This is a genomic window from Kosakonia sp. YIM B13588 (assembly GCF_042788165.1).
GTDB lineage: Bacteria > Pseudomonadota > Gammaproteobacteria > Enterobacterales > Enterobacteriaceae > Kosakonia > Kosakonia sacchari.
Genome location: NZ_JBHZPO010000001.1, coordinates 975,921 through 1,182,517 on the forward strand (window position 1 = coordinate 975,921; position 206,597 = coordinate 1,182,517).

Here is a 206,597-nt window from a genome sequence, read left to right on the forward strand (position 1 = left end):
TGATTATCAAGAAACGCCACGAACAGATCGTGAATACGCGACATTGACTCGGCCAGCGGGTCATTTGACGGCGGCGCACCGGCCATCATGTTTTCCAGTGAGGCAGCAAGGTCGTTGCTCATCAGGTCGGAAATGTCATTACTGTAGCGGTCGAAGAACGTCTGCATAATCTGGTACTTCTCTTCAAGATATTCCGCGACGTCTCCTGTCGTGGTGTTCTCGTCTTCATAGGGGATATCAATAACACCCAGATGAAAGGTGATCATGAAAGCCCCCACAGGCTGCCGAACTGCTGCGCAATCATCAGATAGCGACGGCCCCACGGGTCTTGCAGCATCTGTAGATCAGCCAGTGACAGGTCTTTGAAAAAGTCCGGCACCAGTCTTTGCGCGCTCGTCGCGTTATCTCCTGCGCCGGTGATGACACCCGCTTTGAAATCGTTAAGCCCGAACTTGCTGCGGAAGTCAGCAAACACCTGCTCAGTTCCGTAATTAACCAGGAACGAGGCCGCAAGGTTATATACGGCGACGGAATACAGGTTCGGCATGACGCACGCGATATCAGGGTTAACCCAATCAATCGCGCCGCCATACGCCAGAGAGATAGATGGCGAGTCGTCGGGAACCTGCGCGGCGGTCACGCCCATGTCAGTTCGAACGAATTCAATAAATCCCGACAGGCTTGGCATCATTTTTTCTTGCTCCCGGCTTTCTCGGTGACAATAGTTTCGTTAACCGTCGGGTTGTCTTCGCTGTCTTCGCGGCCTTTCGCCTGCTCTGCGCTGACCTCCATCTCGCCGGAATAGCCGGTACCGCTGTCACGCAGCGCGCTATCCAGAGCTGCTACGGATGCCTGGCGGCGGCCATGGGCGCCACGCGTCAGATGAATGTCGTTATCGCGAATCGCTTTTTCGATTACCGCTGCTGACACAGGCTTGTTCAGGCTGTAGCAAAGGCCGACAAACGCCTGGCTCTGGTCGATTTTCGTCGAGTCAACAAGCCCGTAAACCTGGTGATGTTGCACCACTGCATCAACTTCTTCAGTTGAGCCATCCAGCACCATCATCTGATCGCCGTGGTTAATCGGAATCTGAATAAGGCGACCGGTCTCAATCTTGCGGTAGGAAAAGATCTGGCGCTGCTTCGTGGTGTTAGCGATATAGAGTTTCATTGGTTACCCTCGTAAAAAAGCCCCCGCTGAGTTTCCCCGGCAGAGGCTTAACTACTTCAAGATTGGATCAGGCGCTGTACGCCATGGACAGAACGGTAATTGCTTCCGGACGAACTGCCCAGCCTGCGGTAGAACGCATTTCTGACAGAACATCAATGGCACCACCGGCAATTGGCGTCGGGATTTCACGCGGCGCGGCCATGTCGGTAAACATCAGTGCGTTCGCGGAAAGAGACGGAGTCAACTTGGCGAATTCGTTGGTGTTCACAGTCGAGTTGACCATTGGAACTTCGACCTCAGGGATGGTGATCACCACAGCGTCTGTACCGCCAGCGCCAGCGCCGATCAGAGTGTCGTCATACACCCAGTCAACCTGGACGTTTGCGCCTTTAAGCACTTCTTTCACTGTGCCACTGACGGTGTCAGTACCACCACCAGGGCGCTGGTAAGAAGTCAGTTGGACGATCTGCTGAATCTCCATGGCGCCGAGGACGCGCTGCGGCCCCAGGATAACGACGCGCTGCTGGCGGCCCAGCTGCATAGTGCGGGTCAGCGCTGCCTGTACGTGACCAAGCAGATATACCGCCATCTGACCGTGGTCGTAGGTCAGCACGGTGGTGTTGCCGTTGCTGTCAGGAGGCAGGGACTCGGTAGTCGCGCCAGCGGTGTTCAGCAGGCCTTCGCCGCCAGCAGGGTTCATGCCGTACAGCAGAGCAGAACGCAGCTGCTGGAAAATGCCCTGACGCATACCAAGGCGCTGAGCTTCCGGCAGTGCAAAGTTCCAGTTACCTGCAGCGGCCATGTCATGGTGATCGTAGATACCACGACAGCGGAAAAGGTAGGTTGGGGTGGAAATCATCTTCGCATCAAGCGCCACGCTCGGCAGCTGGTTACCGTTACCGGACTGGCTGGAAGTGGTCTGGGTGCGAATATCCAGGCGGCGCATGTAGACGTACTGGTCGCCCACGCCGAGACGGACTTGCGGGTTACCGCTGGCGATGGTTTCAAACGCACCTGATGCCTGCTGGTAACCAATAATCATCTCCGGCGCGATGTACGACGGATTGACAATGGTGAAGCTGGGGGTAATTGCAGCCATTTAATTCAGCTCCCGATTAAAGTAAGACCAGCGCGCAGCTGTCGGTGTTATTCCATGTCAGGAAACCCGTCGCGCTGTCATAGCTAACAGTCTTGGAGTTGCCTGATTCGATGGCGAGCACTTTTACCGGCAGCGTGATGTCGGAAAGCGTAACTGCTCCGATGGTGCCCTGCGTAGTTGCAGCGCCGCCTGGTGCAGTTGCCGGGGCGTATGTGAAGGTCGTTGAGTTCGGTACGGACAGCACAACCACAGTGCCGTTATATGCCGCAGGAACGACACCGCTGATTTTAACGTACTGACCAGCGGTAAGACCGTGTGCTGATGCCGTGGTTGCCGTTGCCACACCGGAGGCATAACTCACAGCAGTTGTCGCAATATCAGAACCAGAGAAACCTGCCGCCGCCGCAGTGGTGATCTGATTGTTCACGAAATCCCACGCCAGTGCTGTTTTCACTGAAGCGCCAGCGGTGCCCAGCGCAACAACCTGTGCAGAGGCTTTCAGCGGCACGCGCATGTTAGAGCCCAGACGGTAGTACGAAACGCTCATGCCTGATGCGTACAGTGGAACCGGTGACTGCGGAGTGGTCAGGCCGTTGTGAGCCTGATTGAAGACGGTGAAGCCTTCCAGTTCAGCAACAGACACAGCACGACGGATGTAAGACCCGCGCGGGCTCGAACTGGTGCCAGGCAGAAGCTCAGCAACCGGCAGACCGCCCCACAGTGGTTTGGTTTCGGTTGCGGCCACGGTTCCAGCCGCCAGATTAAAGCGGTTGGCCGGGTCATCGAGCGCCACGCCCTGGATATAACCGTCAGATTGCACACCGAAGGAGCCCAGCGCATTCGTGGTTGCCATCGGGTTAAGAGATAAAGTTGCCATGCTTGAGAGCTCCCGTTAAGCCTGGTTGTTGAAACTGGTGACCTGACGCTTGCCGGACTGGAACGGAGCCCAGGTGGCAGCAGGATCGCCTTCGAAGGTGCTGATCTGGCGACCGGTCGCATCAGCGCGTTTAATTTCACGCAGCATACCGGGGCCAACAGACAGGCTTGCCGATTTCTGCGCGTCGGCGTAGATAGTCTTTTCAGCCACGCTCAGCAGAGCTGAGTCAGCAATGGAAGACAGGTCAACGGATTTGAAATCAGGCGAATGTTCCTGCAACTGGATCATCAGGCGACGGCGGTACGCCAGCGGCTTCTCACCAGAAAGCGGGGCCGGAGCTCGCTTGCCAAAAGCTGAGAACACGCTATCGGCTTTAACCTGGGCGTCTGCAACTTCGTTGCGCTCAGCGTCGGAAAGCTCGGTAGGAATACGAGATTTCAGCTCTGCAATCTCACGTCGCAGATCTGAATCAGCTTTCTCTTTTGCCATTTTTCCTTCGTTCTCTGCGTCAGCTTTGGCCTTTTCGTCGGCGTCTGCTTTTTCCTTCGCTGCTTTTTCTTCCGCGTCGGCTTTAGCTTTCGCCTCTTCGGCCTCTTTTTCTTCAGCGTCAGCCTTTTCTTTCTTGGCTGCTTCTTCGGCGTCAGCTTTCGCTTTGGCGTCTTTCGCCTCTTCGTCGGCTTTAGCCATGCGCGCGTCAATAGCTTTATTGATTAGCGCTACGATTTTTTCCTCGTCCATCTTTTCAGCCTCTTCAGGTATGGAATCAGATTTAACACCAGTAGGGTCAAGGAGCTTGTCCCATACGCCCTGTTCACAGACAGCAACGTGGTCGAGCAATACCGGGGAACCTTCCACCAATAGAGGCTGACCATCGACTTTGATGATTGCGTCAGGCACTTCGCTAAACGATACGGTTGGTGATGTGCTTAACTGCTTCGTCGCCATAATTTCGGCGGCCTCGGCGTCGTACACGCGGGCAATTGCCCACACCTCACCGTTATCTGCCACCCAACTTTTTGTCAGGGTGCCTATAACTCGCTTCGCGAATTCATCGCTATCGAGCTTGTTTTTCTCAGGGTGTAACCAGATGAGCGGTACGCCTGCCACACGCTGGAGAAACTCGGGGGTCAAATAGTCATCCGGGTTACGGAAGGCCATTTGTTGATCTGCGGATCGCCATGTGACACCCGTTCCGGTCACACGTATGGCGTACATCCACATGTTGATAAAGAATTGCGGGCTGCTTAGTGTTCCGTCAGCGATAAGCGCTGCAACCTGTGTTTCATTTAACGGCTGCTGTGCCAATACTTCCGCAAAGGGTGGGTGTAACGGTTTCGGTAGTTCATCAATGTGAAACCAGCCAAATGACAGTGTTTCGTCAGTTAATTGAGCATCAAATTGCTGATCTACATCCGCTCGGTACGTGAGGTAATCGGAGGCAATGCTATACGGAGTTAGTGGGCCATCGTATTGATACCCTGTTTCCTCCAGCACTTCTCGACGTGCGGCATCAATTGCAAGCTCTCCCGGCTCCAGCTTCCCTCCCGGCGGGCACCATGTGCCGTCGTCAGAGCGCTGGATCAGGAAAACCTTCTTCCCGTTTCGGAACATGATGCCGCTAGCAAAAATAGCCACGTTTCAATGCTCCTATGTTTTTTTCATTGACTCCAAAAACTTGCTGCCCTTCTGGGTGAGCATGTGTTCAGGAATGCTGCGGAGGTTGTACAGATACGTCACATAACACCGGCAGAAAACCTCTTCGCCAGGCTGGGTAATTTCATCCAGGTACCCGGAAGAATCGACCTTCACGTAACCGTTTTTTTGCGCCCAGTTACCACGAATGAGATAGACAACCTTATCGCGCTCCTTGTGATCTTCCCTGTAGTCGTAACCTGCCTGCCGCCAGTGGCTATGCCACTCTGCTGCTATGGCGTTATTACTGGCCGCTATAATGTTGTCGATGTTTGCGATGAGCTTATGGTTCTGGTCAATCATCACCCGCCGCGCTTCAAAATCAATTTGCAGGGCGCTCTTCTGAATGTGGTCGCAGTTGTAATTAACCCCGCTGCGAGAAGATGGAGAAAGGCCACCACCGACATAATCCTGCACCGGTATGCTGGAAGCCCATCCGCTAAATCGCTGGACCGTTTTGTTTATTGCACCTGTTCGATTCAACTTAATTAAGTCAGCGCTGGCCAGGATGCGCCTATCAAGTTCGCTTCTTAGCTTCGGCTCCATGTAGTTCAGAGTAAATCGAGACAACCCTGGATGCCGATCCAGTGCCTTAGCCCTGTTAACTTGCATCTCATAGGTTGATCGAAGCCTGTCTGAAACTTTGGATATGTAGTCATCATGGGTTTCACTTTCGGCAGCCTGGCGGATAATGCTCTGCCAGCGCTCAAGCTCCTCCCTTGAGGTGTAGCCATTGCGCAAAAAGAACTTAACGGCCTCCCTTACTGTCCTTGAGAACTTACTCATATAGCCATCCCGCTACCCAACTCTTCAGCTTTTGGCGGCTCCGGTGGAGGGTTGTCTTTCAGTAAGTCGTAATCCAGATCAAGCCGTTGAGGGAATAGGTTCTCGTTGGCATTGGCATTTTCACACGCCCACTCGATAAGCGTCGCACGGTTCTCCGGGTCTGCCGTTAGCTGTGGCAACACCACTTCCAGCATGCTGACGATCGCCTTAAAGCGCGTTTCATCGACCTTCACCTTCTCGCTTTCCGGCTCTTTCAGAGAGGACGGCCAGCGATATTCGAAGTTGTTAATCCACGTGGAGAAATACAGGCTGTATGTATTTTCGAGCTCCGGCACGTCAGAACGCAGAGACTGAAAGAACTCAATGCTCCACGCCCGGTACTGGCACACGCGAATAAAGAATGCATAAAGCGAATCAAGCCATTCACGGATGTTGTCGATATAGACGGCAACCGAGCGAGCGTCTTCCGTGCCTTCACCGAAGCCTTGAGAGAACGTCTCAGAGTTAAGAAGAATGGCGGGCATGTCCGCCGCCGCTGCGATGTTTTCAAGGATATGGTTACGCGCTGAATCAAGCGGCTTTTCAAGGTTGCTCAGGTCGATTGAGCTGATATCGTCCTGCGGTCCAATCTGAAGAACCTCGCCCGTTTTCCCTCTCTTAAGCATCATGCGTTTGATGCCACCAAGGGCTTGCATAACCTTGTTTACTACCGCGCCAGCCCCGGCAATTTTTGTTACCAGCAGGCCACCTTTCACCGCCACCATGTCATCAGTGCGCATGGTCTGAATGAAAGATTTCAGCGGGAAGAGAGCGCGCTGGTAAACGCTGCGCCCGGTAAATCCGAAAGCCGCAGGGTTATATGCCAGATAAATCGGGTCCTCGTTTTGCACGACGACACAGCGCGATTTGTGGTACGGATTACCAGCCACGCGGATGCCGTCGACTTTCTGGAAGTCCTGCGCGTTCGGGTCCTGATTCAGCACGATGCTACCGGCCGTGTTCAGCGGATCGAGAATGTTAAAGCTGACGTTGTGCTTATAAAGCGTCCGGTAGTCCAGTGACTGGCTTGGCTCCTGGTTATCAACCAGCATTGCCACCGCCGAAACACCGTAGATACGGGCAATGCGTGCAGCGTTGGCGATATGCTGATTTGCGCCAAGCGCTCGCCATTCACGCTCGAACGCATCACGCAGGCGCTGTTCAAGCCCGTATGACTGAGCTACATGCACGGTGCGCGGCTCATTCATCGCCATCTTAATCGGACGATCCACCATTTTCCCGCCCAGCGGGTGATACAGGTAAATCGTTTTGCAGGTCTGATAGCCAGCCGTCATGCCTGGCTGAATATCTTCGCTTTCTAAAAGTGCGACAAGCTCCGTCGAGCAACTGCCGATTTCGAAATCATCTTCGTTCATTGGTTTTCTCGTCAGAGTGCGTCGCCGCTGCCGAACGCGATGATCAGCCCGTAGGTGTAGCAGTCGAGCAGGTCATCAGCGCGCTTGTGAGCTTTTTTATCGGCAAGGTGGAATCGGGAAACCTGCTTGTGCAGGTGATTGGCGGTTTCGCCTTTGAATACTGCCGTTTTCTGGTATGCGTAACGGGAGATTCTCGCCAGTTCGCGATAGTGATAACCGGATGCCATAATGGCGCGTTCGTCTTTCCCTTTGCTGGTCAGGGCGGATTCAATTTTGTTGACCGGCCAGCCAAGACTTTCGCCTTTCTGCAGGAGAATGCTGCCCATGCTGGCGTCTTCAATAAACACGCCGATGCTGCCGTTTACGGCCACACACTGCGCTGATAATTCATTGAGGCGCTCAAACACAGACGGCATCCATGTTTCCAGCAGTGCGCCGTCAATCTGCACCACGTCCCAGTCAACAATCGTCAGGCGAACATGCCCGGCGCGGGTATTGACTGCGTAATACACAACGGCGGTACCGTCGTGCTCAGTCCCCCCCTTGACAGCAGTGTCCATGACCGCAAATACGGCCTCGCACATCTCCGGGTATTCAACGGGCTGATCCTGATTCTCACCTTCGAACCATTTCCGCACGTCGAACAGTGATGCAGCCGACCAGTCGACGAACTCTGCCAGAAACTCCTGGCGGAACACGCGCGGGTCGTTGTTCGCCTTTTCCTTCTCGAGTTCTTCCGGGGGGACGAACGGGTTTGATGAGGTTGGGGCATGGTGCTCAATGAAGCCCAGCGACTTGTTATTGCAAATGGCATAAAAGAAGTTTTCCTCGTCCACGCCGTCTGGTGTGGAGAAGACGTAAGCGCGGCCTTTTGTGGTAAGCAGCGTGGGCTTAATCGACTTGGGCCATATCTCATGGAGCATTTCCGGTGACTTGGTAAATGCTGCCTCGTCGATCAGGATAATTTCGTATTCACGCCCACGGCCAGCCAGTTTGTTGTCGTTGGTGACCCAGAAATCAATCTTGCCGCCGTTCTTCAGCAGCAGGCGTTTCTCCTGACGGCTGAAGCTCTTTTTCAGGGGAAGAAGGATTTCTTCAAGCTTGTCGTAAATCTCCTGGTACTGCCGGTATTCGGCGGTAAAGATGCCGACACGACCACCGAGCGCAATATCCATTCCAGGACGCTTAAACTGTGCCGTCGCATAGGTCACCGCCGCACTGGACAGCATGAAGGTTTTACCCCATCGGCGACCGCAGCGAACAGCATGAAGCTGATCATCCCAGGAGTCAGACCAGACCTTTAATTGCCCGTCGTGCAGTGTGGGCAGGTAAATGTCAGCCATGATTTATCTTCCCGGTATTGGCAGGGCGTTGTGAACGACAATCGCGTTATCCCGATCCCCGTCCTTCATCACGCCAATTTCCATCTCAACTTTTTCTGTTGCCGCCTCGCGATACGCTGCGTCGATTTGCATCTTCAGGATGTTTCCCTTCGTGTACTCCAGGGACTCAATCCTCGCGGTATTGCGATGCATTGCCTTTTGCGCAGATGAGATCAGGTCATGAAGGTCTTTAGCCGTATCGTTGTCGGCGGTTTCAAGCTCTGTCTGCCAGCGCCCAATGTTTTCCGCCGCCGTCAGGTTCGCCGCTCGCAGCCAGAAAAGCTCATCGTCCAGCGTTAGCAACTGGGCATCTTCGGTGATGGCGTCAGAGAGAAGCATCCGGCGACCGTAGCCGCCATGTTTGAGCGCGTGCTGATTGCCTGGCTGAAAAGGTTTTATTGGCGGCGCGTGTCGTGAACCGCGAATAGGTTTCGTTCCTGGAGATATTTCAGAACTACCAGCGGGAGTGGCACTCTTCTCACGCCTCCCGGTTTTACTGACCTTATCTTTCCTCTTCTGCGAATTCGCACTTTTTTTCGCAGTTTCATTCTGCGAATTCGCACGGTAATTCGTAACTTTGATATAGCGCTTTGCGCTGGCGTAATTCAGTCCCTGCGCTTCACACCAGTCTTTGGGGGAAATACCGGATTTAGCATGCTCGGCGAGGAACTGGTGTTGCAGTGCTCCCCAGTCCGGTTTTGCCATGTTTCATTACCTGCGATTGACATTATCGAAGCCACTCGGCAAGCAGCTTCTGTAATGGCAATAAAAACCGCTATTGCGAGGCTCTGTTTTTCTCTATGGCCTGAATTGCCCTCAAATGCCCGTTGCATTCATCAATGGAGTCGAGCAGCCTGAAGTTGAGATCGACACTTTCACCAAATGTCATTTTTTCCGGTATTTGAGGTACCATGCATTCAGTTAGCAGACTTGCCGGAATTGGCAGCAGGGGTTGTTTTACCGGCTCGTACACTGTCTGCCGCTTCGCGCAGCCTGTCAGTAACGACATCAGGAACAGGCTCGCGAGCGCAAGGATCGTTTTTAAGCGCATCGATAGCCTCTTTCTGTAGTTGCTGGATTTTCATTTCTGCTGCTGCCCGGCGACGTGTCTCGTTGGCAACGATGTCATTCATCGCTTTAAACTGCTGGGTGAGATTGTCGACGGATTTAACCAGCATGTCGTTTTTGCTGGATAACTGAGCGGTCTGCTCAGTCAGGGTGGCGTTATCCTTCACAAGGCTCTGGTAATTACTGCTAACCCGGACGCCGAGGAAAATTACAGTGACCACGCCAGCTATGATGACAATCTCAGAAGCTGACGGGGCTTTGATATCAAACATCAGAACACTCCCGGAGCAGATGGGGGAACACCAGGATTCAGCGGGCCAACACCATCATCAGTTTTCTGTGGCTTTTGACCCCACATGCAGACTTCCCGCTCTATCTCGCGGCGGTTGACCAGACCTTTCCACTTCTTACCGCCAGCCATTACCCAACGTTTCATTTCGTTGCAAGCGGCGGCATTATCGCCCTTATTGATCAGACGGAGCATGGTGGATTTTTTGAACGCACCCACACCAACGTTATAGGCGAATGAGTAAAGTGCGGCGCGCATGGTTTCCGGGATGTCGGCGTTAATGACCGGGTCAACCTGTCTCGCTACTGACTGTAGATCAGCATTCAGCAGATCTTTGCACTGGCGCTCTGTATAGGTTTTACCCATCACAATGTCGCTGCCGGTGTGTCCATAGCAAACCGTGGGAACGCCTACCACATCAAGGTAAGGTTCAAGCCTGATCCCTTCCAGACCGTCATCACCATTTGGACCGGTAATCATGGCTGCTGAAATAGCCAGAGAACCACCACCAATGGCGGCAATGACTTTATTGCGAAACTCGGGAGACATCGCCATGTCATTGCTCCTGCGGTTGTATACCAGCGATGTCAATCGCCTTTGGGGGATTCTTGCCTGGATCATCTTTCGCATACGCTTTGCTGATAATCTCGGTTCGCTTCCTTTCTTCTTCGATAATCGCCTGATTGCGGCGGTTATTGGATCGGTAGGTCAACCATGTGAACAGGGCAGTAACAACGGCACCGACAGCAAATAGCACGTCCTGTAACGTCAGCATGGTGAAAAATCCCGTCGTGGCAGACCAGAAATACGACCAAAAGCCGTTGTTTGTGTTCATACGTTGCATGCTCTCACCTCGCTTTAATGGCGGGTGCTGTGCGTAAATAAAAGGGTCAGGTTCTCGGCCTGCATTTAACAACGAAGCCATCTGGAGTTGATTGGCCGGAACCTGAAATAAAAAAGCCAGCGTTTAAGCTGGCAATATGAGGGTGTGGCAATGTCGGCATCATGGCCGAAGATACCCTGGCTGGGTTCTGGTGCCGGGCAAAGGAATCGAACCTCTGACGCGCAGCTTACAAGGCTGACGTTCTGCCACTGAACTAGACCGGCGAATTTGGCGGGACAGGAAGGATTCGAACCTTCGACCATTCGGTTAACAGCCGAACGCACAACCGCTGTGCTTCTGACCCAGAAACGACAAAGCCCCGGCGGGGTGCCGAGGCTTTTAGTCTTTGCCGCCGTTTACAATTTAGGCAGCATATCAAAGTAGACTCAAATATGACTCACTTTATCTACTTTTGCAATAGTTGGCTGCGAAAAAACTGCTTTTTGTTGCGAACGTGAACTGACTATCGAAATTATCGCCTCACGATCAAGAGCGAAAAACACGCCGCGCATAGCCCGCCAGTAATCGCGGTAATTATTCCCCCAGTTCTTATCGGTGATGCCCATGAATTGCGCCAGTTCGGTTTGCAGGTACACATCTCGCTTAGCGACCTGCTTTTTCACATCTTGCGCAGCCAGCCAGATAAGCGCTTTGAGTTTTTCTTTGGTCTTCCCTGCTATGCGCCGACCTTTAATTGTCTCGCAGAACTGGAGCCACCCATGCTGAACAATGGCGGCCTGCAAAGTGAAATCAGTATCGTGCAGGTAGTTCCATTTCACCCAGGCGCTTTCTGCATCTTCCAACCTGGCTATAGCGCGCCGCCAGCTTGCCGTGGAAAACTCCACAGGGATTACCTGCGGGATAGAGGTGCCCTTGGCATGCGATTGCTTACCCGGCACCGGAGGATTTCGCAGCAGGATTTTTTTGCCCGTCACCTCATCAACCACGAATTGCCGTTTGCGCGGGTACCGCTCGTTCGTGTACTGGAGCTGCTCAACCAGAGCGACTAATTGCCCCTTGGTTCGACCGCTAAAATCAGCCGTAGCCAGCGCGATTTCTTCACGGACATATTGCAGGTATTGTTCGTTCATGCGGCGGCCTCTGTTTGTTGTTTATGCTGTGTGGTTTTAACTGGCTTGCTGTGGCGATATATGGCGGGCATGTTCGCCCGCGCTACGCTTTCAATCTGGTACCGGATGAAGGGATCGTCGTTCACGCTGCCTCCCGTTTTTTGAGCAAAGCCCGACGCAAGGCGCTGTAATGCCGCCTGATGGATTCAAGCTCTTCCAGGGTGAAACGGTGTGGCTTGTTGTTGTTCTCCAGCGCCTCGACGCGCTCAGAGCCGATTTTCTCTACCAAAGCGATCCGGTACGGGATTGCATTGCTGGAAAGCTCGTCATTACAGCGATGGCATTGTTTGTGGATATTGTCTTCGCTGTAGCGAAGATGAGAGGCTGCGCCCCGCGATCTGAAGTGCCCTGCTTCCCACTGAACGGTGACATACGTCCCGCAGCTTATGCATGGCAGATCATGGTCACGCTCTCGAATGTAGTCATTGACCACTCGCTGGGTCAGATCTTCCCAGTGCTTGAGGGGCTTAACTGCCGCCTTGCGCTTGCGCCATGCTGCCCGCTCCTTTTTCGCTTTTTCCTGGCGCTGTTTCTCTTTTTTCTTCTCCAGCTCAAGAAGCGCGAATTCCGCCCCATGCTCAGGGCAGCACCAGCGGTGGTTCTCAAACTGGGGAGTGAATTTCACGCGGCATATTTTGCAACGGCGCTGAGTAGGCTTATGCATGCTGCCTCCTTGCCGCCAGGCGCAGCCATTTCTGATCGACCAGGTTAGCCGTGTACCCTTTCAGGGTCGGGATTTCGGATGGCTTTAACTCTGGTTTGCGTTTCCGGCGCGCAGGCATGCGGAATATGCCGCGCTCAATGACTTTGGCGAGAGGGCTATGCATCATGCCTCCTGCATATCGCGCAGTTGCTGGTATTCGCAGCTTTGCGGGATTGTCAGGTGGCAACCGATGTTCATCGCCCAGCCTTCGACTTTGCAGAGGAAGATATACATCTCGCCGGTTTCGAGATCGGAGGTGTGGCGTAGGGATTGAACGGTGGTCACTTCTCCGGTGATCACATCAACTCGGTCTTTGCTTTCATAGCCGAGATAGGTGTGCTTCATCGCGTCTTTCACCCATTCAGAGGTGGCGAAGGTCTTGCCGCGTGCGATGAGGTATTCGCTGATTTCGGTGTACCACATGTGGCTCAGCGCGTTTTGAGACAGGCTGCGCTTCTCGCGCCACGGCTTAACCTGAAGGCGGAAGCATTGCCCGTCATCAAGCAGTGGCTGAATCTGCTGCCCTATGGCGGCGAAGTTGCCACGGTGGAGTTTGATGCCGTCTGCTGGCAGGTTCATACGGCCCCCTTAACGGAAACCGCAGAATGCAGAAAATCGCAGGTGCATTTCTGCATCTGTGACAAGGTGAAGAGTTCAGATTGTGGTCGCATTTAATGTCCCCATCAAATGCGCAAAGGTGCTGCCGGGGCTCAATCCGACGGCATTGATATTATGGGTGGTTGATTTTTGAAAATCAATTATTCAAAGGTGACCTTTAATTTGAACAGGTAAAGATAATGATCAACGTTTTCGAGCAATCTGGCTTTACCTTTTACATTTCCAGCTGCATCTTCCGCACAGTTTATTGCTGCTGTTAATTTCTCATCAACATAGTCACTGAGTTGGTGGCGCAACTGAGAATGAATGTATTTCGCTTTCTCTAAAGGGATTTTAGCATTTTTTTTAGTAGTGGCATTTGCCGCAGCCAGAATCGCCCTCTGGATATCATCGAATTGTTGCTGTGTAATTTTATTGGTAGGTTGCATTATTTTTTCTCGTTCTGTGCAGACATCTCAATATAACGTGGGTCTGAAGACTTAGGTAGGGTAAGACTTAGTTCACGATAATGGCGCAAACGTTCAAGAAAGTAATCACGCAAATGCTCGGGCTGATCACGCATCACCACCTCGGCGATTACCGGCATGTTAAGCCGCTCTTTGTAAGCGACTCCGCTAGCTGCCAGATCAACGTTAACCTTATCGCGTTCTTCCTGGCTTTTTGCTGCAATGTTCCACTCAGACATAAAAAATCCCCTCGATATTTTGAGGGGAATTATACATCATCGCTGCTGTTTGAGTTTGCTCACCATGGCAGCCACCCAAGCTCATTGAGCGCGCCAGCGGCCAGCAGCATGAACATCACGGCGTCGAATTGGTTAGGCATCGCGCACCGCCTTAGGTCTGTAAACCTGTATCACCAGACCACTTTCAGTTTTTGCGGTCAGTGTATGACCTGGCTCAAGACTGGCAATGTTGAACGCTTTATAAAAAGAATCCATCGCCAGCGCCTTGTCGTCCTTTCGATTCCACCAACGGCAGCCTTTCCGTATCGCAATGCCGACAATCCATTGACCTGATTTGAACGCCATGTAAACCCAGATGAGCGATAACTGCGCCAGCATTATCCAGTCGATGACGCCGTAGTTTTTGAATGCATCCACCTCACACCTCCTGCTCAGGCGCTGCCGGTACTGCGGCGAGCATGTGCGCCCAAACTAAACGTCTCGTCTGACGCATTGCACAATCAGCATCATCCCAGGCATGGTGCTGGCATCCTGATTTGTGTAGCATCATCGCTTCAGTCGGCTCAACCGGAACAAGCTTCCACCCATCAGGCACCGTAGCCGCCGTTACAGGTTCGGCTTGCATGGCGGCGCGGTGAGATTCCAGAAGATGCCCAGCTCGCATCATCATCTTTCTATGCTTGTAAGGCGCAGGCTCATCGACAGTCATCTCGTAAGCAATCATTGCATTGACCATTTCCTGCAATGCGCTACGCCACTCGTCAACCACCGGCGCGCTGTCCATTCCCGCCAGCAGCATGCGTGCCATAATTGCAAACTCACTGCCCTGATTAACAGTCGTGTCGCTTACGATTTCTTCCAGTCGCTCCCGGCTCAGTTGTGCTGTCATACGGCCTCCTGCTGCTGATATTTTTCGAACCAGAACACAACTGGCGCGTTAGTTGGTTTAACTAGGCCGAATGATTCGGCCGTGCGGTAACTTCTTGATGCCCGTCGAGTCACGTCAACCTGGGTAGCGATGCGACTACGGAAGTCTTCAACGGTGCTGCACATTTTGAACAGGTTGCAGGGTATGCATGCTGGAACCATATTGCTGATGGTGTCATTTTCTGGCCTGTCCATTGCGTAGCCGTTACTGATATTTCTTCGCACTGCTTCAACGTGATCGGCATGCCATTTATCACCCAGCTCGCAGCCACAATAGGCGCAGCATCCACCAAATTTCATGCGTAGCTCGGCGCGTTGCTTTTTAGTGAGTGCCATACCTACTCCCCCACTTCCAGTTTGATGCCAGCTGCGGCAAGAGCTTCACTGATGGCCTGTTCATGCCGTACAGCCGAGAAGTTATAACCGCAATCGAAGTTGTCACGGCAGTGTTCGGCACCCCACAGGTCATAGCAATCGTCCATGCCGTCATCAGGCCACTTAACGCTCACCGTCCGCGCTTCCAGTTCGGCGATGCGCTGTTGCAGACTTCCGATATTCAGCAGCAAATCCTGGTTTTGTGCGTCACGCTCGTCGACGTACTTTTCCAGCATTTCGATCCGCTTCTTGTCGGCGTCACGCTCTGCCAGCAGGGCGAGGATATTTTCAGGATTAGCGACCGAAATAAAAATTGCGTCGCGCTTCTCAACAGCCCGCGCAAGCACTTGCTCTTTTGTAAATGAGAATGGGCCAACGCAAATGCCATTGAATTCAGTTGATGTTCTACGCCAGCTACCCTTGGTGGCGCTCTCAGCTGCTTCTCGCAACTCAAGCGCCATCTCGTCGTTGTTAGTCATGCTGCACCGCCTTTCACAAAAATTACCCAATGAGTTTTGTCGGCTTTGCCTGTGCGCTGCCAGATAGCTGGCTTCTCATCAGTCAGGGCCAGAATCTGGCTAACTGGTATCTGCGTTTCGTTCCATTTGAAAACGAGGACACCGTGTGGCCGCAGCACGCGGAACGCCTCTTTAAAACCGGCACGCAGGTCGTCGCGCCATGTGTCTTTGTTCAGGCGCCCGTATTTTTTACCCATCCAGGCGTTATCACCGACTCGCTCAAGGTGTGGCGGATCGAACACAACAACAGGGAAAGAATCGGCAGCGAACGGCAGCGCGCGGAAGTCGGCAATTACATCCGGGCTGATAACGAGGCTGCGCCCGTCGCAAAGCGTGTGCTGCTCAGCGCGGATATCGCTGAAAACAGCGCGGTCGTCCTGTTTATCGAACCAGAACATGCGACTGCCGCAGCACATATCGAGAATTGAAAGTTCGCTCATGACTGCGCTCCTTCTCCTGCGTTGCCTTTCACCGCCTTTAGGTTGGCTGAAAATGTCGGCGCCGATTCCATTTCAACTGCACAGGTGCCACAGCTTTTGCCATCAATAAATATTTCGATATCAAGCGGCCATTCAGATTCCCATCCATCATGCTCAGACCAATAGTCATCGGCTGCCACCCGTGCCAGGCGCTCAACCTCCCATTCATCTGGGTTACTTGAGACAACCAGCGAACCAAGTGAATAAGCATCTTCAGGAAACTCGACACCGGTATCGCAAACTGTGTATTGAACATGTCTCACGATTGCACCCCCTTCACCTGCTCAGACTGGCGGGCGATAGCTGCGGCTTCGGGTGATGGTGCTGACTGGCATAAAGCCGGCGGCGTAATACCATTAACCTGATCACCTTCTGTCACAAGGCGAATCAGCATTGCCAGCAGCTGGATAATCTCGCCTTCAACGTCCTGCCACGTCATTCGGTTTTCTGCGTAGTGCACATCAGCCTGCACAACCTCACCGGCTTCCTCTGCGACTTTAAGCAGCACGTAATTTGGTTGCGGGAATTTACGCATTGCTTTGTCTGCTGATGCGCGGGCTTTAGTTACCAACCCGCCAAAATAATCATCTGCCACCCCTTCTGCGCGCAGGGAGGCGAGGATGCCGTCGGTGGCGGGGGTATCGATTCCATCAAACTCATCAAAAACAACATCTAGCACCGCATTTTGTGCCTGCATGTCTGATACGGCCATATATCCGTGACCACCGCCGATAAGGCTGCTACGGATATCTTCCAGGGATTTCCGGAATAACTTCAGTGTCGTATTCTCAGCCACCACAGCATCGCGTTCAGCAGCCAACTGCTTAACCTGCGCCTCTAACTCTTCGTATGTTGGTTTGCTCATGTCCGTGAACTCCCGAAAATTTTGTGAATGTAATAGCCCTGCCAGTTACGGCGGCACTCTTCGAAAACAGTGTTGGTACCGGAACGACTCACAGGTTTATCTTCATCATCCTGAAGAGCCGGCACATAGAAGTGAGTGCGCCACACCCGGCGATCGAGAACGATCTCACCGTTCTGTCGCATCTTGTGCGAAGCGCCGTTAATGACTGAACGCTTGAGCCCATACGCATCTGCTACCAACTCGCAAGTGAAAAATCCGTATTGCTCCATGTACCGCTCAATTGCTTCTCTGCCTGTCATCAGAATCCACCTTTCTTATTTGCTGGCTTCTCATCCCGGCTGCGCGCGGTCATGCGGGCCGCATTCTGATCGCAGTCATAAATCGCGCCATTGATTTGATTGCAGTAAACGGTGCCGGTATTGCCGTGGCGGTTCAGTTTCAGGATCAGTTCTGTCTCCCCCGCAGGCACTGATTCGTCGAAAGCTCCTTCGCGGTGTACGCCGACCCAATAATCGCAGTCCTGTTCTATCTGCCCGGTATCGCGTGAATCGCTCGGTAACGGTCGTTTATTGCTTCGGTCTTCCAGCTTCCTGTTAAGCTGAGTAAGCAGCACTACGACGCAGCTAAGCTCTTTAGCGAGGTTCTTCAGTCCCTTGGTGATCATCCCGTAGGCCAGGTCGTTACGATCAGCTTTCTCGGCGGTCATTAGCGTCAGGTAGTCGACCAGTACCATTCCAACCACCCCGCGCTCGCGTTTGATACGGCGGCACTCCGTTATGATTTGCGCCAGTGAGAGACCGGGAGTGTCGTCGATGTAGAGCATGTCGATTTCACGGAGGCGATTGGCTGTGTCGATAGCGCGCTTGAAGTCGCTGTCATAGTCGCCCTGATAGGTATCGTCGGCGTCATCTGTTGCTGGCATGTAGAAAATGCTGGGGTTAACGCCGGATTTCTGCCCTACCAGCTTCTCCAGAATCTGATCGCCGGGCATTTCCAGGCTGAACAGCAACGCTGGCTTTTTCTCGCGGATCGCACAGTTGAGAGCCATCTGACCGTAAAGCGTGGTTTTACCCATCTTCGGGCGAGCGCCGATGACGAACAGGGAACCTTTGACGAGGCCTTTTGGCGCCAGCATCCGATCCAGTGACGGAATGCCTGAGCTGAGTCCGCGCTGCTCGCCTGACGGGTCGAAGCGTTTTTCCAGATCTGATACCCAACTATCCATAACGTCAGCGAAGGAGCGAAGCCCACGGCGGCTGCCAGTTTTTGAGTGATCAGCAAGCTGGGTGAAAATTGCCTGAATGGCCTCATACTTCTGCGTTACGTTCATGCCGTTGCGGGCATAGAGCAATTCAGTAGCTTCGGTCATGCGCTGAATGCCGTAGCGCTCCATTGCAGCTTCACGAACAGACATGGCATAGGCCACAATGTTTGCTGCGCTCGGTGTGTTCTTGGCGATTTCAGACAGGTAAGCGAAGCCGCCGATCTGCGCTGTCAGCCCTTTGCTTTCCAGAACGTCGAAAAGAGTCAGGCCATCTACCGGTTTGCTGTCGCGGAACATCTCGCGCATTTCAGCAAACAGCACCTGGTGAGCGCGGAGGTAGAACGATTCCGGCTTCAGGATGGAAAGCACCTTCTGCACGCGCTCGCTGCTGTCGTCGTCCAGCAGGAGACCACCGATTACGCTCTGCTCTGCTTCGAGGTTGTGAGGTACGGTCATGATTTCAGAGATCATCACAGGCCCCCTCGCGCGTCTTCACGTAAACGTCAACGTTCAGGAAGTATTCGAGAGCCTTGCGGCGCCATGTGCGACCGGTGCGATTGTCAGGGCGGTTTTCCAGCATCCAGCGGCAGTTGGTAGCGATGTAGTTCAGATATGCTTCCCAGTCAGTCAGGGTGAATCCTGCGCCGCCGAGATGGCGGTTTGCAGCTCCGGCTTTTTTCCAGAAGGTGCGGATAAGATTGCGACGCTTGTCAGTCAGAACCCGTATGCCCTGAGCTTCAGGCAGTACACGGTGATAAACCTCAACCACCTGCTCGCAGCTGATTGACGATTTTTTCTGTGCAGGAATAAATTCTGCTGATGCACTCTCTCTTACGTTAGTAAGAGAGTTATTAATAACTTCTTTATCTGTGGTAATTTGCTGGTAATCTTCTGGTACACTCTTGGCTACAGGCTTCGCCACATCTGGCTTTGCGATGGTAATCTTCTGGTAATCTTCTGGTACAGAATTTGACTGATAATCGTCATATTTCACGATGGTAAAAACAGAGAATTTACCGTGTGAAATCCAACTCACCATGCCCAGCTTCTGAAACTTTCTGAGCAGGTACTGAACACGATCTGCTTTCAGTCCGGTCTCAAATGCCAGGGCATTTCGACCACTGAGCAACTGCCCACGGTTAACCAGCATTTCGCCGATATCAGTGAGAACTGACTCAGGAGCGTGCTTGGCTTTAAGGATGAGATGCACCCACAGGTGTGATGCCTCCGCGTCCTTGTAGAACGGGACGTCCATGATTTTACGGTGCAGCAAGGCAAACCCCTTACCGCTGCTTTGTTGCGGTTTCTGGAGCCTTCTGGCCTCTCTGGCTTCGGCTAAGTTAGATACGTTACCCACGGCCAGCCTCCTTGCGTTTGATTTCTTCCAGGATGGCGCGCATCTTCTCTGCCACAATCGGATTAACCGATCGGATAAAGCGGTCGCGGGTAATGTTTTTATGTACAGCGGTATGGCAATGGTGTGATTTTTTTGCCATTATTCCTCCTGCAACTACTGTGGTTTTTGCACCTGAAAGTCGGCACTGTTCGCGCAGTCCGGCTTTCGCCTTTTTAATTCCCATCACGCTTCAAAATCCCCCTTCGTTTCTTCCCTGAGTGACATCAGGATCGCCAGCAAAAGCGACATGTTCGGAAGCAAGTTTTCCCGCCAGCGAGTCACCGTCGATTTGTTGACGCCAGCTACGTTTGCGATTTTGGTAGTACCCAGTTCTGCAATCTGGCTGTGTAACCAGCTCTCTATCCTCCGGGCCTCCAGTTTGTTGCGTGTTGTTAAGGTTTCCATTTGCGATACTTCCTCGGGTGGTAAAGGTTATGGCCGCCGGTCAGGCGGCTGTGTTGTCGATAGGACCAGGAAACAGCGTTGGAAGGTCAGGCCGGATTTGATGCGCCTTAATCTCCCCGCCCGTGGCGTTGACGATGCTGTTCACATGCTCCGGAGATACTTTCGCTTTGTTGTGCAGCCACTTGTAAACCGCCTGCTGCGAAACCTCGCAGGCTTCGCCAAGTTTCTTTTGAGAACCAACGATGCTAATGGCGGTTTTAATGGTTGGGTTCATAACAACCTCCGTAGTGAATATGGAAGGAGAATAAAACTATGGTTGTATTTAGTCAACAACCATTTTCGTTTGATGGAATAAAACCACGGTTGTACATTGCGGATATGAAAACGACATTAGCTGAACGATTAAAAGAAGCCCGGAAAATGCGAGGCCTTACGCAAAAGGCTCTCGGCGATTTGATTGGGGTAAGCCAAGCCGCTATACAGAAGATCGAAACGGGTAAAGCAAATCAGACAACCAAACTCGTTGAACTGGCTAATGCCCTCAAGGTGAAACCAGAATGGTTAAGCTCCGGAGAGGGTTCGATTCTCCTTCCGGGGCAGAACGAGGCCATTCCTCCCGCTAATGAATGGGGTAGCGTTGAGCCATGGGATAATACAACCCCGCTGCCCGATGATGAGGTAGAAGTGCCATTTCTAAAGGATATTGAGCTGGCCTGTGGCGACGGAACATTTCCGCGCGATGATTACAATGGCTTTAAACTTCGCTTCTCTAAGTCCACCCTTCGCAGGGTAGGAGCGCATCGTGAAAGCGTTCTTTGCTTCCCGGCACATGGCAATAGTATGGAGCCTGTCATACCGGAAGGAACGACTGTTGCCATTAACACCGATGACAAGAAAATCGTTGATGGCAAAATTTATGCAATCAGCCAGGATGGATGGAACCGGTTAAAAATTCTTTATCGAATCGGACCTAATAAATTAAGTATTCGCAGTTTTAATCAACTTGAGCACCCTGACGAAGAGGCAGATCTGGATAGCGTTCAGGTAATTGGCAGGATGTTTTGGACCTCTACCATCTGGTAAATAAGGAATGTTATGAGCAAAAAATATAATGAAGCAGAACTACTTAGCGTTACAGCTGAGCAGTTTATGAATTTACTTGATCCGCTGGTAAAGCAGCATGCAAATGGTTTGTTTTGCAATTCATGTGGAAATAACTCTTTTACACACCCATCTCTGGTAAGAGCTTCGCTAACAAGCAACAGTTCGGCTGCAATTGATTATTACACTATTACCTGCAACCGCTGCGGAGAAGTGAAGTTTTATAACGCGCAGCTTATCGCCGGTTCAATCATCAAGTAACAACAAACATTGAAAAAAAACCTCGCTCCGGCGGGGTTTTTTATTGTCCGAATTCCCCCGCTTTAAACTTTTTGATAAATAAATTCCTTTTCATTACAACCAAATAAAACAAATACAACCTTAAATACAACTATTGTTGTTGACTGAAAAACAACTATGGTTTTAAATGAGCCCATCGAAACGAAACATCGTCTCGGTCAGTCGAACGGCGCGACAGTAAACCATGCGTCGGACCATAGGCGGGCTCAGGAAGAGCGGCAATTATGGAAAAGCGTTTACCAGCAGCTCTTTGCGAGGGGCTGACGGTAAATCAAACAGAGAGGTGTTTATGGCAGAAACAAAAGAGGTTCTTTTGGCAGCCGCTGAGGTTGCAGAAAAAGTTGAAGAAATTATCGTCGCCTACGGATTGTCAGGTCAGGAAGGCGCTGTCATTGAAGCATTAAAGGCGGCATACGAAAACAGCCGCCCTTCAGGATTCACAATTACCTAGCACCGACTTTTTGAGCAATTTGCTCAACCAGGTGAACTTCCTTTGCATTTATTGCGCTAATTGCACATCCGCATGATGCGCATTGAACAAAGTAAATAACATGCCCACTCCCCTTTACTTGAGTGCCGGTGGCTAGTTCAAAGCTTGAACCATCGCATTTTGGACATCTAGTTGTCATTGCCATTTGATATTTCCTTATTTTCTCTGTGGAAATACCAGTCTACGATTTTCCTTTGTCTGTGGAAAGCAAGGAAACCACGCGCCGGGCGTGGATAAATATCCCGGCAATCCTAAGTCGCCAAGCGCGGCTTTTTTCATACCTCAGTCGCTTCAACGAGGCGGCTTAGTTATGACAAACACAGGCGCCCATCCAGCGCCTTTTTTTTGCGCAAAGGTTAATAGCTCCGCTGGCCAAATGGCAGCGTTATCAAAAAAAGGTAAAGCAATGGAAAACTCAAACAGCAATAAAGTACTGGTTTTGCGCACCTGCGCTGCTGATATGTCCGCATATGGTGGCTTCGTCTGGCCTAAATCTGGCTTCGTAGAAGCTCCGGACTGGAAGCCGCAAGCTGAATGCGGAAATGGTCTTCATGGCTTGCTGTGGGGTCAGGGTTCGGCTGGTTATTTAAGTGATGCGGCAGATGCTAACTGGATGGTTTGCGAAGTTGAGAAAGATACGATTGTAGATTTGGAAGATAAGGTCAAATTTCCAAATTGCGAAGTCGTGTTCTGCGGCGAAAAAGAAGGTGCCATAGGTTACCTGATGGAAAACGGCGGTCGTGGATATGCGATCGTTTACAGCACCCTGACCGGTGGCGATGACAGCACCCTGACCGGTGGCGATGGCAGCACCCTGACCGGTGGCAATCGCAGCACCCTGACCGGTGGCGATGACAGCACCCTGACCGGTGGCTATGGCAGCACCCTGACCGGTGGCTATGGCAGCACCCTGACCGGTGGCGATGACAGCACCCTGACCGGTGGCAATCGCAGCACCCTGACCGGTGGCTATGGCAGCACCCTGACCGGTGGCGATGACAGCACCCTGACCGGTGGCAATCGCAGCACCCTGACCGGTGGCAATCGCAGCACCCTGACCGGTGGCAATCGCAGCACCCTGACCGGTGGCTATGGCAGCACCCTGACCGGTGGCTATGGCAGCACCCTGACCGGTGGCGAAAATGCAACGCTGATCGTGAAACGCTGGAACGGTAAACGATACAAAATGCACATCGCTTACGTGGGAGAGGATGGAATCAAAGAAGGTGTGAAGTATCGCTTGAACGACGATGACGAGTTTGTCGAGGTTGAAGATGAATAACCCCATCGTCACTCACAAAGGCAAGCAGTACACAGTACGCAAGCTTGCTGATGGTCATCACTGGCGCCTGTCGGAGGTTGACCGCCCACGCAACAGCTTTCCCCTGAATCGCGAACAGATGATATTGGCCGGATTTCTTCACATCGTGGAGGAAGCCCATGTTTAACCACTACGGCACCACCCCACTGATCCGCCAGTGTCTAAAGCCTGGCATGCTGGCGATGGTTGACGGTCGCACCTACCGCATTTCTGCGGTCATTCAGGAGCGTCGCTGGGTTTACCTGCACACTGACGCCGAAATCCTCCGGCTTAGCGACTGCGTTATCGACGTTCTGCTCGACGGCCGCGGCGAACCGCTGATCCACTGATTACCCATTTTCAAGCTATCTGGCTGGCCTCACGCAGCCGGCAGCGCACAACCATTTTTCAGGAGATGCCATGAGCGAAGTAACGGATTTAGTCGTCATCAAAAAGCATAACGCGATGGCAGTGTTTACCACAAAGGAGCAGCTCGACCCGCTGATTGAAGCGATCGAGAAAGAGGCGCGCAGTCTGGTGCCGGATGTTTCCACCAAAAAAGGGCGTGATGCCATCGCATCAATGGCGCATAAGGTGGCCCGGTCAAAAACCTATATCGACAACGCTGGCAAAGACCTCGTTGCTGAACTCAAGGCTCTGCCGAAGCAGATCGACGAAAGCCGCCGCATTGTTCGAGAGCGTCTCGACGCGCTGAAGGATGAGGTGCGCAAACCTCTGACCGACTGGGAAGCGGAACAGGAGCGCAAAAAGGCGGAAGAGGAAGCAAGGATTAAGGCCGAGGAAGATCGCAAACAGTTCGAAGCAGACCACGAAATGGCTCTGCTGATGAATAAGGATTTTGACCGTGAGCGGGAAGAACAACGCCGCCAGGCAGAACAGGCTCAACGTGAACGCGACGAGCAGTTGAAACGTGAAGCGGCAGAACAAGCGCGCCGTGATGCCGAAGCGAAACACCGCGCAGAACTTGAAGCGGCAGCGCGCCGGGAAGCTGAAGAGAAAGCCCGCGCCGAAGCTGCTGAACGGAAGCGCATTGAAGAGGTGCAACGCATACAGCGTGAAGCTGAAGCAGAACGTCAGCGTGCAGAGCAAGAAAAGCAGGAAGCTATTGCAGCCGAGCGCCGCCGCCAGCAAGAAGTAGAAGATGCCCGCCTGACTGAACAGAAACGTATCGCAGATGAAACAGCGAAACGCGAAGCCGACGTTAAGCATCGCAAAACTGTCGGTACCGAAATCGTTAACGCCCTTCTGGCGAATACCTCCATCACCCGCGAACAGGCCATCGAAGTGCTGACGGCGCTGAAAGATGGCCTGGTGCCACGCGCAAAAATTCATTACTGAGGTGAAACATGATCCCAGTTGATTTAGCTAAGACACCTGAACTAAGCCGCATTAAGCGCAAGTATCACGTTATTGAGGCTTTGTACTGGCGTAAGGATGGAAACAAAAGCATGAAGCGCCATTGCATGAGCATGGCTCGCAGTGAGCGCATCAATAAATGTGATTTTCTCGGCGATGAATTGCCGTTCTGAGGTGATAGATGGAATTAGATAGATTGGATGACCCGTTCACCACTGATGATATTGAATGGCGCATACAGCAGGCAGGAAAAAACAATAACGGCATTTGGGCCAAAGTTCTGGCATACGTTACAAACCGGGCGATCATGAAGCGCCTGGATGATGTGTGCGGCAAGGCTGGATGGCGGAATGAATACCGAGACATCCCAAACAATGGTGGTGTTGAGTGCGGAATATCCATAAAGGTTGATGGAGAGTGGATCACCAAATGGGATGCAGCTGAACAAACGCAGGTTGAGGCAGTAAAAGGCGGCCGATCTGGTGCTATGAAGCGCGCCGCTGTTCAGTGGGGCATAGGTCGCTACCTTTACAATCTGGAGGAAGGATTTGCAACCGTCTCGCCAGATCGTAAGCCTGGGTTTATCTATGCCCGGTCAAAAGATGTTGGTGCCTTCTACTGGCTCCCTCCTTCCCTGCCTTCCTGGGCGCTGCCAAAGTCAGAAGAACCAAACGCTACCAATCAGAGTAATAAACATGCGGGCTTAAGCACAGAAGAAGCGGACGCCATCCTTTCCGAGTTCAGCAACTACGCAAGCAGTGAGAACAATGCTGAAGCCCTTACGGAGAAATATAAGTCCACGTGGGAGAAGTTGGCTGGATTTGATGACCACCAATCCAGATGTGTAGACGTTACCAGCATCCGCAGAAAAGAGCTTAAACAGTCCCAGCCTGAATAACCCACCGGAGCCATTATGATGACACCCGAGCAGATCCTTGCTGCTTTACGGCGGGATAGTCGTACGCATATCACTTCGATGTGGAGATGGATGAATGACACATCTGGCGTCGCGTCTGGCTCCGCTATAACCAATCACACACTCAACGAGTTCGAACCTTATTACGCCGGGTGGGCTAAAGCGCTTGAGTTCACTCAAACCATCATCCACCCGAATTCAATCGAGCAATTAAAGAACTACCTCGATAAAGAGCCGTGGGGTACGCAGCGGCTTGGTGGCTGTATTTACAGACTAAAAAGCGGATGCGATATCAGGCCAACTACCGGAGGTGGTCATGCGATCTGAACGCTGGCAGTCATTCGAAAACCTGTTCCTCCATGACGTCTGCGAAAAGATGCCGCTTTCAGAGATAGCCAGGAAGCTTGATCGCTCAGAGGCGGCAATAACCCGGCAGGCATCCCGCATCGGCGCGCGACTCCCATCAAGGATGATGGGCAGACCGTGGACAAAAGCAGAACTCTTCCTGTTCGGTCGCTTCAGTGTTGAAGAAATAGCAACTGCGACTGGACGCTCCATCCACTCAGTTCGCAGTAAGCGAAACGCTCTTTGCAGAGCATCCGGAGGTTCAATTATGCCTGTATGGTCTCCCGAAGAACTGGCGCTACTGTGGCGTCACAACAACGCCAAAGTAGCAGAGCTAACCGGTCGCAGCATTGAGGAAGTAGCAGCGCGCCGGTTGCAGGCCAACTACGAGCGCAACAACTGGCATGAATTCGACCCGGAGCGTGACTGATGAGATACGGATCCGTTTGCAGTGGCATTGAAGCCGCCACCGTTGCATGGGAGCCATTGGGCTGGAAAGCTGCGTGGTTCGCAGAGATAGAAAAATTCCCGGCTGCGGTGCTGGCTGCGCGCTGGCCTGATGTAGCGAACCTGGGCGACATGACCAAAATCGCCGCGGCGGTTCGCGCAGGAACAGTTGAAGCACCGGAAATTCTTGTTGGCGGAACGCCATGCCAGGCATTCAGCATTGCAGGTTTACGCAACGGGCTCGACGACGCGCGCGGGCAATTAACCCTTTCCTATGTGGAGCTGGCAGATGCCATCGATGACAAGCGCCGCGAAGCCGGTGAAGAAGAAGCCATTATCGTCTGGGAAAACGTCCCCGGCGTGCTCAGCAGCAAAGACAACGCCTTCGGCTGCTTTCTTGCTGGGCTTGCCGGAGAAGATAGCGAACTCATCTCGACAGGGGGAAAATGGTCGAACGCTGGTTGTGTGTTTGGACCATCGCGCATTGTCGCCTGGCGAGTGCTCGACGCTCAATTTTTCGGAGTGGCCCAACGACGCAAGCGTGTGTTCGTTGTCGCAAGTGCTCGAAGTGGATTCGATCCCGCAAAAGTACTTTTTGAGTTCGAAGGCGTGCGCCGGGATACTCCGCCGTGCAGAGAACCGCAATCGGCAGTTGCCGCCCTTACTGCGCGAGGCGTTGGAACGTGTGGCGCGGATGACAACCAGGCACAAGCCGGGCATCTGATTGCATTTGGCGGCGGAAATACCAGCGGAAATATCGATGTTGCCGCATGCCTCACTGCGAAAGGCCAACGTACCGACTTTGATGTCGAAACATTCGCGGTGCATGGAACGCAGGATCCTGATGTTAATAGCGAACTGGCTCATACATTAGGGCGCAATCATGGACAGGAAAATGCCTGCATCGCCTTCAGCTATAAGGATCATGGCGCTGATGCCACAGTTGATTTATCGCCAACCATCCGCGCCGGCAACCACGAGGCAAGCCACGCTAACAGCGGCCAGCCTCCGGAAGTCGCAAATGCATTATCTGTTCGCCGGCTAACACCGCGCGAATGTGAACGCCTTCAGGGATTCCCTGACGATCACACACTCATTGCGTGGCGCGGCAAAGATGCTACCGATTGCCCGGATGGCCCACGTTATAAAGCAATAGGGAACAGCATGGCGGTACCAGTCATGCGCTGGATTGGCGAACGCATTGCTTCCGCTATCCCGAAAGAGGAATCGGCTCCGCGAACATGGCAGCGCCCGTTTCTCAAATGGGCTGGCGGTAAATTCTCTCTGCTTTCGGAATTGGATCGGCATATCCCGGCTGGCAACCGTCTGATTGAGCCATTTGTCGGCGGGGGATCAGTGTTTCTCAACTCTGATAAGCATGAACAATTTCTTCTGGCAGATGTTAATCCGGACCTGATCAACCTGTACACCATGCTCGACGTCGACCATATCCGCGTCCTGTCGTTTGCGCAGGAATTGTTTAAGCGTGCAGCAAATGAAGATGCCTACATGGAACTCCGGGAAGAGTTTAACAGCCAGCGTCTCAGCGCACCCGAGAGAGCTGCTGCATTTCTGTACCTGAACCGACACTGCTTTAACGGGTTGATTCGCTATAACCGCAGCAATCAGCTCAACGTTGGTTACGGGAGTTATGCGTCGCCCCACTTCCCAGCCGAAGAGGTAAAGGCATTCAAATCCCGTTCTCATAAATGCGTGTTCATGGCTGCCAGTTACAGGCAGACGCTATCACTGGCCGGTGCTGATGATGTCGTTTACTGCGATCCGCCTTACGAACCGCTGCCCGGAACTGATGGCTTCACCAGTTATGCAGCAGGCGGTTTTTCATGGGCTGATCAGGTTGCTCTTGCTGAATGCTGCGTAGCAGCCCATCAACGCGGAGCGAAAGTGGTGATCAGTAATTCATCGGCACCGAAGGTCATTGAGCTTTACGAACAGCAAGGTATGAAAATTCATCACATCAGAGCGCGGCGTTCAATGTCCAGTAAGTCAGGTACCCGCGAAGCCGCTTCCGACATCATAGCCACCCTGGGAGTTTAACCATGACACCCGAAGAGAAAGAAAACATCCTTCGCGCGCAGGGCCGTAAATGCGTGGACGAAATCCGCCAGGCAATGAAAGCCCGGCCTAAGCCGAAATGGAATGACGCGGTGCCGCCGATCCTCAAAAAGCACCACAAAAAAATAGAGCCTATGGGCGTCAGCCTTGTGGCATTCGTTATCAGCATAGGCCGGATGACCGGCTGGTATGGAGTGGAATCGTGAAAGAGCAAATCAAACCATGCCCGTTTTGTGGCAGCAAAGAATGTGAGGCGTTTTCTCAGGATGAAGATGACTGCCCATTTCAGTCAGCAATTGTTCGCTGTTTCAACTGCGATGCGCAATCAGCACAAATGGTAGGACAAAACAAAATAAGCCGCGCTATTGCAGCATGGAATAAACGACCGGAAGGCGGTGCATGATGAAAGATTTATTGCTTATCACCTTCTGCGTGGCAGTTGGATTTCAAGCTTTTGTCGCTGCCATGTCTTTTGTCTTATGGCAAAACGCATACCGAGTTATGGGGCATGGCTACATCATTCGGCTCACTATTTTTATGGTGGCCTTGTCCTGGATCATCTACTTCATTCCACGGGGTGCATGATGCCTTCAGAAATCATCGACCAGGCCAACGAGCTTGTAGAGCAGAACATCAACAATGCCATTCAGGCGCACCGTATCAACCGTAACGCGGTATCTGCGGAGCATTGCGAAGAGTGCGGCGAGGATATCCCGCAGGCGCGGCGTGTTGCCGTTCCCGGCTGCCAGACGTGCGCTGAGTGCCAGGGCATTATCGAACTGAAGAATAAGCAGAGGGGATTGTGATGCGAATAGAAGAATTACCAAAACTTCCAAAGCTGTATCGCGTCATTGAAGTAGACCTTGACGTTTTACGCAATGGGATCGGAAGTGGCGGCGGAGTGATATTCGATATTGATCGGTTGGTCAAACGGAAGGTGCGCCGCGTTCTGCATGCGGGTGGATGGAAGTGGCAATTGGTTCGCGAATATCACGGATGGCAAGCGCAGTACGACTACTGTTTTGAGCAGGACCGCGAATGCCTTGAACACCTTAACTACGACCTTGGCTTATTGAAATGACGCAACTTACAGGCGATTCACTGAGTCGCCTGTTGGGTGCTGAGCACCGATAAGACCTATCTATCATCCCTTGATGTTTGCCGCCTGCGGGCGGCTTCTTTTTGCCTGGAGTAAACCATGAGTGAAGTGATCCAACTGGTACCGAATAAATGGGTATCGGAAGAAGTGCTGATGGCGATTACTGGCCTGACCAAAAACGCTATCAAGTCCGCGCGAGAAAAGTCGTGGATGGAAGGACGTGAGTACCGTCATTACTCTGGTGACTGCCAGCCCAAGGACAACTCCCCTATCCTCTACAACCGCCATGAAGTCGATAACTGGGTAGAACGTCAGCGCCCGGCGATCCCTCGTCAAAAATCTGCTTAAATAGCCCCTCTTTCATAACAGAGGAAGAAGCATGTCAAAATATCCGACCGGGGTAGAAAACCACGGGGGCAAGCTACGCCTGTGGTTTATTTACCAGGGGAACCGAGTTCGTGAAAACCTGGGCGTCCCAGATACACCAAAGAACAGAAAAATGGCCGGCGAGTTACGGACATCTATCTGCTATGCAATCAAGACTGGGGCATTCAACTATGCCGAACAGTTTCCGCAGTCACCAAACCTTGGACGCTTCGGGCATCTTCGCCCCGGCGTCACAGTTGGCGAACTGGCGGAACGGTGGCTTGAGCTAAAAAGGATGGAGATCACCCTTAACTCTTTCAGGCGTTATGTTTCATACATTAAAATTTGTGTGGAAATCATCGGCCAGGAACGGATGGTAACCAGCATAAGCAATGAAGCTGTCCTGCAGGTTAGAAGGGAATTGCTTACTGGTTTTCAGATATGCGGAAAGTATCAGAAAAACAGATCTGCAAAGAAAGGCAGGACGGTACGCACGGTGAATGTTTATCTTAATTGCCTTGGCGGGATGTTTAAGTTCGCAAAGCAGAATGGCTATATCGAGCGAAACCCTTTCGACGGAATTGAACCGTTAAGAAAGAGTAAGGCAGAGCCTGATCCTCTTACCCGCGATGAATATCACCGCCTTCTTAATGCCTGTCCCTCAGAGCAGATCATGAATTTGTGGATACTCGCGATCAACACCGGGTTGCGTCACGGTGAAATATGCGCGCTGGCATGGGAAGATATCGACATGAAGAAAGGGACTATCACTGTCAGTCGTAACATAGCCATAAAGGGGCACTTCACACCGCCGAAAACGGAATGCGGCAACAGGGAGATTATTCTTACAGAAGCAGCCATGCAGGCGCTGAAAAGCCAGATGGCATATACGAGAATGGGAAAACAGCATCATATAGATGTGCATTTGAGGGAGTTTGGCAGGACAAGAACCGATGTCTGCACGTTTGTTTTTGTTCCGCGTCTTACAGCAAGGAACGGTAAAGGTGGCGAGTGGTATGCGCCTGGATCATTTGGCGCGACATGGAACGAACTTCTCAGGCGTTCTGGCATCAGGCATCGCCGGGCGTATGAGTCACGACATACATACGCTTGCTGGGCATTAAGCGCTGGTGCAAATCCAAACTTCATTGCTACGCAGATGGGGCATACATCAGCGCAGATGGTTTACAACGTTTATGGAAAATGGATGACCGACAATAACAGCAATCAAATGGATATTCTGAACGCTAACTTTGGAGGTTTTGCCCCACAGATGCCCCAGGCACAAAATCAGTAGTCAAAATTTCCTTTCATATCAACGCTTCACTCTGCCCACTCTGGTTTGTTAAGAATATGCTCCTGCCAGTCGCGAACTTCTGATTCTTTCACCGCAATGTGGCGTACCGAAATACGCTCCGCATGCATGGCGGCTTTTGAGCCTGTGCGCAGCGGGTGCCACAGTGGCAATGCTTTTCCTTCCGCCAGCAGACGATAAGCACAGCTTGGCGGCAGCCATTCAAACGTGGGGAGATTTTCACGGGTCAGCTTGATGCAGTCCGGCTCATACTCGAAGCGGCGTTCATAGTTGCGGCACTGGCAGGTTTTAATGTTTAGCTGACGGCAGGCAACGTTGGTGAAATAGATTTCATCAGTGTCTTCATCCATCAACTTATGCAGGCAACACTGTCCGCAGCCGTCACACAGCGACTCCCACTCCGCGTCCGTCATTTGGTCGAGGGCTTTGCTTTGCCAGAAAGGAGTGTCGCTCATGATGAAATCCGCCGTTGAAATCCAGGGTGCACCTTATAACCAGTCTGGCATGCGGATGCAAGTTTTGCCGCCAGGAAAGGCGGCAAATTGCTTTAAAGTACGCGGGTCGTTAACGCAAGCCCGTCAAAACTGACTTCCAGCTCATCGCCACTGTTCAACGGCCCTACCCCTTCTGGCGTGCCGGTCAGAATGACATCGCCGGCTTTTAAGGTGAAGAAGCGGCTCATATAAGCAATCAGCGGAATAATTTTATGGATCATATCCGCCGTAGTGCCCTGCTGGCGCATTTCGCCGTTGATTTTCAGCCCAAGCGTGGTGTTTTGCGGATCGCTCTGGAATTCCGCCGCCGGGATAAACCCAGAGATCGGGCAGGAATTATCAAACCCTTTCGCTTTTTCCCATGGCTGCCCGGCTTTTTTCATTTTGCCTTGCAGATCGCGCAGCGTCAGATCGAGCGCGACACCATAACCGGCAATGGCTTTTTTCACATGCTCTTCCGTCGCCTGACGCAGCGTTGCGCCAATCAGCACCGCCAGCTCAACTTCATGGTGAACCGAACCAAAATCCTGCGGCAGCGCCAGCGGCTGGCGAATATCACACAGTGCAGTTTCAGGTTTGATAAACAGTACCGGCTCTTCCGGGGTAGCGCTCCCCATCTCTTTAATATGTTTCGCATAGTTGCTGCCAACGCAAACCACTTTACTCACCGGGAAATCCAGCAGAGCGCCCTGCCAGTTATGATGTTGATACATGGTGTACGACCTCCGGTAACACATTGAACATGAGCGAAAAATGACTATCCGCGCCACCCGACGGTTTGTCAAATGCCAATATGTTACGGCGATACAATAGCCATAAATAAGAAACGGCGGAGCGTTTCGCCGTTATTGCAGCAGGATTATTCTTTACCCTGGTCGGCGAGATGCTGCTTCAATAAATTTTCTTGCGGCGGAGGAAGTTGCAAATAATAGCCCTGCGAAATTAACGCCTCTTTTACTTTTTCTAAATCTGCACCGACTAATTTTTTACGGCCATCAAGCGGCAAAATCATTGCCAGTTGCGGCTGACCGAAACTTTGCATTAATGCTTCCGGCACGCGGGAAAAATCGTCTCTTTTTTCGACGTACAGATAAGTCTGATCGCGTCGGGCACTTCGGTAGATCACACAAAACATACTTTTACTCGGAATTATCGGGAGGTTACTTGCCTGAAAATAATAGTGACTATAACATGCCTGATAGTCTTCGGAATATCACTCAAGATGCGGGTGATAATAGCAAAATGAGTAAGGTCAGGATGTCAAATACGCCCATCGAGCTAAAAGGCAGTAGTTTTACCTTATCAGTGGTTCATTTGCATGATGCAAAACCCGAGGTTATTCGTCAGGCGTTAGAAGACAAAATCGCTCAGGCTCCCGCTTTTTTGCTGCACGCTCCTATCGTTGTCAATGTTTCCGCGCTGGAAGGCGCTGTTAACTGGCCCGCGCTGTTGCAGGCTATCACCACAACGGATTTACATGTGGTTGGCATCAGCGGTTGCAAAGATCCAGAACTGAAGGCTGAAGTTGAACGTGCCGGTCTTCCGCTGCTGACGGAAGGAAAAGAGAAAGCACCGCGTAAAGAGCGCGCGCCTGAACCGACGCCGGTTGCGGCGCCGGTCACAAAAACACGCTTAATTGACGCGCCGGTGCGTTCCGGGCAGCGCATTTATGCGCCAAATTGTGATTTGATTGTCACCAGCCACGTTAGCGCAGGCGCGGAGCTTATCGCCGATGGCAACATTCATGTCTATGGCATGATGCGCGGTCGGGCGCTGGCCGGTGCCAGTGGCGATAAAGACGCCCAAATATTCTGTTCTCATCTCACGCCGGAGCTGGTCTCCATTGCGGGGGAATACTGGCTGAGCGATCAAATCCCGGCCGAATTTTATGGCAAAGCGGCGCGTTTGCAGTTGGCCAACGACGCTTTGACAATTCAACCCTTAAATTAAGCCCTTTTAACAAGGAACTCCTATGGCACGCATTATTGTTGTTACTTCGGGTAAAGGGGGCGTTGGCAAGACCACCTCCAGCGCGGCCATCGCTACTGGTTTAGCCCAGAAGGGCAAAAAGACCGTCGTTATCGACTTCGATATCGGCCTGCGTAATCTCGACCTGATTATGGGCTGCGAGCGCCGCGTGGTTTATGATTTCGTTAACGTTATTCAGGGCGATGCCACACTCAACCAGGCGTTAATCAAAGATAAACGCACTGAGAACCTCTACATTCTCCCGGCATCGCAAACACGTGATAAAGACGCTCTGACTCGCGAAGGCGTCGATAAAGTGCTGGAAGACCTGAAGAAAATGGACTTCGATTTTATCGTCTGCGACTCCCCGGCAGGCATTGAGACAGGCGCATTGATGGCGCTCTACTTCGCTGATGAAGCGATTATTACCACCAACCCGGAAGTCTCTTCCGTGCGCGACTCCGACCGAATTCTCGGTATTCTGGCGTCGAAATCCCGCCGCGCGGAAAATGGCGAAGAGCCGATTAAAGAGCATCTGCTGCTCACCCGTTATAACCCGGGTCGCGTAAACCGTGGTGACATGCTCAGCATGGAAGATGTGCTGGAAATCCTGCGTATCAAGCTGATTGGCGTGATCCCGGAAGATCAATCGGTGTTACGCGCGTCGAACCAGGGTGAGCCGGTTATTTTGGATACCAATGCTGACGCCGGCAAAGCTTATGCCGATGCCGTGGAGCGTCTGCTGGGAGAAGATCGTCCTTTCCGCTTCATTGAAGAAGAGAAGAAAGGTTTCCTCAAACGCCTGTTCGGAGGATAAGTTATGGCATTACTCGACTTTTTTCTCTCCAGAAAAAAGAACACCGCTAGCATTGCGAAAGAGCGTCTGCAGATTATTGTTGCAGAACGCCGCCGCAGCGATGCTGAACCGCATTATTTACCGCAACTGAAGCGGGACATTCTGGAAGTGATCTGCAAATATGTGCAAATCGATCCGGAAATGGTGTCGGTGCAACTGGAGCAAAAAGGGGATGATATTTCCATTCTGGAACTCAACGTCACCCTACCGGAAACCGAAGAGACAAAATAGATTCCCTCCCATGCAGGGATAAAAAAAGGCAGAATATTTTCTGCCTTTTTTATTTTATTTCCGCAAATAAGCTGTATTTATTTACAGTATTTAACGCGGGTATTCCGCAAGTAATATTTTCAGCTGATCGGCCATCAATTCCCCGCGCCAGCCGCTAATTAATTCCGGTGACGAATTTTGCGGTTTCAATTTCCAGTGCCAGTTGAGTAATTGATTAATCTGCCGACGTGATGCCAGCAGCTCAGCGCTAATGCCCTGACTTTCGCTGATGGTCTGCACCAGTGCTTTGATAGCTTTAAACGCTTTACGATAACCCGGCATATCCATCAGGTTAAGCAGCGGCTCTGGCAGCGCCTCTTCCGGCAAGGCCTGCGCCTGCGCAACCAGCGCCAGCAGCGTTTTGCCATGGAAGCGGATTTCGCTCCCGGAAAGACCAATACTGTCCAGCTCGCCCATACTGCCAGGCATGTAACGCGCCACTGCCCACAGGTTCTCTTCACGCACCACAAAGTTGACGGCTAAATCGCGCTCACGCGCTTTGCGCAGGCGCCAGTCAGCAAGCAAACGCAGGCAGGCAAGCTGGCGCGTACGCAATTGCCACGCGTTGGTAATTTCGCGCCACGCCTCTTCCGGGGCTAACACTTCCTGGCGGCGTTGCATCATCAGACGACACTCATCCAGTGCAGCATCCAGCCTTCCAGCCTGATCGGTTTCCGCCAGCAATTTTCCGGCGATAGGCAGCAGATACCACACATCGGCGGCGGCGTAATCGCACTGACGCTCGGTCAGCGGACGTGCCAGCCAGTCAGTGCGGGATTCGCTCTTATCAATCACCAGCCCGGTAAACTCTTCTACCATCGCAGCAAAGCCCCACGACAGCGGGCGGCCGCAGAACGCGGCGAGGATCTGGGTGTCAATCATCGGCTGTGGCTGTACGCCAAACGCATTGAGGAACACTTCCAGATCTTCACTTCCCGCATGCAAATATTTGGTCACGGCGGTGTTGATGAGCAAATCGCGAAACGGCGTCCAGTCGGTGATGGCCAGCGGATCAATCAGCGCCACATGTTCACCGTCATACAGCTGGATCAACCCCAGTTGCGGATAATAGGTGCGGGTGCGGACAAATTCGGTGTCCAGGGCAATCGCTGGAAATGCGCGGGCGGCTTCACATAACGCTGCCAGCGCATCGTTCGTCGTTATCATCTGGTAATTCACGTCATCTTCTCTTTAGTTGCGCCCATAAAAAACGCCGGCTTAACCGGCGTTAGGGGGACTCACGCATAGCTCAGGCGTTATTGTCCACTTTGCCACGCGCTTCGTCACGCAATTCTCGCCTTAAAATCTTGCCAACGTTCGATTTTGGCAGTTCATTGCGAAATTCAACCAGCTTCGGCACTTTATATCCGGTCAGTTGACGGCGACAGAAAGCGATCAGCGCATCTTCGTTCAGCGAGGCGTCTTTTTTCACCACGAAAATCTTCACCGCTTCGCCGCTGTTTTCTGATGGTACGCCAACAGCCGCCACTTCCTGCACGCCGGCATGTTGCATCACCACATCCTCGATTTCATTCGGATAGACATTAAAACCGGAAACCAGAATCATATCTTTTTTGCGATCAACAATGCGCAGGAAGCCTTCGTCATCCATTACCGCAATATCGCCAGTGTGCAGCCAGCCGTCACGCAGGATCTCATCCGTGGCGTCCGGGCGTTGCCAGTATCCCAGCATCACCTGCGGCCCTTTCACGCACAGTTCACCCGGTTCGCCCGGCGAGACTTCATTGTTGTCGTCATCGACCAGTTTGGCTTCCGTTGAGGGAACCGGCAGGCCGATGCTACCGCTGTGGTAGTCAATATCGTGCGGATTCACACTGACCAGCGGCGCACATTCGGTCAGACCGTAACCTTCCAGCAGATACTGCCCGGTTAATTTCACCCACCGATCGGCAACCGCCTGCTGAACAGGCATCCCGCCGCCTGCGGAAAGGTGTAGCGAGGAGAAGTCCAGTTTGCGGAAATCTTCATTATTCAGCAACGCGTTGAACAGCGTGTTCACGCCGGTCATGGCCGTAAACGGATATTTGCCAAGTTCTTTCACCAGCCCCGGAATATCGCGCGGGTTGGTGATCAACAAGTTTTGCCCGCCGAGCTCAATAAACAGCAGGCAGTTCATGGTCAGGGCGAAAATGTGGTACAGCGGCAACGCGGTCACCACCAGCTCTTTCCCGCGATGCAGCAGCGGCCCGTAAGTCGCGTTCACCTGTTCAAGGTTTGCCAGCATATTGCGGTGCGTCAGCATGGCCCCTTTCGCCACGCCGGTTGTGCCGCCGGTGTATTGCAGGAAGGCGAGATCTTCGGCAACCACTTCAGGTTTGATGTACTGCATGCGGTAGCCGGCTTGCAGCGCCCGGCGAAAGGAGATCGCGTCCGGCAGATGATACTTCGGTACCAGCCGTTTCACATATTTCACAACGAAGTTGACCAGCGTCCCTTTCGCCGGGGAAAGCTGGTCGCCCATGCGCGTCAAAATGACATGTCGCACCTGTGTTTTATCAACGACCTTTTCCAGCGTATGGGCGAAATTCGACACAATAACAATCGCGGCAGCACCGCTGTCATTAAGCTGGTGTTCCAGTTCACGCGGGGTATAAAGCGGGTTGACGTTCACCACGATCATCCCGGCGCGCAAGATACCAAACAGCGCCACCGGGTATTGCAGAAGATTCGGCATCATCAGCGCAACGCGGTCGCCTTTTTGCAGCCCCAGCCCCTGCTGTAAGTAAGCCGCAAACGCCCGGCTGCGCTCTTCAAGTTTACGGAACGTCATTACCTCGCCCATGTTGATAAACGCAGGCTGATCGGCATAACGCGCCGTGGAGTGTTCAAATAATTCAACCAGGGATTGATAACGGTCAGGATTGATCTCCGCCGGAACATCGGCGGGATACCGGTTTAGCCAAACCTTCTTCAATGCATCACCTCTAAAATGAGTATTCTTGGTCATCACAACCCCAGTTAATAAACAAGCCGTTAACATAATATTAACTCAGCGTACCAGTTTATTAATTAAGCGGATTGAAGGTTGCGAAGCGCGTCACTAATTATTTTTCTTATACAAAGCCCAATATAAAAAACAGCGGCTTAGCCGCTGTTTCGTTTTCCTGATAAAACAAGAAATTACTCTGTTACGACCGTCTCGACTCGCGCAGGTTCAGGCGGGAACCAGCCCCATCCACCGTACCCGCCGTGCCACGCGCGTGGATGCGGTCCCGGCCCCCAGTACCACGGGTCGATAGGCTGCGGCGGCAACATTACCTGCTGGGTTAATCGCCAGCGTTTGTAACCATTTGCCTGCATGACCATAAATTTATACGGCGCGTTGCCAATTTTGCCGTCTGCCGTGCCGGTTATCGGGCCAACCACGGTCACCAGTTGATTGCGGAAATCAACCGGGTCGAGAAAACCATTCACGTCGGCAAAGATACGCCCAACGGATGGTTCGCCTAAAATCGGACGCGCGCCGCTGTCGAGCGGTACGGCAGCGATCTCAAGCCGGGTTTTCCCCTGCTGATTCTGGATATCAACCACTTTACCGCCAAAGCGGGCTTCCTGGCCGACATACAGCGACGGCGCACTCATCACCCGCACTAAATCATCCTGCGGCGTGGGACTGGTTCCTTTAATCGCGTCAGGCACTGAAACACAACCGCTTAATACCGCGATTGCCAGCCCCGCCAGCAATCCGCGCACAACCTTTTTTTGACCCGCCATGATGCGACTCCTTACCCCAGTGGATACTACTGAGATTCATTCCCGGCCAGGAAGTTTCTTCCATGCCACTTCGTTACGCAAATAAACCGGCTCGGCATGCTCGACGGCGACGGTTTTCTGCGCCGCCAGCAGTTGACGAGCAATGGGCAGCATATCTTCTGCGGCGGGCAATAAGATCTCGCCATCACGCAGAGTTGCCCTACTGTTGTTGCCCATCTCTGGCCATGCGGGCCAGCCAGTACCGACCATCGCCCATTCGCCATCCAACTGCTGCAAACGTTCAGTTACGGCTTGCGGTTTTAATACCGCTTCCGTCTCTTCGCCGTGCCAGACGCCATTTTCATCGCGCTGATACTCTGCCCAATAGACTTCGCCCATTCGTGCGTCAATCGCTGCCAGCACGCGGGTCGCGCCCGTTTTGCGCCACGCGCCCTGCGCCATTGTCGCCAGCGTTGACACGCCAATCATCGGCAGGTCAGCGCCGAGCGCCAGCCCCTGCGCAATGCCAATGCCGATGCGCACACCGGTAAAACTTCCCGGGCCACGACCAAAAGCCAGTGCATCCAGCTGCGTCAGTTTAAGTTCAGCATCGCCAAGCACATCCCTGACCAGTGGCAGAATGCGTTGCGTGTGTTCACGTGGGCAAAGTTCGAAGTGAGCGAAGGTCGTTCCATCGTTCCATAAGGCGACAGAACAAGCTTCTGTGGCAGTATCAATAGCCAGAATGCGCATGGGTATAGCGGTCCATGAAAAACAAAATGGCGCGCATCTTACCACAGTCCGCAGAAAATTACTCCGCTGGGGGAGAGGCGAGAAATTCAACCGCGCGGCGAATATCACGAGTTCGCGGAGCAGGCGGCAGGCTGGCAAGAAACACAGCGCCGTACGGACGCATCACCAGACGGTTATCGCAAATGACCAGCACGCCGCGATCGTCAATATCACGAATCAAGCGCCCGACGCCCTGTTTCAGTGTAATAACCGCATCCGGCAATTGAACTTCATCAAACGGATCGCCTCCGCGCAGGCGGCAATCTTCCATCCGCGCTTTTAACAACGGATCTTCCGGGGATGTAAACGGCAGCTTATCAATAATAACCAGCGATAATGTATCGCCGCGCACGTCTACCCCTTCCCAGAAACTGCTGGTTGCCACCAGTAACGCATTACCGGCATTCACAAATTGCTGCAACAGTTGCCCTTTGCTGGTTTCTCCCTGCAGCAATACAGGCAGGCTCATGGTGGCGCGAAATTGCTCGGCGAGATCACGCATCATGGCGTGCGAGGTGCACAGCATAAAGCAGCGGCCATTGTTGGCTTCGATCATTGGTCTAAGCATCGCCGCCAGCTGACGTGCAGCGCCTGGCTGATTGGTCTGCGGAAGATTGCGCGGGACGCACAGCAAGGCCTGGCGTTCATAATCAAAGGGGCTTGGCAGCAACAGCGATTGCGCCCCTTCAATACCAAGCCGCGCGGTAAAATGGTGCAGATCGTCATTCACCGAAAGCGTTGCGGAGGTGAAAATCCAACTGCCCTTTTTCTGCGCCATCACCTCGGTAAACTTATCCGCTACGGTCAGCGGCGTTAACGCCAGCGTGAAGTTACGTGACGTGCATTCATACCAGTAGCTAAAGCCTGGCTGATTGATCTCTTTGAGCCGTTTCAGCCTCGCACGATATGTCGTTGCGCGTTCGAAAGCGGCATCCAACAGTGCGGAGCGGCCCAGCGACAGCTTCGCCACGTCGTAACAGAGTTCCAGTGCATCATCGAGCAGCAACAACGCACGTTGAATATGCGCATCCGCCAGCAGCTCGCGCAGGTTACCGCGATAACCCGGCTCACCTAACTGCAAGCGAAAATCCTGCGTGCTCTGCGCCAGACGATCGGCGCACTTCTGTAACTGCGCGGTATCTTTCAGTTCGGTGCGATAGGCAATGGTGAAATCTTTTGCGAGATCAAGAAGCTGACGGCTGGAGAGCGACTGACCAAAATACTGGCTGGCGATATCGGGAAGCTGATGCGCTTCGTCAAAGATCATCACTTCGGCTTCCGGGATCAGCTCACCGAAACCGCTCTCTTTCACCACCATATCGGCAAGAAACAGATGATGGTTGACCACCACCACGTCGGCATCCATCGCTTTTTTGCGCGCCTTGACCACGAAACAGTCTTTGTACATCGGGCAGTCGCTACCCAGACAGTTATCGTTGGTGCTGGTCACCAGCGGCCACGCCTGCGAATCCTCCGCCACACTGACGCAGGTACTGATGTCACCATCGGTGGTTTGGTTCGACCAGGAGCGCAGCAAAATAACATCACTTAAGGTTTGTACCGGCAGATCGCCGCCCGCCAGCGCTTGCTGTTCCAGACGTTCAATACAGAGGTAGTTGGAGCGCCCTTTCAGCAGCGCGGTACGTCCGGTGAATTCCAGCGCTTTGGCGACGGTGGGTAAATCGCGGCTGTAAAGCTGATCCTGCAAGGCTTTCGAACCGGTGGAGATAATCACTTTTTTCCCGGCGCGCAGCGCAGGCGCAAGGTAGGCGTAGGTTTTACCGGTACCGGTGCCCGCTTCCACCACCAGCGGCTGCGTGTTCTCAATCGCGTGTGTGACGGCTTGCGCCATCTGGCGCTGCGGTTCACGCGGTTTGAATCCCGCAATGGCTTTGGCTAATTGGCCGTCTGTTGCAAAATCGTCCGTCACACTACCCCCTGGTTAAATCGCCAGTGATTATGTCAGGGTGAGCGGATTTACGCCAGCCGGGTTTTTATGGCACTCTTGCCCGCGAATTCATGGCAAATAAGAAGGAACAGTTAATGACAATTGTGCGTATTGATGCGGCAGACCGCTGGTCTGATGTGGTTATCCATAACCAGACGCTTTACTACACTGGCGTGCCGGAAAACCTCGATGCCGATGCGTTTGAACAGACGGCCAATACGCTGGCGCAAATTGATGCGGTTCTGCTCAAACAAGGTAGCGATAAAACGCGCATTCTTGATGCCACCATTTTTCTGGCCGATGGCGACGACTTCGCCGCCATGAATAAAGCGTGGGATGGCTGGGTTGTTGCTGGCCATGCACCGGTGCGCTGCACCGTGCAGGCAAAGCTGATGAATCCGCGTTATAAAGTGGAAATCAAAATCATCGCCGCGGTGTAATTACTCGTCATCTTCATCTTCAAAGCGCGCCACAATCCGTTCGCCGGTATGGCTGGCGCGTAACTCTTCAGCAACCTGCGCAATCGCCTGCCCGCTGCTCATGCCACCGGACATTAATTCCTGGATACGCTCTACCGCTTTTTGCTGCTGCTCGTGGCTAAGAGAAGGTAAACCTGCAAACATTGTCAACTCCTGCTAAATTGTTGGCGCTAATTATTCCATGCGTCGGCGCGCTTCACCAGCGCAGACGCACATGAGTCAGGATCAATGAAGACGTTATCCCCCGCCGTTATTTCGCTGCCGTGGCGCCAGGACGCCGCCGAACACTACTTTGCCCCACTCAGCCACCAGCCCTGGGCCATGTTGTTGCATTCTGGCCATGCGAAACATCCGCACAATCGTTTTGATATTCTGGTGGCCGATCCGCTGGAGACGCTAACGACGCGCGGCGAGACTACTACCCTTAATGGTAGCGAGATATCTCAGGAAGATCCGCTACACCTGTTGCAACACCGTCTGGATGCTTACCCGTTTCGATGCGAACCTCATGCCGATCTGCCGTTTCAGGGCGGTGCGCTGGGGCTATTTGGCTATGATTTAGGCCGCCGCTTCGAAAAACTGCCCGCGATTGCCATGCAGGACATTAACATCGCGGATATGGCGGTCGGAATTTATGACTGGGCGCTGATTGTCGACCACCAGTTGCAGCGTGTGACGTTGCTCAGCCATAGCGATGTTAACGCCAGGCTGGCATGGCTACAGGCGCAAAGCGAACCGCAGCGCCAGCCGTTTCGGCTGACATCCGCCTGGCAGGCCAATATGACGCGTGGCGAATATGGCGAAAAATTCCGCCAGGTTCAGGCATGGTTACACAGCGGCGACTGCTACCAGGTCAACCTGGCGCAGCGTTTTGCTGCGAACTATTGCGGGGATGAGTGGCTGGCGTTTACCCAACTTAACCGTGAAAACCGCGCGCCGTTCAGCGCTTTTTTGCGCCTTGAACACGGCGCGATCCTGAGCCTGTCGCCGGAGCGTTTTATTCGCCTTGAACGCGACAATATCGAAACGCGCCCGATTAAAGGCACGTTGCCAAGGCTTGCCGACCCGCAGGCAGATGCGCAGCAGGCACAGAAACTCGCCACCTCAGCGAAAGACCAGGCCGAAAACCTGATGATTGTTGATTTGATGCGTAACGATATCGGTCGCGTGGCGACACCGGGTTCGGTGCGCGTGCCGGAACTTTTCGTCGTCGAACCTTTTCCTGCCGTGCACCATTTGGTCAGCACCGTAACGGCAAAATTGCCAGCCGGGCGACATGCCAGCGATCTGCTGCGCGCCGCGTTTCCGGGCGGCTCGATCACCGGCGCACCGAAAGTGCGGGCGATGGAAATTATCGATGAACTTGAACCGCAGCGGCGCAACGCCTGGTGCGGCTCGATTGGCTATCTCAGTTTCTGCGGGAACATGGATACCAGCATCACCATTCGCACCCTCAGCGCCTGTGCGGGGAAAATTTACTGTTCCGCAGGCGGCGGCATCGTAGCCGACAGCCAGGAAGAGGCGGAGTATCAGGAAACTTTTGATAAAGTTAACCGTATCCTGCGGCAACTGGAGAGATGATTCGTGGAGCAACCGGCTTTAACTCTGGATGATTTTTTATCGCGCTTTCAGCTTTTACGCCCACAACTCAACCCGGCGGTGGCGAATACACGTCAGGCGGCGGTGCTGGTGCCAGTGGTGCGCCGTGAGCAGCCCGGCTTATTACTGACGCAACGCTCGCCGCTGCTTCGCAAGCACGCGGGTCAGGTGGCCTTCCCCGGTGGCGCGGTTGACAGTACGGATGCCTCGCTAATCGCTGCAGCGCTGCGTGAGGCGCAGGAAGAAGTCGCCATTCCGCCCGAGGTCGTTGAAGTGATTGGCGTTTTACCGCCAGTTGATAGCGTGACTGGTTTTCAGGTTACGCCGGTAGTGGGCATTATCCCGCCGGATTTACCCTATCACGCCAGTGAAGATGAAGTGGCAGCGGTGTTTGAAATGCCGCTGGCCGAAGCACTGCGTCTTGGTCGCTATCATCCGCTGGATATCCACCGCCACGGCAATGCGCATCGGGTGTGGTTATCCTGGTATCAGCATTATTTTGTCTGGGGCATGACGGCGGGAATTATTCGCTCGCTGGCGCTGCAAATTGGGCGCAGACCTTGACTATACTTTACACATAGCACTTTTGTGACAGCGTACGCGCTATTAGTAAAATCAAGGTAAGCCATTAGTTTAATTCATGTGAATAGTTAAGCTGATGATAGCCTTCCCTTTTACACTATGCGCAGTTATTACATCGTTACTGGAAACGCCGGTAACCCTGTCAGGAGCGTTAATGTGATTAGTCTATTCGACATGTTTAAGGTGGGGATTGGTCCCTCATCTTCCCACACTGTAGGCCCGATGAAGGCCGGTAAGCAGTTCGTCGATGACCTGGTCGAAAAAGGATTGCTGGATAACGTCACCCGTGTGGTGGTTGATGTGTACGGCTCGCTCTCCCTTACCGGGAAAGGCCACCATACCGATATCGCCATTATTATGGGGCTGGCGGGCAATGAGCCGGCCACAGTCGATATCGATGCAATCCCGGGTTTTATCCGTGATGTAGAAAATCGCGGTCGTCTGCTGCTGGCGCAGGGACGTCATGAAGTCGATTTCCCGAAAGATGACGGGATGCGTTTTCACAGCGATAACCTGTCGCTACATGAGAACGGCATGCGCATCACTGCGCTGAATGGCGAAAACGCTATTTACAGCAAAACCTACTATTCCATCGGCGGGGGTTTTATCGTCGATGAAGAGCATTTTGGTAAAGAGACCACCAGCGCGGTCAATGTCCCTTATCCGTTCAATTCCGCAACTCAGATGCTTGAGTATTGCAAAGAAACCGGTTTGTCGCTTTCTGGCATGGTGATGCAGAACGAACTGGCATTGCACTCGAAAAAAGAGATTGAAGAGTATTTCGGTAATGTCTGGTCAACCATGCGCGCCTGTATCGATCGCGGCATGAATACAGAAGGCGTGCTGCCGGGGCCGTTGCGTGTTCCGCGCCGCGCTTCCGCACTGCGTCGTATGTTGGTTTCCAGTGATAAGCTCTCCAGCGATCCGATGAATGTTATCGACTGGGTGAATATGTTTGCGCTAGCGGTTAACGAAGAAAACGCCGCCGGTGGCCGCGTGGTAACTGCGCCAACTAACGGTGCCTGCGGTATCGTTCCGGCTGTACTGGCCTATTACGACCACTTTATCGAGTCTGTCAGCCCGGATATTTATATCCGCTATTTCCTCGCCGCTGGCGCCATCGGCGCATTGTACAAAATGAACGCTTCCATTTCTGGCGCCGAAGTTGGCTGCCAGGGCGAAGTGGGCGTTGCCTGTTCTATGGCTGCTGCGGGCCTGGCAGAACTGCTGGGCGCCAGCCCGGAACAGGTCTGCGTGGCGGCGGAAATTGGCATGGAACACAACCTGGGCCTGACCTGCGACCCGGTGGCTGGTCAAGTGCAGGTACCGTGCATTGAGCGTAACGCGATTGCTTCGGTAAAAGCGATTAACGCCTCGCGCATGGCCATGCGCCGTACCAGCGCGCCGCGCGTCTCGCTCGATAAAGTCATCGAAACAATGTATGAGACCGGCAAAGATATGAACGCCAAATACCGCGAAACATCGCGTGGCGGGCTTGCCATCAAAGTACAGTGTGATTAATTCTTGCTTATCAACGCCGTTCAGCCGAACGGCGTTTTTTTTAACCTTTGCTGCAGTTGAGTGATCTTTCACCGATTTATCGTCGCTTCGGTAATTCCCCACTACACTTTGAGTGTTCTGGCATGGAAATCAGGCCAGGGATTTTACAGGCGGCAGCAGCATGCAGACGGCTCAGCGGATCATCAAAAGTTACCGACGACGGCGCGCCATTGTTTGCGTGCTGGTTGGCGCTGTCGCACTATTTTTAACCCTCACGTTTCGCTTTATTTCGGAGCGTAATTTAAATCATCAGCGCATCTACGCCTTTACCAACCACGCGGTTAAAACCCTTGAACGATTGATGCTGCCGCTGGAAGCGGGTCGCAGTGTGCTGGTGCCGCTGGTTGGCATCCCCTGCAGCGATATTCACCTGCAGCTTCGCAAGCTGGCAGCAAGCCTGCAAACCGTGCGATCTATCGGCCTGATTCAAAACGGAACGCTCTACTGTTCAAGTATTTTTGGCCAGCGTGATGTTGCCATTCACCAGCTTCAACCCTCTCTGCCTTCACGTTCGCAAAAACTGGTGCTCACCACCGATCAGTCACTGTTAAAAGATCGCCCTATTTTGATCCTGTGGTATCCCACCAGTGAAGACGGGCAAAGTGGCGTGATGGAGGCGGTAAATATTGAGCTGCTGAGTAATTTAATGCTGGAGCCGCAAGCACCATTAATTACCAGCGTCAGCCTCAGCGTAGGCGGCAAACATCTGGTCGAAGGCAAAGGTGTGCTGGATAACTTACCGCCGCTGGAAAACGAAAAGCGTTACCAACGTACTTCTGCCCATTTTCCTTTTACCATCAGCGTTACCGGGCCGGGTTCTACGCGACTGGCGCTGTGGCATTTGCCCTCGCAGTTGCCTCTGGCGCTAATGATGAGTTTATTGACCGGTTTTATTGCCTGGTTTGCCACCGCCAACCGCATGAGCTTTTCCCGCGAGATAAACCTCGGGCTTGCCGGACATGAGTTTGAGCTGTTTTGCCAGCCATTGCTCCATGCACACAACATGCAGTGTGCGGGCGTCGAAATTTTGTTGCGCTGGCACAACCCACGCCAGGGGTGGATTTCGCCGGAGATATTTATCCCGATTGCCGAAGAGCAGCATCTGATTGCCCCGCTGACACGTTATGTGCTGGCTGAGACCCAGCGTCAACTCGCGCTCTTTCCTGCTGATCCTCACTTTCATATCGGCATCAACGCTGCACCAAGCCATTTGCGCCACGGTGAATTGTTAAAAGATCTCGTCCAGCTCTGGTTTAATAAAAATCCCGCCCAGCAGTTAACCATTGAACTCACCGAGCGCGATGCGTTGCTGGATGTCGAATCCCGTATGCTGCGTGAACTTCATCGCCATGGCGCAAAGATAGCCATTGATGATTTCGGTACGGGTAATAGCTCGCTTTCGTGGCTCGAGAAATTACATCCGGACATCCTGAAAATTGATAAGTCTTATACTGCGGCTATCGGTACGGATGCGGTGAATTCGACGGTGACCGATATGATTATCGCACTCGGCCAACGGCTGAATATCGAGCTGGTCGCGGAAGGTGTGGAGACAACGCAACAAGCGCTGTATTTACGCCAACAGGGTGTGCATATGTTGCAGGGGTTTCTTTTTGCAGCACCGATGCCAGTGAAGGATTTTCCGGCCTGGCTGGCGGGGAATATCTCCCCGCCGCCGGAGCGGCATAACGGCCATGTCGCGCCGTTAATGCCGGGATAACGATTACTCTTCTTCGTCGTGAGCAGGTTGCTCTTTAACAATACGGACCAGATCTACACGGTAATCGTTGGCTTCAATCACGGTGATATGCAACGGTGCCATTTCGAAGGTTTCGCCCACTGGCGGGATTTGCCCTCGCGCGGCAATCACCAGGCCGGCTACGGTGGCAATGTCTTCATCGATGAAGTTGTCCAGACCCAGCGTGTGTTGCAGCGCATGCAGGTCCGTGGTGCCTTTGACCAGCCAGCCGTCACCATCGGCAATAATTTCTGGCGTTTCATCCGCATCCGGGAATTCACCAGCGATTGCTTCCAGCACGTCCAGCGGCGTTACAAGCCCTTGCACGACACCAAACTCATTGGTAACGATAACGAAACTCCCGCGTGCCCGGCGCAATACGGCCAGCAGCTTAATCGGATCCAGGGTTTCCGGCACAACAATCGCTGGCGTTGCCGCAGCGATGGCGGCGACATCTACGCCCTCTTCCAGCGCGACCAGTATCTCTTTCGCACGCACAATGCCGATGACTTCATCCAGCTCGCCACGGCAAACCGGGAACAGGCTGTGCGGCGAGGACAACAGCTGTTGGCGGATTTGTTCAACGCCGAGATTTGCATCCACCCAACTGATATCACCCCGCGGCGTCATAATGCTGCGAAGCGAGCGTGAGGCCAGCGTTAATACGCCGTTAATCATATAACGCTCTTCTTCCGCAAACGCCCCTTCCGGCACCGATACGGAGGCCTGGCTATCCGCTTCAATTTGCGGGTTCGACTGGCGGCGGCCGCCCATCAAACGCACGATGGCATCAGCCGTACGGGCGCGCAGCGGCAGATGCGACTGATGACGAATAAAGTTCCGGCGCGCAATCTGGTTAAAGAACTCAATGATGATGGAGAAACCAATCGCCGCGTACAGGTAACCTTTCGGAATATGGAAGCCAAAACCTTCGGCCACCAGGCTCAAACCAATCATCAGCAGGAAGCTCAGACAGAGCACGACCACCGTGGGATGTTGGTTCACAAAACGTGTCAGCGGTTTTGACGCCAGCAACATCACCGCCATGGCAATAACGACAGCCGCCATCATTACCGGCAGATGATTGACCATGCCGACTGCGGTAATGACCGCATCGAGTGAGAACACCGCGTCAAGAATAACGATCTGCACGACGACCACCCAGAAGCTGGCGTAGCCTTTGCCGTGCCCGCTTTCATGTTCGCGGTTTTCCAGCCGTTCATGCAGTTCCGTCGTCGCCTTGAATAACAGGAACACACCGCCGAATAACATAATCAGATCGCGCCCGGAGAAGGTGAAATCCCAGACGGAAAAAAGCGGTTGTGTCAGCGTGACCATCCACGAGATCAGCGACAACAGCCCCAGTCGCATCACCAACGCGAGCGACAGGCCAATGAGACGCGCTTTATCACGCTGTTTCGGCGGCAGTTTGTCGGCAAGAATGGCAATAAACACCAGGTTGTCGATACCGAGAACAATTTCCAGAACAACCAGCGTCAATAATCCCGCCCAAATCGAGGGATCCATTAAGAATTCCATGACAGGCTCCTGAGAAGAGATGCGTTATTCAGTGTGCGGAAATGCACAAATATGACATTGAACATCGTTGGGAAATGGCGGAAAACGCCGGGCTGCGTGGCACGAGAAGGCCAAAAAGTGAACTGACGTCGGTGACGATCCATACGGTGGGCTGCTGCCCTATACTCCTGACTAATTAAACGGAGGATAAACATATCAGAGAGACTTTGAAATTTGCAAAGATTTACCGGAATTTGCAATTTGTGTGGATATTTTGCGCTTCGAAATTTCACGAAGAGGAAACCTAAATTACGGATCTTCATCACATAAATTATTTTTTCACTATCTAAAATAATTCCCGAAAGTCAAAGGTGTTCTCTTTAACCCTTATCTGAATCGATTCGGTTTACCGTTACCGGGACAGATTCACAATACATCAATTAATGGTGTGTTAACGACAAGAAGAAGGAGGTAGCAAGTGACCATTGCTATTGTTATAGGCACACATGGTTGGGCTGCGGAACAGTTGCTCAAAACCGCCGAGATGCTGCTGGGCGAGCAGGAGAACGTCGGTTGGATTGATTTTGTTCCCGGTGAAAATGCGGAAACGTTGATCGAAAAGTACAACGCACAGCTGGCGAAGCTGGATACCGGCAAAGGGGTGCTGTTTCTCGTCGATACATGGGGCGGCAGCCCGTTTAACGCTGCCAGCCGCATTGTCGTCGATAAAGAGCATTATGAAGTTATTGCTGGCGTCAATATTCCGATGCTGGTGGAAACACTGATGGCCCGGGATGACAACCCGACGTTTGACGAACTGGTGGCACTGGCGGTGGAGACCGGACGTGAAGGTGTGAAAGCGCTGAAAGCACAGCCGGTGGCAAAACCCACACCTGCTCCTGTGGCACCGAAAGCGGCAGCACCTACCAAACCAATGGGACCTAATGATTATATGGTTATCGGCCTTGCCCGTATCGATGACCGTCTGATCCATGGCCAGGTGGCTACCCGTTGGACAAAAGAGACTAACGTTACGCGTATTATCGTCGTGAGTGACGAAGTGGCAGCAGATAATGTCCGTAAAACTCTGCTGACTCAGGTTGCACCTCCCGGTGTGACGGCACATGTCGTTGATGTCGCCAAAATGGTGCGTGTGTATAACAACCCTAAATACGCGGGCGAGCGCGTGATGCTGCTGTTCACCAATCCAACTGATGTGCTACGCGTCGTTGAAGAGGGGGTAAAAATCACCACCGTCAACATTGGCGGTATGGCTTATCGTCAGGGTAAAACCCAGGTGAATAACGCGGTTTCGGTGGACGAGAAAGATATTGCCGCATTCAAGAAATTGAACGAACGCAATATTGAGCTGGAAGTCCGCAAAGTTTCAAACGATCCGAAACTGAAAATGATGGATTTAATCAGCAAAGTGGCGAAATAACCGCGGCGGCCTGATTGACTCAGTTTTCACACTTACGTCTGATTTAGCTATAGGAGAAGTACAATGGAGATTACCACTCTTCAGATTGTGCTGGTGTTCGTCGTCGCGTGTATTGCCGGTATGGAGTCGATACTCGATGAATTCCAGTTCCACCGTCCGTTGGTGGCATGTACGCTGGTGGGCATCGTTCTGGGTGATATGAAAACCGGTATCATTATCGGCGGTACGCTGGAAATGATTGCTCTGGGCTGGATGAACATCGGTGCGGCGGTCGCACCCGATGCGGCGCTGGCGTCGATTATCTCGACCATTCTGGTCATTGGCGGTCATCAGAGCATCGGTGCCGGTATTGCGCTGGCCATTCCTCTGGCGGCGGCAGGCCAGGTTCTGACCATTATTGTTCGTACCATTACCGTCGGCTTCCAGCATGCTGCGGATAAGGCAGCCGAAACTGGCAACCTGACGGCGCTTTCCTGGATCCACGTCTCTTCCCTGTTCCTGCAAGCTATGCGTATCGCCATTCCAGCGGTAATTGTCGCTATCTCTGTCGGTACCAGTGAAGTACAGAACATGCTGAGCGCCATTCCTGAAGTGGTAACCAGTGGTCTGAATATCGCCGGTGGTATGATCGTGGTTGTAGGTTATGCGATGGTCATCAATATGATGCGCGCAGGCTATCTGATGCCGTTCTTCTACCTCGGCTTCGTGACGGCGGCATTCACCAATTTCAACCTCGTATCGCTGGGTGTTATCGGTGCAGTTATGGCGATTCTCTACATTCAGCTCAGCCCGAAATATAACCGTTCAGCAGGCGGTGCTGCTCCGGCTGCGGGTTCCAACGATCTTGATAACGAACTGGATTAACAGGTGAACGACATGGTTGATATGACAAAAACTCCGACTGAGAAAAAACTCACCCAGAGTGACATTCGTGGCGTGTTCCTGCGTTCTAACCTGTTCCAGGGGTCATGGAACTTCGAACGTATGCAGGCATTGGGCTTCTGCTTCTCGATGGTGCCGGCGATTAAACGTTTGTACCCGGAAAACAACGAAGCGCGCCGTCAGGCCATTAAACGTCATCTGGAGTTCTTTAACACCCATCCATACGTTGCAGCGCCGGTACTGGGCGTTACGCTGGCGATGGAAGAGCAGCGAGCAAACGGCGCAGAGATTGACGATGGTGCGATTAACGGCATCAAAGTTGGTCTGATGGGGCCGCTGGCAGGCGTCGGCGACCCGATTTTCTGGGGTACAGTGCGTCCTGTATTTGCAGCGCTCGGTGCAGGTATTGCCATGAGCGGTAGCCTGCTCGGGCCATTGCTGTTCTTCTTCTTATTCAATATCGTCCGCCTGGCGACACGTTATTACGGCGTGGCGTACGGCTACCGTAAAGGTATCGACATTGTTAAAGATATGGGCGGTGGTTTCCTGCAAAAACTGACCGAGGGGGCGTCAATTCTCGGCCTGTTTGTTATGGGGGCCCTGGTTAACAAGTGGACGCATGTGAACATTCCACTTGTGGTATCTGAAATTACCGATCAGACCGGTAAAACCAACGTCACGACAGTGCAAACCATTCTCGATCAGTTAATGCCGGGCCTGGTGCCGCTGCTGCTTACTTTCGCCTGCATGTGGTTGCTGCGTAAGAAAGTTAACCCGCTGTGGATCATCGTTGGCTTCTTCGTTATCGGGATTGTAGGTTACGCCATTGGTCTTCTGGGTCTTTAATGTGTGATGTGATAACCGGGGGCTTGCCCCCGGTTTTTTTATGTAAGGAGAAACAATGACGATTACGGATATCGTATTGGTACTGTTTATCGCCGCCCTGCTGGCTTTCGCCATCTATGATGAGTTCATCATGCCGCGCCGCATGGGTACTACGCTGCTGGCGGTTCCCCTGTTACGCAGAAGCCGTACCGATGGGGCTATTTTTGTCGGCTTACTGGCGATCCTCATCTATAACAACACCGCCAATGGCGGTTCACCGTTAACCACGTGGTTATTATTTGCACTGGCTTTGTTGGGCATTTATCTATTCTGGATCCGCGCCCCCAAAATCATCTTTAAAATGCGTGGTTTTTTCTTTGCTAATGCGTGGATTGAATATAGCCGTATAAAAGAGATGAATTTATCGGAAGATGGTGTGTTAGTAATGCAATTAGAACAGCGACGTTTGCTTATTCGCGTACGAAATATCGACGACCTGGAGAAGATATCTGCTGTTTTACTTAAAAGTCAGTAAGTTAGGATTTTATAACGCGGAACTTGCTCCGCGTAAATAATCAGCAGACTTATAGCCATTGCTATATAGATGGGCTGATGTACTTATATTTATTAACGTAATTTTCACCGATAAATCTAAATGCTAATCGTTATCGATAAGTAAACAACATTATATATTGCTGTTGTTGTTTTATATTCTCAAAATATGTTAAGGTGCGTCCGTCGTTGGGGAGTAGCCGATTTCCATTCCTTTGGAAATGTACGTGTCAACATACTCGTTGCAAAACGTGGCACGTACGGACTGAAGCCATCAGTCAGGCGAGACCATTGGCACATCAACTGCTGTTTACTGGGGGCAGAGATGTGTTATATGGAACTCCCGGTCAGGACGCTCACATGAATTTATCCGCCACTCTTCTCCTCGCTTTTGGCATGTCGATGGATGCTTTCGCTGCTTCTATCGGTAAGGGCGCCACCTTACATAAACCAAAATTTTCTGAAGCATTGCGCACCGGTCTTATCTTTGGCGTGATTGAAACCCTGACGCCGTTGATTGGCTGGGGGCTGGGTTTGCTGGCCACGAAATTTGTCCTGGAATGGAATCACTGGATAGCCTTTGTGCTGCTGGTATTTCTTGGTGGCAGGATGGTGCTTGAGGGAATACGCGGCGATGACAACAGTGAAGCGGAAACACCGCATCGCCATGGGTTCTGGTTGCTGGTGACCACCGCAATTGCTACCAGCCTCGACGCGATGGCCGTTGGCGTTGGCCTCGCTTTCCTGCAAGTCAATATTCTCGCAACTGCGCTGGCGATTGGTTGTGCCACGCTGATTATGTCGACAACAGGGATGATGATTGGCCGTTTTATTGGCCCGCTTCTTGGAAAGCGAGCCGAAATTCTCGGTGGAATTGTGCTGATTGGTATTGGCGCGCAGATCTTGTGGAGCCACTTTGCCGCTTAGCTTTCCCGCTGTAAGCAGTGAATTGTAAAATCAGTCTGGCAGTGGAATTGCTCCATTGCCGCTAACTTTTCCCACACTTCCGGTTTTGCCCGCCAGGCAAAAGGCGTCATTTGCAATAACGCAACGGCTTGCTGGCCCGTCAATGTCATCTCATAAGAGAGAGATTGCTGTTCCAGCAGTCTGAACCCTGCGATTTCGCCGCTATTTTCCGCATGCAGATGCACCTCATCATAAATAAGCCCCTTTAATTCCATCAGGTGTCGCGGTCCTGGCGATGCGGTGATGACAATACCTTCTGGTTTCATTACGCGCGCCAGTTCTTGCGCTTTGCAGGGTGCATAGATACGCACCAGACCGTCAATGCAGCCATCTTCAAAAGGTAAGCGATGGCTGGATGCAACACAGAACATGATCGCCGAATAGCGCTTCGCCGCCGCACGGATAGCCGCTTTTGAAACATCCAGTCCTAGCATTTGTGCACCATGTTGCTGTGCAATCGCGGCGAATGCCTGGGTGTAATACCCTTCCCCACAGCCAATATCCAGCACCGCATCGGCCAACGGCGGTAGCCGCGCATGCAAAATGTCACTAATTGCATCACGCAATGGCTGATAATGCCCCGCATCGAGAAAAGCGCGGCGCGCTTGCATCATCTCCGCACTGTCGCCAGGATCTATTGAGCGTTTATGCTGAACGGGCAAGAGATTGACATAACCCTCTTTCGCAATATCAAACTGATGCCGCTGCGCGCAAAAGAAGGATTTATCTCGACGGTGCAAAGGTGCGTGGCAGAGCGGACAACTGAAAGCCATAAAAACTCCGGGGCGTTCTTAAAGGGCGAAAGTGTACCGCCATTTGTTATGCCGTGGAAATTAAAAAGCCCCGCACTATGGCGAGGCTTTATGTCTGACATTGATGCGCAACATGCGCTTCAAGCTCAGGGGTGTCGAAATCAGATAGCAGTTACGTTAACTGCAGCCGGGCCTTTCTGGCCGTCCTGAATTTCAAACTCAACGTTCTGGCCTTCGGCCAGAGTTTTGAAGCCGTTACCCTGGATTGCAGAGAAGTGTACGAATACATCTTTGCTGCCATCAGCCGGAGTAATGAAACCAAAACCTTTAGACTCGTTGAACCACTTAACTTGACCTTTAATCTTTGCCATTTGCAAAATTCCTTAATGTATATACTTCGCCCGCAGGCATTGACTGAGAAAACTGAGACATTACTGCTTGAGGCACTAATATAAGGTTCGGCAGAGAAGCTGTATTCAACGAAACGTGTTTACTCAGGACTTCTTTACTGAAAATGCCACACATAAACAGAACTGTACCTCGATTGACCCAAAACGTGTTATCACATAATACGTAAATTATGGCAAGCCATTTTTAAACATGTCTGGATCCGTCGCACAAATTCTATCGTCATCAAGACTTGTTGTGCACGATTATGCATAACATTGAACGCTATAACAGCCGCTCTGAACACCAAAAGCAATACCCAAAGAAGCGAATTTATCACTATAGCTCAATAAGTTCCGTTGCTCCACGGCAGTTACCTCCTCGCTATGCATATAGCGTATATCGTAAGAACTTTTTGCGCATACTTATGCTTTTTTCATAGTCTAGGAAGATTCTTAAACAAATATATGCGTCGGAGAAACTATTACCTCAAACCGCTATGGATATTTCTTGTGCAAATAAGCAAAGTTGTGCACCAAAATAATGAAATTATGATGACACTGCCTCATAAAAAGGCAAAGAAAACGTTTCGATAAAAATAAAACAACATGATTATAAAAGAACTCATCTTTTTGGCAGGAGGTCTGAATTAACTAAGGGGCAAATACTGGCCAATTTTTAAGATCCGAAAGTTATCATTCTCTGCAGCCGTTTCGCTTAGCGCCCCCTGTAACTCTTTTACAGGTTCATCAAGCGATTCGTCCGCCAGCTCAAAAACGCCCCAATGAATGGGAACAGCAAGTGGTGCTCCGAGCTGTTGCCACAACGCAACAGCGCTTTGCGGATCCATATGGTTCATCGCCATAAACCAGCGTGGCGCATAAGCGCCAATTGGCAACGCGATAGTATCCAGTTGACCTAACCGTTGAGGAATGGTGAGTAATTCTGGCGTGTAACCTGTATCACCGGCAAACCAAAAACGCTGTGTTGATGATTCAATAACCCAGCCGCACCACAATGAGCGATTGCGATCCCATAATGTGCGCATGCTCCAATGTTGTGCAGGCACCGCGGTGTAGGTCATTCCCTGAAAGGTAAAACTTTGCCACCAGTCTAACTCAGTAACATACTGCGCACCGCGGCGGCGAAGCCAATTGCCCACCCTCAAAGGTACAAAGAAATGCACATCCGGAAAGCGACGCAGCAGCGCACGCACCGTCCAAGCATCGAGGTGATCGTAGTGGTTGTGAGAAATAAGAATTGCGTCCAGTTGCGGAATGTCGGCAATCGCGAGCGCTGGCGGTGTCCGACGTTGTGGCCCAGCAAAACTTACAGGCGAAGCACGACGAGAAAAGACGGGATCTGTGAGCAGATATTGGCTCTGCAGGCGCAAGAGCATACTGGCATGGCCTAACCACCAGAGGCCATCATCCTCACCAACAATATCGGCTTTTTGCCACCACTGTTCGATAAATGCTGGGTAACCGCTGGATGGTGGTCTGGGAAGCCCGGCGGCTTTGCGCTCTTTTCGCCAGCGCTTAACATCTCCGGGTTGATGGGCGGCAGATGCCGTGTTGTTAAAACCTTCCGGCGTGTGGTGCGAGATTGCAGGATCATACCAGGGGTTTTTCCACACCATCTCGCACTCCCAGGCAAACTAGCGCTCGGCGACCAGGCGAATGAAATCATCATCACCTTTTTCTTGCGCTTTTACCGGCTCAACCGCTTCGTCCTTTTCAGGTTCATTTGACTCGCACAACCGGCGCAGCAAAGCATTTTGTCGTTTTTGCTGATCCAGCAGAGCTTCGAGTAACTCGATTTGTTCATTTGTACGTGAACTGGCGCGATTGATAAAGAACCACAAAACCAGACCGACAAGGAGAACCACCAAAGAAAGGACTATGGACGCAAGGTTGATCGCGCCTGAATTTAATACTTCGTTCATTTCACCACCTCTATATAGACGCGGCATTCTACCACTGACGTCAAGGAAGGAAATCTCTCACTGAAAAAATGCCATTACCAGGGGATGAATTTATTGATGACGCAGATGCCGCTGAAGAATTGTACATCTTGATCACACATTACGTTAAGCATTTGAGTCCAGAGTAGCAGGCAGACCACCAATACGGCAGCCAGAATCAGCCATCTATATTTTCTCACTCCACTCTCCGATACGTTGCAAGGTGTAACCAGGTTATCATGGCTTCCTTAAACCGCGACTAACTGTATCTCCTTTCGGTATTTTTAGGAATGCTGGACTTGTTTCACCAGGTAAATACCGTAGCCTTGTGATACAGTCTACCGATATGCAAGGAGCAAATATGCGTACACTCATACGAAGCGTTATCCTTCTGGCGCTGCTGTGGATTGGGCTCTTGCTGAGCGGTTACGGGGTACTGATTAACAGTACGGAAAACGCGGCTGGGCTGGGTTTGCAATGTAAATATGCTACTGCACGAGGCACCAGCACCGCACAATATGTGCATTCCAGTAATGGTTTTTTTGGTCTGGCAAACTGCCCGCTGTTGCGTAAAAGCGATACCGTAGTCGATAATGGCTAACCGTTAGCACAAGAAAAAGCCGCCTTTTCAGGCGGCTTTTTTGTCTTCATTCAGAACGGATAGTCGTTATAACCCATCTGTTCGGAAATTTTCCGCGCGGCATTGTGCAACATTTCAACGTACTCATGCAGACGTTCTTCTGAAAAGCGCAATGTCGGGAAAGAAATACTTAAACCAGCAATCACAACACCGAAACGGTCAAACACCGGTACGCCAATACAGCGTAAGCCCTCTTCCTGCTCTTCGTTGTCTTCGCCATAACCCTGCTGACGCACAATATCCAGCATCGGCAACAGATCTTCGGTACTGGTGATAGTACGCTCAGTGCTGCGCTTATACTCAACACCTTCAAGAATCTGCTTCACTTCTTCACGATCGCGCCATGCCAGCAGGACTTTACCAATCGCGGTACTGTAAAGCGGGTTACGACGACCAATACGCGAATACATACGCAGATTGTACATTGAATCAATTTTATGGATGTAGACGATGCTATCTTCATCCAGCGCGCCCAGGTGGATGGTCTCTTTCGTCAGACGAGAAAGCTCACGCATTTGGATATCCGCGCTGCGGATCAAATCAACGTTTTGCAATGCGCGCGCGCCAAGCTCAAAAAGCTTCAGCGTCAGGGAGTATTTTTCAGACTCCCCTTCCTGCGCGACATAACCTAGCGATTTCATGGTTTGCAAAAAGCGATAAACGGTGCTTTTCGACATCATCACACGCTGCGAAAGCTCGGTGATGCCGATTTCACGCTCTTCTCCGAGCGCCTGCAGAATGCCAAATACCTTCAATACAGAAGAGACAGAATCTGGCTGCTTGTCCAAATCTGCGATTGCCATTAATCACCTCATCGCCTGTGTTTTATAAAATTCAGAATCGGTTTTTATTATAAATTCGTCATCCGGTCACCGCAATGCGCGTTTGTCAACTTCGTTACAAATCTGCGACATAAAACCGGAATGCTAATGATAGAATCATTATACAAATAACTTTGTGACATTAGCCCTGAAATTTCCATGGATAAATCTTCCCTTGATGGTCTTCCCATTCCGCAGCGTTACGGCGCAATTCTGACAATTATCATTGGCATCGCCATGGCCGTGCTGGACGGCGCAATTGCTAACGTTGCGCTACCGACCATAGCAAGGGATCTGGATGCTTCCGCTGCCAGTTCAATCTGGATTGTTAATGCCTATCAAATTGCAATTGTCGTTTCACTACTGACCCTTTCATTCCTTGGCGATATGTTTGGTTATCGCCGGGTTTATCAATGCGGCCTGGTGCTTTTTACACTTACCTCGTTGCTTTGCGCGCTTTCCGACTCCTTATTGACCTTAACTTTGGCGCGCGTTGCGCAGGGCTTTGGCGGTGCAGCGCTAATGAGCGTTAATACTGCACTCATTCGGCTGATTTATCCCCATCGAAGCCTGGGGCGCGGCATGGGCATTAACTCATTCGTTGTCGCCGTCTCGTCCGCAGCAGGACCGACCATTGCAGCGGCCATTCTTTCTGTTGCCTCGTGGCAATGGTTATTCCTGATAAATATGCCTCTGGGTATTCTCGCCTTGCTGTTGGCGATAAAATTTTTGCCGCCCAATGCGACACGCAGTGCAAAACCCAAATTCGACCTGCCCAGCGCGGTGATGAATGCACTGACATTTGGTCTGCTAATCACAGCCCTTAGCAGCTTCGCTCAGGGGCAATCCACGACGTTAGTGTTGGTGGAATTGGTCGCATTGTTGCTGATTGGCTCTCTTTTTGTTCGCCGGCAGTTGAAATTACCCGTGCCTTTATTACCTGTAGATTTGCTGCGGATCCCGCTTTTCTCGCTGTCGATTGGTACCTCGGTGTGTTCATTTTGCGCGCAGATGCTGGCACTGGTTTCCCTGCCCTTCTTTTTGCAGACGGTACTTGGGCGCAGTGAAGTGCAAACGGGTTTGCTGTTAACGCCCTGGCCGCTGGCGACAATGGTAATGGCTCCGCTGGCAGGCTATCTAATTGAGCGCGTTCATGCCGGGCTTCTGGGTGGGTTGGGAATGGTCATGATGGCGGGCGGGTTATTTGCGCTAGCGCTGCTTCCATCAGCACCGGCAGATATCGATATCATCTGGCGAATGGCGTTATGCGGTGCAGGTTTCGGTCTGTTTCAGTCACCCAACAACCACACGATTATCACTGCCGCACCACGCCAGCGCAGCGGCGGTGCCAGTGGCATGCTGGGTACGGCGCGTCTGCTGGGACAAAGCTCCGGTGCTGCACTGGTAGCGTTGATGTTTAATCTTTTTGAAACGCACGGGACGCATACCTCGTTGCTGCTGGCAGGAACGCTCGCCACGGTTGCCGCCATAATCAGCAGCTTACGGATCACACAGCCGCGCGCCAGTGAGTAAAAAATCGCTTGGTATAGCAAGCCATAGAATGGTGCCGCAGGAATTACCCCTGCACGTTCTGTTGGCTTTAAATCCAGAGGCAGTATGGCAACACCAAAACCTGTTGCTTACCACGTCTACAGAACGTGGTTTTCAATTGGCAATAAAAAACGCGTCATTCGACGCGTTTTTTGATTCCAGATGAGCTGTTATTTCATATATTCGCCAGAACGCAATGCTTCAATACGTTTGTCCAGCGGCGGGTGAGTCATGAACAATTCGCTCAGCGATTTTGACTTACCATTGATACAGAAAGCCATCATGCTGCTTGCTTCCTGTGGTTCATAGCTGGTTTTCAAACGCTGGAGCGCAGCAATCATCTTCTCACGACCCACCAATTTTGCAGACCCGGCATCGGCATGGAATTCGCGGTAACGCGAGAACCACATGGTGATAATGCTCGCCAGAATACCAAACACCAGCTCCAGCACAGTTGCAACAGCGAAGTAGATCAGCGGGTTACCGTTAGTTTCTTCGCCATCATCGCGGTTGCCACTGAGGAAACCTGACGCAATCTGCGCAATGATACGTGAAATGAAGATAACAAAGGTGTTCACGATACCCTGAATCAGCGTCATGGTGACCATGTCGCCATTCGCAATGTGGCTAATTTCATGGGCGATAACGGCTTCGGCCTCATCACGGCTCATGTTTTGCAGCAGGCCGGTGCTGACAGCAACCAGCGAAGCATCACGGCGCGCACCGGTTGCGAAAGCATTAATATCCGGAGCATGGTAAATAGCTACCTGCGGCATCGCGATACCCGCCTGGCGGGACTGCTGAGCAACGGTGTCCATCAGCCAGCGCTCCATATCGTTACGTGGCTGTTCAATCACTTCACCACCAACAGATTTCAGCGCCATCCATTTCGACATCAACAGCGAAATGAACGAACCGCCAAAACCAAACAGCAGCGCCATAATTAACAAGCCCTGAACGCTGCTCGACTGAATGCCCGTCAGGCTAAGTACCAGGCCGAACACCAACATGACGGCCAGGTTAGTCAACAGGAAGAGCGCGATTCGCATCATAATTTTCTTTTAACCTCGACTTAACAAAACGCACTATGCGATTACCCACATCGTATGGGCATAGCGGGTATTTTCAAGCATCAGAGCGGCGTAAGTCACGAGAAAAACACAACTTTACATTTTGTAGTATGTTGCTTACGCCAGAGAAGAGTTGTTAATAAATATCCTCCGGCATAGCCGGAGGTTTTTCAGATGCGCCTGTAAGGCTCTGTTACCAGCCGCGCCCTAACAGGCGCATACGATCTGACATTTGCATCAAACTTCCTTACTTACGGCCCGTAAACGGGCTGCCCGGATAAGGGATCGACAACTGCTCACCCATTTTATCCTCTTCAAGCTGGTGCTTTATGTATTCCTGTATCTTCGCTGTATTCTTCCCTACCGTATCCACGTAGTATCCCCGACACCAGAACTCCCTGTTCCTGTGTTTGAATTTCAGATCTCCAGACTGCCCATAAAGCATCAGACTGCTTTTCCCTTTCAGATATCCCATAAAGCCGGATACGCTCATTTTGGGCGGGATTTCCACAAGCATATGGATATGATCCACACAGCATTCAGCTTCCAGGATCCGTACGTTTTTCCACTCACACAGCTTTCTTAAAATGCTGCCTATCGCCAGACGTTTCTCTCCGTAGAACGCCTGTCTTCGGTATTTCGGCGCAAAAACTATGTGATATTTACAGTTCCATCGGGTGTGCGCTAAGCTCTTTTCGTCCCCCATCGGGACCTCCTTTTGATTTCTTGTTGAACTCTTGCAGTTGCCAGACCGCAAGGTGTTTTAACAAATCAAAAGGGGTTTTAATAACTGGCTTAAAGCTGAAAGCTTTCCGGAACCCCCAGCCTAGCTGGGGGTTTTCTATAGACAAAAAAACAGGCACAATTTCTTGTGCCTGTTTTATTTTACTTCGCGGGAGCGGGTTGTTCCGCTGGTTGATCTTTTTCCAGATGCGCGAGATCCAGGGCAATATGAACCGTTTCATCGAGATACGGATCGGGCTCCTGATAATCCTTTGGCAAATCATCCAGTTTTTTCAGTAGCGGCTTGCCTTCGCGTTTGAAGCGATCGTTGAGACGAGAGAGACGAATGGCATCATCTTCTGCATTCTCTTTCTCACGCTGCGCCAGGTTAAGAGAAACGATATTACGTTTATCTTTCAACGCATCGAAACGCGCAATGTCCTTCATGATGTACTGGAACTCAGGATCTTTAGCGATCCGTTCCTCATGATCTTTGAGCAACTCCGCGCCAAACGGTTTTAAATCGCCAGACTTCACGAACGTAGCCGCGTTGATGCTGTCCCACGGCAATGCGTTGTCTTCAAATTTTTCACCCGTTTCAGTAACCTGCGTTCCCGTCGGCATAATAATGTCCGGCGTTACGCCTTTGCGCTGCGTGCTCCCACCGTTAACACGATAGAATTTCTGGATGGTGTACTGTACCGATCCCAGCGCGGGCCACTCAGGACGAAGCATCTGATCGTAAATACGGTTGAGCGAGCGATATTGCTGAACAGTGCCTTTACCGAACGTCGGTTCGCCAACGATCAGCGCACGACCATAGTCCTGCATCGCTGCGGCAAAGATTTCTGATGCAGAGGCGCTAAAGCGGTCAACCAGCACCACCAGCGGGCCTTTATAATAGACCACGCCATCGGTATCGCTGTCTTCACGCACTTTACCGTTGTTATCACGTACCTGTACCACCGGGCCGGACGGAATAAACAGACCGGAGAGCGATACCGCTTCCGTCAGCGCGCCGCCGCCGTTAGTACGCAGGTCGATAACCACGCTGCTAACGTTTTGTTTTTCAAGTTTTTGCAACTGGACTTTGACATCGTCAGTCAGACCAACGTAGAAGCCAGGGATGTCGAGAACGCCAACTTTTTCTTTACCCACGCTCTTCACTGACATTTTCACAGCGCGGTCTTCAAGGCGAATCCGTTCACGCGTCAGTGTAACAATGCGCGTTTTGGTGCCCTTACCCGCCGGCAGGATTTCGAGGCGCACTTTACTGCCTTTTGGTCCTTTAATCAGCGCAACCACATCGTCAAGACGCCAGCCGATAACATCGACCATGTTCTGCCCGGTTTGCCCTACGCCAACGATACGATCGCCAACGCTGATGGCTTTGCTTTTCGCTGCCGGGCCACCCGCGACCATAGAGTTGATCACGGTATAATCGTCATCTCCCTGCAACACCGCGCCAATCCCCTCAAGAGACAGGCTCATCTCGGTATTAAATTGTTCGGTATTACGCGGAGAGAGGTAGTTGGTGTGCGGGTCGATTTCACGCGCAAAAGAGGTCATGGCTAACGAAAATACGTCTTCGCTATTGGTTTGCGCTAAACGACGAATCGCAAACTTATAGCGACGCGTCAGCGTTTCGCGGATCTCTTTCTCGTCTTTCCCGGTCAGCTTCAGACTAAGCTCATCATACTTAACTTTGCTGTCCCAGAGCGCGTTCAGTTCCGCTTCATCTTTCGGCCATGGCGCTTTGCTACGGTCGAGATTAAAGGTGTCATTACCGGAAAAATCCATCGGACGCTCAAGCACTTTCAGCGCGTACTGGTAGCGCTCAAAACGACGCTTCTGCGCAAGGTTGTACAAGTCGTAAAATACGTCCAGTTTACCAGTGCGTAGCTCGTCGCCAATCAGGCCTTTTTTCCGGGAGAACTGTTCGACATCACTCGCCAACAGCACATTGTGGCTATAGTCGAGCAGATTGAGATAGCGATTGAAAATCTTCGCCGAAAAAGCGGCGTCTAAATCAAACTGACGGTAGTGAGAGCGGGTAAAACGCGAGGTTACGCGTTCGCTCACCGTCGCGTGCTGTGTCTCTTCCTTTAATACCGGAATTTGATCGGCACGGGTAATATCTTCCACAGCCAGAGCGTGACCTGTTACGAATAACAGACCAGCCAATGCTGTGCGCTTAAACAAAGTGTTCATGCCAGGCCAGGCCTCCGTTTCAGAACATTAAATGTTCTGCGCGTACAATCATCGACATACCCGAGCTAAGCTGTACGCGAACGCCATCTTTCGTGATTTCCAGCACCGTGGCGTCCATCGCATTGTTCCCTGCTTTCACCTTCAGGTTTTGACCAACGCTTAGTACAGATAAATCTGAAACTGGCGTATGGCGCTCTTCCTGCTGAGGTGCACGCTGGGTTTTCGCAACAGGTTTGTCAGTACGAGGTTTGCGTTCAGCACCCTCTTTACGACGCGGAGCCGGGCGGGCTTTACGCTCACGGCGCGGCGCCTCTTCTTGACCTGCGGCAGCAGCGGCTTCTCGTTTTTTAGCTTGCTGTTCAGCACGTTGTGCCTGAACGCGCGCTTTGGCTTCTTCAAGCTGTTTGCGGGCATGTTCTACGTGTTGCTCATCCAGCACGCCACAAGCGTTGCCATCGAGATCCACACGCGCCGCGCCAGCTTTGATACCGTACAGGTAACGCCAGCTTGAAGTATAAAGACGTAAAGCGGAACGAAGTTGGGTTTTGCTGAGATTCATCTCACCCTCAACACGCTCGACGAGATCCTGAAAAATACCGATTTTCAGGGGGCGTGCTTCGCCTTCAGCACTGAAACAGTGAGGGAAACGTTCGGCCAAAAAAGCGATAACTTCTTTACTGCTATTCAACTTAGGTTGATTTTCCATGAAATTTCCTGATTACAACGGACGTTGCCAACAAGCGCAGGCATGAACAGGCGTCATTATAATGACGCTATCGGTAAATGCTACGTTATCCGTTGATTATCCTGCGACGGTTGCAAAGATTTTTTGATAATCGGTCGCCGCAAGAACGTTTTCAAGATGCGAAACCAGCTCGCGCAGCCCTTGTTCATCCTCGGCGGTGAAGCGAGAATAGACGACGCTGTCGATATCCAGCACGCCAATCATCTGATTATTTACCGTTACCGGCAGTACGATTTCAGAATTACTTGCCGCATCGCAGGCGATATGTCCATCAAACTGATGCACATCTTCTACACGCTGTACGCGGTTTTGCGCGACTGCAGCGCCACAAACCCCACGCCCAACCGGAATGCGCACACAGGCAATTTTGCCCTGGAACGGCCCTAATACCAGCGTATCCGCTTCCAGAAGATAAAACCCCGCCCAGTTCACCCCATCAAGGCGTTCAAACAACAGCGCGCTGGTATTCGCGAGCGTCGCTAAAAAACTGGTTTCACCTGCCATTAACGCCTGAAAATCGCGGTTTAAGTCCGCGTAAAATTCTGTTTTGTTCATTGTCCAACCATTTTGGTGTCTTACTTCGAAAAACTGCTTAGCCTATTAAAATAAGCATTAAATGCGTTGATGCTCAAGATGTTCCATTCATGAGTTAAGATAGATCCATCTAAACATTTTCTGATACCCGTAATGGCACTAAAGATACAACAAATTACGCCGGGGAAAAAAATCGCCGTTCATCGCGTGGGCGAAGCGCTGCCACGCGCACATTACCAGCGCTGTCCCCAGTGCGATACGCTTTTTGCGTTACCGGTTATGAAATCGCACCAAAGCGCATTTTGTCCTGGTTGTGATGCCAAAGTTCGTGACGGACGGGACTGGTCCTTAACGCGCCTCGGTGCGATGGCGGTGACCATGATCCTCTTGATGCCCTTCGCCTGGGGTGAGCCGCTGCTGCATCTCTATTTGCTCGGTGTGCGCATTGACGCCAATTTGTTGCAAGGCATCTGGCAAATGACCGCGCAAGGCTCGCCCATTACCGGCGCGATGGTGCTGTTTTGCACCGTTGGCGCGCCGCTGGTGCTGGTTACGGCTATCGCCTATTTATGGCTTGGCAACATCCTCGGCATGAATCTGCGCCCCGTGTTGTTAATGCTGGAAAAACTGAAAGAGTGGGTGATGCTGGATATCTATCTGGTTGGCGTTGGCGTTGCCTCTATAAAAGTGCAGGACTACGCCTACCTACAGCCAGGTATCGGGTTATTTGCGTTTGGTGCGCTCGTGATTTTAAGCGTAATGACGCTCATCCATTTGAACGTTGAACAGCTGTGGGAGCGCTTTTATCCGCAACGTCCGGCGAAACGCCCCGATGCCAAATTGCAGGTCTGTCTGGGCTGCCATTTTACCGGTTTTCCCGACGTTCGCGGTCGCTGTCCACGCTGCCACATTCCGTTAACGCATCGCCGTAAACAGAGTTTGCAGAAATGTTGGGCGTCACTTATCGCCTCGTTGATCTTTCTGTTCCCGGCGAATCTGCTGCCGATCTCCGTTATTTACGTCAACGGCACACGACAAGAAGATACGATTATGTCGGGGATTATTTCGCTGGCGCACAGCAATGTTGCCGTGGCAGGTGTGGTGTTTATCGCCAGTATTCTGGTGCCGTTTACCAAAGTGATCGTGCTGTTTACACTGCTTCTTAGCATCCATTTCAAATTTGAACAGGGGTTACGCACTCGTATTTTACTTTTGCGCTTTGTGACCTGGATTGGGCGTTGGTCGATGCTCGATCTGTTTGTCATTTCACTAATGATGTCACTGATTAACCGCGACCAACTCCTCGCTTTTACTATGGGACCCGCTGCGTTTTATTTCGGTGCGGCGGTAATTTTGACTATTCTTGCTGTGGAATGGCTGGACAGCCGCTTACTTTGGGATGCACATGAGTCAGGAAACCCCCGCTTCGCCGACTGAAGCGCGTATTAAAACAAAACGGCGCATTTCGCCTTTCTGGTTGCTCCCGGTCATCGCCCTGCTCATTGCGGGCTGGCTTATCTGGAGCAGTTATGAAGATCGTGGCAACACCATCACGATTGATTTTATGTCCGCCGATGGCATTGTTGCAGGGCGCACCCCTGTTCGCTATCAGGGCGTTGAAGTTGGCACGGTGCAGGACATTCGCCTGAGTGAAGATCTGAAAAAAATCGAAGTCCGCGCCAGCATCAAATCCAATATGAAAGATGCACTGCGCAGTGAAACGCAGTTCTGGCTGGTTACACCGAAAGCGTCGCTGGCGGGCGTTTCAGGGCTCGATGCGCTGGTGGGCGGTAACTATATTGGCATGATGCCAGGCAAAGGCGAACCGCAGGAGCACTTCACCGCGCTGGATACGCAACCGAAATATCGCCTGAACAACGGCGAATTAATGATCCACCTGCATGCTCCGGACTTAGGCGCGCTTAACAGCGGCTCGCTGGTCTATTTCCGTAAAATCCCGGTCGGTCGGGTGTACGACTATTCGATCAACACCAATAAACAGGGCGTGACCATTGATGTGCTGATTGAACGCCGTTTTACCAACCTGGTGAAAAAAGGCAGTCGTTTCTGGAACGTTTCCGGTGTGAAAGCCGATGTCGGCTTGAGCGGTGCCAAAGTCGAACTTGAAAGCCTGGCCGCACTGGTCAACGGTGCCATCGCGTTCGACTCCCCCGAAGCCTCGCAACCCGCCGCCCAGGACGACGAATATGGCTTATACGAAGACCTGGCGCATAGCCAGCGCGGCGTGCTGGTGAAACTTGATTTGCCTGGCGGTCAGGGATTAAAAGCCGGTTCCACACCGCTGATGTATCAAGGGCTGGAAGTGGGTCAACTGACTAAAATCGATCTCAACCCTGGCGGCGCTGTCAGCGGCGAGTTAACGGTTGATCCGAGTGTGGTGAACCTGTTGCGCGATAACACGCGCATCGAAATGCACAATCCAAAAATCTCCCTGAGTAATACCAATCTCAGTTCCCTGCTGACCGGTAGCACGCTGGAACTGGTGCCGGGTGAAGGTCAACCGCGTAATCAGTTTGTTGTCCTGCCGGCAGATAAAAACCTGTTGCAGGAACCCGGCGTTGTAACCCTGACGCTCACCGCACCGGAAAGTTATGGTATTGACGCCGGGCAACCGCTGGTGCTCCACGGTGTACAGGTCGGCCAGGTGCTGGAGCGCAACCTGACGAACCAGGGCGTTACGTTTGCCGTCGCGATTGATCCGCAGTATCGCGATTTAGTGCACGGCGACAGTAAGTTCGTCGTCAACAGTCGTGTTGATGTCAAAGTGGGGCTGGATGGCGTTGAGTTCCTCGCCGCCAGTGCTAACGAGTGGCTCAGCGGCGGCATCCGCATTCTGCCAGGCGCCAAAGGCGAGATGAAAAACAGCTACCCTCTGTTCGCCAATCTTGATAAGGCCCTCGAAAATAGCCTGAGCGACCTGCCAACCACCACGCTGACGCTGACCGCAGACACACTGCCAGACGTGCAGGCCGGTTCGGTGGTGCTGTACCGCAAGTTTGAAGTCGGTGAAGTGATTACCGTGCGGCCGCGCGCCAATGCTTTTGATATTGAGCTGCATATCAAACCGGAATACCGCAACTTGCTGACCAGCAATAGCGTTTTCTGGGCTGAAGGCGGCGCGAAAGTACAACTGAACGGTAGCGGTCTCACCGTGCAGGCCGCCCCGCTCTCACGCGCCATAAAAGGGGCTATCAGTTTCGATAACCTTAGCGGCGCCAGTGCACGCGTTCGCAAAGGCGATAAACGTGTGCTTTACGCTTCGGAAACCGCGGCTCGCGCGGTCGGCGGGCAGATTACGTTACATGCATTTGACGCCGGAAAACTGGCGGCGGGCATGCCTATTCGTTATCTGGGAATTGATATTGGGCAGATTCAGGACCTGCAACTGATTACCGATAAGAACGAAGTCCAGGCCAGCGCGGTACTGTATCCGGAATATGTTCAGACCTTTGCGCGCGCCGGGTCTCGCTTCTCGGTGATCACCCCGCAAATCTCCGCTGCGGGTGTCGAACATCTCGATACCTTGTTGCAGCCCTATATCAATGTGGAGCCTGGCCGCGGCGACGCGCGGCGCGACTTCGAGATTTCAGAAGCCACCATTACGGATTCCCGCTACCTCGATGGTCTTAATATCGTTGTCGAAGCGCCGGAAGCGGGTTCGATCAACATCGGTACCCCGGTATTGTTCCGCGGAATCGAAGTTGGCACCGTGACCGGCATGATGCTGGGAACGCTCTCCGATCGCGTGATGATCGGCATGCGGATCAGTAAGCGCTATCAGCACCTGGTACGGAATAATTCGGTGTTCTGGCTCGCTTCCGGCTACTCACTGGACTTTGGTCTGGTCGGCGGCGTGGTGAAAACAGGGACTTTCAACCAGTTTATTCGCGGGGGTATCGCCTTCGCTACACCGCCGGAAACACCGCTGGCACCGAAAGCGCAACCGGGTAAACACTTCCTGCTGCTCGAAAGCGAACCCAAAGAGTGGCGCCAGTGGGGCACCGCCCTGCCGCGTTAAGCCTGCAGGCTCCGGCGTGCTTGCGCCGGAGCCTTTATGTTACACTGCGCGCCTGTTTTTACTCCTGTGGTACGCCCCGTGGCTCAAAACGCTGTCTATCTTCCGGATGAATTTCTGGCGCAAATGCGCCAGGCCATGCCGGAACATCTATCATTCGATGAGTTTATCGCTGCCTGTCAACGCCCGCTGCGGCGCAGTATTCGCGTCAATACGCTGAAAATTTCCGTTGCCGACTTTCTGCAACTGGTCGCGCCTTATGGCTGGCAATTAACGCCAGTACCATGGTGTGCGGAAGGTTTCTGGATCGAGCGCGATGATGAAGACGCATTGCCACTGGGCAGCACCGCAGAGCACCTGAGCGGCCTGTTTTATATTCAGGAAGCCAGTTCCATGTTGCCCGTCGCGGCGCTGTTTGCCGACGGGGAAATGCCGCAGCGGGTGATGGATGTCGCTGCAGCGCCCGGTTCTAAAACCACGCAGATTGCAGCACGGATGGGCAACATTGGCGCGATCCTCGCGAACGAGTTTTCCGCCAGCCGCGTAAAGGTATTGCATGCCAACATCAGCCGCAACGGCATCAGCAACGTGGCGCTAACCCATTTTGACGGGCGCGTATTCGGCCCGGCATTGCCAGAAATGTTCGACGCTATTTTGCTTGATGCGCCCTGCTCGGGCGAAGGCGTGGTGCGTAAAGACGCTGACGCATTAAAAAACTGGTCTGTCGCCAGTAACCTTGAGATTGCTGCTACCCAGCGCGAACTGATCGACAGTGCATTCCACGCCTTAAAACCCGGTGGAACCCTGGTCTATTCAACCTGCACGCTTAATCGTGAAGAAAACGAAGCGATTTGCCACTGGCTACAGGGGCAATACCCGGATGCCGTGGAATTTCTGCCACTTGGTGAACTGTTCCCGCAGGCAAGCCAGGCGCTGACCGCAGAAGGTTTTCTGCATGTGTTCCCACAGATTTACGACTGTGAAGGTTTTTTTGTTGCCCGCCTGCGTAAAACCACCGCGATAGCGCCGATGCCCGCGCCGACTTACAAAGTTGGTAACTTCCCTTTTACCCCGCTCAAACCCAAAGACGCAGCCCAGGTAGTAACAGCTGCTGCACAAGTTGGCCTTCACTGGAGCGACGAGCTGCATTTATGGCAGCGAGATAAAGAGATTTGGCTGTTCCCGGCACAGATCGAGCCATTGATCGGTAAAGTCCGTTTTTCGCGTATCGGTATTCGTCTTGCTGAGACGTATAACAAAGGGTATCGCTGGCAACATGAAGCCGTTATTGCTCTCGCCGGTCTTAATAATCCGCTGGCGTTTGCGCTGACGCTCGCCGAGGCGGAAGAGTGGTATCGCGGGCGCGATATTTACCCGCAAAATCCCCCCACTCGTGATGAAGTGATTGTCACCTTCCAGGGCCAGCCGCTGGGGCTTGCCAAAAAAATTGGTTCGCGTCTGAAAAACAGTTATCCCCGTGAACTGGTACGTGATGGGCGTTTATTCGCCGGTAATGCGTGACAGTGCGCTAAAAAAACGCATTTTTTGACTGGCGACTTGCTCGGTGTTGTACCAGGCTGAAATGTGGGTGATCTTACTGGTCATACCACATTTTTTGACGATCAACGGAGAGCATTATGACGAAAACCAGCGTGCGTATTGGCGCATTTGAAATCGATGATGCCGAGTTGCAGGGTGATAATCAGGGCGAGCGAACGTTACGCATTCCCTGCAGTTCTGACCCGGATTTATGTATGCAGCTTGATGCCTGGGACGCGGACACCAGCATTCCCGCGATCCTGAATGGCGAACACTCGGTGCTTTATCGCGAACATTACGATCAGAAATCTGATACCTGGGTTATGCGTCTTGCCTGACCCAAAGGGAACCCGTCCACAAGACGGGTTATTTACCTGCCTGATTTCCCCTGCCCTCATTCATCCCCTACACTTATCGTTACGTTGTACAGCGCCGAGGATGGAATGTTCGCTCTGGTTTTATTTGTTTGCTACCTGGACGGTGGATGCGATGACATCGTAGTTGATGTCTATAACACGGAACAGCAGTGCCTCATCGCAATGAACGATCAGCGAATGCGCCACGGCGGCTGTTTTCCTGTAGAAGAGTTTATCGATGGTTTCTGGCACCCTGCTAACGAGTTCAGCGATTTCTGATCACTGAACCTGTACCAGCGTCAGTTCGCCGCCAAAAACGGCACCGGTATCGATATAGTGCTGGTTGTGCCCATCAAAACGCTGCTTAAGCGGGGTATGGCCGAACCAGAAATGATCGGCACCCGCGATGCGATTTCCTTTACCTGCCAGCAGCTGGTTAAGCCTGTCGCGACGCCAGAGCACGGATTCGCTATCCACCTCCTGCTCCCACAGATACTCCTGTGCCGGGTAGTCTGCATGGGCAATCACATTCACCTCTCCCTTGCAGCGCAATTCCAAAATGTATGGTAATTCAGCGCAAGTTCGCAGTGCTTCGAGCGCCTGTTGCTGCTGTGCTTCGTCAAGTGCGCTAAACCAGCTGCCGCCATTAAGTTGCCACATTGCCATCTCACCGTAACGCAGCGCGTCGATAGCCATCTGCTCATGATTACCACGCACGGTTCGAAACCAGGGTTTCTTAAGTAATTCAAGACATTGCAGACTCTGCGGGCCGCGATCGATTAAATCCCCGACGCAGATGAGTAAATCCTGATAAGGGTCAAATTGACGTTCCCGTAAGGCTTGCATTAAGCGCTGGTGGCAGCCGTGAAGATCGCCAACAATCCAAATATGCCGCCAGTGAATGCCGTCAATACGCTGATACATATTCAATCCCCCTGTTACACCAGTATAGGAAAATCCTGCACGAAGCGAAGATAATCGGTTTTGCCTCTATTTCTAAATAGAACTTAAACAGAACGGAAATAAAGCTGGCAGCAAGGTTAATTTGTATTTCCCTGGCCTCTAAACTAAGCGCTGAACTTTTAGAGGTCTTTCTCCGTGTCAAATCCCAGCCTGCAAACAGAACTTAACTCAAATCATAATGCGCATATTATTTCCGACCTGGTAAGCGGACGTCTTGTGCCCGGCCCCATTTGGAAAAAACGTAATTACCGCATAAAGTTTTTGTTACGTTCGCTGCTGTTCTGGTCCTCTACAAACCGGATGCTTACCGCACTTTCTCAGCGCCCGGATTTTAGCCGCTTACTTGACGCGCAAATAACATTGCCGAGCAAATCACATCGCCAATATTTAACGCTCGGGTTAAATGCTTCGCAACGTGCGGATGCCATCATCAGCCATTACGCCTGGCTTGATGGAAAAGTCTCACCGAAACTGGCTGAAGCGCTGAGTTCACCCGTACCGGTGCAGATAATTGAATTTACTGGCAAAGATGATGCGCGTTTTAGCGTCTATGCCTCTTGCGCCAGCAAAGCTGAGCGTGAGGGAGAAACCACCCTGTGGATGTATGATGGCGAGCAGACCTTGCTGGCAAGCGTGACCTTTAGTGTGGTTGGCAAAGAAGGCCATCGCGCGCTGGTGATTGGTGGTTTGCAAGGCCCACGCCGAAGCGTTAACCATGAAGTGATTAAAGTTGCCACCCGCGCCTGCCACGGCATCTTCCCGAAAAAGATGTTGCTTGAAGTCTTAAGTCATATTTCTCTGCTTTCGGGCGTTTCGGCAATGTATGGCGTCAGTGATAACGGGCACGTCTTCCGTGCGTTACGTTATCGCCTGAGCAAAGGCCGCCATTTCCACGCCAGCTATGATGAATTTTGGGCTTCAATTGAAGGCGAAAAAGAGAGTGCATGGCGCTGGCGTTTGCCGGTGCAATTCGCGCGTAAACCGCTGGAAGCGATCGCCAGTAAAAAACGAGCAGAATACCGCCGCCGTTTCGAATTACTGGACGATGTGATTGTAAAAATTAACAACTTATTTTCAGCATAACAGCGTTAATCTGTAAACCGTCCAGCTAACCTTGTTTGCTGGAAGGTTTATATTTGTTAGTGCTAATTCTGGCGTTTTTCTAAATCAAATCCTCTGAGTGCAGGAAGCACTTTCCTGATGCTTTTCGCCGTCAGCCCAACTGTACGTTATATAGCATTGCCCGAAGCACCGTGGAGTATTCCTGAGCCGCGACAAATCGCCGTGCAGGATACAAGATACGCGCGGAATATCTGATGATTATCGAGCTTCAATACCCGCAGGCCTAAAGGCAAATCTCGCTATTGAGTTTATTAAATGAATCAATCTCCCGACGGTATTCTCCAATCGTAAACGGGTTTTTAGCAATATAGACAATCGGTCGCCGCGAGAATTTGAAACCAATAACGAAATGATTGGGTTCTGCGGAAATAAATCGGATACCCATTCTATGGCCAAGTTCAGTCTCTCCTGAGATGACACCGCAGATATATGCATCTCCCGCATATTCATGTTGTGAAATTTCAGAGAAAGATACCGGCTTTGTAAAAGCAATATTGCTATCACAAGTCGCAATCAACATTTCCTTTGACTGTTGATTATTTGGATCTTTTGCCAAAATTTCCTTTACGGACTGGCACCCTCCCGGAACCAGTTCACTTTTCTTAAAAAAATCGATGACAGCCTGCTCCAGCTCATTGCGCTGTATATCGCTCTGACCATGAGCCATCTGCACCGCGGAAGCGAATAACATTACAAATAACATCTTTATTTTCATCATATGTGCATTCCCTTGAAAAGCCGGATCATCTTATCGGTTATATCGTCGTGATATTTAGATTTTTTTATAGCTTTGCTCTGCACGCTGCAGCCTCATGCGATGAGTTCTGCGAGCAGAATTCACTTTGACTTACGCGGACTGCCAGTACATCAGTGATGTGATGATGTCAGGGATGTGTAGCTGATTCCCGAACCAGAGCGAGCTGGTCAAAAACTTTCGTTAAAACTAAAGTACATCAAGCGAAACTATCAACAGAACCCCGGTCAGAACCGCTTCAGCGTAGGTACTTTTTCCTCTGTGCCTCGGGAAACCGTAAGTCCGGGGCACCTGACGGTTTACCCTGGCTTGCTGGCAGGCTATCTGATGCAGCACATGGAGGACTCACTGTTCTGGTCATAAAAACATCGCAATGACTAAAAAATACCTGGACGCACGCGGTGCAGAGTATGTTATGGTTTGTGGCGATGTATGGTTTTGGGAATTTTCAGGACGAGATAAAGAAACCTGCATAACGTAGAGATAAAAAAAGACCGAACACGATTCCTGTATTCGGTCCAGGGAAATGGCTCTTGGGAGAGAGCCGTGCGCTAAAAGTTGGCATTAATGCAGGCTAAGTCGCCTTGCCCTTTAAGAATAGATGACGGCGTCAGGTTTTCCAGTCCGCGACAAAAGTGGTCAGAAAAATTGGGTTACCGTCACGCTTATGAAATGCGAAAACCGCAAGGCTTGTTTATGCAGGCTTGCGGTTTTTTATTGTGGATCAGCGAATTAACGCTGGATTTTAACAAAGCGTCTCAGCTCGCGTAATAAAAGGCGCAAGGCTCATCTTTTCGCCAGGATTGGCAGGATTATCGATCTGGATGATGCTAATCGGCTGAGCAATGGTCTTACCGCTGGCAACTTCTTTTTCAGCAATGTCATTCAATGGGTATTGCACCAGCGTGCTGGGGTTGATGGCATACAATGCATGACCTGGGCGGCACGTCAACATGACTTCCTCACGGTTAAATGCCCATTTGTCTTTGCCAATCTCAAAGCGGCTTACCGTAATGACCTGCGGCGAAGCCAATGCCGTACCTGAACATGCCAGCATTACCAGAACTAATAAACTCTTCTTCATTTTTCCCGCCAGGTTCATTCAAAAAGGTTCCCATGTTGCAAACAAACTCACCGCTGCCAGCACCAGTGCGCCCAGCCCTACTTCGGCCCAGGTCAACGCGATAAAGCGTTGCCGCGCGGTGTCGCTTTGCAGATTCAGCCGCGGCACCAGAACATACCGATTCATCACAGCAATTACTACCATCAGCGCCACAAGCGCACATTTCAACAATAATCCCTGCCCCCAGTGGCTCTGCCATGGCCAGACCCAACCCTGGATTAAGAGTGTATTGATAACGCCAGTGAGGATCACGCCCGCGACAGCGAAATGCCCATACCAGGAAAAGCGCATCATGGCGGCAATTGCCGCTGCACGCCAGGGGCCGCGAGCCAGTTTCATGCAGAATAATAGTGGCAACAACCCGCCCAGCCACATCGCGGCACATAATAAATGCAATGCATGATTGCCCCGCTGCGCGACGCCCAACGCGCCTTCCCGCATCGCGGCATGCCCTATTCCGGCGGCCAGGACAAATTGCAGGATCGCCAGTAGCAGTATTTTACGTTGCTGTAACGGTTGCATAAGCACGACAACAAGCGCCAGACACGCAACAATAACTTGCCATGCCAGCACGGCTCCGGTTTGCGTGCCAGCGACTGCCAGCCAGATTTCCGGACGCACCACATCCTGCCAGCCATCGCCCATTATCCCGCCCTGCACGGCGAACATTGCTGCTGCGCTGACTGCGGCAAGCCACAAACAGCCTCGTTGCCAAAAGAGAAAACGTTGCGCGAGAAGGCGTTGCAGACTGGCCGGCGCAAACCACACGCTAAATAACGTGCAGCCTAAAACCAGCATCAGGGTTGCAAAATGCACAAAACGCAATCCAACCAACACTGCAGCTAACATCAGTCACTTCACAGAAAATGCGTACTGACCACGGGTTTTGTGCCCGTCAACTGAAACGACATGCCAGTTAACGGTATAGTTGCCCGGCGAAAGCGGCTCTTCCAGCGGAACAATCATCTGCGTTTTGTCATTCTCATTGCGCTTTACCACGCCAGTCTTGATAATTTGCTGCTGTGCGTTGGTCACCACGATGCCGCTAAATTTAGGCTCAATGCCTTCAGAAAAATTCAGCGTTAACGCTTGTGGCGCGGCGGTGACGGCGGCATCTGCGGCCGGGTACTGCCCTTTAAGATGGGCATGCGCCAGGACAGCAGGCGTAGCAAAAAACAGGCTCACAATCAATGCGATGGCTCGCCAGTGGCGAGAGATTACAGCAGGCATATTGTTCATTCCTTTTAGTTATGCATATGGCACAAAGAATAACGCTGTACAATAATCGCGTCGAGTATCATCGGCGGCGCGCTTGTCTTTCTGCGACAGGCTTAGTAACTTTTGCCGCGTGAATCCAGGAGAACATCATGATTACCAATCTTGCGCAGCTCGAACAACAAGAGATGGACAAGGTCAACGTTGACCTTGCTGCGGCGGGTGTCGCGTTTAAAGAGCGTTACAACATGCCAGTGATTGCCGAAGCCGTTGAACGCGAGCAGCCGGAACATCTGCGGAACTGGTTTAGAGAGCGGTTGATAGCCCACCGTCTGGCCTCCGTATCGCTCTCCCGTCTGCCTTACGAGCCCAAAGTGAAATAATGGAGCAAGGCATGTTACGCGTTATCGATACCGAAACCTGCGATTTGCAAGGAGGCATTGTTGAAATTGCCTCCGTTGATGTCGTCGACGGGCAGATCGTCAATCCCATGAGCCATCTGGTGCGTCCGGACAGACCAATTAGTCCGCAGGCCATGGCGATACACCACATCACCGAAGCGATGGTCGCTCATCAGCCGTGGATTGAGGAGATCGTACCGCACTATTACGGGAGCAACTGGTATGTGGCGCACAACGCCAGTTTTGACCGTCGGGTGCTGCCTGAAATGCCTGGGGAGTGGATTTGTACCATGAAACTGGCGCGCCGCCTGTGGCCCGGTATCAAATACAGTAATATGGCGCTGTATAAATCCCGCAAGCTCAGTGTTCAGACCCCTGCGGGGTTGCATCACCACCGCGCGTTATATGATTGCTACATCACCGCTGCGCTGCTGATAGATATTATGCAGGTGTCCGGCTGGACACCCGATCAGATGGCCACGGTAACCGGACGCCCCGCGTTGCTGACGACATTTACGTTTGGTAAATACCGGGGGAAAGCCGTCTCTGAAATCGCCGATCGCGATCCGGGATACCTGCGCTGGCTGTTTAACAACCTGGAGCGCATGAGCCCGGAGCTACGATTAACATTAAAACACTACCTCGGCGAGGAGTGATTGTTCCCCTTTCCGGGCAATGTTCCCTGCGCGAGGGCAATTAAAAATGCATATTCCAGCGCAACGCCTTCGTAAGATTTAAACCGGCCGGATTTCCCACCGTGCCCGGAATCCATGTCCGTGCACAGCAACAGCAAATTATCATCGGTTTTATATTCACGCAATTTCGCGACCCATTTTGCAGGTTCCCAGTATTGCACCTGCGAATCGTGAAGACCGGTCGTTACCAGCATATGCGGGTAGGCGTGCGCCGCAATGTTGTCATACGGGCTATAGCTTTTAATGTAGTGATAATAGGTTTCGTCTTGCGGATTGCCCCATTCTTCAAACTCCCCGGTGGTCAACGGGATTGACTCATCAAGCATCGTGGTCAGGGCATCGACAAATGGCACCTGGGCAATGACGCCGTGGAATAGCGATGGACGCTGGTTGATTACTGCGCCCATCAGTAATCCACCCGCGCTCCCCCCCATACCGTAACAGAACAATGGCGAGCCGTAGCCCTGCGCTAGCAAGCTGTCGGTGACGTCAATAAAATCGTTAAAGCTGTTTTTTTTGTTGAGGAACTTCCCGTCCTCATACCATGAATGGCCCAATTCGCCGCCGCCGCGAATATGCGCGATAACGCAGACAAACCCTCGATCCAGCAAGCTGAGCCTGCTACTGCTAAAATCAGCATCCATACTGGCGCCGTAAGAACCATAACCATAAACCAGTAGCGGATTCTCTCCTTTGCGGAAATGTTTATGGTTATAAACCAGCGACACCGGCACTTCGACACCATCTCTGGCGTGGATCCACAGATGCTCGCTGCGATAATCGCTGGAATCAAATCCCGCCACTTCCATTTGTTTCAGAACACGACGTTCTCCGGTGTCCATATCCAGTTCAAACAACGTATCTGGCATGGTCATGGATGAGTAGCCATAACGCAGGCGTGATGTTTCCGGTTCCGGGTTGTAAGCAAGCCAGGTGACATAGGCGGGATCATCAAACGCGATGCCGATAACTTCCCGGGTTTTGCGGTTAATCTGGCGCAAACTGGTTAGGCCGCGCTGGCGTTCTTCCACAACCAGCCAATCAGTAAACAGCGTAAACCCTTCAAGCATCACCTGCTCGCGCGCCGGGATCAGTACTTCCCAGCGCCATTCATCGCGCACTTTGGTGCGATACAGGCCAAAGTTTTTACCATCCCGATTGGATCGCAGGTAAAAAGTGTGCTGGTAGTGATCGAGGCTATATTCGTGATCTTTGCGCCTTGGCAGAAAACGCAGCGGTTGCGCATCCGGCAGTTCGGCATCAAGGAGGAGCACTTCACTGGTGGTCGCGCTGGCGAGGTGAATAGTAATGTAGTGCTGGGAAGTGGTTTTACTCAGGCCAACATAAAAGGTCTCGTCCTGCTCTTCATACACCAGTTCATCCTGTTGCGAAGGCGTGCCAACAGTGTGTCGCCAGACCTGGTACGGCAGTAATGTAGTGGCGTGTTTTCGCACATAATAGAGCGTTTCAGAATCGTTAACCCAGACAAATTCCGGCGAGACATTATCCAGCATTTCCGGATACCAGTTGCCCGTCTCAAGATTGCGAAAACGCAGACCATATTGTCTGCGGGAAAGATAATCTTCGGCAATCGCCATAATGGTGTTGTCGGGCGAGACTTCCATACCGCCAAGGGTGTAGAACTCACTGTGTGACGCACGCTGGTTGGCATCCAGTAAGACCGACCACTCATCCCACTCGGAACTGAGAACCGACTGACGTTGATAAATCGCATACTCGCTTCCCGGCTCGTAGATATGCCGGTAACGGTAGCCATTTTTGATATAAGGTGCGGAGACTTCGCGCTGCGGTATTCGCGAGATAATTTCTGCCAGCACGTCGTCCTGTAACGCCTGCTGGGAGGCCATCACTTCGCGCCCGTAATCATTTTCCTGATGGAGATAATCCAGAACATCTGACTGCGAGCGCGTATCGTCCCGCAGCCAGTAATAGTTGTCGATTCGCGTATCACCATGCATGGTCATGGCGTGCGGGATTTTTTTTGCTTTCGGCGACATAGCACAATTCTTATTTGGTTTTACATACCTATAAGGGTGGCAAAACCCACGCGCGATGCAAGCGAAACGTAATTTAGATCATGAGCTAAGCGCTAATTTCTGCTTTTTGAGATCCGCCTCGATATCTTCACGCACGTCTTGCGGAATTTTTAACGCGTCGCCCAGCGCGTTCAAATAACTACGCTCCATAAAATGATCGATATCGATAACAGCGCAACTGAGGAAGTAAACTTCCAGCGCTTCTTCTTCGTTTTGCACTCCCTGCGCCAGACGCGCGGGGTCAAGCGGCTGGTCTATGGCATTAGCTACCAGTTGCTGCCCTTGCGCTTTCACACCCGCTTCACGCAATTGCTGTTCTATCGCCGCGCGTTCTTTATCATCAATGTGTCCGTCGCTTTTGGCGGCGAAGACCAGCGCCAGGATCAGCCGCTCAGTGCGTATATCCAGAGGCGTATTTTGCTGACCAAATTGCGGCTCGCCTTGATGCGCATCCCGGATGCGATCCTTATACTTATTCCACAATACGCTGCCCGCAACGGCACCACCGCCCACCAGCAAAGCGCCAGTGCCATATTTCGCGAGCAGCTTACGCGATGATTTACTGGCGACCAGCAGACCCGCCAGGCCACCTAATGCACCCGGAACCAACAAATTGTTGAGCCCCTGCCCACCTGATGACGGCGTCTGAGTATCACTTTTTTGACCAAGTAACGACTGCAGTTGATTTAACCAGCTCATAGAACCCTCGCTTACCATGACAGTTGTGCGCACAGAGTAAGCGAGGGGGATGTCAGGAAGTGTCTATATCTGAAAAGAATGGGAAAATGCGGTGTTACGGTTGCGGCTGATACTCCGCGGTTCCGCCTTTACAATTGATAGTCACTCGATAGTGAATGTCCGTGCTTTTCCCACGTACGGTTAACGGCACTATCCATTTATTATCCTTGCCAGTAATCTCTTTCGGATTGACCCAGGCGACCGGGTCAGCCTGACCCAGTTTCTTTTGATCGTCAGCCCAACGGACAATGCGATTCTGCAGATAATCCCGCTTAACACTGGCAGCGATGCCGTCGGCCTTGAGTCCCTCGCACGAGGGAAATTTCACCGATTTATCCGTAGCGGCATGAGCCGCGATGCTGCCTGCCAGCAAAAGCAGACCGATGAAAACTCCTGCTATTTTCATGCTTTTCTCCTGGTTTTTTACCCCTTCAAAGCATGGTACAAATTGCTGGCAGTGCAAGATCAGGCGACTTTCACGCGCTTCGCTGCAGTTTTGATATCCACAGTGTCTGCCGTTTCTGAATCAGAAGAGTCAACCGGTGCAGCCGCGTCTTCAGCTTCAGTGCCTGGTAATTTGCCTGATTTCAGGATGCTGTTAAGCGCCTCTTTTTGCTCGGCAAGCCACAACGCCATCTGATCGCGCGCGTTGTCATCCAGATTTACCGGCCCGGTTGCAAGCCAGTCACCGAGCACTTCGGCCAAATCGAGCATCTTATCGTAAGCATCGGCTTCCTTTTTACTGGCAAAAGACATTTTTTCCTCACCTTCACGAATGACTACGTATTTAACTTCTACCGCCATGATGCAGCCTCATTTAACTGTGTATTTATACAGTATAGTAGCGCGATGAAAAAACCACCGCAAGTGATAAAAGACAGACGCAAACGTTTTCGTTTATACTGCGCGCAAATTTTTTCTAACGGTACGATGCTATGACTCTTTTAGGAACTGCGCTGCGCCCTGCAGCAACACGCGTGATGTTATTAGGCTCTGGCGAACTGGGCAAGGAAGTTGCCATCGAATGTCAGCGTCTGGGGATTGAAGTGATCGCCGTGGATCGCTATCCCGATGCACCTGCAATGCATGTTGCGCATCGTTCGCATGTTATCAATATGCTTGATGGCGCTGCGTTGAAAGCGCTGGTTGAACAGGAAAAACCCCATTTTATCGTGCCGGAAATCGAAGCTATCGCCACCGATATGCTGATAGAGCTGGAGGCGCAGGGTCAGCATGTCGTCCCCTGCGCACGCGCCACTAAGCTGACGATGAATCGTGAAGGTATCCGCCGCCTGGCGGCGGAAGAGTTACAGCTACCCACCTCCAGCTACCGCTTTGCCGACAGTGAAGCGGCATTTCAGCAAGCCGTCGCGGAAATAGGTTTGCCCTGTATTGTAAAACCGGTGATGAGCTCCTCTGGGAAAGGCCAGAGCTTTATTAAAAGCGCCGATCAATTAGCGGACGCCTGGGAATATGCCCAACAAGGCGGCCGTGCAGGCGCCGGTCGGGTGATTGTTGAAGGCGTGGTCAACTTTGATTTTGAAATCACGCTGCTGACCATCAGCGCGGTCGACGGCGTACATTTCTGCGCACCGGTCGGTCATCGCCAGGAAGATGGCGACTACCGCGAATCCTGGCAACCGCAGCAGATGTCGCCTCTGGCGCTGGAGCGCGCACAAGCGATCGCCAGCAAAGTGGTGCTGGCACTTGGCGGGTATGGTCTGTTTGGCGTTGAGCTTTTTGTGTGCGGGGATGACGTTATCTTCAGCGAAGTTTCTCCGCGCCCGCACGATACCGGCATGGTGACCTTGATTTCACAGGATCTTTCCGAGTTTGCCCTGCATGTCCGCGCATTTCTCGGCATGCCCATTGGTGCGATTCGCCAGTATGGTCCATCTGCTTCGGCCGTGATCCTGCCGCGCCTGACCAGCCAGAATGTCACCTTTGATAACGTAAACAACGCCGTGGGTGCTGGCGTGCAGTTGCGTCTGTTTGGTAAGCCGGAAATTGCTGGGTCCCGCCGTATGGGCGTCGCGCTGGCCGTGGCAGATAACGTTGAAAAAGCGGTGGAATACGCGGTTGCGGCGGCGGCGGCGGTGACAGTCAACGGGTAATCTGCCTCTCCCAGCAGGCGGCATTGATTGCTGCCTGAAGGCGTACACAGATCTCACAGAAGCACCTGCCAGCCCCTTGAGAACTAAATCCTGGGGCAATAAACGGAGTCGCATCTTTTGATGTCCGTAGCCCTGGACGAACCAAAACCATAAAAAAGCCCGGTCGGCGTTAGCTGACCGGGCTTTTTATCAGGCGGACTTCAGACCCGCTGAAAATTACTGTTTCGCGCCTTCTACTGCTTCGCGAGCCAGTTTAGTGATGCGATCGTAGTCGCCTGCTTCCAGCGCATCGGCCGGCACCAGCCAGGAACCACCGATACACAGCACGCTTTTCAGCGCCAGGTAATCACGATAGTTAGCCGGAGAAATACCGCCAGTCGGGCAGAAACGAACCTGCGAGAACGGACCCGCGATCGCCTGCAGCGCTTTGGTGCCGCCATTGGCTTCCGCCGGGAAGAATTTAAACTCTTTCAGGCCGTAGTCCATACCCAGCATCAGTTCGGAAACGGTGCTGATACCCGGGATCAACGGGATAGTGCCTTCGGTCGCGGCTTTCAGCAGCGGCTCGGTCAGACCCGGGCTGATGGCGAACTGAGCGCCAGCTGCGGTTACTTCAGCCAGCTGCTGCGGGTTCAGCACGGTACCAGCACCGATAATCGCGTCCGGCACTTCCTTCGCGATAGCGCGAATAGCATCCATAGCGCAAGCCGTACGCAGAGTCACTTCCAGAACGCGAACACCACCTGCAACCAGCGCTTTCGCCATCGGTACGGCGTGCTCCAGTTTGTTCACTACGATTACCGGCACTACCGGACCCGTTTTCAGGATTGCTTCTGCACTCGTTTTCCAGTTTTTCATCAGTGTTTTTCTCTCGCCAGAACTAAAATCTTGTCGTCTTAAAAAGTGATACAGGTCGCGCCCTGTTCCGCGCCGGAAAGTTTTTCCCGCAGCGCACCAAACATTTCGCGCCCTGTGCCCACGCGCATCGCGCTAAGGTCAGGAATATGTGGCTGACGAGCGGCAAGTACGTTGTCATCAACCAGCAGCGTTAATTCGCCGGTCTGCCCGTTAACCCGAATCATGTCGCCATCATGCACTTTTGCCAGCAACCCACCATCATATGCTTCTGGTGTAACGTGAATTGCCGACGGCACTTTACCTGATGCTCCTGACAGCCGTCCATCAGTAACTAATGCAATTTTGAAACGGCGGTCCAATAATACACCAAGTGGCGGCATGAGTTTATGTAATTCTGGCATACCGTTCGCTTTTGGTCCCTGATGACGAACAACGACCACACAATCGCGATCCAGCAGCCCTGCCTCAAATGCGGGCAGCACGTCATGCTGGCTTTCAAAAATCACCGCCGGCGCTTCAATGACCTGGTTTTCTACCGGAACGGCGGAGGTTTTCATTACCGCACGTCCGAGGTTGCCGCTCAGCACTTTAGTGCCGCCATGTTTAGAAAACGGTTTATCAATGCTGGCGATCACGTTGTCATCCAGCGACGCGGCTGCGCCATCACGCCAGTCCAGCTCGCCGTTATTGAGCCACGGTTCGTGGGTATAACGTGCCAGACCAAATCCTGCGACAGTATTAACATCTTCATGCAGCAAGCCGCCTTTCAGCAGTTCGCGCAGTAATACCGGCACACCGCCGGCTGCCTGGAAGTGGTTAATATCCGCCGGACCGTTCGGGTAAAGACGCGCCAGCAAAGGAACAACGTCAGAGAGATCGGAGAAATCATCCCAGTTAATGATGATGCCTGCTGCACGCGCCATCGCCACCAGATGCATGGTGTGGTTTGTAGAACCGCCGGTCGCCAGCAGCGAAACGATACCGTTAACCACCACTTTTTCATCAATCATTTTGCCAAGCGGCATCCATTCGTTGCCATTGCCGGTAAGGCGCGTCACCTGGCGGGCTGCAGCTTCCGTCAACGCTTTGCGCAGCGGTGCATCCGGATGTACAAACGAGGAGCCCGGCAACTGCATGCCCATAAACTCAATCACCATCTGGTTGGTGTTGGCGGTACCATAGAACGTACAGGTGCCTGGTGCATGATAGGACGCGGCTTCTGATTCCAGCAGCGCCATGCGATCGACTTTGCCCTCAGCATAAAGTTGGCGGATACGCACTTTTTCTTTGTTTGCCAGGCCGCTCGCCATTGGACCTGATGGCACAAAAAGTGCCGGCAGATGACCAAACGACAATGCTGCCATTGCCAGCCCCGGGACGATTTTATCGCACACGCCCAGATACAGCGCACCATCAAACATGTTGTGTGACAGGCCGACCGCAGTGGACATAGCAATCACTTCGCGGCTCAGTAAGGACAACTCCATCCCGTCCTGGCCTTGCGTAACGCCATCGCACATGGCCGGAACACCACCCGCCACCTGCCCGACTGCATTCACAGAGTGCAGTGCTTTACGGATAATATCCGGATAGACCTCGTAAGGCTGATGCGCAGAGAGCATGTCGTTATAAGAGGTGATGATCGCTATGTTGTTGCGCAACATGCTTTTCAGAGAGGCTTTATCATCGGGCTGACAAGCAGCAAAGCCGTGCGCCAGATTACCGCAAGCGAGTGTTGAGCGGCGTACGGTATCGCTTTTCGCTTGTTCAATACGCGCCAGATAGGCTGAGCGGGTTTCGCGCGAACGTTCAATAATGCGATTTGTTACGCGTAACATTGTCGAGTTCATAGAGGCTCCTGAAATTTATCTGTCCGGGGAAGCCGCGTTAACAGTGCGATTAGCTTTACGTAACAAGCTAAAAACACCAGAGCGCCACGCCCCTAAGGCAAAATCGCTTCAGCCAGTGTAATAAAAAAAGCCCCGCTGGTGAATCCAGTCGGGGCTTGAAAGATGAAAAATTGTTCGGATAGCTGAGTTAGATCATGTTACCGGTAAAATTGCGCAACATTCACCGGCGACTCCATCACTCAAACTCGTTCCAGGAACGGCCGTCACGGGTGATCATGGCCACCGAGGCCACAGGCCCCCAGGTTCCCGCCTGGTAAGGTTTCGGCGAGTCGTTATCCGCCGCCCAGGCTTCCGTGATGGAATCCACCCATTTCCAGGCTTCTTCCACTTCGTCACGGCGCACAAACAGCGCCTGAATACCGCGCATTGTTTCCAGCAACAGACGCTCATAGGCATCTGCCAGATGCGTCTGATTGAACGTTTCGGAGTAGCTCAGATCCAGCTTGGTGATTTGCAGATTGTGTTTGTGATCGAGCCCCGGCACTTTGTTCAGCACCTGGATATCCACCCCTTCGTCCGGCTGCAGGCGAATAGTCAGCTTGTTCTGCGGCAGATCCTGCCAGGACTCTTTGAACAGATTCAGTTCCGGTGTTTTAAAGTAAACAACCACTTCAGAACATTTGGTCGGCAGACGCTTGCCGGTACGCAGGTAGAACGGCACGCCAGCCCAACGCCAGTTATCGATGTCGACCCGGATAGCGACGAACGTTTCGGTGTTGCTGGTCTTATTCGCGCCCTCTTCTTCCAGATAGCCAGGGACTTTTTTGCCCTGGGCGAAACCGGCGCTGTACTGGCCGCGGACGGTTTTTTCACGCACATTGGTGCGATCAATACGGCGCAGCGACTTCAACACTTTTACTTTCTCGTCACGAATGCTGTCGGCGCTCAGATCGGACGGCGGCGACATGGCAATCATGCACAGAATTTGCAACAGGTGGTTCTGGATCATATCGCGCATTTGTCCGGCCTGGTCGAAATAACCCCAGCGCCCTTCAATGCCCACCTCTTCCGCCACAGTGATTTCAACGTGATCGATGGTGCGATTGTCCCAGTTATTGACGAAAAGAGAGTTAGCAAAACGCAACGCCAGCAGGTTGAGTACCGTCTCTTTACCGAGATAGTGGTCGATACGATAAACCTGGCACTCTTCGAAAAACTCGCCCACCTGGTCATTGATTTCCCGCGATGTGGCAAGCGATGTGCCCAGCGGTTTTTCCATCACCACGCGCGCCGGTTTGGCGTTCAGTTTCGCTTCACCCAGGCCTTTGCAGATTGCACCAAAGGTGCTTGGCGGCATGGCGAAATAGTTGATGGTGGTGCGATTTTTTTGATCCAGCATCTCGCCGAGACGTTTGAATGCAGACGTATCGTTGACGTCCAGATTGCAAAAATCCAGACGACCACTCAGCTTGTCCCACAGGCTCTCGTCGATCTTCTCCTTCATAAAGGTTTCAAGCGCTTCGCGAACAACCTTGGTATACGCTTCCTTATCCCAATCAGCGCGACCCACGCCCAGAATTCGTGTCTCCGGGTGGATCTGGCCCGCTTTTTCCAGTTGGTACAGGGAAGGCAGCAATTTCCGGCGGGCAAGGTCGCCCTTGGCGCCGAAAATGACCAGGTCACACGCCTGGGCTGTTTGTATTACCGCCATGTCTTTCTCCTCAGTTGGCTATCCTGGAGCTTCAGCCAGGCCTCAGTTGTAATTTTATTACAGTGCACTGTACTGCTTTTACGTAATTCCCGAAACTGTTAAGCCTTGTCAGGACGTGCGTTATATTGTTGTGACGAAAAAACTGTTCTTTCGCCCTGATAAAGCGGGATATTTGCCCAATACACAGCCGGTAAAATCCGACTCTGATCATGTAATGAAAAAAAACAACAACATTTCTCATCACGACTTACCTTTCTGCGCGTCACAGGGGTAATATCAAGCTAAACCGCATCACGATTCCATCTATTGGTGTAATCGTTTTACCATGAGCGTTTATCACCCATGAATATGCTGGAAAAAATCCAGTCACGGCTGGAACACCTTAGCAAATCCGAGCGTAAAGTGGCTGAAGTGATCCTCGCCGCGCCGGACCAGGCCATCCATTCAAGCATTGCCGCACTTGCGCAAGAAGCGGATGTTAGCGAACCAACAGTGAACCGTTTCTGCCGCAGCCTCGATACCCGGGGCTTCCCCGATTTCAAACTGCATCTGGCGCAAAGCCTCGCCAACGGCACGCCCTATGTTAATCGAAATGTTGATGAAGATGACAGTGTTGAAGCCTATACCGGCAAAATCTTCGAATCCGCGATGGCCAGTCTCGACCATGTGCGCCAGTCACTGGATATGGCGGCGGTAAACCGCGCCGTAGATTTACTGACACAGGCGAAAAAAATTGCCTTCTTTGGCCTTGGTTCTTCTGCCGCCGTTGCGCATGATGCGATGAACAAATTTTTCCGCTTCAATGTGCCGGTGGTCTACTCCGACGACATTGTGTTGCAACGCATGAGTTGTATGAATTGTAGCGACGATGACGTCGTTGTGTTGATTTCACATACCGGAAGAACCAAGAATTTAGTGGAACTTGCGCAACTGGCGCGTGAAAACGATGCCATGGTGATAGCCCTTACGTCCGCAGGCACGCCGCTGGCGCGTGAGGCAACGCTTGCTATCACTCTGGATGTTCCGGAAGATACAGATATTTATATGCCAATGGTTTCTCGTCTTGCGCAACTTACGGTGATTGATGTGCTGGCAACAGGCTTCACATTGCGTCGGGGAGCAAAATTCAGGGATAACTTGAAGCGAGTCAAAGAAGCACTGAAAGAATCGCGCTTTGATAAAGAGCTGCTTATTAAAAGCGATAACCACTAATAGTAAATATAAAAGCGGTAACCTCTTACGCTGTCCGATCTGACACATCGCCCTTCACAGCAGGGCGCCAAATGACCGGATTTATGTTCACGCAACACCAAGTTGTTTCAGTCAACGGAGTATTACATGTCCAGAAGGCTTCGCAGAACCAAAATCGTAACCACCTTAGGCCCGGCTACTGACCGCGATAACAACCTTGAGAAGGTGATCGCTGCAGGCGCTAACGTGGTACGTATGAACTTCTCACACGGAACACCTGAAGATCATAAATTACGTGCGGATAAAGTGCGTGAGATTGCGGCAAAACTGGGACGTCATGTTGCTATCCTTGGCGATTTACAAGGGCCAAAAATTCGTGTTTCCACCTTTAAGGAAGGCAAAGTTTTCCTGAACATCGGGGATAAATTCCTGCTCGATGCCAACCTCGGTAAAGGTGAAGGCGACAAAGAAAAAGTGGGCATCGACTACAAAGGTTTGCCTGCTGATGTCGTGCCGGGTGATATCCTGCTGCTGGACGATGGTCGCGTACAGCTGAAAGTGCTGGAAGTTCAGGGCATGAAAGTGTTTACCGAAGTGACCGTTGGCGGCCCACTATCGAACAACAAAGGCATCAACAAGCTCGGCGGCGGCCTCTCTGCTGAAGCACTGACTGAAAAAGACAAAGCGGATATCGTGACGGCTGCATTGATCGGTGTTGACTACCTGGCCGTCTCCTTCCCACGCTGTGGCGAAGATCTTAACTACGCTCGCCGTCTGGCGCGCGATGCCGGTTGCGATGCCAAAATCGTGGCAAAAGTTGAGCGTGCAGAAGCGGTCTGCAATCAGGATGCGATGGATGATGTGATCCTCGCCTCAGACGTGGTAATGGTCGCACGTGGCGATCTCGGGGTTGAAATCGGTGACCCGGAACTGGTCGGTATTCAAAAAGCGCTGATCCGCCGTGCGCGCCAGCTGAACCGTGCGGTGATCACCGCGACGCAGATGATGGAATCAATGATCACCAACCCGATGCCAACGCGCGCGGAAGTGATGGACGTTGCCAACGCCGTGCTCGACGGCACCGATGCGGTCATGCTCTCTGCCGAAACAGCCGCGGGCCAGTATCCATCCGAAACCGTAGCTGCAATGGCTCGCGTATGTCTGGGCGCTGAGAAAATTCCAAGCATCAACGTCTCCAAACACCGCCTGGATATTCAATTCGATAACGTGGAAGAAGCGATTGCCATGTCGGCCATGTATGCGGCAAACCACTTGAAAGGTGTAACCGCTATCATTTCGATGACAGAATCGGGGCGCACCGCGCTGATGACCTCGCGCATCAGTTCAGGTTTGCCGATTTTCGCCCTTTCTCGCCACGAGCGTACCCTCAACCTGACAGCCCTGTATCGCGGCGTCACCCCGGTCTATTTCGACAGCGTCAATGACGGCGTGACAGCAGCTCACGACGCAGTAAACTTGCTGCGCGATAAAGGCTATTTGCTGTCCGGTGACCTGGTTATCGTGACTCAGGGTGATGTGATGAGCACCATCGGCACCACGAACACCACGCGAATTCTGACCGTAGAATAAGCGGTTATAGAAAGCAAAAAGGCCTCTCATTGAGAGGCCTTTTTTGTGGGCTATTTTTTCGCAAATAAATCTTTGCGCCTGTAAGGCTCGGTCTCACCCGGTTTCCGCGTTTTAAGCAATTTGAGGATCCAGGTGTATTGCTCAGGATGCGGAGCGACAAACTTTTCAACTTCTTCGTTCATACGCCGGGCAATCGTGTTGTCATCGGCGGTGAGCAGGTCGTCCATCGGCGGCCGCACCTGAATAATCAGCTGGTGTGTTTTGGCATCATAAACCGGAAACAGCGGCACCACGCGCGCACGGCACACTTTCATCAAACGGCCAATAGCAGGCAATGTCGCTTTATAGGTTGCAAAGAAATCAACAAATTCACTGTGCTCCGCACCGTGATCCTGATCCGGGAGGTAGTACCCCCAATAGCCCTGACGTATCGACTGAATAAAAGGCTTGATGCCGTCATTACGCGCATGTAACCGCCCACCAAAACGACATCGCACGGTATTCCATACATAATCGAACACTTTGTTGCCCTGATTATGAAACATCGCCGCAATGTTGCGCCCCTGTGATGCCATTAACATCGCCGGGATATCAATGCCCCAACCGTGCGGAACAAGGAAAATCACCTTCTCTTCATTGCGGCGCATTTCATCAATAATTTCCTGCCCCTGCCATTCCACACGCGGCATGACTTTTTCCGGGCCACGCAGCGCCAGTTCCGCCATCAAAACCATAGCTTGTGGCGCAGTAGCAAACATCTCATCAATAATGGCCTCTCTTTCCGCATCGCTTTTTTCAGGGAAGCAGTAGTAGAGATTGATCTGCGCACGGCGGCGCGCACTTTTGCCGAACTTTCCGGCCAGACGCCCAAGTTTGCCGAGTACAGGGTCGCGCACCGACGGCGGGATCATCGCTACGCCCGCAAAAGCCAGCACTCCCAGCCACGCACCCCAGTAGCGCGGATAGCGAAATTCTTTTTCAAACACGGGAATGTATTCAGCGGTATTTTTTTTCGTTTCCATGCATCTTCCGCAGGCGAGAAATCAGTTCACATAAAATAATGAGATAGTGTAGCGAGGCGCCATCTATCGCACAAAAGAAAAAACCGATGCGGTTGAGGCATCGGCTTCGGACGCACATTTGTTAAACGAATCAGTCGACTTTTAACTGAGGTAAAATCTCTTTAACTTGTGCGAGATAATCCTTACGATCCGACCCGCTTAAGCCTTCGGTTCTCGGCAGCTTCGCCGTTAACGGGTTAACCGCTTGCTGGTTGATCCATACTTCATAGTGCAAATGCGGACCGGTAGAACGCCCGGTATTCCCGGAGAGCGCAATACGATCGCCACGTTTCACTTTCTGTCCTGGTTTTACCAACAGCTTGCGCAGGTGCATATAACGCGTGGTATAGGTGCGTCCGTGACGGATAGCGACATAGTTGCCTGCAGCACCGCTGCGTTTCGCCACGACGACTTCCCCATCCCCTACCGCGAGCACAGGCGTACCCTGTGGTAACGCGAAATCAACGCCTTTATGCGGTGCAACTCGACCGGTAACCGGGTTCAGACGACGGGGGTCAAAATTCGAAGAAACACGGAACTGCTTAGATGTCGGGAAGCGCAAAAATCCTTTTGCCAGGCCTGTACCGTTGCGATCGTAAAATTTGCCGTCTTCCGCGCGGATTGCATAATAATCTTTGCCGTCGGAACGCAGACGCACACCAAGTAACTGGCTTTGCTCTTGCTTGCCTTCCAGCATTTCGCGGGACATGAGTACGGAGAATTCATCGCCTTTTTTCAGCTTGCGGAAATCCATCTGCCACTGCATGGCTTTAATCACCGCGCTGACTTCACCGCTGGTTAGCCCGGCGTCGCGCGCGCTGGAAACAAAACTCCCACCGACAGTCCCTTTCATCACCGAGTTTACCCAATCGCCCTGCTGCGTTTCGCTACTCATTTTGAAGCCGCCATCAACGCGGTCATAAGTGCGGGTCTCGCGGCGGGACATCTCCCACGTCAACCGCTGCAAATCGCCATCCTCAGTCAGAGTCCAGGAGATCTGTTGGCCGATTTTCAGGTTACGCAGCTCTTTATCCGCAGCGGCAAGCTGGCTGATATCACCCATATCAATGCCGTACTGGTTAAGAATGCTGCTCAGCGTATCGCCCGTGGATACTACGTATTCATGTACGCCGGCTTCACTGGAGGTTTTCTCATCGAGTTCATCCTGCGGAATAGCGTCAACATCGTCATCCGATGCAGTCTGGTCGATAGGTTCACTGGCTTCCGGCAGCAAAGAACGGATTTCGCTCTTCGGCAGCTCGATAGCTTTAACAATAGGTGTAACGGATTCGGGGTGGTAAACGTACGGACGCCAAACGGCGACCGTGAGAGTGAGAACTGTAAGCGACCCCAGCATAACGCGGTGGGGTCGGGGCAGATTATTAAATGCCAGGGCGACAGAGCGGGCTATCTGTTGCACGTATTCACTTCCTCGTTATTCTCCTTTCAGGCAGCTCGCATACTGATGTGAAAGTTGGGCAAGGAACTGCGGGTAGCTATCTTTGCCTAACTTGATGCCGATACCGAGCGGATCCAACGTTCCCATTCGAACGGATGTCCCTCTGGCAACAGCTTCTACGACCGCTGGCCTGAACTGTGGCTCAGCAAAAACGCAGGTTGCTTTTTGCTCAACCAACTGTGTTCTGATTTCATGTAAACGCTGTGCACCAGGCTGAATTTCGGGGTTGACGGTAAAATGACCCAGCGGAGTCAGTCCGTAGTGTTTTTCAAAGTAGCCGTAGGCGTCATGAAAAACGAAATACCCTTTCCCTTTCAGCGGTGCCAGCTCGTTACCGACCTGCTTATCGGACTGGGCTAATGATGCCTCAAATGCTTGCAGGTTGGCGTCCAGCTTGGCTCGACTTTGCGGCATAACTTCCACTAATTTATCGTGGATTGCAACCGCCGACAGCCGCGCAATCTCTGGGGAGAGCCACAGATGCATGTTGTACTCACCGTGATGGTGATGCTCGTCACTTTTTTCGTCATGATGATGTCCATCATCATGGTCGTGCTCATCCTCGTCCGACCCTTTCATGAGTAGCGTTTTCACACCATCCAGTTCCGCCATCGTCACTAATTTTTTTGCCGGGATTTGCTGGGCGGAACGCACCATGAAGGCTTCCATTTCAGGCCCGACCCAAAATACTAAGTCCGCGTTCTGTAAGCGTTTTACATCCGACGGACGCAGGGAGTAATCATGCTCTGAAGCACCGTCCGGCAGTAATACTTCCGTCGGTGCCACCCCGTCAGCGATTGCTGACGCGATAAATCCCAGCGGCTTTAATGACGTTACAACGGCGGCGTTAGCAGTTTGTGCTGCTCCACCGAGAAGCGCAGCGGATAACGCTGCGCAAAGAAGCGTATTTTTATGTAACATAATGCGACTATTAATCGTAATGAATAAGTGGAATGTGATATTATAACATTCGACAACTTGTGCAACCCCATAAATGCTATGACGAATCTTGTAACGCTCGAAAGTATCACCGTCGCATTCGGCCAACGGCGCGTCCTGTCTGATATTTCGCTGAATTTACGTGCCGGTAAAATTTTAACCCTGCTGGGCCCTAATGGTGCGGGCAAATCAACGCTGGTACGTGTTGTGCTAGGGCTGGTAGCACCCGACTCCGGGTTGATCAAGCGTGACAAAACGCTGCGCATCGGATATGTGCCGCAGAAATTACACCTGGATGCTACTTTGCCGCTCACCGTTGGCCGCTTTATGCGCCTGCGTCCTGGCACCAGCAAAGGCGATATTATTCCTGCACTGAAACGTGTGCAGGCCGCACACCTGGTCGATGCGCCAATGCAAAAACTGTCTGGCGGCGAAACCCAGCGTGTATTGCTGGCGCGAGCGCTGCTTAATCGCCCGCAATTGCTGGTTCTTGATGAGCCAACCCAGGGCGTTGATGTAAATGGCCAGGTGGCGCTGTACAATCTGATTGACCAGTTGCGTAAAGAGCTGGACTGCGCTGTATTGATGGTTTCTCACGATCTGCATCTGGTTATGGCAAAGACCGATGAAGTGCTCTGCCTGAATCACCATATTTGCTGTTCTGGCACGCCGGAAGTGGTTTCAATGCACCCGGAATTTATCTCCATGTTCGGCCAGCGTGGCGCGGAACAGTTGGGGATTTATCGCCACAATCACAACCACCGCCACGATTTACAGGGCCGCATTGTGCTGCGCCAGGGTAATGGACACTCATGATTGAATTGTTACTGCCCGGCTGGCTTGCCGGGGTTATGCTCGCCTGCGCGGCGGGTCCGTTGGGCTCATTTGTTGTCTGGCGCAGAATGTCATATTTCGGCGATACGCTCGCGCATGCTTCTCTGTTGGGTGTCGCTTTCGGTTTGTTACTGGACGTCAATCCATTTTATGCAGTGATCGCCGTTACGCTGCTGCTGGCCGCCGGGCTGGTATGGCTGGAAAAACGACCTCATCTGGCCATTGATACCCTGCTGGGGATCATGGCGCACAGCGCACTGTCGCTGGGTCTGGTTGTTGTCAGCCTGATGTCAAATATCCGTGTCGATTTAATGGCCTACCTGTTCGGGGACTTGCTGGCGGTAACACCCGGCGATCTGGTGGCGATCGCCCTGGGCGTTGTCGTGGTGCTGGGAATTTTGTTCTGGCAATGGCGCAATCTGCTGTCGATGACAATCAGCCCCGAGCTGGCATTTGTCGATGGCGTGAAGTTGCAGCGTGTGAAGCTGCTGCTGATGCTGGTCACTGCGTTAACGATAGGCGTTGCCATGAAATTCGTCGGCGCACTGATCATCACCTCACTGTTGATTATCCCGGCCGCGACATCGCGACGCTTCGCACGTACGCCGGAGCAAATGGCGGGCATCGCAGTCGGTATCGGCATGATCGCCGTCACCGGCGGACTGACATTTTCGGCTTTTTATGACACGCCTGCGGGCCCATCTGTGGTGTTGTGCGCGGCACTGCTGTTTATCTTCAGCATGATGAAGAAACCCGCCAGCTAAAGCGAAAGGCCGGAAGCAAATGCTCTCCGGCCTTTAACGTTATGGCATTTGCGGCGGCGTTATACCAAAGTGATTCCACGCTCTGACTGTTGCCATCCGGCCACGTGGCGTACGTTGCAAAAAGCCCTGCTGGATAAGATACGGCTCCAGCACATCCTCAATCGTTTCGCGCTCTTCACCAATGGCTGCCGCCAGGTTGTCCAGCCCGACCGGGCCGCCGAAGAACTTATCGATAACCGCCAACAGCAGTTTACGATCCATATAGTCGAACCCTTCGGCATCGACATTCAGCATGTCGAGCGCCTGAGCCGCGATGTCAGCGGTAATGTCGCCATCATGCTTCACTTCGGCGAAATCGCGCACACGCCGCAGCAGACGATTGGCAATACGCGGCGTACCGCGTGAGCGGCGCGCCACTTCCAGCGCACCCTCCTCGCTCATCTCCAGCCCCATATAGCGCGCGCTGCGCCCCACAATGTGCTGTAAATCCGCGACCTGATAGAACTCCAGACGCTGCACAATGCCGAAACGATCGCGCAGCGGCGACGTGAGCGAACCCGCGCGCGTTGTCGCGCCAATCAAGGTAAACGGCGGTAAATCGATTTTGATTGAGCGCGCCGCTGGCCCTTCACCGATCATGATATCCAGCTGGTAATCTTCCATCGCCGGATAGAGCACCTCTTCGACAACCGGCGATAGACGGTGTATTTCATCGATAAACAACACATCATGCGGCTCGAGATTAGTGAGCATCGCGGCAAGATCGCCCGCTTTTTCCAGCACCGGCCCTGAGGTTGTGCGCAGATTGACACCCATCTCGTTTGCCACGATATTCGCCAGCGTCGTTTTACCTAAGCCCGGCGGGCCGAAGATAAGCAGATGGTCCAGCGCGTCACCGCGCAGCTTTGCCGCCTGGATAAAGATCTCCATTTGCGAACGCACCTGCGGCTGACCGATATACTCGTCGAGCATTTTCGGACGAATAGCGCGGTCTGCGACTTCCTCTATATTGGTGCTGGCGGGCGTGACCAGACGGTCTGCTTCAATCATCCTCTACCTCACAACGCCGCGCGCAGCGCTTCGCGGATCAGGGTTTCACTGTTGGCGTCCGGACGCGCAATCTTACTTATCATCCGGCTGGCTTCCTGAGGTTTATAGCCTAACGCCACCAGCGCAGCAACGGCTTCTTGTTCCGCATCATCCGTCGCCGGGCTCGCCGGAGAGGCCAGAACCAAATCAGCAGCCGGGGTGAAGAGATCGCCGTGCAGACCTTTAAAGCGATCTTTCATCTCGACAATCAAACGCTCGGCGGTTTTCTTCCCGATTCCCGGCAATTTGACCAGCGCCGCAGGATCTTCGCGTTCAACAGCGTTAACGAACTGCTGCGCAGACATGCCGGACAAAATTGCCAGCGCCAGCTTTGGCCCAACACCATTGGTTTTGATGAGCTCACGAAACAGCGTCCGTTCCTGCTTGTTATTAAAGCCGTATAACAACTGAGCGTCTTCACGTACCACAAACTGTGTAAAAACAACCGCCTCTTTTCCGGCGTCCGGGAGCTCATAAAAGCAGGTCATAGGCATATGGACTTCATATCCCACGCCCCCCACTTCCAGCAGAACCAACGGGGGTTGTTTTTCTACAATGATGCCTCTGAGTCTGCCTATCACGTGACGCTCCTGCGTTAACGGCTGAAAGTGTAATGCCGTATGATAAAAAAAGGCTGGATAGATATCCAGCCGAATATACAGGAAAACGCGAGCGCGGTTCAGGAATTCGCGTAATAACCTGCATCCGCAAGATCGGTGAGTAAGTCGCGTTGCTCAGGGTGCCAGCTTAAAACGTCGCGGGTTCGCTCGCTGGACGCCGACATATCCGCGGCGGCAAAGGTGGCAAACCAGCCAAAATGGTCGGCACTGCGTGATTCAGCGGGCAGCCCCAGCATGTTGCCAATGGCGATAGCAATCTCCCGCATCGCGATCCCTTCCTCGGCTACCGCATGATATACCGTTTCCGTTACGCCACTTTCCAGCGCTAGCCGGTAGAGCTTCGCCGCATCAAGACGATGCACAGCAGCCCAGCGATTATTCCCCTCGCCCGGCCAGGCGGAGACACCGGTTTTCTTCGCCAGCGCGATCAAAATCGGGATAAAACCGTGATCGCCCACGCCATGAACAGTTGGTGCCAGACGCACACTGGCAGCCCGAACACCTTTTTCAACCAGGGCCTGTGCCGCCAGTTCGGAACGGCGCAGATAATCCGGCGCGCTGACAGGTTTGTCCTTTTCAGTTGCTGGCCGCCCCTGAACCAACCTTGCCAGCCCCGAAGTCACCAGCAACGGACGATCGCTACCAAGCAGCGCCTCCCCCATCACTTCAATAGCGCTCCTGTCCTGTTCGCAATTTTCCGCAAAACGGGAAAAGTCGTGATTAAAAGCGGTATGGATCACCGCATCCGCACGCGACGCTGCGTCAAACAAGAGGGTGTGATCATCCAGCGTTCCGGAAACAACCTGCCCTCCAGCGGCCAGCAATGTCTGTGCTTTATCCGTATTTCTGGCCAGCCCGCTCACCTGGTGCCCGGCAGCAATCAATTCTGCCGCCACTTTTGCGCCGACCCAACCGGTCGCGCCCGTTAGAAAACATGCATGTGTGTGTCTCCTGATATTGACTCGCGCCGTTATCCTTATAAATATCCGAGGTAGTGAAAAGTAGTGACGTTATCGGGGTATAAGGACTAACAGGATGCAAAGCGTTACTCAGCCTAAAGATCTGGGCAGTTACCTGAAATCGCGCCGGGCACAGCTTGACCCAGTGGCGCTGGGTTTTCATACCGCGCGGCGACGTACGCCGGGGCTGCGCCGTGAAGAGGTGGCGCATCTGGCCTGTATTAGCGCCACCTGGTATACCTGGCTTGAGCAAGGTCGCGGAGGCACGCCTTCGGCGGAAGTGCTGGGGCGCATTTGCCAGGCGTTGCGTCTTTCTGAGCGCGAACGCGAACACGTTTTTCATCTGGCATTAGGCCGTGCTCCGGGCATGCACTCCATGGCCAGAGGAACCGTGACGGAAAGGCTGCAAAAAGTGCTGGACTGTATGCATCTGAGCCCGGCAATGATCCGCAATGCGACCTGGGATGTGCTCGCCTGGAACAAAGCCGCCACGGTGGTGTTATCCGATTACCCCAGCCAGCCCGCGCATGAACGTAACATTCTGCGGCGCATTTTTCTTAATCCCCAGGCGCGCGCCGCACAGGCTGACTGGCACTCGCTCGCCCGCTTTCTGGTGGCCGCTTTTCGCGCGGACGCAACCCGCGCGGGTGCGTCGATTGAGATTCGTCCTCTGGTTGAAGAACTCAGTGCAGCTTCTGCGGAGTTTGCAGAGCTCTGGCAAAATAATGATATAGAGGTAATGGAAGAAGGCACCAAAATCCTGCTGCATGGCGCTGTTGGTCGGTTGTCGCTGGAGTACTCGAGTTTTTCGGTGGAAGGGCAACCGGACCTGACAATGGTGGTCTATAACCCATCAACCGAAGAGGACGCGCGCAAAATAAGTTCGCTATTATAAAAAAAGCGCCGGTAAACCGGCGCTTTTTAGCGTAATCGTCCGCGAGCCAGATTGAGCCTTGTGCTGCTCACCTGCAACGCATTCTGGCTGACATGACAATGCGTGATAGCGATAGCCAGCGCATCCGCCGCATCCGCCTGCGGGTTAGCGGGCAGTTTCAGCAGCGTGCGCACCATATGTTGCACCTGGCTTTTTTCCGCGCTGCCAATCCCCACCACCGTCTGTTTTACCTGCCGTGCAGCATATTCAAACACTGGCAAATCCTGATTCACGGCGGCGACAATCGCCACACCGCGCGCCTGCCCAAGCTTTAGTGCCGAATCGGCGTTTTTCGCCATAAACACTTGTTCGATAGCGAAGAAATCCGGCTGGAACTGGGTAATGATCTCCGTCACGCCTGCATAAATCAGCTTCAGACGCGACGGTAAATCATCCACTTTGGTACGGATACAACCGCTGCCGAGATAGGTCAGTTGTCGTCCCGTCTGGCGGATCACGCCGTAACCGGTGACGCGCGAACCCGGATCGATACCGAGAATGATCGCCATTATGCGTCTCCGGTTACAGGCGAGTTAATCAGCGACATTAGAGTGTCGCCGCAACCTCATCAGAGATCTCACCGTTGTGGTAAACCTCCTGCACGTCGTCGCAATCTTCCAGCATATCGATCAGACGCAGCAGTTTCGGCGCGGTTTCCGCGTCCATGTCGGCTTTGGTCGACGGGATCATGGAGACTTCAGCGTTGTCCGCTTTCAGGCCCGCAGCTTCCAGTGCGTCACGTACCGCGCCCATCTCTTCCCATGCGGTATAAACGTCAATTGCGCCATCATCAAATGTCACCACGTCTTCAGCACCGGCTTCCAGCGCCGCTTCCATAATGGTGTCTTCGTCGCCAGCGTCGAAGGAGATAACCCCTTTTTTGCTGAACAGATAGGCAACAGAACCATCAGTACCGAGGTTACCACCGCATTTGCTGAAAGCATGACGCACTTCCGCCACGGTACGGTTGCGGTTGTCACTTAGACACTCCACCATCACCGCCGTGCCGCCAGGACCATAACCTTCATAAATGATGGTTTCCATGTTCGCGTCATCATCACCACCTACACCACGCGCGATAGCGCGGTTTAAGGTGTCGCGGGTCATGTTGTTAGACAGCGCTTTATCAACCGCCGCACGCAGGCGCGGGTTAGAACCGATATCGCCGCCGCCGAGGCGAGCAGCCGTTACCAGTTCACGGATGATTTTGGTAAAGATCTTACCGCGTTTAGCATCCTGTGCCGCTTTGCGGTGTTTGGTGTTGGCCCATTTACTATGACCTGCCATAAAAAACTCTCCAATAAAGCCTTTTCCCGGCGGCTTTCAACCCTCTGGCGCGCTGGCTGCTCCCGTTCGCACCCGTCGCTTACCACAGTAAGCATCTGGCGACGCCGGGAGTTGCCATCTTCCTGAGAATTGAAATTCCAGGGGAAATTAGTCGGCGTTAATAACAAATTCTTCAATCGCCTGCCGGTTGCTCCACGACTTGGTTAATGCCGCCGCTGCCGGGGCATCAAGCCAGCGGTACGCCAGATGTTCACTAAAAACAATCTGGCGTTCATGGGGCAGCGCAAGACAAAACCAGGATTCGGTATTGTGCGTAACGCCCGGCGCATAGCGATGACGTAAATGACTAAATATTTCAAACTCCACCGTGCGCTGACAGTCGACTAAGGTCAGTTGCTCGCAAGCAATATCGATGTCGACCTCTTCCTTTACTTCACGCATGGCGGCTTGCGACGCTACCTCTCCCGCTTCGAGACTGCCGGTAACCGACTGCCAGAAATCAGGATCGTCGCGTCGCTGCAACATCAGCACCCGTTTCGTGTCCTCGGCGTAAATTACCACCAGCACAGAAACAGGGTGCTTAAAGGCCATCTTATTTATTCTCCGGCGTCTCTTTTTTGACGACGGAAATACCCAGCTCAGCCAGCGATGCCGGGTTGGCGAAACTTGGCGCTTCGGTCAGCAGACAGGCCGCCGCCGTGGTTTTCGGGAACGCTATCACGTCACGGATGTTATCGGTGCCGGTCAGCAGCATGGTCAGACGATCCAGGCCAAATGCCAGGCCCGCATGCGGCGGCGTACCGTACTTCAGCGCATCCAGCAGGAAACCGAACTTCTCACGCTGTTCCTGTTCATTGATGCCCAGAATGCCGAACACTGTCTGCTGCATTTCGCCGCTATGGATACGCACCGAACCGCCGCCCACTTCATAACCGTTGATAACCATATCGTAAGCGTTAGCCACAGCGTCTTCCGGTGCCGCTTTCAGCTCAGCCGCGGTCATATCTTTCGGCGAGGTGAACGGGTGGTGCATCGCGGTCAGACCGCCTTCGCCGTCATCTTCAAACATCGGGAAGTCGATCACCCACAGCGGTGCCCATTTGGCTTCGTCGGTCAGATTCAGGTCTTTACCCAGTTTCAGACGCAGCGCGCCCAGCGCATCGGCAACCACTTTTTTATGGTCCGCTCCGAAGAAAATCATGTCGCCATCCTGCGCGCCAGTGCGCTCAAGGATCGCGCTAACGATTTCAGCGTTCAGGAATTTCGCGACCGGGCTGGTGATCCCCTCCAGTCCTTTTGCCGCTTCGTTAACCTTAATATAAGCAAGGCCTTTCGCCCCGTAGATTTCGATAAACTTGCCGTAGTCGTCAATCTGTTTACGGCTAAGTTGTGCGCCACCTGGCACACGCAGCGCAGCAACACGGCCTTTCGGGTCGTTTGCCGGGCCGGAGAAGACTTTAAACTCGACCGCTTTCAGCAAGTCGGCAACATCTACCAGCTCCATCGGGTTACGCAAATCAGGTTTATCAGAACCGTAACGGCGCTCGGCTTCGGCGAAGGTCATAATCGGGAAGTCGCCCAGATCCACACCACGAATTTCCTGCCACAGTTCGCGTACCAGCGCTTCCATTACTTCTCGCACCTGCGGCGCGGTCATAAAGGACGTTTCCACATCGATCTGGGTGAATTCCGGCTGACGGTCAGCACGCAGGTCTTCGTCACGGAAACATTTGACTATCTGATAGTAACGGTCGAAGCCGGACATCATCAGCAGCTGTTTGAACAGCTGCGGGGATTGCGGCAGCGCGTAGAATTTGCCTTTATGCACGCGCGAAGGCACGAGGTAGTCACGCGCGCCTTCCGGCGTTGCTTTGGTCAGCATCGGGGTTTCAATATCGAGGAAACCGTGGTCATCCATAAAGCGACGCACGAAGCTTGTGATCTTCGCGCGGGTTTTCAGGCGCTGGGCCATTTCCGGGCGGCGCAGATCGAGGTAGCGGTATTTCAGACGCGCTTCTTCGGTATTAACGTGGTTGGAGTCCAGCGGCAGCACGTCGGAACGGTTGATAATGTTCAGCTCGGTGGCAAACACTTCCACTTCACCGGTTGCCATATCTTTGTTGACGTTTTTGCCGTCGCGCGCACGCACGGTACCGGTAATCTGAATGCAGAACTCATTACGCAGTTCAGAGGCGAGCTGGAACGCATCCTGACGGTCCGGGTCGAAAAACACCTGCACGATGCCTTCACGATCGCGCATATCAATAAAGATAAGGCTACCGAGGTCACGACGACGATTGACCCACCCACAAAGCGTTACTTGCTGTCCCACATGGGACTGATTGAGCTGCCCGCAATATACTGTACGCATGAGATATCCCTTAATTAGCTGCGCGCGACCCGCCGCCTGCGGGGCAGGCACTCTGGTGGCAGCTATTTTCGTATGTCACAACTGGATGAAAAAAGGGGGCTATTATACTGGAAATTCTGACTGACGATAAGCCCGCGACCGACTGTACGCGCGTTTGCTGCGCGCTTATTGCGCATTCTCACAAAATTTAACAAAATTTGTAAACCGTCCGCGTCGACATAACGCGTAAGGTATCCGCCGACGTCATTCATTTTTCAGGAGTTATTATGCTGGAACTCAATGCTGAGAAAACCGCACTGGTGGTGATCGATTTACAGGAAGGTATTTTGCCTTTCGCCGGTGGCCCGCACACAGCGCAGGACGTGGTTCAACGCGCCGCAACGCTCGCGGAGAAATTTCGCGCCAACGGTTCGCCGGTTGTATTCGTGCGCGTTGGCTGGTCAGAGGGTTTCGCCGAAGCGCTGAAACAGCCGGTTGACGCTGCAACAGGCGGTCATACCCTGCCAGACAACTGGTGGGTTTACCCGCAGGCTCTGGGTAAAAAAGAGAGCGATATTGAAGTGACCAAACGCCAGTGGGGCGCCTTTTACGGCACCGATCTTGAGCTGCAACTGCGCCGCCGTGGCATCGACACCATTGTGCTGTGCGGCATTTCCACCAATATCGGCGTGGAATCCACCGCGCGCAACGCCTGGGAATTGGGTTTTTCGCTGGTGATTGCAGAAGACGCTTGCAGCGCTGGCAGCAACGAGCAACATCAGGGCAGCCTGAAGTATATCTTCCCGCGCATTAGCCGTGTTCGCAGCACGGACGAGATCCTCAGCGCATTATGATGTATGTCGGCCTGCCGCAATGGTCGCACCCCAGGTGGGTGCGCCTTGGCATTACCAGCCTCGAAGAGTACGCCCGTCACTTTAATTGCGTCGAAGGCAACACCACGCTTTATGCGCTGCCAAAAGCCGAGATCGTGGCGCGCTGGCGCGAACAAACCACCGATGATTTTCGCTTCTGCTTTAAATTTCCCGCCACCATTTCGCACCAGGCGGCGCTGCGTAACTGCCGCGATCTGACAGACGAGTTTTTTGAACGGATGTCGCCGCTCGCCAACCGGATAGGCCAGTACTGGTTACAGCTTCCGGCGACCTTTAGCCCGCGCGATCTCCCCGCGTTGTGGGCATTTCTGGACGCGCTGCCTGCAGGTTTCACCTATGGCGTTGAAGTGCGCCACCCAACATTTTTCGCTAAAGGCGAAGAGGAAAAAGCGCTCAATCAGGGCTTACATGCGCGCGCCGTGAACCGGGTGATCCTTGATAGCCGACCGGTGCATAGCGCCATACCCCACAATGAAGCGATCATCGAAGCGCAGCGCAAAAAACCGAAAGTACCGGTGCATGCGCTGATTACCGCCAGCCATCCGATGGTGCGTTTTATCGGTAGCGACAATATGGAACAAAATCGCCAGCTGTTTGCCGTATGGTTGCAAAAACTCCCGTTGTGGGAACAGACCACCACGCCGTATTTGTTTTTGCACACGCCGGATATCGCCCAGGCACCAGAACTGGTGGAAACCCTGTGGCAGGGTTTACAGGCCGCTGTCCCGAGCGTAGGCGACGCCCCTTCTATTCCGCTGCAATCTTCTCTTTTCTGAACGAACCACCTATCATTGTAAAGCGGTCACCAGAGCCTTAAAGGGAGTTAGTATGGTTAGCGCGCTTTACGCCGTGCTGGGTGCATTGTTACTCATAAAATTTTCTTTTGACGTTATTCGCCTGCGCACGCAATACCGTGTTAGCTACGGCGACGGCGGGTTTAGCGAGCTGCAAAGTGCGATACGCATTCACGGTAATGCGGTCGAGTACATTCCCGTCGCCCTTATTTTGCTGCTTTTTATGGAGATGGACGGTGCACAAACGTGGTTAGTGCACGTTTGCGGGCTGCTGCTGATCGCCGGTCGCCTGATGCATTATTACGGCTTTCACCATCGCCTGATCCGCTGGCGTCGTTCCGGTATGGGTGCAACCTTTTGCTCCCTGCTGCTGATGGTGCTGGCAAATCTGTGGTACATGCCCTGGGAGTTGGTTTTCTCCCTGCATTAGCGCACAATACGCCCCTTTGTTTTCCCGGATATTTACACTATGTCTCACCGCGACACGCTTTTTTCTGCGCCTATCGCCAGCCTGGGCGACTGGACTTTTGACGAACGGGTAGCCGAAGTCTTCCCGGACATGATCCAGCGTTCCGTACCGGGTTACTCCAATATTATCTCGATGATCGGCATGCTGGCGGAGCGCTTTGTCCAGCCTGCCACGCAAGTCTACGATCTCGGCTGCTCACTGGGCGCGGCAACGCTCTCGGTGCGTCGCAACATTCACCACGCTGATTGCAAAATTATCGCCGTCGACAACTCGCCTGCCATGGTGGAACGCTGCCGTCGTCATATCGATGCCTATAAAGCGCCAACGCCCGTTGAAGTGATTGAAGGCGATATTCGTGATATTCACATTGAAAACGCCTCGATGGTGGTGCTCAACTTCACCTTGCAATTTCTGGAGCCGGACGACCGCCTGAAACTGCTGCAGAAAGTTTACCAGGGGCTGAACCCTGGCGGCGCGTTAGTGTTATCGGAAAAATTCAGTTTTGAAGACCATACCGTCGGCGAACTGCTGTTCAATATGCACCACGACTTTAAACGTGCTAATGGCTACAGCGAACTGGAGATCAGCCAGAAACGCAGCATGCTGGAAAACGTTATGCTGACGGATTCTGTTGAAGCGCATAAAACCCGCCTGCGAGCTGCCGGATTTGAGCACAGCGAACTGTGGTTTCAGTGCTTTAACTTTGGTTCGCTGGTGGCTCTGAAGGCGGTTGAAGCATGATTGAGTTTGGCCGTTTTTATCAGCAAATCGCCACCGGCACACTCGCGCACTGGCTGGAAACGTTACCCGCACAAATCTCCGCCTGGCAGCGTGAAGCACTGCATGGGCAGTTTAAGCAGTGGAACAACGCGGTGGAGTTTCTGCCGACCATCACGCCTGCAAATCTGGATCTGCTGCACAGCGTCAGCGCGCAAAGCGCCGAACCGCTCAGCGCTGGTCAACTCAAAGGTATGGAAACGCTGCTGCGTAATCTGATGCCGTGGCGCAAAGGGCCGTTTTCTCTGTATGGCATTGATATCGATACCGAGTGGCGTTCCGACTGGAAATGGGAGCGCGTCCTGCCGCACCTTTCCGATCTGAAAGGCCGCACCATTCTGGATGTCGGCTGCGGCAGCGGTTACCACCTGTGGCGCATGGTCGGCGCGGGTGCGCAGCTTGCCGTTGGTATCGATCCAACGCAGTTGTTCTTATGCCAGTTTGAAGCCGTGCGTAAGCTGTTGGGCGACGATCGTCGCGCACATCTCTTGCCGCTTGGCATTGAGCAACTTCCGGCGCTGAACGCTTTCGATACCGTGTTTTCCATGGGCGTGCTCTACCACCGCCGTTCACCGCTTGAACATCTTTGGCAGTTGAAAGATCAGCTGGTGAAAGACGGCGAGCTGGTACTGGAAACACTAGTGGTTAAAGGCGATGAAAATACCGTGCTGGTGCCCGGTGACCGCTACGCGCAAATGCGTAACGTCTACTTTATCCCTTCTGCGCTGGCGCTGAAAAACTGGCTGGAGAAGTGCGGTTTTGTCGATGTACGCATTGTGGATACCAGCGTTACCAGCACCGAAGAGCAACGTCGCACGCCATGGATGGTCACAGAATCACTGGCCGATTTTCTGAACCCGGCGGATAGCAGCAAAACCGTTGAAGGCTACCCGGCTCCGGTTCGCGCAGTGTTGATTGCCCGCAAACCGTAAGATAAAAAAAGGCCCCTGTTAATGGCAGGGGCCTGGTACAAGCAAGCATCATATTGGGCGACATGATGCGCGGTAAAAACTGTTACGGGCGATGGTGCAAAATCATCTCTTTCATCACTGCCACCGCATCGCCATCCACACCGTAGCGGGCATATTCATCCGCACTGGCATCTGACGACATCGATAATCCTGGATTGCGATAGCGCATCGGCGACGCTGTCCAGCGGCCTGCCGAGCTATGCACCTCTTTGATACCTGCATGGAGAAAGGTTTCAAGGTTATCCGGACGCACGCCTGCGCCGGCCATAATGATTGGAACACCAGACCGGGCATTTAGTTCCGTGATTAATGAAAGTCCTTTTGCTGCCGACGGCTGCTGACCGGATGTGAGAATACGTGCGATGCCTAATTCCGCTAAATTATCAACTACCTGGAGTGGGTTGGCGCACATATCGAACGCGCGATGAAAAGTTACCGCCATCCCTTGCGCAGCCTGCATAATTTCCTGCATACGCACAATATCCACATCCCCCTCTTCCGTCAGCACACCGGTGACCAGCCCGGGGAAACCCAACTCACGGAGCATCTCAATATCGCTCAACATGGTGGCAAACTCATCGGCCCGGTAGCAAAAATCCCCACCGCGCGGGCGCACGATCGGGTGTACGGGAATGGTCACCGTCTGACGAATCGCTTTTAGCGCACCAAAGGAAGGGGTTAACCCCCCCTCTTTCGGCGCGGCGCAAAATTCAATGCGATCGGCGCCATGTTGCTCAGCGAGCACCGCGTCATCGACGCCATAACAACAGATTTCCAGTAAGGTCATTTCATCTCCCTCTCTTCAGCATGGCTCGCTTTCCGCTCGCTTCACTGCTCGCTCGCGACAATCTCTTCAATCGTCCACGGATGAAACTTCACGGTGACTTTGCCATCCGTCACCGCCAGCGTTGGATTGGGCAGCCGTTCACGCTCGCCTTTTGGTGAACTGGTTTTCACCGAGATCCCCGGCTGGCTTAAGCCTTCATCAGCCAGCAGCGCCAGCGCACGCGCGTTGAGCGTGGCGATATCGCCCGGCAGCACGATTTCAACATGCTCCCACCCTTCGTGCGGATAGCGCTTTTCACCCGGCCACGGCAACTCAATCACCGTAAACTGCCAGTGGGCGACGCATACCGGTTCACGCAGTTTGAACAGGCAAATCGGCCGACCATTAATGATGTTTTCCGACAGCAGTTCGCCGCATTGCTCAAGGCCACGCCGCCAACGCTCCGCCGTGGTGTTCTGGTGACAGCGCAACGAGATGTGATCCGCATTTAAGGGTGCGATATCCAGCCCCAGACGGGTAGTTAAATTTTGCAAATCTTGGGTAAACCGTGGCAAATCTTCCACGATATCCTGCAACTCTTCGATGGTTTGCCAGGTACGCATAACAGTGCTCGCAAGTCATAACAAAGCGCATAATCTACCGTGTTATGCAGTGCTGACGCCACCGGGCATTTGCAGTATACTCCCGCCTTTATTAAACACCCGGACGCCGCCTCAGCGACGCGGTGTCCTAAAAGTAAGGTATCCCGGTGAATATTCAGGCTCTTCTCTCAGAAAAAGTCAGTCAGGCCATGATTGCAGCAGGCGCGCCAGCCGATTGTGAAGCGCAGGTTCGTCAGTCAGCAAAAATTCAGTTTGGCGACTATCAGGCTAACGGCGTGATGGCAGTGGCGAAAAAACTGGGCATGGCGCCGCGACAACTGGCCGAGCAGGTTCTGTCTCACCTTTCTCTCGACGGGATTGCCAATAAAGTTGAAATCGCCGGTCCTGGCTTTATCAATATTTTCCTCGCGCCTGAATTTCTCGCCTCGCAGGTAGATGCGGCGCTGAAATCCGATCGTCTGGGCGTAACAACACCGCAGCCGCAAACCGTGGTTATCGACTACTCCGCGCCGAACGTGGCGAAAGAGATGCACGTCGGCCACCTGCGCTCAACCATCATTGGCGATGCGTCGGTTCGTACGCTGGAGTTCCTCGGTCATAACGTAATTCGCGCCAACCACGTCGGCGACTGGGGCACCCAGTTCGGTATGTTGATTGCCTACCTTGAGCTGCAGCAGCAAGAGAATGCCGGTGAAATGGCGCTGGCCGATCTTGAAGGTTTTTACCGCGAAGCCAAAAAACATTATGACGAAGACGCGGCGTTTGCTGAACGCGCACGCGCTTACGTGGTGAAGCTGCAAGGCGGCGACGAATATTGCCGTGAAATGTGGCGCAAGCTGGTCGATATCACCATGAGTCAGAACCAGAAAACCTACGAACGCCTTAACGTGACGCTGACCCGCAAAGATGTAATGGGCGAAAGCCTGTATAACCCGATGTTACCGGGCATCGTTGCCGATCTGAAAGCCAAAGGTCTGGCGGTCGAGAGCGAAGGCGCGACCGTGGTGTTCCTGGATGAGTACAAAAACAAAGAAGGCGAACCGATGGGCGTCATCATCCAGAAAAAGGATGGTGGCTACCTGTACACCACAACGGACATCGCCTGTGCGAAATACCGTTATGAAACGCTGCATGCCGATCGCGTGCTCTACTACATCGACTCCCGTCAGCATCAGCACCTGATGCAGGCCTGGACCATCGTGCGCAAAGCCGGTTATGTGCCGGATTCCGTGCCGCTGGAACATCACATGTTCGGCATGATGCTTGGCAAAGATGGCAAGCCGTTCAAAACCCGCGCGGGCGGAACAGTGAAGCTTTCCGATCTGCTGGATGAAGCGCTGGAGCGCGCGCGTCGTCTGGTGGCAGAAAAGAACCCGGCTATGTCTGCCGACGAGCTGGAAAAACTGGCCAACGCGGTCGGTATCGGCGCGGTGAAATATGCAGATCTATCGAAAAACCGCACCACCGATTACGTTTTTGACTGGGACAACATGCTGGCCTTTGAAGGCAACACCGCCCCGTACATGCAGTACGCTTACACCCGCGTGCTCTCCGTATTCCGCAAAGCGGGTATTGAAGAGAGCGTGCTGGAAAACGCACCGGTGGTGATTGGCGAAGAGCGTGAATCCCAGCTGGCCGCGCGCCTGTTGCAGTTCGAAGAGACGCTCACCGTCGTTGCACGTGAAGGTACGCCGCATGTGATGTGCGCCTATCTGTACGATCTGGCGGGTCTGTTCTCCGGCTTCTACGAGCACTGCCCGATCCTTAGCGCCGAAAGCGATGAAACCCGCTTAAGCCGACTGAAGCTGGCACTGCTTACGGCAAAAACGCTGAAACTCGGTCTGGATACGCTGGGTATTGAAACCGTTGAGCGTATGTAATCGCCTCCGTTTTTAGCCATAAAAAACCCCGGTAAGCCGGGGTTTTTCTTTTTGCGCCTCTCAGAAATATTTGCGCAGATACTCCGTCAAACAGAGCATCGCCATCGCCTGGCCGTAGGGCATGGAGGTCAGCGGGATCTGGCGGTAAAACTCCAGATTATTGCCCATCCCGGTACCAAACGACACCTGCAACAACTCCCCTTCCGGCGAGATATGGCCCACAATCGCTTTCACCGCTTTCTCTGCCACGTCCGTGTAATCGGCGCTGATATAACGCTTACGCAGCGCTTTCAGAATGCCATAAGCAAACCCGGCGGTTGCCGACGCTTCCAGATAAGAATCTGCATCGTCGAGCAGCGTATGCCATAACCCGCTTTCATGCTGACACTTCGCCAGCGCGGCGATTTGCGCATTCAACACCTGGACCAGATAACGGCGCACCGCATTGTTTTCAGGCAGATCGACAAGCTCAAGGAAATCCGGGATAACAATGGTCAGCCAGCTATTACCGCGCGCCCAGCGGGCGTTGGCAAAGTTGTGGTGACCATCATAACTCCAGCCGTGGAACCACAGCCCGGTTTCCCGGTCCATCAGGTTCTGCACATGCAGCAGGAACTGATACACCGCCTCTTCCACATAGTCTGGTCGGTTGAGCAATTTGCCGATTTTCGCCAGCGGCAGCACGGTCATCATCAGCGTGTCGTCCCACATCTGCTGGTGATTCTCCTCCGCCAGCGTAATGTGCTGCATCCCGCCGCAGTCGGTGCGCGGCATCTCATTCATCGCCCATTCAGCCCAGCTTTCCAGCCATGGCAAATAGCACGGATTGCCGGTCTCTTCATAGCGATACGCCAGCGTCAGGAACGGTGCCATGGTATTGACGTTTTTAGTGGTTGCGCCTTCTGCAAAACGGTCGGCGAACCAGTTATCAATCACCTCGCGCACGCCCTCTTCGCCGGTCTGGCGGTAATACTGATACATCCCGTACAGACCTACGCCGTGCGTCCACTCCCAGCCAGCCCAGCCTTTGGTATCAATCACGCGCCCATCGTCGAGACGGAGTAAGAACTCGCCGGTGTTGTCGTGAATATTGACCAGGTTATGCGTCACCTTGCGGATCAACGCTTTCAGTTCATCACGGGCGATAAAACGCTCTGGCTGACGCAGTAACGGGCTGTGTTTGACAGGCCAAACCTTCATATTCTTAACCTCAATTGTAAGTCGATTTCAGTGACGCGTCTTTCAGCGATGGCGCGGCAGGTTTATTGCGATTCAGATAGCCGATATTGTTGTTTCCCCACAGGGATTCATAAGGCATGCCCGCCAGCATTTCGACGGTTTCACGCGCCTGCGGAGTGATGCTTTCTGGCATCGCGCGGCCGCTCTGGCGCATTTTGGCGGTTTCTTCACGCAGCACGCTGTGGGTTTTCAGGTTCAGTTTGAAGCGTAAGGAGACGAGGAAGCCGCAGCACAGCACCGCAATGGTGCCAAAGCACATGATCATCAAAATGGTGTGGCTCACTTCTGGCACCTGCGTTTTCTGCCCGGAGACAAAACCAGAAGCCTGCATCACGATCCCTACCAGCATCACCGCACCGGCCTGTGAGGCTTTACGAGTCAGCGTCATGATCCCGGCGAAGATCCCTTCGCGGCGCTGACCAGTGACCACTTCATCAATATCCGCGATGTAGGTATAGGTGTTCCACGGTACGTAGTTGATACCACCGCGTCCCAGACCGGCAACGGCGGAAACCAGTAACAGCAGCGAATAAACATCGCTCAAACCGGCGTAGTGGAGCACGGCATACGAGGCTGCGCTCAGACCGAACAGCACCACCACCATGCGATATGACGGCGCAGGTCCGAAGCGGATGCACAGCGGGATCATCGCAATCACCGCGATGAACTGGAAAATTGCCATCGTGCCCAGCAAGTTGGAGGCCAGCGACGCTTCCTGCATCAGCACAAACACCACGTAATAGGTGAACACCGCGTTAAACACGTCCTGCGCGATATAGCCGCCGAGGTACATCCCCAGATGCTGGCGGAAAATCTTGATCCGCAGCGTGGAGCTGAGTTCAACAAACAGGCGACGCAAACTTTGCCCAAGCGTGAGGCTCTTTTTCTCTTCTTCCGCACGCAGCGCCGCTTCGGTCCACTCTTCGCGTGGACGCTCCCAGGTAAAGCACCAGACAAACGTCAGCATCAGCGCACAGAGCACCGAGAACACCAGGCTTGCGTAGAAAAAGGAGACCGGGTTGTCTTTACCAAAGTGTGACAGCAGAACGCCCGGCAGAAACGAGGCCAGTATCGCCGACATCTGCGCCATGGAGATACGCGCGCCGGAAAATTTGGTTTTCTGTTTAAAGTCGTCAGTCATTTCTGGTACCAACGTTTCGTACGGCACCAGAATCATGGTGTAGACCACATCAAACAGCAGATACGTCAGCAGGTAATACCAGAAACTCATGTCCCCTACCCACATTATCGAGTAGCTGAACACACAAGGAATTCCCAGCATAATAAAGAACTTACGCCGACCGAAGCGTTTACCAAGCCAGGTCGAACCGAAGTTATCGGTTAAAAAGCCCATCAGCGGGCTGACCACCGCATCCAGCACCCTTGCTGTCGCGAAAATAAAAGTCGCTTCAATAGGCGTCAGGCCGCAAAAGGTCGTATAGAAATAGAGTAACCATGCTGCGGTTAACGCGGTTGTGCCCGCACCCAGAAAATCGCCCGAGCCATAGGCGAGATAATTAGCCAATCCAATTTTTCGTGTTTTCATTGCCGTCAACCCTGTTCATTTTGGGGGACCTTTGACGATCCGGCTTAGCCAAAGGAATTTCTTACACGGCTAAAGTAAGAGGATGTGCAACGGGAAACCTTTCTGTTTCTGCCATCAAAATTACGCGGCTGGCAAAAATGCAAAGAGTGTCGATACGCGCTTCACTGATTTATAAAACAGCGTTTCTTTTGCATCAAAAGGAGCGGTCAAAAATGCGGGGCGGATAGCAAAATCCCGCCATTACGGCGGGATTTTCGGGCGAAAAACGAGCTAACTGATTGAAGCGAAGCGGTTAGTTTTGCCGGGCTGGCTGGCGGTAATTAACCAGCACTTTGTTACTACGGACGTCCAGCGGCGGCCATAAACGTCCACCCCCGGGCACTTCCCAGACAAAACGCAGCGATTCGAGTGCCGGGACATCGGTAAAGCCGCGCGTGGTGCCACTTTGCCCATCCAGCTCGACACAGCGCGCCTGAGAACAGAGACGAACCAATAATCCGGCAGGCGTCGGGCCATTTAATTCATAGCGCCAGGAGACATCCGTCATCAGCCCATTTACCGGCTGCGACGGGCCCAGCGGTCGCGAAGAAGAGACCACGCCACGGTTGTCCAGCCGGATACCGATACTGCTGGCCTGCCACATGCCTTCGCCAATGCCGTTTCCGGCCGCGTGAGCAAACAACGGCAGAGCCACCAACCACGCCAGCAAACGCATTATTTGCCTCCGATGGTCGCAGTCATACGGATACTGCGGTTATCCGACATTTCCATATTCGACAGCACCACCAGTTGCGGCAAACTGCGGCGCAGGAAGCGCGCCAGCAACGGACGCAGCGCGTGGTTAACCAGCAACACCGGCGGCGCACCTAACATCTCCTGGCGCGTCAACGCTTCCTGTGTTTGTTCCAGTAAGCGATCGGCAAGACCCGGTTCCAGACCGCCACCGCCCTGCAATGCCTGCAACAGCAAACGCTCAAGTGGCGTATCAAGACCAATCACCTGCACTTCATCATTACCCGGGAACCACTGCTGTGTAATGGCGCGGCCCAACGCGACGCGCACCACCGCCGTGAGTTCGTGCGGATCGGTTTGCAGCGGCGCATGCTCGGCCAGCGTTTCCAGAATGGTGCGCATATCGCGGATTGGCACTTTTTCGGCCAACAAGTTTTGCAACACTTTGTGCAGCGTAGTCAGCGTGACCACGCCCGGCACCAGATCTTCGGTCAGCTTCGGCATCTCCTGGCTCACCCGGTCAAGCAGTTGCTGCGCTTCCTGGCGACCAAACAGCTCCGCCGAGAATTGACCAATCAGGTGGTTAAGATGGGTTGCCACCACGGTACTGGCTTCCACAACGGTGTAGCCCTGGATCTGCGCTTGTTCTTTCAACGCGCTCTCAATCCAGATAGCGGCCAGGCCAAAAGCCGGGTCCACGGTTTGCTCGCCCGGCAGCGTACCCGCCGCCGTGCCTGGGTTAATCGCCAGCCAGCGCCCTGGGTAAGCCTCGCCGCTGCCAATTTCAACCCCTTTCATCAGGATGCGGTAACGCGCCGGCGGCAGATCCATATTGTCGCGGATGTGGACAACAGGCGGCAGGAAGCCCATATCCTGCGCAAATTTCTTACGAATACTGCGGATACGGCCTAACAGCTCGCCATCCTGCTGGAAGTCCACCATCGGGATCAGGCGATAACCCACTTCCATACCGAGGGAATCTTCCAGCTGCACATCGTTCCAGGTGGCTTCTACCGCCTGGGTATTTTCCGGCAGCTTCATCGGCGCGGCTTCAGCAGGCGCGGCCTGATCTTTACCACGCAACCACCAGGCAAGACCCAGCAGCGCTGCGGTAAACAGCAGGAACACAAAGTTAGGCATCCCCGGCACCAGCCCCAGCAGGCCGAGGACGCCGGCGCTGAGCATCATCACGCGCGGGTTGCTGAACAACTGGCCAACCATCTGCTGACCAACATCCTGATCGGTGCTGACGCGGGTGACGATAACACCCGCCGCGGTAGAGATAACCAGCGCCGGGATCTGCGCAACCAGACCGTCACCGATGGTCAGCAGGGTGTAACTTGATGCCGCATCGCCCATCGACAGGCCATGTTGCAGTACGCCCACCAGCAAGCCGCCGATGACGTTGATGACCATGATCAGAATACCGGCGATGGCGTCGCCGCGAACAAACTTACTCGCACCGTCCATCGAACCGTAGAAGTCAGCTTCTTGCGTCACTTCAGAACGGCGGCGTTTCGCTTCGTCTTCACCGATGATCCCGGCGTTGAGATCGGCGTCAATCGCCATCTGTTTACCGGGCATCCCATCGAGTACGAAACGCGCGCCCACTTCGGCGATACGTCCCGCACCTTTGGTGATAACCATAAAGTTGATGATAACGAGGATGACGAACACCACGATACCGATGGCGAAGTTACCGCCAACAAGGAAGTGACCGAAGGCTTCAACGACTCGCCCTGCCGCCGCCGATCCCGTATGCCCTTCCATCAGGATAATACGCGTGGAGGCCACGTTTAGCGCCAGGCGCAGCAAGGTGGTAAACAGCAGGATGGTCGGAAATGCGGCGAATTCCAGCGTGCGCTGGGTGAACATCGCCACCAACAGCACCATGATGGAAAGTGCGATGTTAAAGGTAAACAACAGGTCGAGGACAAACGCCGGTAGCGGCAGCACCATCATCGACAAAATAAGCAAAATGAGCACCGGCCCGGCGAGAACTTGCCATTGGGTCGATTTCAGATTGCTGGGTAGACGCAGCATTGCTACCAGATTAGCCATCAGTGTCCTTCTCGTTCAAAAAGTCCAGCGCCTCAGGCACCGGGAGATTCTCAGGTTTAACAGGTCGTTGCCCGCCGGACAGACGCCAGCGTTTCAACTGCCATACCCACGCCAGCACTTCGGCAACGGCCGCATACAGCTGGCCCGGGATTTGCTGACCAATTTCAGAATGGCGATAGAGCGCACGCGCCAGCGGCGGCGCTTCGAGGATCGGCACACGGTTCTCCGTCCCCAGTTCACGAATCCGCAGCGCAATCATTCCCGCGCCTTTTGCCACCACTTTCGGCGCACTCATCTTATTCTCGTCATATTGCAGTGCGACGGAGTAGTGCGTCGGGTTGGTCACAATCACATCCGCTTTTGGCACATCGGCCATCATGCGACGGCGCGCCGCTGCACGCTGCATCTGGCGGATGCGGCCTTTAATGTGCGGGTCGCCTTCGCTCTGTTTAAATTCGTCACGGATGTCCTGGCGGGACATACGCAGTTTTTTCAGATGGCTGTAGATCTGCCAGAAAACGTCAAAACCCACCATCGGGATAATGCTCAGCGCCACCAGCATGGCGCACAGCCCGGCAAGATTAAGGGCACTCGCCATTGCGGTCAGCGGCGATTCGCTCATCAGGCGCATCATATCCGGCCAGTGATGCCATAAAAAAAAGCCCGCGACGCTGCCCATTAGCAGCGCTTTCATCAATGCTTTAACCAGCTCCGCACCCACTTGCGCGGAAAACAAACGCCCCAACCCGCTGAGCGGGTTGAGTTTGGAAAATTTAAACTCCAGCGATTTGGTGCTGAACACCAGTCCGCCTAGCATCACCGGCGCGATAAGCGCGATGATCACCACGCCCGTCAGCAGCGGCAACATGCCGATCAGCACGTTTTTTAACATCACGATGATCTGCCCGAGGATCAGGTTCTGGTCACTGATAATCTTGTGGTCAAAACGCAGCCCGGATGAGAGCGCCATCGATAACCTGCGACCAAACGCTTCACCGCCAAACCACAGAATGCCGATACCGACCAACATGATCAGTAGCGATGTCAGTTCTTTGGATCGGGGGACTTGCCCTTCTTCGCGCGCTTTCTCTAGTCGGTGCGCTGTGGGGGCTTCTGTTTTGTCGTCGTTGTCTTCAGAGGCCACGGCCAACACATCCACGGGTTACAGGTTTGATGACATATTGCCAGAGTCAAGCCTGTCCAATGGGCAGAGTAAGGCATAAAAACAGAGGGTTTTCGCCATTTGAGTTGTCGCGTCATGCCCAACCCCGCATGCCGAAACGCAGACCAAACGGCAACGTTATAGAGAAAATTCTGCCTAAAGCCCATTTTTTATCGATAAATCCTGATTATTAACCGCAGAACAGAAATGCCAGCGCGCTCCTTTATAATGGTCGGCTTCGCGTATTTATCGGCACGGACGTTTTTTTATGCCACGACATCTGGACAGAATCTCGCACACGGCAATTTGCATCGCGGCGTTTGTTATCTATTACAGCCTCTTTTATTTAGCCTTTTTCATTCCCGGTTTTATGACGCTTTATCGAAATGGTCTTGCCGCGCCGTTTCTCGGCACCGCGCTGTTATTGCCTTGCTCGTTGTTACTCTGGCGCTATTACGCGCGCCATTTTGACGGGCTGTTACCCTTTGGCACACTGGCGCTGCGCAACGTAACGGTGCCGCTACTGGCGCTGGTGGTGATGCTGGTGATGGAGAAACTGTTTCAGCAGCCTGAACCCTGGCTTGATTCGCTGCGCGATTACACCGGGTTGACCCGCTGGGCGTGGATTTTAACGGCGTGCCTGGTAGCACCCGTGAGTGAAGAGATTATCTTTCGTGGCTTTTTACTCAATGCCAGCCTGGGATGGGGGAAAGTGCCGCAGCAAGCGGGGATTGTGCTGACCTCATTGCTGTTCTCCGTCATCCATATGCAGTATCACGCGCCCATTACCTTTATTCAGCTCTTTATTTTTTCTGCGGTGTTGTGTGTGGTCAGGCTCGGCACGGGCGGTTTGATTGTCCCGATTGTGCTGCATGCGCTGGCAAACGCCTTCTCAATTGGGGATATTTTCCTGCAATAAAAAAGGGAAGGTTTCCCCTTCCCTTTTCATTGTCAGACATGCACCTTCAGGCGGGCTGAAGGTGCATGTACAGACAGATCAGAAGCCCAGGCTGTCGAGCAGATCGTCTACCTGATCCTGGCTTGCCACCACGCCCGCTTTGGTCGCGTCGAGTTGTGGGCCATTGAGCAGGCTTTCATTTTCACGCTTCGGACGCGCGGACTGATCCGGGATATTCTCCAGCAGTACCATCAGCAGCTGACGTTCGATCTCCTGGATAACATCCATCATGCGTTTGATAACCTGACCGGTGAGGTCCTGGAAATCCTGCGCCATCATAATGTCCAGCAGCTGGGCGTTGGTGAAGCTGGTATGCCCCGGAATTTCGCCAAGGAATTTGCGCGTATCGGTCACCAGTTCACGCGCATCCGCCAGTTCGATCGGGTTTTCAAACCACTCGTCCCAACGTTTGCTCAGCGCTTTCGAACCTTTTTCCATCTCATCCTGGTGCGGCTGAGAGGCTTCAACGCTGTTAAGCGCGCGTTCTGCCGCTTGCGCGGTCATCTGTACAACATAATCCAGACGGTCACGCGCATCCGGAATCGCTTCCGCAGCTTCGGCAATCGCCTGGTCAAGACCTAATTCGCGCAGGCTATCACGCAACATACGCGTCAGGCTGCCAATCCGGGCAATGATGTCGCTGGGTGAATGTTCGTCCGCTGGTTTAATTGAAGGTTGAATCATTAGCCAGTCCTCACATGCCAAGTTTCTCGAAGATCTTACCGAGTTTCTCTTCCAGGGTTGCAGCGGTAAACGGTTTCACCACATAGCCGCTCGCACCGGCCTGCGCCGCCGCGATGATGTTCTCTTTTTTCGCTTCTGCTGTAACCATCAGCACCGGCATGGAAGCCATATTGCTGTCGGCACGAATCGTTTTCAGCAGTTCCAGACCGTCCATGTTTGGCATGTTCCAGTCGGAAATAACAAAACCGAAGCCACCCGTCTGCAATTTGTTTAACGCATCAACACCGTCTTCTGCTTCTTCAACGTTGTTAAATCCCAGCTCTTTTAGCAGGTTACGTACAATTCGACGCATGGTGGAAAAGTCATCCACGACCAAAAACTTAAGCTCTTTATCCGCCATAAAAAATTACTCCTGGTTCAAATACGTATTGCCTGTCCGGCACTGATTTTCGCCAGCATCTGCTGGCTTACCTGGCTAAGATCGACCACTTCGCTGACGCCACCCATATTGATGGCCTCACGCGGCATGCCGAACACCACACAACTTGCTTCATTTTGCGCAATCGTCCAGGCGCCAGCCTGGTGCATTGCTAACATTCCGGCCGCGCCATCGTTGCCCATCCCCGTGAGAATAACCCCCACGGCGTTACGCCCCGCGTGTTTCGCCACCGAATTAAACAGCACGTCCACCGACGGGCGGTGCCGGTTAACCGGCGGTCCGTCATGGATCTTAATTTGATAGTTCGCCCCGCTACGCGCCAGCTCCATATGCCGATCGCCAGGTGCAATATACGCGTGTCCGGGTAATACGCGCTCGCCATCTTCCGCTTCTTTGACGCTGATCTGACAGAGCTTATTCAAACGCTCAGCAAATGAGCGGGTAAAGCCCGGCGGCATATGCTGAGTGATAAGAATACCCGGACTTGAGAGCGGCAATGGCTGGAGTACATGCCTAATTGCCTCTGTTCCTCCGGTTGACGCACCAATTACCAGCAGTTTTTCCGAGCTGAGTAACGGTCCGGCTTTCAACATGGCCGGTGCTTCCATCGGTTTATGTGCCGCGATACGCGCGCGTGACGCGGTGCGTACTTTCTCGGCAATCATCTCGCTGTAAGCCAGCATGCCTTCGCGAATGCCAATCTGCGGTTTGGTGACAAAATCAATTGCCCCCAGTTCCAGCGCGCGCAGCGTCACTTCAGACCCTTTCCCGGTCAGTGAAGAAACCATCACCACCGGCATCGGGCGCAGACGCATTAATTTTTCAAGGAAATCCAGCCCGTCCATGCGCGGCATTTCCACATCCAGCGTTAACACGTCCGGGTTGAATTTTTTAATTAAATCCCGGGCAACCAATGGGTCTGGCGCCGTCGCCACCATTTCCATATCGCTGTGGCTATTGATAATTTCTGTCATGATCTGGCGCATCAATGCGGAATCATCGACGGACAACACCCTGATTTTACTCATGCTTTATCCTTACTCAGCGCATAAACTGTTTGCCCACGAAGGGTAAACTCACGCACGAGGTTGCTGAAGTTCTCCGAATGCCCGGCAAACAGTAATCCGTCTGGCTTAAGCAGCGGAGCGAAACGATGCAAAATGTCCTGTTGCGTCGTTTTATCAAAATAAATCATTACATTACGGCAAAAAATTGCGTCGAAAGGCCCCGGAACGTTGTACTGCTTATCCAGCAGATTAACCGTGGTGAAATCGACGTAGTTCGCCAGTTCCTGCCGTACACGCACCAGCCCGGCATGCGGGCCAGTACCGCGCATAAAGTAGCGTTGCATCTGCTGGGGCGAGAGGGTTTTCAACTCGTCCTGGCGGTAGATGCCGCTACGCGCTTTTTCCAGCACTTCTGTATCGATGTCGCTGGCGAAAACTTTCCAGCGACCCGGTGCCATACCCAGCGCATCAGCGAGGGTAATGGCAAGAGAGTACGGCTCTTCGCCTGTCGACGCCGCCGCGCTCCATACCCGGTATTCCCCCGTGCGCTTGCGCGCATGGTCCGCGAGAACCGGGAAGTGGTGTGCTTCCCGGAAAAACGCGGTGAGATTGGTGGTCAGCGAGTTAATAAACGCTTGCCACTCGGCGCTGTTCTGGTTCGCTTCCAGCATGCTCAGATAGCGGCCAAAATCGTCCAGCCCAAGCGTGCGTAAACGGCGAACAAGGCGGTTGTAAACCATGTCGCGTTTATGATCCGCGAGGACAATCCCCGCACGCTGGTAGATCAATTGACATATCCGACGGAAGTGCGCGTCGGACAGCGCCAGGCGCTGTGTCATCTGTTGCAATATTGATGACGTTTGCCCGTTAGGCATGGATGATGTCATAGCGCCTTCTCAACTAGGTTCAGGATGCAACGGGCACTGCCTTAGGCGGTGCCACTTCGGGTATTGCGACATGCTCTTCAATCTTAAATATGGCCACCAGCGCGGTAAGGTTATCGGCCTGGTTAGCCAGTTGGTCGGTGGCGGAAGCTGCCTCTTCTACCAGCGCAGCGTTCTGTTGTGTCACCTGATCCATCTGTGTTACTGCCTGAGCCACCTGCTCTATCCCGCGCCGTTGTTCATCGGACGCGGAGGCGATCTCGCCCATGATATCGTTGACCTGAGTGACAGAGCGGACGATTTCGGTCATCGTCTGCGCGGCGGTATCCACCAGAGCGGAACCCTGCTGAACGCGGGAAACCGACTCTTCAATCAGGCCTTTAATCTCTTTTGCCGCCTGCGCACTGCGGCTTGCCAGGTTACGCACTTCACCGGCGACTACGGCGAAACCACGCCCCTGTTCACCGGCGCGAGCCGCTTCGACGGCGGCATTCAGCGCCAGAATATTGGTCTGAAACGCGATGCCATCAATCACGCTGATGATGTCGCCAATTTTCTGCGAGCTGCCGGCAATCTGCTGCATGGTACTTGCCACGCTCGATGTCTGCTGCCCACCTTTTCTCGCCGTTTCCGCCGCGCTCTGCGCCAGCCCGGAAGCCTGACGCGCGTTATCGGCGTTCTGGCTAACCGTCGACGTTAACTGCTCCATGCTGGCAGCGGTTTGCGCCAGTGACGCCGCCTGTTGCTCCGTTCGCGACGATAAATCATTGTTGCCCGCCGCGATTTCCGAGATGCCGGTATGCATCGCGTAGCTGCCCTGACGGACATCGCTCACCGTGGTGCGTAACGCAGTTTGCATCTTTTTCAGGCTGGTAAAAATCGCCGAGATCTCGTTACGCCCGTCAACGGCAATCGGTCGTGCCAGATTGCCTTCGGAGATGCTGTCAAAGTGGCTGCTGACAACCGCCAGCGGCTGGACAATCATCTTGCGCGACCAGAACAGCGCGGCGCTGGTCAATAACGCAGCGAGAATAACCACCACGACAAAAATCACTGCCGAGCGGTGATAATTACTTTCACCATCCGCTCTTGCCTGTTCAGTAAAGTGGTTAATGTGTTTCTCCCACGCACTGAAACTGGCATCAAACTTATCCTGCGACTCCTGCACCGGCGCGGTCATAAAGTCCGACAACTGGTTATTCTCAAGCCAGGTCGCCTGGTGCTCCAGGTCACCGCGCCAGGCGGTGTAACTGGCCTGCGTGATTTCCTGTAATTTTTTGCCTTCCGGTGTCATCACCTTCAGACCAAGAAACTCTTTTTCTACCTCAGCCGACTGCTTGAGGCTGGCTTTCGCCTGTGTCATCAGCGCTTTGATGTCATCCGGCGGATAACTCAGCGCCGTTAACGTCCCGGCTTTGTTCAACGCGGTGCTGGCCTGAAGCAGCGTGGCCCGCATCTGCATTAATGCGCTGCGCTGGTGTGTACTGTTTTCTACTTCTTGTAAATGTGAAGTGCTCTCTTTAAATGCCCAGAAAGACAACCCGTTACTGCCAACCTGTAAAATGCCACACACGATCAAAATCAAAAAAAGTGTTGTCGAGATGCGAATACGATTTAACATTAACGCCCCATCTGGCGGAAAAAGTCCGCGGTTAAGACCTGCTAAAATGTTTCCCAGTTATCCTCTTGTCCGGTTACAAGTTGGCGACTCCGCGCCGGGGTCTGAGCGCTGCCTGCTGCCGGAGTTGTAGCACGCGACGCCGATTTGCCGGATACAGAAGAAAGGCGGAAAGCAGATACCGCCTGCGTCAACAAACTGGCTTGTTCTTCTAAGGCGGCCGCTGCGGCTGCCGATTGTTGTACCAGTGACGCGTTTTGCTGCGTGACGCGATCCATTTCGGATACCGCCAGCGCAACCTGATCGATGCCGCGGCTCTGTTCATCAGAAGCCGAGGCGATCTCACCCATAATGTCGTTCACCCGTGTTACCGCGTTTACGATGTCCGACATCGTCTCCCCTGCACTCTCCACCAGCACTGAACCGGTATCGACACGGGAGACAGAATCTTCAATTAAGCCTTTAATTTCTTTCGCCGCCTGCGCACTGCGGCTGGCAAGATTGCGCACTTCTCCGGCGACCACGGCGAAACCACGCCCCTGCTCGCCTGCTCGTGCCGCTTCAACCGCGGCGTTCAGCGCCAGAATATTGGTCTGGAAAGCAATGCCGTCAATCACACTAATAATATCGGCAATTTTTTGCGAACTGCCCGCAATTTCGTGCATGGTTTTTACAACGCTGTTCACCACTTTGCCGCCGCGCTCTGCCGTTTCCGACGCGCTCTGCGCCAGCAGTGAGGCCTGACGGGCGTTATCGGCGTTCTGTTTCACCGTGGCGGTCAGCTCTTCCATACTGGCGGCGGTCTGCTCAAGTGCGGACGCCTGCTCTTCCGTACGGGACGAGAGATCGTTGTTCCCGGCGGCGATTTCGCTGGTGCCGGAGTAGATAGCATCAGAACCCTGACGAACGTTGGTCACCGTTTCGATCAGCGCGTTCTGCATATGGTCAACGCTCTGCGCCAGTTCCGTCATTTCACTGCGTCCGGCAATGGTCAGCGAATGTGTCAGGTTGCCACCGGCGATTTCACGGATGTGTGCAATGACCGACGACAACGGCGACAGCAGAATACGACGAATGCCATACCAGACGCCGGCCAGTACGATCACCAGCGCCAGCGCCAGGATCGCCATCTGCCATTTGGCGAAGGTGTAATCACTGACGCTCTGTTCCCAGGCATTGCGATACAGGCCTTCACTCAAATCCGCGTATTTCTTCATCGCGTCGCCAAGGGCGTTTTGCATGCCTTGCGTCGGCTGCGCCATAAAGCCGTTAATATTGCCGCCTTCGAGGAACTGCACCAGTTCCGCCAGCGCGGCATTATAAGTGCGATATTTCTCATCCAGCGTCTGGCGCGCGGCGTCGGTTTCCGGCAGCGATGGCAGCGCGCGGAAAGCATCGTAGTGTTTTGCCGCATCGGCAAGCGAGGCTTTGGCGCTGTTCAGCAAATCGGTTTTCGCACTGCTCTGCTGGTTGCTCGGATCCAGCAACATCCGCGCTGAAGAACGGCTCAGGTTGATACGCGTTTGCAGCATCAGCTCCCAGGCTTTACCTAATTCCGTCTGTTGCATGCGCAGGTCATTGGAGACCGCAAAACTTTGCTGGTTTTGCTTAAGCGACGAAAAAAACAGGCCACCAGAGACAAGCTGTAACAAGGCAAAGACCACCAGCACGCTCATAAGCAGAGTAACGACGCGGATACGGTTCAACATGCAACACCTTCTTGATAAGTTCTTAACGGTGTTATCGGCATGCGGCCACGGAACTTTACATTTGCGAAAGGGAATTAAATTCTGACTTAAAACGCGATATCCACAGTTAAGGTCACTATATGTTCCCCCCGGCGGCGTGGTCTGCGACGTCAAAATTTGTGCGGTGTAATTGTAGGTTCGTAGCAGGCCATCGGTGCTCACCTGCGATGACACAACGCTCGACCAGCGCTCCGCACCAGCGCTGCCCCAGCGGTTGGTGGTTGCCCCTTTGTAAATTTCATAACTGAGCCGGTTGCTGCCGCTGGCCATATTTCGTGCTGCGTTATTGATATCACCAATCGGTATTTCCAGCGGCAAGGCAAATGTTCAGTCGCCCTACGGGTTGCCGCGGTTCGCCGCCAAATCAACGCAACTCGGTGAAACACATAGGCTGGTGATAAATTTATCTTTTTAAATAAAGCAGCTTGCGAAAAAACGGCTAACTTATTAATTTTCAGTAAGATATATACTTTAATTTGCGATAATCATCACTATATATAACAGCGGTGAAAGAGGTACGAGGAGTTTATAAAATATAAATTAAGCGGGCGTGGAGGATATATATTATAGCGACAGAAAAAAGGCAAAAATAAAGGCGGATGAAGCAACTTCACCCACCTTTATTATTTCGCAACTGGCGTGATTATTACGCTACGTGCGAGGCTGCAATGTCCAGCAGCGCCATTTCATCGCTGTTGAGCAGTTTTTCAATATTTACCAGAATCAGCATACGGTCGCCGAGCGCGCCGAGGCCAGTCAGGTATTCGGTCGACAGCGTGACCGCGAATTCCGGCGCCGGGCGGATCTGGTCAGATGCCAGCGACAGGACGTCGGAAACACCATCAACCACAATCCCCACCACGCGCTGACCGAGATTCAGCACGATAACGACCGTGTTTTCATCATACTCGACATCGCCCTGGCTGAACTTCACACGCAGGTCGACAATCGGCACAATCACACCGCGCAGGTTGGTGACGCCTTTGATAAAGTCGGGGGTATTGGCGATTCGGGTCACCTGATCATAGCCACGAATTTCCTGCACTTTGAGAATATCGATTCCGTATTCTTCATCGCCCAGAGTGAAAACCAGGAACTCCTGACCTGATGGCTCGCCCGCCAGTTTTGCTACATTACTCATACCGGTCATGTTTTATACCTTCTTAACTAAATCAGGCGGCTGTGTGCGCCATACGATGTTCACGATTCAATCCCTGCAACGCTGATACGTCAACGATCAGCGCAACGCTACCATCCCCAAGGATAGTGGCAGCAGAAATACCCGGCACTTTGCGATAGTTGCTTTCCAGGTTTTTCACCACCACTTGATGCTGACCAATCAGTTGATCAACCAGCAATGCATAGCGACGACCCGCGCTTTGCAGAATAACGACAATCCCCTGCGTGGCCTCGGTTTTCGCGCCCATAACGTCAAAGACTTTCCACAGTTCAACCAGCGGCAGGTATTCACCGCGCACTTCCAGCACACGCTCACCACCGGCCAGCGGATGCAGATCTTCTTCACGCGGTTGCAGCGATTCCATCACCGCGTTTAACGGCAGGATAAAGACTTCGTTGTTCACTTTTACTGACATGCCGTCGAGGATCGCCAGCGTCAGCGGCAGCAGGATACGAATGGTTGTGCCGGTGCCCTGCCTGGATTTGATTTCAACGTGGCCGCCCATCTCCTGGATGTTACGTTTCACCACGTCCATGCCCACGCCGCGTCCGGAAACGTCAGTCACCTGCTCAGCAGTGGAGAAGCCCGGCGCGAAAATCAACATGCCCACTTCTTCATCGGTCATGTTCTCGTGCACGGGCATCCCCTGCGAAATCGCTTTCGCCAGGATACGCTCACGGTTCAGACCTGCACCATCGTCGGTTACTTCAATACAGATGTTCCCGCCCTGGTGTTCCGCCGAAAGGATCAGGTTGCCGATAGGCGACTTCCCGGCTTCCACACGTTTTTGCGGCGTTTCAATACCGTGGTCGAGGCTGTTACGCACCAGGTGCGTTAACGGGTCAATAATGCGTTCAATCAAGCTCTTATCAAGTTCGGTCGAGCTGCCCTGCAGCGTCAGTTCCACTTGTTTATCAAGCTTGCTCGCCAGATCGCGAACCAGGCGCGGGAAGCGGCTGAAGACATATTCCATCGGCATCATACGGATGGACATCACCGATTCCTGCAGGTCGCGGGCGTTGCGTTGCAGCTGGCTCATGCTGGTTATCAAATCACCGTGCGTCACCGGATCCAGCTCGTTAGAGCGCTGCGCCAGCATGGACTGGGTGATAACCAGTTCGCCTACCAGGTTGATCAACTGGTCAACTTTTTCGACCGCAACACGGATACTGGTCGATTCACTGGCGCGGGCTGCCGGTTTTTCACGGCCTGCCGGTTGCTCTTTCGCTACCGCTTTCAGTGCGGGTGCCGCAGCCGGAGCCGCTTGCACCGCCGGGACAGTCGCTGCTGCCGGCGCTTCAGCCACTTCAGCCGGGGCTTCAACTTCAGCCTCTGCTGCCGCGGGCGCTGGCGCCGCTTTTTCGAAAGCGATTTGATCCGCTTCGATAACAAAGCACAGCACCGCGATAATATCGTCTTCGCCCACGCCACCGTCGATCGTCACGCTCAGGGTATCTTTCCCCTTCACGACATCGCTCAGCGTGCCGAGGTTGCCCAGCTCTTCTTCGAGTAAGTCAACTTCACTCTCTTTCAGGCGAGAAAGGACAATTCGCAGTTTGCCGTCGTTTTCAGCGGCGGGCGCAGTCGCATCAGTTGCCAGTGCGGTCTCTACAACAGAGAGTTTTGCACCATTCGCAGCGGCAGGAACGACCTCTCCTTTTGCCTCCAGCGCCAGCTGGCGCAGGGCATTGCAGATGTATTCGAAGCTTGCGGCATCTGGCTCTGACGAGCTTTTATAGGCATCGAGCTGTTCCTGCATAATATCTTTGGTTTCCAAAAACAGGTTGATAATGTCGGTGTTGAGCTGCATCTCGCCACGCCGAGCCTCATCAAGCAGGTTCTCCATCAGGTGGGTTGTTTCCTGCAAGATGGTAAAGCCAAATGTACCCGCACCGCCTTTAATAGAGTGTGCTGCACGGAAGATGGCGTTGAGCTGTTCTGAATCCGGCGCTTCCGGCACCAGATCCAATAAATGTTGTTCCATATCGGCCAACAGTTCGTCGGCCTCATCAAAGAATGTTTGGTAAAAATCACTAATATCCATGCTCACGCTATCACCTCGGATTGGCTTGTGGCGACGTAGGAACTGCTGCCGGAGACGAGGCTGCTGGCGCGGGTGCTGCCGCTGCCGCTGGCTCTGGCTGTGTAATCGCGCTTATTGGCGCACTCTGACTTTCGGCGTTCTCATGCAGAATGGCCGCTTCTGCTTGTTTGTTCAGCACCAAAAGACTAATTCGGCGGTTGATGGCTTCATCCGGGCCTCGGTTGACCAGGCGCATGGTTGCCGCCATGCCAACAACGCGCATCACTTTGCCATCATCCAGGCCACCGGCAACCAGCTCACGGCGCGACGCGTTAGCGCGATCGGCGGAAAGCTCCCAGTTGCTGTACCCTTTATCGCCGTTAGCGTAAGGGGCATCGTCGGTGTGACCGGAGAGGCTCACTTTGTTCGGAATACCATTCAGTACTGGCGCAATCGCCCGTAAAATATCGCGCATATAAGGTTCGACTTCCGCGCTGCCGGTTTTAAACATCGGCCGGTTCTGGCTATCGATAATCTGTATGCGTAACCCTTCTTGTACCAGGTCGATTTTCAAATGCGGGCGCAATGCACGCAGTTTGGGATCGGCCTCAATTAACTGGTCCAGATCGCCGCGCAATTTACTCAAGCGCGACTGCTCCATGCGTTTTTTCAGGTCGTCAATATTGGGCTGTTTTTGTACTTCGCCCTGTTGCTGTGTGTAGTCATCGCCACCGCCCGGAATCGGGCTGTCGCTATTCGAAATTCTCGGCCCACCCGTGACCGCAGTTGCCAGCGGTGTGCGGAAATACTCCGCAATCTGGATAAGCTCTTTCGGGCTGGAGATGGAGATAAGCCACATCACCAGGAAAAACGCCATCATCGCCGTCATAAAGTCGGCATAGGCTATTTTCCAGGAGCCATGCGCGCCGCCACCGTGGCCTTTATGTTTTTTTCGTCTAACTACGACGATCGGATGGGACTGGTTTTTCATGCGTCCTCAGTCGTCGTCTGTTGGTTAGGATTTCTGACCGCACGAACATGTTCGTCCAGTTCGATAAACGACGGACGCTCGCTGGAGTAAAGTGTTTTACGACCAAACTCAACCGCGATCGGCGGCGCATAACCGTTCAGGTTCGACAGCAGGGTTATCTTCACGCACTGCATCATTTTGGCGGTTTCCGCACTCTTCTGGCGAAGTACGCTTGCCAGCGGAGAGATAAAACCGTATGCCAACAAAATACCGAGGAAAGTTCCCACCATCGCATGCGCAATCAGCGCACCCAACTCCGCCGCTGGACGATCCGCCGAGGCCAGCGCATGGACCACACCCATTACCGCCGCCACGATACCGAACGCCGGCAGTGAGTCACCGACCATCGCCAGCGCGTTCGCCGGGACTTCGGCTTCACTTTCGTGGGTTTCTATCTCTTCATCCATCAACGCTTCAATTTCGAAGGTATTCATATTGCCGCTGATGATAAGTCGCAGATAATCCACGATAAATTCAAGCATCGTCGCATCCGCGAGAATGCGCGGGTAGCTGGCGAAAATCTCGCTCTCTTTCGGGTTTTCAATATCCCGTTCCAGCGAGAACATCCCTTGCTGACGTGATTTCGCCATCAGGCGATACAGCAGCGCCAGCAAGTCCATATACATACTTTTGGTGTACTTCGAACGGCGAAACAGCAAAGGCATCGCTTTCAGCGTTCCTTTGATGGCTTTACCGTTGTTGCCAACGATGAATGCACCTACCCCCGCGCCCCCGATGATGATCAGTTCAGACGGTTGATAAAGTGCCCCAAGTTCTCCGCCGGTCATCATATAACCGCCAAAGACTGCACCAAGAACAACCAGGTAACCTAATACGATAAGCACGACATCATCCTTCTGCTAATGACTAAGGCTCGGGATAAACATTTCAAAGGGTTAACACGAGTGACAGGTAAAAAAAAAGCAGCGGCATAACTGCACCGCTGCTGGAGTGTTTCCACCTGTATTCGGTTAAACAGCCTGATCGATCTGTTCATCCAGCAGTTGTGGAATAATATCGGCAGCATCCTGGGAAAGTTTACGTCTTTTTACCGCGCGAGACGGCGGCTGGCATAAACTGCAGGCAAAGCTACCAACAGGCTGATGTGCGTGAGTAATAAAATTACCACCACAGCAATTGCAGCGAGACAACTCCAGCATTCCGCTTTCCACGAAGCGAACCAACGTCCAGGCACGAGTAAGCGCCAGCAACGGGGTTTCCTCAGCATGAGGGCATTGTTCGAGGTAAAGTCGGTATGCTTTGATGACTGCGTCAACGCCGCTGCAAAGGCCTGTTTTTAACAAAAATTGCCATGCGTTACAGAACATAGACGCGTGGATGTTTTGTTCCCAGGTCATAAACCAGTCGGTGGAGAATGGCAGCATACCTTTCGGCGGCGGGCTACCACGCAACTCTTTGTAGAGTTTGATAAGACGGCCGCGGCTAAGCTGCGTCTCACTCTCCAACATTTGTAAACGCGCACCCAGCGTAATCAGTTCCATTGCTAACTGAATGTCGCGAGCTTCCTGAACAATGCTTTTTTCGCTCATCTTTACGCCCTTTTCTTCCGGGCCGCGTCGCCAGTCTGTGAAGACTCATTCAGCAGGCGGGTTGAAAGTAAAATCCCGGTGTGAACTTGCTGTAAATCGTCCACGCGTGATTCTTGGGTCAGACGAGTGATGGTCTGATGATTGTCAAAACGGAACTGGCAAATCAGCTGATTGGTTTCAGCCAACTTCACCATTTGTGGAAGGGTTAACTCAACCAGTGTCGTCGCCATCTCTTCATTAATACCAAGACGGAACATGGCGGACGCTTTGTCCTGGCTGATCAAACGCTGAGCAAGAAGTAAATACGACAAATTAATGTCATAAACATGTTTCAGCAACTCGGATGTATGCATTTTTCCCATCCCGAATAACCAACTTGTATCTTATGCGGCTGAGCCGCACCCCGTGATGTCGCCGGGAAAAAACCCGGTATAAAAAAGAAAGGCTAAATGCATAACTGACTAGGATCTTGCGATAAGGCGCTTCGCTCAAATGTTAATTGCCTTATTACGTTCTTAATCATTTCTTACAAAGAACTAAGATTTTTCCTAATTCGACGCAACTGTACTCGTAGGTGCTGCCACATACAATCTGACCAGTGCGGAAATTTGAAATTTTTGTGATCCACGTCACATAATTTACGCGAATATGGACAAGAAATCTATCAGTCACGCTTGTGAATTGATGTTTTTTTGCGCGATCAACCCCCTTTTCTATTCCAATTGTCCGAATAGGCATGCAAAACGCTCTCTTACCCCCGCTAACTGGTCGGAGGATTAGGATGCTGCCCTATTTACATTTGACAAGATGTATCTACTGAAGAAACAAATATAAAAAGTTATATAAAACAATATATTATGTTTTAAGCGATCTTAATTAATCACCCGAAGTAACCATTGCATTTTTGTTAATCAATATGATTGATAATTTAACAATTCGATCTTAAATTCTCTTAATTTTAGTTAAGCTTTTAAAATCGATTAAGGTGATTAAAGCGCGACCATACCGTTACGTTAGAATAATTAATGAATATTTATGATAACCTTCACATCCCTGCCATATTCACAGGTTGCACTGGTTTAAGAATCGGAGTAATGGTGAGAAAAATTTGATTCAATCGGGGAGTAAAAATGGCTTATGCACATCTTTTGGTCGCCGTAGCCGTTACGCCAGAGAGCCAACAATTACTGGCAAAAGCGGTTGATATCGCCCGCCCTTCCAGCGCCCGCATCACACTGATTACCTTAGCCGCCGATCCGGAACTGTATAACCAGCTTGCCGCACCGATGATGGAAAACGTCCGTGATGTATTGCAGGAAGAGACGCAGCAGTTTCTGGATGAGCTGGTGCGCAACGCGAATTATCCCATCGAACAGACACTGATCGCCTCCGGCGAGTTGAGCAAGCATATTCTGCATACTTGTCGCACCAAGGATGTCGATTTAGTGGTGTGCGGTAATCACAATCAGACATTCTTTTCGCGCGCCGTCTGCTCGGCGAAAAGCATTGTCCAGGCCAGTGAAGTTGATGTGCTATTAGTGCCGTTAAGCGCGTAAAACGCTCCCGCCAAAGCGGGAGCGTTCGTTACTTTAGGCTAGCTTTTGAAAGGTCGCCACTTTACTTTGTAGCTGGCTTTGTGCGCTACGTGGCGTGATGCGCTTTAAATCGCTGATAAACCTCTCCTGCCAGTGGTGGATATCATTCTCCTTAATGACCTTGAGCATCTCCGCATGGCGCGAAATACGCTCCGCCAGCGGCATCCTTAATGCCCTGTCCATCGCCGCCGCGACATCATCGCGATCGTAAGGGTTAACGATCAGCGCCGACGTCAACTCGTTCGCTGCACCGGCAAATTGAGAAAGAATTAGCACACCCGGATTTTCAGGATCCTGGGCCGCTACGTACTCTTTCGCCACCAGGTTCATCCCGTCACGCAGCGGCGTCACCAACCCGACTTCCGCATAGCGGAACACCTTCATCAACACTTTGCGATCAAAATGCTGGTTGAGGTAATACAGCGGCGTCCAGCCAAGCTGACCGTATTTACCATTGATACGCCCGGCTTCGGTTTCCAGTTGATGACGAATATCCTGGTAGGCCTGCACTTCGCCACGCGAGGTGGGCGCAATCTGCGTATAACGAATTTTACCGTGGTGCTGAGGGAATTTCTCCAGCAGGGTTTCATAGGCAAGGAAGCGTTCCGGCAAGCCTTTGGAGTAATCCAGACGCTCTACCGAGAAGATGTTTTTCACATTCTTCAGTTCATTTTTCAACTGCGCCAGCTTAGGCGGCAGCGGCCCTGCGGCCTGCTGCGCGATTTCTTGCGGCTCAATACCTATTGGATAGACTTCAGTGCGGAAGTTTTTGCCCCAGGCAACATGCTCTTTGCCACCACGCGTGGTGAGCCGTGTTTGCATCGACAAACTATCGAGGAAGGCCAGACGATCGCTTTCGGTCTGGAAGCCCAGCAAGTCGTAATCACACAGTTGCTCAAGCAACTCGGCGTGCGGCGGCAAGGCATTGAAAATTTCCGGCGTCGGGAAAGGAATATGCAGGAAGAAGCCGATCTGGTTGTTGACACCGCGCTTACGCAGTTCGCTGGCAAACGGCAACAGGTGGTAATCATGGATCCACAGAATGTCGTCGTCTTTAATCAACGGCAGCAGCTTTTCTGCCAGTAGCGCGTTGACATCCTGGTAGCCTTCCCAGGCCTCGCGCTGGAACTTCACTAAATCCAGACGATAGTGGAAAGCGGGCCACAGCACCGCATTGGAAAACTGCGAATAATACTGCTCGTAATGATCTTCGCTGAGGTTAAAAGAGGCCCAGGTAATATTCCCTTTCGTGACCTTTTTTAGCGGTTGATCTTCGTCACCGATCTCCCCGCTCCAGCCAAACCACAGCCCGCCGGTCGCTTTTAGCGCCCCGAGGATCCCTACAGCCAGCCCGCCAGCGCTGGATTTTTTATCATCAGGCGGAGCAATACGATTAGATACTACGACTAAGCGACTCATAGCCATCTCTCCTGTTTGTTAGCGCCCGTTGTTCTTGTTGTTGATGGTCGACAAGTTTTTCAAGCCATTGATAGACATCATTTACGCCAGCCAGACGCCACATTGCCTGTGTTGCGCCAGGGCCAACTTTTATCGATATGCCGCCAAGTTTATTAACGGTTATAAATCCATGTTCGTCAGTCAGATCGTCGCCAAGAAACACCGGTTTCTTGCCGAGAAAGGGCGGCGTTTGCATAAACGCGCCAATAGCGGCGCCTTTATGAATGCCAGAGGGTTTCAGCTCGACCACACATTTTCCCGGCTGCATTGCCAGTTGTGGATAGTGCGCGATGAGTGTTTTTGCCAGGGCAAAGACCGCCTCTTCATGCTGCGGCGCCTGGCGATAATGCAGTGCAAATGCCATCCCTTTGGTTTCAAGTTCAACGCCGGTCAGCGGCGCAATGCCATGCCGGAGTTCACGTTCCAGCGGTTGTAAAACCGCTTCCGGCAAGGTCATTCGTTCGGTTCGACCATTGATATCGCGGCGCTCCGCCCCATGTACCCCGGCCAGCGGGAAACGATACGGTTTGGCGAGCTGTTCCAGCTCAGCAATTGAACGCCCTGAAATCAATGCCAACGCCCTGTCATTTAGCTCAGCAAGCAATGAAAGTCTGGTCAGCACATCTTCAGGGATAAAAACATCATCCGGGTGCGGTTTGATGTCCGCAAGGGTGCCATCCAAATCGAAAAAAAAGGCAAAATTTCCGGAAATGAGAGGCGGTATAGATAGTGCGTCTTCCACCCTGGTTTCCTCCTTACAGTGTCAGATGAGAGCCGTTTTTCATTAACGTCTCATTATCATTAGCCATGTAAGTATAGACAGTGTGACGCTGCTCGCCATTTTAAACATGACTTACCAGCCGGATTAGCGGCTGGTAAGGTCTGGAGTTACACTATAAGGTTGTGTGCAAAATTTAAGCAAAAAGCATCAAACCGTGCGTTTGGCCTTTTGTTTGTAGCGGTCGAAAATCACCGCTGCAAGCAGGATCAAGCCGCGCACAACGTATTGCGAGAAGGGAGAGATATTCAGCAGGTTCATGGCGTTTTCCACGGTCCCCAGAATCAAGATCCCGGCCACAACGTAGGAAATTTTACCGATGCCACCTTTTAGCGACACGCCACCCAGCACACAGGCTGAAATGACAATCAGCTCATAACCGATCGAGGTCATTGGCTGCCCGCTGGTCATACGTGAAGCAAGGATAATCCCCGCCGCCGCTGACACAAGGCCAGAGAGCACAAAGATAATAATCTTGGTCCTGACTACCGGCACACCCGCCAGCCGCGCCGCCTCTTCGTTACCGCCAATCGCCAGCGTATTGCGACCAAAGGTGGTTTTATTGAGCAGGAAACCAAAAATAATCAGGCAACCGACCGTCAGCCAGATAGGCGCAGGCAGGCCGAGCCAGTTTGCATAGCCGAGCGTAAAGAAGCGCTCATCTTCGATCCCCACCGCTTTACCATCAGAGATGATATAGGCCAACCCGCGCACAATCTGCATTGTCGCAAGTGTGGTTATCAGGGCGTTGATTTTCAAACGGGCGATGACAAAGCCGTTAATAAAGCCGCTCACCACGCCGAGCAGCAACCCGGCAAATACGCCAATCCACAGGCTTTCGCTAAGGTTGATCACCACCGCCGTGGTCACCCCGGCACAGGCAATGACAGACGCGACAGAGAGGTCGAAATCGCCGGAGGCCAGGCAAAAAAGCATGCCACAGGCCACCATGCCGGACATGGATATCGCCAGCCCCAGCCCTTTCATATTGACGAAAGAGGCAAAGTTCGGCACGAAAACAGCGCAACCAATGAACAGTACGGCGAATACCACCAGCATGCCGAACTGATCCCAGATGCGCCCGAAGCTGAACGCCGATTTCGGCGCGCGGGACGTAGTTAAAGATGACATCGTATTCTCCTCACTCAGGCGACAGCCTGGCTCACTTTCGGCATCGCAAGGCTCAGCGCCTGCTGTTCATCGCCCTGACCGTGTAATAACTCACCGGCTATTTCACCTTCACGCATCACCACAATACGGTCGGCGACACCGAGGACTTCCGGCAAATCACTGGAGGCAAACAGCACCGCCACACCGCGGGCCGCCAGCGCATAAACCACGTTGTAGATTTCATGTTTCGCCCCGACGTCAATCCCACGCGTAGGCTCATCGAGCAGGATCACCTTCATCTCTTCCGATAACCAGCGGCCAAGAATGGCTTTCTGCTGGTTACCGCCGGAGAGATTCATAATCAGCTGATCCGCGCCCGGCGTTTTGATATTGAGCGAGCGAATGTGGTGCTCGGCGTTTTCGCTCTCCCAACCATTATTGATGAGACACCCTGCGCGAATGTATTTACGCCGGGCGCTGATGTTGATGTTCTCCTGCACCGAGTGCACCGGAATAATGCCTTCGGCTTTGCGATCCTCCGGGCACAACATCATGCCAGCACGGATAGCATGAGCAGGTTTGTGAATATTGACCAGCTCACCGTCAATAAACACCTGCCCTTCGGTGATCTGTGTACCGCCAAACAGCCCTTTCATCAACTCGCTGCGCCCGGCACCGACCAGCCCGAACAGGCCGACGATTTCCCCGCTGCGCACGCTCAGGCTAATCGGCATACGAACTCCTGGCGCTTTCACCTGCTCCAGGCGCAGACGCTGCTCGCCATATTCGCGCGGCTGCCAGCCGTAAATATCGCCCAGCTCGCGTCCGACCATCGCCTTAACCAGTTGGTCATGATTGACCTGCTGCATATCGGTAAAGGTGCGCACATAACGGCCATCTTTAAACACTGTAATGGCGTCGCTCAGGGCAAATATCTCCTCCATGCGATGCGAGACATAAAGGATGACGCGACCCTCTTTACGCAGCTCACGGATCACCCGAAACAGGTTGTCGATTTCACGCGCTGAAAGGGAACTGGTTGGTTCATCAAAGGCAATAACTTTGGCGTTACGCGCCAGCGCCTTGGCAATTTCCACCATCTGCCACTGGCCGATGGAGAGGTATTTCAGCGGCGTTTGTGGGTCGATATCCAGCCCCAGATGTTGAAGCTGCAAACCTGCTTCATAGTTGAGCAGGGAGCGGTTCACAATGCCGCTTTTATGCGGCAACTGACCCAGGTAGATGTTCTCGGCGACGGTCATTTCCGGCACCAGATGCAGCTCCTGGTAAATAATGGCCACCCCGGCGTTCAGCGCGGCGGTGGTATCGGCGAAGGAGACTTCTTCTCCTTTTATTGCCAGCGTACCGGTTGTCGGCGCGTAGTTGCCGCTGAGGATTTTTAGTAGCGTTGATTTACCGGCACCGTTCTCGCCCATCAAGGCGTGAACCTGCCCGGCATAACAATCAAAACTGATCTCGCTGAGCGCTTTTACACCGGGGAATGTCTTACCGATGCCGCGAAACGAGAGATAAGGAGTAGACTGTTGCATAACGTCTCCGCAAAACAGTTCATTGTACGTCTGGCTCCCCGCTTATGCGGGGAGCGCAACCAACAGAGAATTACAGTCCTTTTTTCGCCAGCTCTTCTTTGAAGTTATCGCGAGTGATCAGCACCACATCCGTAACGGCGGTGAATTTCGGCGGTTCCACGCCTTTGGTCACCCAGTTGTACAGCAGCTCACTGGTTTTGTAGCCGTGAACGTCCGGGCTTGGCAGCAGAGAACCGAAGAAGCCCGTCGCCTGTGCTTTGGACAGTTCGCTCACCGCATCCACACCGTTAATGCCGATACCAATAACGTCCGCCGCTTTAAAGCCCTGCCCTTCCGTGGCACGCACGCCGCCAAGCACGGTGTTGTCATTCATGCCCAGCACCAACCAGTGTTTCACTTCCGGATGCTGTACCAGCAGGGAGTTACCGGCATCAAACGCACCGGGGATATCGTTCGATTTCGTCGGCACCTGGTAGATCTGTTTTTCCGGGAAACCGGCTTTTTTCAGCGCGTCCATGGAGCCAGTGGTACGGCGGCGAGCGGTATCCAGTTCGTTAGCCGTAATTGCCATCACGCCGGTCTGTTTCACATCCCAGCCGCGTTTTTGCATCTCTTTGTACAACTCATCGCCCTGACGTGCACCAATCTCACTCGCCGCCATCATCACTAACGGCACCGAGGTCATAGGCTCGCCTTTGGCGTTGACGAACTGGTCGTCCACGGTGATGACTTTCATATCGTAGCCGCGGGCTTTGGCAACAATTGCCGAACCCAGTTTCGGATCGGGAGTACAGATAACAAACCCTTTCGCGCCGCTGGCCGCCAGGCTATCAATGGCGTTCAGGGTTTTCTCGCCGTCAGGAACGGCGATTTTGATCACTTCAAAACCTAAATCTTTGCCTGCCTTGTCGGCGAATCTCCACTCCGTCTGGAACCATGGCTCTTCCGGTTGTTTAACCAGAAATCCGAGCTTCATGGTTTCAGCGATAGCGGATTGTGACATAACGGCAGCCAGGCCGATGGCCGCCAACGCTTTAGTGAATTTGTGCATGGTAAACTCCAGCTTTAGCATTCTTTTATGTAGGGAAAACAACTCATCAGGTCTTTTAAAAGTTCATAAAACAAGGCATTAGAGTCCATACATCACTGGAGCTCTGTGCTGGAAATAGTTTTAGCGGGAAATTGATTCTCCATAGGAGAGCGGCATCACACGGCTGAATTACAGTAATTCCGTACATAAATTCAGCGATTTATCACATAAAATCAGCCGTTTTTGTCTGACAAATAAGAAGGGTAAAAGCAGAATAATCCATAACATCAGCCAGCTTATCCTTGTGCCCGGATACAGGGTGCATCCGGGCAGAAAAATCACCAGCTATAGTAGATATGCTCGGCGTGATCTCGCGCCGCGATTTCGTTCCCTTGCAGGCGCGCGGCTATCGTTAAAGCAAAATCGAAAGCCAGCCCCAGACCTTTGCCGCTGATTAGGTTGCCATCTTCCACCACCGGCGCATCAACGTATTCGCCGTCGCGCACGTTTTCATATAAATCGCCGGAGCAAACATAGCGGCGACCTTTCAGTAAGCCGTTAGCGCCCAGCACGCGCGCAGCGGCCGAACAGATTGGGCAAATGAATTTGCCCACCGCGTCATGATGTTCAACAAACTGCAGCACCGCCGGGTTGGCGGCGAGGTTGACGCTGCCCTGCGGGCCGCCGGGCAACACGATAGCGTCATACAGCGTTTGCTGCCGCTCGGCCAGCGTGCTGTCTGCCACCATGGGGATATTGTGATAACTGACCACCGCGCGGGATTCCGCACAGGCCAGCGTTTCGACCTCTATCTGCAAGCGGCGCAAAATATCAATGGTGATAATCGCTTCCGCTTCTTCAAAACCGGGCGCCAACAACACCGCCACTTTTTTCATTCCCGACTCCTTTTGTGCAAGGTTGGTTGAATTCAGTGGCGTTATTGTTGATCAAAACAACGTTTCAAAATCCCCGCTGTGTCACAGACCGGCAGGCGCAACACAGCAAGAATAAAATCAGTGCGCTTCGCCCTGCGGAGTGAATTTCAGTTCAATTAAAGCGATGGCTTTTTGGATAGCGCGGCGCGTCACCGGATCGGCGGCTGCCGGATGGGTGGAAAAATCGATGCTTTTTAACTGGTTCGCCATTTTCTCACGCACTTCAACCGGCGCGATAACGTCGATAACATCAAGGATTTGTTTAATGACCAGCTGGCAGGCTACGACATCAGAGACCAGTTCCTGGTCAGCAGAAAGATTTTGCGACATATGAAGCTCCTTTACTAAAGGGCGTCATAGTAGCGGGAAATATCAGGCAAGAGTAGTTTTGTCCCCTTCTGTCGCCGAAGTGCGGGCATAAAAAAACCTGCTCACGGCAGGTTTTTTTATCATCAGAACATAGCGCCTGGCGGTACGTCTTTGAAAGTCTTGCAATAGGTTTCAAACATATGCTTCAGGATTTTACGCAGCTTCATCTTTTACTCCGGCGATGTGTTATGCAGGTGTTACGTCTCAATGCGCATATAATATGACCTGCATCACAAAAAGCAAGTTCAATGTGATGGAAATCACGTTTCAAAAATCAAAAATGCGGTAACTTTGTTAAAAATCCAATTATAAATCCTGCGGTTAGCGCGCTAAAATATTTTTTAGCATCCTCAATTATTTTTGCAAATGGCAGCCCCATAATGAGTGAAAGCACCCTTTCGCGAAAGACAGGAGGTCTTTCTCCCGCTGCGCTACTGGTAGCCGGCGCTTTCTTTATGGAGTTTATCGACGGCACGGTGATCGCCACGGCGTTGCCGGATATGGCAAAAACCTTTGGCGTAGAAGCCGTCGCGCTCAATATTGGTATCAGTGCCTATTTGATAACGCTTGCGGTGCTGATCCCCGCCAGCGGCTGGATTGCCGACCGCTTTGGCGCGCGCAATGTCTTCTCGCTGGCGCTAGCTATCTTTACTCTCGCCTCGGTGCTTTGCGGGCTGTCGACCAGCGTTGATATGTTTGTCTCAATGCGGATTTTACAAGGTATCGGCGGTGCGTTAATGGTCCCGGTCGGCCGCCTCGCGGTGTTGCGTACCACACCGAAACACCAGCTTATTACCGCTATTGCCACGCTGACCTGGCCCGCGCTGGTCGCACCTATTATTGGCCCACCACTCGGCGGTTTTATTACCCACTATGCCAACTGGCGTTGGATCTTCTTTATTAATGTGCCGCTGGGCCTGCTGGCGATTGCGCTGGCGTTACGCATTATCCCCAATATCCGCGAAGAGGAGCGCCGTCCATTCGACTTGCCGGGTTTTATTGCCACGTCTGTGGCGATGGTCAGCCTGGTGTACGCCATGGAGGCGTTGGGTTCTGAACATCCGCAAGGCGCGCTAACCGTTAGTTTGCTGGTACTCGGTGCGCTAACGCTTATTTTTACCCTGCGCCATTTCCGGCGCGCAACGTGGCCGATGATCCGTCTCGACGCCATGAAAGTGCCGACATTTCGCGTAACCATGTACGGCGGTTCACTGTTTCGCGCCTCAATTAGCGCCGTGCCGTTTCTGTTGCCGCTGCTGTTTCAGGTCGGATTCGGCATGGATCCATTCCACGCCGGGTTGTTAGTGCTGGCGGTGTTTGCCGGCAATCTTTCCATCAAACCTGCCACTACGCCGCTTATCCGCTGGCTGGGTTTCAAAAAGCTGCTGTTAATCAATGGTGCGCTCAATGTGCTGGCGCTGCTGGCCTGTGCATTACTGACTTCCCACACACCGGTGTGGATGACATTTATGATCCTTTATCTCGGCGGCGTGTTCCGTTCGGTGCAGTTCACCGGCGTCAGCACGCTGGCATTTGCCGATGTACCGTCGCTGCAAATGAGTTATGCCAACACGTTATTCAGCACGGCAACACAATTAGCGGTGGGCTTAGGCATTACGCTGGGCGCAATTGGTATTCGCATTGGCGAGCATGTCAGTACGTGGTTGCACATAACCGCCGTTGAGGGGATCAGCTTTCGACTGGCGTTTGTGTTTATTGCGCTGATTTGTCTGGTAGGCATGATTGATACGCTGCGGCTAGCAAAGGATGCGGGTAGCGCCGTGTCGCGTAAACAGAAAGCCTGATGCAGGAAAGGAAAAAGAAGAAAGCCGCAACAGACGTTGCGGCTTTTTATTATCAGGCGAGGACTTCGCGAACGAAGGCTTCAATCTCTTTATTCTGGCAGTTTTCAAAGAAGCACTTCTGGAAACGCTCACCAGAAACGGCGGTTTTCACCAGTTCACGGTCGATCGCACGCAGTGTATCGAGATAGTTCTCTTTTACCACTGCCGCTTTGACCTGGTTCAGAATGCCCGCGTTGCGCACCTGCGGTTCTTTGCGCTCCGGCGGGTAACCTTCCCCTTTGCGGCCAGTAAAGGCTTTCTCAAAGATAAAGCGCACGTTCAGTTCCGCGCCCCAGCCAAAACCTTTCGCGAACGGCAGCGCCAGTGCGTTACCGTTGTTGATCTGCGCGAACAGGAAAGCATCCGCCGGATCGATACAGTAACCGCACACCACACCCGGATGGATATTCAGTGACATCAGCGCGCCCTGGCCAGTGCCACAGCCGGTTACCACGAAATCCACTGCTTTGGCATTCAGCAAAATACTGGCCATAATACCAAGGTGGATATAGGTCAGATGGTGGTCGTTCTCATCGCTCATCCCGACGTTAAATACCGGGAAATCTTTCTCATCGGCAACCGTCTTCAGCTCTTTGAGGATGATGGCGTTTTTCGCCGCCTGGCTGTTTTCCATCATCAGTGCAATTTTCATTTTAGATCTCCTGTGACATGCTTCAGATAGCAAAGGTTGGGTAAACCTTACTACCTGACAAACATACTTTCAAATTTAATGAAAAATGGTTTTAAAAATCAGAAGCAGGCTCACAGTTTTTGCTCTTCGTGCAATGTCGTCGCGATTAGTAGAGGCTGTTCGGCGGGTTATTCTGTCGATTGCCTGCAAATCAACGCGATAAGATGAGATCATGCCAAAATGAAACAGAGTGATTTCATGAAGAGAATAGTTGTAGCCGCCTCGCTGCTCCTGCTCGCGGGATGCACGATGACGAAACAAGCGGAAGTCAGTAGCGTGGATACCATCAGCGGCCTGGTACGCCTGAGCTATAACCAGTCGATGATGCAAACTGCAAAATACGACGCTTACACCGCGCAGGGGACTGCTAATAAACAGTGCCAGCAGATGGGTTATGCCACCGCAGTACCTTACGGTCAGCCGGTGCAAACCTGCAGCCTGATTAGCGGGTCGGTCTGTATGAATACGAAAGTGACAATTCAATATCAGTGCCGTGGCGTGGCGTTTACGCAAACCAAACCGACCTGGTAAATTCTTAAGCCAGTATAATTCTACTGGCTTATCTTTTTATTAAAAATAAAAACAATTCTCATTTATTTAATTAATCCCCGCCAATGCGTGTTATTCTCATTCTCTTCTTAATACATTTATTTTTTATTTTACCTTTTGCAAATAATTAAATAACAAATTATAGTGAGCGCTCCTTACGCCTGATAATTATATTTATGGAGTCGCGCCATGTTAAAAGCAGAGATGATCGAAAAATTAAATGAACAAATGAATCTGGAACTGTTTTCTTCCCTGCTTTATCAGCAGATGAGCGCCTGGTGCAGCTACCATAGTTTTGAAGGTGCGGCCGCGTTTCTGCGTCGTCACGCACAGGAAGAGATGACGCATATGCAGCGCCTGTTTGATTATCTGACTGACACCGGCAGCCTGCCACGTATCAATACCATTGAATCGCCGGTGGCTGATTATGCTTCGCTCGACGTTCTGTTCCGCGCAACGTACGAACATGAACAACTGATCACGCAGAAAATTAACGAACTGGCACATGTCGCGATGACCACTCAGGATTATCCAACATTTAATTTCCTGCAATGGTATGTGGCGGAACAACATGAAGAAGAAAAACTGTTTAAATCAGTGATTGATAAATTAACACTGGCAGGTAAAAGCGGCGAAGGTCTCTATTTCATCGATAAAGAACTGGCGACGCTGGACACGCAAAACTAATATTACGGGCGGTAAAGAAAATTCTTTACCGCTTATATTAATGCCTGCAAATTTTACTTTCGTGAGTAGAAAAACCCTCTTCCGCCGGAATAAACTTTCCGCGTGACGCCAGAAACGCGACCAGTTCAGCCGCCGTCATTCCTTCCGCTGAGCAAGTATGAAAACGCGCCGCTTCGCCAAACCGATGAATAATTGCCGCCGTCAGACTCTCGTTTGAGTAGCGCTCGCCTGTTTCAATCATCATATTCAACACTTCATGACCGTGAATGGATGTCATAGATCCTCCCCGAAAAAGATGCATTATAAATTCAGCATTTCAAGCGGGTGTTGCGCTAAAACAGGTTTACATGCATCCGGCACAACTGGTACAGCGCCAGTCCTGCTTATTCACGGCATGGTAAAAGTAGCGATAATTTGCCGTTTCCAGCGGGATACCGTTTGCGTAGAACAGATCGGTCAGCCAGTCGACGTTGTCAATAATCCACTCATCTTCCGGTAAGCCCTGAGCGAAGGTTTCATCATCCGGGTCAATGATCGAATAGATTGCCCACGTCCCCATATCCTTTTCCTGGCAAGGCTCTGGCAATGCTATCTCTGCCCCTTGCCAGCTAATTTCCCAGTGACCGTGACAAAGCAGGTTGCCGTTGCGCGTCCATCGTGCTGTAAAGGGATTAGTCTCCGGCATTGCCAACCCTCAATATTTTTGAAAATTTAGAATATTTTTTAAGTTACGCTGAATTGTTACGTAAAAACATCCTCCTGATGAAGTAGGCAAATCCGACAATTTCTCTGTGCAGACGCCCTAAGAAACCCCTCGTAAAGAAATGAATACAGCGCATGTAACGGTTGTTTGACGAAACCACTGATTTGCCTTACTCTGCGCCGCATCTTGAGCTGGCAGTGTGTTTTATTACAGAGGAAAGCGTGAAGAATCGAACACTGGGTAGTGTTTTTATCGTCGCCGGAACAACCATCGGCGCGGGAATGCTGGCAATGCCGCTGGCAGCGGCAGGCGTAGGTTTTGCGACCACTTTAGTTTTACTTTTCTGCTTGTGGGCAGTGATGTGTTACACAGCCCTTCTTCTGCTGGAGGTTTATCAGCATGTTCCGGCAGATACCGGGCTTGGATCGCTGGCCCGGCGTTATCTGGGGAAATATGGTCAGTGGGTGACAGGCTTTAGCATGATGTTTTTGATGTATGCGCTGACGGCGGCATATATTAGCGGCGCAGGCGAATTGCTGGCAGCAAGCATCAGTGCGTGGCTTAACTTGTCGCTTTCGCCCATTACCGGCGTGTTGCTGTTCACTCTCGTTGCCGGTGGCATAGTGTGCGCAGGAACCTCCCTGGTCGACCTGTTTAACCGTTTCCTGTTCAGCGCTAAGCTCTTGTTCTTGGTAGTGATGCTGGCGCTGCTAATGCCACATATCCATAATGCTAATTTGCTGACCATGCCGCTGGAAAAAGGTCTGGCGCTGTCTGCCATTCCGGTCATTTTTACCTCGTTTGGTTTTCACGGTAGCGTCCCAAGCATCGTCAGTTATATGGGCGGAAATATTCGTAAACTGCGCGGGGTGTTTATCACCGGCAGCGCCATCCCGCTGGTGGCCTATATTTTCTGGCAACTGGCAACGCTTGGCAGTATTGATTCTTCGACCTTTATCGGGCTGCTGGCCAGCCAGGCCGGGCTTAACGGTCTGTTGCAGGCATTACGCGAAGTGGTGGCGTCGCCACATGTTGAGTTAGCGGTACATCTGTTTGCCGACCTGGCGCTTGCAACCTCTTTCCTTGGTGTATCGCTCGGTCTGTTTGACTACCTTGCCGATTTGTTCCAGCGTCGCAACACTGTCGCAGGGCGTTTACAGACAGGCGCGATCACTTTTCTGCCACCGCTGGCGTTCGCGCTGTTTTATCCGCGTGGCTTTGTAATGGCGTTGGGCTATGCCGGTGTTGCACTTTCCGTGCTGGCGCTGTTATTGCCTTCAATACTGGCATGGCAAAGCCGCAAGCATCATCCGCAAAGCGGTTATCGCGTACTCGGCGGCAAACCGGCGCTGTGTCTGATTTTTGCCTGCGGCATCGCGATTATTGTTATTCAGTTCTCTATCGTCGCCGGGTTGTTGCCGGAAGTCGGTTAATCACCGCCATCAGGTGTGAGTGCTGGCATGTTCAATGTATATGCTCACACCGCCCTTCCCGCCATTAATGATCAACATCCTGTTCACTCCCCACGACGCTGTATGGAGAAGCTTGCCGTAGCACAGGCACGAGGAAGCATACCCGCACCAGCAAATGTACGGATTTAATTACCGCTCCGGAAGGAATGCGAAATGAAAGCAGAAAATTTAAGGATATAAAACGTCTCGCCAACGGTGAGATACAACCGCAAGGTTTCAGTAATTCCGGTGGCTTGCAGGGCAGCAATGCCCTCTTCATAATATGAAACCGAATGGCGAAAGGATGGCGAAGGCTGGAAAACAGGCATAAAAAAACCGCCTTTAAGGGCGGTTTCACGACACTGCTTATCATTGATTTTATTGTTGTTTTCCCATGGTACCCGGAGCGGGACTTGAACCCGCACAGCGCGAACGCCGAGGGATTTTAAAAACTATCGAGCCGCTTTTAAAATCATAACATTATGATAATTATACTAATATATGCTGGCTTATGATGGCTTATACAGAGCACCACGTGTTTCTTATCGCCACTTCTGATACACTAAAAAAACTGTTTACACGGATTTTTTATCCAATCTAGGATCATACAATCACTTATGATGAAGCCGCTTTTAGCAGCAGGCAAACTGATCACTGAATTCGCTCATCATCTGAGTAATGGGACAGTACCTGATAATTTTACTATGCGACGGATGGAAAGAGAGATTTCATACGCCCAGAACGAACCAACGATATACTACACAGCTACTGCTTTTCTTTATGCTGTAAAGGGCGATCTAAACCATATGATCAGCACCTTTGAATATGCATGCCAATGGGTAAAAGATGCTTCTGTTGGCAAAAATTACCTTTTTGCGTTGGTATGTACATATTCTTCAGCTAAGTACTCAGAAGTTGCAATCAGGCTAGCATCTGTATACCCGTATTCTGCTTACCTCAACCTATGTGCTGCCTTTGAATCATTGCGGTTGGGGCGTCGGGATAACTTCCTGGAAAATTTCGACAACACGATCAAATTGATAAATGATGCTAGCCTTAGAGAAGAACTCATTTTTCTAAGAGACTTTGAGGATCAACGACTGTCTTCCGCATATGACGTCTCAGGGTGCAATCAAGAACAATTTGTCTTGATCTCCAGATTTATCCATCAAATTCTTGATAAATTTAAAGTGAAGAAATATGCCACTGCTATTGATGCTAGTTGTGGGGGGAGTTATCGCACGGTTTGTTATGACACATCAGTCGAGAAAATTGTCGATATGAATTTTGCACTTGTCGATTTGATTTGTGACACTACTCAACTCGATAATTGCCAATTAACTCCTCAGTTTCTATGGGAAGAAGTTAAAGATAATTCGCAGGAAAACAGCGAAGATGACATATTCACTAAAGTCGCAAGATATTCTTGATGTTGCTGAAGCATTAATGAATATCCAGAGTGAGGCCGCATATCGCTCTGCTATATCACGTTCCTATTATGCAATGTTTCATGCTGTTTTGGAGGCTCTTGAATCTAATCCTCCTTCAAGCCAAAATCATCATGCAGCATTGATTCAGTACCTTCAGAATGCTGATAGAGAACCAAACGAAAAGCTATCTGCGCGAACGAGAAAGAGGCTTTCTATTTTTTTACGACAAGAGCGTTTCAATAGAAATCGTGCTGATTATGAGCTTTCACGCCGTATGTCTAATAAAGAAGCGGAGCAGTCTTTTTTAACCGCTACACGCTTCATGTCTCTATGTAAAAATGAAATAAACAAGCAATAACGTTAGCTATTCTGAACACGATTCGGTTATCTCGTTACTGCTTGTTTCACTGCTGGCCCGGTTATCAAATGGATTAAGCGCAACAGCAGCATCCAGATGGCTCGGCGCGAAATGAGAGTACCGTATTGTCATCTTAATGTCGGTGTGGCCGAGTATGCGTTGGAGCACCAGAATATTACCGCCACGCATCATAAAATGGCTGGCGAAGGTATGCCGTAGCACATGGGTAAGTTGACCGTCCGGCAGCTCAATCCCCGCCCTTTTCACTGCCGCCTTAAATGCCTCATAGCAGGGAGTGAATAGCGCCCCTCGCTTCTTCGGTAGCAGTTGGCTAAGGGCTGGCGAAATGGGAACCGTGCGATTCTTTTTGCCTTTAGTTCGGGTATAGGTGATTCGCCCAGGCAAGATCTGAGACTGTTTAAGCCCTTCAGCTTCTCCCCAGCGGGCGCCGGTTGCCAGGCAAATGCGAGCAACAATACCTAAATCAGGGTTACGGGACTCATCGCATGCGGCAAGAAGGTGATCGATCTCACTCTGATAAAGGAACGCCAATTCCTGCTCTTCCTCTTTAAACTTCCGGATACCTGATAGCGGGTTTTCTCCCTGCCATTCGCCCAGGCGTTTCAGTTCCGCAAATACAGCATGTAGATACGACTGTTCACGGTTCACGGTTGCTTCGCTTAGCTTCTTCTTACCCTTCGGATTCCATTCGCCACTTAGTCGACGCTCACGATAAACAGCGAATACGTTTTTATTAAAATCTGTCGCAAATGGGTCATTTAGCCTTTCACAGATCGCCAGCAGTTTGTTTTTGCGCTCTTCACCGGAAGTAAGTGCCTTTCCATACATCTCATACCAGCGATCAATAAGTTCCGACAGATGAGGGCCGGAACCACTACCAACCCCCTCCGTGGAAATACGATTCATTAACCGGCGCTCATAAGAGAGCGCCTCACCTTTCGTGGCGAACTGTTTACGTGTACGGCTTCCGGTTGCACCATGCGGGTAGCATTCGCAGAGCCATTTGCCGGAAGGAAGCTTACGAACGGTCATTTAGGCAAAGCTCTTCCATTGCTCTTCGCTAATAATTTTCAATTTAGTACCTTTCTCATCGCGATAAGATACCGCCTTCTCAATCTTTCTTCCGTAGGACTGGAACCGCCAGTCCCTCGCGCAAAGCGTGCCAATTATCAGATAATCAATTTTTTGTGTAACAGTGGAGCTAATCTTTGCACCTGACGCACGGAACTCATCTTCGCAAACGCTTCGCTTACCATGCAAAAATTCTCCCGTAAGACACACCGTAGCACCATCAAGCTCAAGCGAATCAATAGTATCAAGAGGTAAGGATGTTGAAAGGCCATCAACGACGCCTTCTTCAATATTACTGCCAGTAAAATCTATTAATGCAGATTTTAAGGTGTTGCGCTCTTCCTCAGTGATAACCCCATCATCCAGGATCTGCTTAACCACTGCGTAAAGTTCTTTGCCGGGGTAGTTGTTTTTCAATGCCGCATTTTTTGAGAGGAACCAATTAAGATAGCGAATTTCACTCTCATTGAGTTCCTGATTGGCAATCATTCCCTTGCATAAACCTTCCAGTAAGTGCTTATCTGCGTCTTCAGAGAAGAGATCTATATTAGGAATGTCCAATAAGTCTTTTTGAATAGTAATTAAATCCGCTTTCAGAAATTCCAATTCGACTTTTTCTATCACCCCATCAGCAAGGATATCGGAAAGCCTGCGCTTAATTGTTTTCACGCAGTAGTTATTACTGATAGCCTCAGCCTCAAGCAGCCAAGTATCAAGGTAGAGCACTTCTTTACTATCAAGAGCACCGTCACTTAATAGACCATCAATGATGCTTATCAGATTGGCAAATAACTTACTTCTGTTTCTAACATAACTAAATGTGCTGAGTTCCGTCATAACTAATCACCTCTTGTTGAGTGATATATTATTACTCTCTAAAAAAAGAGAGCACCCACGACCAAACCTACAATAAAAACGACGATAATTTCTTTGGGATAATCTTTTAGCCAGGTTGCAATATCAGAGCGATTGTTTGTTGATTCATTCGCTGGTTTCGTTTGATTTTCTTCGTCCAGCCAGGACAGAGCCATCTGTAGCTGCGGGCGCGTAAGATCATTAAATCTTCCGGTACCAAAATTGATATGGCAAAAACGAATGAGACGTTGCCGGGAGTCCCCTTCCTCGCTATTTCTCAGCAACAAATGGACAAGCGCTTTCCTTGCGTCACCATCTTTACAGCGTTCCAGTATTGCCTGAAGGAAGCTAACGGCTGTCTGGTACTGATTAACCGTCATTTCATCAATGCTTGAGACGCCAATTTCTGCATGCATTCTTTGCCAGATTTCATAGGCTTCACCTTCCCCCGCTTCAGCTATGGAAAGAACTAACTTATTAAGTTCTTTACGCTGTGCTTTTACGAGTGGGCGCTCGTCTCCCTCTGTAGAAGGTATCGCTATATTGATTGTTCGCTGTGCATCAAGCCGTTCTATCTGGATGTTATTTTCATTAAAGTCGCGGCCCGCATTGCGGTTTTGATTTCCAGTAGAATTTACCGTCATTAAACATCCTTACTTTTTATTTTCGCTGAAATCCCTTCCCGCTACACGGTTCCCATGTCCGGTGACATTTATTGCCGTATCTGACGCCAAATTTCCGGCATTCAGAGCAGCAAGAGCAGCAGCTTTAACGGCAATAGGAGCAGAACGAAATAGATTGATTAGATGTTGTTCATCCTCGTTTAGAGCTTCAGCAGACCGAACCCCTGTGACAACAAACTGAACGTCTACCCCAAGTTTTGATACTGCGAAAAGATAAGACGCATCCGGATACCGCTCGCCTTTTTCGTAATTCAATTGCGCCAATTTTTTCACTCCACCCACGTCGCCAAAAGCTAACTGACTTAAGCCAAGGCGTTCGCGTTCCTCTTTCAGACGCGCCCCGATATTCTCTCGCATACAAAAACCCTTGGCACAGGTATTCAAACGAATACCACAATGTGATTCACGAACACTTAGCAGATCACAATATACCACTATGACGCAAGCTAACTACACCAGCAGGTCTCGAACCCCTAAAAATTCAGTGGCCGGTCGCCCTCTGCCGCTGCGACTCAATCCTGAAGAACGACACATCATTGAAGAAATGGCCGAGAAAGAAAGCCGCTCAGCCAGCAATATGGTACGTGTCATTTTCCTTCGTGGACTTGAGTCACTTCTTCACGTCTCAACTGCTAACAAGTCCGAATAAAAGGAGTGAAAAATGTCTGGGATCACAATCAATATTAATGTGAGCACACCCTACGTTTCTCTTAAGCGGTATTCAGAAATGACAGGAATACCATTCGAGACATGCCGGGGCATGATGGAAGATGGCCGTATTATTATTCGCCCCAAAACACGAAGGATGGAAAAACCTGAGGTCAATTTAGTAGCAATGCTCAAAGATGCCATTGCAAATAGTTAAAGGACGTGAAATGAAAAATAAATATCCTTTAATTGAGGCGGGTAAAAATCTTTTCCTTTACCGCGGTTTTACTATAAGAAAGGCACCGCGCAATAACATTATTAAATGCGCAACGTATTTAATTAATCAACGCGATGATTCTAATTCTTATGATAATTATCTGGGCCGTGATTTTGCGCTTGCTGAAGCCATGCGTACCGTTGACCACATGTTAAAAGCCGGGGGCAGCCATGCACGATGACGGCCCAACACTGGCAAGCTTGCTGCGCAAGGGCTGTCAGGTCACGCACTTTAAGAACTCGCGCGGATGGCTCGAAACTCCGGACGGGAGATTTTTTAAGCCCGAACCGGCCAAAGTTCAATTTATCAAAGGACTGAATAAACCTTTTATTTATGTCCGAAAGGTTAATAAAGGATTTGCTACCACACTAACCGAATTAATTAAAAAACTGATTAACTAATTCGGTCTTAAAAAATCGTTCCTGCTCTCACCACTATTTAAAACAGTGGCGGATTAACTCATCCCTGAAAAGAGGAAACACCATGACGAGACGAGATCAGTTTAATTTCATTCTGCATATTATTTTGCCAGCCATAGAAAACGAGGGGTTAACAATCAAAACCCAGCGCGACGGTGAAATTACATTATCCGCTCAAGGTTCTATTGCTGAAGATTTCGTTAAGAACTTGCGTCAGCACTGCATTGAAGAATTGCAGCGCCCTTCTACATCGTCGGTATATGGAGCTTAAGAAATGCAACGTCGAAATATCGAAACCCGTACAACAAAAATCGGCCCCGATGATGCCGGTCTGAACGATCTGCTGACTGCCGCCCGCATGGATGAACGTCGCGCCCGTCTGGAAGCCATGGCGGCGAGGCTGGATTCGCTGGCTGGAAGAATTACCAGCCGCCAGCTCAGCTACAAAGAAGCCAGTGAGCTTCTGAGACAAGAGGCGATCAACGTAGCCAATGCCATCGGGGAGATCATCTGATGGCGGACGAAATTGATATTGCGCAGCAGTACGAACATGAGGAGCGGGAGCGCTACATCCTGAACGCCCGCAGCAAACAAACTTCCGTTTCCCGCCTGACCTGTGATTGTTGCAGCGCGCCAATACCTGAAGCACGCCGTATTGCCGTACCTGGGGTAGAGCTGTGCGTGACGTGCCAGACCATCAGCGAATCAAAAAATAAACATCTCCGGGGTAAGAAATGATCAGCACCATTCTCAAATGGGCGGGTAATAAATCCGCCATTATGCCCGATCTGTTACAGCATCTTCCCGCAGGCGGTCAGCGTCTGGTTGAGCCTTTCGCGGGTTCCTGTGCTGTGATGATGGCCACTGACTATCCGGCCTATCTCGTCGCTGATATCAACCCCGACCTGATTAATCTCTATTGCACCATTGCCAGCGATTGTGACGCGTTCATTGAACTGGCTCAGATCGTTTTCGAAAGCTACCCCACCTCTGACGACTATTATCACATCAGGGAAGCATTTAATCAGGATGCTGCTTTGCCACTCAGCACCAGAGCGGCTTATTTTCTGTACCTGAATCGCCATTGTTATCGAGGCCTTTGCCGCTATAACGGCAGCGGTGGTTTCAATGTGCCATATGGCAACTACCGCGCCCCCTATTTCCCAGAAGCCGAGATACGTGCATTTGCTGATAAAGCCACACGCGCAACCTTTATCTGCGCAGGGTTTGAAGAAACGCTGAGCATGGTGCAGAGCGGCGATGTTGTGTACTGCGATCCACCGTATGACGGCGTGTTTTCCGCGTATCACACTAAAGGATTCAGTGAAGACGATCAGTATTGCCTGGCATCCGTGTTAACACGACTGGCGGCGGAAGGCTTGCCGGTTATCGCATCCAACGCCAACACAATGCTGGTTTCCTCCCTGTATCGCGCTTTCACCCTCCACCGCATCAGCGCATCGCGGGGGATCGGCGTTGCTGCTGGCGACGGGAAAAAAGCCACTGAAGTGATCGCCGTTTCGAACAGCAAACCATACACCTCGTGGATTGGTTTCGATCCTGCTAATGGCTGTGAAAAGTGCGTTGAACTCCATCCATGAGTAAAGCGCTCTGCTGCATCGGGGCAACAAAATGACCACGGAAAACCGTGGCCGTCGCGCCCCTTCTACACCGCCTCCCTTTCCGGGTAGTTCTGATGATGCTACCCGGTACGCCTATGAGTGGAACAAACCAAGAAAGGCCATTTATGTCGATAAGACACCTGCTGTTGATCTCGTTGAGCTGGGTCAAGAGCAGGAGTTTTTAGACTGGGTTAAACGTACCCTTCAAACTCTCCCGCTGTTCATTCGCCGCCGTCTGGCGGTGCGCATTGACAGCATTCACTCTATGAAAGGCCGCCATATCGCCAGGCTGGCCGTGCGGGATATTGTCAGGCGAGATCTGCCACATATTCAGGCTGTAACTGAACAATATGCCATTCCGGTTGACAGCGATGGCGAGGCATACAGTGAACTCAATACGCTTTACCACACGTTTAAGAACCTGGGGGAACTAACGCGCCGGTTTAATAACCTGCCGGATTACTCAGCCGAAGACGTGGAATTGATGGCGCAGGATATCGCCATCTACATGACAGGCGTTCTCAGCGAAGTAAACGACGATATAGCGGCACTGGATGACCGCCAGTCAGCGGTGTGGCTGTATAACGAAGCCGCGCGCCTGACTCTCTATTTTCGTCAGACGCCACCCGGATCGGGCAAACGTAAGTTGCGCCTCGACGAACTCGCCACTGCGATCAGTAAAATGCTGGATTCTCGTTGGTGGCATCGCGCATTAAGAAAATACGCAGTTCGCTGGCGCGAGCATCTGCATATCGCGTTTGGTGACGTGAAACGCGACATATCGCCCTATTGCAGCAAACACCATGTCAGCGAGTGGGATACACGGCGTAAACGTAGCCGCGCGATCATGAGCAAGCTGGAGCTGGAAGATCAGGACACAAAAGAACGCATATCGCTGATTGAGCAGATAGATAAAAGCATCTCCAACCCGGAAAAACGGCGCATTGAGCTGATGACGCGCATTGGTGGCTTTGAAAAAATCGCCAATGAAAATGGGTTTGCCGGAAGCTTCTTTACCCTGACCACACCGTCACGTTATCACGCGTGGAGTATGTTCGGGCACCGTAATGCCAAATGGAGCGGCACAAGCCCACGCGCGGCACAACGGTATCTAAACCGCATCTGGCAGCAGATACGCGCAGAGCTGGCCCGCCGAGAAATTCCCGTATTCGGGCTTCGCGTGGCCGAGTCCCATCACGATGGCACGCCACACTGGCACGGGTTATTGTTCACTGCCCCGGAGCATGTCAGCGAATTGCGCGAGGTAATGCAGGACTACGCCACCCGCGAAGATGCCGAAGAACTACGCAGCAGAAATGGCAAGTTGCCGCGCTTTGAAATGAAGGATATCGATCCGGAGAAAGGCAGCGCGACAGGCTATGTCGTTAAATACATCTCTAAAAATATCGATGGTTACGCGCTCGATGGCGAAGCCGACGACGAAAGCGGCAGACCGTTAAAAGAGACAGCAAAACACGCTACCGCCTGGGCCTCCTGCTGGGGTATTCGTCAATTTCAGTTTTTAGGCGGCGCGCCGGTTTCCGTGTGGCGCGAACTGCGCCGGATGCACGATCAGGCGCTGGCAGACAGCATAAATCCGCTATTTGGCGAGCTGCATCGCGCTGCCGACTCTGGCGACTGGCAGCAGTATGTGCAGTTGCAGGGCGGCGCATTTGTCGCACGTAAAAACCTGGTCGTTCGCATCTGGTATCAGTTGAAGGATGAACCTAACACTTATGGCGAATACCAGAACCTGATCAAAGGCCTTGTCATGCCAGCGGTCAACATTGAACCGGTAATCACCCGCCTTAAAACCTACTGCATCGTGAAGATAAAGCCCCCTGTTTCAGATGGCACGGGTTTGGCTGTTGACCTTCAGGGCGCGTCCGCGCCCTCTTGGACTCGTGTCAATAACTGTACAGAGGCGAAAAAACAAACAACTCCGCCACCATCAGCACCGTCAGAAATAGCCGTATCAGCTGGCGCTGACGGGCCGGAGCAAATTGTGATCGGGCAATTAACGCGCGAACAGAAAAAACGCATTGCTGAGAGCATCCGAAACTACAAACCGGAACGGAAGAAATCACCCGCCGAAGAGTTTGAGGCGCTGGCGCACGCTATTACGTCAGGTGAGCACACGGAATATGATCAGGCACGCGCCGAAAGTTACCTGCGCGCAGCATGTGAACTACGGAAGCAAGAGCAAGCCCTTACGCCAGAAGTTGAAACGCTGGCTGGACAGGTTCAGGTTTGGGCACAGATCAAAAAAATCCAGATCAGTCGGATTCAGGCCATACAGCTGGCGCGTGGCGAAGAAGTCACTGCGCTGGATACCGTGTATCGCGCGAACCCACGTACAGGTGAACTTGTTATTACCGATGTAGATAAGCAATGGAGAAAAACCCTGGCAACTCACAAGAAAAAAATATTTATAGACCGTTGGAAAACTGCTATCAAAATGTGCAAATGATATTGAGCATTGTCTTAACTTTTTCATGTAGTTGACAAATATTAATGACGGAATAGGATACAGTGCTAGAGGGTAGAAAAATCGCTTACCTTTATGAGATATCTCACTGACTAATCTTAATATCTAAAGTGGCTTTAGGTTTAAATATGGATAATAACACTGTAATTTCGCACATTACAAAATCGACAAATAAAGAAGTTAAATCTTCAAAATATTTTTTATTTTTCACTCTAATTGCAGGTTCTTTCTTCTTCTTTAAAAAAAATTTGTTTGGAGATGAATATACCTGGTTGTTTATTTCTTCAGCAGATATATTTAAACAAAAACTAGGTTGGATAAATAGCACCTGGGGGAGCATACTGTCAATACACGGAACAATAGCAGCTTTATCAATAACCTTCATGGCGATGTTTGTTCAGCAAGTTGCTGAAGCATCAAATAAAGATTTTATGCATATTACCAGACAGCTGGTTCTCCGGAGATATGAATTTTATAAATTTAGCATTGATGCTGTTTGCGGTTTGTTATTTGGAGTTTTCTTTTTAGCTGTTGGTGGAGGTGTCATACATTATTCATTATCAATGGCATGTTCTGTTTATTTTATTTATCAGTACATGAAAATATTCAAAGACCTATATTTTATTACAGAAAAAAGAGAGATAGTCACCGATATATTAATGAGCAAAATCAAAGAAATTGGACAATATATAAAAACAAAAAATCATAAAAAAACCATAACAACCCAATCATTTATTGATTTCGTCAAAACTCGCCAATCCTTAATTGTGGAGTATGACAGAAACTACGCGGAAAGAGAAAGTAAACAGCTTATAAACCCTTATAACACAAAAGATAAGGTATTGGTTGCATTCAGCAAAGATAAAATCATTGAACTAGATAACTATATTCTTAAAAAACATAGCAATGGGGACATAAAATTATTATTATTACCGTCATTTTATGATGCATCCTTTATCAAAAATGCATATATTTTCCATGATAGAGATTTTGACTTCACGTCAGATGATAAATTAAATAAACTAATAAGCGACTGCTTTAGTGCATCAGAAATTGACGAGAGCGACTATTTTTATAATTCCATTGAAATCAATACAAATCAAAGCTTAATAAACTCTCTAATCACAAATGACATCCACCAGCTTAATTTTTGCATCGAAACGCTGAGCATATTAATTATATCTTCAATGGAAATAGATATCTTCCAGAAGCTCCAACGAATGATTATTGAAACCCCAGCATCAAAAAACATCTCACCGGAGACACTTGCTTATTTTTATAAAGAGCTTTTTTATAAGTTTTTTAATGAATATTATGCTTTCACAGCTACGGTTTTCGATTACATGTTCGCCGCGCCTCGCTACATTTTTGATAAAGAAACATTTATTCATTACGCAAAAATAATAAATGAGTTCTCAACAGAGAGAGTAATGTATACACAAAATGAAGATCTCTTTATTAACTATATTAAAATGGCTCTTGACAACTTAATCAGTAAATACTATTCAGTTTTCTTTTTAAACTCAGACTTTTTAACAAAAAAAATCAAATATCTATCTCATCACAATATTGAATCTCTGAGTGATAGGCAAACATCGGTAATCGATGCCACTCTTACTGTCTTGAGCTACATTAGCACGAGGCTAAATCTTTTATATAAAAAATCTGATGAAAAACCGCTTCTTGAAATAAAAGATAGCAATGAAGAAATAACAAAATTAAAAGAATTATTACTAATGTGGTTGAATCCTGAGTTCTTTAAGGAAATATATTACAACCCAAGTACTTATGATATTTTATTTCAAAAAAAATCAAAATTTTATAACTACCATCATGAGGCAACACTAAAAGAGGTTGGTTCTATGGAGGTATCAAGCATTGAAAATGGATATCATAGATCTGTAGCTCTGGCGTTATTGTTCTTCAAAAGCACTGTTTATAACACTGGCCTAAGCACAATATACATTCGTAACATTGAAGAGATCATTAATAGTAAAAATATAACTACATTTGACATTGATAAAATAGAGAAAATTCTTCAATCTGAATACTTTTCGCAGATCATTTCGTTGCTAGAAATATCACCAAGCAATCCACAACTAGTAGGATATGAAAGCAGACGTGATAATTCCATAACAGCGTTCGAAGAAATTAAAAGTAAGATAATGCAGCTCACTATGGATAAAATAATTGCAAGTAAATATGATTCGAAATTAACTGAAAAATATAACTGCGACATTCAAAATGCTTTCCTTAAAGATTTGAATGAATTCATTGAAGATGACAACATTTCACGGCTTCAAAAAGATAGCAACTATAAATTAGACCTCATCATTGATAAAAGAGAAATAATAAAACCTTTAAACGGCGAGTTTTATTCGCAGTCGAGCAACATTCATAAACAATCAATCATTAATGATTTAGTGTTAAAACTAATCCGATCCATGGATGAGACAAAGCTGAATTTTGAAAAAATTAAAACCCCCAATATTCTACCCAGCGATATAAAACTCATAAGTATTAATTCCCTGAGACGCGAGCCAGAAGATAGTTATAAACTATACCGCGGCCATCGAATAACAAACCAACAGCATAGCAAACCCTTTAATGAGGATGGATTTTATTACATTAACTTCAATAACTGCTTTACTTTTTTTGCGCATAAAGAAAATTTAATAAAAACATATTTCCATAAAATAAGCCCTGAATTATTAATCTCTAACAGAATAGAGGTAAATAATCAAAATCTCGAAACCTATGTACATATGGAAGTATTCATAGAGCTGGAGTGGTTAAATAAAGATCCACAACATGTATATTTCATTAGCAATGAAGATTGCCAAAAATACATCGAAAATGAAAATGACATATTAAAATACATGAAAAAGACGCCTCCTAAAAAGGAATGAATTAGACAACTCACTGATCAATAGTTTTTAAGTGCATAAATTCGCACAATTTTGCAAAAATTTTGACGCTTTTTTGGAGAGGTGTCTGACCAAGACAGACGCACCAAGTAGCCTCATTTGCAAGTGCACAAAAAGAGGTACGTTTAGCGCACAGGCGAGGCGGGGGAGCAAGCGCGCGCTTTGGGGTGCAAGGCAAGGGTCAGATTGTCTCTGATCTGATGCCTGAGCCGCGCTATATTGCCGCGCACTCGCTCCGGCCCTGCGCTGGGACGGGTGAGAAAATGCCGCCTCAGAGCGGCTTACATCGCGTCTGGTGAGGGGTACGGAAAACGATGCCCGACAGGCGACGGGCAGTGCCGGAAGGTGAAAAAATTAGAATGATTTTCGGGAGTACAGTCGCGACACCACCACTCCTGATGGTGTCTGACGGAATGCTCAGGCGCTGTCGGAGAGAAGTGCATAAGGGTTGAAGCGGATCACCTCTTCGCCCAGCCAGTCATTGACGTGTTTCATGGCTTCCATCACGGGTGTCAGCTCATTGATGGCAAACACCCTGGCAGCTTTTTCCACATCGCCAAACGAGCCATTACCCTCCGGGATGGCGCCCATCAGTTGTGGTGGTACGCGATGCGCGGCAAGAATGTCGTCGCGTGTTGCCGACTTCACACCGATAAACTCATCCTTTGCCGATATCTGGCTGAACGGCAGGATCTGAACCGAGTCTTTCCCGCCGCCTGGCGCATGCAGCAGTATGTTCTTGAATGCCCCACCCCGCCGCGTATCCGTCAGCGTTTTCTTGAGCTTGTCGAGACTTTCCTGATCGGCAATGGCGCTGTTCACGTAAACAATGCAACCTGCATGGCTGCCGTTGTCATAGTAGAGCTTGCGGAACTTGTCAGCCGAGTGCGACAGGTTGGCCGACAGCAGCCCTGCAAAATACTCCGGCATACCGTAGATATCCTGGTGAATATCCGGGTTAATGACGTGGCACACTGAGCCAGTCCTGAACTGGTGATCATCCAGGCCCGCCTGAATAAACCAGTAGGTATCAAGATCGGAACCTCGACGGGTGTACTTGGCGAGTGAATGGCGCAGCCCCAGCGGGCCACCAAGCAGATTTGATCGCAGCTCAAGATAGGCGTTACCGAACACAAACCAGTCAAGCGCAAAGGCAGAGAACACCTGACGGGACAGCAACCGGTGCGGGATAAAACACCCGGCCAGCACGTTGCGTTTGAACATCAGCGCAGACTGGTGCCAGCTCGCATAGCCAAACTGCCGCGCCAGCCCGTACCAGCTGATCGGTGTTTCGTAATAGCGGCCATTGTTGGCGCAATACATGCTGTCCAGCAGGTCATAGGATGACGTGAGCGGCCATGGCCCGTCAAAGGTGAAAGAATTCAGTCCCGGCTGGTTTTTCAGTACAGAGGCCAGGTCTGCCTGCTCCCCGGAATGCTGCCGCGCACCGGGATATTTTTTTTTGCTCAAAGTCAGTACTCCATAACGGTCATGGTATTGCCGCCGTCAGCGCCCAGCGGTTCGTTGATAGTGGCAAGCATGGTCGCCCAGGCTAAATCACCGTGACTGACGCCACGGGCGCGGTCAGTGTCATAGGTGATCACGCCGCCCGGTGTGACCACTTTTCGCACCGCGCTGAACGCCGTGATCAGGTCATATTCTCCCCGGTCATACTCCCAGCGACCGGCGCGGATCATTTGCAGCATTTTCAGTACCAGCATGCGCTTGCTGGCGGGCGAAAACTGGTAGCACACTGCCGCCGGAAATTTCTTCTTCACGAGCTGATAAACCGCCTCACCGATGCCACTGCCATCGATACCAATGTGCTGAACGTTGTAGCGGGTCAGCATGTTGATGATCAGTTGCGCCTGCGCTTCGAATTCCATGCCACGTATGCGCTGGGTTCCGATGGTACGAAACTTGGCGCCGGGAACCAGCGGCGCCGCGTTAACCGATATTGCTCCGCTGTCACCTTTGCCGCTGGCGCCGTTGGGGTCATAGCCAATCCACACCGCGCGATCTGCCATCGGGCGCATGGCGTACGGTTTCCAGTCGGGCCAGTCGTCAAACCCGTCAACACCACAACTCAGCAACTGGTTGTAATCGAAAGCGGTTTCGCCATTTTTGATGAACACGCAGCCATACAGGTTGTCGTACTCCTCCGGGCTGTTCTCCTGCTGAATTTCCTCAATGTCAGTGAGATCCCACCCGTGATCGATGGCATCCTGAAGGGTGACGATTTGTCGCCAGATGTTGTCCGGACACATCAGGCCGCTGTTGAGTGTTTTCCAACTGGTGTCAAACTCAATCCGTTTGCCATGGCTGCGGCCTTTGTTAAACGCTTCACCACTCCAGAACGGATAGGCTTCGTGGCTTTCTGCTGACGGTGTGGAAAAATAGGTGCGAGTCAGCCCTTTCAGGGTTGCCATTGCCCCGGCCACTTTCTTCAGGTTGGCAAACTGCCCCACCCAGAAAAACTCATCAAAATAGAGGTTGCCGGTGTATGACTGCGCTGTTGCGGCTGAGGTGCCAAGAAAATGCAGCTCTGCGCCGTTCGCCAGATGGATCATATCGCCGCCCTTCAGTTCAACGTCCACTTCCTCAGCGGCAGAACGAATAAAACTGCGGAACTGATAGGCCTGACGGCGACTGGCGGAAAGGAATATCTGGTTGCGCTGATGCTTGTATTTCACATCGTCAGACAGCGCACGCAGCAACGCCTCGCGCGCAAAATACCAGGTGGCCCCCACCTGGCGGGATTTCAGTATGGCGCGGTTGCGGTGGTGGTGATTGTCGAACCAGCCGCGCTGGTGCCAGTGCAGCGAGCCAAGAATGTTTTCCCGCAGCGCCGCAATCTGCGATTCCGAGAAGGTATTTTGTTTCTTGCGCAGCTTCTTTTTCGGCTGCGTGGTCGGAGTGCCGTTATCCAGCTTTTTAAGCTGTCGTGTCAGCAGGTCGATTTCCTTGAAGTCACCGCCGGTCTTTTTATCCTTGCCGGTCAGCTGAATCAGACGCGCATCAATGGACGTGGTGACACGCTGAATGGGCGGCGTATCGTCCCATTCGTCGCGCTTTTTCCAGGCGTATACCGTGTTCTGATTGATCCCCATACAGCGCGTTGAGCTGACAACCCCTGCCGCAGATATCGGGATTGATGACACGCAATCAGCTGTATGTGTAAACGCCACTATCAGCCAGGGGGGTACCAATGAGTAACAGCCTGTTGCCACCCACCGCCAGTCAGTTTTTGCGCCGCACCGAAACCGCCACGGCAAGGATTAACGCTATCCCCGTCGAGCTTCACAAGCTCTGGGATCCGGATGAGTGCCCTGTGATATTCCTGCCCTACCTCGCCTGGGCGTTGTCAGTTGATCGCTGGGACAAAAACTGGTCGGAACAGACAAAGCGCGCCGTCATCAGGGCCGCTTTTATGGTTCACCGTCAGAAGGGAACCATCCATGCATTGCGCCGCGTTGTGGAGCCGTTCGGCTTTTTGATTCGGGTAACAGAATGGTGGCAGACCGGCGAAGAGCCGGGCACTTTCCGGATGGATATCGGCGTGCAGGAACAGGGCATCGCCGAGGAAACGTATCAGGAGCTTGAGCGGCTGATTCAGGATGCGAAGCCTCTGAGCAGGCATCTGATCGGGCTGTCGATCCAGCTCCAGAGTGCCGGTGAATTATACGTTGGCGCCGCCACGTTTGATGGCGCAGCGATGACGGTTTATCCCTACCTGCCGGAAGAGATCGCCGTTGGCGGTAATTACTACCCGGCTTCGGCCATACATTTGATAGAGAACACGAGAGTGAACGCATGACAGCAAAATATTTTGCCATTCTGACCAATCAGGGCGCCGCACGGCTGGCGAATGCGGTGGCGCTCGGTACGACACTCAATATCACGCAGATGGCAGTTGGCGATGCCAATGGGGTATTGCCAACGCCTGACCCGGCCCAGACTGCGCTGATTAACCAGAAACGCATCGCGGCACTGAATATGTTGTCGATCGATCCCAACAACAGCAGCCAGATTATCGCTGAGCAGGTGATACCGGAAAACGAGGGCGGATACTGGATCCGTGAAATCGGCCTGTATGACGACAGCGGCGTGCTGGTTGCCGTGGCTAACTGCCCGGAAACCTATAAGCCGCTGTTGCAGGAAGGTAGCGGACGCACGCAAACCATTCGCATGGTGCTGATCGTGTCATCCACGTCCGCAGTCACGCTGAAGATTGATCCTGCTGTGGTGCTGGCAACTCGACAATACGTCGATAATAAAGTGATCGAGGTAAAGGCCTATGCAGATAATTTGCTGAGCCAGCATATTGCCGCCAGCAACCCTCACACGCAGTATGCGCCGATTGCCAGCCCGACCTTTACCGGAACCCCCAAAGCGCCCACGGCAGCACAGACAGCAAACGATACACAACTGGCGACCACGGCATTTGTTAAAGCGGCCATCGCCGCACTGGTTAATGGAGCACCAGCGACACTCGATACGCTTGCCGAACTGGCAACAGCGTTGGGTAACAATCCAAACTTTTCCACCACCGTGACTAATGCTCTGGCGGGAAAGCAGCCTCTTGATAACACACTCACGGCGTTATCCGGGAAATCGGTCGCGGCTCTTCTCGAATACCTTGGTTTGGGAGATATAGCCCTCGCGGGGGTGTGTACAGGTGTTCTTGACGATGCCGGACATATCGACATACCCATGGTGGTTAATGGCGAGAAGAAAAAGCTCATCATCCAATGGGGTAGTACATCAACAACAACATCCGGATCAACAGTCACACTTCCGACGACCTTTCCAACTAAATATTGCGCGGGGGTCGGCTGTGAGGCCGGGGCTTATTCATCCATAAAAGTGGCCGCGATTATTCCATTATCACTAAGCACTATTGGTGTTTATGGACGTTCTCCCGGAACATCGGCACTGGCTAATACCAGTGTGAAATGGATTGTGATTGGTTACTGACTGAAGGAGTCATCATGCAATTTTCAGTTACAACGCAGGCTTTTTACGGAGCAGGGTTAAATTTTGGTGATGCCTTGCCATCTGATGCTGTGAGTATTAGTGAAGAGCAGGCTAACAAATTCTATAAAGCCGTTAACAGTGGATGTTATATCTACCTGATTGATCACGTACTGACAGCGTCGGAAACCAAACCCGATAATTACCACTCGTGGGACAATGAGAATAACACCTGGATACTGACCGATGCTGCAGCAGAACAGCAAAAGCGGGACCTAATTACATCAGCTGAGAATGAAAAAGACAGACTGGTAAATTCAGCACTACAGGATATCAGTGTACTCCAGCTTAAGCTTCGAGCAGGACGCACACTAACCACTAAAGAAACAACCAAGCTTAATGCAGTACTGGATTATATTGATGCGGTAAGCGCGATAGATACCAGCACCGCACCAGATATAACATGGCCTGAGTTACTGGTTTAGTCGGCCAGCAATGAAGCATTTGCGTGGCCTCTACATACTAACTCGTTAATGGTTACCAGTTAGATAACTTAAAGAGAGTGTATATTATCTAACTGTGATTTTTCTTGCCAAGGAAATAAATGGTTTTTCTATAAATCTATGTAGCACATAAGAAATAAAAATCGTTGACGCGACGAAGTAGAATAAACCAGTAAAGCCTAGCTTAGCGCTCCAAATGCCGGGGAAAAATGTAATAAACACTTTTATTATCGCCCAGTGTACCAAATACATTGAATATGATATGTCCCCCAGGAATTCTAGTGGTTTTACAGTGACATTTAAAATGTCCTCCAGGAGTAATGCAGAGATTATTATCGCCATACTTTGATAAAACACCCCGGTAATTCCCTGTGGAATGATTCCATAAAAAAACACTGAATAGATAAAAAACAATAATAGAATTATTGAAACGATTATCCTTGGTGTTTTAGGCGAATTTTGTATTCTCTCCCTGTTTGTTGTGTAAACGTAAGCCAGAATAATTCCGCCAACAAACTCCCAAAGCATCGTGGATGATAATACTTTAAATGGTGACTGGTATAAGCTTGTTAAGTGAAAATTTGAATGGGCATAAGAAGTCAATGAAAAGCTATTATTGAAATATAACTGCAGCATTACTGGCAGTGATATTAACAACATGGATGATAATACACCTCTAAATCTATAGGATAGAGTGCCGCAAAGTGCGAATAGAATATAGAAGTAAATTTCATATGTTAAGGTCCATGCGGGTCCTATTAGATTAAAACCATAGGCTGGAGCTCCAGCATTATAATCAATATGAAACAGGAAAGCGGATGCAATCACATCGGAAAATTTCTTATCACCGTAACATAATATTGAAACAATTAACCAAACCAATAGAAATAGCGGAAAAACCCTCAAAAGTCGTTTTATAGCAAATATTGATAACTTCATTTCATTTTTATTATTAGTAATAAAATATATGATGAAGCCACTCATTATAAAAAATATATCAACTCCGATTCTTGCATTTTGTAATAATTCTTTCCAGCTGTTCCCTATAAGCCCAGTTGAGTGATACAGAACTATTAATACTGCTGCAATCCCTCTTAGATATTGGATGGAGTGGATTTTCCTGCTTTCAATTATTTTACTTTTTACATTTAATTCATTCATGTTGTGCATATAAAAGTCTTTACTAAATATAGACATTCAGGTCTTTTGCTCAAAGAAATGAAGTTATTTCTATGCTCACATGATTTCAGAGCATTATGTATCTCCATAATTTACATGCAATTTATACATATTTCACCAAAAATGTATAAAAATTGTAGACAATATGCAGTTTGCGCAAAAAACATACAGAATATATCAGGTAAAAATTAACTTGATCGATACAATGCTTAGGATCCATATCGCTGCAGAGTTAAAAATGATGTTGCTCTGCGGAAGAGTGCCCTTATAAAGGGATACCGCCAGTTTCTTGACGGCATCGTGAAAGGTATTAGAACAGAGTGTTGATTGAACTACTGACCCGGTTAAACGCATTGGTTGCACTGGCTTTTAGTTCTTTCATGGCATCACTGATTGATGAGCTTTGCAGCCTGGTCCTAAAATCTTCATCAACACGGCTAAGACTGAGGGTAAATTCGATTTTTCTGGGATTGCCGTACTGGTCAAACTCAGATTTACCCCGCTCCAGGCGCGTCAGTACATACATCCCGTAAATCCGCCCATCCCCCTCAATCAGCGGCCAGGGCCGACCGGCAAAGCCAATCGTTTCAAGTGCAGAAAGGGACAGATTACCACCTGTTATTTCCGGGTAAAGCACGCCCTCCAGCGTCACGGTATCGTCGCCCGCACCGATGTATTGCCAGCTGGCAGACTGATTAACCCTTTCATTTTTAACGTGCCGCCATTCCTGCGAGTGGCGCAGCTGCTGATAGGGCGTGGTACGCAGCATAAAAACGAACATTCCGAAGACCATCATCATAAAAACGCTCCTTAATCGCGGTCGCGGAACGAACCACGGTTAGCTCTGTTGGTGGTGGCCAGCGCATCCCGGACGGCATCGCGCACCATTTTTTCAAGCTCCGGCACGGACTTACTTCCCACATCGTTGAAATTGATCTGAAACACCGGCGCAACGGAAGATGCAGCAACCGGTGCCGTAACTGCCCCTTGTGTGGCTGACGGAACGGACAGCACCCCGCCAGCCGCCGATGCAGCAACACCCGGTACAGGCTGAGTGATCACCCGCGCCTCCTGATACACGCCACGTAATGCCAGCGCCTGCGGCAGATTTTTGAATACGATATCGCCGGGGCCGATCTTCTTCGTGTTATCAGCCGTGGTTTTGGTGTTATCTGATATTTCCTTGAGACGCCGCGCTGTTCCGGATTCAGGGATGACAGGCGGAGTGGTAACCGGCGGAGGCGTTTTCGCCGGGGCATCGGGAGACCAGTTCCAGCTTTTGGGAACCATCTTTTTCTGCTGGGGATCCCACTCGTACATAACCGGCGCTTTGGGTGTCAGGCTCTCCGCTTTTCGCTTCGCTTCATCAAGCCCTGCCGGGATCAGCCCCAGCTTTTGCAGAACCCACCCTACCCCCTCCATCAAAAGGGTCAGCGGCGTCAGGAGTGCCTGCAACGCGAAACCAAAAACCTTACCAAACGTCTCACCGGCACTGGTGCACTGATCCAGGGTTTCTTTACTGGCCTGCATCGGCGACAACAGTTTTTTAAACCAGTCCCATACCTGTTTGATGCCGTCCCATATCATTGAAAACACAGGGATGAGGGAGGAAAAAGCATCACGCAGCGGCGCCAGCGCCTGCCAGACTCCACTAAAAAAGCCGAGGAAATAAGCTTTAATCGGCTCCCAGAAATGCCAGATCAGCAACCCGGCAGCCACAAATGCCGCACCAATCAACCCTATCGGACTGAGCAAAAATGAAAGCACACCGCCGAGGGCCGATACCGCTGTGGTGATCAGCCCCAGATGGCAGGCAGCCCGGTCAGGCGCAATGCCAGACCGCCAATACCTTTCACCAGTGAGCCAACTGCCGCGCCAGGCGAAAGGAATGCTGTAAGCAGCCCGCCGCGCAACGCCGGTAAAAGACCGGTTACGCCACCGATATTTTTAGAAAATGAACCGAGTAGCGCGCCCCAGCCGCTCATTCTGCCAAACACCGGGCCGCCAACGGTTCCCAGCGTGCGAAGCGCGGCAACTGTGCCTGTTATCCCTTTCCCTCCGGTCAGGAGGGTAAAGCCCAGCCGCAACTTTGCCAGCGGGCCAATCAGTATGCCTGTGACAATCGATACCGACCCAGCGCCGCAGTTAATGCCAGCGCGCCAGCCCCAACGATTAACAGCGTCTTTGCCAGCTCAGGATTTGCCTTGACCAGCCCGGCCACACGCGTGATTGTCTCATCCAGCCACTGAATCAGACTGCGCAGCGGGCCATTCACCGTATCGGATATTTCGGTCTGAAGTCCCTCCCATGCACTGCTGAGGTTGGATAAATCGCCGCCAAGGTTATCCGACATTTTTTTAGCCACGCCAGCCGATTCGCCCTGTGCTTTTTTCAGTTCAGCGATGAGCTTCTGAAGATCACCACTGCCGGCGGATTTAACCAGCGACTGCAATCCGACAAAGGCTTCCTCTCCGGCGATATCCTTGAAGAAACTCACCTGGTCAGTGGAGCCATATTTTTTGGTCGCCTTGTACAAATCGACGAGGATACTTTCAACGGGCCGCATCTTACCGGTGCTGTCGGCGACAGATACACCCAGCTCTTTCAGCGCCTTTGATGCTGCGCCGGTCGGTGCTGCAAGCCGACTCAATGATGCGCGCATTGCAGTGCCCGCGTCGCTGCCACGTAATCCACCTTTCGCCAGCATGCCCGCCATCCCGGCCGCTTCTTCCAGACTGATACCAAGGCTGGCGGCCACCGGGCCGGTGTACTTCATTGTTTCGCCGAGATCGCGCAGGTTGGTGCTCGTTCTGGTGAATGTTCCGGCCAGAACGTCACCCACGCGCCCCATATCTCCGGCCTGTAGACGGAACTGGTTGAGGATACTGGCACCAATATCCGCTGTTTCCCCAAGGGAAATATCGCCACTCAGCGCCCCGCCTGCGATGGCGGTATCCAGCACGCCGGGAAGCGCTGCCTTGATCGCCTCCGGCGTGAATCCGGCCATGGCGAGAAAGGCCTGGCCCTGTGCGGCGTCACTGCTGGAAAATGCGGTGTCTGCGCCAAGCTGTTTGGCCTGATCGCGCAACCCCTTAAACCGGGGATCTGTTTTATCCATCCGTGTCAGCGCCATCACGCGTGACATATCAGTATCAAAACCAATCGGGGTTGATAAAAAGCGCCCTGCGCCATAGCCCGCAGCGGCAGCACCGAGGGCCATGACCGTCCCTGCGCCCCGTAATTTGTCGCCGGTTTCTTTTGCCCGTGAATATTGAGCCTGAGCCTTTGTAATCGCGGCCAGTTGCTGGCGTTCCCGCTCCAGCGCCTGCGTATATTGCTCAGTTCTGCGCAGGGCGCTTTGCACCGCGCCACTTCCGGCGGTCAGGTTAACGCCGTGCTGACGGATAGCCTGTGTTACTTCACGTAGCCGGGTGGTTTGCTGGCTGTAGGTCTGGTTAAGCCGGGAAATTTTTCCGCGCAGTGTTTCAAGGTGTGCCGCCTGGGCCTCAGTAAGCTGGCCCCCTTCCCGCTGTTTCTGGTTGAGGCCATCGAAAGCCCGTTGCGTGCGGCTGAGTTTTTGCGCGGTGTCGTTGGCCTGGGCGCGCAGCTTGTCAAACGCTGACGTTTGTTTGTCGAGCTGTTTAACTGCGTCCTGTGTTTTTTTTAGTGATTCGGCAAGGCCGCCAACAGCTTTGCTGGCGGCACTGGTCGGGCGGGTGAGTTTATCGATCGCACTGAACGCGACGCGGATATTAAGATCCATGGGCTTCATCCTCATGGTTGCCGCTACGGATGGCGGCTTGCTGCCGCCATGCCATCAGTTCGCGCGGTTCCATGTCATACATGACAGAGGGCGGCCAGTGGAAAATTACAGCGATATCGGCAATCAGATCCTCAACGCTGCTAAAGAGAGCTTCCCTTATTCGTTCGCCGTCGCCGGCGCGTTCGGTACGGATGGCGCCGCTTTCGTCAAAAAAGGCGTAATCTCTTCGGCAAGTGCCACGTAATCCTGCGTATCCATTGCGGCAATATCCGCCGTGGTCAGCGCTGGCGAGGTAACGCGGGAAAGAAGCGTTGAGGTGGATTCAAAATCGAAATTGAGCACGTCAACGAGGCGCAGGCCACGAAGTGAACCAGCCTGTTTAATCGTCTCGGTGATGGTCACCACGGTGATTTCATCGTTACCGCGTTTGATGGGTTTCGTCAGTGTTACAGCCATGGGTAAATCTCCTGGGTGGCAACCTGTGCCACCGTTAAAGGGTTAAGTGAAAGCAGTCAGCTATTCAGGCCAAGCGCGGAAGAAATACGATCCGGGTAGAGATTTTCCCCGTTGCGCTTGTAGATAAAGTTCAGCAGGTCAATTTCCAGCAGCGGCTTATCATCAACCGACAGCCTGTAATAGGTGTTTTTGATGGCGTAGGTATGGTTAGTGTCATCACCCTGCTTTGCATCACCGGGATCAATCTCAGTAATGCGACCGCGCATTTCCACTTCCATCAGGGAACTGGTTCCGCCGCTATAAATCTCACCAGCAAAACGCAGGCGCAGTTCGTCAATGTCACCACCGTATTTCAGGAGCAACTCTTCAACCACGCCGCCAACAACCATTGAGGCATCCAGCGCGCCGGAATCGATACCCAGATCCACGGCAACCGCCCCGAGCATACCGGCGCCCTGAAAATCCTCAGTTTTGCGGGTAAGCTTCGGTAACGTCACGCTGGGGATTTTCCCGATGTAGTTCACGCCATTGACGAACAGCGTGAACAAACGAATTTTTTTAGGGATAGCCATTTACGCACCTCCGAGGGATGAAAATGCCGCTTCGTAATACTGATCGGTGAATGTCTGAATCATCGTCAGATCTTCCAGCGGTGGAACCGGGCTGTAGTTGTAGCGCACCACAGCTTTACCCTGCCGGATGCCGGTCGTCGGGTTATCAACGATATCGAACCAGCAGGATGCACCAATCAGTTTGCCCTCAGTGACCAGCGCCTGAAGCTTGCTGTTAATCCCACTCACCACGTCTTTGACGTTTGCAGGCGTCAGTGGCGTGTCAACGGTCGTGAATTGCGCTTCAGCGATGCTGTCCGCCAGAATCTGGGCTGTGCGGGTATAGACCTCAAAAATGTATTCATCCGTATCCGTGGTGCGGTTGCCCCAGAAACGGAATCCGTCACGTTTAATAAGCGTGGTGATCTCATTGGCATTCAGCTCGTTAGCGTCCGAATCTTCCGCCTGAAGCGCCCAGAAAACATCTTTGGCAATCCCGAGCACATTCCTGACAGCGACGTTGGATAACGACTTGTGCCAGCCCTGTTCATTATCGATCAGTGCACGAAGCCCCAACGCGTAGGCGACGGCGGGAAACTCTTCATTCACGCCGGTCTGTGAGTTATAGGCGATGAAATTGGGCCAGATAAGCATGCCCTCGCGCTCAGCGAACTGTCCGCGGTATGCTTTCGCTTCGGCGATATTCTCGCAGCCATCGCAATAGCTGTAAGAGAATGCACGTAGCTGCTTCGCGATCACGCGCAGCTGCGCCGTGACTTCCTGAGTGTCATAGTCCGGAACACCGAGAATGCGCGGGCGATAGCCGGTTTTCTGTTCGGCGGTCAGGAGGGAAAACATCCCGGTATAACTGCCGTCAGCCTGCGTGCCACCGATGATGAGCTTGGATTGAGTTGGCTCGTTCTCCCCTGCCTTCGCCTCCGCAACGCGCACCACAATCACGCGGGTGCTCACCTGGTCGGAAATGGCTTTAAGGGATTTGTAGAGGGAGCCTGTTTTTCCTGCACTCCCCAGGGCTGTGATAACACGCGTCAGCAGTACTGGCGTGTTGAGCGGAAAGGTTTCGGGGTCGGCGTCATCCGCAACAGCGACAAGCCCAATGACTGTGGAATCAATGTCATTGATCGCTGTCTGGAGGTCGGTTTCCTCCTTAACACGCGCCCCGTGGAAAAAGTTGTCGGTCATGCTGTACCGCCATCATGTTGTGAGTTCGGGGCTATATTCCACAAAATAAGCATGCCCGACACGCACTGCCGGGTGTCTGATGTTTGCGACAACAAACGACAGTTTTCTGCTTCGCGCGCGCATGAAACTATCAGCGCCGGAGGAGTTCATATGGCACTGTCAGCAGACGCAATCAGCAAAACCAAAGCACAACTGGATAAGAGCACAAAGACATTTCAGGATGAGCTGTCACCGGTTCCGGCGTTCCGGATCATGCTGGGTGGCAAGGCACTGACCATACTGGATGACCGGCTTATTTCACTGGAACTGACCGACAACCGTGGATTTGAAGCCGACGAACTGACGATCATTATTGCTGACAGTGACGGCCAGTTGCAGTTGCCGCCGCGAGGGGCGGAACTGTCAGTGTCCATCGGGTGGCGTGGCGAGCCGCTGGTCTATAAAGGGATTTATACCCTTGATGAAGTGTCGCACTCCGGGCCACCTGATCGCCTGGAGCTGACGGCACGCAGCGCTGATTTCAGGGATGAATTCAACACAAAGCGCGAAGTGTCCTGGCATGACGTTAAGGTTGAGCGCGTCATTTCCGCCATCGCCCACCGGTATAAACTGACGCCGGTTATTTCTGAGCAGCTGATCAACATTGAGATCGATCACGCCGACCAGACGCAGGAAAGTGATATGTCTTTCCTGACGAGAATGGCGGAAATGCTCGGCGCCATCGCCACAATCAAAAATGGCAGTCTGTTGTTTATTCTTCCCGGAGGAGGCGTCAGCGCCAGTGGTAAACCGCTGCCGGAATTTTCCATCACCCGTTCAAGTGGTGACCGCCATTCATTCCGTATTGCCGATCGTGATGCCTATACCGGCGTAAGAGCGTATTGGCTGGATCTGGAATTCGGCAAAAAGAAAAAAGTAACGATCAAAAGCCGCAAGCCGAAGAAGAAAAAACCACCGCGCAGCAGCGCCAGAGACGGGGATTATCTGGAGGGTGAAGACGGTAATGTCTATGTATTACGCAAAACGTACGCCAGTGAAACTGCGGCTAAGCGCGCAGCTGCTGCCAAATGGCAACAGCTCAAACGGGGTGCAGCGGAATTTACGTTAACCCTGGCGCGTGGCCGTGCCGATCTCTATCCGGAAATGCATGGAACCGTGGCGGGGTTTAAATCCGATATTGATTCTCAGGACTGGATTATTGCCCGTGCTGCACATTCAATTGATGAGGGTGGATTTAAAACCCGGCTGGAGCTGGAAGCCAAAATACCGGAATGGATTGCAGAGACTGAATAAACAAAGCCATAATAACAGCGAGTTCAACTCCCGCCATGGGAGGCCATCATGTTTGTTTGCCCCGTTTGTGGTGCTGTCGCTCGCACACGCACCAGTCGCCGTCTCAGCGAGATGACGATCCGCCAGTACCATCAGTGCCAGAACTTTGAATGCAGCATCACATTTACCACGCTTAACAGCGTGGAAAAGCTGGTAACGAAGCGCGGCCCGCGCGAGAAATTACCGGATGATTTCATCCCCATTGATGCATTTCCATCCTCACATTATGGGAATGGTCAATTAGATCTGTTGGTATAAAATGTTTGTCGCCTCAATATTTTTATGGAAGCAAGGAAATCATGAAGAAAATTTTAAGCACAGCAACCCTTTTATTTATCAGTACCGCTGCCTCAGCAGCAAGCCTTAAAGGTGACTATCCTGCTTGCACGTCTGAAAATGCATTTGAGAAATTACAAGCCATTATTCAGCACAAAGATCAAGGTTCTTACAAAGAAATCATGGGTACAGAATGTTTTTTCCCGAAGAAAGATTTGCCAGTTGATAAAATCGTATCAATGGGATGGACAAGCGGCGTCGCACAAGTAAAAGTTTACTTCAAAGGTGAACTATACGATTTGTGGACGAACACAGAGAATCTTCAATAATCGAATTACAATGATGAGAGATTATAAAAGACCCCGTGAAAACGGGGCTTTTTTCATTATAACACTCTAAATTTTGCCAAATCATGTCAGTCTGATTAGAGGAATATATTTTATATCACCTGATATGATAACTTGGACTTTCTGTACTAAGTGCTTTAGTTACCGCCACACCATCGCCATTTCATCGCCACTCAGCAAATTTCAGGCATAAAAAAACCGCCTTTAAGGGCGGTTTCACGACACTGCTTATCATTGATTTTATTCTTGTTTTCCCATGGTACCCGGAGCGGGACTTGAACCCGCACAGCGCGAACGCCGAGGGATTTTAAATCCCTTGTGTCTACCGATTCCACCATCCGGGCTCGGGAAGGAAATTGGAGGCGCGTTCCGGAGTCGAACCGGACTAGACGGATTTGCAATCCGCTACATAACCGCTTTGCTAACGCGCCTGAATACTACAGGTTTTTCAACCCGCACCCGCTAATATAGCCGATGCGTTAAACTGGAGCGGGAAACGAGACTCGAACTCGCGACCCCGACCTTGGCAAGGTCGTGCTCTACCAACTGAGCTATTCCCGCATTATCAAGATTTGTTGTAATCTCTTGATTTTACAATCATCTGGCGAGCTACGCTGCCTTCCGATGCGTTGCATTCTACTTACCTGACGCACTGAGTCAACGATATTTTTCAAAACCGGGATCGTTTGCTGAAAATTGCGACGAAACGATCACGGTTCAAGCAGATCGCCACGCGCAGCGTTGAGGTATTGCAGCATTGACCACAGCGTTAACACTGCAGCAACAAAAAACAGCGCAATGCCGGCATATTCAACCCAGATATTCGGACGCCAGAGGAGCCACACCAGCGCGACCATCTGCGACGTGGTTTTGACTTTACCAATCCACGAAACGGCCACACGGCTGCGCTTACCCATTTCCGCCATCCATTCACGCAACGCAGAAATAATGATCTCACGCGCGATCATCGTTGCCGCAGGCAGCGTCACCCACCAGCTGTGATAGTGTTCTGCGACCAGCACCATCGCAATCGCGACCAGCACTTTGTCAGCAACAGGATCGAGGAAGGCACCAAAACGGGTGCTTTGATTCCAGCGACGCGCCAGAAAACCGTCAAACCAGTCGGTTACCGCAGCACAACAGAAAATCAGCGCACAAACAAACGGCGCCCACGGAAAGGGAAGATAAAACGCCAGCACGAAAAACGGGATCAGGATGACGCGAAATAGGGTGAGCAACGTAGGGATATTAAATCGCATAGTGGCGTTAACTGTCTGTTGTCCGTAAATATTCGCTCTATGGTGCTACAGAGCCCTTAATGTTTCAACGAGTAGTAGATCTTTTCTGCCAGTCCTTGCGAGATCCCCGGCACTTTTGAGATTTCATCAATACTTGCATTGAGTAAACCTTGTAAACCGCCCATATATTTTAACAACATCTGACGTCGCTTCGGCCCGACACCTTCAATGGTTTCCAGTGAACTGGTATTTTTCACCTTCGCGCGTTTTTTGCGGTGTCCGCTGATAGCGTGATCGTGTGACTCATCGCGAATATGCTGGATAACGTGCAGCGCTGGCGAGTCAGGCGGCAGACTAAAACCCTCCCCTTCCGGTTCGAAGAACAACGTTTCCAGTCCTGCTTTACGATCGGCCCCTTTCGCCACCCCCAGCAGCAAAGGTTTATTTTTATCCCACGCCACATCCAGTTCGGCAAAAACAGTTTTCGCCTGCCCTAACTGCCCTTTCCCGCCATCGATGAGGATCACATCAGGGATTTTGCTCTCTTCAATCGCTTTACCGTAACGGCGACGCAGCACCTGATTCATCGCCGCGTAGTCATCACCCGGCGTGATGCCACTGATGTTGTAGCGTCGATACTCCGCCCGCAACGGCCCATTGGCATCAAACACGACGCATGAGGCCACGGTTTGTTCACCCATTGTATGGCTGATATCGAAACACTCCATGCGTTTCACTTCCGGCAACTCCAGCACGCTGGCCAGCGCAGAAAGCCGCTGATGAACCGTTGATTGCTGAGAAAGTTTGGTTGCCAGCGCTGTGGCGGCGTTGGTACGCGCCAGCTTAAGGTAACGCGCACGGTCACCGCGCGGTTTGGTTTGCACATTCACCCGCCGGCCAGCGAGTTCGGAAAGCGAGTCGCTCAGCAGCGTTTTATCGCTCAAGTTGAAATCGAGCAAAATTTCACCTGGCAAGGTACGCATCTGGCTACCCTGCAAGTAGAACTGACCAACAAAGGTTTCCACTACTTCGCCAAGCTCGGTCCCGCCCGGCACTTTCGGGAAATAGCTGCGACTGCCAAGCACTTTTCCCTGACGGATAAACAGCACATGCACGCATGCCATTCCGGCATCGAAAGCCACGCCGATAACGTCCAAATCGTCGCCAGTATTAGAAACAAACTGTTTTTCAGTTACACGGCGTACGGCCTGAATCTGGTCGCGGACACGCGCCGCTTCTTCAAACTCCAGAGCCTGACTGGCTTTTTCCATGCGAGCGATAAGCTGAGTCAGTACCTGATCATCTTTACCGGCAAGAAAGAGGCGCACATAGTCAACCTGCTGCGCATACTCCTCTTCACTGACCAACCCGGCGACACACGGCCCAAGGCAGCGGCCAATCTGGTATTGCAGGCAGGGGCGTGAACGGTTGCGATAGACACTGTTCTCGCACTGGCGAACAGGGAAAATTTTCTGCAGTAGCGCCAGTGTCTCGCGCACGGCATAACCGTTCGGGAAAGGCCCGAAGTACTCCCCTTTCGCATGCTTCGCGCCGCGATGCATGGAAAGACGAGGATGCGTATCACCGCTAAGAAAAATAAACGGGTAGGATTTATCGTCACGCAGCAGCACGTTATACCGGGGCTGGTAGAGCTTGATGTAGTTATGCTCAAGCAACAGCGCTTCGGTTTCCGTGTGGGTAACGGTGACATCAATCTGCTGGATCTGTGCAACCAGCGCTTCCGTTTTGCGCGAGGCAAGGTTGCTGCGAAAATAGCTGGAAAGCCGCTTTTTCAGGTCTTTCGCTTTACCGACATAGATAACAGTTCCACCGGCATCATACATACGATAGACGCCGGGTTTACTGGTAACCGTTTTGAGAAATGCTTTCGAATCAAAAACTTCAGTCACTGACTTATTAACGTCTCCGCATTGCACAACCCGTGGCGAATAGCGAGGTGCGTCAGTTCGACGTCGCCATGAATGTTCAATTTGCTGAACATACGATAGCGGTAGCTATTCACCGTTTTTGGGCTCAGATGTAGCTGTTCTGAGATCTCATTGACCTTCTGGCCTTTGGTGATCATCAGCATAATCTGCAATTCACGTTCAGACAAACTGTCGAACGGCGAGTCCGTTTTTTCGGGTTCGATTTGGCTAAGCGCCATTTGCTGAGCAATATCGGAAGCAATATAGCGCTGACCAGACTGCACCGAGCGGATAGCGTTCACCATTTCCTGCGGCGCGGCGCCTTTGCTGAGATATCCTGCTGCTCCCGCCTGCATCACTTTCGCGGGCAGTGGGTTTTCAGTGTGGACAGTAAGCATAATCACTTTGGTATCAGCACTACCACGCGCAATTTTCCGCGTCGCTTCGAGGCCGCCGATACCGGGCATATTCATATCCATCAGGACGACATCAACCGTATTGGCCCGACACCATTTAATGGCATCTTCCCCACAGTTGACTTCGCCGATAACTTTTATGCCCTTAATGTCTTCAAGAATGCGTCGTATCCCTGCGCGCACCAGTTCATGGTCATCAACAAGTAGTACGTTGATCAATGGAGTATCTCCGGAATAGGGATAACGCGACAAAAGCCTAATTCATCGTATATTAACTTTTTTTCATCTAACAGTGAAAGGTTAAAAAACCAGTAACTTTCGATTTTGTTCGCGTTTTTGGAAATTAAGTTGTACAGAGCGTGGAAAGTTTCGCAAGCTTTTCAAGCGCAGCGCCAAAAAAGTTTTAGTCGTGCTTTTCAAAGCGTTACTCAAAAATTGTGTTTGCAGATATGATTATTAGCACGCTTCGCATGTAACAACAATTAACTGCCTCTAAACCATGCTTAAACATATATTCTTCGATAATTAAAAGCAGCATGGCTTATTACCGTCAGGTTTAATTTAATAAACTGAAAACAGTGATCAAAAAACAACCACTGCTTTCTTTTGCCGTCATTATGGTATACTCCGCCGCTTTGACAGTGTCCGTCGCGCACGTGCGCGACATCGTAACGAGGAAAATAAATTGAGCACACCTGATTTTTCCACTGCTGATAATGCAAAGGAACTGGCGCTGGAAGTCTCCTGCCTGAAATCAATGATTACGCTGATGCTGCAGGCCATGGGCCAGGCAGATGCTGGACGCGTTATCCTTAAAATGGAAAAGCAAATCGAACAAATGGAAGATGAAGCTCAGGCGGCGGTATTTTCCGGTACTGTTAAGCAAATTAAACAAGCCTATCGCCAGTAAATAATAACCGGCTGCCAAAATAACTTTGTCAGCTGGCTATCTTTGCCGGGCAAAACATAAGGGATAATTAAATCATCCCTGTCGCCGCTGCGTAGCATGCGATCTGTGTTTTGTTCGGCGCATTAAATTTCTTCTGCATATTTTTTTGATGAAAATTAACGGTGTTTTCGGAGATGGATAAAATCATCGCGATCTCTGCAGATGTTTTACCCTCTGCCGTCCACTTGAGAATTTCACGTTCACGCTTACTGAATTTCATTTCAGGCGCCAGCACCATCTGATCTTCCAGACGCGTTAATGCCAGCAGGCTTAACTGCACCAGCGTCTGCAGGCGCAATTCAATTTCATCATCCGACATCATTTTGCCAAACAGGCTGGTGCGCGACACGGACAAAAAACCCATTGCATGATTGGGCAACATCAGGCACTGCGAAATACCTTTGCGCAATCCGTGATCCCGGGCAGCATCCCACAACACCGTGGCATCGCGAAAGAGTTTGTCATTCCAGGGAAGATGTCCCTGAATGAAGTTTTCAGCCTTCAGCACCGGGTCAATAGCAAAGTAGTTCTCTGCCTGATAATGCTGCATCCACGCTTGCGGATAAGAGGTTTCAACGCTCAACTTCGGCCGGGTAAAAGGCACCGGGTGGCGAACGCAAAGCGAAAAATAATCAAATTCCAGCAGCTGTGTCTGCCGCTGTAATTCGGAATAAACATCCTGGGATGTTGTCATCTCCTGGAACCGCGACATCATGTCACGACGCCAGGTAAAGAATTCTATATCCTGCATACCGACCGGTAATACCCCTGGTTTTAATAATCATTATTTTGTATACAATAAGCTAACACATAAAACTTAATTATAAATATAAAATATCGATACATCTGGAGATAAGTTGCGTTTAACGCCAGCGTTAACGGCTTCTTCAGGAGGGAATAACTGGCTGATGTTTCAGGCGCACGGCATAAAGTCGGTAAATATCCCTGCAAAATCTGTATGTAATAAACCCAGCCAATTTAACTTAAGTAAAATAAACGCGATTCAGCCGAAATGGGCGCTGAACCGCGAAAGCATTATTGCATGAGGAATTTTTCTAGAAACTGACGCGTACGCGGTTGCTGCGGATCGGCAAACAACGCTTTCGCTGGCCCTTGTTCCACAATACGCCCCTGATCCATAAATATTGCCCTGTCCGCCACGTCACGTGCAAAGCTCATCTCATGCGTAACAATCACCATTGTGCGCTTTTCCTGCGCCAGTTGGCGAATGGCATTAAGCACTTCTCCCACCAGCTCAGGATCGAGTGCGGATGTCGGCTCGTCAAAAAGGATCACGTCCGGGCGCATCGCCAGCGCGCGGGCGATCGCCACACGCTGCTGCTGCCCGCCCGACAAGCGCCGTGGGTAGCTATTCTCTTTGCCACTCAGCCCCACTTTTATCAGCAATTCACGCGCCCGCGCTGCCGCCTCGTCCTTTGGTTCGCCTTTCACGATCACCGGCCCTTCAATAATGTTTTCCAGCACTGTCCGGTGCGGGAACAGATTGAAGTTCTGAAAGACAAAACCAACATGCTGGCGTAACTGGCGGATAGCGCTTTTCTGCTGGCTCAGAGAACGCGCGGTATCAATGGTGATATCACCCACGCGGATTGTGCCGTTCTCCGGCTGTTCAAGCAGGTTAATGCTGCGCAACAAAGTGGTTTTACCGGAGCCGCTCGGGCCAATAATCGCCACCACTTCGCCCTGCTGCACCTCCAGATCGATACCGTGCAACACCGTCTGTCCGTGGAATTTTTTCACCAGATTTTTCACGTCGATAGCACTCATTTCGGGTCACGCTCCTGACGATTAAGCTGGTTTTCGAAATAGTTTTGCAGCGAAGAAAGCACCGTCGCCATTACCCAGTAAATCAGCGACGCCGCAAGGTACATGGTGAACACTTCCAGCGTACGGGAGGTGATTAACTGTGCCTGACGGAACAGCTCCGGCACCTGGATAGTTGCCGCCAGTGACGTATCTTTCACCAGGCTAATAAAACTGTTGCTCAGCGGCGGTAATGCGACACGCGCGGCCTGCGGGAGAATCGCGCGACGCAGCGTCTGCCACGGCGTCATACCAATACTTGCCGCCGCTTCCCACTGCCCTTTATCGATAGACGAAATTGCCGCGCGCAGCGTCTCCGCCGCGTAGGCCGCCGTATTAAGTGACAGGCCAATCATCGCCGACGGGATTGGATCCAGCTCAATCCCAAACTGCGGCAGACCGTAATAGATCATAAACAACTGGGCGATAAGTGGCGTACCGCGAAAAATCGAGATGTAAAAACGCGCCAGCCAGCGCACAGGTAAGAGCGGCGACATGCGCATCAGAGCTAGCAGAAAGCCCAGCAGTAAGCCAAAAAACATCCCGCCAATACTGAGTTGCAATGTAAATACCGCGCCCTTTAACAGGTAAGGCGCGGAGTCGATAACCAGTTGTAGACTCTCTTGCATTATGTTTGCTCTGCCTGGGAATTAAATATGGGGGTGATAGGCAAACAGCGCCGGTGCGCCACCTGTATGGATAAACAAAATTGGCCCGTTGTCTTTAAAGCGATTCTGCTCAATGCCATCCAATAACCCGGCCATCGCTTTGCCGGTATAAACCGGATCGAGCAAAATGCCTTCCAGGCGGGCAAGCAATTTCACCGCTTCCATTCCTTCATCATTTGGTGTGCCGTAGCCTGGCGCGAAGTAGTCATCCCACAACAGAATATCGGCGTTGGCCTGCAAGTCGAGTTCCCGCGCAATAGCCTGTTGCAGCGTCACCACTTTCGGTTTTTGATCCGCAACGCTACGTGAAACCGTCACGCCAATCAGTTCAACCTCCGGCATCAGTTGCTCAAGCCCGACCGCCAGCCCGGCGTGCGTACCGGCACTGCCGGAAGCGACCACCACCGACGAAAGGCCAACCGCACCTTCGCATTGTTGTACGATTTCCAGCGCACTTTCCACATACCCCATTGCGCCCAGCGCGTTGGAGCCGCCAACCGGGATCACATAAGGACGGAATCCCTGCGCTTCTACGCGCGTCGCCAGTTCCTCCAGTTGCGCAGTGGGATCCGTCAACGCATCACACATTTCGATCTGCGCATTGAACAGATCCAGCAGCAAGCGGTTGCCGTTAGTCAGGTAGTTTTCTGCGGTGGTGCCAATCGGGTTTTCCAGTAGCGCCACGCAGTGCAGGCCTAATTTCGCCGCTACCGCCGCCGTCTGACGCACGTGATTGGACTGGATCGCCCCTGCGGTAATCAGCGTATCAGCGCCCTCGCGCAGCGCATCCGCCGCCAGAAACTCGAGTTTACGCAACTTATTGCCGCCCATCGCCACCGGCGTGACATCATCGCGTTTAATAAAAATTTCGCGTCCCAGGTGATCGGAAAGCCGCGGCAAATACTCCAGCGGCGTGGGCGCGCCAATTAATTCGAGGCGCGGAAAGCGGGTCACATTGTGCAAGGACATAAAACCTCCGAAGACCGGGTAACGTTAGCAACTGCTTTTTATTATGCACACTAAAGTCGATGAAATAAAAAAGGCGCTTGATTAAGCGCCTTTTTTTAGCGGGTAACGATTACTTCGTCACATCCGCTCCAAACCATTTTTCCGACAGCGTTTTCATGGTGCCGTCTTTTTGCATCTCGGCAATGGCTGCGTCGATAGCTTTCAGCAAATCGTCATTACCTTTACGCAGCGCAACGCCGGATTCCTGACGCGAGAAAGCATCCCCCGCTACCGCCAGCGTATCTTTGGTTTTCTTCACCAGATCCAGCGCGGCCAGACGATCGACCAGGATGGCGTCAATACGGCCAACGCGTAAATCCTGATATTTAGTCGGGTCATCATCATAGGTGCGAATATCAACGCCCTGCACGTTCTTACGCAGCCACTCTTCATAGTTAGTGCCAAGACCTACGCCCACTTTCTTGCCTTTCAGATCCGCCGCGGATTTGATCCCCGCTTCGTTTCCTTTTTTCACCAGCGCCTGGATACCGGAAACGGTATAGGGCGTGGAGAAATCATACTTTTTCTTGCGCTCATCGGAGATGGTGACCTGGTTAATCACCACGTCGATGCGTTTAGAATCCAGCGATGCCAGCATGCCGTCCCATTTGGTGGGTTTCAGGGATGCTTTTACGCCAAGATGCTGCGCCAACGCTTCGGCGAACTCCACTTCAAAACCAGTAAGCTTGCCATCGTCGCCCTGGAAACTAAACGGCGGATACGTGCCTTCCAGACCCACCAACAGCGTGCCACGCTCTTTGACTTTATTGAGCAGGTTTTCCGCCGCGAATGTTTTCACGCTCATCCCTGCTACCAGCGCGACGGCCATCACACCCATCAGCGCCTGACGTCCCAAAAGTGCTAGTTTCATAGTTACCCCGATAAAGAAATTGGCTGTAGTGTAAGGTGCCTGACGCTAAGTACAAGCACAACTCGGCTACATCTTATTCCTTTTTAATATAAATCAGATGTTGCACCTACAGCGATTTTTTGCACGGAAGCAAAACGCATCTGGGTTTTAAACTGCGCATATTTGCGCAAGGCAATCCGATAATTATTGGTGCTGGTCGCAGGTAACCACGGTTCCAGATTTTCGTCGAGGAACCCTTCTTCAAGCAGCTGTCGGGAAATATTGAGTTCAGTGAGATGGTTGCCGAGGCGGCGCAAACGCACGACATACTCGCGCACCGTACCGTGGCTCATTTCGGTTTGTTCGAAAAGATATTGTTTAAAACCGATGATATCGAAGAAATCGCTCTGCTCTTTGCAGTGCAGATCGCCGCAAAAACGACAGAGCGCGACCCACTCTTTCTGCTCTTGTTGCCAGGCTGCTTCATCCAACAGCATATCCAGACGCGAAATCGCTATTTTGTTCACGATTTCGCCCCGGCGTACCAGTGTGATGCGATCAAGCAGCTTGTGGCAGTGTGCGCAATGCGTCTGGCTGTGTTTAAAGTCTTTAAGGTAGCGGCTTAGAGGCCGTCTTTTAGGTTGCTGCACCGTCATGATAACTCCTGGTTGTCAATGCGTTGTACGGCATTTACCAGGAGTGATGCAGAATCACCGACCTATAACTTACCCAGCTTGGTACGTAAGCGCTTAATGGCCTGGCTATGGAGCTGGCTGACTCGCGATTCCCCGACTTCCAGAACGGCGCCAATCTCTTTCAGATTGAGTTCTTCCTGGTAGTACAGTGTCAGGACAAGTTGTTCACGTTCCGGCAGCGATTCAATCGCTTCCATGACCCGGTGACGTAAATTACTTTCCATTAACTGGAATAACGGGTTTTCCTGTTGATGATCGTCGGTAACCAGCTCGATACTGTCGCCATGCTCTTCCCGCCATTCATCATAGGAGAAAAGCTGGCTGTTATTGGTATCGAGCAGCATCTGACGGTATTCCTCTACAGGAATTCCAAGACGCTGCGACACTTCTGTTTCCGTCGCGTTACGTCCCAGTTCTTGCTCAAGTTGCCCCATTGCCTGCGCCACTTCGCGGGCATTACGCCGAACGCTGCGCGGCACCCAATCGCGGCTGCGCAATTCGTCCAGCATCGCCCCACGAATACGCTGTACTGCGTAAGTGGTAAATGCCGTTCCTTGCAGAGCGTCATATCGGTCTACTGCATTCAGTAAACCGATACCGCCCGCCTGTAGCAGGTCGTCCAGTTCCACACTCGCCGGCAAACGCACCTGCAGGCGCAATGCTTCGTGACGCACAAGAGGTACATAACGCTGCCACAGCGAGTGTTTATCCATTACACCTTCAGCGGTATAGAGTGAATTCACGATAAACAGCCCTGCGTTAATTGAGTTATCGGCACGATTATCCGATTCTGGAGTGGTTTTAATCGGATGAATAGTGGGTGAAATGGGGGTTATTTGACTTTATTGAACCGTTCTCCCGACCGGTAATGCATATAACACCAGCTCAAAAGCCAGCGCCGGATGATGCCCGCGCAAATAAAAACGATAATTATCCGACAGTTCACGAATGTATTGCGGGATCGTCAGCAAATCTTCCGGCTTGTGATACAAGCTAATAGTCAAAACAGGCAAAGATGCACGAATGGTATGTTGCGCACCTTTTAGCGCTTCCAGTTCCGCCCCCTCAATATCCATTTTAATAAATGTAGCGTAATTCGTGCCTTCGAGAGCATTATCGATGCTGACCACATCAATGGAAGTGTTGCCTTCCCCTTCGCTTAAACGAGACGAGGTATCCATTCCGGAATCAAAGCGTAATGTTGTATTTTCCGACCAGACACCTTTATTGATGGCTTTCAGTTCAACATCGCCAATATCGGCACGCTGTAATAAGGCAAAATTTTTCGCTTCCGGTTCAAAAGCAAGGATTTTTGCCGGTTTCTTCACGCCCTGCTTCTGTGCAGCTTTCAGGAACGCAACCACGCTGTCGCCGTCGTAAGCACCGCAATCGACATACACTTCGTTATCCTGTAAACGCACCAGGTCTTCTGCCAGATAGTGGTTAGGATCGAAATATTTACCGTAGTACAAGCTGCGTGCGCAAATACGTTGATTAATAAACGCAACCAGCGTTTCTTTTGAGCGCTCATCGCCTAAAGAGTTATAAAACTCCGTCAAAACGGCTTCATTTTCCTGGCAAAATTCGGCGGTATAAAGCGTGTCCGTATTTACGCCAATAAAAGAGTGGTCGAAGATCAATATGCTTTCGGCGTTGTTTGCGAGCATCGCTTCTAATTCAGCGCTCACATACTGGATAGCCAGAATGTAATTATAGGTACCTTCTTGTCGGGTCAGTTGGTCTAAATTGATGATATCGTAACCGTAAAAGGTTGAACCTTCGGTAAAATATTTCTCATTGACCGCGACATAATCAACCTTCACATTCTGGTTGGTCAAAAATTCCCACGTTTTTTGCCCTAAATAACCGGCACCGCATAATACCAACGGACGACCATTCTTCTGCATTTCGTCGATCGTATCGAGAAAATGGTTTCTGGACTCGCTAATTTTTTCAAGAATAGACATATCTACCTCAGAGACTCATTCAGTACACAATAAGTGGCAATCACAGTACGATTTTTTGTTGCGCTAATGCGCTTTTGTTGGCGCTTTCAAGGAAAGCTAATCCTTTCAAAGCCACCTGCGAGCCAATAGCATAACTATTCGCTTCGCCGCGTAATGCTGCCGCGATATCACAGTAATAGTTCGCAAAGGCCTCGATAAACCCGGCGGGATGGCCAGCTTTAAAGCGGCAGTACCGCTCCTGGTTCGCCACCGTGTTGTCACTCGCCGTGCGGTCAATAATGCTGACGTTGCCGTGGATATCGGCGACACGTAAATATTCAGGTTCCATTTGCAGCCATTCCGCGCTGCCTTCTGTGCCGTACACCCTGATCCGCAAACCGTTGCGATAACCCAGCGCCGCCTTGCCATACCAGTAGTTGCACACCACATCATCGCTATAACGTGAAACGATATTCACCGTGTCCACCACGCCCGGCACACGGGCAAAGGTGCTGTTAACGGCATAGACATCCAGCGCATGTTTCTCGGTGAGGAACTCCACCAGTTGATGGACATGTACGCCAAGATCCAACGATACCGTCGGGATCGCGTTATCCGTGCGCCGCCAGGTTTGCGGTAGCGCGACGCTGCCGTCGCTGCGACAACGGCTGAAACCTTCTTGCGGCATCTCAACCATCACGTGCTGAATTCGGCCCAGCGCGCCGCTTTGCAAGCGCTGGCGTAATTCGCGCACCATCGGGTAGCCGGTATAGTTGAACGTCACGTAGAGCTGGCTATTCACCTCGTCGACGCGCTGCTGAATATCTTCAGCATCTTTGACGCTCGCCACTAAGGCTTTTTCGCAAATGATCGGCAGCGGATATTCCAGACATGCCATCAGAATTTCGCGGTGCGCGGGCGTAGGCGTGAGCACCACCACCGCATCCAGATGCGCGTGCTCTTTCTCAAGCAGCGTCAACGCATCCTGGTAAATCTTGCTCTCATCAAGCCCCCAGGCCATGCCGGTTTGCCGATTAAGGGCGTCATCCCGGCTGAAACAGCCGGCAGATAACTGGAAATGTCCATCCATCTGGCTGGCGATTTTATGGGTCATACCGATGGCGGAATTAAGGCCGCCGCCGATAAATGCCAGGGATAAGGGCTTAGCCATAATCCGGTCCTTACGTCGTTTTAAAAGAAAAATAGTTTTTAAGTTGCGGCGTCAGACGCGCCAGTTCAGCAACATCATCGAATTCAGCAAACACCAACCCAGCCCTGTCACGCGGCGCGGGCTCCAGCCGATCGCCAGGCAATTTCAGCGGAATAGTTTCGATAATACGTGCCGCCAGCGGCGCAAAAAGGTAGCCGGTAAAATGGGTATCGACATCGCTGGAAATAGTGTGCCGCGCAATGGCGCGAAGGTGCGCAGGTCGCCGCGCTGAAAACGCGGTGGCCTGCTGGCAACCCAGGAACGGGGCGACAAACTCGCTGGAATAATCAACGCCGGTTGAAAGCTCAATTAAACGGGAATAGAGATCGCCCGGGCAGCGCCGGGTAAGTTCGATAAGCCAAAAATCGTTGTCATTGGCAATAAACTGGGTATGCAGCAAACCGTCGACCAGTTGAAGCTGACGCACCAGGGTTTGCATACATTCACTGACGCGATCACGCATGCTTGCCGTCAGGGAAAGACTCAAGCTGCTGCTGTTGACCTGCCAGGGATAGACAGTGCAGAACTCATCGACAAAAAATTCGCAGACAATCTCCCCACCGCGGATAAACGCGGAGTGGCTGTAGAGCGCGCCCTGGCAAAAGGTTTCAATCACGCACTCGCCGTTTTGCGAAGCGCTACGGGCTTTTGCCACCGCATCGTCAAGTTCTGCGGCCTGCTGCACCAGGGTAATCCCGATGCCGCTATAAGCATCAATCGGTTTTACCAGCAACGGAAACGGGAGATGGCGCGCATCTTTAGCACGTCTTACCGCACGCGGGATCGGATAACCCTGCTGCTCTGCCCAGGCGCGGAAGCGATCTTTAAGAAAAAGCGTGTCGCTGACATCCGGCGTGTCGAAACCGGGCAGGCCAAGTTCGGCGGCAACGCGGCTCCCCGTCAGGTACGAAACATCGGTAACGCCAGGCGTAATGGCCGCAATGTTATGTTCGCGTGCGATCGCTAACACCGCATCGCAATCGGCATAATTTTGGACTTTGGCAATATCGGCAGACTTCATTCCCGCATCGTGCGGCTTACCGCTGCACACCAGCGTGGTAAAGCCCGCTGTTTTGATCGCCCGTTGTAAAGGTAGTGAGGCAAATCCCGCATCGAGGATCATCGCCGTACGCGTGGCTGTCATGCACCCTCCAGCGAAATAACTGCCGCACCGGGTGTTGCGGTTGCGGCGACTCCGCGAATGATGTCAGTGATACGCTGTTGATCTTCGCGCGCCAGCCCCGGATAAATCGGCAAGCACAGCACTTTGTCAGCGATAACATTTGCGCACGGCAAGTTCTCTTTCTGCGAGGAAGCAAGCCCACGATACATACTGAAGGAGCTAATCAGCGGGTAGAAATAACGGCGCGTTAAAATACCGGCATTTTTCAGCACGTCATAAAGCGAATCGCGATCGATACCGAATTCCGGCTCAATCAAAACCGGGAAGTAGGCATGGTTCCATGTCACATCAGCAGGCACATCCAGCAGACGAACGCCGTCGATTCCCTGCAGTAATTCCACATAATGCTGGTAAAGCGCCTGGCGATCGGCCAGCGCCTGATCGATATGTTTAAGCTGCAACAAGCCGAACGCCGCTTCAACTTCGTTCATTTTGGCGTTGATACCAGGGGCGACAACGCGCGTTTCCCCGGCAAAACCGAAGTTTTTCAAATAATCGATGCGCTGCTTGGTACGCGCATCGTGGCAAATAATCGCGCCGCCTTCGAAGGTGTTAAACACTTTCGTTGCGTGGAAGCTCAGCACCGACAAATCCCCGTGATTCAAAATACTGACGCCGTTTTTCTTCACGCCAAACGCGTGCGCCGCGTCATAAATCACTTTCAGGCCGTAGATATCCGCGACCTGCTGGATTTTGTCCACATCGCAGGGAATGCCGTAGCAGTGAACCGGCATAATCGCCGTGGTCTGCGGGGTGATCAGCTCTTCGACACGCTCAGGATTGATATTGTAAGTTTGCGGATCGATGTCGGCGAAAACCGGCGTCAGGCCATTCCATAACAGGGTATGGGAGGTGGCAACAAAGGAGTAAGGCGTGGTGATGACCTCGCCGGTGACGCGGAGCGCCTGCAGTGCGGTGAGCAGCGCCAGCGTACCGTTTGCGAACAAGCAAACATGTTTCACGCCCAGGTAACTTGCCAGCGCCTCTTCAAGTTCCTGATGGAAAACACCGCCATTCGTGAGGATCCGGTTGTTCCAGATCTTCTCAAGGTAAGGAATAAACTCTTCCAGCGGTGGCAAAAGAGGGCTGGTTACAAAGATATTATTGTCCATAGACAAACCTGCGCGCGTAGGAATTATCTGTTCATCATAACGACGCGCCTGGCGAGCTATCGGTGAAACAGGGGGCATTTTGTTATGCTTTTCCCCTCAGTGCTAAAGGTAAACTGGCGGGGTCTGCGCAGGCTGTGGAAAAATGGCAGGGCTTGCGTAATCAGCTATTCAGCGAAAAACCCGGTAATGTCACATCACCGGGTTTCATTGCCGCAAAAATGCGCATTACTTCAGCATGGCGAGCAGCGCTTGTTGGCGCGGTTCATCAAAAAGATAGCGATCTTTTAGCAGAGCGTTGATTTGCTCTTGATTCTCGCAGGCGGCGTTGCCTGTAGTCGCAAAATCGTCGATGGCCTGCGTCCACAGTGCCATTTTAGGTTTCAGTTTCGTCACGAAGTCATATTCGCTGAAGCGAGGGAAATCGCTGCAAATAACGGTGATATTTCGTGCGGCATACTGCAACAGGGCATAACTATCAGCAAACCGATGCTCATGATTATTATCGCGGAACAAAATCACCGCATCCGGGCTCAGCGCATCCAGCGTCTCAACCGAGACAGGGTTAGCATGGTATCTGAAGGTGCCCTTCACCAGCGGGTACCAGCTGGCTGGGCACTCGCCAAAAATATACCAGTCAACAATGTGATGCGTTTTTTCGATCAACTGCCAGATGAAATCCTGCTCTTTGCCGGTGAGAGAAAAAACCGGGCATAACACGCGGCGTGGAGCATTCACCGCAACGGCTTTATCCTGTGAAAACCATGCCGGCGGGAGATAGTCAGGGATTCGCAGAACGTTTAGCCCTTTGCCGCATCCCCATTTTTCCAGCGCGGAATTTAATACCAGCCAGCGATCAAACGGCAGATGTTGGCTATTCTGGCGAGAAACCAGCGGCTCCGCATTTTCATCGAAAAGACACTGCACAACCTGCCCCGTCAGCGCGCGAAACTGCGTAACGGTGCTGATATCACTTTCACTAACATCGGCATCCAGAATGGTAATGGCGGGACGCGTTCTGAGTAACGCCGGTAGCGCAGGCAAGGCATCGTTGATAATGAGTGCGATCTCACCGGCGTCTTCCATCATGCGGAAATAGTGCGTTAAGCGTTTTGTATAAACGGTCTGCGAAGGCAATACCAGCAATACCACCGGCGTTTGCGCCGGGCTTACACATAAGCGGTGTTGTGTAACGCTGGCGTCCAGCGTAAAGAGTGGCGAACTCAACGATAAAGACTTGCTATACGCGGGATCGCCTGCAAATACCCCGCTGAAATCCTCCATCAACGCGGTCATTTGCGATAACAGGGATTGCTGGTACTCGCTCTGCATAAAGTGGTAATTGTCCGAGGCAATAATGCTATACGGCGTCCAGACTGAAACGTAGCCCATTTTTTGCACAGCAAGGCAAAACGCGGCTGAACTCACTTCAAGCGACGTGTATTTTTCATCCAACCCGCCGGCCTGCGTGAAACATTCTCTTTTGATAAGCAGACACAGGCTATTAAGCACAGAGTAGTTTTGTTCACACTGATAACGTGCCTGATAGCCGAAAGATTGCCAGTCTTCTCCGGCACCGACATTCGCGATGCCGTTATCCGCGCCAACAATCATCCCTGCGCTGATAAGCTTTTTATCAAAGCTAATGATCTTCGGCCCGCTACACGCCACTTCCGGGCGCACCATCGGATTGAGTAAGGTGTTTAACCAGCTTTTTAAGACGAAAACCGATCTTACGTCTAATAACAACAAAGACGCGCCCGCAGCGTGTGACGCCGCAATATTTATCGCCTGCACCTCACTGCAGTTATTCAGCTCAAGCACCTGAACCTTGCCGGGTAACAGTTTTTCAACTTCCCGCGCGGTCTGCAAAACAATCGGGTCGGTGGTGTTTATCACGGGAATAATAATGTCGTAATCATGCCAGTCGGTGTTATCCACCAGCGACGCGATACAGCGCGTCATTAAATTAGCATCATGATTATGGGTTAAGATAATACTCACCCGCCCCATATTATTCAGAGGATAATGGATCCGCCACGCGACACCATCGCAATACTCCACATGATCTACCGGTAAATTTCGCTGCGCAGCGAAAGAACCAACGATGCCACCCTCAATTTCAATGCTTGCGGGAGTGAGCATCTTCTCGTCAACAATATTGACGATATCCGCATAATGACCAATAGCGGCGATATCATAACGGGCAATCAATTTTGTGATGAGATCGAATTCAAAAGCCGCCCCTGCGTTATTGTCCCAGCCACCGCATTCCAGCCATGCCGACGCGCGGAAGAAAACCCGTTGTAAATAACGGGACGGCGCACTAATGAAGAGATCGAAATTAAACTCTGGCTTGAAAAAATGCGTCACTGAATCGGCATGCTTAACGGCTTCGTCAGCATAAATAGCCTGCACACCGGAGCGCTCTTGCAGTGTCCGGGCTAAGCGATACACGCTGTTTTGCGTGTAGGTCACACCGGCAGGAACCACCTGTAACCAGTCGGCAGCAGCGCTCTGAACCAGGCTGGCAAAATTGTGCTGGTAATGCTGAAAATCGACAACCGAGAGGGTGTTATCCGTTGTGTCGTGATGAACACCATCCTGCACAAGAAGGATTCGGGCATTCGGCAAATTGCCTAATTGTCCACGTAAAGAATCCACGGTGATATTAACAGCGGCGCTGTCGCCGTGCGGATTGAGAATAACGAACAGCAACGCCAGTGAAGAGCGCGTATCAATGCGTTTTTCCGTCACGCTATTTTCAAGCCAACCCTGAAACGTATTGCGGTAATGTTCTTGTGCTTTTTCTTGCGCTTTCCGTTGTGTTTTTTCGATGAAGTCCCTGAATTGCACCAGCGATCTTTCGCGTCTCAACAATAATTGCTCGCGCGACTTATACAGGTTTTCGCGTGCGTGTTCGATAGCTTCCGGAGTATTAAACAGCGTATACCCTGCATTGCCGTTTTCACGTATCGTTTTTTCACTTAATGCATAGCTTTCGTAACCTGGCGCGATTAACCCAACGACCGGACAACCACATAAGTTAGCCAGCAGACAGGTACCGGAAGATTCATAGGTATATAACACGCGTCCGCGCTTGAGAACTTTTGCCAGTTCTTCGAGCGGCAGCGGGTTTTGCATACTCAGTACCGTCAGATTTTTCGGCAATTTGTCATATTCAATAACGCTGGCGGGTAAGCGGTTAATATAGAGTAAATCCAGATCCTTATGCGGATTATCATCCTGGAACAGATCGAGATCGTAATTCTCAATATTTAACAGCGCCGGTTGATACTCTTTTTCGGCGAACTCCACGCGATACCAGAAAAACAGATCGTCAGGCGAAAAATCGAGGCGATTGCCATTCATCACCCCTTCTCTGTTGAGCATATAGCGCGCCACTACCGGCGCACGTAGCGGGTTGCCACTCGTTACTTCCGGGTACACCGCAATCCACGGCTCGCCTGACTTCTGTAATTGCGCGTAATCGTCTTCCGTAAGACGCGGCGTATTCCATTTTGGGTTAACCGTCCCGCCCACAATCCACGCTTTGCCGCCCGAGTTGTTTATGGTCTGGCAAAAAAAATGCAGCACTTGTATCCCGGCAGACGCCTCCGAGTAATCGGGCGCCACAATCAGATAGGGGTACTGAGCGAGGTTATTCATCGATATTCCTTGAACGTTTGCCAGGCCCGCCGGCCTGGCAGAGAAATTTATGCTTTCGGTAACCAGCCCTGCTGCCAGTCATCCAGACCTGCGCCGCGCAAATACCAGTTATTCAGCACCGCTTCACGCAGCGCATCGCCCTGGCGATGACGTAAATCGGCATCGTTGATATAGGCCTGAACCGCGTTCATCCAGTCTTTGAAGCGGTTTTCCACCAGCGTAACCGGCAGATCGCAACGGTAAGGCACAATATCGGTGGCGATGATCGGCACACCGCAGGTGCCGATCTCCAGCAGACGCAGGTTGCTCTTACATTCGTTGAACTGATTAATTTCCAGCGGCACTAACGCCAGGTCGAGATTGAGGCTGGCCAGCTTTTCCGGGTACATTTCAAACGGCACGCCGGGGTGGAATTCACAGCGGACATTGCGCGGCTTCATGCCCATAAAGACCCATTCAACCTTCCCTTCCAGCTCTTTAATCAGCGGCAACAAGATCTCCAGATCACCGGCATGAGAACTGCCGCCAGCCCAGCCAACACGCACTTTTTTGCCCGTGCCTCGCTCGCTCAACAGATGTTCCCATTGGTTCGGCGCAAGGCGATTTTGCGCAATGCGGATATCGCTATGGAAACGGCTGTAGGCGTCCGCCAGCGGCGCGGTGGAGACCACCAGCCAGTCAGCGCTGTCGACGACTTTGCGAAAATTCTTCACCATTTGCTGCGGGAAGTGCTGACGGGAACCATTTTTGATCGGCACATTAAGCAGGTAGTCATCATATTCGAGCACGATTTTGGCATTACTGGTGCTGCGTAACTGCTGAATAATCTGCGGGAAACGGCTGCCGGTAATCAGCTCCAGCAAAATCACATCCGGCTGCTGCGCAGCCGCTTCCATCACGCCAGGAATGGTGTTGGTCAGCCCGCCTTCAATCATCAAATGACGTTCCAGCGCTTTAAAGGGTTGCATCACCCGGTGGTGTCCGCCGCCGACCCAGTTAACATGGTGCGCCAGCACCACCGGCAGCGGGCGTCCCGGCAACGGCTGATGCAAGCGCGCCAGGCTCGCGCTGAGCGTGAACGCCTGCCCCGCTTTTTGCATTAACGGATGGTATGACGGTTCTGCGAGCAGGCCTTGCCGCCATTCATTACGCAGAGTGGCAAAATCCGTCAGTAACGGGCGCTCCTGCACATGGAACTTATCGCCCAGTAAGCGGGTGGCACCCCCCATATGTTTCACGCGGGCGTACGGTGTCCAGACATTGAGATAGCCTTGCTGCTGCGCACGTAAACCGAGATCGACATCGGCTAAATAGAGCGGATAGGTTTCCTGGTTAAAACCGTTGAGGGCAAAAAAGACCTCTTTGCGCACCATCATGCAGGAAGCGCTTACCGCCGCCAGGTTACGCGGCGTTTTCAGATAGTGCTGGAAGCCGTTGCTTTCGCCATCGGCACCGTCAAACGCCACCTCCACACCATGCTGCACACCAAGTAAAAAACCGCCGTGTTGAATACGGCCATCCTGATACTCCAGACGCGCACCAACCAGCCCCACTTCCGGGCGTAACGTCTGCTCCAGCAAGGCATCAAGCCAGCCGCCATCAATAATTTCACAATCATTATTGAGGAACACCAGCACCTCACCGCGCGCCTGTTGCGCCGCAGCGTTGTTGATTTCAGCAAAGTTAAACGGCGCGTCGTAGCGCAAAATACGCACCTGATCGATGCCCAGGGCCGCCAGATCATTGAGAAAACGGCAGGCATCCTCTTCTACCGACTGGTTATCAACAATTAACAGCTCATAGTGTTGATAACGCGTTTTCTCCATCAAACTTTCAATACAGCGTTTGAGCAGCGCAACGCGATCGCGGGTTGGAATAATGATCGACACCAGTGGCTTTGCGTCCCAGTGGTAGCGCAGACGTTTAATGTTCGCCGCTAATCCCTCTTCCAGCGAGGCCTGAATACCAAGTCGTTGCAGGTGCGCCAGTAAAATCTGTTCGCATTCGGCCACCACCGCCGGGTTTTCGCTCCAGCATGACGCCGCTTCCGGGCTTTCCACCAGCACTTCGGCAACGCGGCCCAGCGCAGGAGTACCCTGCCCTTCAACAAAGCGCCACAGCAAATCGATCATTGCCGCCTGCGGATAGTGGCTGTTCAGGCCACCGAGCTGACGGGCAATATCACGCGAAAAAAGCAGAACGCGCCCGACATACGGCACGCCGCGCAGCAGATCAATATTCACATCAGGACGCAGCGTCAGTAACGGTTCGCCATTTTCCGCGCGCGTCATTTCATCGCAGTAAAACAGCCAGGCATTTTGTTGCTGCATCCGTTGCTCGGCAAAGCGCAACAACGCATCGTCCCGCAGCGTAAAACCGGCGGGGATCAGCAGCAGCGCATCGGCATCTCGCGTACTTAGCAGCACATTTACTGCCGCAGGCCAGGCGTTATCATCGGCAATGACATCAATGCTGGCGGCAGCCAGCGACTGGCTTTCCACAGAGCGTCTGGTCTGCGCGCTGCGGTCGTTATCGCCAAGGATAATCACACCGATGCTGGCTTTGTCAGGGTTTGCGCCGGCGAAAGAGAGCAGCGCTTCGCGTCGCGCATCGCTAATCTGGCGATCCTCAAGCCAGCGGCTGAAGGAGTACTCGCTGGTCTGCTGCTGCGCCAGCACCGCTTTACTGTGAAAATTCAGCGTATAGCGTGATTTGTTATCCAACTGGCGGGATTTTTCCACCAACGGCAACGTAAAAATCGCCTCCAGCGCGGTATCCAGCGTCCATTTACTGACAAAAGTCGCACGCTGCGCCAGTGCCCACTCGCGCGCGCTGGCATAACCGCTTTGCAGCAGTTCCACCCATTCATTGGCGTCCGGGCAGTTGTGTAGCGTCACCGCGCAGAAATGATCGGCTTCATGACGCGCCAGGTTATCGGCATTCAGATAACCTTCAACGTAACCTTCGTTAACCAGGAACAGCGGGATCCCAAGCGTCAGCGCTTTCGCCACGCTTTCGTCATTACCGATGATCACGTCATACTGTTCCAGCCAGGCCGGTTCGAGGCGTTGTACCTGCTGGCTAAGATCGAACCACTCGATCTGGATGCCCGCCTCCCTCGCCTGCTGCTGAACTTCATACATTTCCGCCGACATTTTGCCCGCTATATAAAGAACGCGAGACAAGGTTTGCGCGTCGCGCGTGCGGGTAAATGCGCCAAAGCTGGCCGGTACTGACCACGGTAAATGTTTGAGCTGCGCGCTCTCCACACCGGTCTGTAGCAAGATGGCTGAAGTACGCGCGGAGAGATCCAGCGTCAGCGCGGCAAACTGGTTTTCCAGCGCCACGCCCCACGGCAAGTAGAGATCGTTGTAATCGCTGAAATGGCGGAAAATCATCGCGCCGTCGAGTTTCCCGGCTTCAATAGCATCAAGTAACTTTTCGCTAAAGAAACCGCGATAGATCCAGATGGCGTTGTAGTAGGTTTCCAGCGCCCCCTGCTTTTCGGTGATGACAGTAAAACGCCCTGTCGCGCTCAGGCGTGCTATTTCACTCGTTAATTTCTGCCCGGCGGTTGAGCTAATGACATCCACGCGCCAGCCTTTGGCCAGCAAGGCGTCTGCGATATCAATAAGTTCAGAGGCATGGGGGGTAAAAGCGTCAAATTGATCAACGCTGATTAGTATGCTTTGCATCTGTCATCCTCATATCACCGCGCAAGCCACCGGGGTGATAGCAAAAGGCGTTCCTGTCGTTATGCAATATTCTGGAGGACGAAAGAAAGATCGAGAGGCAAAAAAGCTAACAGAAAAGGCGCTATATCTGACGATTGCACATAAAAAAAGGCATCCGAAGATGCCTTTTTTAAGCGGTTGCGAATTAACGCAGCAGGGACAGCATGGTCTGCGGAACCTGGTTGGCCTGGGCCAGTACGGAAGAACCAGCCTGCTGCAGGATCTGCGCGCGGGACATGTTCGACACTTCAGTCGCGTAATCAGAATCCTGAATACGGCTGCGTGCGGAAGACAGGTTGTTCACGGTGTTGTTCAGGTTGGTGATGGTGGATTCGAAACGGTTCTGGGATGCACCCAGCAGGCTGCGCTGAGAGTCAACCGCTTTGATTGCCGCATCGATATCTGCCAGCGGGTTACCGTCGGTGGTGCCGCCGCTGTTCACTGTACCGCTCAGAACGTCGAAGCCTTCAGCAGCGGTAGTACGTGCGTTACCGTTGATGGTCTGGCCGGAAGTCTGGGAAGTCGCGCCAGACGCGTTGAACAGGTTGTAAGAGTCAGAAGAGGTCAGGCTGATGGAGATCTGCTCGCCGTCTTTCGCGCCAACCTGGAAGTTGTAGCTGCTGGTGCCGGAACCGGTGTTCAGCACTTTGATGCCGTTGAAGTCGGTCTGGGTGGTCACGCGGTTAACTTCTTCCATACGCTGGTTAACTTCAGCCTGGATGGAGTCGATGTCAGATGCAGAGTTAGAGCTGTTCTGCGCCTGAACGGTCAGGTCACGGATACGCTGCAAGTTGTTGTTGATTTCGCCCAGCGCGCCTTCAGCGGTCTGCGCCAGAGAGATACCGTCGTTCGCGTTACGTGCAGCAACGGTCAGGCCGTTGATGTTAGAAGTAAAACGGTTAGCAATTGCCTGGCCAGCCGCATCATCTTTTGCACTGTTGATACGCAGACCGGAAGAGAGACGCTCGATCGAGGTGCCCAGAGAAGACTGAGATTTAGTCAGGTTGTTCTGGGTCATCAGCGACAGGGTGTTAGTATTAATAACAGCCATGATAATTATCCTTCAGTGAGAAATTTATATTCCGGTATGGGCCAGCGGCTTCATCACCGTCATAATTGTTATCGACGACATCGCAGAACTCTTTAGTAGTTTTTCTATTTTTTGAGCAATTTTCGTCGAAAATATGCGCAAATCACAAAATAAAAAAGCGCCGACAAGCGGCGCTTTCTGCTACTACGTAATTTGCGATTAACGCAGCAGGGACAGCATGGTCTGCGGAACCTGGTTGGCCTGGGCCAGTACGGAAGAACCAGCCTGCTGCAGGATCTGCGCGCGGGACATGTTCGACACTTCAGTCGCGTAATCAGAATCCTGAATACGGCTGCGTGCGGAAGACAGGTTGTTCACGGTGTTGTTCAGGTTGGTGATGGTGGATTCGAAACGGTTCTGGGATGCACCCAGCAGGCTGCGCTGAGAGTCAACCGCTTTAATTGCCGCATCGATATCTGCCAGCGGGTTACCGTCGGTGGTGCCGCCGCTGTTCACTGTACCGCTCAGAACGTCGAAGCCTTCAGCAGCGGTAGTACGTGCGTTACCGTTGATGGTCTGGCCGGAAGTCTGGGAAGTAGCACCAGACGCGTTGAACAGGTTGTAAGAGTCAGAAGAGCTCAGGCTGATGGAGATCTGCTCGCCATCTTTCGCGCCAACCTGGAAGTTGTAGCTGCTGGAGCCGGAACCGGTGTTCAGCACTTTGATGCCGTTGAAGTCGGTCTGGGTGGTCACGCGGTTCACTTCTTCCATACGCTGGTTAACTTCAGCCTGGATGGAGTCGATGTCAGACGCGGAGTTGGAGCTGTTCTGCGCCTGAACGGTCAGGTCACGGATACGCTGCAAGTTGTTGTTGATTTCGCCCAGCGCACCTTCAGCGGTCTGCGCCAGAGAGATACCGTCGTTCGCGTTACGTGCAGCAACGGTCAGGCCGTTGATGTTAGAAGTAAAACGGTTAGCAATTGCCTGGCCTGCAGCGTCGTCTTTAGCGCTGTTGATACGCAGACCGGAAGAGAGGCGCTCGATCGAGGTACCCAGAGAAGACTGAGATTTAGTCAGGTTGTTCTGGGTCATCAGCGACAGGGTGTTAGTATTAATAACAGCCATGATTATTATCCTTCATTGAGTAATTTATATTCCGGTATGCGCCAGCGGCTTCATCACCGTCCTAATTGTTATCGACGGGGTTAACGAACTCTTTAGGGATTTTTTTATTTTTATTCGGCTTATTTTTCAAAGAAATAAAAAAGCGCCGACAAGCGGCGCTTTCTGATACTACGTAATTTGCGATTAACGCAGCAGGGACAGCATGGTCTGCGGAACCTGGTTGGCCTGAGCCAGTACGGAAGAACCAGCCTGCTGCAGGATCTGCGCGCGGGACATGTTCGACACTTCAGTCGCGTAATCAGAATCCTGAATACGGCTGCGTGCGGAAGACAGGTTGTTCACGGTGTTGTTCAGGTTGGTGATGGTGGATTCAAAACGGTTCTGGGACGCACCCAGCAGGCTGCGCTGAGTGTCAACCGCTTTGATTGCCGCATCGATATCTGCCAGCGGGTTACCGTCGGTGGTGCCGCCGCTGTTCACTGTACCGCTCAGAACGTCGAAGCCTTCAGCAGCGGTAGTACGTGCGTTACCGTTGATGGTCTGGCCGGAAGTCTGGGAAGTCGCGCCAGACGCGTTGAACAGGTTGTAAGAGTCAGAAGAGGTCAGGCTGATGGAGATCTGCTCGCCGTCTTTCGCGCCAACCTGGAAGTTGTAGCTGCTGGAGCCGGAACCGGTGTTCAGCACTTTGATGCCGTTGAAGTCGGTCTGGGTGGTCACGCGGTTAACTTCTTCCATACGCTGGTTAACTTCAGCCTGGATGGAGTCGATGTCAGACGCGGAGTTGGAGCTGTTCTGCGCCTGAACGGTCAGGTCACGGATACGCTGCAAGTTGTTGTTGATTTCGCTCAGCGCGCCTTCAGCGGTCTGCGCCAGAGAGATACCATCGTTCGCGTTACGTGCAGCAACGGTCAGGCCGTTGATGTTAGAAGTAAAGCGGTTAGCAATTGCCTGGCCTGCAGCGTCATCTTTAGCGCTGTTAATACGCAGACCAGAAGACAGGCGCTCAATAGAAGTACCCAGAGAAGACTGAGATTTAGTCAGGTTGTTCTGAGTCATCAGAGACAGGGTGTTAGTATTAATAACAGCCATGATGTAATTCCTTAAAAAAAGTTATCAGATTCAGGCATCTGCCTACGGTTTTCTCACCGTCACCCTGATTATCGACCGCCTCTGAGCAACCTTTAGAAAAAAAGATCATTTTTTTAAAGCCGCAAACTGCCCGCTATTCTTTATCTTTATTTCGCCATTGTTTTAAAAAAAACCCTCTAATCTTTTCGCAGTCGCTGCCGATAATCCCCACAGTGATTGTCTAAAACTGAAGGATAAAGAAATGGCAACTATTAGTTCTATCGGAGCAGGCACCAGCTTAAGTTCGTCGCTCAGTACGCTGTATAGCCAGCTGCAGACGGCCGAAGAGACAAGGCTGACGCCAATTACCACTCAGCAGACATCGTATAAAGCAAAACTCACTGCCTGGGGTATCGTTCAGACGTCGCTGACCAAACTGCAAACAGCGGCCAACGCGCTGAAAGACACCTCAAAAATTGCATCGGCCAAAGTTTCCAGCACCAACACGGCGTTTACCGCCTCCCTGGCGACCAGTGCAACGGCGGGATCATATTCTATTGAAGTGACGTCGCTGGCAGCAGCGCAGTCGCTGCTCAGCCCGAAAGCGGCAAGTAAAGATACGGATTTAGGTGATAGCAGCCTGAGCTCGCGTACCATTACGATCACCCAGCCGGGTCAAAAAGATCCACTGACCGTTACGCTGGCAAGTGATAAGACCAGCCTGGCGGATATCCGTGATGCGATCAATGCGAAAGCAGGAAGTGTGACCGCCAGTATCATTAAAGCCGATGACAGCAGCTACTATCTGGCGCTGACCTCGCGCGATAGCGGTACCACCAACCAGATGACGATCACCACTAATGATACCGAATTAGCCAAGTACGTTAGTTATGATTCAAGCAATGCCGGCAGCGCCAGCAATACCATGACGCAGCAGGTTGCCGCCGCTGACGCCAACCTGAAGATCAACGGCGTGGCGATCACGCGTAGCAGTAACACCATCACCGATGCGCCGGAAGGCGTAACGCTGACGCTGAATAAGACCAATATCGGCAGCCCGGAAACGCTGGCAGTTACTAAAGATAACGCGCCAATGACCGCGGCGGTGCAGGCGTTTGTTGATGCTTATAACTCACTGCAAACGACCATTGCCAACCAGACAAAATACACGAAAGTGGATCAGGGCAGTACGTCTCAGGATAACTCTAACGGCGATCTGCTGGGTGACGGTACGCTTCGTAACATTCAGACGCGTTTGCGCTCGCTGCTCTCCTCTTCGCAGAGCAACACCGGCAGCTATAACATTCTGTCGCAGCTGGGTATTACTCAGGATACGTCCGGTAAACTGACCGTCGACAGCACCAAGCTTGACAAAGCGCTGACGGAAAAATCAACTGACGTGATCTCTTTCCTGACCGGTGATGGCAAAACCACAGGTTTTGCGACGCAGGCCAGCAATCTGCTGGACGATTTCCTGGGTTCTGATGGCACTGTGCAGAATGCAACCGATGGCATTAACAAGACGCTGAAAAAGCTGTCTGATCAGTATGACCGGGTTAGCGATCAGATAACGGCAACCATGGCTCGTTATAAAGCGCAATTTACAAGTTTAAGTACGCTGGTGTCATCACTGGAGTCAACCGGTAACTATTTGACCCAGCAATTTAACAAGACCAATTAATAAAGTATTCGTTGAGGTTTGAAATGTATACGAAATCGGGAACTCAGGCTTATGCTCAGGTCGGCGTGGAAAGCGCCGTCCTGAGCGCCAGCCCGCATCAGCTTGTAGTACTGCTTTTTGATGGCGCGTTAAGCGCCATGAAAAGGGCTGCGATCCTGATTGAGCAGGGAGATATTCCCGGTAAAGGACAGGCGCTTTCAAAGGCTATAAATATCATTACCAACGGTTTGCGTGCCGGTCTCGACCATGAAGTCGGTGGCGAGATCGCCGCAAACCTGGACAGTCTTTATGACTATATGACACGACGTCTTTTACAGGCTAATCTCCACAATGACCTCTCCGCCATTGATGAAGTTTCAACGTTGCTCAACAACATTGCTGATGCCTGGAAAGAGATTGGCCCCAATAATCAAAACGCGCGGGACACTTACTAATGGAAGCAAATTTCGGGTTGCTCCACCACTATCAGCAGCTGTTGGTCACCAGCCGCACCATGCTTAACCTCGCGAAGGAAGGGCGTTGGGACGAACTCATTGAGCACGAGTTGAAATACATTACCGCTGTGGAGAAACTGACACAGTTCCAGGACATTAGTGAAGTCGCGCCTCAAATGCAGGCGCAAATTCGCCCGCTGCTACAGCAAATTCTGGAAAATGAAGTTTCACTCAAAGAACTGTTAAGCCAGCGAATGGACGAGCTGCGGACATTGGTTGGACAGACATCCCGACAACATAACCTGCATTCGACATATGGACGTCTCTCTGGAAACATTTTATTCCCCAATGAGATCTGATCTCATGCCCGGCGGGTGATGCAGGAACAGTCCATCACCCGCTACGGTTTTTGCCTTCCCCCTCTTCCCACTCTTATCTCCCAACAGATTACTCCGCCGATATGTGCGTAGCGGTTCGTCGTTTCTGAAATCTCAGCCATACTTCCAACGTCTCATTCTGGAGCATGGAAGATGAAAAACCCCACCCTGTTGCAAACGTTTCACTGGTACTCCCCTGATGGCGGCACACTCTGGCCGGAACTTCGCGCGCGCGCAGGTGCGCTGAATGACATGGGTATCAATATGGTCTGGCTTCCACCGGCGTACAAAGGTGCCGCAGGCGGCCAGTCGGTGGGTTATGACAGTTACGATTTATTCGATCTCGGTGAATTTGATCAGAAAGGCAGTGTCGCCACCAAATATGGGGATAAAGCACAACTGCTCGCCGCCATTGACGCCCTGCAGGCGAACGGTATCGCCGTGCTGCTGGATGTGGTGGTGAACCACAAAATGGGCGCCGATGAAAAAGAAGCGGTACGCGTGAACCGGGTCGATCAACAGGATCGTACACAAATTGACGGCGAGATTGTCGAATGCGAAGCCTGGACGCGCTTCACCTTCCCTGCCCGCGCCGGGCAATATTCGCGATTTATCTGGGATTACAAATGCTTTAGCGGTGTCGATCATATCAAAAATCCGGACGAATACGGTGTATTTAAAATCGTTAACGACTATACCGGTGATGGCTGGAACGACCAGGTTGACGACGAGCTGGGTAATTTCGACTACCTGATGGGGGCAAATATCGATTTTCGTAACCATGCGGTGACGGAAGAGATCAAATACTGGGCCCGCTGGGTTATGGAGCAAACCCACTGCGACGGTTTTCGTCTGGACGCGGTGAAACATATTCCGGCCTGGTTCTATAAAGAGTGGATCGAGCATGTGCAGGAAGTGGCACCTGGGCCGCTGTTTATCGTCGCGGAATACTGGTCCCATGAAGTGGAAAAATTGCAGCAGTATATCGGCCAGGTTGAGGGTAAAACGATGCTCTTTGACGCGCCGCTACATATGAAATTTCACGAAGCCTCGCAACAGGGGCGCAATTACGATATGCGCCAGATCTTCGACGGAACACTGATGGAAGCCGATCCGTTTCACGCCGTCACGCTGGTTGCCAACCACGATACGCAACCCCTGCAAGCCCTGGAAGCGCCGGTTGAAGCCTGGTTTAAACCGCTGGCCTATGCGTTGATCCTGCTGCGTGAAAATGGCGTGCCGTCAGTCTTTTACCCGGATCTGTTTGGCGCAAGCTACGACGACACCGGCGGCGATGGCGAAACCTACCACGTGGATATGCCAGTCATTGAGGATCTCGATCGGTTAATCCTCGCTCGCCAGCGTTTCGCCCATGGCGTGCAAACGCTGTGGTTTGATCATCCTAACTGCATTGCCTTTAGCCGCAGCGGCACCGAATGTGAGCCGGGTTGCGTGGTAGTGATGTCCAATGGCGACGAGGGAGAAAAGCCGCTGACGCTGGGGGAAAATTACGCCAATAAAGTATGGCGGGATTTTCTTGGCAACCGAGAGGAAACCATCACCACCGATGAATACGGTGAGGGAACATTCACCTGTCATGGTGGGAGCGTCAGCGTGTGGGTCATTGAGGATGCGATATAAAAAAGCGCCGGGCAACATGCACACCCGGCGTGTCATTTAGTGCGTAATATTCAGCCCGGCTTTTGTTAAAGCGTCCTGGCATTCAACCGTGGGTTTATCGACGCGTTGCAATGTCAGACCGTCAAACTCAAGCGTGTTGCCTTCACTCTCCAGGCGGTAAATGTCACGTTTTTGCGTCACGTTATACAGCTTGTCGCCATTACGCATCAGTTTGCCTGGCACGGCAATCACGCGCTGCCACTGGCGGCAATCAAGCGTATCCCCTTCTTTTGTCACGATAAGGCTGGCGATGGCTTCCGGGCTCACCAGGCTACTTTGCGGCCCGGATGACTGCCAGTAACCCGCCAGTCCTGCCGGTGCGGGCTGTTTCACCACCGCATCGTAATTATCCACCTGGACGCAGCCGCTTAGCAGCATTGCCGCGCCAATAATCACTCGCTTTTTCATTATTTATCCTGCTCGCGAAGAAAAAAATATTGTGGCATTAAAGCATTATCATCGCCACCCTTTCCCCCACCGCCAGCAAGTTTGATCTGTACCAGGTTTTTCGCCTTTTTTACGTTAGCTTGTCATCTCACCCGTGTATTATCCGGGTTCTTTTGCATTACCCGCTCCTTCTGAGTTCAGAGGCTCATTTCTATGTCATGGCAACAGTTCAAAGACCGCTTTTTGATTAAGTTCTGGTCTCCCGTCCCGGCGGTTATCGCTGCGGGCATCCTCTCCACTTACTATTTTGGTATCACCGGCACGTTCTGGGCGGTCACCGGCGAATTTACCCGCTGGGGCGGCCAGTTATTGCAACTGGCAGGCGTACATACTGAAGAGTGGGGCTACTTCAAATTGATCCACCTTGATGGCACGCCGCTCACCCGTATTGACGGCATGATGATCATTGGCATGTTCGGCGGGTGTTTCGCCGCCGCGCTGTGGGCGAACAACGTCAAACTGCGTTTACCACATAGCCGTATCCGCATCATGCAGGCGATTATCGGCGGGATGATTGCCGGTTTTGGCGCGCGTCTGGCGATGGGTTGTAACCTCGCCGCCTTCTTTACCGGTATTCCACAGTTCTCGTTACACGCATGGTTTTTTGCCATTGCCACCGCCATTGGCTCGTGGTTTGGCGCACGCTTCACGCTACTGCCGCTGTTTCGCATCCCGGTCAAAATGCAAAAAGTTTCAGCCGCCTCGCCGCTGACGCAAAAACCCGCGCAGGCAAAACGCCGTTTTCGCATCGGCATGCTGGTGCTCTTCGGCATGGTGGTCTGGGCGTTGCTGACGGCAATGAACCAGCCAAAATTAGGCCTGGCAATGCTGTTTGGTGTGGGTTTTGGTCTGCTTATCGAACGTGCGCAAATCTGTTTTACCTCGGCCTTCCGCGATATGTGGATCACCGGGCGCACGATGATGGCGAAAGCGATTATTTTCGGAATGGCGGCCAGCGCTATCGGCATCTTTAGTTATGTCCAGTTGGGCATGGAAGCCAAAATCATGTGGGCGGGTCCGAATGCGGTGATCGGCGGGTTGCTGTTCGGCTTTGGTATTGTACTGGCCGGCGGCTGTGAAACCGGCTGGATGTATCGCGCAGTAGAAGGCCAGGTGCATTACTGGTGGGTGGGGCTTGGTAACGTAATTGGCTCAACGATCCTTGCCTACTACTGGGATGATTTATCCCCTGCGCTGGCTACCAACTGGGACAAAATCAACCTGTTGAAAACCTTCGGTCCGCTGGGTGGACTGCTGGTCACTTATCTTTTGTTGCTGGCCGCTTTCTTGTTTGTCGTCGGCTGGGAAAAACGCTTCTTCCGCCGCGCCAACACGGCGACTACCGTTAAGGAGACCGCATGAACATTGTGCCCGATTACCGTCTTGATATGAGCGGCGAACCCTGCCCTTACCCGGCTGTTGCCACGCTTGAAGCGCTGCCGCAGTTAAAAAAAGGCGAGATTCTGGAAGTGGTAAGCGACTGCCCGCAATCCATTAACAATATCCCGCTGGATGCGCGTAATCACGGCTATACCGTGCTGGATATTCAGCAAGATGGGCCGACGATCCGCTATTTGATACAAAAATAAGGTTTTACCTGTACTCATCCCCCAGGCTAACGATAAAATTAGGCGCTGTAATTACAACGGAATGCATTAGCCTGGGGGCGTTTATAAAATGAAATTAGCATTAATTGGTAATTGCCAACTTGAAGTTCTGGGAAATTTGATAATGAACGTCAGCGGGCTGCATGAAGGAAAGTTCGACGGCATTTTTAATATGCCTATTTATAAACTTAACGAAAATAATGACTTCATTAACTTCTATCACGAATTAGAACAGTGTGATTTCATTTTTATGCAGCATCATGCAGAAAAATGGGGGCCGTTTTCAACCGCGGCCCTAAGCCAATTCTTCGATATCACCATGCTGCCGACCATGGAATCCCGCATTTCAACCCCGCAGCTCGGGTACTATAAAGATAAAATTCCTGATTTTATGGTCTACGTCGATTACCGCATGCTGCATCTTTATCTCACCAATGTGAGCATTCAAAATGTGGTGGAAGCGTACCATTCCGTGAGTTTTTCCACTGAAAAACAAACCAATATGCTCAAAGAAGATGCGTTGAAATACCGCACACTATTTCAACAAGGCAAGCTTTATTTCGATTATTCAGAAGAGTATTTCCGCACCCTTTCCGCTAACCCAGATTGCTACTCAACGGTAAGCCATCCGGATAACTATAATCTCAGTTTGTTATTACAGGTGATTTATCACAAATCGCTGGGTATTAACGAGAGTTTCGATCTGCAGGGCAATGACCTGCTGAAAAATTACCTTGCACCGAAAATTGGCTCTGGCGACAACTCGTATCATATGATGCGCCCGACAGGCCTTGCGCTAGCCGGTAAAATTAATTATGCCTTTTTTGACAGCCAAAACCGGCATGCGCTAAGACAAGCGCTGGTCAACTCCTCTTACTATATTGGCCTGGAAGACCGCTACCAGAACTTATAATTATCAGGTTATTTTCCTGCTATAAAAAAGCCCCTAAAGGGCTTTTTTATTATGATTAAAAATCAAATCAACTGTCGGTGACAACAGAAAAAAATTCCCCGTAGCAGCAATGAATGCAATATAAAACAAATCAAACCTGAGATAACGGAATATTAGTCGGTAATAAGGTGAATCTCACCGCCTTCATCCATAAACATACAGCGATTGCGCCCGGTCTGTTTTCCCCGGTACATCGCCGCATCGGCTCTTTTTGCGACGACGCCAATAGACTCGCCTGCCCATGCCTGAGTCACGCCGATGGTCACCGTAATGTTAAGCGCTTTATCGTCACAGTGAATGGTTGTCGCTGCAACCGATTCACACAGGCGCAGCGCGGCCTGACACGCCTCTCTGTCCGAAGGCGCATGTAAAATAATGATGAACTCCTCACCGCCGTAGCGGTAAGCGGTGTCGCCCCCACGGATCCGATCGCGCAGTTGCTGCGCAAGCTCACGTAAAACACCATCGCCAATCAAATGACCATATGTATCATTCACATTTTTAAAACGATCAATATCAAGCAGCAGCATATAAATATTCTGGTCTGATACTTCCTTCAATTGCTGTTCAAATCGTTCATCCAGCATTCTGCGGCCAGGTAACCCGGTTAATATATCAACGCCACCGCGCATTTTTAATAAATACGTTTTATAGGCGGTCACTGCTGCGGAAAACAACGCAAGCTGATATTTAAATTCTGAAAACTTATCCGTGTTTGTTTTTTTATCCCTAATCACCCACATCAGTTCACGGCCGCAGTTATGTATTTTTGTGTGTGTCGCATCAATTGCCTGCAGGCAGTTGGATTCCTCCTGATTCGTGGGTTGATGGCCATCCAGCCAGCGACCGAAATGGCACAGATGGTGCGAGTGTGCGTTTATGCTTTCCGACTTTTCAATATTACTATTAACTACGCAGGCGAACATATTGATTAACCAATCATAATGCGCGTCAACTGCCTTATTAAGATCAAAAAGAATATTATCAATTTGTTCCGTACTCCGATACATGATATTCCTCACCGCTGCGTTACAGGCGCTACAGTGTAAAAAACAAAATGTATATTTATGTCAATGTAATAAAGAGAGCGCAATAATCAGATATTTCGTCACAAGGAATATTTACAAAAGCGGGGTTCACCCGCTTACTTATTCCTGGACATTTTAAAGCACACTTATGATAAGACTCACCGCATTCAGTCTGTTACCCACGCTCTGTTTTGCAATACCACACGATAGCCGTCATTGTCCTGCCAGCTCTTGCCTGAAATATCCCAGTAAGGGTTAAACGAAACAACCTCTGTAAATCCGGCTTTGCGCATGGCTTCACCGCGTGCAGTCCATTCATCAGCGTCAGGGTAATAGAGCACCAGCAAATCCTCTGCCGTCGCGGCAGGTTTCACCGGATGGTGATGACACAGGGTGAATTCAATGTGCCAGGGCGCAGAGCGATGCCCCACCATCACGCCACTGAATCCATCGTGATCGATGAAATCTGCAATCTTGTTCAATTCAAGCGCGTCGCAATACATACGGCAGGTCAGTTCAAGGTCGGTTACGGGCCGGGCGATTCTCATATGAGCAAACATGCGCGATCTGTCCTTCGGGTAAGCGGTCTCTATGTTCATTGGCTAATTATTTATGGCGCCAGAAAGCGCACTCCTTGCCTATGCCTTCAGTTTTGAAAACGGTATGAATCTGAGGGCCCGTCACTATGCGATCACCAAAGCGTTTCGCCACAATGCCGAACGCCAGCATGTCGCCGACCGCTGCCGGTGCGTTCTCTGTCTTCCAGAAGCGGTGACACTCCAGCAGGTAATACAGCCGCACAATGCCATGAGCAAAAGCCATCACGTCTTCACGCAGGCCGCCAAGCAGCCCGGCGTTAAGCATCACGTCGTTGCGGTACTGGTCGATAAAGTCCTGATAGATGCGCTCGGGGTGATGCTGGCGCGCCCATGCATCAGCGTATGTCTTTGGCTCGGAGCCAACGTAAACCATACCCGGCACCATATCTGCCCATGGTTCCCGCAGCATTTCGACATCGGTACCATCGGTACACCACACGAAGTGAAACTCAGGATGATCGCGAAGGTGCTGCCAGATATGCAGCCAGCGCCTGAAATAAACGTTCATCGCTACTTCCGTCACATTGACCAGACTGGCACCGGGTGGTGCGCTGGTAAGCTGGTCTGCCAACACCACAGCTTCAGCGCCTTTGATAGATGCCGACCAGCGCGCGAGCATGCCAGGCTCGGCCGTCATATGCTCATTGCGCTGCGGGTCAGGCTGGCTGGTTAACAGCGTGGTGATCACCACATCATGCCGCTGGCGGTAATCTGCATAGCAGGTATAACCGGTGTCGCGCCGCTCGTTGTGAATCCGCACGTTGCGCTTCACCTGCTCTTCCCGATCCGGGCGCGGCACCGAACGTTCAACCTGCTCATGCTCGTCCAGCGAGTGAATGAGCTTTTCAGAGCCAACCACATCGGCGAACGCCCACGACGTCAAACCGGCATTGTGGATGCGCAGTGCCAGATCGCTATGCTCATACATGCCGCGACCGTAAATCGGGTCAAAGCCGCCGACGCGCTCAATGACGCTGCGGTGATAGTAGAGCATCACGCCGCGCTGGCCGGTGTAAGCCACATGCTTATCGTCGCGGTAAAGCAAGGCGATATCGTTCAGCTTGCGCGCACCCGCCAGATCGAGGAACTGATAAGCCAGATGAGGCTCGGGTGAATCGATATAAGGCAACCACCAGCCATCGGCAACCGGCCATGCGTCATCGTCCCACAGGAAAAGGTGTTCACATCCGACATCCATCAGCGCTGCCAGGCTGGCATTCTTCGATGCCACAATGCCAAGTGACTTATCGTGCCGGATTAACTTCACGCCATCGGGCACCGCTGCTGGAGGCTGTGAACCGTCATCAACGACAACCACCAGCGCGCCAGCAGGTAAATGCCGGAGATGATGCTCCAGTGCCTGGCTGAGTACGCCAGCACGATTATGCGTGGAAATGGCAATGCCTATCCGGCTGGTGGGCGAATTGCTGACAGGCGCATACTGGACACCATCAATAGTGACCTGCATAAGGCTTCCTTTTAGATGAGAGACTGACGCATGGTGAATTCGACCAGAAAAACCAGTTTTCCTCAGACTACAACTGAACTGGTGACCTGCTCCCCGTTGATTAATACACCGCGATGTTAGTAATGTCTTCATAAGCCACATGAGGACATCCCCATGAAG

At 51.9% G+C, this 206,597-nt stretch carries 227 protein-coding genes, 5 tRNA genes, 3 pseudogenes and 1 riboswitch (1 of these 236 only partly in view); of the genes and pseudogenes, 86 read left to right on the top strand and 149 right to left on the bottom strand.

The window, feature by feature from the left end:
* From ACFX4U_RS04565 to ACFX4U_RS04735, 35 genes and pseudogenes are all read right to left on the bottom strand, one after another.
* Positions 1-266: the 5' portion of a hypothetical protein gene (locus ACFX4U_RS04565; RefSeq protein WP_380218249.1), read on the bottom strand. 169 nt of this gene lie to the left of the window's left edge; 266 of the gene's 435 nt are visible here — the first part of the coding sequence; its start codon is at positions 264-266; the stop codon falls past the left edge of the window.
* Positions 263-691 (bottom strand): hypothetical protein, encoded by a 429-nt coding sequence (locus ACFX4U_RS04570; RefSeq protein WP_380218247.1) that lies wholly within the window; start codon positions 689-691, stop codon positions 263-265. Before ACFX4U_RS04570 ends, ACFX4U_RS04565 begins: the two co-directional genes overlap by 4 nt.
* Entirely contained in the window at positions 688-1,170 is a 483-nt protein-coding gene (locus tag ACFX4U_RS04575; protein ID WP_380218245.1) for a hypothetical protein, read from the bottom strand. Before ACFX4U_RS04575 ends, ACFX4U_RS04570 begins: the two co-directional genes overlap by 4 nt.
* A gap of 67 nt (positions 1,171-1,237) precedes the next feature.
* Positions 1,238-2,269, bottom strand: a complete 1,032-nt coding sequence (locus ACFX4U_RS04580) for a DUF2184 domain-containing protein (protein ID WP_380218243.1) — start codon at positions 2,267-2,269, stop codon at positions 1,238-1,240.
* A 16-nt stretch (positions 2,270-2,285) separates the two neighbouring features.
* The gene (locus ACFX4U_RS04585) at positions 2,286-3,146 is read right to left on the bottom strand and encodes a hypothetical protein (protein ID WP_380218241.1); all 861 of its coding nucleotides are present in this window, start codon (positions 3,144-3,146) and stop codon (positions 2,286-2,288) included.
* Between the two features lie 15 nt (positions 3,147-3,161).
* Positions 3,162-4,781: an NUDIX hydrolase gene (locus tag ACFX4U_RS04590; protein ID WP_380218239.1), complete on the bottom strand. Its 1,620-nt coding sequence runs from the start codon at positions 4,779-4,781 to the stop codon at positions 3,162-3,164.
* 12 nt (positions 4,782-4,793) lie between these two features.
* The gene (locus ACFX4U_RS04595) at positions 4,794-5,624 is read right to left on the bottom strand and encodes a hypothetical protein (protein WP_380218237.1); all 831 of its coding nucleotides are present in this window, start codon (positions 5,622-5,624) and stop codon (positions 4,794-4,796) included.
* Entirely contained in the window at positions 5,621-7,039 is a 1,419-nt protein-coding gene (locus ACFX4U_RS04600; protein ID WP_380218235.1) for an anti-CBASS protein Acb1 family protein, read from the bottom strand. Before ACFX4U_RS04600 ends, ACFX4U_RS04595 begins: the two co-directional genes overlap by 4 nt.
* Positions 7,040-7,050: 11 nt before the next feature.
* Positions 7,051-8,382: a terminase large subunit domain-containing protein gene (locus ACFX4U_RS04605; RefSeq protein WP_380218233.1), complete on the bottom strand. Its 1,332-nt coding sequence runs from the start codon at positions 8,380-8,382 to the stop codon at positions 7,051-7,053.
* A 3-nt stretch (positions 8,383-8,385) separates the two neighbouring features.
* Positions 8,386-9,126, bottom strand: coding sequence for a hypothetical protein (locus tag ACFX4U_RS04610; RefSeq protein ID WP_380218231.1), 741 nt, complete (start codon positions 9,124-9,126; stop codon positions 8,386-8,388).
* A 212-nt stretch (positions 9,127-9,338) separates the two neighbouring features.
* Positions 9,339-9,761, bottom strand: coding sequence for a DUF2570 domain-containing protein (locus tag ACFX4U_RS04615; protein WP_380218229.1), 423 nt, complete (start codon positions 9,759-9,761; stop codon positions 9,339-9,341).
* On the bottom strand, positions 9,761-10,333 hold the full coding sequence (locus ACFX4U_RS04620; protein WP_380218227.1) for a lysozyme: 573 nt from the start codon (positions 10,331-10,333) through the stop codon (positions 9,761-9,763). The genes ACFX4U_RS04615 and ACFX4U_RS04620 overlap by 1 nt, the downstream gene beginning before the upstream one ends.
* 1 nt (position 10,334) lies before the next feature.
* Entirely contained in the window at positions 10,335-10,622 is a 288-nt protein-coding gene (locus ACFX4U_RS04625; protein WP_380218225.1) for a hypothetical protein, read from the bottom strand.
* Between the two features lie 188 nt (positions 10,623-10,810).
* Positions 10,811-10,885: transfer RNA gene (locus ACFX4U_RS04630), tRNA-Thr, on the bottom strand.
* A gap of 5 nt (positions 10,886-10,890) precedes the next feature.
* Positions 10,891-10,965: transfer RNA gene (locus tag ACFX4U_RS04635), tRNA-Asn, on the bottom strand.
* A gap of 82 nt (positions 10,966-11,047) precedes the next feature.
* The gene (locus ACFX4U_RS04640; protein WP_380218223.1) at positions 11,048-11,752 is read right to left on the bottom strand and encodes a bacteriophage antitermination protein Q; all 705 of its coding nucleotides are present in this window, start codon (positions 11,750-11,752) and stop codon (positions 11,048-11,050) included.
* Positions 11,753-11,873: 121 nt separating this feature from the next.
* On the bottom strand, positions 11,874-12,455 hold the full coding sequence (locus ACFX4U_RS04645) for a recombination protein NinG (protein ID WP_380218221.1): 582 nt from the start codon (positions 12,453-12,455) through the stop codon (positions 11,874-11,876).
* A complete protein-coding gene (locus ACFX4U_RS04650; protein WP_071908147.1) occupies positions 12,448-12,618 on the bottom strand; it encodes a NinE family protein in 171 nt (56 codons plus the stop codon). The genes ACFX4U_RS04645 and ACFX4U_RS04650 overlap by 8 nt, the downstream gene beginning before the upstream one ends.
* Positions 12,618-13,073 (bottom strand): YbcN family protein, encoded by a 456-nt coding sequence (locus ACFX4U_RS04655; RefSeq protein WP_380218219.1) that lies wholly within the window; start codon positions 13,071-13,073, stop codon positions 12,618-12,620. Before ACFX4U_RS04655 ends, ACFX4U_RS04650 begins: the two co-directional genes overlap by 1 nt.
* A gap of 179 nt (positions 13,074-13,252) precedes the next feature.
* Positions 13,253-13,540, bottom strand: a complete 288-nt coding sequence (locus tag ACFX4U_RS04660) for a hypothetical protein (RefSeq protein WP_380218217.1) — start codon at positions 13,538-13,540, stop codon at positions 13,253-13,255.
* Positions 13,540-13,797: a DNA polymerase III subunit theta gene (locus tag ACFX4U_RS04665; protein WP_380218215.1), complete on the bottom strand. Its 258-nt coding sequence runs from the start codon at positions 13,795-13,797 to the stop codon at positions 13,540-13,542. Before ACFX4U_RS04665 ends, ACFX4U_RS04660 begins: the two co-directional genes overlap by 1 nt.
* 132 nt (positions 13,798-13,929) lie before the next feature.
* On the bottom strand, positions 13,930-14,214 hold the full coding sequence (locus tag ACFX4U_RS04670; protein ID WP_380218213.1) for a DUF4752 family protein: 285 nt from the start codon (positions 14,212-14,214) through the stop codon (positions 13,930-13,932).
* Between the two features lies 1 nt (position 14,215).
* On the bottom strand, positions 14,216-14,686 hold the full coding sequence (locus ACFX4U_RS04675) for a hypothetical protein (RefSeq protein ID WP_380218211.1): 471 nt from the start codon (positions 14,684-14,686) through the stop codon (positions 14,216-14,218).
* On the bottom strand, positions 14,683-15,060 hold the full coding sequence (locus ACFX4U_RS04680) for an HNH endonuclease (protein ID WP_380218209.1): 378 nt from the start codon (positions 15,058-15,060) through the stop codon (positions 14,683-14,685). The genes ACFX4U_RS04675 and ACFX4U_RS04680 overlap by 4 nt, the downstream gene beginning before the upstream one ends.
* 2 nt (positions 15,061-15,062) lie before the next feature.
* Positions 15,063-15,578, bottom strand: coding sequence for an ead/Ea22-like family protein (locus ACFX4U_RS04685; protein WP_380218207.1), 516 nt, complete (start codon positions 15,576-15,578; stop codon positions 15,063-15,065).
* Complete coding sequence (locus tag ACFX4U_RS04690) at positions 15,575-16,057, bottom strand: class I SAM-dependent methyltransferase (RefSeq protein ID WP_380218205.1); 483 nt, start codon at positions 16,055-16,057, stop codon at positions 15,575-15,577. Before ACFX4U_RS04690 ends, ACFX4U_RS04685 begins: the two co-directional genes overlap by 4 nt.
* A complete protein-coding gene (locus ACFX4U_RS04695; protein ID WP_380218203.1) occupies positions 16,054-16,359 on the bottom strand; it encodes a hypothetical protein in 306 nt (101 codons plus the stop codon). The genes ACFX4U_RS04690 and ACFX4U_RS04695 overlap by 4 nt, the downstream gene beginning before the upstream one ends.
* Complete coding sequence (locus ACFX4U_RS04700; protein ID WP_380218201.1) at positions 16,356-16,961, bottom strand: hypothetical protein; 606 nt, start codon at positions 16,959-16,961, stop codon at positions 16,356-16,358. Before ACFX4U_RS04700 ends, ACFX4U_RS04695 begins: the two co-directional genes overlap by 4 nt.
* Positions 16,958-17,260: a hypothetical protein gene (locus tag ACFX4U_RS04705; RefSeq protein ID WP_380218199.1), complete on the bottom strand. Its 303-nt coding sequence runs from the start codon at positions 17,258-17,260 to the stop codon at positions 16,958-16,960. The genes ACFX4U_RS04700 and ACFX4U_RS04705 overlap by 4 nt, the downstream gene beginning before the upstream one ends.
* Entirely contained in the window at positions 17,260-18,696 is a 1,437-nt protein-coding gene (locus tag ACFX4U_RS04710) for a DnaB-like helicase C-terminal domain-containing protein (protein WP_380218197.1), read from the bottom strand. The genes ACFX4U_RS04705 and ACFX4U_RS04710 overlap by 1 nt, the downstream gene beginning before the upstream one ends.
* Positions 18,686-19,582: a DNA replication protein gene (locus ACFX4U_RS04715; RefSeq protein ID WP_380218195.1), complete on the bottom strand. Its 897-nt coding sequence runs from the start codon at positions 19,580-19,582 to the stop codon at positions 18,686-18,688. Before ACFX4U_RS04715 ends, ACFX4U_RS04710 begins: the two co-directional genes overlap by 11 nt.
* Positions 19,575-19,721, bottom strand: a complete 147-nt coding sequence (locus ACFX4U_RS04720; RefSeq protein WP_380218336.1) for a hypothetical protein — start codon at positions 19,719-19,721, stop codon at positions 19,575-19,577. The genes ACFX4U_RS04715 and ACFX4U_RS04720 overlap by 8 nt, the downstream gene beginning before the upstream one ends.
* Positions 19,716-19,805, bottom strand: a pseudogene (locus ACFX4U_RS04725) (replication protein); the annotation flags it as partial. The pseudogene ACFX4U_RS04725 and the gene ACFX4U_RS04720, both read right to left, overlap by 6 nt.
* A complete protein-coding gene (locus tag ACFX4U_RS04730; protein WP_006622890.1) occupies positions 19,805-20,026 on the bottom strand; it encodes a CII family transcriptional regulator in 222 nt (73 codons plus the stop codon). The gene ACFX4U_RS04730 and the pseudogene ACFX4U_RS04725, both read right to left, overlap by 1 nt.
* A gap of 40 nt (positions 20,027-20,066) precedes the next feature.
* Entirely contained in the window at positions 20,067-20,300 is a 234-nt protein-coding gene (locus ACFX4U_RS04735) for a transcriptional regulator (RefSeq protein ID WP_380218193.1), read from the bottom strand.
* Between the two features lie 38 nt (positions 20,301-20,338).
* On the opposite strand from ACFX4U_RS04735, the gene ACFX4U_RS04740 reads away from it, so the two are divergent.
* The 19 genes from ACFX4U_RS04740 (at position 20,339) to ACFX4U_RS04830 (ending at position 31,140) form a co-directional block, all read left to right on the top strand.
* Complete coding sequence (locus ACFX4U_RS04740) at positions 20,339-21,109, top strand: XRE family transcriptional regulator (RefSeq protein WP_380218191.1); 771 nt, start codon at positions 20,339-20,341, stop codon at positions 21,107-21,109.
* 12 nt (positions 21,110-21,121) lie between these two features.
* Complete coding sequence (locus tag ACFX4U_RS04745; protein ID WP_380218189.1) at positions 21,122-21,388, top strand: hypothetical protein; 267 nt, start codon at positions 21,122-21,124, stop codon at positions 21,386-21,388.
* 328 nt (positions 21,389-21,716) lie between these two features.
* On the top strand, positions 21,717-21,878 hold the full coding sequence (locus tag ACFX4U_RS04750; RefSeq protein WP_380218187.1) for a hypothetical protein: 162 nt from the start codon (positions 21,717-21,719) through the stop codon (positions 21,876-21,878).
* A gap of 445 nt (positions 21,879-22,323) precedes the next feature.
* Positions 22,324-23,199: a hypothetical protein gene (locus ACFX4U_RS04755; protein WP_380220860.1), complete on the top strand. Its 876-nt coding sequence runs from the start codon at positions 22,324-22,326 to the stop codon at positions 23,197-23,199.
* Positions 23,192-23,365 carry a hypothetical protein gene (locus ACFX4U_RS04760; protein WP_380218633.1) on the top strand — a complete coding sequence of 58 codons (174 nt, stop codon included), beginning with the start codon at positions 23,192-23,194 and terminating at the stop codon, positions 23,363-23,365. Before ACFX4U_RS04755 ends, ACFX4U_RS04760 begins: the two co-directional genes overlap by 8 nt.
* Positions 23,358-23,567 (top strand): cell division protein FtsZ, encoded by a 210-nt coding sequence (locus ACFX4U_RS04765; protein WP_380218632.1) that lies wholly within the window; start codon positions 23,358-23,360, stop codon positions 23,565-23,567. The genes ACFX4U_RS04760 and ACFX4U_RS04765 overlap by 8 nt, the downstream gene beginning before the upstream one ends.
* Before the next feature lie 70 nt (positions 23,568-23,637).
* Positions 23,638-24,576, top strand: a complete 939-nt coding sequence (locus ACFX4U_RS04770) for a hypothetical protein (protein ID WP_380218631.1) — start codon at positions 23,638-23,640, stop codon at positions 24,574-24,576.
* 8 nt (positions 24,577-24,584) lie between these two features.
* The gene (locus ACFX4U_RS04775; protein ID WP_380218630.1) at positions 24,585-24,767 is read left to right on the top strand and encodes a hypothetical protein; all 183 of its coding nucleotides are present in this window, start codon (positions 24,585-24,587) and stop codon (positions 24,765-24,767) included.
* Between the two features lie 8 nt (positions 24,768-24,775).
* On the top strand, positions 24,776-25,492 hold the full coding sequence (locus ACFX4U_RS04780) for a Rad52/Rad22 family DNA repair protein (RefSeq protein WP_380218629.1): 717 nt from the start codon (positions 24,776-24,778) through the stop codon (positions 25,490-25,492).
* A 15-nt stretch (positions 25,493-25,507) separates the two neighbouring features.
* Positions 25,508-25,837, top strand: a complete 330-nt coding sequence (locus ACFX4U_RS04785) for a hypothetical protein (RefSeq protein ID WP_380218628.1) — start codon at positions 25,508-25,510, stop codon at positions 25,835-25,837.
* Between the two features lie 286 nt (positions 25,838-26,123).
* Complete coding sequence (locus ACFX4U_RS04790; RefSeq protein WP_380218627.1) at positions 26,124-26,285, top strand: hypothetical protein; 162 nt, start codon at positions 26,124-26,126, stop codon at positions 26,283-26,285.
* The gene (locus ACFX4U_RS04795; protein WP_380218626.1) at positions 26,285-28,360 is read left to right on the top strand and encodes a Dam family site-specific DNA-(adenine-N6)-methyltransferase; all 2,076 of its coding nucleotides are present in this window, start codon (positions 26,285-26,287) and stop codon (positions 28,358-28,360) included. The genes ACFX4U_RS04790 and ACFX4U_RS04795 overlap by 1 nt, the downstream gene beginning before the upstream one ends.
* 2 nt (positions 28,361-28,362) lie before the next feature.
* Positions 28,363-28,584 carry a hypothetical protein gene (locus ACFX4U_RS04800; RefSeq protein ID WP_380218625.1) on the top strand — a complete coding sequence of 74 codons (222 nt, stop codon included), beginning with the start codon at positions 28,363-28,365 and terminating at the stop codon, positions 28,582-28,584.
* Positions 28,581-28,781 carry a Lar family restriction alleviation protein gene (locus ACFX4U_RS04805; RefSeq protein ID WP_380218624.1) on the top strand — a complete coding sequence of 67 codons (201 nt, stop codon included), beginning with the start codon at positions 28,581-28,583 and terminating at the stop codon, positions 28,779-28,781. Before ACFX4U_RS04800 ends, ACFX4U_RS04805 begins: the two co-directional genes overlap by 4 nt.
* Positions 28,778-28,963, top strand: a complete 186-nt coding sequence (locus ACFX4U_RS04810; RefSeq protein ID WP_380218623.1) for a hypothetical protein — start codon at positions 28,778-28,780, stop codon at positions 28,961-28,963. Before ACFX4U_RS04805 ends, ACFX4U_RS04810 begins: the two co-directional genes overlap by 4 nt.
* Positions 28,963-29,184 (top strand): TraR/DksA family transcriptional regulator, encoded by a 222-nt coding sequence (locus ACFX4U_RS04815; protein ID WP_380218636.1) that lies wholly within the window; start codon positions 28,963-28,965, stop codon positions 29,182-29,184. The genes ACFX4U_RS04810 and ACFX4U_RS04815 overlap by 1 nt, the downstream gene beginning before the upstream one ends.
* Complete coding sequence (locus tag ACFX4U_RS04820) at positions 29,184-29,459, top strand: hypothetical protein (RefSeq protein WP_380218622.1); 276 nt, start codon at positions 29,184-29,186, stop codon at positions 29,457-29,459. Before ACFX4U_RS04815 ends, ACFX4U_RS04820 begins: the two co-directional genes overlap by 1 nt.
* A gap of 117 nt (positions 29,460-29,576) precedes the next feature.
* On the top strand, positions 29,577-29,825 hold the full coding sequence (locus ACFX4U_RS04825) for an excisionase family protein (protein ID WP_002462823.1): 249 nt from the start codon (positions 29,577-29,579) through the stop codon (positions 29,823-29,825).
* Between the two features lie 31 nt (positions 29,826-29,856).
* Complete coding sequence (locus ACFX4U_RS04830) at positions 29,857-31,140, top strand: Arm DNA-binding domain-containing protein (RefSeq protein WP_380218621.1); 1,284 nt, start codon at positions 29,857-29,859, stop codon at positions 31,138-31,140.
* A 26-nt stretch (positions 31,141-31,166) separates the two neighbouring features.
* Here ACFX4U_RS04830 and ACFX4U_RS04835 read toward each other — a convergent pair whose 3' ends face one another.
* The 3 genes from ACFX4U_RS04835 to ACFX4U_RS04845 all read right to left on the bottom strand — a co-directional run bounded on the left by ACFX4U_RS04835 (position 31,167) and on the right by ACFX4U_RS04845 (position 32,787).
* Positions 31,167-31,613 carry a YcgN family cysteine cluster protein gene (locus tag ACFX4U_RS04835; RefSeq protein WP_380218620.1) on the bottom strand — a complete coding sequence of 149 codons (447 nt, stop codon included), beginning with the start codon at positions 31,611-31,613 and terminating at the stop codon, positions 31,167-31,169.
* 92 nt (positions 31,614-31,705) lie between these two features.
* Positions 31,706-32,365 (bottom strand): fumarylacetoacetate hydrolase family protein, encoded by a 660-nt coding sequence (locus tag ACFX4U_RS04840; protein WP_313507657.1) that lies wholly within the window; start codon positions 32,363-32,365, stop codon positions 31,706-31,708.
* Between the two features lie 146 nt (positions 32,366-32,511).
* Entirely contained in the window at positions 32,512-32,787 is a 276-nt protein-coding gene (locus ACFX4U_RS04845) for a YcgL domain-containing protein (protein ID WP_086874110.1), read from the bottom strand.
* Between the two features lie 122 nt (positions 32,788-32,909).
* Here ACFX4U_RS04845 and minC point away from each other — a divergent pair, with 122 nt between their 5' ends.
* From minC to minE, 3 genes are read left to right on the top strand one after another with little or no spacing between them, the layout of a single operon-like run.
* Positions 32,910-33,602 carry a septum site-determining protein MinC gene (minC, locus tag ACFX4U_RS04850; protein ID WP_017456992.1) on the top strand — a complete coding sequence of 231 codons (693 nt, stop codon included), beginning with the start codon at positions 32,910-32,912 and terminating at the stop codon, positions 33,600-33,602.
* Positions 33,603-33,624: 22 nt separating this feature from the next.
* Positions 33,625-34,437 carry a septum site-determining protein MinD gene (gene minD / locus ACFX4U_RS04855; protein ID WP_017456991.1) on the top strand — a complete coding sequence of 271 codons (813 nt, stop codon included), beginning with the start codon at positions 33,625-33,627 and terminating at the stop codon, positions 34,435-34,437.
* A 3-nt stretch (positions 34,438-34,440) separates the two neighbouring features.
* Positions 34,441-34,707, top strand: a complete 267-nt coding sequence (minE, locus tag ACFX4U_RS04860; protein WP_017456990.1) for a cell division topological specificity factor MinE — start codon at positions 34,441-34,443, stop codon at positions 34,705-34,707.
* A 90-nt stretch (positions 34,708-34,797) separates the two neighbouring features.
* Here minE and rnd read toward each other — a convergent pair whose 3' ends face one another.
* The 5 genes from rnd to ACFX4U_RS04885 all read right to left on the bottom strand — a co-directional run bounded on the left by rnd (position 34,798) and on the right by ACFX4U_RS04885 (position 41,182).
* Positions 34,798-35,925, bottom strand: a complete 1,128-nt coding sequence (gene rnd / locus ACFX4U_RS04865) for a ribonuclease D (protein ID WP_313507658.1) — start codon at positions 35,923-35,925, stop codon at positions 34,798-34,800.
* A gap of 70 nt (positions 35,926-35,995) precedes the next feature.
* The gene (gene fadD / locus ACFX4U_RS04870; protein WP_313507707.1) at positions 35,996-37,681 is read right to left on the bottom strand and encodes a long-chain-fatty-acid--CoA ligase FadD; all 1,686 of its coding nucleotides are present in this window, start codon (positions 37,679-37,681) and stop codon (positions 35,996-35,998) included.
* A 206-nt stretch (positions 37,682-37,887) separates the two neighbouring features.
* Positions 37,888-38,481 carry a Slp family lipoprotein gene (locus ACFX4U_RS04875; RefSeq protein ID WP_200550676.1) on the bottom strand — a complete coding sequence of 198 codons (594 nt, stop codon included), beginning with the start codon at positions 38,479-38,481 and terminating at the stop codon, positions 37,888-37,890.
* Between the two features lie 36 nt (positions 38,482-38,517).
* The gene (gene tsaB, locus ACFX4U_RS04880; protein ID WP_313507659.1) at positions 38,518-39,213 is read right to left on the bottom strand and encodes a tRNA (adenosine(37)-N6)-threonylcarbamoyltransferase complex dimerization subunit type 1 TsaB; all 696 of its coding nucleotides are present in this window, start codon (positions 39,211-39,213) and stop codon (positions 38,518-38,520) included.
* Positions 39,214-39,271: 58 nt separating this feature from the next.
* Positions 39,272-41,182, bottom strand: coding sequence for an ATP-dependent DNA helicase (locus tag ACFX4U_RS04885; protein ID WP_313507660.1), 1,911 nt, complete (start codon positions 41,180-41,182; stop codon positions 39,272-39,274).
* Between the two features lie 113 nt (positions 41,183-41,295).
* Here ACFX4U_RS04885 and ACFX4U_RS04890 point away from each other — a divergent pair, with 113 nt between their 5' ends.
* A complete protein-coding gene (locus ACFX4U_RS04890; RefSeq protein ID WP_305735758.1) occupies positions 41,296-41,640 on the top strand; it encodes a RidA family protein in 345 nt (114 codons plus the stop codon).
* Here ACFX4U_RS04890 and ACFX4U_RS04895 read toward each other — a convergent pair whose 3' ends face one another.
* Positions 41,641-41,823 carry a YoaH family protein gene (locus tag ACFX4U_RS04895; protein ID WP_097399590.1) on the bottom strand — a complete coding sequence of 61 codons (183 nt, stop codon included), beginning with the start codon at positions 41,821-41,823 and terminating at the stop codon, positions 41,641-41,643.
* Between the two features lie 84 nt (positions 41,824-41,907).
* On the opposite strand from ACFX4U_RS04895, the gene pabB reads away from it, so the two are divergent.
* From pabB to ACFX4U_RS04915, 4 genes are all read left to right on the top strand, one after another.
* Positions 41,908-43,260: an aminodeoxychorismate synthase component 1 gene (pabB, locus tag ACFX4U_RS04900; protein ID WP_313507661.1), complete on the top strand. Its 1,353-nt coding sequence runs from the start codon at positions 41,908-41,910 to the stop codon at positions 43,258-43,260.
* Between the two features lie 3 nt (positions 43,261-43,263).
* Entirely contained in the window at positions 43,264-43,842 is a 579-nt protein-coding gene (locus ACFX4U_RS04905) for a CoA pyrophosphatase (protein WP_249881577.1), read from the top strand.
* 174 nt (positions 43,843-44,016) lie between these two features.
* Positions 44,017-45,381, top strand: coding sequence for an L-serine ammonia-lyase (gene sdaA, locus ACFX4U_RS04910; protein ID WP_313507662.1), 1,365 nt, complete (start codon positions 44,017-44,019; stop codon positions 45,379-45,381).
* 160 nt (positions 45,382-45,541) lie between these two features.
* Positions 45,542-47,140 carry an EAL domain-containing protein gene (locus ACFX4U_RS04915; protein WP_313507663.1) on the top strand — a complete coding sequence of 533 codons (1,599 nt, stop codon included), beginning with the start codon at positions 45,542-45,544 and terminating at the stop codon, positions 47,138-47,140.
* Positions 47,141-47,143: 3 nt separating this feature from the next.
* Here ACFX4U_RS04915 and yoaE read toward each other — a convergent pair whose 3' ends face one another.
* Complete coding sequence (gene yoaE, locus ACFX4U_RS04920; RefSeq protein ID WP_313507664.1) at positions 47,144-48,697, bottom strand: CNNM family cation transport protein YoaE; 1,554 nt, start codon at positions 48,695-48,697, stop codon at positions 47,144-47,146.
* Positions 48,685-48,999, bottom strand: coding sequence for a protein YoaL (locus ACFX4U_RS04925; protein ID WP_380220863.1), 315 nt, complete (start codon positions 48,997-48,999; stop codon positions 48,685-48,687). The genes yoaE and ACFX4U_RS04925 overlap by 13 nt, the downstream gene beginning before the upstream one ends.
* 155 nt (positions 49,000-49,154) lie before the next feature.
* Between ACFX4U_RS04925 and manX the strand changes: the two genes are divergently transcribed.
* From manX to mntP, 5 genes are all read left to right on the top strand, one after another.
* Positions 49,155-50,117, top strand: coding sequence for a PTS mannose transporter subunit IIAB (manX, locus tag ACFX4U_RS04930; protein ID WP_313507665.1), 963 nt, complete (start codon positions 49,155-49,157; stop codon positions 50,115-50,117).
* A gap of 63 nt (positions 50,118-50,180) precedes the next feature.
* Positions 50,181-50,981, top strand: a complete 801-nt coding sequence (locus ACFX4U_RS04935) for a PTS mannose/fructose/sorbose transporter subunit IIC (protein ID WP_305735752.1) — start codon at positions 50,181-50,183, stop codon at positions 50,979-50,981.
* A 12-nt stretch (positions 50,982-50,993) separates the two neighbouring features.
* Positions 50,994-51,845 (top strand): PTS mannose transporter subunit IID, encoded by an 852-nt coding sequence (locus ACFX4U_RS04940; RefSeq protein ID WP_065368270.1) that lies wholly within the window; start codon positions 50,994-50,996, stop codon positions 51,843-51,845.
* 55 nt (positions 51,846-51,900) lie between these two features.
* Positions 51,901-52,359 carry a DUF986 family protein gene (locus ACFX4U_RS04945; RefSeq protein ID WP_305735751.1) on the top strand — a complete coding sequence of 153 codons (459 nt, stop codon included), beginning with the start codon at positions 51,901-51,903 and terminating at the stop codon, positions 52,357-52,359.
* 196 nt (positions 52,360-52,555) lie between these two features.
* A riboswitch (yybP-ykoY riboswitch) is annotated at positions 52,556-52,730 on the top strand.
* Between the two features lie 6 nt (positions 52,731-52,736).
* On the top strand, positions 52,737-53,303 hold the full coding sequence (gene mntP, locus ACFX4U_RS04950; RefSeq protein WP_313507666.1) for a manganese efflux pump MntP: 567 nt from the start codon (positions 52,737-52,739) through the stop codon (positions 53,301-53,303).
* Here the strand turns inward: mntP and rlmA are convergent.
* The 6 genes and pseudogenes from rlmA to mgrB form a co-directional block, all read right to left on the bottom strand.
* The gene (gene rlmA / locus ACFX4U_RS04955; RefSeq protein WP_313507667.1) at positions 53,300-54,115 is read right to left on the bottom strand and encodes a 23S rRNA (guanine(745)-N(1))-methyltransferase; all 816 of its coding nucleotides are present in this window, start codon (positions 54,113-54,115) and stop codon (positions 53,300-53,302) included. The genes mntP and rlmA overlap by 4 nt on opposite strands.
* A gap of 140 nt (positions 54,116-54,255) precedes the next feature.
* Positions 54,256-54,465: a transcription antiterminator/RNA stability regulator CspE gene (gene cspE, locus ACFX4U_RS04960; protein ID WP_001062678.1), complete on the bottom strand. Its 210-nt coding sequence runs from the start codon at positions 54,463-54,465 to the stop codon at positions 54,256-54,258.
* A gap of 12 nt (positions 54,466-54,477) precedes the next feature.
* Positions 54,478-54,619, bottom strand: a pseudogene (locus tag ACFX4U_RS04965) (DUF2627 domain-containing protein).
* Positions 54,620-55,130: 511 nt separating this feature from the next.
* Positions 55,131-56,120, bottom strand: a complete 990-nt coding sequence (locus ACFX4U_RS04970; RefSeq protein ID WP_313507668.1) for an MBL fold metallo-hydrolase — start codon at positions 56,118-56,120, stop codon at positions 55,131-55,133.
* Positions 56,121-56,138: 18 nt separating this feature from the next.
* Complete coding sequence (locus ACFX4U_RS04975; RefSeq protein ID WP_131409625.1) at positions 56,139-56,426, bottom strand: YebO family protein; 288 nt, start codon at positions 56,424-56,426, stop codon at positions 56,139-56,141.
* Positions 56,427-56,500: 74 nt separating this feature from the next.
* Entirely contained in the window at positions 56,501-56,644 is a 144-nt protein-coding gene (gene mgrB / locus ACFX4U_RS04980) for a PhoP/PhoQ regulator MgrB (RefSeq protein WP_017456969.1), read from the bottom strand.
* Between the two features lie 161 nt (positions 56,645-56,805).
* On the opposite strand from mgrB, the gene ACFX4U_RS04985 reads away from it, so the two are divergent.
* A complete protein-coding gene (locus ACFX4U_RS04985; RefSeq protein ID WP_305735747.1) occupies positions 56,806-57,045 on the top strand; it encodes a YobH family protein in 240 nt (79 codons plus the stop codon).
* 50 nt (positions 57,046-57,095) lie between these two features.
* Here the strand turns inward: ACFX4U_RS04985 and kdgR are convergent, their stop codons facing one another.
* A complete protein-coding gene (gene kdgR / locus ACFX4U_RS04990) occupies positions 57,096-57,887 on the bottom strand; it encodes a DNA-binding transcriptional regulator KdgR (protein WP_017456967.1) in 792 nt (263 codons plus the stop codon).
* Between the two features lie 177 nt (positions 57,888-58,064).
* On the opposite strand from kdgR, the gene ACFX4U_RS04995 reads away from it, so the two are divergent.
* Complete coding sequence (locus ACFX4U_RS04995; RefSeq protein ID WP_313507669.1) at positions 58,065-59,438, top strand: MFS transporter; 1,374 nt, start codon at positions 58,065-58,067, stop codon at positions 59,436-59,438.
* A 188-nt stretch (positions 59,439-59,626) separates the two neighbouring features.
* Here the strand turns inward: ACFX4U_RS04995 and htpX are convergent, their stop codons facing one another.
* The 5 genes from htpX to ACFX4U_RS05020 all read right to left on the bottom strand — a co-directional run bounded on the left by htpX (position 59,627) and on the right by ACFX4U_RS05020 (position 64,760).
* Positions 59,627-60,508: a protease HtpX gene (htpX, locus tag ACFX4U_RS05000; RefSeq protein WP_313507670.1), complete on the bottom strand. Its 882-nt coding sequence runs from the start codon at positions 60,506-60,508 to the stop codon at positions 59,627-59,629.
* Positions 60,509-60,773: 265 nt separating this feature from the next.
* Positions 60,774-61,232, bottom strand: coding sequence for an IS200/IS605 family transposase (tnpA, locus tag ACFX4U_RS05005; RefSeq protein WP_349350554.1), 459 nt, complete (start codon positions 61,230-61,232; stop codon positions 60,774-60,776).
* A gap of 179 nt (positions 61,233-61,411) precedes the next feature.
* Positions 61,412-63,460: a carboxy terminal-processing peptidase gene (prc, locus tag ACFX4U_RS05010; protein WP_313507672.1), complete on the bottom strand. Its 2,049-nt coding sequence runs from the start codon at positions 63,458-63,460 to the stop codon at positions 61,412-61,414.
* Between the two features lie 19 nt (positions 63,461-63,479).
* Positions 63,480-64,166, bottom strand: a complete 687-nt coding sequence (gene proQ / locus ACFX4U_RS05015; RefSeq protein WP_131409613.1) for an RNA chaperone ProQ — start codon at positions 64,164-64,166, stop codon at positions 63,480-63,482.
* 96 nt (positions 64,167-64,262) lie between these two features.
* Positions 64,263-64,760 carry a GAF domain-containing protein gene (locus ACFX4U_RS05020; protein WP_305735743.1) on the bottom strand — a complete coding sequence of 166 codons (498 nt, stop codon included), beginning with the start codon at positions 64,758-64,760 and terminating at the stop codon, positions 64,263-64,265.
* Positions 64,761-64,892: 132 nt separating this feature from the next.
* Between ACFX4U_RS05020 and yebS the strand changes: the two genes are divergently transcribed.
* From yebS to ACFX4U_RS05045, 5 genes are all read left to right on the top strand, one after another.
* Positions 64,893-66,176, top strand: coding sequence for a membrane integrity lipid transport subunit YebS (gene yebS, locus ACFX4U_RS05025; protein WP_313507674.1), 1,284 nt, complete (start codon positions 64,893-64,895; stop codon positions 66,174-66,176).
* Positions 66,145-68,778 (top strand): MlaD family protein, encoded by a 2,634-nt coding sequence (locus ACFX4U_RS05030; RefSeq protein ID WP_313507675.1) that lies wholly within the window; start codon positions 66,145-66,147, stop codon positions 68,776-68,778. The genes yebS and ACFX4U_RS05030 overlap by 32 nt, the downstream gene beginning before the upstream one ends.
* A 78-nt stretch (positions 68,779-68,856) precedes the next feature.
* Positions 68,857-70,296: a 16S rRNA (cytosine(1407)-C(5))-methyltransferase RsmF gene (rsmF, locus tag ACFX4U_RS05035; RefSeq protein WP_313507676.1), complete on the top strand. Its 1,440-nt coding sequence runs from the start codon at positions 68,857-68,859 to the stop codon at positions 70,294-70,296.
* Between the two features lie 116 nt (positions 70,297-70,412).
* Positions 70,413-70,652 (top strand): YebV family protein, encoded by a 240-nt coding sequence (locus ACFX4U_RS05040; protein WP_017456958.1) that lies wholly within the window; start codon positions 70,413-70,415, stop codon positions 70,650-70,652.
* Positions 70,653-70,757: 105 nt separating this feature from the next.
* Complete coding sequence (locus ACFX4U_RS05045; RefSeq protein ID WP_017456957.1) at positions 70,758-70,949, top strand: YebW family protein; 192 nt, start codon at positions 70,758-70,760, stop codon at positions 70,947-70,949.
* Here ACFX4U_RS05045 and pphA read toward each other — a convergent pair whose 3' ends face one another.
* Positions 70,950-71,594 (bottom strand): protein-serine/threonine phosphatase, encoded by a 645-nt coding sequence (pphA, locus tag ACFX4U_RS05050; RefSeq protein WP_313507677.1) that lies wholly within the window; start codon positions 71,592-71,594, stop codon positions 70,950-70,952.
* Between the two features lie 174 nt (positions 71,595-71,768).
* On the opposite strand from pphA, the gene ACFX4U_RS05055 reads away from it, so the two are divergent.
* Positions 71,769-72,716 (top strand): VirK/YbjX family protein, encoded by a 948-nt coding sequence (locus tag ACFX4U_RS05055; protein WP_313507678.1) that lies wholly within the window; start codon positions 71,769-71,771, stop codon positions 72,714-72,716.
* A 262-nt stretch (positions 72,717-72,978) separates the two neighbouring features.
* Here the strand turns inward: ACFX4U_RS05055 and ACFX4U_RS05060 are convergent, their stop codons facing one another.
* From ACFX4U_RS05060 to yobA, 4 genes are all read right to left on the bottom strand, one after another.
* Positions 72,979-73,473: a hypothetical protein gene (locus ACFX4U_RS05060; RefSeq protein WP_313507679.1), complete on the bottom strand. Its 495-nt coding sequence runs from the start codon at positions 73,471-73,473 to the stop codon at positions 72,979-72,981.
* 781 nt (positions 73,474-74,254) lie between these two features.
* Positions 74,255-74,593, bottom strand: coding sequence for a YebY family protein (locus tag ACFX4U_RS05065; protein ID WP_175274182.1), 339 nt, complete (start codon positions 74,591-74,593; stop codon positions 74,255-74,257).
* Positions 74,594-74,611: 18 nt separating this feature from the next.
* Complete coding sequence (gene copD, locus ACFX4U_RS05070) at positions 74,612-75,481, bottom strand: copper homeostasis membrane protein CopD (RefSeq protein WP_313507680.1); 870 nt, start codon at positions 75,479-75,481, stop codon at positions 74,612-74,614.
* A 3-nt stretch (positions 75,482-75,484) separates the two neighbouring features.
* Positions 75,485-75,862, bottom strand: coding sequence for a CopC domain-containing protein YobA (gene yobA, locus ACFX4U_RS05075; protein ID WP_313507681.1), 378 nt, complete (start codon positions 75,860-75,862; stop codon positions 75,485-75,487).
* 137 nt (positions 75,863-75,999) lie between these two features.
* Between yobA and ACFX4U_RS05080 the strand changes: the two genes are divergently transcribed.
* Together ACFX4U_RS05080 and exoX are read left to right on the top strand one after the other, a co-directional pair.
* Complete coding sequence (locus tag ACFX4U_RS05080; protein WP_017456949.1) at positions 76,000-76,230, top strand: DNA polymerase III subunit theta; 231 nt, start codon at positions 76,000-76,002, stop codon at positions 76,228-76,230.
* An 11-nt stretch (positions 76,231-76,241) separates the two neighbouring features.
* On the top strand, positions 76,242-76,904 hold the full coding sequence (gene exoX / locus ACFX4U_RS05085) for an exodeoxyribonuclease X (RefSeq protein ID WP_305735734.1): 663 nt from the start codon (positions 76,242-76,244) through the stop codon (positions 76,902-76,904).
* On the opposite strand, the gene ptrB is transcribed toward exoX, so the two are convergent.
* From ptrB to ACFX4U_RS05105, 4 genes are all read right to left on the bottom strand, one after another.
* The gene (ptrB, locus tag ACFX4U_RS05090; protein ID WP_313507682.1) at positions 76,886-78,961 is read right to left on the bottom strand and encodes an oligopeptidase B; all 2,076 of its coding nucleotides are present in this window, start codon (positions 78,959-78,961) and stop codon (positions 76,886-76,888) included. The two genes, exoX and ptrB, sit on opposite strands and share 19 nt — an antisense overlap.
* Positions 78,962-79,039: 78 nt before the next feature.
* The gene (locus ACFX4U_RS05095; protein ID WP_313507683.1) at positions 79,040-79,699 is read right to left on the bottom strand and encodes a tellurite resistance TerB family protein; all 660 of its coding nucleotides are present in this window, start codon (positions 79,697-79,699) and stop codon (positions 79,040-79,042) included.
* A gap of 94 nt (positions 79,700-79,793) precedes the next feature.
* Positions 79,794-80,144, bottom strand: coding sequence for a protein YebF (gene yebF, locus ACFX4U_RS05100; RefSeq protein WP_349350553.1), 351 nt, complete (start codon positions 80,142-80,144; stop codon positions 79,794-79,796).
* A 59-nt stretch (positions 80,145-80,203) separates the two neighbouring features.
* Complete coding sequence (locus ACFX4U_RS05105) at positions 80,204-80,542, bottom strand: YebG family protein (RefSeq protein WP_313507684.1); 339 nt, start codon at positions 80,540-80,542, stop codon at positions 80,204-80,206.
* Between the two features lie 131 nt (positions 80,543-80,673).
* Here ACFX4U_RS05105 and purT point away from each other — a divergent pair, with 131 nt between their 5' ends.
* Complete coding sequence (purT, locus tag ACFX4U_RS05110) at positions 80,674-81,852, top strand: formate-dependent phosphoribosylglycinamide formyltransferase (protein WP_305735729.1); 1,179 nt, start codon at positions 80,674-80,676, stop codon at positions 81,850-81,852.
* Between the two features lie 216 nt (positions 81,853-82,068).
* On the opposite strand, the gene kdgA is transcribed toward purT, so the two are convergent.
* From kdgA to zwf, 3 genes are all read right to left on the bottom strand, one after another.
* Positions 82,069-82,710, bottom strand: a complete 642-nt coding sequence (kdgA, locus tag ACFX4U_RS05115; protein ID WP_064565642.1) for a bifunctional 4-hydroxy-2-oxoglutarate aldolase/2-dehydro-3-deoxy-phosphogluconate aldolase — start codon at positions 82,708-82,710, stop codon at positions 82,069-82,071.
* 38 nt (positions 82,711-82,748) lie between these two features.
* Complete coding sequence (gene edd / locus ACFX4U_RS05120; protein ID WP_313507685.1) at positions 82,749-84,560, bottom strand: phosphogluconate dehydratase; 1,812 nt, start codon at positions 84,558-84,560, stop codon at positions 82,749-82,751.
* Between the two features lie 235 nt (positions 84,561-84,795).
* Entirely contained in the window at positions 84,796-86,271 is a 1,476-nt protein-coding gene (gene zwf, locus ACFX4U_RS05125) for a glucose-6-phosphate dehydrogenase (protein WP_020454115.1), read from the bottom strand.
* A gap of 342 nt (positions 86,272-86,613) precedes the next feature.
* Between zwf and ACFX4U_RS05130 the strand changes: the two genes are divergently transcribed.
* Together ACFX4U_RS05130 and pyk are read left to right on the top strand one after the other, a co-directional pair.
* Positions 86,614-87,483 (top strand): MurR/RpiR family transcriptional regulator, encoded by an 870-nt coding sequence (locus ACFX4U_RS05130; RefSeq protein WP_017456940.1) that lies wholly within the window; start codon positions 86,614-86,616, stop codon positions 87,481-87,483.
* Between the two features lie 126 nt (positions 87,484-87,609).
* On the top strand, positions 87,610-89,052 hold the full coding sequence (gene pyk, locus ACFX4U_RS05135) for a pyruvate kinase (protein ID WP_017456939.1): 1,443 nt from the start codon (positions 87,610-87,612) through the stop codon (positions 89,050-89,052).
* 50 nt (positions 89,053-89,102) lie between these two features.
* Here pyk and lpxM read toward each other — a convergent pair whose 3' ends face one another.
* The 3 genes from lpxM to znuA form a co-directional block, all read right to left on the bottom strand.
* Positions 89,103-90,074, bottom strand: a complete 972-nt coding sequence (lpxM, locus tag ACFX4U_RS05140; protein ID WP_313507686.1) for a lauroyl-Kdo(2)-lipid IV(A) myristoyltransferase — start codon at positions 90,072-90,074, stop codon at positions 89,103-89,105.
* Positions 90,075-90,204: 130 nt separating this feature from the next.
* Positions 90,205-91,533, bottom strand: a complete 1,329-nt coding sequence (gene mepM / locus ACFX4U_RS05145; protein WP_017456937.1) for a murein DD-endopeptidase MepM — start codon at positions 91,531-91,533, stop codon at positions 90,205-90,207.
* Between the two features lie 15 nt (positions 91,534-91,548).
* Positions 91,549-92,493, bottom strand: a complete 945-nt coding sequence (gene znuA, locus ACFX4U_RS05150; protein ID WP_305737580.1) for a zinc ABC transporter substrate-binding protein ZnuA — start codon at positions 92,491-92,493, stop codon at positions 91,549-91,551.
* A 78-nt stretch (positions 92,494-92,571) separates the two neighbouring features.
* Between znuA and znuC the strand changes: the two genes are divergently transcribed.
* Together znuC and znuB are read left to right on the top strand one after the other, a co-directional pair.
* Entirely contained in the window at positions 92,572-93,327 is a 756-nt protein-coding gene (gene znuC, locus ACFX4U_RS05155; protein WP_313507687.1) for a zinc ABC transporter ATP-binding protein ZnuC, read from the top strand.
* A complete protein-coding gene (gene znuB / locus ACFX4U_RS05160; protein ID WP_020454120.1) occupies positions 93,324-94,109 on the top strand; it encodes a zinc ABC transporter permease subunit ZnuB in 786 nt (261 codons plus the stop codon). The genes znuC and znuB overlap by 4 nt, the downstream gene beginning before the upstream one ends.
* Before the next feature lie 39 nt (positions 94,110-94,148).
* Here znuB and ruvB read toward each other — a convergent pair whose 3' ends face one another.
* From ruvB to ACFX4U_RS05175, 3 genes are all read right to left on the bottom strand, one after another.
* Positions 94,149-95,159: a Holliday junction branch migration DNA helicase RuvB gene (gene ruvB / locus ACFX4U_RS05165; RefSeq protein WP_200550639.1), complete on the bottom strand. Its 1,011-nt coding sequence runs from the start codon at positions 95,157-95,159 to the stop codon at positions 94,149-94,151.
* An 8-nt stretch (positions 95,160-95,167) separates the two neighbouring features.
* A complete protein-coding gene (gene ruvA, locus ACFX4U_RS05170; RefSeq protein ID WP_313507688.1) occupies positions 95,168-95,779 on the bottom strand; it encodes a Holliday junction branch migration protein RuvA in 612 nt (203 codons plus the stop codon).
* Between the two features lie 98 nt (positions 95,780-95,877).
* A complete protein-coding gene (locus ACFX4U_RS05175) occupies positions 95,878-96,774 on the bottom strand; it encodes an SDR family oxidoreductase (RefSeq protein ID WP_380218634.1) in 897 nt (298 codons plus the stop codon).
* A 79-nt stretch (positions 96,775-96,853) separates the two neighbouring features.
* On the opposite strand from ACFX4U_RS05175, the gene ACFX4U_RS05180 reads away from it, so the two are divergent.
* Positions 96,854-97,672, top strand: coding sequence for a helix-turn-helix transcriptional regulator (locus ACFX4U_RS05180; RefSeq protein ID WP_313507690.1), 819 nt, complete (start codon positions 96,854-96,856; stop codon positions 97,670-97,672).
* Positions 97,673-97,698: 26 nt separating this feature from the next.
* Here the strand turns inward: ACFX4U_RS05180 and ruvC are convergent, their stop codons facing one another.
* The 4 genes from ruvC to aspS form a co-directional block, all read right to left on the bottom strand.
* The gene (gene ruvC, locus ACFX4U_RS05185) at positions 97,699-98,220 is read right to left on the bottom strand and encodes a crossover junction endodeoxyribonuclease RuvC (RefSeq protein ID WP_020454125.1); all 522 of its coding nucleotides are present in this window, start codon (positions 98,218-98,220) and stop codon (positions 97,699-97,701) included.
* A 37-nt stretch (positions 98,221-98,257) separates the two neighbouring features.
* Complete coding sequence (locus ACFX4U_RS05190; RefSeq protein ID WP_045511314.1) at positions 98,258-98,998, bottom strand: YebC/PmpR family DNA-binding transcriptional regulator; 741 nt, start codon at positions 98,996-98,998, stop codon at positions 98,258-98,260.
* Between the two features lie 147 nt (positions 98,999-99,145).
* Positions 99,146-99,589, bottom strand: coding sequence for a dihydroneopterin triphosphate diphosphatase (nudB, locus tag ACFX4U_RS05195; protein WP_020454127.1), 444 nt, complete (start codon positions 99,587-99,589; stop codon positions 99,146-99,148).
* Between the two features lies 1 nt (position 99,590).
* Positions 99,591-101,369, bottom strand: coding sequence for an aspartate--tRNA ligase (gene aspS, locus ACFX4U_RS05200; protein ID WP_305735720.1), 1,779 nt, complete (start codon positions 101,367-101,369; stop codon positions 99,591-99,593).
* A gap of 266 nt (positions 101,370-101,635) precedes the next feature.
* On the opposite strand from aspS, the gene ACFX4U_RS05205 reads away from it, so the two are divergent.
* From ACFX4U_RS05205 to cmoB, 5 genes are read left to right on the top strand one after another with little or no spacing between them, the layout of a single operon-like run.
* A complete protein-coding gene (locus ACFX4U_RS05205; RefSeq protein ID WP_313507691.1) occupies positions 101,636-102,202 on the top strand; it encodes a hydrolase in 567 nt (188 codons plus the stop codon).
* Positions 102,199-103,017 (top strand): DUF72 domain-containing protein, encoded by an 819-nt coding sequence (locus ACFX4U_RS05210; RefSeq protein WP_380218616.1) that lies wholly within the window; start codon positions 102,199-102,201, stop codon positions 103,015-103,017. The genes ACFX4U_RS05205 and ACFX4U_RS05210 overlap by 4 nt, the downstream gene beginning before the upstream one ends.
* 52 nt (positions 103,018-103,069) lie before the next feature.
* Positions 103,070-103,465, top strand: a complete 396-nt coding sequence (locus ACFX4U_RS05215) for an MAPEG family protein (protein WP_017456923.1) — start codon at positions 103,070-103,072, stop codon at positions 103,463-103,465.
* A 39-nt stretch (positions 103,466-103,504) separates the two neighbouring features.
* Entirely contained in the window at positions 103,505-104,245 is a 741-nt protein-coding gene (gene cmoA, locus ACFX4U_RS05220; RefSeq protein ID WP_313507693.1) for a carboxy-S-adenosyl-L-methionine synthase CmoA, read from the top strand.
* Complete coding sequence (cmoB, locus tag ACFX4U_RS05225) at positions 104,242-105,213, top strand: tRNA 5-methoxyuridine(34)/uridine 5-oxyacetic acid(34) synthase CmoB (RefSeq protein ID WP_313507694.1); 972 nt, start codon at positions 104,242-104,244, stop codon at positions 105,211-105,213. Before cmoA ends, cmoB begins: the two co-directional genes overlap by 4 nt.
* Positions 105,214-105,295: 82 nt before the next feature.
* Here the strand turns inward: cmoB and cutC are convergent, their stop codons facing one another.
* Positions 105,296-106,039, bottom strand: coding sequence for a copper homeostasis protein CutC (cutC, locus tag ACFX4U_RS05230; RefSeq protein WP_313507695.1), 744 nt, complete (start codon positions 106,037-106,039; stop codon positions 105,296-105,298).
* A gap of 41 nt (positions 106,040-106,080) precedes the next feature.
* On the bottom strand, positions 106,081-106,641 hold the full coding sequence (locus ACFX4U_RS05235) for a VOC family protein (RefSeq protein ID WP_313507696.1): 561 nt from the start codon (positions 106,639-106,641) through the stop codon (positions 106,081-106,083).
* A gap of 146 nt (positions 106,642-106,787) precedes the next feature.
* On the opposite strand from ACFX4U_RS05235, the gene argS reads away from it, so the two are divergent.
* A complete protein-coding gene (gene argS, locus ACFX4U_RS05240; protein ID WP_313507697.1) occupies positions 106,788-108,521 on the top strand; it encodes an arginine--tRNA ligase in 1,734 nt (577 codons plus the stop codon).
* A 60-nt stretch (positions 108,522-108,581) separates the two neighbouring features.
* Here argS and ACFX4U_RS05245 read toward each other — a convergent pair whose 3' ends face one another.
* From ACFX4U_RS05245 to flhB, 5 genes are all read right to left on the bottom strand, one after another.
* Positions 108,582-109,721, bottom strand: a complete 1,140-nt coding sequence (locus ACFX4U_RS05245; protein ID WP_313507698.1) for a glycoside hydrolase family 105 protein — start codon at positions 109,719-109,721, stop codon at positions 108,582-108,584.
* A gap of 10 nt (positions 109,722-109,731) precedes the next feature.
* On the bottom strand, positions 109,732-111,306 hold the full coding sequence (locus tag ACFX4U_RS05250; protein WP_305735711.1) for an MFS transporter: 1,575 nt from the start codon (positions 111,304-111,306) through the stop codon (positions 109,732-109,734).
* A 292-nt stretch (positions 111,307-111,598) separates the two neighbouring features.
* Complete coding sequence (locus ACFX4U_RS05255) at positions 111,599-112,021, bottom strand: flagellar protein FlhE (RefSeq protein ID WP_380218612.1); 423 nt, start codon at positions 112,019-112,021, stop codon at positions 111,599-111,601.
* Complete coding sequence (gene flhA, locus ACFX4U_RS05260; protein WP_017458302.1) at positions 112,021-114,099, bottom strand: flagellar biosynthesis protein FlhA; 2,079 nt, start codon at positions 114,097-114,099, stop codon at positions 112,021-112,023. The genes ACFX4U_RS05255 and flhA overlap by 1 nt, the downstream gene beginning before the upstream one ends.
* Complete coding sequence (gene flhB / locus ACFX4U_RS05265; protein WP_175274196.1) at positions 114,092-115,243, bottom strand: flagellar biosynthesis protein FlhB; 1,152 nt, start codon at positions 115,241-115,243, stop codon at positions 114,092-114,094. The genes flhA and flhB overlap by 8 nt, the downstream gene beginning before the upstream one ends.
* A gap of 286 nt (positions 115,244-115,529) precedes the next feature.
* Here flhB and ACFX4U_RS05270 point away from each other — a divergent pair, with 286 nt between their 5' ends.
* A complete protein-coding gene (locus tag ACFX4U_RS05270) occupies positions 115,530-116,180 on the top strand; it encodes a CPBP family intramembrane glutamic endopeptidase (RefSeq protein WP_305735710.1) in 651 nt (216 codons plus the stop codon).
* A 78-nt stretch (positions 116,181-116,258) separates the two neighbouring features.
* Here the strand turns inward: ACFX4U_RS05270 and cheZ are convergent, their stop codons facing one another.
* From cheZ to flhD, 12 genes are all read right to left on the bottom strand, one after another.
* Positions 116,259-116,903 (bottom strand): protein phosphatase CheZ, encoded by a 645-nt coding sequence (gene cheZ / locus ACFX4U_RS05275; RefSeq protein ID WP_131409522.1) that lies wholly within the window; start codon positions 116,901-116,903, stop codon positions 116,259-116,261.
* Between the two features lie 10 nt (positions 116,904-116,913).
* Complete coding sequence (gene cheY, locus ACFX4U_RS05280; RefSeq protein ID WP_007371559.1) at positions 116,914-117,303, bottom strand: chemotaxis response regulator CheY; 390 nt, start codon at positions 117,301-117,303, stop codon at positions 116,914-116,916.
* A 17-nt stretch (positions 117,304-117,320) separates the two neighbouring features.
* Entirely contained in the window at positions 117,321-118,370 is a 1,050-nt protein-coding gene (locus ACFX4U_RS05285; protein ID WP_017458306.1) for a chemotaxis response regulator protein-glutamate methylesterase, read from the bottom strand.
* The gene (gene cheR / locus ACFX4U_RS05290) at positions 118,367-119,236 is read right to left on the bottom strand and encodes a protein-glutamate O-methyltransferase CheR (protein ID WP_017458307.1); all 870 of its coding nucleotides are present in this window, start codon (positions 119,234-119,236) and stop codon (positions 118,367-118,369) included. Before cheR ends, ACFX4U_RS05285 begins: the two co-directional genes overlap by 4 nt.
* Before the next feature lie 19 nt (positions 119,237-119,255).
* Positions 119,256-120,854, bottom strand: coding sequence for a methyl-accepting chemotaxis protein IV (tap, locus tag ACFX4U_RS05295; protein ID WP_305735709.1), 1,599 nt, complete (start codon positions 120,852-120,854; stop codon positions 119,256-119,258).
* A gap of 41 nt (positions 120,855-120,895) precedes the next feature.
* On the bottom strand, positions 120,896-122,560 hold the full coding sequence (gene tar, locus ACFX4U_RS05300) for a methyl-accepting chemotaxis protein II (RefSeq protein WP_305735708.1): 1,665 nt from the start codon (positions 122,558-122,560) through the stop codon (positions 120,896-120,898).
* 685 nt (positions 122,561-123,245) lie between these two features.
* Positions 123,246-123,749 carry a chemotaxis protein CheW gene (gene cheW / locus ACFX4U_RS05305; protein WP_200550617.1) on the bottom strand — a complete coding sequence of 168 codons (504 nt, stop codon included), beginning with the start codon at positions 123,747-123,749 and terminating at the stop codon, positions 123,246-123,248.
* Between the two features lie 22 nt (positions 123,750-123,771).
* The gene (gene cheA / locus ACFX4U_RS05310; RefSeq protein WP_305737579.1) at positions 123,772-125,823 is read right to left on the bottom strand and encodes a chemotaxis protein CheA; all 2,052 of its coding nucleotides are present in this window, start codon (positions 125,821-125,823) and stop codon (positions 123,772-123,774) included.
* 10 nt (positions 125,824-125,833) lie between these two features.
* A complete protein-coding gene (motB, locus tag ACFX4U_RS05315; protein WP_305735707.1) occupies positions 125,834-126,793 on the bottom strand; it encodes a flagellar motor protein MotB in 960 nt (319 codons plus the stop codon).
* A complete protein-coding gene (motA, locus tag ACFX4U_RS05320) occupies positions 126,790-127,677 on the bottom strand; it encodes a flagellar motor stator protein MotA (RefSeq protein ID WP_017458318.1) in 888 nt (295 codons plus the stop codon). The genes motB and motA overlap by 4 nt, the downstream gene beginning before the upstream one ends.
* Before the next feature lie 126 nt (positions 127,678-127,803).
* The gene (flhC, locus tag ACFX4U_RS05325) at positions 127,804-128,382 is read right to left on the bottom strand and encodes a flagellar transcriptional regulator FlhC (RefSeq protein ID WP_305735706.1); all 579 of its coding nucleotides are present in this window, start codon (positions 128,380-128,382) and stop codon (positions 127,804-127,806) included.
* A 2-nt stretch (positions 128,383-128,384) separates the two neighbouring features.
* Positions 128,385-128,735: a flagellar transcriptional regulator FlhD gene (flhD, locus tag ACFX4U_RS05330; protein ID WP_017458320.1), complete on the bottom strand. Its 351-nt coding sequence runs from the start codon at positions 128,733-128,735 to the stop codon at positions 128,385-128,387.
* Positions 128,736-129,512: 777 nt separating this feature from the next.
* On the opposite strand from flhD, the gene uspC reads away from it, so the two are divergent.
* The gene (gene uspC, locus ACFX4U_RS05335; RefSeq protein WP_305735705.1) at positions 129,513-129,938 is read left to right on the top strand and encodes a universal stress protein UspC; all 426 of its coding nucleotides are present in this window, start codon (positions 129,513-129,515) and stop codon (positions 129,936-129,938) included.
* Between the two features lie 33 nt (positions 129,939-129,971).
* Here uspC and otsA read toward each other — a convergent pair whose 3' ends face one another.
* The 8 genes from otsA to azuC form a co-directional block, all read right to left on the bottom strand.
* Positions 129,972-131,396, bottom strand: coding sequence for an alpha,alpha-trehalose-phosphate synthase (gene otsA, locus ACFX4U_RS05340; protein ID WP_313507703.1), 1,425 nt, complete (start codon positions 131,394-131,396; stop codon positions 129,972-129,974).
* The gene (otsB, locus tag ACFX4U_RS05345) at positions 131,371-132,177 is read right to left on the bottom strand and encodes a trehalose-phosphatase (protein ID WP_313507704.1); all 807 of its coding nucleotides are present in this window, start codon (positions 132,175-132,177) and stop codon (positions 131,371-131,373) included. Before otsB ends, otsA begins: the two co-directional genes overlap by 26 nt.
* Positions 132,178-132,363: 186 nt before the next feature.
* Positions 132,364-133,344 carry an L-arabinose ABC transporter permease AraH gene (gene araH, locus ACFX4U_RS05350; protein ID WP_017458324.1) on the bottom strand — a complete coding sequence of 327 codons (981 nt, stop codon included), beginning with the start codon at positions 133,342-133,344 and terminating at the stop codon, positions 132,364-132,366.
* A gap of 14 nt (positions 133,345-133,358) precedes the next feature.
* Positions 133,359-134,873 (bottom strand): L-arabinose ABC transporter ATP-binding protein AraG, encoded by a 1,515-nt coding sequence (gene araG, locus ACFX4U_RS05355; RefSeq protein ID WP_313507705.1) that lies wholly within the window; start codon positions 134,871-134,873, stop codon positions 133,359-133,361.
* Between the two features lie 70 nt (positions 134,874-134,943).
* Positions 134,944-135,924, bottom strand: a complete 981-nt coding sequence (locus tag ACFX4U_RS05360; protein WP_131409492.1) for an arabinose ABC transporter substrate-binding protein — start codon at positions 135,922-135,924, stop codon at positions 134,944-134,946.
* A 317-nt stretch (positions 135,925-136,241) separates the two neighbouring features.
* Positions 136,242-136,799 (bottom strand): DJ-1 family glyoxalase III, encoded by a 558-nt coding sequence (locus ACFX4U_RS05365; protein WP_313509609.1) that lies wholly within the window; start codon positions 136,797-136,799, stop codon positions 136,242-136,244.
* Positions 136,800-136,916: 117 nt separating this feature from the next.
* Entirely contained in the window at positions 136,917-137,168 is a 252-nt protein-coding gene (locus tag ACFX4U_RS05370) for a DUF2766 family protein (protein WP_017458328.1), read from the bottom strand.
* Positions 137,169-137,290: 122 nt separating this feature from the next.
* Positions 137,291-137,374 (bottom strand): stress response protein AzuC, encoded by an 84-nt coding sequence (gene azuC / locus ACFX4U_RS05375; RefSeq protein ID WP_017458329.1) that lies wholly within the window; start codon positions 137,372-137,374, stop codon positions 137,291-137,293.
* A 213-nt stretch (positions 137,375-137,587) separates the two neighbouring features.
* On the opposite strand from azuC, the gene ACFX4U_RS05380 reads away from it, so the two are divergent.
* On the top strand, positions 137,588-139,012 hold the full coding sequence (locus ACFX4U_RS05380; RefSeq protein WP_313509606.1) for an MFS transporter: 1,425 nt from the start codon (positions 137,588-137,590) through the stop codon (positions 139,010-139,012).
* A gap of 52 nt (positions 139,013-139,064) precedes the next feature.
* Here ACFX4U_RS05380 and ACFX4U_RS05385 read toward each other — a convergent pair whose 3' ends face one another.
* Positions 139,065-139,703 carry an RpiB/LacA/LacB family sugar-phosphate isomerase gene (locus ACFX4U_RS05385; protein ID WP_017458331.1) on the bottom strand — a complete coding sequence of 213 codons (639 nt, stop codon included), beginning with the start codon at positions 139,701-139,703 and terminating at the stop codon, positions 139,065-139,067.
* Between the two features lie 237 nt (positions 139,704-139,940).
* On the opposite strand from ACFX4U_RS05385, the gene yecR reads away from it, so the two are divergent.
* Entirely contained in the window at positions 139,941-140,273 is a 333-nt protein-coding gene (yecR, locus tag ACFX4U_RS05390) for a YecR family lipoprotein (RefSeq protein ID WP_305735701.1), read from the top strand.
* Between the two features lie 207 nt (positions 140,274-140,480).
* Positions 140,481-140,978 (top strand): non-heme ferritin, encoded by a 498-nt coding sequence (gene ftnA / locus ACFX4U_RS05395; protein ID WP_017458333.1) that lies wholly within the window; start codon positions 140,481-140,483, stop codon positions 140,976-140,978.
* Between the two features lie 37 nt (positions 140,979-141,015).
* Here ftnA and ACFX4U_RS05400 read toward each other — a convergent pair whose 3' ends face one another.
* Both ACFX4U_RS05400 and ACFX4U_RS05405 read right to left on the bottom strand, forming a co-directional pair.
* Positions 141,016-141,255: a YecH family metal-binding protein gene (locus ACFX4U_RS05400; protein WP_086874031.1), complete on the bottom strand. Its 240-nt coding sequence runs from the start codon at positions 141,253-141,255 to the stop codon at positions 141,016-141,018.
* Between the two features lie 66 nt (positions 141,256-141,321).
* Positions 141,322-141,663, bottom strand: a complete 342-nt coding sequence (locus ACFX4U_RS05405) for a hypothetical protein (protein WP_313509597.1) — start codon at positions 141,661-141,663, stop codon at positions 141,322-141,324.
* Between the two features lie 239 nt (positions 141,664-141,902).
* On the opposite strand from ACFX4U_RS05405, the gene tyrP reads away from it, so the two are divergent.
* The 3 genes from tyrP to ACFX4U_RS05420 all read left to right on the top strand — a co-directional run bounded on the left by tyrP (position 141,903) and on the right by ACFX4U_RS05420 (position 144,920).
* Positions 141,903-143,114 carry a tyrosine transporter TyrP gene (tyrP, locus tag ACFX4U_RS05410; RefSeq protein WP_313509595.1) on the top strand — a complete coding sequence of 404 codons (1,212 nt, stop codon included), beginning with the start codon at positions 141,903-141,905 and terminating at the stop codon, positions 143,112-143,114.
* Positions 143,115-143,749: 635 nt separating this feature from the next.
* Positions 143,750-144,562 (top strand): hypothetical protein, encoded by an 813-nt coding sequence (locus ACFX4U_RS05415; RefSeq protein WP_349350552.1) that lies wholly within the window; start codon positions 143,750-143,752, stop codon positions 144,560-144,562.
* Positions 144,528-144,920 (top strand): hypothetical protein, encoded by a 393-nt coding sequence (locus tag ACFX4U_RS05420; RefSeq protein ID WP_349350551.1) that lies wholly within the window; start codon positions 144,528-144,530, stop codon positions 144,918-144,920. Before ACFX4U_RS05415 ends, ACFX4U_RS05420 begins: the two co-directional genes overlap by 35 nt.
* Before the next feature lie 6 nt (positions 144,921-144,926).
* Here ACFX4U_RS05420 and ACFX4U_RS05425 read toward each other — a convergent pair whose 3' ends face one another.
* The 4 genes from ACFX4U_RS05425 to ACFX4U_RS05440 are packed head-to-tail and all read right to left on the bottom strand — an operon-like array spanning position 144,927 to position 147,907.
* Positions 144,927-145,973, bottom strand: coding sequence for a tyrosine-type recombinase/integrase (locus ACFX4U_RS05425; protein ID WP_349350550.1), 1,047 nt, complete (start codon positions 145,971-145,973; stop codon positions 144,927-144,929).
* Positions 145,974-146,849: a BRCT domain-containing protein gene (locus tag ACFX4U_RS05430; RefSeq protein ID WP_349350549.1), complete on the bottom strand. Its 876-nt coding sequence runs from the start codon at positions 146,847-146,849 to the stop codon at positions 145,974-145,976.
* Positions 146,850-146,887: 38 nt separating this feature from the next.
* Positions 146,888-147,511 carry a hypothetical protein gene (locus tag ACFX4U_RS05435; RefSeq protein ID WP_349350548.1) on the bottom strand — a complete coding sequence of 208 codons (624 nt, stop codon included), beginning with the start codon at positions 147,509-147,511 and terminating at the stop codon, positions 146,888-146,890.
* Positions 147,512-147,520: 9 nt separating this feature from the next.
* A complete protein-coding gene (locus ACFX4U_RS05440; protein ID WP_349350547.1) occupies positions 147,521-147,907 on the bottom strand; it encodes a helix-turn-helix transcriptional regulator in 387 nt (128 codons plus the stop codon).
* Between the two features lie 304 nt (positions 147,908-148,211).
* Here ACFX4U_RS05440 and ACFX4U_RS05445 point away from each other — a divergent pair, with 304 nt between their 5' ends.
* The 9 genes from ACFX4U_RS05445 (at position 148,212) to ACFX4U_RS05485 (ending at position 155,913) form a co-directional block, all read left to right on the top strand.
* Positions 148,212-148,415 carry a DNA-binding protein gene (locus tag ACFX4U_RS05445; protein WP_349350546.1) on the top strand — a complete coding sequence of 68 codons (204 nt, stop codon included), beginning with the start codon at positions 148,212-148,214 and terminating at the stop codon, positions 148,413-148,415.
* Between the two features lie 10 nt (positions 148,416-148,425).
* A complete protein-coding gene (locus ACFX4U_RS05450) occupies positions 148,426-148,656 on the top strand; it encodes a hypothetical protein (RefSeq protein ID WP_349350545.1) in 231 nt (76 codons plus the stop codon).
* Positions 148,646-148,876: a phage filamentation protein Fil family protein gene (locus ACFX4U_RS05455; RefSeq protein ID WP_349350544.1), complete on the top strand. Its 231-nt coding sequence runs from the start codon at positions 148,646-148,648 to the stop codon at positions 148,874-148,876. The genes ACFX4U_RS05450 and ACFX4U_RS05455 overlap by 11 nt, the downstream gene beginning before the upstream one ends.
* An 82-nt stretch (positions 148,877-148,958) precedes the next feature.
* Positions 148,959-149,165, top strand: a complete 207-nt coding sequence (locus tag ACFX4U_RS05460; RefSeq protein ID WP_086874021.1) for a hypothetical protein — start codon at positions 148,959-148,961, stop codon at positions 149,163-149,165.
* Positions 149,166-149,168: 3 nt separating this feature from the next.
* Entirely contained in the window at positions 149,169-149,408 is a 240-nt protein-coding gene (locus ACFX4U_RS05465) for a DUF2732 family protein (RefSeq protein WP_349350543.1), read from the top strand.
* Entirely contained in the window at positions 149,408-149,632 is a 225-nt protein-coding gene (locus ACFX4U_RS05470) for a TraR/DksA family transcriptional regulator (RefSeq protein ID WP_349350542.1), read from the top strand. The genes ACFX4U_RS05465 and ACFX4U_RS05470 overlap by 1 nt, the downstream gene beginning before the upstream one ends.
* Entirely contained in the window at positions 149,632-150,495 is an 864-nt protein-coding gene (locus tag ACFX4U_RS05475) for a DNA adenine methylase (RefSeq protein WP_349350654.1), read from the top strand. The genes ACFX4U_RS05470 and ACFX4U_RS05475 overlap by 1 nt, the downstream gene beginning before the upstream one ends.
* 31 nt (positions 150,496-150,526) lie before the next feature.
* Positions 150,527-152,986, top strand: a complete 2,460-nt coding sequence (locus tag ACFX4U_RS05480; RefSeq protein WP_349350541.1) for a replication endonuclease — start codon at positions 150,527-150,529, stop codon at positions 152,984-152,986.
* A gap of 146 nt (positions 152,987-153,132) precedes the next feature.
* On the top strand, positions 153,133-155,913 hold the full coding sequence (locus ACFX4U_RS05485) for a hypothetical protein (protein ID WP_380218599.1): 2,781 nt from the start codon (positions 153,133-153,135) through the stop codon (positions 155,911-155,913).
* A 435-nt stretch (positions 155,914-156,348) separates the two neighbouring features.
* Here the strand turns inward: ACFX4U_RS05485 and ACFX4U_RS05490 are convergent, their stop codons facing one another.
* Positions 156,349-157,401 (bottom strand): phage portal protein, encoded by a 1,053-nt coding sequence (locus ACFX4U_RS05490; protein ID WP_349350539.1) that lies wholly within the window; start codon positions 157,399-157,401, stop codon positions 156,349-156,351.
* Between the two features lie 2 nt (positions 157,402-157,403).
* A complete protein-coding gene (locus ACFX4U_RS05495) occupies positions 157,404-159,041 on the bottom strand; it encodes a terminase large subunit domain-containing protein (RefSeq protein ID WP_349350538.1) in 1,638 nt (545 codons plus the stop codon).
* A gap of 98 nt (positions 159,042-159,139) precedes the next feature.
* Between ACFX4U_RS05495 and ACFX4U_RS05500 the strand changes: the two genes are divergently transcribed.
* The 3 genes from ACFX4U_RS05500 to ACFX4U_RS05510 are packed head-to-tail and all read left to right on the top strand — an operon-like array spanning position 159,140 to position 161,390.
* A complete protein-coding gene (locus ACFX4U_RS05500) occupies positions 159,140-159,748 on the top strand; it encodes a phage tail protein I (RefSeq protein ID WP_349350537.1) in 609 nt (202 codons plus the stop codon).
* On the top strand, positions 159,745-160,908 hold the full coding sequence (locus ACFX4U_RS05505) for a phage tail protein (protein WP_349350536.1): 1,164 nt from the start codon (positions 159,745-159,747) through the stop codon (positions 160,906-160,908). The genes ACFX4U_RS05500 and ACFX4U_RS05505 overlap by 4 nt, the downstream gene beginning before the upstream one ends.
* A 14-nt stretch (positions 160,909-160,922) precedes the next feature.
* Complete coding sequence (locus ACFX4U_RS05510) at positions 160,923-161,390, top strand: tail fiber assembly protein (RefSeq protein WP_380218596.1); 468 nt, start codon at positions 160,923-160,925, stop codon at positions 161,388-161,390.
* A gap of 84 nt (positions 161,391-161,474) precedes the next feature.
* Here the strand turns inward: ACFX4U_RS05510 and ACFX4U_RS05515 are convergent, their stop codons facing one another.
* The 7 genes and pseudogenes from ACFX4U_RS05515 to ACFX4U_RS05545 form a co-directional block, all read right to left on the bottom strand.
* Complete coding sequence (locus ACFX4U_RS05515; RefSeq protein WP_313509589.1) at positions 161,475-162,578, bottom strand: acyltransferase; 1,104 nt, start codon at positions 162,576-162,578, stop codon at positions 161,475-161,477.
* A gap of 319 nt (positions 162,579-162,897) precedes the next feature.
* Positions 162,898-163,386, bottom strand: coding sequence for a phage tail protein (locus ACFX4U_RS05520; RefSeq protein ID WP_313509587.1), 489 nt, complete (start codon positions 163,384-163,386; stop codon positions 162,898-162,900).
* A gap of 11 nt (positions 163,387-163,397) precedes the next feature.
* Positions 163,398-166,350 (bottom strand): annotated as a pseudogene (locus ACFX4U_RS05525) (phage tail tape measure protein).
* Positions 166,340-166,543, bottom strand: a complete 204-nt coding sequence (locus tag ACFX4U_RS05530) for a GpE family phage tail protein (protein ID WP_380220873.1) — start codon at positions 166,541-166,543, stop codon at positions 166,340-166,342. The pseudogene ACFX4U_RS05525 and the gene ACFX4U_RS05530 overlap by 11 nt, the downstream one beginning before the upstream one ends.
* Complete coding sequence (locus tag ACFX4U_RS05535) at positions 166,507-166,806, bottom strand: phage tail assembly protein (RefSeq protein ID WP_313509585.1); 300 nt, start codon at positions 166,804-166,806, stop codon at positions 166,507-166,509. Before ACFX4U_RS05535 ends, ACFX4U_RS05530 begins: the two co-directional genes overlap by 37 nt.
* Before the next feature lie 56 nt (positions 166,807-166,862).
* A complete protein-coding gene (locus tag ACFX4U_RS05540) occupies positions 166,863-167,378 on the bottom strand; it encodes a phage major tail tube protein (protein WP_208657755.1) in 516 nt (171 codons plus the stop codon).
* A complete protein-coding gene (locus ACFX4U_RS05545) occupies positions 167,379-168,560 on the bottom strand; it encodes a phage tail sheath subtilisin-like domain-containing protein (RefSeq protein ID WP_313509577.1) in 1,182 nt (393 codons plus the stop codon).
* A gap of 150 nt (positions 168,561-168,710) precedes the next feature.
* On the opposite strand from ACFX4U_RS05545, the gene ACFX4U_RS05550 reads away from it, so the two are divergent.
* From ACFX4U_RS05550 to ACFX4U_RS05560, 3 genes are read left to right on the top strand one after another with little or no spacing between them, the layout of a single operon-like run.
* Entirely contained in the window at positions 168,711-169,853 is a 1,143-nt protein-coding gene (locus ACFX4U_RS05550; RefSeq protein ID WP_313509610.1) for a phage late control D family protein, read from the top strand.
* A 48-nt stretch (positions 169,854-169,901) separates the two neighbouring features.
* Positions 169,902-170,150: an ogr/Delta-like zinc finger family protein gene (locus tag ACFX4U_RS05555; RefSeq protein WP_313509575.1), complete on the top strand. Its 249-nt coding sequence runs from the start codon at positions 169,902-169,904 to the stop codon at positions 170,148-170,150.
* A gap of 41 nt (positions 170,151-170,191) precedes the next feature.
* The gene (locus ACFX4U_RS05560; RefSeq protein WP_313509572.1) at positions 170,192-170,497 is read left to right on the top strand and encodes a hypothetical protein; all 306 of its coding nucleotides are present in this window, start codon (positions 170,192-170,194) and stop codon (positions 170,495-170,497) included.
* Positions 170,498-170,772: 275 nt separating this feature from the next.
* On the opposite strand, the gene ACFX4U_RS05565 is transcribed toward ACFX4U_RS05560, so the two are convergent.
* From ACFX4U_RS05565 to uvrY, 6 genes are all read right to left on the bottom strand, one after another.
* A tRNA-Leu gene (locus ACFX4U_RS05565) sits at positions 170,773-170,859 on the bottom strand.
* Between the two features lie 13 nt (positions 170,860-170,872).
* Positions 170,873-170,946 (bottom strand) — tRNA-Cys (locus ACFX4U_RS05570).
* A 54-nt stretch (positions 170,947-171,000) separates the two neighbouring features.
* A tRNA-Gly gene (locus ACFX4U_RS05575) sits at positions 171,001-171,076 on the bottom strand.
* Positions 171,077-171,225: 149 nt separating this feature from the next.
* Positions 171,226-171,774, bottom strand: coding sequence for a CDP-diacylglycerol--glycerol-3-phosphate 3-phosphatidyltransferase (pgsA, locus tag ACFX4U_RS05580; RefSeq protein WP_017458337.1), 549 nt, complete (start codon positions 171,772-171,774; stop codon positions 171,226-171,228).
* Positions 171,775-171,830: 56 nt separating this feature from the next.
* Entirely contained in the window at positions 171,831-173,663 is a 1,833-nt protein-coding gene (gene uvrC, locus ACFX4U_RS05585) for an excinuclease ABC subunit UvrC (RefSeq protein WP_305735697.1), read from the bottom strand.
* Positions 173,660-174,316, bottom strand: a complete 657-nt coding sequence (uvrY, locus tag ACFX4U_RS05590) for a UvrY/SirA/GacA family response regulator transcription factor (RefSeq protein WP_017458339.1) — start codon at positions 174,314-174,316, stop codon at positions 173,660-173,662. The genes uvrC and uvrY overlap by 4 nt, the downstream gene beginning before the upstream one ends.
* A gap of 466 nt (positions 174,317-174,782) precedes the next feature.
* Here uvrY and ACFX4U_RS05595 point away from each other — a divergent pair, with 466 nt between their 5' ends.
* Positions 174,783-175,007 (top strand): DUF2594 family protein, encoded by a 225-nt coding sequence (locus ACFX4U_RS05595; RefSeq protein ID WP_017458341.1) that lies wholly within the window; start codon positions 174,783-174,785, stop codon positions 175,005-175,007.
* A gap of 67 nt (positions 175,008-175,074) precedes the next feature.
* On the opposite strand, the gene sdiA is transcribed toward ACFX4U_RS05595, so the two are convergent.
* On the bottom strand, positions 175,075-175,797 hold the full coding sequence (sdiA, locus tag ACFX4U_RS05600) for a transcriptional regulator SdiA (protein ID WP_200550607.1): 723 nt from the start codon (positions 175,795-175,797) through the stop codon (positions 175,075-175,077).
* A 106-nt stretch (positions 175,798-175,903) separates the two neighbouring features.
* Between sdiA and ACFX4U_RS05605 the strand changes: the two genes are divergently transcribed.
* Positions 175,904-176,092 (top strand): hypothetical protein, encoded by a 189-nt coding sequence (locus ACFX4U_RS05605; RefSeq protein ID WP_313509567.1) that lies wholly within the window; start codon positions 175,904-175,906, stop codon positions 176,090-176,092.
* Here ACFX4U_RS05605 and tcyN read toward each other — a convergent pair.
* The 15 genes from tcyN to ACFX4U_RS05680 form a co-directional block, all read right to left on the bottom strand.
* The gene (gene tcyN / locus ACFX4U_RS05610; RefSeq protein WP_313509564.1) at positions 176,082-176,834 is read right to left on the bottom strand and encodes an L-cystine ABC transporter ATP-binding protein TcyN; all 753 of its coding nucleotides are present in this window, start codon (positions 176,832-176,834) and stop codon (positions 176,082-176,084) included. The genes ACFX4U_RS05605 and tcyN overlap by 11 nt on opposite strands.
* The gene (gene tcyL / locus ACFX4U_RS05615; protein ID WP_017458344.1) at positions 176,831-177,499 is read right to left on the bottom strand and encodes a cystine ABC transporter permease; all 669 of its coding nucleotides are present in this window, start codon (positions 177,497-177,499) and stop codon (positions 176,831-176,833) included. The genes tcyN and tcyL overlap by 4 nt, the downstream gene beginning before the upstream one ends.
* Before the next feature lie 21 nt (positions 177,500-177,520).
* Positions 177,521-178,507 (bottom strand): D-cysteine desulfhydrase, encoded by a 987-nt coding sequence (gene dcyD, locus ACFX4U_RS05620; protein WP_305735695.1) that lies wholly within the window; start codon positions 178,505-178,507, stop codon positions 177,521-177,523.
* 109 nt (positions 178,508-178,616) lie between these two features.
* Positions 178,617-179,417, bottom strand: coding sequence for a cystine ABC transporter substrate-binding protein (tcyJ, locus tag ACFX4U_RS05625; protein ID WP_017458346.1), 801 nt, complete (start codon positions 179,415-179,417; stop codon positions 178,617-178,619).
* 83 nt (positions 179,418-179,500) lie between these two features.
* A complete protein-coding gene (fliZ, locus tag ACFX4U_RS05630) occupies positions 179,501-180,052 on the bottom strand; it encodes a flagella biosynthesis regulatory protein FliZ (RefSeq protein ID WP_017458347.1) in 552 nt (183 codons plus the stop codon).
* A 62-nt stretch (positions 180,053-180,114) separates the two neighbouring features.
* Positions 180,115-180,834: an RNA polymerase sigma factor FliA gene (locus tag ACFX4U_RS05635; RefSeq protein WP_007371523.1), complete on the bottom strand. Its 720-nt coding sequence runs from the start codon at positions 180,832-180,834 to the stop codon at positions 180,115-180,117.
* A gap of 99 nt (positions 180,835-180,933) precedes the next feature.
* Positions 180,934-182,058 carry an FkbM family methyltransferase gene (locus tag ACFX4U_RS05640; RefSeq protein ID WP_380218590.1) on the bottom strand — a complete coding sequence of 375 codons (1,125 nt, stop codon included), beginning with the start codon at positions 182,056-182,058 and terminating at the stop codon, positions 180,934-180,936.
* 40 nt (positions 182,059-182,098) lie between these two features.
* Positions 182,099-183,208 carry a Gfo/Idh/MocA family protein gene (locus ACFX4U_RS05645; RefSeq protein WP_305735693.1) on the bottom strand — a complete coding sequence of 370 codons (1,110 nt, stop codon included), beginning with the start codon at positions 183,206-183,208 and terminating at the stop codon, positions 182,099-182,101.
* A gap of 10 nt (positions 183,209-183,218) precedes the next feature.
* The gene (locus ACFX4U_RS05650; RefSeq protein WP_313509555.1) at positions 183,219-184,391 is read right to left on the bottom strand and encodes an ATP-grasp domain-containing protein; all 1,173 of its coding nucleotides are present in this window, start codon (positions 184,389-184,391) and stop codon (positions 183,219-183,221) included.
* Positions 184,388-185,542, bottom strand: a complete 1,155-nt coding sequence (locus ACFX4U_RS05655) for a DegT/DnrJ/EryC1/StrS aminotransferase family protein (protein ID WP_305735691.1) — start codon at positions 185,540-185,542, stop codon at positions 184,388-184,390. Before ACFX4U_RS05655 ends, ACFX4U_RS05650 begins: the two co-directional genes overlap by 4 nt.
* Before the next feature lie 225 nt (positions 185,543-185,767).
* The gene (locus tag ACFX4U_RS05660) at positions 185,768-189,208 is read right to left on the bottom strand and encodes a glycosyltransferase family 2 protein (protein ID WP_380218589.1); all 3,441 of its coding nucleotides are present in this window, start codon (positions 189,206-189,208) and stop codon (positions 185,768-185,770) included.
* Positions 189,209-189,255: 47 nt separating this feature from the next.
* Entirely contained in the window at positions 189,256-192,903 is a 3,648-nt protein-coding gene (locus ACFX4U_RS05665; RefSeq protein WP_313509549.1) for a glycosyltransferase, read from the bottom strand.
* Between the two features lie 184 nt (positions 192,904-193,087).
* Positions 193,088-193,993 (bottom strand): flagellin, encoded by a 906-nt coding sequence (locus ACFX4U_RS05670; protein ID WP_349350535.1) that lies wholly within the window; start codon positions 193,991-193,993, stop codon positions 193,088-193,090.
* 198 nt (positions 193,994-194,191) lie between these two features.
* Positions 194,192-195,097 carry a flagellin gene (locus ACFX4U_RS05675; protein WP_349350534.1) on the bottom strand — a complete coding sequence of 302 codons (906 nt, stop codon included), beginning with the start codon at positions 195,095-195,097 and terminating at the stop codon, positions 194,192-194,194.
* A 183-nt stretch (positions 195,098-195,280) separates the two neighbouring features.
* Positions 195,281-196,186 (bottom strand): flagellin, encoded by a 906-nt coding sequence (locus ACFX4U_RS05680; protein ID WP_349350533.1) that lies wholly within the window; start codon positions 196,184-196,186, stop codon positions 195,281-195,283.
* Between the two features lie 241 nt (positions 196,187-196,427).
* On the opposite strand from ACFX4U_RS05680, the gene fliD reads away from it, so the two are divergent.
* From fliD to amyA, 4 genes are all read left to right on the top strand, one after another.
* Positions 196,428-197,846, top strand: coding sequence for a flagellar filament capping protein FliD (fliD, locus tag ACFX4U_RS05685; protein WP_305735686.1), 1,419 nt, complete (start codon positions 196,428-196,430; stop codon positions 197,844-197,846).
* A 23-nt stretch (positions 197,847-197,869) separates the two neighbouring features.
* Positions 197,870-198,280: a flagellar export chaperone FliS gene (fliS, locus tag ACFX4U_RS05690; RefSeq protein ID WP_017458358.1), complete on the top strand. Its 411-nt coding sequence runs from the start codon at positions 197,870-197,872 to the stop codon at positions 198,278-198,280.
* Positions 198,280-198,639, top strand: coding sequence for a flagella biosynthesis regulatory protein FliT (gene fliT / locus ACFX4U_RS05695; protein WP_131413623.1), 360 nt, complete (start codon positions 198,280-198,282; stop codon positions 198,637-198,639). The genes fliS and fliT overlap by 1 nt, the downstream gene beginning before the upstream one ends.
* A 171-nt stretch (positions 198,640-198,810) precedes the next feature.
* Positions 198,811-200,298: an alpha-amylase gene (amyA, locus tag ACFX4U_RS05700; protein ID WP_313510652.1), complete on the top strand. Its 1,488-nt coding sequence runs from the start codon at positions 198,811-198,813 to the stop codon at positions 200,296-200,298.
* A gap of 36 nt (positions 200,299-200,334) precedes the next feature.
* On the opposite strand, the gene yedD is transcribed toward amyA, so the two are convergent.
* Complete coding sequence (yedD, locus tag ACFX4U_RS05705) at positions 200,335-200,745, bottom strand: lipoprotein YedD (protein WP_313510649.1); 411 nt, start codon at positions 200,743-200,745, stop codon at positions 200,335-200,337.
* Between the two features lie 192 nt (positions 200,746-200,937).
* Here yedD and yedE point away from each other — a divergent pair, with 192 nt between their 5' ends.
* The 3 genes from yedE to ACFX4U_RS05720 all read left to right on the top strand — a co-directional run bounded on the left by yedE (position 200,938) and on the right by ACFX4U_RS05720 (position 203,304).
* Positions 200,938-202,146, top strand: a complete 1,209-nt coding sequence (yedE, locus tag ACFX4U_RS05710) for a selenium metabolism membrane protein YedE/FdhT (protein ID WP_313510646.1) — start codon at positions 200,938-200,940, stop codon at positions 202,144-202,146.
* Positions 202,143-202,373 (top strand): sulfurtransferase-like selenium metabolism protein YedF, encoded by a 231-nt coding sequence (gene yedF, locus ACFX4U_RS05715; RefSeq protein ID WP_017458363.1) that lies wholly within the window; start codon positions 202,143-202,145, stop codon positions 202,371-202,373. The genes yedE and yedF overlap by 4 nt, the downstream gene beginning before the upstream one ends.
* Positions 202,374-202,461: 88 nt before the next feature.
* Positions 202,462-203,304: a WcbI family polysaccharide biosynthesis putative acetyltransferase gene (locus tag ACFX4U_RS05720; RefSeq protein ID WP_313510641.1), complete on the top strand. Its 843-nt coding sequence runs from the start codon at positions 202,462-202,464 to the stop codon at positions 203,302-203,304.
* 152 nt (positions 203,305-203,456) lie between these two features.
* Here ACFX4U_RS05720 and ACFX4U_RS05725 read toward each other — a convergent pair whose 3' ends face one another.
* The 3 genes from ACFX4U_RS05725 to ACFX4U_RS05735 form a co-directional block, all read right to left on the bottom strand.
* Positions 203,457-204,353: a diguanylate cyclase gene (locus ACFX4U_RS05725; protein ID WP_313510639.1), complete on the bottom strand. Its 897-nt coding sequence runs from the start codon at positions 204,351-204,353 to the stop codon at positions 203,457-203,459.
* A gap of 185 nt (positions 204,354-204,538) precedes the next feature.
* Complete coding sequence (locus ACFX4U_RS05730; RefSeq protein WP_313510637.1) at positions 204,539-204,931, bottom strand: VOC family protein; 393 nt, start codon at positions 204,929-204,931, stop codon at positions 204,539-204,541.
* 46 nt (positions 204,932-204,977) lie between these two features.
* Entirely contained in the window at positions 204,978-206,438 is a 1,461-nt protein-coding gene (locus tag ACFX4U_RS05735; RefSeq protein WP_349350532.1) for a glycosyltransferase family 2 protein, read from the bottom strand.
* Positions 206,439-206,597 lie beyond the last annotated feature (159 nt).

What these genes read in the sequence shown, in the direction of transcription:
- ACFX4U_RS04570 (WP_380218247.1), bottom strand. Translation starts at nt 691, where the DNA reads ATGATGCCAAGCCTGTCGGGATTTATTGAATTCGTTCGAACTGACATG.
- ACFX4U_RS04575 (WP_380218245.1), bottom strand. Translation starts at nt 1,170, where the DNA reads ATGAAACTCTATATCGCTAACACCACGAAGCAGCGCCAGATCTTTTCC.
- ACFX4U_RS04580 (WP_380218243.1), bottom strand. Translation starts at nt 2,269, where the DNA reads ATGGCTGCAATTACCCCCAGCTTCACCATTGTCAATCCGTCGTACATC.
- ACFX4U_RS04585 (WP_380218241.1), bottom strand. Translation starts at nt 3,146, where the DNA reads ATGGCAACTTTATCTCTTAACCCGATGGCAACCACGAATGCGCTGGGC.
- ACFX4U_RS04595 (WP_380218237.1), bottom strand. Translation starts at nt 5,624, where the DNA reads ATGAGTAAGTTCTCAAGGACAGTAAGGGAGGCCGTTAAGTTCTTTTTG.
- ACFX4U_RS04600 (WP_380218235.1), bottom strand. Translation starts at nt 7,039, where the DNA reads ATGAACGAAGATGATTTCGAAATCGGCAGTTGCTCGACGGAGCTTGTC.
- ACFX4U_RS04605 (WP_380218233.1), bottom strand. Translation starts at nt 8,382, where the DNA reads ATGGCTGACATTTACCTGCCCACACTGCACGACGGGCAATTAAAGGTC.
- ACFX4U_RS04610 (WP_380218231.1), bottom strand. Translation starts at nt 9,126, where the DNA reads ATGGCAAAACCGGACTGGGGAGCACTGCAACACCAGTTCCTCGCCGAG.
- ACFX4U_RS04615 (WP_380218229.1), bottom strand. Translation starts at nt 9,761, where the DNA reads ATGTTTGATATCAAAGCCCCGTCAGCTTCTGAGATTGTCATCATAGCT.
- ACFX4U_RS04620 (WP_380218227.1), bottom strand. Translation starts at nt 10,333, where the DNA reads ATGGCGATGTCTCCCGAGTTTCGCAATAAAGTCATTGCCGCCATTGGT.
- ACFX4U_RS04625 (WP_380218225.1), bottom strand. Translation starts at nt 10,622, where the DNA reads ATGCAACGTATGAACACAAACAACGGCTTTTGGTCGTATTTCTGGTCT.
- ACFX4U_RS04640 (WP_380218223.1), bottom strand. Translation starts at nt 11,752, where the DNA reads ATGAACGAACAATACCTGCAATATGTCCGTGAAGAAATCGCGCTGGCT.
- ACFX4U_RS04645 (WP_380218221.1), bottom strand. Translation starts at nt 12,455, where the DNA reads ATGCATAAGCCTACTCAGCGCCGTTGCAAAATATGCCGCGTGAAATTC.
- ACFX4U_RS04650 (WP_071908147.1), bottom strand. Translation starts at nt 12,618, where the DNA reads ATGCATAGCCCTCTCGCCAAAGTCATTGAGCGCGGCATATTCCGCATG.
- ACFX4U_RS04655 (WP_380218219.1), bottom strand. Translation starts at nt 13,073, where the DNA reads ATGAACCTGCCAGCAGACGGCATCAAACTCCACCGTGGCAACTTCGCC.
- ACFX4U_RS04660 (WP_380218217.1), bottom strand. Translation starts at nt 13,540, where the DNA reads ATGCAACCTACCAATAAAATTACACAGCAACAATTCGATGATATCCAG.
- ACFX4U_RS04665 (WP_380218215.1), bottom strand. Translation starts at nt 13,797, where the DNA reads ATGTCTGAGTGGAACATTGCAGCAAAAAGCCAGGAAGAACGCGATAAG.
- ACFX4U_RS04675 (WP_380218211.1), bottom strand. Translation starts at nt 14,686, where the DNA reads ATGACAGCACAACTGAGCCGGGAGCGACTGGAAGAAATCGTAAGCGAC.
- ACFX4U_RS04680 (WP_380218209.1), bottom strand. Translation starts at nt 15,060, where the DNA reads ATGGCACTCACTAAAAAGCAACGCGCCGAGCTACGCATGAAATTTGGT.
- ACFX4U_RS04685 (WP_380218207.1), bottom strand. Translation starts at nt 15,578, where the DNA reads ATGACTAACAACGACGAGATGGCGCTTGAGTTGCGAGAAGCAGCTGAG.
- ACFX4U_RS04690 (WP_380218205.1), bottom strand. Translation starts at nt 16,057, where the DNA reads ATGAGCGAACTTTCAATTCTCGATATGTGCTGCGGCAGTCGCATGTTC.
- ACFX4U_RS04700 (WP_380218201.1), bottom strand. Translation starts at nt 16,961, where the DNA reads ATGAGCAAACCAACATACGAAGAGTTAGAGGCGCAGGTTAAGCAGTTG.
- ACFX4U_RS04705 (WP_380218199.1), bottom strand. Translation starts at nt 17,260, where the DNA reads ATGACAGGCAGAGAAGCAATTGAGCGGTACATGGAGCAATACGGATTT.
- ACFX4U_RS04710 (WP_380218197.1), bottom strand. Translation starts at nt 18,696, where the DNA reads ATGATCTCTGAAATCATGACCGTACCTCACAACCTCGAAGCAGAGCAG.
- ACFX4U_RS04720 (WP_380218336.1), bottom strand. Translation starts at nt 19,721, where the DNA reads ATGGCAAAAAAATCACACCATTGCCATACCGCTGTACATAAAAACATT.
- ACFX4U_RS04730 (WP_006622890.1), bottom strand. Translation starts at nt 20,026, where the DNA reads ATGGAAACCTTAACAACACGCAACAAACTGGAGGCCCGGAGGATAGAG.
- ACFX4U_RS04735 (WP_380218193.1), bottom strand. Translation starts at nt 20,300, where the DNA reads ATGAACCCAACCATTAAAACCGCCATTAGCATCGTTGGTTCTCAAAAG.
- ACFX4U_RS04740 (WP_380218191.1), top strand. Translation starts at nt 20,339, where the DNA reads ATGGTTGTATTTAGTCAACAACCATTTTCGTTTGATGGAATAAAACCA.
- ACFX4U_RS04745 (WP_380218189.1), top strand. Translation starts at nt 21,122, where the DNA reads ATGAGCAAAAAATATAATGAAGCAGAACTACTTAGCGTTACAGCTGAG.
- ACFX4U_RS04750 (WP_380218187.1), top strand. Translation starts at nt 21,717, where the DNA reads ATGGCAGAAACAAAAGAGGTTCTTTTGGCAGCCGCTGAGGTTGCAGAA.
- ACFX4U_RS04755 (WP_380220860.1), top strand. Translation starts at nt 22,324, where the DNA reads ATGGAAAACTCAAACAGCAATAAAGTACTGGTTTTGCGCACCTGCGCT.
- ACFX4U_RS04760 (WP_380218633.1), top strand. Translation starts at nt 23,192, where the DNA reads ATGAATAACCCCATCGTCACTCACAAAGGCAAGCAGTACACAGTACGC.
- ACFX4U_RS04765 (WP_380218632.1), top strand. Translation starts at nt 23,358, where the DNA reads ATGTTTAACCACTACGGCACCACCCCACTGATCCGCCAGTGTCTAAAG.
- ACFX4U_RS04770 (WP_380218631.1), top strand. Translation starts at nt 23,638, where the DNA reads ATGAGCGAAGTAACGGATTTAGTCGTCATCAAAAAGCATAACGCGATG.
- ACFX4U_RS04775 (WP_380218630.1), top strand. Translation starts at nt 24,585, where the DNA reads ATGATCCCAGTTGATTTAGCTAAGACACCTGAACTAAGCCGCATTAAG.
- ACFX4U_RS04780 (WP_380218629.1), top strand. Translation starts at nt 24,776, where the DNA reads ATGGAATTAGATAGATTGGATGACCCGTTCACCACTGATGATATTGAA.
- ACFX4U_RS04785 (WP_380218628.1), top strand. Translation starts at nt 25,508, where the DNA reads ATGATGACACCCGAGCAGATCCTTGCTGCTTTACGGCGGGATAGTCGT.
- ACFX4U_RS04790 (WP_380218627.1), top strand. Translation starts at nt 26,124, where the DNA reads ATGCCTGTATGGTCTCCCGAAGAACTGGCGCTACTGTGGCGTCACAAC.
- ACFX4U_RS04795 (WP_380218626.1), top strand. Translation starts at nt 26,285, where the DNA reads ATGAGATACGGATCCGTTTGCAGTGGCATTGAAGCCGCCACCGTTGCA.
- ACFX4U_RS04800 (WP_380218625.1), top strand. Translation starts at nt 28,363, where the DNA reads ATGACACCCGAAGAGAAAGAAAACATCCTTCGCGCGCAGGGCCGTAAA.
- ACFX4U_RS04810 (WP_380218623.1), top strand. Translation starts at nt 28,778, where the DNA reads ATGATGAAAGATTTATTGCTTATCACCTTCTGCGTGGCAGTTGGATTT.
- ACFX4U_RS04815 (WP_380218636.1), top strand. Translation starts at nt 28,963, where the DNA reads ATGCCTTCAGAAATCATCGACCAGGCCAACGAGCTTGTAGAGCAGAAC.
- ACFX4U_RS04820 (WP_380218622.1), top strand. Translation starts at nt 29,184, where the DNA reads ATGCGAATAGAAGAATTACCAAAACTTCCAAAGCTGTATCGCGTCATT.
- ACFX4U_RS04825 (WP_002462823.1), top strand. Translation starts at nt 29,577, where the DNA reads ATGAGTGAAGTGATCCAACTGGTACCGAATAAATGGGTATCGGAAGAA.
- ACFX4U_RS04830 (WP_380218621.1), top strand. Translation starts at nt 29,857, where the DNA reads ATGTCAAAATATCCGACCGGGGTAGAAAACCACGGGGGCAAGCTACGC.
- ACFX4U_RS04835 (WP_380218620.1), bottom strand. Translation starts at nt 31,613, where the DNA reads ATGAGCGACACTCCTTTCTGGCAAAGCAAAGCCCTCGACCAAATGACG.
- ACFX4U_RS04840 (WP_313507657.1), bottom strand. Translation starts at nt 32,365, where the DNA reads ATGTATCAACATCATAACTGGCAGGGCGCTCTGCTGGATTTCCCGGTG.
- ACFX4U_RS04845 (WP_086874110.1), bottom strand. Translation starts at nt 32,787, where the DNA reads ATGTTTTGTGTGATCTACCGAAGTGCCCGACGCGATCAGACTTATCTG.
- minC (WP_017456992.1), top strand. Translation starts at nt 32,910, where the DNA reads ATGTCAAATACGCCCATCGAGCTAAAAGGCAGTAGTTTTACCTTATCA.
- minD (WP_017456991.1), top strand. Translation starts at nt 33,625, where the DNA reads ATGGCACGCATTATTGTTGTTACTTCGGGTAAAGGGGGCGTTGGCAAG.
- minE (WP_017456990.1), top strand. Translation starts at nt 34,441, where the DNA reads ATGGCATTACTCGACTTTTTTCTCTCCAGAAAAAAGAACACCGCTAGC.
- ACFX4U_RS04875 (WP_200550676.1), bottom strand. Translation starts at nt 38,481, where the DNA reads ATGGCGGGTCAAAAAAAGGTTGTGCGCGGATTGCTGGCGGGGCTGGCA.
- tsaB (WP_313507659.1), bottom strand. Translation starts at nt 39,213, where the DNA reads ATGCGCATTCTGGCTATTGATACTGCCACAGAAGCTTGTTCTGTCGCC.
- ACFX4U_RS04890 (WP_305735758.1), top strand. Translation starts at nt 41,296, where the DNA reads ATGACAATTGTGCGTATTGATGCGGCAGACCGCTGGTCTGATGTGGTT.
- ACFX4U_RS04895 (WP_097399590.1), bottom strand. Translation starts at nt 41,823, where the DNA reads ATGTTTGCAGGTTTACCTTCTCTTAGCCACGAGCAGCAGCAAAAAGCG.
- pabB (WP_313507661.1), top strand. Translation starts at nt 41,908, where the DNA reads ATGAAGACGTTATCCCCCGCCGTTATTTCGCTGCCGTGGCGCCAGGAC.
- ACFX4U_RS04915 (WP_313507663.1), top strand. Translation starts at nt 45,542, where the DNA reads ATGCAGACGGCTCAGCGGATCATCAAAAGTTACCGACGACGGCGCGCC.
- yoaE (WP_313507664.1), bottom strand. Translation starts at nt 48,697, where the DNA reads ATGGAATTCTTAATGGATCCCTCGATTTGGGCGGGATTATTGACGCTG.
- ACFX4U_RS04925 (WP_380220863.1), bottom strand. Translation starts at nt 48,999, where the DNA reads ATGAAGATCCGTAATTTAGGTTTCCTCTTCGTGAAATTTCGAAGCGCA.
- ACFX4U_RS04935 (WP_305735752.1), top strand. Translation starts at nt 50,181, where the DNA reads ATGGAGATTACCACTCTTCAGATTGTGCTGGTGTTCGTCGTCGCGTGT.
- ACFX4U_RS04940 (WP_065368270.1), top strand. Translation starts at nt 50,994, where the DNA reads ATGGTTGATATGACAAAAACTCCGACTGAGAAAAAACTCACCCAGAGT.
- ACFX4U_RS04945 (WP_305735751.1), top strand. Translation starts at nt 51,901, where the DNA reads ATGACGATTACGGATATCGTATTGGTACTGTTTATCGCCGCCCTGCTG.
- mntP (WP_313507666.1), top strand. Translation starts at nt 52,737, where the DNA reads ATGAATTTATCCGCCACTCTTCTCCTCGCTTTTGGCATGTCGATGGAT.
- rlmA (WP_313507667.1), bottom strand. Translation starts at nt 54,115, where the DNA reads ATGGCTTTCAGTTGTCCGCTCTGCCACGCACCTTTGCACCGTCGAGAT.
- cspE (WP_001062678.1), bottom strand. Translation starts at nt 54,465, where the DNA reads ATGGCAAAGATTAAAGGTCAAGTTAAGTGGTTCAACGAGTCTAAAGGT.
- ACFX4U_RS04970 (WP_313507668.1), bottom strand. Translation starts at nt 56,120, where the DNA reads ATGGTGTGGAAAAACCCCTGGTATGATCCTGCAATCTCGCACCACACG.
- ACFX4U_RS04975 (WP_131409625.1), bottom strand. Translation starts at nt 56,426, where the DNA reads ATGAACGAAGTATTAAATTCAGGCGCGATCAACCTTGCGTCCATAGTC.
- ACFX4U_RS04985 (WP_305735747.1), top strand. Translation starts at nt 56,806, where the DNA reads ATGCGTACACTCATACGAAGCGTTATCCTTCTGGCGCTGCTGTGGATT.
- kdgR (WP_017456967.1), bottom strand. Translation starts at nt 57,887, where the DNA reads ATGGCAATCGCAGATTTGGACAAGCAGCCAGATTCTGTCTCTTCTGTA.
- ACFX4U_RS04995 (WP_313507669.1), top strand. Translation starts at nt 58,065, where the DNA reads ATGGATAAATCTTCCCTTGATGGTCTTCCCATTCCGCAGCGTTACGGC.
- htpX (WP_313507670.1), bottom strand. Translation starts at nt 60,508, where the DNA reads ATGATGCGAATCGCGCTCTTCCTGTTGACTAACCTGGCCGTCATGTTG.
- tnpA (WP_349350554.1), bottom strand. Translation starts at nt 61,232, where the DNA reads ATGGGGGACGAAAAGAGCTTAGCGCACACCCGATGGAACTGTAAATAT.
- prc (WP_313507672.1), bottom strand. Translation starts at nt 63,460, where the DNA reads ATGAACACTTTGTTTAAGCGCACAGCATTGGCTGGTCTGTTATTCGTA.
- proQ (WP_131409613.1), bottom strand. Translation starts at nt 64,166, where the DNA reads ATGGAAAATCAACCTAAGTTGAATAGCAGTAAAGAAGTTATCGCTTTT.
- ACFX4U_RS05020 (WP_305735743.1), bottom strand. Translation starts at nt 64,760, where the DNA reads ATGAACAAAACAGAATTTTACGCGGACTTAAACCGCGATTTTCAGGCG.
- yebS (WP_313507674.1), top strand. Translation starts at nt 64,893, where the DNA reads ATGGCACTAAAGATACAACAAATTACGCCGGGGAAAAAAATCGCCGTT.
- ACFX4U_RS05030 (WP_313507675.1), top strand. Translation starts at nt 66,145, where the DNA reads ATGAGTCAGGAAACCCCCGCTTCGCCGACTGAAGCGCGTATTAAAACA.
- ACFX4U_RS05040 (WP_017456958.1), top strand. Translation starts at nt 70,413, where the DNA reads ATGACGAAAACCAGCGTGCGTATTGGCGCATTTGAAATCGATGATGCC.
- ACFX4U_RS05045 (WP_017456957.1), top strand. Translation starts at nt 70,758, where the DNA reads ATGTTCGCTCTGGTTTTATTTGTTTGCTACCTGGACGGTGGATGCGAT.
- pphA (WP_313507677.1), bottom strand. Translation starts at nt 71,594, where the DNA reads ATGTATCAGCGTATTGACGGCATTCACTGGCGGCATATTTGGATTGTT.
- ACFX4U_RS05060 (WP_313507679.1), bottom strand. Translation starts at nt 73,473, where the DNA reads ATGATGAAAATAAAGATGTTATTTGTAATGTTATTCGCTTCCGCGGTG.
- ACFX4U_RS05065 (WP_175274182.1), bottom strand. Translation starts at nt 74,593, where the DNA reads ATGAAGAAGAGTTTATTAGTTCTGGTAATGCTGGCATGTTCAGGTACG.
- copD (WP_313507680.1), bottom strand. Translation starts at nt 75,481, where the DNA reads ATGTTAGCTGCAGTGTTGGTTGGATTGCGTTTTGTGCATTTTGCAACC.
- yobA (WP_313507681.1), bottom strand. Translation starts at nt 75,862, where the DNA reads ATGCCTGCTGTAATCTCTCGCCACTGGCGAGCCATCGCATTGATTGTG.
- ACFX4U_RS05080 (WP_017456949.1), top strand. Translation starts at nt 76,000, where the DNA reads ATGATTACCAATCTTGCGCAGCTCGAACAACAAGAGATGGACAAGGTC.
- exoX (WP_305735734.1), top strand. Translation starts at nt 76,242, where the DNA reads ATGTTACGCGTTATCGATACCGAAACCTGCGATTTGCAAGGAGGCATT.
- ptrB (WP_313507682.1), bottom strand. Translation starts at nt 78,961, where the DNA reads ATGTCGCCGAAAGCAAAAAAAATCCCGCACGCCATGACCATGCATGGT.
- ACFX4U_RS05095 (WP_313507683.1), bottom strand. Translation starts at nt 79,699, where the DNA reads ATGAGCTGGTTAAATCAACTGCAGTCGTTACTTGGTCAAAAAAGTGAT.
- yebF (WP_349350553.1), bottom strand. Translation starts at nt 80,144, where the DNA reads ATGAAAATAGCAGGAGTTTTCATCGGTCTGCTTTTGCTGGCAGGCAGC.
- ACFX4U_RS05105 (WP_313507684.1), bottom strand. Translation starts at nt 80,542, where the DNA reads ATGGCGGTAGAAGTTAAATACGTAGTCATTCGTGAAGGTGAGGAAAAA.
- purT (WP_305735729.1), top strand. Translation starts at nt 80,674, where the DNA reads ATGACTCTTTTAGGAACTGCGCTGCGCCCTGCAGCAACACGCGTGATG.
- kdgA (WP_064565642.1), bottom strand. Translation starts at nt 82,710, where the DNA reads ATGAAAAACTGGAAAACGAGTGCAGAAGCAATCCTGAAAACGGGTCCG.
- edd (WP_313507685.1), bottom strand. Translation starts at nt 84,560, where the DNA reads ATGAACTCGACAATGTTACGCGTAACAAATCGCATTATTGAACGTTCG.
- zwf (WP_020454115.1), bottom strand. Translation starts at nt 86,271, where the DNA reads ATGGCGGTAATACAAACAGCCCAGGCGTGTGACCTGGTCATTTTCGGC.
- ACFX4U_RS05130 (WP_017456940.1), top strand. Translation starts at nt 86,614, where the DNA reads ATGAATATGCTGGAAAAAATCCAGTCACGGCTGGAACACCTTAGCAAA.
- pyk (WP_017456939.1), top strand. Translation starts at nt 87,610, where the DNA reads ATGTCCAGAAGGCTTCGCAGAACCAAAATCGTAACCACCTTAGGCCCG.
- lpxM (WP_313507686.1), bottom strand. Translation starts at nt 90,074, where the DNA reads ATGGAAACGAAAAAAAATACCGCTGAATACATTCCCGTGTTTGAAAAA.
- znuA (WP_305737580.1), bottom strand. Translation starts at nt 92,493, where the DNA reads ATGTTACATAAAAATACGCTTCTTTGCGCAGCGTTATCCGCTGCGCTT.
- znuC (WP_313507687.1), top strand. Translation starts at nt 92,572, where the DNA reads ATGACGAATCTTGTAACGCTCGAAAGTATCACCGTCGCATTCGGCCAA.
- znuB (WP_020454120.1), top strand. Translation starts at nt 93,324, where the DNA reads ATGATTGAATTGTTACTGCCCGGCTGGCTTGCCGGGGTTATGCTCGCC.
- ruvB (WP_200550639.1), bottom strand. Translation starts at nt 95,159, where the DNA reads ATGATTGAAGCAGACCGTCTGGTCACGCCCGCCAGCACCAATATAGAG.
- ACFX4U_RS05180 (WP_313507690.1), top strand. Translation starts at nt 96,854, where the DNA reads ATGCAAAGCGTTACTCAGCCTAAAGATCTGGGCAGTTACCTGAAATCG.
- ruvC (WP_020454125.1), bottom strand. Translation starts at nt 98,220, where the DNA reads ATGGCGATCATTCTCGGTATCGATCCGGGTTCGCGCGTCACCGGTTAC.
- ACFX4U_RS05190 (WP_045511314.1), bottom strand. Translation starts at nt 98,998, where the DNA reads ATGGCAGGTCATAGTAAATGGGCCAACACCAAACACCGCAAAGCGGCA.
- nudB (WP_020454127.1), bottom strand. Translation starts at nt 99,589, where the DNA reads ATGGCCTTTAAGCACCCTGTTTCTGTGCTGGTGGTAATTTACGCCGAG.
- aspS (WP_305735720.1), bottom strand. Translation starts at nt 101,369, where the DNA reads ATGCGTACAGTATATTGCGGGCAGCTCAATCAGTCCCATGTGGGACAG.
- ACFX4U_RS05205 (WP_313507691.1), top strand. Translation starts at nt 101,636, where the DNA reads ATGCTGGAACTCAATGCTGAGAAAACCGCACTGGTGGTGATCGATTTA.
- ACFX4U_RS05210 (WP_380218616.1), top strand. Translation starts at nt 102,199, where the DNA reads ATGATGTATGTCGGCCTGCCGCAATGGTCGCACCCCAGGTGGGTGCGC.
- ACFX4U_RS05215 (WP_017456923.1), top strand. Translation starts at nt 103,070, where the DNA reads ATGGTTAGCGCGCTTTACGCCGTGCTGGGTGCATTGTTACTCATAAAA.
- cmoA (WP_313507693.1), top strand. Translation starts at nt 103,505, where the DNA reads ATGTCTCACCGCGACACGCTTTTTTCTGCGCCTATCGCCAGCCTGGGC.
- cmoB (WP_313507694.1), top strand. Translation starts at nt 104,242, where the DNA reads ATGATTGAGTTTGGCCGTTTTTATCAGCAAATCGCCACCGGCACACTC.
- cutC (WP_313507695.1), bottom strand. Translation starts at nt 106,039, where the DNA reads ATGACCTTACTGGAAATCTGTTGTTATGGCGTCGATGACGCGGTGCTC.
- ACFX4U_RS05235 (WP_313507696.1), bottom strand. Translation starts at nt 106,641, where the DNA reads ATGCGTACCTGGCAAACCATCGAAGAGTTGCAGGATATCGTGGAAGAT.
- ACFX4U_RS05245 (WP_313507698.1), bottom strand. Translation starts at nt 109,721, where the DNA reads ATGAAGGTTTGGCCTGTCAAACACAGCCCGTTACTGCGTCAGCCAGAG.
- ACFX4U_RS05250 (WP_305735711.1), bottom strand. Translation starts at nt 111,306, where the DNA reads ATGAAAACACGAAAAATTGGATTGGCTAATTATCTCGCCTATGGCTCG.
- ACFX4U_RS05255 (WP_380218612.1), bottom strand. Translation starts at nt 112,021, where the DNA reads ATGCGTTTGCTGGCGTGGTTGGTGGCTCTGCCGTTGTTTGCTCACGCG.
- flhA (WP_017458302.1), bottom strand. Translation starts at nt 114,099, where the DNA reads ATGGCTAATCTGGTAGCAATGCTGCGTCTACCCAGCAATCTGAAATCG.
- ACFX4U_RS05270 (WP_305735710.1), top strand. Translation starts at nt 115,530, where the DNA reads ATGCCACGACATCTGGACAGAATCTCGCACACGGCAATTTGCATCGCG.
- cheZ (WP_131409522.1), bottom strand. Translation starts at nt 116,903, where the DNA reads ATGATTCAACCTTCAATTAAACCAGCGGACGAACATTCACCCAGCGAC.
- cheY (WP_007371559.1), bottom strand. Translation starts at nt 117,303, where the DNA reads ATGGCGGATAAAGAGCTTAAGTTTTTGGTCGTGGATGACTTTTCCACC.
- ACFX4U_RS05285 (WP_017458306.1), bottom strand. Translation starts at nt 118,370, where the DNA reads ATGAGTAAAATCAGGGTGTTGTCCGTCGATGATTCCGCATTGATGCGC.
- cheR (WP_017458307.1), bottom strand. Translation starts at nt 119,236, where the DNA reads ATGACATCATCCATGCCTAACGGGCAAACGTCATCAATATTGCAACAG.
- tap (WP_305735709.1), bottom strand. Translation starts at nt 120,854, where the DNA reads ATGTTAAATCGTATTCGCATCTCGACAACACTTTTTTTGATTTTGATC.
- tar (WP_305735708.1), bottom strand. Translation starts at nt 122,560, where the DNA reads ATGTTGAACCGTATCCGCGTCGTTACTCTGCTTATGAGCGTGCTGGTG.
- cheW (WP_200550617.1), bottom strand. Translation starts at nt 123,749, where the DNA reads ATGACCGGTATGAGTAATGTAGCAAAACTGGCGGGCGAGCCATCAGGT.
- cheA (WP_305737579.1), bottom strand. Translation starts at nt 125,823, where the DNA reads ATGGATATTAGTGATTTTTACCAAACATTCTTTGATGAGGCCGACGAA.
- motB (WP_305735707.1), bottom strand. Translation starts at nt 126,793, where the DNA reads ATGAAAAACCAGTCCCATCCGATCGTCGTAGTTAGACGAAAAAAACAT.
- flhC (WP_305735706.1), bottom strand. Translation starts at nt 128,382, where the DNA reads ATGAGCGAAAAAAGCATTGTTCAGGAAGCTCGCGACATTCAGTTAGCA.
- flhD (WP_017458320.1), bottom strand. Translation starts at nt 128,735, where the DNA reads ATGCATACATCCGAGTTGCTGAAACATGTTTATGACATTAATTTGTCG.
- uspC (WP_305735705.1), top strand. Translation starts at nt 129,513, where the DNA reads ATGGCTTATGCACATCTTTTGGTCGCCGTAGCCGTTACGCCAGAGAGC.
- otsA (WP_313507703.1), bottom strand. Translation starts at nt 131,396, where the DNA reads ATGAGTCGCTTAGTCGTAGTATCTAATCGTATTGCTCCGCCTGATGAT.
- araH (WP_017458324.1), bottom strand. Translation starts at nt 133,344, where the DNA reads ATGTCATCTTTAACTACGTCCCGCGCGCCGAAATCGGCGTTCAGCTTC.
- araG (WP_313507705.1), bottom strand. Translation starts at nt 134,873, where the DNA reads ATGCAACAGTCTACTCCTTATCTCTCGTTTCGCGGCATCGGTAAGACA.
- ACFX4U_RS05360 (WP_131409492.1), bottom strand. Translation starts at nt 135,924, where the DNA reads ATGCACAAATTCACTAAAGCGTTGGCGGCCATCGGCCTGGCTGCCGTT.
- ACFX4U_RS05365 (WP_313509609.1), bottom strand. Translation starts at nt 136,799, where the DNA reads ATGAAAAAAGTGGCGGTGTTGTTGGCGCCCGGTTTTGAAGAAGCGGAA.
- ACFX4U_RS05370 (WP_017458328.1), bottom strand. Translation starts at nt 137,168, where the DNA reads ATGTCGCAAAATCTTTCTGCTGACCAGGAACTGGTCTCTGATGTCGTA.
- azuC (WP_017458329.1), bottom strand. Translation starts at nt 137,374, where the DNA reads ATGAAGCTGCGTAAAATCCTGAAGCATATGTTTGAAACCTATTGCAAG.
- ACFX4U_RS05380 (WP_313509606.1), top strand. Translation starts at nt 137,588, where the DNA reads ATGAGTGAAAGCACCCTTTCGCGAAAGACAGGAGGTCTTTCTCCCGCT.
- ACFX4U_RS05385 (WP_017458331.1), bottom strand. Translation starts at nt 139,703, where the DNA reads ATGAAAATTGCACTGATGATGGAAAACAGCCAGGCGGCGAAAAACGCC.
- yecR (WP_305735701.1), top strand. Translation starts at nt 139,941, where the DNA reads ATGAAGAGAATAGTTGTAGCCGCCTCGCTGCTCCTGCTCGCGGGATGC.
- ftnA (WP_017458333.1), top strand. Translation starts at nt 140,481, where the DNA reads ATGTTAAAAGCAGAGATGATCGAAAAATTAAATGAACAAATGAATCTG.
- ACFX4U_RS05400 (WP_086874031.1), bottom strand. Translation starts at nt 141,255, where the DNA reads ATGACATCCATTCACGGTCATGAAGTGTTGAATATGATGATTGAAACA.
- ACFX4U_RS05405 (WP_313509597.1), bottom strand. Translation starts at nt 141,663, where the DNA reads ATGCCGGAGACTAATCCCTTTACAGCACGATGGACGCGCAACGGCAAC.
- ACFX4U_RS05415 (WP_349350552.1), top strand. Translation starts at nt 143,750, where the DNA reads ATGATGAAGCCGCTTTTAGCAGCAGGCAAACTGATCACTGAATTCGCT.
- ACFX4U_RS05420 (WP_349350551.1), top strand. Translation starts at nt 144,528, where the DNA reads ATGACATATTCACTAAAGTCGCAAGATATTCTTGATGTTGCTGAAGCA.
- ACFX4U_RS05425 (WP_349350550.1), bottom strand. Translation starts at nt 145,973, where the DNA reads ATGACCGTTCGTAAGCTTCCTTCCGGCAAATGGCTCTGCGAATGCTAC.
- ACFX4U_RS05430 (WP_349350549.1), bottom strand. Translation starts at nt 146,849, where the DNA reads ATGACGGAACTCAGCACATTTAGTTATGTTAGAAACAGAAGTAAGTTA.
- ACFX4U_RS05435 (WP_349350548.1), bottom strand. Translation starts at nt 147,511, where the DNA reads ATGACGGTAAATTCTACTGGAAATCAAAACCGCAATGCGGGCCGCGAC.
- ACFX4U_RS05440 (WP_349350547.1), bottom strand. Translation starts at nt 147,907, where the DNA reads ATGCGAGAGAATATCGGGGCGCGTCTGAAAGAGGAACGCGAACGCCTT.
- ACFX4U_RS05445 (WP_349350546.1), top strand. Translation starts at nt 148,212, where the DNA reads ATGTCTGGGATCACAATCAATATTAATGTGAGCACACCCTACGTTTCT.
- ACFX4U_RS05450 (WP_349350545.1), top strand. Translation starts at nt 148,426, where the DNA reads ATGAAAAATAAATATCCTTTAATTGAGGCGGGTAAAAATCTTTTCCTT.
- ACFX4U_RS05455 (WP_349350544.1), top strand. Translation starts at nt 148,646, where the DNA reads ATGCACGATGACGGCCCAACACTGGCAAGCTTGCTGCGCAAGGGCTGT.
- ACFX4U_RS05460 (WP_086874021.1), top strand. Translation starts at nt 148,959, where the DNA reads ATGACGAGACGAGATCAGTTTAATTTCATTCTGCATATTATTTTGCCA.
- ACFX4U_RS05465 (WP_349350543.1), top strand. Translation starts at nt 149,169, where the DNA reads ATGCAACGTCGAAATATCGAAACCCGTACAACAAAAATCGGCCCCGAT.
- ACFX4U_RS05470 (WP_349350542.1), top strand. Translation starts at nt 149,408, where the DNA reads ATGGCGGACGAAATTGATATTGCGCAGCAGTACGAACATGAGGAGCGG.
- ACFX4U_RS05480 (WP_349350541.1), top strand. Translation starts at nt 150,527, where the DNA reads ATGACCACGGAAAACCGTGGCCGTCGCGCCCCTTCTACACCGCCTCCC.
- ACFX4U_RS05485 (WP_380218599.1), top strand. Translation starts at nt 153,133, where the DNA reads ATGGATAATAACACTGTAATTTCGCACATTACAAAATCGACAAATAAA.
- ACFX4U_RS05495 (WP_349350538.1), bottom strand. Translation starts at nt 159,041, where the DNA reads ATGGGGATCAATCAGAACACGGTATACGCCTGGAAAAAGCGCGACGAA.
- ACFX4U_RS05500 (WP_349350537.1), top strand. Translation starts at nt 159,140, where the DNA reads ATGAGTAACAGCCTGTTGCCACCCACCGCCAGTCAGTTTTTGCGCCGC.
- ACFX4U_RS05505 (WP_349350536.1), top strand. Translation starts at nt 159,745, where the DNA reads ATGACAGCAAAATATTTTGCCATTCTGACCAATCAGGGCGCCGCACGG.
- ACFX4U_RS05510 (WP_380218596.1), top strand. Translation starts at nt 160,923, where the DNA reads ATGCAATTTTCAGTTACAACGCAGGCTTTTTACGGAGCAGGGTTAAAT.
- ACFX4U_RS05515 (WP_313509589.1), bottom strand. Translation starts at nt 162,578, where the DNA reads ATGCACAACATGAATGAATTAAATGTAAAAAGTAAAATAATTGAAAGC.
- ACFX4U_RS05520 (WP_313509587.1), bottom strand. Translation starts at nt 163,386, where the DNA reads ATGATGATGGTCTTCGGAATGTTCGTTTTTATGCTGCGTACCACGCCC.
- ACFX4U_RS05535 (WP_313509585.1), bottom strand. Translation starts at nt 166,806, where the DNA reads ATGGCTGTAACACTGACGAAACCCATCAAACGCGGTAACGATGAAATC.
- ACFX4U_RS05540 (WP_208657755.1), bottom strand. Translation starts at nt 167,378, where the DNA reads ATGGCTATCCCTAAAAAAATTCGTTTGTTCACGCTGTTCGTCAATGGC.
- ACFX4U_RS05545 (WP_313509577.1), bottom strand. Translation starts at nt 168,560, where the DNA reads ATGACCGACAACTTTTTCCACGGGGCGCGTGTTAAGGAGGAAACCGAC.
- ACFX4U_RS05550 (WP_313509610.1), top strand. Translation starts at nt 168,711, where the DNA reads ATGGCACTGTCAGCAGACGCAATCAGCAAAACCAAAGCACAACTGGAT.
- ACFX4U_RS05555 (WP_313509575.1), top strand. Translation starts at nt 169,902, where the DNA reads ATGTTTGTTTGCCCCGTTTGTGGTGCTGTCGCTCGCACACGCACCAGT.
- ACFX4U_RS05560 (WP_313509572.1), top strand. Translation starts at nt 170,192, where the DNA reads ATGAAGAAAATTTTAAGCACAGCAACCCTTTTATTTATCAGTACCGCT.
- pgsA (WP_017458337.1), bottom strand. Translation starts at nt 171,774, where the DNA reads ATGCGATTTAATATCCCTACGTTGCTCACCCTATTTCGCGTCATCCTG.
- sdiA (WP_200550607.1), bottom strand. Translation starts at nt 175,797, where the DNA reads ATGCAGGATATAGAATTCTTTACCTGGCGTCGTGACATGATGTCGCGG.
- tcyN (WP_313509564.1), bottom strand. Translation starts at nt 176,834, where the DNA reads ATGAGTGCTATCGACGTGAAAAATCTGGTGAAAAAATTCCACGGACAG.
- tcyL (WP_017458344.1), bottom strand. Translation starts at nt 177,499, where the DNA reads ATGCAAGAGAGTCTACAACTGGTTATCGACTCCGCGCCTTACCTGTTA.
- dcyD (WP_305735695.1), bottom strand. Translation starts at nt 178,507, where the DNA reads ATGTCCTTGCACAATGTGACCCGCTTTCCGCGCCTCGAATTAATTGGC.
- tcyJ (WP_017458346.1), bottom strand. Translation starts at nt 179,417, where the DNA reads ATGAAACTAGCACTTTTGGGACGTCAGGCGCTGATGGGTGTGATGGCC.
- fliZ (WP_017458347.1), bottom strand. Translation starts at nt 180,052, where the DNA reads ATGACGGTGCAGCAACCTAAAAGACGGCCTCTAAGCCGCTACCTTAAA.
- ACFX4U_RS05640 (WP_380218590.1), bottom strand. Translation starts at nt 182,058, where the DNA reads ATGTCTATTCTTGAAAAAATTAGCGAGTCCAGAAACCATTTTCTCGAT.
- ACFX4U_RS05645 (WP_305735693.1), bottom strand. Translation starts at nt 183,208, where the DNA reads ATGGCTAAGCCCTTATCCCTGGCATTTATCGGCGGCGGCCTTAATTCC.
- ACFX4U_RS05650 (WP_313509555.1), bottom strand. Translation starts at nt 184,391, where the DNA reads ATGACAGCCACGCGTACGGCGATGATCCTCGATGCGGGATTTGCCTCA.
- ACFX4U_RS05655 (WP_305735691.1), bottom strand. Translation starts at nt 185,542, where the DNA reads ATGGACAATAATATCTTTGTAACCAGCCCTCTTTTGCCACCGCTGGAA.
- ACFX4U_RS05660 (WP_380218589.1), bottom strand. Translation starts at nt 189,208, where the DNA reads ATGAATAACCTCGCTCAGTACCCCTATCTGATTGTGGCGCCCGATTAC.
- ACFX4U_RS05665 (WP_313509549.1), bottom strand. Translation starts at nt 192,903, where the DNA reads ATGCAAAGCATACTAATCAGCGTTGATCAATTTGACGCTTTTACCCCC.
- ACFX4U_RS05670 (WP_349350535.1), bottom strand. Translation starts at nt 193,993, where the DNA reads ATGGCTGTTATTAATACTAACACCCTGTCGCTGATGACCCAGAACAAC.
- ACFX4U_RS05675 (WP_349350534.1), bottom strand. Translation starts at nt 195,097, where the DNA reads ATGGCTGTTATTAATACTAACACCCTGTCGCTGATGACCCAGAACAAC.
- ACFX4U_RS05680 (WP_349350533.1), bottom strand. Translation starts at nt 196,186, where the DNA reads ATGGCTGTTATTAATACTAACACCCTGTCTCTGATGACTCAGAACAAC.
- fliD (WP_305735686.1), top strand. Translation starts at nt 196,428, where the DNA reads ATGGCAACTATTAGTTCTATCGGAGCAGGCACCAGCTTAAGTTCGTCG.
- fliS (WP_017458358.1), top strand. Translation starts at nt 197,870, where the DNA reads ATGTATACGAAATCGGGAACTCAGGCTTATGCTCAGGTCGGCGTGGAA.
- fliT (WP_131413623.1), top strand. Translation starts at nt 198,280, where the DNA reads ATGGAAGCAAATTTCGGGTTGCTCCACCACTATCAGCAGCTGTTGGTC.
- amyA (WP_313510652.1), top strand. Translation starts at nt 198,811, where the DNA reads ATGAAAAACCCCACCCTGTTGCAAACGTTTCACTGGTACTCCCCTGAT.
- yedD (WP_313510649.1), bottom strand. Translation starts at nt 200,745, where the DNA reads ATGAAAAAGCGAGTGATTATTGGCGCGGCAATGCTGCTAAGCGGCTGC.
- yedE (WP_313510646.1), top strand. Translation starts at nt 200,938, where the DNA reads ATGTCATGGCAACAGTTCAAAGACCGCTTTTTGATTAAGTTCTGGTCT.
- yedF (WP_017458363.1), top strand. Translation starts at nt 202,143, where the DNA reads ATGAACATTGTGCCCGATTACCGTCTTGATATGAGCGGCGAACCCTGC.
- ACFX4U_RS05720 (WP_313510641.1), top strand. Translation starts at nt 202,462, where the DNA reads ATGAAATTAGCATTAATTGGTAATTGCCAACTTGAAGTTCTGGGAAAT.
- ACFX4U_RS05725 (WP_313510639.1), bottom strand. Translation starts at nt 204,353, where the DNA reads ATGTATCGGAGTACGGAACAAATTGATAATATTCTTTTTGATCTTAAT.
- ACFX4U_RS05730 (WP_313510637.1), bottom strand. Translation starts at nt 204,931, where the DNA reads ATGTTTGCTCATATGAGAATCGCCCGGCCCGTAACCGACCTTGAACTG.
- ACFX4U_RS05735 (WP_349350532.1), bottom strand. Translation starts at nt 206,438, where the DNA reads ATGCAGGTCACTATTGATGGTGTCCAGTATGCGCCTGTCAGCAATTCG.